The organism is Leptolyngbya sp. NK1-12 (assembly GCF_032598965.1).
GTDB lineage: Bacteria > Cyanobacteriota > Cyanobacteriia > Elainellales > Elainellaceae > Elainella.
On sequence record NZ_CP053586.1, the window covers coordinates 6,259,411 to 6,490,096 of the forward strand.

Consider the following 230,686-nt stretch of genomic DNA (forward strand, 5'->3'; position numbering starts at 1 on the left):
AGAGCGATATCCCTGGGCTGCTGAAGCCATTTGTCAGCGAAGATTTGCTCACCTGGACTGACTTTGCAACCTGGAAGGAAGCTGAATTTACGACCGACTGGAAAATTCAGCCCCATGCCTTCGGGGAAGCGATTCGTTGGGCTGGAATCGATCGGTTCCTGGAAGAAAGCAACGGTACCCGGATTGAAAGTCGAGGGGAACTAACGATTGATCCGCATCGACTCAAAAGTGTGCCCAGTTTCCTTGCCGGTCAGGTAAGCCACTTGGCAGAAGACATTCTGGCAAAGCAAGCAGAGCCAAACTTTATTGAATTGAGCCGATTGGTACAGGCCCATTTAGAGAAGCAGCATTCCTAGCTGTAGCTAATGGGCAGCTCAATCCGAAACTCCGTGCCTTGACCGGGTTGGGAATGGCATTGTAGGGTTCCTCCGTGCTTTTCGGTGATCACCTGATAGCTGATTGCAAGCCCTAACCCGGTGCCGCGCCCTACTGGCTTTGTGGTGAAAAATGGATCAAAGATGCGAGACTGCACCGTCTCTGGAATTCCCGCTCCATTATCTGAAATGCTGATCATCACGCATTTTTGACCGGAGGCATTGTGGATTAGAGCTGTTCGGATCTTGATCCAGCTTGGTTGGTGCTGCATGGCTTCGGGTGTCCGCTTTTCGTCACGACTTTCAAGTGCATCAATTGCGTTGCTCAAGATATTCATAAATACTTGATTCAACTGTCCGGCATAGCATTCAATTAGCGGTAACTCAGAATAGTCTTTGATGATATCAATACCTGGCGATCTGCCGTTGGCTTTTAAGCGGTGTTGCAGAATCAGCAAGGTGCTGTCAATTCCTTCGTGCAGGTCAACTGGCTTGCGCTCTGCCTGATCAAGCCGCGAGAAATTGCGCAGCGATTGAACAATCTGCCGAATTCGATCGGCACCAATTTTCATTGAAGTAAGAATTTTTGAGAAATCGGTTGTTAAAAAGTCAAAATCAATTGCTTCTAACGCTGCCTGAATTTCTGGATGCTGCTCTGGATAGTGCAGCTGGTAGAGGGCAATCACACGCAGTAGTGACTCTGCATAGGTTTGAGCGTAATCCAGGTTGCCATAGATAAAATTGACTGGATTGTTGATCTCGTGGGCAATTCCAGCAACAAGCTGCCCCAAGCTCGACATTTTTTCCGTTTGCACAAGCTGGCTTTGGGTGCTTTGTAGATCATGCAAGGCTTGGGCAAGTTGCTCGGCTTGCTGCTGAGTTTGGGTGAGTAGCTTCGCCTGCTGGAGCGCTACTCCCAACTGGGCCGCGATTTGCTGAGCAAACTCAATTTCTGAATCTGTCCATTGGTGCGGGTGTTCGCAGTGATGGATGCATAGCAGTCCCCAAAGATAATCGCTCTCCAGCAGGGGAATCACCAAACTAGCTTTGATTTGCAGTTTGTGCAGTGCTTGCATGTGGCAACTTGCTAGATTGGTGGCCTCTAGATCAGCAATTGCCTGCAGTTGGCCCTGGTGATAGTGCAACGCATGGTTTTGGCTAAAACAATAGTCTTGCACACGAAACCCGAGAACCGGCATGAACTCTGGCAGCACATCTTCAGCAATAAATTCCCCGATTTCCCAGTTCGAGTTTGGTTCAAAGCAAAAAATAGCCACTCGGTCCGCATTGAGGAGCTGACGCACCTCTCGCACAGTTGCCTGGAAAATAAAAGTCAGATCAAGCGAGGCGCGAATCTTGGCAACTACGCTGGCTAAGGCTTTTTGGCGATCGATCGCCTGTTGAAGCGTGGCCGTGCGTTCCTGGACCTGTCGCTCTAGGCCGGCGTTGAGTGATTGCACCTGGTGGTAGAGGTAGTACTGCTGCACCGCCATCGAGAAATGTTCGCCCAGGGCTTGCGCTAATTTCAAATCTGTTTCAGTCCAGGGCTGGGTTTGACCACCTTTGAGTTCTCGCCAGGCCAGGAAGGAGTCCCGCGGCATTGTTTGGCGACGATCAGGATCAAACTGACCGGCCCAGAGGGTTTCTGTTTCGATAGCCGGTCGAAAGACTGTTAAACAACCCAGGCATTGCTGGCCATAATGCAGCGGGATAACCAGTAGACCGCGAATGGAGGTGGCTTGGAATACAGAGGTTAAGGTGCGAAAAGCGGGTTCTTGATACAGATCCTTCACAGTCCAAGCGGTTTGGTCACTGTCGCCCTTGAGATAGGACTGCCACAAGTAATGCTGCTCAAGCGGTCGATTGCTATCTAGAAATGCCGGTTGCTCACCAATGGTGTAGACCTCTGGTGCATCGTTACCTTTAAGCAAATATAGACGACCGGCAGTTCCCTGCAGGACAGTCGTGGTTTCTGCTAACGCATGTTGGAGCTGGATTCTAGGATCGGCATGCAGTAACCTCGAAATCCGATTGACCTTAGCTTCGTGCTCGACTTGCTGCTGAATTTGCTTAACCAAGGTAGCCTGGGTGATGGCAATTTCTAATTGATTCACTACCGACTGAAGAAATTGCAGTTCGGCCTCTGTCACCGAGCGCGGTTTGACATTGTGAGAGACTAGCAAACCCCAGAGCTGTTCGGCTTGCAGAATTGGCACCACCACAGAAGACTGGACGCCCATTGCTCGCAAGTACTCAATGTGGCATGGATCGACCGGGCGATAGCGAATGTCAGAAGCGTGCTGTTCAGCGCAGCTCAAGCCAATCTGCTGGGTTTCCAAATTGACGATCGAGCGCTGTCGAGCAGTGAGAAATAGCTCGCGAGCCTGCGGTGGAATGTCATCAGCTGGAAAATGTAAGCCTAATAGCGAGGGCAAACGGTTTTGATGAATTGATTCAGCAATGACTTGTCCGTGACCATCGGAATAGAACTGGTAGATTTTGACCCGATCCGTATCCAAGAATAGGCGAACTTCGGTGGCAGTTGTGTTTAAAATCTCTTCTAGATTGAGGGATTGACGAATTTGAGATGTAATCCGGTGAAGTAGCCTATCTTGCTCCAGCGTTTGCTGCATTTGCCAACTCCAGGCGAAAAGAAACTTTAAGTCGTCTGAACCAAGTGCGCCTCAACCCTTTCCCATGATTCTCCAGCAAGACTTTGGGATAGAGAGTCCTTGGCAGCCTTCTGGTCAGAATTAATGCACCAGGAATTGCTCAGTTCATACAACTTACAACTTTTTTAGAGAGTTCCCCAAGAAAGCAAGCGTTTATCAGTAGCTGTCTTAAAGTTGACAAGACTTTGTTTAGGTTTGGAAGCAAACTCTAAGCTTATTTTTCGGTTCGGTTGAGAAAAGTTAAGGTCTTGGCAATAATTACATGGATGGAAGATGGAGCGGTAGATTTTAGTCAGGAGTCAGGAGTCAGGAGTCAGAATAAATTAAGGATGAGATAGTCGCTTGCAATCAACGAACGATTCACAAAACCCTGACTCTACAGATTCTCTACTTTGGCTAAAATGCCGCTTCTGACTCCTGACTCCTGATCTTCCTACTGTTCTGCGCCTTCAATCGGGGCAAAGCCCTGACGCTGCACGTTTTCACTGATATGTCGTGGCTCCAGGAATTGCAGCAGGTAATCGGGACCTCCGGCCTTAGAACCGACGCCAGAGAGCTTGAAGCCTCCAAATGGGTGGCGAGCCACAATTGCTCCCGTGATATGCCGGTTGACATAGAGGTTGCCCACCTCAAAGTCGGCTTGGGCACGGTCGATGTGGGAGGGAGTGCGGGAATAGAGGCCGCCGGTGAGGGCGAAGTTGGTGCTGTTGGCGAACTCTAGCGCTTGGTCAAAGTTGCTGGCTTTAATCACCGCAAGTACTGGGCCAAAGATTTCCTCTTGGGCAATTCTGGCGGTGGCGGCCACATCGGTAAAAATGACCGGACCGACAAAGTAGCCCGATTCGGGAGCCGGTAGTTCTAGGGCAACGGTAGATTCGGTTTTACCAATCTCGATGTACTCGCGAATTCGCTGCTGCGCATTAGCGTCGATTACCGGACCGACCTGCGTACTTGGTTGTTCAGCAGCACCAATATTGAGGGAGCGGGTAGCTTCAATCAAGCGATTCACAAAGGTTTCGTAGATTGGTTCCAGCACAATCACTCGAGAACAGGCCGAACATTTCTGACCGCTATAGCCAAAGGCCGAATAGACCACGCCCTGCACTGCTTGATCGAGGTCGGCACTTTCATCCACGATGATGGCATTCTTGCCGCCCATTTCTGCAATCACCCGCTTCAAATGTTTTTGGCCGGGTTGCAGTTCTGCCGCTTCTCGGTAAATCCGACAGCCCACTTCCTGGGATCCGGTAAACGTGATCATATGAACTTCGGGATGGCGCACCATGTGGGAACCCACCGTTGAACCTTTACCGGGAACATACTGAAATACGCCCTTGGGAATGCCTGCTGCGACTAAAATTTCTGCCAGTTTAGCCGCGATCACCGACGACACCTCAGCCGGTTTGAGCAGGGTGCAGTTGCCCGTCACTAGCGATGCCACCGTCATACCTGTAGGAATCGCCAGCGGGAAATTCCAAGGAGAAATAATCAGCGATATGCCGCGAGGCTGGTAATGGTAGCGGTTGGTTTCACCCACCACATCGTAATTCACGCCCTGTTCCAGGCGCTCCATTTCGTCCGCGTAGTAGCGGCAAAAGTCGATGGCCTCGGAGACTTCTGGATCGGCTTGACCCAACGGTTTGCCGGTTTCTAGCACCATCCAGGCGCACAGTTCAGCCCGACGCTCTTCCATCAAATCAGCAGCGCGACGCAGAATGTTGGCCCGTTCCTTGACCGGCGTTTTCTTCCAGGCCGGGAATGCAGCTTTGGCAGCCTGAATCGCTTGCTCGGCCTGTTCGATGCTCAACAGCCCCACCTGACCAATTACTTCGGTTGGATTGGAGGGATTGAGTGAATCAACGTGGTCTAGGGTATTAATGTACTCACCATTCACTAAAGGTAGGTAAGTTTTGCCCAACTGCTGCCGCACAGTCTGGATTGCCGCTAGTCCCCGGTCACGCTTTTCGGCAATCGCAAAATCGGTGTCGGAAGCGTTTGTGAAGTTTTGAGTTTTAAGTTTTGAGTTTTGAGTTGAGGGTCGGGTCGGATTAGGCGGTTTAGGGTCGGTTAGTTCGGTGCTTTCGGGAGGGGCGAGGAGTTCTTCGATTGGGCGTTCTTCTAGGTTTTGCCGCAGGAAGGAGGTGTTAGCGGTGTTTTCGAGCAGGCGGCGAATCAGGTAGGCCATGCCGGGAATCAGTTCGCCGTAGGGACAGTAGACGCGCACCCGGAAGCCTTGATCGACTAGGGCTTTAGCAAGCTTGTCAGCCATGCCATAGAGGACTTGCAGCTCGATGCGGCGGCGCGGAATGTTCAGGTCGCGGGCAATGGCGATAGCGTGGGCTTGGGAGCGGACATTATGGCTGCCAATTGCGGCATAGAGATACTCGTGGTTCTCCAGCAGCAGGCGCGTCATCCGCTCGAAGTTGGCATCGGTGGAGACTTTGTGGGCGAAAACCGGCACATCCCAGTGATGCTGATTGGCTTTGATCGTTTCCTGATCCCAATAAGCGCCTTTGACCAGACGCACCGTCAGCGGAGTGCCGCGCTGTTTGGCCCATTCGATCAGGTCTTTTAAATCATTGTAGGAATCGCGTAGATAGGCCTGTAGTGTTACGCCCAGGTCGGTGCGATGGCGGAACTCTTCTTCTAGAAGTAGCTTCTTCAAAATCGTCAGTGTCAGATCTTTGTAGGAATATTGCTCCATATCGAAGTGAACAGCGGCTCCCAATTCCTGAGCGCGGCGCAGCAAGCGGCGAATTCGTTCGCTGACTCGTTCTTCGCTGCCTTTGGCGTCAAGGGGATCGAACTGGGAGTAGAAGGCGGTCAGCTTCACCGAAACCTGTACCTTGGGCAACGGTTCACCATCGGCCTGATCGATCAAATCGACCGTAGACCAGCGTTGCGATGCTTCTGTGAGCTGCTGCATCAAATCCAGATACCGCTCCAGATACAGCTTGGCTTCTGCTTCAGTCACTACGGCTTCACCAAGTAGATCCACCGTATAGGTCATTTTTTGTTTGCGCAACTGTTCAATGGTTTTGATTACCTGTTGAATGTTGTCGCCCGCAATATATTTGTGCGCTAATGTTTCGACAGCTCCCGAAACCGTTGTTGCGGCCAATTGACCGGGCATCGAATCGGGATTGGCGAAGTTGAGCATTCCCTTTAGGGCACCGGGCAATTCGACCGTTTCATCACTCAGATATTCCTGCATATGGCGAGCAATTTCAGCTTTGCTGCGCAGGGCTGGCAAACAGTCAATAAAGCGAAACATTTGTACCCGCAGGCCAGGGTTGCTCATCGTCCAACCCAGCAGCTTGTCGTCCCACCGCATTTGGTCGCGCATTTGGCTAAAGAAATTGCGATTTTCTCGTGTAGCACTCAGCAGTTGGCGGGCAATCGCCTGGGTTTGGGCTTCGTAACGGGTATCAGAAATTCGTTGAGATTGTACAACCACAGTAAATAACCCTCTCAGTTAGAGTAGGCAGGATGCAGCAGAATGGAGGGGAGTGACTACAATCCTGCTTCTTCTATTGTCGAGGCTCGAGGCAGGGTTGACATCCCCAGGTTGGTGGGTAAATCCTGACAAAACTCCTAGCCACCACTGATCTTGGCTTTATAGCCAGCTTGCAGCAGAATTTGCAGAATTTTTTGCTTGTGATCGCCCTGGATCTCGATGCTATCGTCCTTGACGGTGCCCCCGGTGCCGCACTGGGTTTTGAGCTGTTTTAGTAACGTGTTCAAGGTTTCGGGTTTGGTTTGGAAGCCGGTAATCACGGTGACGGTTTTGCCTTTGCGACCGGCGCGAGTTGTCTGCACCCTGACATTCTGCTGATTGGGCGGCAAGTCCGGCGTAGCGCGCTCTAACGCTTCGGGCGCTTCAGACGAACCGAATTCAGAATAGACAACGCGGGGTCGGTCGGTGGGGTGATTGTTTTTGTTAGACATGGGCTGGAAAGTTTTACTGCTCCACTTGTGAACTCAAACCTCAAACCTTAAAACTCAAAACCCAAAACTTTATAATGAAGAAATTATTCTCTTAATTCTAGGTCAGCCCGTGACACCGATTTCTTCTCCCAGCCAATCCAGCACCGACACTGCTCAACGCCCCGATGCCCTGGGCCGGTATGGTCAATTTGGCGGCAAGTATGTACCCGAAACGCTAATGCCCGCCTTAACAGAGCTGGAAGCGGCGTTTTACCAGTACCGCAACGATGCTACATTTCAGCAAGAGCTAAACGGACTGCTGCGCGATTATGTGGGCCGCGCCACGCCGCTGTATTTTGCCGAACGGCTGACTCAACACTACGCCAAACCTGACGGTACGGGTGCCCAAATCTACCTGAAGCGGGAAGATCTGAACCATACGGGTGCCCACAAGATTAACAACGCCCTTGGTCAAGTGCTGCTGGCAAAACGGATGGGCAAACAGCGGATTATTGCCGAAACGGGAGCGGGCCAGCATGGAGTAGCCACGGCAACCGTCTGCGCTCGGTTTGGCTTGCAGTGCATCATCTACATGGGGGTGCACGACATGGAGCGGCAGGCGTTGAATGTGTTTCGGATGCGGCTGATGGGAGCCGAAGTGCGTCCGGTGGAAGCGGGCACAGGCACACTCAAAGATGCCACCTCAGAAGCGATCCGTGATTGGGTTACCAATGTGGAAACCACGCACTACATTCTTGGATCGGTGGCGGGTCCCCATCCCTATCCGATGATTGTGCGCGACTTTCAGGCTGTAATTGGCCAGGAAACGCGGGCGCAGTGTTTGGAGAAGTGGGGTGGTTTGCCGGATATTCTGCTGGCCTGTGTAGGCGGCGGTTCTAACGCAATGGGTTTGTTTCACGAGTTTGTCGAGGAACCCAGCGTCCGGTTGATTGGGATTGAGGCCGGCGGTGAAGGGATCGATTCAGCAAAACATGCCGCTACCCTGACGCGCGGTCGGGTGGGCGTGTTGCACGGTGCCATGAGCTACCTGCTGCAAGACGAAGACGGCCAGGTGATCGAACCCTACTCGATTAGCGCCGGCCTAGATTATCCCGGTGTTGGTCCCGAACACAGCTACCTGAAAGAGACTGGTCGGGCCGAATACTACAGCATCACCGATCAGCAGGCACTTGTCGGGTTGCAGTTGCTCTCGCGCCTAGAAGGTATCATTCCTGCCTTAGAGACAGCCCATGCTATCGCCTATCTCGACATCCTTTGTCCTCAACTGAGCGGCAGTCCCAAAATTGTGATCAACTGCTCTGGCCGAGGCGATAAGGATGTGCAGTCGGTGATTAAGGTGTTGGAGTTGGAGGGTTGAGCGGGGAAGACAGGAGTCAGGCCTCAACTACTACTCGTCCCACAGGCGCAGCTACGCAGGTGAGAATGTATCCGGCCTCTTCTTCTTCTCGATCTAAGCCGTCTGGCTCCGACTCGTACTTTACCACTCCTTCCAGCTTGCGCTTTTTGCAGGCTCCGCAAACTCCCTGGCGACAGTTACTGCGAATTTTGATCCCTGCCTGTTCAGCTAGATCCAAAATCGATTCGGCACTTTCGTCTGTCACTTCCTGGTTGGACTGAGCGAAGAAGACGGCTGGCTTTGTGGAAGGTGAGGGAGGTGAGGGAGGTGAGGAAGATAGAGAAGGGGGCGGCTCGTGAGCCTCGCCGAACGAGGAAGATGGGGGCGGCGAGGCGGGTTTGGCTTTTTTGGGGGAGCCGAAGCTTTCTTCGTGGTATCGGGACATGGGAAAGTGGAGGCTTTCGAGCAGGGTTTTGACATTCTGCATAAAGCCATTGGGGCCGCAGACGTAAACGGTACGGTCTTGAAAGTCGGGGGCGATGCTGTGCAGCATGGTGTCGGTGAGTCTGCCGCTGAAGCCAAACCAGGGTTGACCAGGTTCGGAGCGGGTGATAGAAATGACCGGACGAAAGTTGGGCAGGCGAGCGGCCATCAGTTCCAGCTCTTGGCGGAAAATAATGTCGCGGGGTGTGCGAGCACAGTGGAAAAAGATGACATCTGTGTCAGCTCCGGTGTCGGCAATCCAGCGAGACATAGACATCATTGGTGTGATGCCGCTGCCGGCAGAGATTAGGAGTAGTTTTTTAGCTGGGTTAGGATAGCAGGTGAACTTGCCTAGCGGTCCGCTAAGCTTGATGCGGCTACCCACTTTGAGCTGGTCGTGCAGCCAGTTAGAAACTAGACCAGGCGGTGCATCGGGCGCATCTGGTGAACTGGCAACTCGCTTGATGGTAATTTCTAAGGTATGAGGACGAGAAGGGCTAGATGAAATCGAATAGGAACGCAGTACGGATTCACCGTTGATTTCTAGATCTAAAGTAACGAACTGGCCGGGTTGATAGTGGAATAATACTGGTGGATCGGCAACAAAAGTAAAGGTTTTCACATCAGCGGTTTCGTCTGTTACGCGGATGCAGCGAACCGTCAAATCGCCCTTAGCCCAGATTGGCCGCTCGCCGCTCAGTTTTCGCCAAATCGAAGCTTCGCCTGAAGCTGCTGTGATTTCGATTGCTTCTACCATCAGCACAAAGTCACCAATGCGAATCAAATCGTCTACTTTGAGGGGATAGCTTTGATGTACCTGCACTGCCTGATTGTTGATCCGCGATCCGTTTGCGCTGCCCAAATCGCTGTAGCAATAGTCTCCCTGCTGAAACTTGATTTGACCATGCACACGGCTAACATCTGCACCATCGAGAACTAGGTCACAGCTTGCCGCTCGTCCAATCAAAACCTCGCTCTGCTGCCTGTTTGGATCAAGTACGGTTTCTTGAAACTCGCCCGTTTGATGATTAAATAACTTTAGCTTTAACATATTGACTTATTGCTCCTCTCCAGTTGTTGCTTCGTTGCTGCTATCTTCAAATGGTTTGACTACCGTTGTATTTTCGCTGTTGGGATTTGGTTGGCGATTAGCAGGATTCTTGGGTTCAGCAGCGGGTTGCCGAGAAATCTTCACGTCGGCAGATCGATATACAGTAGCTTCTAAGTTTTGTGCTTCTGCTGTTTTAGCTTTCGTTCCAATCTCTGTTCTATTTGCATCAGTAGGGGAATAGTTAGAAAGATTCTGAGCATCAGCAGAACGATAGAGAGTGGCTTCCATCGCTTGAGTTTGCCACCGCTGCTGAGTAAATAGATGGGGTTCTTCTAGCTGGAGTGTCTGGAGTACAGCCCAGTGACTTTCCTCATCAATGCCCAGATTTTGCCGCATTGGTTGAAACGCTTTCAGGCTTTTAGCGGGTATGACGCTTTTCTGTTCAAAGGCTTCTCGCAAAATGCCGCGATACACCTGTAAGCGATTGGCTTGAGTGAAGCCGGGCAGCACTTTTGCCAAAGCGTACAGCTCATCGGGGTTCAAATCGTCTAGTGAACGTCCTTCGAGGGCCTGATACAGGTCGATGTTTAATTTGTGCAATTGCCGTTTCAGCAAATTGGCGTCCCGTTCCCGGTTATATTTTTGGGCACTGCGGTACCAGGTTTTTGCCAGCCACAGACTGCTTACTACAATCGCAATCCAACTTAAGAGCTGCTGACAAAACAGAGGAAGATAACCCAGCGTTGGCCGAACTCCCAAAAAGAACAAAAGATTGAATGCCATGAATGTGGAAATGGCAAATAGCCGGCTTTGGACCTGATCCAAACTGAGAGGATAGCCCAATCGTTTATTGGTACGTCTTGCTTTCAGTTCTACCCATAGCCCAATCATGTAGGTCATGCCGGTGGAGAGGGTGAGGGTCAGCGGTACGGCCAATAGTTTGGGAATCGGAATTGCACGACCGGCAATAAAAAATCCCGGCTGCATCAGGGTGGCAAGCTGATCTGTTTCGTTCCACACGCCTGCCGATAGGAGCCGCCAATTGCCGGAGTACAAGCCAAAGTAAAGGTAGAAGCCAATCACTAACCCCACATAGCCGTAGTAGAGCAATTTGCGATCGGCTTGGCGGATTGTATCCCAGTAGGCGGCTTCAGCATCGATATCAATACAGCCGGTCTTGCAGGCGACGCAGGCGCTTTTCTCCTGGCCGTTCTGATCTACCGTGCGGCACATCGATTGAGTAATGGTTTTGGGTGGTGCGGTATGGGCAGCGCTTCCCAACAGGCCACTTGGTTCGCTATAGATCATCTGCACCGGAGCCATGGGGCAAAAGTAATTGCACCAGGTTTTGCCATCGTAGAGAAAGCCAATCGTAATGGCAGAAACAATCGTGAATATTAGGAAGATGCCGAGCAGCCAGCGATCTGAATTGACCAGCAGCAGGCGCAAATTTAAGCCGATAAATAGCAATCCCATCTGCAAATAAAGCGCGTTTCGTCCCAGCCAAGAGGTTTCGCTGATTGTTCGTTTGCGCTGCCAACCCAAACCACGCGCCAGTTGGGCCATAAACGAGAGGGGACAAATGCGTCGCCATGCTTCATGACCAAAAATTAGCAGCATCAGTACCGCCAGTGGCAGTACCATGCCCCAAAAAATGCGTGCTCCCATTGGATAGGGATCGAGTGGACGGCATTCACCCTGAAATTGAAAGCAATCTTGGGACGCGGCAAACACTTGACCTGGCGCTGTAAGCTGAGCTGAGAATGGATCAACGAATAGTGACGCAATCAGCAGCAGCCAACCTAGGGTCAGGCTCCATCGCGTCAAGTGAATGAATTTTTCGGGGATACGGGCAAACATGGGGCTGAAGTCTCCGAAATGAGTGGATGAGTGGATGAGTGGATGGGTGGTCGCGTGCTTTTGCAGGGCAGTTAAGTAGAGGAGTAATTGTAGAGCGATGTTTAGTTTGAAGCGCTCTGGTATGTAAGGTACAGGGAATTCCTCAAGTTGCCAGCCTGAAAAAATCAGAAAAGGTCTGACGTTCTGTTTTAAAAACTTTGAAGAGCCAGACAGATTGCTCAACTCAAGCTCAATAAAACAATGAACGTGGCCAGGATTAACCTAGAATGCTATTTTTCTGCTTTGCCAATATCAGATGAAAGCCCAACAAACCGCTGAGGAGTTACCCCCTCACCCCCTCACCCCCTCATCCCTACACCCCTACACCCCTACATCCACAAGTACTTCAGGCAATCACACCCTATTTTCAGGTCAGTTAAAACGTAACACCTGACTTTTTCAGACTTTTTCAGGCTGGCAAAAGCTTTGGTTCCGCGTAGTCTAGTAAGCGTGGCGGACAGGAAAACGATTTTGCTTCTGATTTTCCAGTCTACTGAAACCACTCGGTGCATTGCTTACCTACGGAACCAGATTCAGTCAATGGATTCAACCAATGATGATTGAGCAGAAATTTACGAATAAACTGCGTTCGCTCTGAAAGTTTCAATTGTGCAAGTTTTGATCGGGTTCGATAGTAGCTACAAACGCTTTGTAGCTTAACTCCATCGCTATCGTTCAGGAGCGTTCAACGACACAGAAATTGCTATGTCTGATTGATGTAGCAGTAGTCCAACCGACATAAAGTCAACAAACTAAGCAAAGTCAACTAAACAGTCAACTAAACAATCAACCAAACAGGAGATTTCATAATGGTTAAGAGATTCAGAACGCTGTTTAACAATCCCGAAATTGAGAAAGTAATTGATAGCAACCGCGCCACTGAATGGGACGGAACTTCGGGTAGCGATGTTTTCATCGGTAAGGGTGGAAACGATGTCTGCGATGGTGGCAAAGGAGCCGACGGCATCGATGCTGGAAAAGGCGATGACACGATCGAAGGCGGCGCAGGCGACGATCAGCTTTATGGTGGCGCAGGCGACGACGATATCTCAGGCGGTGCTGGTAAAGACAAAATTTACGGAGACGCAGGCGATGATACGCTCAACGGCAACTCTGGCAACGATCTAATTTCCGGTGGTGAAGGCAATGATACGGCTGATGGCGGCTCCGGTAAAGATCAGGTGTTTGGAGACGCAGGTGATGATAATATTAGCGGTGGCTCCGGCAATGATACATTAGATGGTGGCTCTGGCAATGACTTTGTCTCAGGTAATACAGGCGATGATCGCATGATTGGTGGAGCGGGTGATGATACGCTTGACTGGGATGACGGTGACGGCAACGATGTTATGAGCGGTAACGAAGGCCGAGATATTATCGAAGTCGATGGAGCAGTAACCGCTGGAGATAATTTTGTGTTAGGCAAAGCACCCGACGGACGAGCCTTCTTTGAACGAGTTGGTTTAGATAATCAGCCAGTTGGTAAATTTAATTTACTAGTTGATACGGCAGAGGTCTTCGATGTCAGTGGGGATGGCGGCAACGATACCTTTGTGATTAATGACCTGTCGGGGACAGGCGTCGAGTTGATCCAGTTTGATGGTGGCGAAGGTAACGATAGCATTGATGCTAGAGCTAGCAGCACCCGCATCGAAGCAATTGGCGGCGACGGAGACGATGTTCTGACGGGAGGAACTGGTACATTTACATCGATCAACCCCAACACTAATCAGCCTGTCACCTTGGGTGATTCCCTCACGGGCGGCGGTGGTGCCGATAAGTTCCAGTTCTTCACCGATCCGTTCGCCAATGGCAATCCGGCCCAGAACCTGAACCAGCCTGACGTGATTACGGACTATGAACAGGGCGTAGACCAAGTTGTGTTCAGCAAGCAGTTCTACGGCGATCTCAAGTTTACCCAGGGTAAAGCCAGCGAGCTGTTAGGAGACGCTAACCTGATTGTGCTCACGGGTGAGACCTTCGCCAATGCAGGACTAGCCGCTGCTGCTATTGCTGCCAATGACAACATCACTGCTGGCAAGGGTGTGTTTGTTTACTACAACAGTACCCTCAATATTAGCCGAGCTGTATACTCTTCCGACTTAGGTAAAGGCGGACCGTTCAGCGTGCAGGCCAATTACGCCAACCTAAACAGTGTGAAGTTCCAAGATACGTTCTCGGCAGCAGACTTCGCTGTGGCTTAATCAGATTGCTGAAGCAGGTCTTCGATGAATCTCATTGACAAGACCTGCTTTGACCTACCGCACGCACACAGCTTGACAATTCCCCTAATCAATATTCAACTTGCATGTAGGGGGAGAACCAGTTACTGAGAGGTTTTAGCGATGAAGCAACAGCCCCCGGATCCCAAATCGCGTTCTAAGCATCGAGCTCAAAGCGAAACAACAATTATTGCCTTTAGACAGCTTGCTTTTTTCCGTCATGCCGCCATAACACTGGCTCTACTCACCGGTGGGTTCATTTTAGGCAGTCTGTTTGGTTCCTCGTATTCCACTTTGCTACAGCGGGAGGCAGCCAACCTACAGCCCCAACAGACCGATCCAACCCAGACCGCGGCTCCAACTGCCCCAACCGGCTCCCCAGCTTGCAGTATCAGCCTCCCCACTACACCTAGCTCCACTAAAACCGTAACAAAACAAGCCGTAATCGCTGAGGTCTCCCCTGCGGGCTGTGCAGCGCCGGACTGGCAGCAAACCAAAGTCCAGGTTTTATCGGGACGGTTCGGAGCCGCTTGGTGGGTAGATATGTCTCCTGATGGGACGCTCTTGGCCTCGGTCAGCGGTAATACCGTCGAAGTGCGAGACACGCAGACTAAAGAAACCCTGTACGTGCTGAAAGGTCATAAAGATGTAATTCACGCCATTGCCATCAGTCCCGATGGTCAAACCCTAGCAACCGGCAGTGCTGATAAAACCATCAAGCTTTGGGATCTGGAAACAGGAACGCTAATTCGTACCTTAGTTGGACATGTGGGTGTATTATGGTCGGTTGCCTTTACGCCCGATAGCCAAACCCTAGCCAGCGGCGGCGGCGATAGCACGATTCGCTTGTGGGATTTAGAAACAGGTCGGTTGATGCGAACTCTTTCGGGCCACCGCGATCGGTTGTTTCCGGTAGAATTTAGCCCGGATGGAAAAATCTTAGCGAGTGGCAGTAAAGACAAAACCATTAAGCTATGGGATTGGCAAACTGGCCGAGAATTGCAAACCTTTACCGGCCACACCGATACGGTCAGGACTCTCGTTTTCAGTCCCGATGGCACCCGAATTGCCAGTGCGGGCTGGGATGGCGCTGTTAAACTTTGGGACTTGCAAACCGGTCAAGAACTCAACTCCTTTAACGGCGATATTAACCATGTGGTTTCGGTTGCCTTTAGTCCCGATGGCAAAACCCTTGCCAGCGGCGGCACCGATAATACGGTCAAGCTTTGGGATTTAGACAAGCAAGCCCTAGCCGCCACGCTTTCAGGACATTTAGACTGGGTGCTGGCTGTCACCTTTAGCCCTGATGGGAACAGCTTAGTTAGCGGCAGTCGCGATGGTACGGTCGCCATTTGGCAAAAATCACCTAAAAACAACTTGGCAACGGCAATGGCAACGCATAGCCGCAATTGATGGTCCTTAGCTTTTTGACCGTAATTGACACCATAATCGACACCATAATCGGCAACAATGGAGCAGCCCCATGAGTCAGCATTCATCTCATTCCTGGATTGGTCGTTCGATTGGCGATCAGGAGCGGTATCGTCTGGAGCAGTGGCTTGGTGGTGGAGGTATGGGTGATGTATTTCTAGCCACTGACACTCGCTTAGGAAAGCCGGTAGCGCTGAAATTATTGAAAGATACATTAGCTATCGATCAAGATATCGACTTAAAGCAGCGATTTGAACGGGAATGCGCAATCTGCGCCGCCCTTAAAAGTGTTCATATTGTTCAAGTGAGTGACTATGGGGTGACAACTGAAGGTTTTCCGTTCTATGTCATGGAGTATTTGCAAGGGCAAACATTAGGTCAGCTACTCACTAATCAATCGCAACTGTCGATTGCTCAAACCTGCAATATTATCACGCAGGTTTGTGAAGGATTAGAGTTGGCACACTCTGGGGTCGTAATTTGGAATCGCGAAACCAATTCCAGCGAGCGGATTAAAGTTGTTCACCGCGACCTCAAACCTGACAACATCCTGCTGGTTCCAACCGTTTTAGGCGAACTAGCTAAAATCATTGACTTTGGTATTGCCAAGATCCATTCCCTCCAAACCGAGTACACCACTCACACAACCGTATTTTTAGGAACCTGCCACTATGCTGCACCAGAGCAATTTAATATCTATGCTGAAGTAGACGAACGCACCGATATTTACAGCCTGGGTATTATCCTCTACGAAATGCTAGCCGGCACCGATCCCTTTGGCCTGGACTTTAAAAACAATCGAGTCACCAACAATGCCTGGCTGGCTGCCCATGCCGAAAAAACACCCCGCCCCCTCCGTTCCCAGCCCCACTGTAGCCACATCCCTCCTGCCCTGGAAGCCGTAGTTAGCCGCTGTTTAGAAAAATCCCCCGCCGATCGCTTGGCCTCAGTCACAGCTCTAAAAGCCGCCCTACTAGCCGCCCAAAATTCATCCGCTAGCGCAGATACTCCAGCAAATTCTGTCCCAGCAAATCTTGTCCCAGCAAACCCTGTCCCAGTGAACCCTGCCCCAGCAACCACCAGTGTACATTCCCCCTCTCCCCTCCCCCCCCTCTCTCCCCCCCTTCCCCCCTCTCCGCTCTCTCGCAAACTCCCTTGGCTCGTCGGTAGCGCCGCAGCAATTCTAGTGGCTAGCGTTTATGCTGTGCCCCTGATACGACCAGGAGGACAGAATTCCGTCAGCAACAATCCCAACCTTTCAAGCATCACGCCCAGCGCCATTCCGGCTAGCGCCGAGTCTACTTCAGCCGATCCCTTTGCCCTGACTGAAACATTATCGGGATCTGCCCCTGTACGATCGGTCGTGCTCAGCCCAGATGGCAAAACCCTAATCAGCGCTGGAGAAGAACGCGATAGTTTACAGCAACGCTATCCGATTAAAGTCTGGGACATCGCCAACCAACGGGTATCGCAGACCCTGGATGGCCACACTGACGTGATTCAGTCTCTTAGTCTCAGCAACGATGGGCAGTTGCTTGCTAGCGGTGGACGGGATGATCAAATTCATCTATGGAATCTGGCAACGGGTGAATTGAGTAAAACCTTATCGGGTCATACGGCTCCCATCTGGTCAGTGGCGCTCAGTGCAGACCAGCAGACCCTCGTCAGCGGCAGTGAGGATAGGACCATCCGCATCTGGAATCTAAAGACCAATCAGAGCCGGGTCCTCTCCGAGCATATCGATACGGTTTATTCGGTGGCACTGAGTCCAGATGGTCGCACGATCGCTAGCGCCAGTGCCGATAAAACAATCCGGCTATGGGATGCCAAAACCGGCGAACTGCTGCGCACCTTGGGCGAACCGGGCGGGCATCGTGATGTGGTTAGTGCGGTGGCCTTTAGTCCAGATGGTCAAATGCTGGTGAGCGCAGGTTGGGATGGATTTGTCAAGCTTTGGAATGCTTCAACTGGACAGTTGCTACAAACCTTTGAAGGCCATACTGACCGCGTGGTTACAGTAGCCTTTATTGATCCACAAATGATTGCTAGTGCTGGCTTCGACCGCACGGTCAAAATTTGGTCTACCGCAGGTGGCCAGCCCACCCAGACCATCTCGGCCCACAGCGATCAGGTGCTGGCCTTGGCTAGCGTTGCCAAGCGTCCTCTGAACGGCGCGGGACACGAACAGACTCTTGCCAGCAGCAGCAGCGATACTACCATCAAGATCTGGCGCTGATAAGATCTGGCGCTGATGCGGCTGATAAGATCTGGCGCTGATGCGATTGTTCTCATTCGGTGATTTTAATTCAAACAATCACCTGTGCTTTCTTGGTCAAGCACATAGCAATCCCTTTTTCGTAGTAGGCGGCTTCATTGATAAACACTGGATAAACCACTGATGTGCCGCTATAGCTTATGGTTTCTCCTTCAAACGTTAAAAACATTGCATCACCTGGATGAAGCGCTTCATAATCGTTAAATTGAAGCTGCGGATGAATCATAGCCTGAATCTCTCCATACTCATTTCTGGGATAGTCGATCGCCTCTAGGTAACGGTATAGCGTCAGCGAACGGTCCAGAAGCGTAACTTCGTTGCGGTTGTACTGTTCTAGATAATCCAAAATAATATGAATCAGAGTCTCAGTTTTCTGAAACAAATCTGCATTTAGAACATTTTGGGCAACCGGCCCTATCTCAAGGCAAAATCCAAACCTAGCGATCGATCGCAGCGCATCCTGCTTTCGCCCAGAGCAACTCGTACTGTAAATTTTGACCGATGAATGGATCTGCTGAAGGTAGGTGGCTAGCTGTAGCGTGAATACGTTTTCTTCATCGATAATCAGCGTCAAACCCGAATTGCTAGTCGTACTGTGCATATCTAGAATCACATCTACGGGAGCACTGCTGTCAGAACCGAGCACCTGACTTATTTCTTTCGCTCGTCGATCCTCATAGCTAGTTAAGGTTTGATTTTGGAGGCGATCGCGCTCGAAGCTTCGATTTAAATCTCGATCGATGTAGCGCAGTCCAGCAGCAACGGCTTGAGGATTTGCTAAAAGCACCTGAGTAGAAAAGCTGGAGCGCCGCACATAATCGGGACACAATTCAAATTTTTTGATCAACTGTACCCCGGTCCTTTCATTTCCGTGGGTTCCTCCTACAATTGCGACTCGCTTGACTGTACTCATATAAACAGACGGGCTACTTGCCAGCGGATTGACGGCTTCAGTAATTATCAAACCACAACCCAGCATTGTACAATCATCATAATCATCAAAAGAATATGACTAATTTGTCATGTTCCCCTTTCGCCAAAGTTTTTCAGGCAGTTGTCCTCATCCAAACTGGGATGACCTAGACTTTCGACACCTCAAATTTGCAGTCGCGGTAGCTGAGCAGCAAAGCTTTGTCAAAGCAGCGGATCACCTGCAAATCGATCAGGGATTTTTGAGTAGGCAGATTCGACTGCTAGAAAAAAGATTGGGATTTGAGTTGTTTGATCGCAGGCGACGGAGTCCACTCACCCTAACAGAGGCTGGAAAAGTCTTTATTAAAGAAGCCTGTTTCATTCTTGCTCACACTCAACACGCAATTGAATCAGCCAACAAATCAATCGAGGCAAAAAAGGTCGTCTGACAATTGGCATCAATACCTCGATCGCCAATAGCAGGCTCCCTGACATCCTAAGAGTGTTTCATGAGCGATATCCAGATGTGACGTGACCATACCTCATGCTGCATAACTTGCTCTCGGTGGTGCAGGTGGCCCGCGAACAGCTTGTCCAAGGGGTTGATTAGCAAAACTGGTTAGGAAAAATTGAATTTCAGCCGAAATCGCAGTTCACCTTTTGAGAAATGCACTAGAATGTGTGGTCATTTGTCGAGTACAGGCACAAAACCTATGAACAAAGGCGAATTAGTCGATGCCGTTGCCGCCAAGGCACAAGTAACCAAAAAAGAAGCAGATGCAGTTCTCACTGCTACGATCGAAGCGATTATGGAAGCCGTTGCTGCTGGAGACAAGGTGACGCTGGTTGGATTTGGCAGCTTCGAACCGAGAGAACGGGCCGCCAGAGAAGGGCGCAATCCCCAAACAGGCAAAAAGATCAAAATCGAGGCCACTACGGTTCCGGCATTTTCGGCGGGCAAGCAATTCAAAGAGCTGGTAGGCAGTTAGGCCAGTTAGAGGTTGAATCAAACGCTTTGGTGATTGCTGAGGCCACTATTCAGCAAGCTTGTTTGTCATTCCGAAAACCAAACACATCCAAATACCGGCTCTCGTTGGCGTAGTCTCTCTGTCAGTAGAGAGCAGCATTCGCCCAGGGATGGCCGGTTTTTTAGTGTCTAATTTATTCAGAGCACAATAGGCTCCCTGGAGTCCCACTGGGCAGAACAGAATAGGCTCACTTAGGATCACTTTAATGAAATGCGGCTACCACAAGAATTTTAGCTGACTGCATTCCCTGGGTTATTTGCAGTTAAGAGCAAGCTACTGTACCTAAATTATCCTAGAATCAACCGAAGCATTTTCATAAAACAGAGACATCCACTCAGATGAGGTGTCTCAATCATGAATGCTACCGTGAACGTAGATACACAAAAATTCTTTAACGACTTTGCAACGACGTTTGATTTATCAGAAGTGGAGATGCGGTTGCAGCAGCAGGGTTGGCAACCGGCCCAGGTGATACAGGCGATCCAGCGGTGCCAGCAATTTCTAGCGCTGAGTCTGGCCTATCCACACCTGTCGATGGTACCCGATCGGCAAACCGATGCGGTAATTCATATGTTGGATGAAATGACGCCGCACCAGGATCTCTTGCAAATTGGTGAGGTGCAGTTCGTTCATTCTCCGGGCTTGGGCACCAGAGGTGTAGAAGACCGTCAGCAGTGGCAATTCAAATTTCAGCGCACTCGTCGCCTGTATGCGGCCCACTTTGGTCCGAGCACGAACCCCACGACCAACCCTCAGATGTCTCTCCAGGCAGCTTGTTGCTATATCATCGACGTTAAATCCTCGGATTCGATTGCAGTCGGCTATGATGATGACCTCATCGCCATGTGTGAATTAATGGCATCAGAGCCATCCAGCAAAACGGCCTTGGCTGCTGGCTGTGAGATTTTCCCAGCTAGCTGTGAAATTCTGGAACTGCGGCTTTAGGATGCCAGCAGGGTCTGGAGGAGGTTCTGGGATTCTTCCGCCTCTGGCAGCATTCCGAGCGCCTCAAAGCTGTGTTGAGCTTCAGTGGCCCATCGTATCGCCTCGCTGTAGTTGGCTTGAGACCGAGCCAGTTTCGCCAACGAATGTTGATAGTAGGCAATGCGAGTCCGGTCTTGATTGGCTTCAGCGACTTGGAGTCCTTCGACTAGAAGCGTTTGAGCGACCTCTAGATTACCTTGCTCAATCGCAATATCTGCAATCCAGTTCTCAATCATGAACACAACGCGCACCCAGTTTAGCTCGCGAGCGGTGCGGAGGGCGGCTTCAAACAGCTGCTTGGACTGATCATAGTCGCCTGTTTTAAACCAAATTTCTCCCTGGTAATACTGGATTTGTAGCACTTGCCGTTGATGATCGGGTTCGCTCAGCCCAGCCTGCTCTACTAGTAGGCTCGCTTGCTCCAGCCAGGTTTGTGCGTCCTCAAACCGCTGTTGCTGGACATACAGCACCGCAATGATTTTGGCTAGATTGGCCTGAAATGCCCGATCTTGATGCTGGCGCAGATGCCACACCTGAGTCAGTAGGTCCTCGGCCTCCGAGAGCTGAGCCGGTTTACCCAGGCCAATCAAAGTCCAGGCTCGATCTACCATCATTTGAGCCACGACCGACCAATCACCGCGTTGCTCTGCGGCCTGAATCAGCCAAGCTGTCCAGATCAGCCGATCAGTCCAGCAGTCTAACCGGCTAATGTGACGTCCGCGAAGCTGGGTGTAGGTTTTCAGATTTTGCCAAAGTTGGAGACAATCCTCGTAGCGCTCAGCTTCGATACAGCATTCCATCACAGCCTGAAGATTCTGCCACTCGGCTTCTAGTTCTACAAACGTTGAGCCTTGCCAATCGCTCGGATCCTGCTGAGCGTAAGTTTCAGAATGCTGGAGGTAGTAGGTAATCCACCGTTCGCGGGCCTGTTGGGCAAAGTCAGGATTCACCTTTAGTTCCGCCAGGGCATATTCGCGGGTCAGGGGCAACATGCTGTAGCGGTCATGCTCTTGCCGCACCAGAGACAGCCCCCGCAGCTTGGCCAAATCGGGTTCTGCTTGGTCTGCCTCCAGTTCAGGAACAGCCACCTGCACTAGCGCCTCCTGGAGGGCCGGTGCAGGAAAGAGAGCCAGGGCCAGCAAGAGTCGATAGGCGGGTTGATGCTTCAGCGGCTGCACAGAACTCTCAAAACAAAAGCGGGCCACATCTCCATCGGATTGGCCGATTTTTTGCACAATCTCGCGTAATGGCGTCCCATTCGCCAATTGACCCACGGCATAGCTGATGGCTACCGGAATCCCGCCGGTTGCTTGGTAGAGTTGCATTTGGTCGGTGAGACTGAGAGAAACGCCTTTGGTCTGGGCCTCGTGTTGGATGAGGGACAACCCATCGGACTCTGGCATCGAAGTGAGCCGGACTGGCACAAAAATAATTTGTTCACGAGTTGTGATCACGGCCTTCACTGTGGGCGGGAGTTCGTACAGGAACGCCAGAACCTCTTGCTGATCCTTGACGGTTTCTAAATTATCGACTATGAGCAATGTGCGGTAGCGGGCCAGGGTCATGCGGATCAGGTCGAGCTGCTCGGCAAAGGCAACGCCGGCTAGATCCAATTCTTCGATCACATAGGTAATTTGGCGAAAAATATCGTTAAGCGTGCGGCGGGGTGCCAGGCTTTTGAGCAAGCCAAAGGGCATGAGGCGAAACTCTTTGGCCGAGGTGAAGATAATCGCATCAAAGGTAGGCACCGTGGAGGCCGATGCATCACTACAGCTAGCCTGCAAGCATCGATAGGCTGCTTCCACTACCAAAGTTGTTTTACCGACGCCGCCAATTCCATCCACGCTGATGATCGGAGCTGCATGCTGCGGAGAGAGCAGCTCCAGGAGCCGCGCCAACTCTTCTTCTCGACCAATGAAGGCCGTGCAGCTAGAAGCCGGCAAGTTATGGGGAATTTGTCGGGTTGAAGGAGGAGCAGCGGTAGGTGCAGGAGCGGCTGCAGGAGTTCCTGGGAGCAGCGGTTGGCTGCCCGGATGAATGCTTTGTCTAGAGATTTTATAGGCTTTTTCCAGCACTAGCCGAACGGTGTTGAGGCGAACTTCTTGCCCAAACACCTCAGAGAGTAGCTTCCAGAGCTTAGGACAAAATACCCGCTGCACCGTTGTTTCCGAATAGCCATGCACCTGGATATCGAGCAGCCTCGGCCTATCGATCAAAACCTGTTCCAAAATCCGCTCTTGAACATCATTGAGGGGTTTAGCGGTTTTAGCCAGGACTTGCTGATTAGCAAATCTGATTAATTCGGCAGAATCTACTGTGTTCATCGGCTTGCGCTAGCGATAATTTTATCAAGTCAACAGGACTCATCACGGGGCAGGACTCATCACGGGGCAGGACTGATCACAGGGACAGTCCACTAAAGGGCAGCTCCATTGAGCCGATTTGGACCTTGACATCCAAGCTTTAATCAAGCCTACCGACCTGACTTAACGTGAGCCTACCCCAGTTTTCTACTGCCCTTCAAGTTATGCATAAGTCTGATGAGAAAACTGTATATGTTGAAGATGTTGAACTCAAGGACTGACGATGGTGAACAGATAGCTGATGGTTTGGACCCAAAATGAGTTGATTTCAACGGTTTGTTCAGGTACGCTCTGAGCAATATTTAGCTTTTCATGCCTCAATATGTACTGAACATGCATAGCTTGAGCACGGAGTACTCGATTTGAAGATTAGGCGTTGGGAGTGAGGATTGAGGTTCGCCATTGGGTGAGGGTTGGGATAGAGGCTGCTATAGCAATGGTATAGTTTTAGACATTGAAACGATGTAAATATGCAGAATTGGCAATGACTTCAAACAGCAATAACCGTCATGAGTACACCTGAACCGATCAGATCGGAATGGTCTCCAACCGAGCTACTCCGTTGGTGCGAACGGTCTACGCCTAGCCAGATCGTTCCTCACCTTGGTTAGCAGATGCATGGGGTTAACAGACGAGTCTATTGGCTGAGGCAATTTGAACCAACCACTTGAAACAGCTCAATTTAGTTGAATTAGTGTGTTTCTGCACTGGAGAACATGAAATGAAAGTCTTTTGTACCAATCCAACGCTAACTTATTCGTTTGGCCATTTAATTGATATCAAACATCATGAGAACGAAATTCCAGATGAGGTTATACAGAGAGGTCAGTTTCAGGAGTTTCGTTGTAGATACTGTCAGATGCCGCTGGTCTTGAACGAGCGCTATATTCCAATCCAATCGCTGGGAGCTGGTGGCTTTGGTCTGACTTTTCTGGCTACAGATTATAGACGCGGTGAAGACCGGGTGATTAAGCGGCTGATCGCCAGAGATGGGCTAGGAACAGAGACTAAAGAGAAAATCAGGGCGTTGTTTGTCCAGGAAGCTGAGATTTTAGAAGACTTGCGGCATGATCAGATTCCGCGCCTTTGGGATCACTTTGAGGTGCCACTTCCCAATGAAGATGGTGATGAAACCTTAGCCTACTATTTGGTGCAGGAATTTATCGACGGCCGGGATTTACAAAAGGAGCTGCAAGAGTTACATCGCCAAGGAAAGAAGGGATTTTCCGAAGTGGAAATTATCAAGTTACTCCAACAGATTCTAGATGTCCTGAAATATATTCACAAGCCTCGATTGCACCGATCTCGATCAGATGGTCAGCGGCGAACGCTGATTCATCGAGATATCAAGCCTTCTAATATTATGCGAGGAGTAGACGGCGATTTTTATTTGATTGATTTCGGTAGCGTTAAACAAGTTGTGCAGTTGGGTGTACCGGCAGATCAAACGATAGCGGTCGATCAACTACTTCCAGAGCAACCTTCAACCCTCACGTCAGTAGGTACAGAAGCATATTGCCCCTATCTCCAGCTGCATCCACGACCGGGTGATCGGCCTGAACCCTGGTGGGATTTGTATGCTTTAGCCACTACCTGCGTCAAACTGCTTACAGGCGAGAATCCGAGAGGGTTAGGAGTGCCCGACAGCACCCGCTGGCAAAAGCTTGCTCAAGTCGATCTGCGTCTTGCTAAAATCTTGAACCGAATGATGGGAATTGGCATGGAGCCTGGTCAGCGATACCAGGACGCTGCTGAAGTGCTCCAGGATCTGGACGCATTGGCTGGAAAGCCACCCACGTCAAGCTTCAATCCACGGCTAGCTGCGCTAATTGGTGGTTCCGTGATGGCTGGTGCTTTGTTGCTGCTTGGGGGGATGCGTTTAAGTAACTGTAATTATTCTGTTGGTTGCTTGTTTCGCAGTTCTATTTCCGATTCTGATCCAAACGACATCCCAAAGGAAATAGCGTCTAAACTGTTGCCAGCAGAGAATTTGATCAGCGCCGGTGAAAAGCAAATTGCCGGTAGCCAACCTCTGAGCAATGAATATGAAACCCTTAAACAGCAAGGTATAGAACAATTGAGGCAGGAAAACTACAGGGCAGCACAGGAGTCGTTTAGCCAAATTCGCAAACTGGCTCGTGAAAGACGCGATGCCCTGCTTAACCAAACTACTGCCCCAGAATATCGGGCGGCTGTTGCTGCACTACAAGACCCGCAGGTGATGATCTATGGCAACAACGCCACAGCCAGACTCCGGCATCAGCAAGGCCAACCGATCTACACCATTGCCGTTGCGCTTCCCGTCAGCGACAAGGAGGGCAAGGACTTTCCGGTTGGCAAACAAATGCTGTTTGGGGTGGCCCAAGCTCAAAAAAAAGCAGTGGAAGACGAAATCAATCTAGAGATGGTGATTGCTAACGACCGTAACGTTCCAGCCCAAGCTGAAGTAGTCGCCAAAGCATTGACTAATTGGCAGATTGGCGAAGGCGAGCGACGAATTCTAGCAGTTGTCGGCCACTACACCAGTCCAGTTACCTGCACCGCACTGCCATCCTATTCCGCAGCCGATGTGGTTGTGATTTCTCCCACCAGTACATTGACTAACTTGCGCCAAGATTGCCAAGACAGTCAGCAAGTGTTCTTTCGCACAAGCTCATCCAGCGAGGTAGAAGCCGATACGTTTGTCCGCTACATTGCGGAAAAAAGCCAGATTGCCGATCCCAAAGTGGCCATTTTCTATAATCCCAATGAAGGCTTTAGTCGAGATTTGACTGAGCAATTTGAGCGCTTGTTTCAAGGTAAAGGCGCAATTGTGCAAAAAATTGACTTATCTGATCAGAATTTCAACCTAGATCAAGCCCTATCTGATGCCAGTAGCGCCAATATTTTTGCTGTATTCCCTGACGGTAAAACCGAAAATCGCGGCTCGTTTGATCGCGCGCTAGAAGTTCTGAAAACCGCAGATGATGGGCGCTTAATTGTGGGATCTAATACGCTCTATCAAAATGAAGTGCTGGGATCGATCAAGAACCGCAGGAGCTTGGCGGGCAAATTCTTGCTGGCTGTTGATTGGCATCCCCAGTGCAGTGCAGAGGCGTTTACCACTGCCTATCAATCTGAGTGGATTGGAGGAGTAAATCGCTTAACGGCCCTGTCCTATGAAGCTGTTCAAGTACTAGCGGCGGCGTTTCAGGAAGGTGTATCTTCATCCCCAGCTCTGAAAAGCAGATTGAGAACCATTAGTATCCAGAGTGATGTATTTACTCGCAAACAGCTCAGTTTTGACGCTGATGGCAATCGCCGAGACATTACGAATCGCGTTCTAGCCACCCCTGCATCGGACATGAATCGCTTTGTGCTGTTAGACGGAGAAACTTGTCCATAGTACAGTTCTTGCTTATTTCTATGCGAGTCTTTCTATATTCGCTTTTTCGTGTTCTCAGTCTTTCTAAAATTCAGTCTTTCCAGCCAATTAAGACAGGGTAGCCACTAGCCTTTCGAGATTTTGAGCGGCATAGCGAGCCGAATCCGCCCTTAGTTGAGTTGATAAGGTTTGCAAATCCTGTTGCAGCTGCACTTCATTCGGAATCTGGCGGAGCAAACAGGCTGCGATACGAGCAATTACCCGTCGAGTTTGTTCTTTTTCTAATTCGGCATGGCCTGATGGCACAAAAGCATGGCTGACGAAGATAGCTGAGCTGCGAATTTCCTGCTGCAGCACCGCATTGCTCAGCTCTTGACAACTCTGCTCGACCAAACTAGCTGTGGCTAGCTGAGTTGTGAGTTGATCTAGATAATATTCCTTCGAGTCTTCCAGGTCAATATCCCGAACTTTTACGATTGAGCGCTGTTTGATTAAAGAAGCCAAAGCGCTATCCAATTCATATACACCTACTGGACTAAACAGGCTGTGCTGGATCTGCTGCCAGGATGCCGGAATCCGCCAGAGGGCTAACCAATAGACAATATCTTGTTCCAATCTAGAAAGTCGGCGGAATTCGCTTCTAAACTCGTCTTTGATCCCTGAGACGCTGTCATCATCTCCTCGAAACAAGGTGACGCTCTTCTCTCCGACATAGCGCTTAACGTTAGTATTTCCAGTTCCCCGCATTGTTTCAGCTAGAATTTTTAAGATCAGGGGATTGTTATAAATTTCAATAAACTGCTTCAGTTCCGCTTCGGTTCCCATCAATCCTTCAGCTTTTAGAATCTCCTTGTCTTCCTCATAGTGTAGCCCTTCTAGCTGATACTCCTGAAGCATATCCTTCGCTTTTACTTTAATTGATGCCATATCTGGTGGCTGCTCTCGTCCGATTAAAATAAAACAGCTTTTGTGTTTGCCATACATTCGCTTCAGCCAGTCACCGTAATTTTCGTAGTCCGATCGATAGCGTCTAGAAGGAGCATCTGCCACGATGGTTTCCCAATTATCGATTACTACGAAACAGCGGTACTGGTTGAAATAGCCCATCAAATCGGTCAAGCTACCCTGCCGTTCCTTACCTTTCGATAAAGAGCAAATTAGCTGGTTTAGCACATCGTCGAGCAATGGTTCTGCGTCGAGGGAAATCCAGATCAGAAACTCAAACTGACTGGCGATTTGTTTCATCAGCTGATAAGCGAGAGCCGTTTTACCAATACCCGCTCTACCGTTCAGGATAATTAGTCGCTTGCCTGCTACGATCCACTGCTGAAGTGTTTTTAACCCACTGATACGGCCACAGAATGGTTTGGGAGCCTCAGGCAAATCCCCAATGCAGATAATATCTAGATCGGTATAGTCTGTAACTTCATCTGGATTCACATCGATTGCCTGACAAAGCGCAATAAAGGTATCCTCTGCAATCGCTTGCCTATACCAACGAAATCGCTTGAATGTTGCCTCAGTAATATAAATCCCGCTTGGATGGAATTCCCGCGCTCGTCTGCGCCATTCTTCATCAAACGACTCTTTAATCAGTGCAGTATTATCTCGCTCTCCCTGCCACTCCTGTTTTTTTCGGTCTTTGGCTTGTTTGATCAGTTCCTTACCTTGTTCTGAAAGTCTGCGAGTTCGACGCGCCATAATTGCAGCCAGCTAATCCTCACAGCTTATTCTACCGGAACCCCTAGTCGAATACTAGCTGCACCAGCAGGAGTCCAGCAGCCCAGCAGGAGTAATGTGCTCAGATCATTGCATCAAGGTTAGCCAACCTAACTGAGAAGCAACCCGATGGTTTGGTAAATCTGCAGCAGTTTTCTATCTACCAGCAGGCAGCATGCTTGCTCTACATGCGGTGGTTGATTTTGCCTGTCAAGTTGAGCAGTAGCGCGGTTTAGGGTATCCAGCCCAAATCTTTAGTAAAATAAACGTACTGTTTCTGTTCCTGCTGCTATGTCTGTCGCAGATCAATCTGTTGCAAACCAACCTGTTGCAAATCAAGAAACTCTGCTGTCAACGCTGGCTGAATCGGCGCAGAGTGGAGCAGAAACGCCTGTCTTTCCTCCTGGTGATCTCTACAGCGACGAACCGCCCTTGGAAACCTACCTACACTTACGCCAATTGCTGTTGCTGCTCTCCTGCCTCGAATGGTACTGGCGTGACCGCAACGACTATTTTGCGGCTGGCAACCTCACGGTCTACTACAGCCCCAATCAGCGCAAATCCGAGGACTTCCGTGGCCCCGACTTCTTTGTAGTGCTGGACACGGAGTGGAGGCCGCGCAAGAGCTGGGTGGTGTGGGAGGAAGATGGCAAGTATCCGAACCTAATTATTGAGCTACTGTCCGATTCCACCGCCAACACGGACCGAGGACTGAAGAAGCAAATCTATCAAGATATCTTCCGCACGCCAGAATACTTCTGGTTCGATCCCAACACGCTAGAGTTTCAGGCGTTTGCGCTCCTGCAGGGCACTTATCAACCGATGCAGCCGAATGAGCAAGGTTGGTATTGGAGTGTGCAATTGCAGTTATTTTTGGGAGTCGAGGATAGCAAACTGCGGTTTTTCACCCCAGAAGGACAGTTGGTTTTCACTCCTCTGGAAGCGGCCCAGCTGCAAGAACAGCAGCGCCTAGTCGCAGAGCAAAAAGCTGCCGAAGCAGAGCAAAAAGCTGCCGAAGCAGAGCAAAAAGCTGCCGAAGCAGAGCAAAAAGCTGCCGAAGCGGAGGCTTTACTGGCACAATATCGTCAGCGGTTTGGAGACTTGGGGTAGTCTCTGTAAAGAATCGCAACGGTAGGGAATGGCAACTGTTCAATAACCAATATTTACGTTGTGTTTAAAGTTGTCGTAACATTTCGTTTACTTTTGTTATATACAGTGTAGCCTTATCTCTCAGCAATTCTCATTTTGGCGAAAAGCTGTTCAAGTCCTGGAAATATCGGTATTGTAAGAACATCTAAGAGAGCCAAGAGAGCCAGAACCGTTGAAAGAACGGGGGTTGTTTGACACAATAGTTGGTTCCTTTCGCCAGCGCCTGTCCTCGCTACCGGACAAACGCACGGGCAAGAATACCCGCTATGGGATGGAAGATGCAGCCTTGAGCGCGTTTAGCGTGTTCTTCACCCAAACCCCGTCATTTCTGGCATACCAGCGAATGATGGAGGGCAGTAAAGGTCATAGTAATGCCCAAAGTCTGTTTGGAGTACATCAGATACCGAGTGACAACCAGATTCGGGCGTTGCTCGATGGGGTGAAACCAGAGCAGGTATTTCCCATCTTTGAGGAAATCTTGCAGGTGTTGGAGCAACAGGGACAGTTGAAGAGATTGCGCTCGTTTGCCGACACTCTGCTCATGGCAATCGATGGCACCGAATACTTCGGTTCGAGCCAAATCCATTGCCCGCAGTGTTCAACGCGCCAGTTGAAGTCAGGAGAGATGTACTATTTTCATAGTGTGGTCACTCCAGTCATCGTTTGTCCGGGTCAATCTCAGGTGATTCCATTGGTGCCTGAGTTTGTCGTACCGCAAGATGGGCATGACAAACAAGACTGTGAGAATGCAGCCGCCAAACGGTGGTTTTTGCAGTACGGACAACGCTACCGTGCCTTCAATGTAACGGTTTTGGGCGATGACCTCTACTGTCATCAACCCTTATGCCAACAGCTCTTAGCTCAACAATTCGACTTCATTCTGGTATGCCGTCCGGAGTCTCACGCTACCCTCTATGAGCATCTCGAAGGCATTGATTTACCGACAGTGACGACCAAACGTTGGACTGGAAAGGTCGAGGAAACCTATACCTACCGCTACCTCAACGACGTGCCCCTCAAAGATGGGGATGATGCGCTCTTGGTGAATTGGTGCGAACTGACGGTGAGCCGCCCAGATGGGAAGGTAGTCTACAAAAATTCCTTTGCCACCAATCATCCAATTACCGACGACACTGTGGCAGAGGTCGTCCTAGCCGGTCGTACCCGCTGGAAGGTGGAAAACGAGAATAACAACACCCTCAAGACCAAGGGCTACAACCTCGAACACAATTTTGGGCATGGCAAGCAGCATCTTGCTTCATTCCTCGCTACCCTCAACATCCTGTCCCTGCTGTTTCATACCTTACTGGAGTTGCTCGACCAGAAATACAAGCTGTTGCGATCTCATTTGCCCACTCGCAAAACCTTTTTTGATGATTTGCGGGCGTTGACCCGTTACCTGTATTTCAACAATTGGGATCACCTGCTCACCTTTATGCTTGAGGGTTTAGAGCTAGAAATCCCACCTAACACCAGTTGATTTTCCATACTGAGAATTGCTGCTTATCTCTTCAGGGTGATGCATTCTCTGATAATCTATTCTTAAAATTCTAATTTACTTAAGCATTGAAGCCGTTTTGGCCCTGCCTTCTCTGCGTTTAGCGCTGCATGACGTTTCATGAACGCTGAAAAAGTCGGCTAGATTGCGGCTGCACCGGTTTAGGAGAAATTTAAATGTCCACTTTTTCATTACTGTTTATTACGGTTTTAGGAATTGCGCTGCTGCTGTTTTTGGTAATCGTAGTGCGGCTGCAAGCCTTCCTGGCCCTGCTGATTGCCAGTTTGTTTGTGGCGGTGATTGGCGGTATTCCTCCGGCGGAAATTGCCGACACGATTCGTGAGGGCATGGGTTCCACACTGGGCTATATCGCTATTGTGATTGGCTTGGGCGCTATGTTTGGGGAATTGCTGCAAGTCTCCGGTGGGGCTGAGCAAATCGCTAATACGTTGGTGCGCAAGTTTGGTGAAATCAATGCCCAATGGGCACTGGGGCTAGCCGGATTAGCGATTGCAACGCCAGTGTTTTTTGATGTAGGGCTAATTATTTGTATTCCTCTGGTTTATAGTCTTGGCAGACGCACCGGACGCTCACTGCTCTACTATGCCATTCCCTTGGTGGCTGGGTTAGCTGTGGGCCACAGTTTTGTACCGCCCACTCCGGGGCCGGTGGCGGTGGCTTCGCTGCTAGGAGCTGATCTGGGCTGGGTGATTCTGTTTGGTTTGTTGGCTGGTCTACCGGCCCTAGCGATTGGCGGCGTCCTGTTTGGCAAATACATTGCCAAGCGGATTCACTTAAATGTGCCTGCGGAAATGGAAGAAGCGGTTGCGGAATCAATTGCCGCTACTTCCGGCGCTTCAGACATAGCAGAACTAGATAGCTTAGAGAGCGAGAAAGCCAACCGCGAGCTGATCGAAAAGGAGCTGAGCCGCAAGCCACTGCCCAGCTTTGGTATGGTGATCACAATTATTGCGATTCCGCTGGTGCTAATTTTGCTCAACACGGTCCTAGGGGTGATTCTGCCGGAGGGCAATCCGGTACGCAACTGGATGAGTTTTATTGGACACCCATTTACCGCCTTAACGTTGGCGACTCTGCTGTCGTTCTACTTTCTGGGGACGCTGCGCGGCTATTCCATGTCGGATATTCTGCGCATCACTACCAAATCGTTTGAGCCAGTCGGGTTGATTATTTTGGTTACAGGCGCGGGCGGTGTGTTTGGTAAGGTGCTGGTGGAAACCGGCGTGGGTAAAGCTTTGGCCGAAGCGATGGCCGCATCGAATCTGCCGGTAATTTTGCTGGCCTTTTTGATTGCGGCAGCCGTGCGGGTGAGCCAAGGATCGGCAACGGTTTCGATGGTAACGGCAGCAGGTTTGATTGCGCCGGTGCTGCAAACTGGCACCTATTCCGCCCCCCTGATTGGAGCGATTACAATTGCGATTGCGGCAGGAGCAACGATTCTTTCCCATGTCAATGACTCTGGCTTCTGGCTGGTGGGACGTTACCTGGGCATGAGTGAAAAAGACACGCTGCGCTCCTGGACCGTGATGGAAACAATCATTGGCTTTGTTGGGTTTGCGGTGGTTTTCGTCCTCAGCTTTTTCCTTTGAGGAGTTGATCGATTCGCAAGCGAATTGGAGCCAGTGAACTGAACTCTTGATGGCTCCAATTTGGGTTTAGATACAGCCTTTTTCAGGCTAGTGAAGTACGAAAAACAGGGTGCAGGGGTAGTGGCCCGGTGTGGGGGCTTCGTCCCCACACCCCCTATACCTCACATGAGTGAAAAACGCTGTAAGGACGGGCGATATTTTCTACGGAACGGCTGTGCCCGCGTATAGCTTGCTTCTCCGTAAGCAATACCGCCCCCTCCAAAACAACGCCTGATGAGCCGAAGGCAATATTAAACCTGACTTGAATTCTGACTTTAACTACAATATTCAACAACCATTAACTTCAGCTTCAACGGCAGCATTAATTTTATGAAGCGCTATGTGATTGGCACGGATATCGGCACAACGAGCACCAAATCGGTGCTGTTTACCCTGAGTGGCGAGGTGGTTAACACATCTCTGCTGGAGTACCCGCTCTACAGCCCTGATCCAGATACGGCAGAGCAAGATCCAGAGGAAATATTGCAGGCAGTGCTGCGAACTGTAGGACAGGTGACGAAGCAAATTCAATCCGACGAAGTGCTGTGTCTGTCTTTGAGTAGCGCCATGCATAGCCTGATTGCCGTGGATGCCGATGGCGACCCGCTAACCAAAAGCATCACCTGGGCTGATAACCGCAGTGCGGCTTGGGCCGACGTGATCAAGCAAAAGCATCAGGGGCATCAGATCTACCGGCGCACCGGCACGCCGATTCACCCAATGTCGCCTTTGGTGAAACTGCTGTGGTTACGCCACGAGCAACCGCAGATCTTCCAGCAGGCTGCCAAGTTTATTTCCATCAAAGACTATGTGCTGCACCACTTGTTTCAGCGCTATGTCATGGATCACTCGATTGCCTCCGCCACAGGGCTATTGAACCTGGAACGCTTGCAGTGGGATGAGGCTGCCCTAGAAGTCGCTGGGATTCGGGCAGAGCAGTTGCCGGAACTGGTCCCCACGACCTATGTCTTGCAGCCAATGGCGGCTGAGTTTGCTCGACTGATGGGACTTGCACCAGACACACCGGTGGTAGTGGGAGCCAGTGATGGGGTGCTGTCGAACTTAGGGGTGGGGGCGATGCAGCCTGGGGTGGTAGCAACCACGATTGGCACGAGTGGAGCCATTCGAGCGGTAGTAGATCGTCCCGTGACCGATCCACAGGAGCGATTGTTTTGCTATGCCTTGACCGAACAGCATTGGGTAGTCGGTGGTGCGGTGAATAACGGTGGGATTATTCTGCGCTGGCTGCGCGATCAGTTTGGCGATGCCGAAATCATGGTAGCCCATCGGTTGGGGGAAGATCCCTACGAGCTGCTGGCGGATTTGGCTGCGACAGTTCCCCCCGGTGCCGATGGTCTGATTTTCCATCCTTATTTGCTAGGGGAACGAGCGCCCCTCTGGGATGCCAATGCGCGTGGCTCCTTCTTTGGCTTAACGATCAACCACGGCAAGGCGCACTTGGCTCGAGCTGTCCTGGAGGGGATTCTGTTTAACCTGCTGGTGGTGTTGCGAGCCGTAGAAGACTTTACCGGAAAAACCAAGCAAATTCAGGCAACTGGCGGATTTGCGCGCTCATTGCTCTGGCGGCAAATGATGGCCGATGTGTTTAATCAGCCAATTACCATTCCCAAACAACACGAGAGTTCTTGCCTCGGTGCCGCAATTTTGGGCCTTTATGCCCTCAAGCAAATCGATAACCTCGACGCCAGTCCAATCATGATCGGCGCAACCCATCAACATCAGCCTAATCCAGCCGATGCTGCTATCTATCAGAAAATCATGCCGCTCTATACCAAACTGCTAGACCAGTTCCGCTCTCACTATCAGACCATTGCCAATCTGCAAGCAGAGCTACACCGGATGCAGTGATCTAACCTGTTTTATCGCGAGTGTGCAATTCATCACATAGGTGTAGTAAGGGCATGGCAATGAAACTAGCAGTCAATGCCCTCTTTGGGATTCAGGTAGCAGCCCTGGCAGAACGGTGCTTCAGCGCATGGAGTGCTAACGATCATGTTCAGCAGCGACTGATGACCGTTGAACTACCGCCAAGCTCTTGATACCGTCCGCTGCAACGGTGTTAGCTGGATTGCGCACAAATAGACCTTCGCCACTGGCATTACTCACCACCTCCTAGACGCTACTATGTAGACAGTAAGCGCATCTGAACCAGTACAGTATTGTCTTCACGCAATTTAAATTGGAAGAGGCGAGACTCTGCCGTTCCATTAGTTGGCGGATGCCCGCCAGAACTTTGCCAGTATGTCAAATTACATTCATACCTATTTTCTTTTGTTGGATACGGACAACCTAGACGATTTACAAATGCCTCAAGGTCGTCTGATGACATTAAAAAACGCACATGGGCTTCATACTCAACATTGATTGGAACAGAGCCGAGTAGCCCTTCAAACCGAACCTCTGGCCTGACATCTTTTGGAAGGGTTACGCCTATCATTTGTTCAGTTACTTCACGCGGCGACTGCCCAATGGATACACCCAATGCCCAACCAACTAACAGTAAACTGGTAACAACAAAGATTCCGCAGCCTGTAGCTAAGAAGTAAAGACGGCTCATATGTCTTCTCTACAACGACTAAGTATATTTTCCCTTACTGTTGGTTGTGAAGTAAGTATCCTTTTTAGGACTATACGTACACCGTTTGTAATGGATTTCTAGCACAAGACGTTGGATGATACTATCGAGTTTCCTGCCCCGATGAAGTATTGGCAGGACCGACAATAGCCTTTTGAATCTTCTCTGGATGATACCCATGGTCCAGCAGAATTGTCGTCTTGGGCAGGGTTACAGGTTTCTGCTGAAAGTAATCCATATGCTTGAGCAGCATTTCAATCAGCCCTTGCTCATCTGAGATATTGGCACGAGTGCAGTGAGTAAAGAAGGGAAACCCTAAACTGTCCACTGCCAAATGCCGCTTGATCCCATTGGTTGCTTTGTATGAGCAGAATCCCTTGGAGACTACACTGACGTTACAGGTATTCTTCACTGCTTGCGAATCAATGATGATCAACGTTGTCCACTGACTTTTTTTAACTTGAACCCGCACTTGCCCATGTGAGTGGGAGGAGGAGTTAGAACAAGGTATCGGATGACGGCTCTAATTCGAGGCACAACAACCCAAAACGGGTTAACGGTCAAAGCCAACCAACTCAAGGGCAGTTATCCAACTAAAGTTAAAGTCTCAGACGAGGAAATGGCGGCACTCAAACTCACTCATCGCGACGGGCGAGACACATTCTCTATTCCTATCACTACAACATCAACGCTACATCTTTGGCAAAATAGGTCAGAATTAAATCAGCTCCGGCTCGTTTCATACTTGTCAACGTTTCCAGAATCACCTTTTTCTCATCAATCCACCCCTGCGATGCAGCGGCCTTGATCATGGCGTATTCTCCACTGACGTTATAGGCAGCTACCGGCAGATGCGTATGCTGTTTCACCCGGTAAATGATATCCAGATAGGCCAGCGCCGGTTTGACCATGACAATGTCTGCTCCCTCGGCAATATCCAGATCTACTTCCTTGATCGCTTCTCTAGCGTTCGCGGCATCCATCTGATAGGTTTTTTTGTCGCCAAACTTAGGAGCCGAATCGAGGGCATCGCGGAACGGGCCGTAATAAGCAGAAGCATATTTGGCTGAATAGGCAAGGATTCCCACATTGATCCAACCTTCGGCATCCAAAGCCCGACGAATTGCCCCGACCCGACCGTCCATCATGTCTGAAGGCGCAACAAAATCGGCTCCGGCTGCGGCCTGCGCTAACGCCTGTTTGACCAGTACTGCTACTGTCTCGTCGTTGAGAATTTTGCCATCCTGGACAATGCCGTCGTGACCTTCGCTGCTGTAGGGGTCGAGGGCAACATCAGTGATCACTAAAATACTGGGAACCGCTTGTTTGATAGCTCGCACGGTCCGAGGAATCAGACCATCCGGATTGTAGCTCTCGGTGCCGGCGTTATCCTTTTGTTCATAGGGAATCAGGGGAAACAGGGCAATGGCACCAATTCCCAACTGATAGGCAGTTTGTACTTCCTCCAACAGTAAATCCAGCGTGTAGCGATAGCACCCTGGCATGGATGGCACTTCCTCGCGATGTCCTTCGCCTTCCATCACAAACAGGGGATAGATCAGATCCTCGACCCGCAGTGTGTTTTCCCGCACCATCCGACGCAGCGTTTCGGTTCGACGCAACCGCCGAGGCCGCTGCACCATTGAAGGCACTGAGGATTCGGGAGGGACAGATTCAGCCTGCGAGGATTGGGACTCAAGGGTAGAAGATTCAGCCGGTGACATAGAATATAATGAGAATGATTATCATTTGCCTATAATACCGCATTTGCCGTGAAAAAGGATTCTCTTACTCAAAACAGTACGATGCCCTTGATACCAGTACGCTTGACTCGAAATCAGCAGGCCGTGCTAGATGTTTTGAATCAGCAGGCCCATCCTATTTCGGCTCAGGAGTTGTACAGTTTACTACGTGAACGACAGGGGATCGGGCTAGCAACGGTATATCGGGCACTAGAAATTTTAAGACTACGAGGACTTGCCCAGAGCCGAGTCGGGGCCAGTGGAGAATCACTCTACAGCCCGGTAGATCATGACCAGCACTACTTAACTTGCCTGCACTGTGGTCAGTCGTTTCCTCTCGATCATTGCCCCATTCAGGAATTAGCAGCGCAGTTGCAGTCCTCAATGCCATTCAAAATCTACTATCACACTCTGGAATTCTTTGGTTTGTGTGAACCTTGCAATCAACTAATTGAATAACGTGATGCTGCACTGTTTGTGACGCTAAGTTTCTCAAAGAATCAGCTCAAAGAATGACAGGCTGATCCAACTGGTCACAATTTATGGGATCGCTACATTCACAGCATTTGCAGCTCAACACAGGTGGCTTGCAACGCTGCAAAGGTTCCTTGCGCAACGATTCGACCATTCCTGAGAACAAGGATTTGATCGGCTCGCTCTAGCACCATGCGACGATGGGAGACAACAAGACAGGTGGGAGTGTAAGCGAGAGAGGATGGGGAAGAACCGGCGGCTGCGGAGTCATGGGATGGAGGAGTGGGAAAGAGGCGGGACCAGAGCTGGCGTTCGGTTTCTAGATCAAGCCCACTGGAAAGGTCATCAAAGACGAGTAACTCCGGTTGACGCACCAACATGCGAGCCGCGGCTGTCCGCTGTACTTGTCCGCCTGAGAGCCGCACGCCTCTAGGACCAATTCTGGTTTCTAATCCCTCCGGCATAGTTGCCACATCGGGGTCAAACACTGCCGTTGTGATGGCCTGTGCGAGGATAGGCTCATCTGGCTCTAGTCCCAGCAGCAAATTGCCCCGCAACGAATCACTAAACAGTTTTGGGGCTTGTGGGGTATAGGCACTGCGGGGAGGAACAAAGAAATTAGCGGGGTCATTCACTTTGTCACCATTCCAATAAATTGCGCCTGCCTGCATCGGCAATAATCCTAGCAACACACGCAATAGGGTAGTTTTGCCAGAACCAACTGGACCGGTAATCACCGTTAAACTCCCTCGCCTGAGTGTCAGGTTGACGCCACTGATCCCTTGACCCGTATCGGCATAAGCGTAAGTCAGGTTATGGGCACTCAGCTCATGCAAAGGGGTGTGCTCATCCCAGTGGGGTTGGTCTACCGGCGGCAATTCGGGTCGGTGACCCCAAAGATCATTGAGGTAAAGGGGAGTGTGTGCGACCAGAGCATCAACCTGGGGATTGAGGGGTCGAGTTGTTTGGGAGGGACGCGTTGAGTGGGTTGCCTCTGCACCTGAGAGCAGTGCCGCCATCCGTTCAAAGGAAACCTCTGTTTGCTGGATTTGGGCCAGAAAGTCGCCCAAAAATTCTAAAAAGTACGTGACATAGGGAAGGTAGAAAACAAACACAGCAAAGTCCCCTACAGAGAGGCTGCCGGCCCCGGACTGCATGAACTGGGCCGCCACCAGCAAAATCAACCCTGTACCAATGCTGTAGAGATTCTCAAAGGCTGACTTCAGCATGGCTGTAAACAACTGGTCTTGAACCATCCGCTGGCGGCGTTGCTCGTTCACCTGTTGAAAATAGCTGAGCACTTGATTTTGCGCTCCGGCCACTTTAATCGCTTGCACGGCACTAAATATCTCGCCGATGAAACCAGTGACCTGTTCGGTAGCATGGCGACTAGCTTGCCGATACTGCTTAATGCGCTTTTGCGCTTGTTCCACCATCACCACCATCACCGCTAGGGGCAGGAAGGCCAGCAGGGTCATCCTGGCATTGATGCTCAGCAGAAGGGCGAGTGCGCCAATCGCCAAAACTCCCGCGCCAATTACTTCTGAGATAGTGGCAATCGTGTCTTGGATCAGGTCGGCATCATCGCGGAAATAGCTGATCGCTTCCCCTGCGGAAACGGTTGCTACAGACTCTGCTGAGGTCATCACTGGTAAAGCACCCGGACGATTGAGCAAATGCACGAAAAGATTATGCTGGAGCAAGGCTCGCATGGTGAAGCGATGCTGTGTTTTGGTGAAGGTAGCGAGAAACAGCACAGCCAAATTCCCTAAGTCGGTGGCAACGAGCAGCGCCATGAGGCCCCAAAGGGACAAACCAAGGGTTGAATGACCGGCGAGCTGGTCGAAAAAGGCTCGGATGATTAATCCAGTGACTCCAGGCAAGCTCATGAACAAGATCCAAAAAAAGCTGTCAACAAGATACAGCTTCGGCGTGTAGTAGATAAGCTGCCATAACAGGGGCCAGATGGGGAGTTTTGAGTTATTGGTCATTCGTCATTGGTGATCGGTGGTCGAGGAAGTGAAACCTGTCTTCAACAGTTGAGCAAAGCGAGAGTTGGGGGCATGGGCTAGGGTCTCACGATCGCCATACTCTACAATGCGACCGTGGTCTAGAATCAGAATTTGATCGGCGCGTTGCACGGTGGAGAGGCGATGGGCAATAATCACGCCAGTGCGCCCTTCGAGCAGTTTATCTACGGCATGCTCAATCCACGTTTCGGTGACAGGATCAAGGCGAGAGGAGGCTTCATCCAAAATCACTAAACCGGGGTCTTTGAGGAAGATGCGCGCAAAGGCCAGTAGCTGGGCCTGCCCCGCAGAAAGTCCACCACTGTCTGGTTGCAGTTGGGTGTCTAATCCATCTGGCAATGAGTAAAGCCATTGCCAGAGTCCCAGTAGGTTCAGGACATCGAGAATCCGTTCGTCGCTAATCCTGGGATCGAAGAAGGTTAAGTTATTGCGAACGGTAGTTTGAAAGAGTTGGACATCTTGGGTGACTAATCCAACCCGTTGGCAGAGGTGGGTTAAGGGAGTTTGGGGAAGTTCAACGTTTCCTAGATGAATTGTGCCGATTTGCGGGTCGTAGAGTCGCAGCAGCAGTCGGGCGATTGTGGTTTTTCCACTCCCTGTGCGTCCGAGGATGCCTAAGACCTGTCCTGCGAGAAGGTGGAAGGAGATAGTTTGTAGCGTCCAGGGGAGGAAGTCCTTGGTCGTTTGAGGCTGGGCTTGGGACTGTGCCATTGATGGAGCCTGGGTCCGCGTAGCAGTATGACCAGTGACCAATGACGACTCATAGCGAAACGAGACATTCTTAAAGCTGACAGAGAGAGCACCCTCCGGCAGGGGGTAATTGCCACCGGAACCGAGGGGCGAGCGGGTCTGCAAGAGTTCCTGGATGCGTAGAATACTGGCTTCTGCCTGCTGTAAATTTCCTAATTCTTCGCGAATGCGTTCAATCGGTTGGTTGAGCAGGTTGGTGTAGTAAAAAATCAGATAGACGGTGCCAATCGTAATCGCGTTCTGCTGCCAGAGGACGGCACCCACTGCTAAGGCGATGACATTGCCGAGACTGAACAAGCCCATCGAGGTTAGCACTAGGGTGATAGTCGCAAAGCGAGCTTGATGAAAAACCGGGAGCCAGCGTTGCAAAATCTGGTAGAAGCGACGCATCACGTAGCTGATGGCTCCGTTGGCTCGCAGGTCTTCCGTCCCCGCCAGGTGTTCGCCCAAGAAGCCGAAAAACTCGGCGCTGATCTGGCGATAGTTGGCCCAAGGGGGAATAGCGGAGCCGCGCAGACGCAACAGAATGACTAAAGACATGAGGGCAAACCCGCTGAGGCAAACCCCGGCTCGCCAATCCTCGAAAAAAAGAACGACCAGGATGCCAACGAGCAGAATCAGATTCCCCAAGACATGCAGGGTGAATTGGGAGAAAAACCGCGAGAGTGTATGGACATCCCCGTCTACCCGCTCGACCAGTTCCCCAGGCGTGTGCGATTTATGGAAGGACAGGTCAAGGTTGAGGCAGTGCTCAACCAGGTCAACCCGCAGGGCATTGGTTGCGCTCCAAGCCACCTGTTCACCCAGGTACGTAGCGGTGACAGCAAAAATCTGCGTGACGAACGCCACAGCGATAAACAGAAGTGCAGCGTTCAACAAAGTAGGTGAAGCACCGCGGGTGACGGCGGTGTTGATGAAGTAGCCAAGGATTTGGGGATTGACTAGTTGCAAGCCAATGCTGCTAAGGAGGGCAATCGCCAGCCAAGCAACGCGACCTTTCTGGGGCTTGAGATAATTCGCTAGCAGATCACCATACTTTTTGAGAGGGATGTTCATGGCTGAGACAGCATTCTCCAGATTGAAACAAGGCTACTTTGCAGCAGGATTTTCAAACGCATCGAATTGGTTTGAAGGCTTCAATTCTCCTTATTGCAGGATGTAGAATAAAAGCTTATAACTCTTTGAATCGCTCAACGCTTATGGCACCCCAGGTTTTAGCGCATCCCTTACCGTCAGAACAGCGTGTAGTTTTAGAAGGCGTAAGCTGGCAGCAATACGAGATTTTGCTGGCAACATTGGGCAATGACTTTCCGAATCTGCGCTTGAGTTATCTGGAAGGAATTTTGGAAATTATGGCAACATCTCCAGAACATGAGGAGATTAAGACAATGATTGGATTGCTCATAGAAGCTTATTTTCAAGAGACTCGCACTCGGTTTCATGGGATGGGTTCAGCAACGTTTCGCAAGGCGGCTAAGCAACGAGGATTGGAACCCGATGAATGTTATTGCCTGGAGCATAAAAAAGAGTTTCCTGATATTGCCATTGAAGTTGTGCTGAGCAGCGGAACGGTTGACAAACTAGAGATTTATCATGGCTTGCAGGTGGTTGAAGTTTGGTTTTGGGAAAATGGAGCTTTTCAGATTTATCATTTACGTGCTGACCATTACGAACCAGTTGTAAGCAGTGAATTATTGCCAAAGTTGGATATGGAGTTGCTGGCTAGATGTGTTAGACCAGAGGAACAGTTTGATGCCGTGATGGAATTCCGCGATGCAATTCGTCAACAGCAGCAAGGTCAATAAGCTGAGTATGGCAAATTGGGATAGTCTTCGCTCTTTCCCGCTTAACTCACCGATGGAATTTTGGCGATCTCTGTGACTTGCAGCACTTCAGGAAATTGTTTCCAGGGAATATTGCCGTCTTTGCTGGTGAGGTAGAGTTGACCAAATTGCAGCAGGGCTTCTAGGGAACTTTGGTGAAGAGGCAGATGGCTTTGTCCATTGCCTTTGAAGCTGAACAGATCTATACTAAATGTATATACAATATGTGTATACACTTGATGTTTTTTGAATGGGATGAGCATAAAAACAGACAAAACCTTAAGAAGCATGGGATTAGCTTTGAAGAAGCTCAGGCTATTTTCGATGGGATCGTTTTCACCCGATTTGACGACCGCTTTGATTATGGTGAGGTACGAGAAATTAGCATTGGAGCGATTCAAGGAGTTGTAATTATTGTTGTCATTCATACTGAAAGAAATGATGTGATTCGGATTATTTCAGCTCGACTTGCCACACGAAAGGAGCGGAAAGACTATTATGACTATCTCACCAGAGAGACTTGAAGAACTGCAATCAATTCCTGATTCGGAAATCAATCTATCTGACATTCCAGAATTAGATGAAAATTTTTGGAAAGAAGCTCAAATGGTTCGACCAAAACCGAAGAAAGCGGTTTCTTTGCGTCTTGATAATGATGTTTTAGATTGGTTCAAGGGGCAAGGCAAAGGATATCAGTCTCTAATCAATTCGGTTCTCAGATCCTATGTTGAACATCAAATAAAACTAAGTAAGGAATAATGCTTCATCAATCACCACTCCTGCGCGATGCGTTCTCGGTAGCAAATCTGAGCTAATTCAATCGTTAGTTTTCCCTCATGATTGACGGTAGCGATCGTCTCGATGGTTTTCATCTTGAAACCTTTCCCCTATGTTGAACGCTAGTCATAGTATGGCCCTCATCCGGCTCTATGCCGATGGAATTTTGGCAACCTCTGTAGATTGCAGCACTTCAGGGAACTGTTTCCAGGGAATGTCACCCTCTTTGCTGGTGAGGTAGAGTTGACCAAATTGCAGCAGGGCTTCTGCTGCGGTGGCGGGGACGTTGGTGAAGAGATAAGTGGCTTTGTCTGGGGCAGAAAAGGCTACTGAACAAGGACGGGAGCAAGTCCACAAACACCCTACTGCACGAATTTCTAACTCGTCTCGATCGAACCAATGTTGATGCAGATCGAGCAACTGATTGAGCAAAACAGTACCTTCAGCTTTTTCGTAGTCAATCTCTTTTGAATGAATAGAGTTACAAGATTTACAGATAAATAAGACGTGCTTTGACATGAATATTTCACTACTCCTTTACTAGATATCTGAACAAATCATCTAACACAGCATTGGCAGCCAGAATACTATCGCCAATCCAGTAACTCGGTACTTCATAAACCTTGCCTTCTTGAACAACCTTTAGTTGTGACCAGAGTGGATCAGCTTTCAGCTTTTCTAGCGTGGTATTTACTTGTTGAGCAGTTTCAGCGTTATATCCATACGTCCACAAAAACATCACATCTGCATCCAGGTCGCGAATACGTTCTTTACTAAGTCGCTGCTGACCATTCCACTCTCTGTCTTGAGCAGGTGGACGAGACAATCCGGCATCTTCTAAAATGCTGCCACAGAATGAATCTTTGAAATATATCGCGATCGCTTCTGGATAAATACGAACCACTGAAACTTTAATTTGATTCAAGCGCTTCTCTGCTGAAAGCGTTTTATCAAGTCCCATTTCAGACTTAAACTGCACTAATCTAGTTTCATAATCAGTCATCAATTGCTGAGCTTGGTCAACTCGTCCTAATGCTTCAGCCTGTTGGAAAAAGACATTCTTCCAATCTGAACCAGTTTCCCAACTTGCCAAAACTGTTGGCGCAATCTGGGTCAGTTGGTTGTAGATGGCTTGATGGTATGAAGCAGCCAGAATTAAATCAGGCTTTAGGGCAACAATGGTTTCTAGACTGGGTTCCACTCCCGGTAGTTGCTCGATACCTGTGAGACGTTCTCCAAGCAGAGATTCAGATTCGCCGGAAAAAACTCCTGCAATCGGTTTAACCCCTAACGCTACTGTATTGGCCGCATCACTAAGACTGACAACCCGTTGCGGATGGTGGGGGACGCAAGTTTCACCCATTGAATGCTGAATCACTCGGCAGTCTGATGAAGTGACTGACAAGGTTGAAGACGGGGAATTGAGAGATGATTGATGAATGCAAGCTGAGATGAGGCAAACGGTGAACGCTGTGAGGATAAACAAACCGAGAGAGAACCTTCTCCAAAAGCTTAGAGAATGATTGCAACTTTTCCATACTTGACGCAGTTTATCCTTCACACCACTAAAACTCCACTGATACTGTTGCTAGCACCGTAAGCGGTGAACCGGGGTTAATCGCTGTTCTAAAATTGGGAACAGACTCAATGTAATCCACATCAAACAAATTTTTAACATTGATTGCTGCTCGCCAATTATCTCTACGATAAAAAAGGCTGGCATCCGTGCGAACATAACTGGGGACTTGAAACGAGTTCTCAGCATCTCCCTGACGTTCACCGATAAAGAATAGTCCTAGCCCAAAGCCTAATCCCTGCAAATCGCCAGACTGAATCTCGTAAGTGCTCCATAGACTCGCAGCATTCTCTGGTACGCCAAACAGTCGATTGCCCTCAAGGGGGCTGTTGTCTCTGGTAATCTCAGCATCTGTGTAGGCATAGGAAGCAATCACGTTCCAACCAGGAAGAATTTCTCCAATCACATCGAATTCAACTCCTTGGCTTCGTTGCTCTCCAATTGCAATACTAAAGTCTGAATTCTCTGGGTCGGTAGTAGCCACATTGCTCCGGGTTAAGTGGTAAGCCGCTAAATTGGTGACGAGTCTGCCATCCAACCACTCCCCCCTCATGCCAATTTCATATTGTGTCCCTCTCACGGGTTCAAGAATAGAGTTATCAACCATTCTGCCAGAATTAGGTGCAAACGATTGGCTAAAGCTGGCATAGAGAGACAATGGCTCAATGGGTTGATAAACAATACCGATTCGTGGTGTAAATGCTTCATCTTGTTGCTGAGACTCACTCTCTCCAAACCTGCCTCCCAATTCAGTTCGTTGATCTACAATATCGAATCGACCACCCAGTAGTAATTTCAAGTTATCAAGGAGCGTAACTTGATCTTGGAGATAGATTCCCAGCAAATCGATTTGTTCGTTGAAGATTCCGGCTCCCGTTGGAAATTCATCTTGTTCGGGACGAGCCGCAATGCCATAGTCTGGATCAAAAACGTTGATGCTAGGGGCATCTGTGCCAAATGCTTCAGAATCGTATGCCTGCCGTTCTAGATCAACCCCAAACAGCAGCGTATGTCCAATTGAACCAGTAGAAAATTCACCAATAACATTGGTTTGTAGGGCATATCCATTGACGAAATATTCCTGGTCTTGCCAGGTTCTGGTTAATATACCTGTGCTTTCATCAAAACTCTGCGGTTGAGCCCTTTGATTGGGTAGATAGGCATCCGTAAACCGAAATGCATTCCGGATTCTCCAGTTCTCGCTAAATCGATGCTCCAGCCGATAGCCGATAGAGAATTCTTCATTCCTGACAATATCGTCTGGTTCACCTAAAATGCGCTCAAACGGAATATCCACAACATCGTCGCCGTCAGCAATCAGCCCTCGATCAAACGGGCGCTCATCGTTGAGATACTCCAACTCCAGGGTTAAATCAGTCCGATCGCCAATTCGCCATAAAACCACTGGAGCGACAAAAATACGCTCAACCCCCTGATCAAAGTCACGAAACCCATCACCTCGCTCATATGCCAGATTTAATCGATAAAGCAAGGTACGGTTTGCGTTCAATGGACCCGACAAGTCAACGGTGGGGCGAACAAACCCAAAGCTTCCCGCTTGTAGCTCGGCTGAGTAAAATGGCTCTTCCAGTGGCTGTTCGGTGATGATATTAATCAGTCCGCCTGGTTCAATTGCACCACCAAAAATCGCAGAAGCTGGACCCTTAAGAACTTCTATACGTTCAATATTGGCAAGATCTCGCACACCACTGAAGCTCCCATTGGCTCGAAATCCATCCCGCAAGGTACTACCGAGTTGGAATCCCTGCTGAAACCCTCGAATGATAAACCGATCCCCAGTATTTCCAAAGGTGTTTCCTTCAACTACTCCACTGACATTTCGAACCGCGTCTTGTAGCTCGGTAACAGCTTGGTCTTCTATAACTTGTCGCGGCACCACCTGAATTGATTGAGGAATGTCTCTTAGTAGTGTATCTGTTCGAGTTGCGGTTGACGCATCCGGAACCGCATATCCGTCTTCTTGCTCCCCTGTCACAACAACTTGAATCGCATCCTCATCTTGTGCGGCATCTGTTTCAGTTCCCGGAGTCACACTGAGCACCAACCCTTGCGCTTCTGCCCTCACCTCTGCTGTAGGCGGTGCATCCGTCCCTGTAATCGCCACGCGTACGCGATCATTGGGCAAACTTGTCACAGAAACTAGCGCAACACCTTCGACTGGGTTCGCTTGAGAAAATTCATCGCCTTCTGGTAAAGCCAACACCGCATTTGAAATATTTGCGATCAGCGCATTGCCGATCGTTTGAGTTGCTGGGGTTGAGAGTTCCCCCTCAGCCGTTTCCAGCACTATCTCCAAACCTGTCTCGCTGGTCTCGACCCGTACTCCCGTAATTTGCACCAAAGAAGCTTCAATTTGGGCAAGCCATTCTTCGACGGTTGTAGCAGGTTGGTCATTCGTTATTTGTCCGTTGTCATTCGTCATCTGTCCTTCGGGATTATCCAATGACAAATGACCCGTGACGAATGACGATTTCCCTTCCTCTTCTGCCCAAACAGGCTGAACAACCAATAAGCTCGGCAGAGCTACAATCAACTGCCCCAAAACGCCCCATTGTATCCGCATACGTCCTCACACCAAGTTGGTTAGCACTTCAATCAAGCTAATTAGGAATGACTTTCAAGAAGCTTACCCTGGTAATGAAGAGGTTGACTAGCATTTTTGATCTGTAGACACACTTTTTTGATCCGTGGAGGCACTTTTTGAAACAAGAGGCGGCTCAGGCAACCAAAGGTAGAGGCAGGCGGACTAAGTGAAAAATCAAGTAGGATCAAAAACAACATCAGTAGATAGATCGTAAATCCTGTTGAGATCCCCCCTAACCCCCCTTACAGCAAGGGGGGAACCGAGCCAAAAGTGCTTGAAGTCCCCCTTTTTTAAGGGGGATTTAGGGGGATCAAACCCAAGCTTTGGGACGAAGCGGACTCATTTTCGCTCTACTGAGCCGACTTGAGATATCGCCATGACTCAAACAGCGCAGCAACAGACACCCAGACTCATCCCAGCAAAAATCACCCTTGAGCAATATCACCGTATGGTTGATGCGGGGATCTGGGATGGCTGCCATGTTGAGCTATTGAACAGAGTCGTTGTCGAAATGCCGCCCGAAGGAACCCCTCATGCCAGTGATTCGAGCCGAACTGGGGAGTTTTTGATCCACCGACTAGGACAACGCGCTCATGTCAGATTTGCCAAACCCATTACCCTTTCCAATCATTCAGAACCAGAGCCAGATTTGGCGATCATCTAACGGCTTGATGATTATTATCGCAGTCACCATCCCTATCCAGAAAATATATTTTGGTTGATTGAGTATGCCAGCAGTAGCCTGGAGAAAGATATGGAAAATATCAATCTCGACAAGAACTGATATCGGGCAGCATCAGTCCCTTAGCATTTCCTGATGTGGTGATTGATGTAACGCAACTGCTTAGATAAATCGGTCATTCATTAAATCTCTTTTCGTCGTTGCAACTGAAACGCTTTGGGATTGATACCAAACTTCTTGCGAAAGGCAGCAGCAAAGTTACCTCGGTTCGCATAGCCCACCCTTGCCGCAACTTGCTCGATTGAAATATCTGGATCACTAAGCAACTGCCGGGCTTGTTCTAGGCGGCGATCGCGTACATATCCAAACGGAGTTGTTCCCAGCATCTGACGAAATCCCTCATTCAGCTTCCGGCGATTCACCCCCACCTGCCGCGCCAAATCCAGCACCGAAGGTGGACTGTCCAGATTTTGTCCCAGCAGCATTTGAGCCTGGTGAATCCGATCGATCTCATCCGATCGCAGCGATCGAGTATCCGACAAGCTACGTGGCTTTTTATCCATCAGCAGTTGAGAAAACTGCAACGCCATCAATTCTAAAACTTTGCCTTCGAGGTACATGCGTTTTGTTAGCCCCTCGTAGGGACAATTCAAAATATGCTGCAAGACAGACTGCATGGCGATCGTGGTCGTTCCCGTGCAAAAGTAAGTCAACCGATTGGCATCGCCAATAAGCGGTTCTAAACATTCAGGCAATAATTCAGGTTGACCCGTAACCAGCGTTCCAAGTAGCTGTGATTCAAACTCGATCGTCAGCAACAAGCGGTGCTCATGGGCTGAATGCTCTGAAGTTCCACCCGGACAAATCCCACTGCCAAACAGAAAATGAGTTCCAGGACTCAGGGAAGTATGATCATTCCAGCTACGGTGATTCCATTTCCATTGTCCTGCAATCACGAATCCTAACTCTATTGAGTGTTCACGGTCAGAAGATGTAATACGTAAATCTCTTGATGCCACATGATCAAAGATAAATAGACCCAGTCCAGGACGTAATTGCATCTCTCGACGGTATCCTTTCCCAAGCGGCTTGGGATACTCCACAGTTGCTTCAAATCCACTCGAAGCACAAACAATTCTGCTGCGCTCGGCTTCCTCAAACAGCTTGTGACAATCTGTTCCGCACAGGGTAATGGTCATGCGCTTCCCAATATCAATCAAGAATCAAGGTAAGGATTAAGGTCCAGTTATCAAACTGACGATCTCCTTAAATAAAAAAGTTTCTCATTAATTCTCATTAATGCATAATATAGGAAAAATCTCAAGGATGCAATAACGGGTGATGCTAAATAGGTAAGGAGACATTGTAGTGGTGAACAAAGTACCAAATTGCCCAAATGTAAATTGCCCAAATGTGATTCTCTAGCTTGTTGGAGAATGATAATGCCTTCCTCACCCAACGCGACACACACTGACGCAAGGTGCAGTAGCCCCTCAGGCATGTCTCCATCTGGATTCCCCGTAAACGAGCAAAACACCTCCAGCTCGATATGAACATTCCCCCACTTGACTCGCTGATTCGCATATTGTTTCCCACGTTCTCCTAGCGCAATGCGGCTGCCAAAGAGGTAGTACGGAATTGCAACAGCAAGTACAGCAACCAACGACCGATAGTTGAATAACACCAGCTGAGTCGGCCAGCCAGACAATCCCGGCCAGCGATTGCGGCTAAACGTAAGTTCTTTCTTAAGAAAATGAGAATGATTATTATTCTCTCAAATAAGAGTAGTATGCTTCTAGAAGTCAAAGCTGCTCAGTCGTTCTCATCGCATATTGCAGTGGGAATGGCGAGTGTTTTGCTGCATTTTTGTGCGAGTAATAATTGGAGTAAATATATGGAAGCAAATTCATTCTTGAATGACGCTATTTACCTGGCTGAGAATCCGGATATAGCAAAAGCAGTTGCTGAAGGAAAGTACGCCTCAGGTAGAGAGGAATACGAAGCAATCGGACAATATCAAGAACGCAATGGTGTCGTTTTTAGCGGTACAGAAGGCAACGATCGCATTCAGTCCTCTGGGCAAAAATCGTCTGTGGTGGGTGTGAAGATTAAGACGGCAAAATCGGCAGGTAGACTAATCACTATCGAAGCCGAGACACTTGGCGTAGGCGAGTTGGATACGCTTCAAGGTTCACCCGGACGCAATATCTTTTACCTCGGTGACAATGCGACCGAAACACCGCAGGATTTTTATCTAGGCAACGGCGATCAGGATTACGCGCTGATCCATTTCTTTGATCCAACCAGTGAAGATGCAATTTATCTAGCAGGCAGCCCTGAAGATTATCAGTTTGAAACCGTAGACAGCAATGTCCAAATCTCGAAAAACGGCGATCTGATTGCCATTGTAGAAGGCATTTCCAGACTCATCCCCGATGGGCTGTTTACAAACAAGGGAATTTTGCTGTTTGCGCCCCAGAATGCCTACTATGCTCGCCGCAGTCAACCCTATTTCAACGAACCTGCGTATCTAGCTGCCAATTCCGATGTGAAGGAGTTGCTGGATTCCGGCGAGTATAGCTCTGGCTGGGATCACTTTATGCAAAAAGGCAGCGACGAGGGACGGCAAACTTTTTTCAATGGTGTGGTCGGCAATGATAGTTTTTTCTATCCATTGGGCAATGCAATTGTAACAGGAATGCCCATCACCGAATACGATCCAGCTACTGGTGCAATCAAAACGGCGACTACGGGAAGCGGCGACTATGACCATTACCACGGTGCCTTTGGTGTGAATCGTTTTCTGGTCGGAAACGCCGGAGTCGATTTCTATGTAGGGCAAGGCGAGCAAGATCATGCGCTGATTGGTGATTTTGATCCCAAACAAGACGAGCTGATTGTGGCTCAGGCAATTCAAAACTACAAATTTGAAATTTATGAGGAGGAGTTTGGAGGCGAAATTTACCCGCTGTTTCAGCTCTCGACCCAAGCTGGCGATGTGATTGCCCGCCTCGAAGATCCAGAGCTAGAATTGGTGCAGTTGCCCAGCACGATTCCTGGCACCTATGCGCTAGTTTCTCCTGAAAATGAACGAATCCAGCAACTGCAAGCTTCTTTCTATGAAGCCTATTACCTAGCTGCGAATCCAGATGTGGTGGCGGCGGTGAAACAAGGGGAGTACAAGACTGGCTTTGAGCAGTACCTCAAGGTAGGGCAATTTGGTGAATCTGACCGAGAAATTGCTGGACTGTTCGCAGGTACCGATGGTAACGATACGGTAACCGGATTCGGTAGCGAGTTTTTGCTGTTTGGAGTTGCGTTGACAGAAGTAGATGCCGAGCAAGAAGCCTATAAAACCGGCAGTATGGGCAAAGGCGAAGTGGATACCCTAATCGGTGCACCCGGATTAACCACGTTTATGATTGGCAATGATCACCTACTCAGTCCTGAGACTGAACCAGCAGCCTTCTACGTTGGCAATGGTGATGCAGATTACGCGCTGATCCAAAACTTCGATCCGCTGGAAGATTTTCTGTTTACCGGCGGCACGGCAGAAGATTATGTTTTCCAATCGGTAGATAATAATTTGAATATTTCCACCAGTGACGGTGATTTGGTAGCAGTCATCGAAAGCGGCGGTTCTCTGACGCTGAAGTCGTTTACCATTCCCGAGCGCCCCAACGGATTAGTGCTGGTCGATGCCACCAATCCGATTTTGCAGCAGTTGGGTGGGTAGATCACGGAGTAACCTTCCCCAGCCCTAAAGGGCGGGGCTTTCAGCAGCCCTAAGAACCATATCCTGCAAAGAGCAAGACAGAATTCTTGAGCCTCCAGGCTGCGTTACGGACAGCCCGATTAATTCAATAACTTTTGCACCATTATCATCAGCGTGACCATGCCAGCCACAATGCCCACACCTGAAAGTCTTCTCACTTCGCAGCCCAATATGCAGACAGCGATGACAAGTTTGACTGCTGTAGGCGGGATTCACTGCAACAACCTCTACTCCTTCCCTGATGCCTTTGTAGGTCAGGAATTGCCGCAACTGGTAGAAGGCCCAGTTATTGCTGCGTCGTCTTTCGGTTTTGTTGCGAGGCTGCTGGTTCGTTCGTTCCCTGATTCCAGTCAAATTCTCAATTGCAACAATGGCATTGAGCGATTTGGCTTCACGGATGATGGCAGCGCTGATGCTATGGTTCAGCCAGCTTTGAAAGCGTCGTTCTTTCCCCGACAGCCGTTTCAGGAGTTCGCGGCAGCGCCGTCTAGAACTCCTTGTGCCTTTCGTTCGCGTAGCGTCTCGTTTACGAGAGGCTTTCGCCTGAACGGATGCTCTCGTATTGCTGAACTTATCCCTGATTTGATTCAACTGCTTGCCGTCCCAACTCTTTCCGGTGCTGGTTCTGGCAATCTCCCTACGTCCAAAGTCAACGCCGATCACCTTATCCGACTTGATTGGGTCGGGTGCCTTCTCGGTCAATTGAATGTGGATATAGTATTGCCCGTCTTTATGCTTGCAAAGCTGGGCAGAAGTCGGTTTACGCCCTTTCAGCTTACCACGCTGGTAGTTGCCGACATTGAGCTTAATATGCTCACGGCAACCCAGCAGCGTCAGGCTGACAGACCAATCCTTTTCTCTGAAGGCAAAGATACGGGCATCGTAGTCGGCAGAAGTAGGGCGAAACTGCTTGACTGTCTCACCCTTAGCCTTTGCCGCTTTACGATTCATCCCAACACGGGCGCAAGCTCTAACCGCTTGATTTGCGCTCAAGCCGAACTTTTCCCGCAACTCGCCATAAACCTGAGCCTGTATGGTTGCCTTGCTGGTCGTCTTCGACTTGACCTGCTCATTGGCGTAGTTGCAAGCATCCGCAAACGCCTGAAGCAGTGCCTCAATTTTAGAAGCCTGTTCAAGTGTCGGTTGAAGCTTGCAAGCCAGTGTCAGAGTTTGTTCCATCCTATAATTATATCACCTGTGAGGTGCTTGTGTCTCATTGCTCGCCTACGGCTCGCTCGCTATCCCTCCCCATGCCTAAAGGCAGGGGCCTCCCGCGATTTTCGGTGAAGTAACGAACAATTGGGGTGGAGACAGCGCACTCTGCACCCCTTTTGAATAAACTCACCCCGTCCCTGCGGCGGGTATTACGGTTCACGTGACCGAATACGAACGCTCCAAGGTTGGGGAATCTAACCCCAAATAGATTGAAAATTAAGTAGAACAACATGATTAAACATGAAACCCAAAGGGGGTGTTGTTGCCCGAAGGGCGGGGACAACACCCTGATCTTGGTTTTAATTAAGTTGAATTTACTTATAGCCATCCTTTGCAGGATATGAAGGGGTGCAGGGGTTTCACCCCTGCGTGGGGGCACCGCCTCCACACCCCCTGTTCACAACCTGTTTATGAAAGCTGTAATTGAAAAATTGAGTAGGATCAAAAAACAGACTAAATGGATTGAAATCCCTTTCTGGGGCCATACCGCACCGTTCTAAATTCCACCTGGTTGGCATAGGGATTGTAAAGTGTATAGGTTGCCTGTCCAGGAATTCGTCCAACATTACCCACCCCAATCACTTGCCGCGGTTTAACGAGTGTCGCTTGCGGTGGAGCTATGTGATCTAAGGTTGTGACGCTGGATGTAATGCTACCCTGCTGGATTTCATACTGGAATGTCAATCCCGAACGACCGCAGAACAAATAATTGGCATCCATCCGCATCAACCGATCCAGCATTTGAATCGGTGGTGTATTGGGAGTCAATTCGTCGCTGACGCTAACTGTGCTGCCGTGAATTAGTAAGCAGTCGAGTTCAAAGAAACCGAAATCAAGCGATTGAATCCAGTTCACCGTAGAGCGAGGAATAGCATCCCATAATGCCTTGACCTGCTCTGCACCATAGTGCTCGATTAATTCAGTGGGTTCTCCGGTTCGTCCTGATCCATGCAGAATCAGCAACTGCTCTTCCCACCAGCCTCGGCAGACTTGCGGTTCGGGTTCATGGTCACGAGGCGATCTGATCCGCTGAATTACGTTTGCACTAGCAGGTGTCGCCGCAATTATATCACCCAAAATATACAGTTCTGCGACAGGTTGTCGCTGCCGTTTGATATCTGCTAACACAGCTTCATAGGCGGCCAAATTACCTTCAATCCCGCTCAAAATCGCCCAAATGGTCATTATTTCTGTACTACAAACTTTGTAGTTTTGAATCACTGCAACTACTCTGCAAACGCCAACCAACCGCTAAACATAAATGCTGTGTAGAATCGAACTGCGTTCTTAAACCCGGTTTGCTGAAGTAATTCAAGCGTTCGTGATTCTGGAATACAGGGAAGATGCTGTTGCATTCGATTTACGAATTCTGTTAAGCGCTGTGGCTCCATCCCCGCTAACCTCGCTCGTGTCTGCCAGCCTTCAACCAGTAATTTGAACGCATCAGATTGCTTATCGCCTTGTAGATCAACCAACAGAAACGGGCTGCCCGGTTTGAGTCGAGCGGCGATTGCCTGCAAGTAATCGAGCTTGGAGCCATCATCTGGTAAAAAGTGCATGACTAACAGGCTGGTTGCGGCATCAAACCGTTGCAGTGGCAGATCACCCACCACGCCTTTGTGCAGGGTTACTCGTTCACCGATACCCAGTTGCTCAACCTTAGATCGAGCAACCGCCAACATATTCTCGGACGGATCAACCCCCGTGAATTGCCAATCAGACTGTATACTGCTCAAGGTTTCCAGTTCATTTCCACCTCCTGCACCGACAATCAGGAGATGAGCCTGATTGGGTAAATGATGCTGAAACAAAGCAGCCACCATACTCAACAGCGCATCGTATCCCGGAATGCTCTGACGGGCTGCCGTATCATACTCGGTAGCAGGTCGGGCAGAAGGAGAATCGAAGTCAAAAGGGTGATAGGTCATTTTATCGCTCACATTATCACTCACAAATTACCGCTCACACACATGGGTTGGATCATCGGCGCGTTCAGCAAATTCTAATCCTCTAGCCAAACGCCACGCAAAAATGGATGGCAAACCCTTTTCAACAATTGCAGCGCAGGTTTTTTGATAGTCATATTCGACTTCCCGTAGCGTTACCTGTTCGGTCTCCGTGTCGTAAAGGACATAGGTGGCGTTGGGCCTACCGTGACGCGGCTCACCGACCGATCCGGCATTGACAATTCGCTTTAACGGAGCTGAAAAGTTGCTAGTTTGCTGGTTTGGCCGTTGGCTCGATTGCCCCGAACTCACCCGCACCTGAAGTTGACCGGCCTCCAGTTGGCGGACATAGGGAATATGGGTATGTCCACAAAACAATGTATCTGCACCTGTTGCTAAAACTCGCTCCATCGCCGTAAACGCATGCATATCCGGCAACATATACTCATGTTGACTGTGGGGACTACCATGTACAAAGCAGAGATTACCATCGCGTAAGCTAAGCGGCAGTTGAGCCAAAAATGACCGTATTTCTGGATGAATTTCTTGATTCGTCCATTCATGGGCTAACCGCCCCCGTTTTTCCGCCAACAGCGATGGATAGCTACACTCACAGGCATTCAAACCTTCCACCACATCTTCATCCCAGCAACCCTGACAAGTTGGAATATCGAGTGAGCGAATCATCTCCACCACCGCATTAGGATACGGACCATAGCCTACCAGATCCCCCAGGCAATAGATCTGCTCAACCTGGTGCCGATCAATATCCAACAGCACCTCGTTCAGGGCTTCGTAATTACCGTGAATACAAGATATAACTGCAATTTTCATCGAATTAATCTCGATTTGAATTTAAGTCCCGTTCAAATTTGAAACTCCCACCCATCCACCGTTCGGCTGCGCCGCTCACGGCGCAGCCCATCCACCCCTCTACCCATCCTCTAAAAACTCCCGCACCTGTTGCTGGTAGTAAGCAAGTGTTCGATCGTCCAAACAGCAGTCTTTCAGAGTTTGGGCAATGGCTGTCTCGTCCAACTTTTCCCCTACGACTTCAACCCCGCTAAAGCGGTTGGGCCGGCCCTCTAACCAGCGCGGCAGGTTCAATTCGGTAGAAGTGGATTTAGGATCTCCGGCGACAAAATCGAAATAGAGGGATCGGCCATCGGCTACCTCAAAAATTCCTTTTGCCCGCTGGACAGGGCCATAAGCTCCGTTGATCAGTTCGTCCCAAATGGTGGTTAAACTGGCAAAATCTAGCACCTGTCCAGTGAGTAGAGAGCGCCAGAGCTGCGGAGGTTGCAATGTTACCCTCGTTTCGGTTCCGGTGACGATCACATCGGCCCAGTCATGCCATTCGGTTTGTCGAGTGCTGGGGGGCAAGACGGCCACTCGGTGGCAATCAGCAAATTCAGTTGGCAAAACCAGAGAGCCTAAATCAATGTGAAAATCCAGTTCGATGTAAGTCTGGTATTTAGTAAAGTCCGCCAATTCGGGCAGCCAGCTTGACCAGACCACCAACTCAGGTACTTCAGCAGCTAGGTAGGTGGCATCAATCCGAACAGCGTCGGCTCCAAGATTGAGATAGGCGAATCGTTCAGCACCGTCGAACTGTTGCCGGATCCAGGTAGTTTTGCCCGCACCAGACGGGCCTGCGACGAGGGTAAGAGGAACCATTTGCATCGAGAGCTAGCAGTCTTTTAGTTCAGGGGTTTGATTCAGAATTTGGCTGCGTATAGATGTGAAGTCACGGTAAGCCTGCGAGTCTAGTCCGTCTGGGCGAAATGCGGCCAGGTTATGGCAATTTTGAAAGGCCAGCTTCACGTTAAAGTGACGCTCCACGGCACCCCGAATCGCATCGCCGCCCACCATGCGCAACAATTGGCCCCGTGCTTGTTCATCGGGTGGGGCGACGGCGTAATTGGCCCATTCTTGCCCTTCCTGCTCAAGGCAGTGAGCCAGCTTCTCAACAATAGTCCAGGCATAGGGCAACGATTGCCGAATTGTTTCTACAAAGGCTGATTCATTAACCTGGCCAGCAGCGGCCTGTTGGACCAACGCTTCACTGACATTCAGAGACATAGGGACTCCTGACGGTTTTTCAACATTGATATCGACCTATAATATAGCTAAAATGATAATCATTCTCAGATTTCAGATTTAATTCATGGTTGATGCCTCTGCTTTGCCGGATGCCATTGAGCTAGCGATTGTGGGAGCCGGCCCCCATGCTCTAACGTTAGTTGCCCACTTGCTGCAAAAGCGCCAAGCTCTGCGGGGTCGCTGTCTTGTATTTGATCCCAGTGGCAGTTGGATGCGGCAATGGCATCACCAGTTTGCGGCCTTTGAGATTCCCCATTTGCGCTCGCCTGCCGTGCACCATCCAGATCCGGATTCCTTTGCCCTGCGCCGCTTTGCTGAATCGCGCCCCGCTGAACTGTTTCCTCCCTACGACCTACCAGGAACCCAGCTATTTCACGATTTTTGCCAGTCAGTAATTCAGCGGTGGCAGTTGCAGGATTGCGTCTACCCGGCTCAGGTTTTGCGAGTCGAGCCGCTGCGTCCGCGCTTCCGGTTGGAGTTGCATAGCGGCGAAACTATCGTAGCCCGACGGGTAGTGATCACGGGGGGCGGCGGTAAACCTCAATGGCCGGCTTGGGTCAGCCAGATTGCAACTCCGTATCCAAGTGACCGTCTCCAGCATTCCCACCAGATCGACCTGAGAAAGATGAACCTGAGGGGCGAAACAATTCTGATTGTTGGCGGTGGGTTGACCAGTGGGCATTTGGCGTTAGGAGCAATCGCCCGCGGGGCCAACGTCATCCTAATGGCTCGGCGTTGCCTCTATGAAAAGCTGTTTGATGCCGATCCGGGTTGGCTGGGACCGAAGTACCTGAAGCACTTTTGGGACGAGCCGACTTGGGCAACTCGCTTCCAGATGATTCAGCAAGCCCGCAACGGTGGCTCCATGACGCCGGCCATCATGACTCAACTGCGGCGTGCCCACCATGACGGCAAACTGACGTTCTATGAGCAGTGCCAAGTGACGGAAGCCGCTTGGTTAGGCGATGGTTGGCAGATTACTTGCGCTCGTTCTCTGTCTGCGAATGCGCAAGCTGTGGAACATTATCATCCCACCATACATCCCACCATACACGAGTGCATTCATTCCCAGTGCATCGAACGTCTTGAACATCTTGAACGTCTTGAACGTCTTGATCAGATCTGGCTCGCCACCGGCACCAGGCTGGATATGACGCAAGACCTGCTGCTGAGCCAATTGTTGGAACAATCTTCCATCGAGGTGGTGAATGGACTGCCAGTATTGGATGAGCATTTGCGCTGGCAGCCCCGTGAACTAGCCGGTGAGCTGTTTATTATGGGTGGGTTGGCAGCGCTTCAGGTAGGCCCGACGGCTCGCAACCTATCGGGGGCTAGAATGGCGAGCGAGCGGATTGTCCCAGCCATCACTAAGCCGACCCTAGCCATGACGTTTCGCTAAAGCGCATGCATATCACTGATTATTCTTGTCTCCATTCATCGCTTCATCAATCCAACGTTTAATCGTCGGAACAACTTCGTGAATCGAAATTTCTGCGGTCTCGCGGCTAGCGCGTTTCACCACTTCCACCTTGCCCTGCTGAATCGAGCGTCCGGTGACGATCCGGTAGGGAATGCCGACCAGATCCGCATCTTTGAATTTGACGCCAGCTCGTTCGTCGCGGTCGTCTAACAAGGCTTCGACGCCGGCTTTGGTGAGTTCGCTGTAGATCACTTCGGCTGCCGACACCTGATCGTTATCGTTGATGTTAGGAATCGTCACAATTACCTGATAGGGGGCAATCGCTACCGGCCAGATAATCCCATCCTTGTCGTAGGATTGTTCTACTGCTGCCTGAGCCAAGCGCGACACGCCAATGCCATAGCAGCCCATCACCAGCGGCATTTCCTCACCCTGTTCGTTGGTGTAGGTGGCCCCCATTGCTTTGGAATACTTGGTGCCGAGCTGGAAAATATGGCCGATTTCGATGCCGCGAGCGCTCTGCAAGGTTTGCTTCGGGTCATGCACCGCCCGCTCGCCCACCATTGCTTTGCGCACATCCACAATTAGCTTGGGTAACTCATACTGTTTGCCCCAGTTGGCTCCGGCAACGTGATAACCCGACTCGTTTGAACCAGTCACGAAGTTCTTCAGTTCCACTGCCGTTTTATCCACCATCCGCAAGAACTTGGTCGCTAGATTTTTGGTTTTCTGGATGTAGCTATCGGCCAGATCGGGAGCAATGTAGCCCAGCGGTAACGGTTTGGCCGCCCACTGCTGCTGATCCTCTTCACTCGGGACCTTCAGCCCAATCACGGCGCTGCCACCATACTCAGAGGCCAATTTGCTCAACTCGTTTTGCAGCTTCACCTCATTCACATCCTGATCGCCCCGTATGCTGACCAACACCAATACATTCATGCCGTTGTCGTAGGTGACTTGATACAGCACGTTCTTCAGAATCAGCGTCGGCGAGCATTTCAGCAGTTCAGACAAGCTGGCGATGGTTGGAGTATTGGGCGTATCCAGCTTTTCAAATTTTTTGTAGGGAGACGAGGCGACAGCGGCGGGCAGGGAAATCGCCTTTTCCACGTTGGCGGCGTATTGGCCATCTTCGGTGTAGAGCACTTCGTCTTCGCCGGCATCGGCCAGTACCATGAACTCTTGGGAACCAGACCCCCCGATCGCGCCTGAATCCGCATCTACTGCTCGAAACTTCAGTCCGCAGCGCCGCAGGATGTTGTGATAGGCGTCGTGCATTTTGCGATACGACTCCTTCATTCCGGCTTCATCGGCATCGAACGAGTAGGCGTCTTTCATAATGAACTCGCGTCCGCGCATCAGACCAAACCGGGGCCGAATCTCATCCCGAAACTTGGTTTGAATCTGATACAAATTCAGCGGTAACTGCCGGTAGGAGCGGATCATGTCGCGGGCAATCGCGGTGATCACCTCCTCGTGGGTCGGACCCAAACCCAACTCCCGTCCCTGCCGGTCGGTGAGGGCAAACATAATGCCTTCGGCTTTGGTATAGGTCTCCCAGCGGCCCGATTCTTTCCACAGTTCCGACGGCTGAAGCTGGTTCAGCAAACATTCCTGCGCCCCAGCCGCATTCATTTCCTCCCGCACAATTTGGGAAACCTTCTGCAACACCCGCCACAGCAACGGCAAATAGGAAAAAACGCCACTGCCAATGCGGCGCATATAGCCGGCTCGCAGTAATAGCTTATGGCTAGGAATTTCTGCCTCTGCTGGATCTTCTCGCAGCGTCACAAACAGCATTTGAGACAGGCGCATGGTTTCGGTTCCTTATCAACTGGAGGTTCGATATTCCAGTCTAGAACATTGTGTTCGGTTGCAAGCCATCAACCTATACATCAGCGGATTTTCACCTTGCCTTCTGAGGGCAAATTGTCTCAGCGCAGCAACTTTTCAATTGAAATCGCCAGATCGGGAAAGGCCACAGGTCGAATCTCGTCTTGGGTGAATTCTTGCCGAGATTGATAGTCGCCGTTGATTGGCTCTCGAAATACAATCAGCTTGTTCTCGGTTAGATCCACCACCCAGTATTCTAGAATGCCTGCCTCGGCGTAAATTTTGGTTTTGATCTCTAAGTCTTTGCTGAGGCTGGTGTGGGAATATTCAATCACCCAAAAGATATTTTCTGGATAGGGATGGTGCTGGTCGTATTCGTCGTCTAAGCGCTGCACAACGGCAATATCTGGCTCTGGCTCGGAGCGATTTGGCAGTGTAATCGGTGCCGCAGGGCGAACTTGAGCGCGATTGCCCAATAGTTGACTCAAATACTCTCCAGTTTTAATTCGTTTATTGGCGTGGGGTTCTCCTTCGGGCGACATTTCAACGATTTCTCCCTGCAACAGCTCCACATGGCGATTGTCTAGAATACCCGCCGCAATCATCTGATGGTATTCGTCTAGCGTCCATTTAGCAATTGTGAGGCTCATAGCGCTATCCTTCACGTGAGTTATGGCAACTCGGTTGATTCCATCTGATTCTAAAAAATCAGCAATTTCAAGCAACGTTCAAGTCAAAAAACGTCAACGAAAAGTCAAAAATTATTGACAAATAGCCCAGTACGGTTGTTTTGACTGGGTATTTCCTCTATGCTGAGCGTTGCTGGTACCCAAATCAGCCGATCAGCTTAAGGTGACGGCACTGGTCATGAGTGTTAGGCGCACCCATAACCAGCTAACCTAACTTCCTGTAACCGGCAGGAGGCTAGGCTGTGTCGATTGTGGCACATCCTCGCTAATACCGAACAGTGGTTAGGGCAACCACACCTTAAGCTTTTCTTCTCCGTAACTAAAAATTAGCGAGGACAATTCATATGACCACAGAGTTCAACGAACTGCTGCCCGTTTCGCATGGCGAGAAAACGCAAATCTGGATTGTTGGCACCCGCGATGATGTCTTGCATACAATCAACGAGTTTTGCGTCAAACGCATTGCCACCGACCGAGCCAAATTCACGCCACTCGTTCCGGCTCCGTTTGCAGCAGGCAAATACATGACGGTGTTAATCAGATAGAATGACGGTCTGAATAACAGCCTAAATAGTAGGGGCGGGATGATCTCGCCTCTATATACTCATGAGTGTTGAAGCTTCTGGTAATTTAACTAGATTGACTGTGCCTTTAGGGATTTTCGTTTCTCCGGGTTTCAATGATTAAATCACGCAAGCATCCTAGCTCTTGCCGGATCAATTGCTCGTGTAATGACTCATATCAAATCCGACTAAACGCCCTAAATCTAAATGCCGCGTTGTACAGGCGTTTCGGCAAAATATTGTATCAGGCGTTTCGGCAAAATATTGTATCAGGCGTTTCGGCAAAATATTGTACAGGCGTTTCGGCGAAATATTGTACAGGCGTTTCGGCGAAATATTGTACAGGCGTTTCGCCGAAACGCCTCTACGCGAACTCTGGCTGATCAACCGGATTTGGTATCAAACCTATATTCACGATTAATACAAACTTTTTGACGATCGTGGCTTTGCTGCGTGATGATGGGGATTAGTGCAATTTTTGGCATGTGCTGGTTTCAGCATTGAGCTGGCGGCATCCTGTTTATCCCCTCGCAGTTGGAGCAAAAGACAAGCTATGAGCTTTACCGTGCTCATTTTATTGATTCTGGGACTGGTGTTACTGGTTCTGGGTGCAGAGGCGTTGGTCCGAGGCGCGTCCAGATTAGCTACGATTGCTGGCATTTCGCCGCTAGTGATCGGACTGACAATTGTGGCCTATGGCACCAGTTCACCTGAAATGGCGGTGAGCACAATAACGAGCCTGTCGGGTCAGGCTGATATTGCCTTAGGAAACGTAGTGGGCAGCAACATCTTTAATGTGCTGTTCATTTTGGGCGTATCCGCATTAGTTGCTCCGCTGATTGTGGCCCAGCAGTTGATTCGTTTAGATGTGCCAATCATGATTGGTGTGTCGGTGCTGGCCCTAGTGTTTGGTGTAGATGGCAGGATCAGCCGCGTAGATGGGGTAATTTTATTTATTCTGGGCGTCCTCTACACGGTTTTCTTGATTTACCAAAGCCGCAAAGAGTCAAACCAAGCAGTACGAGACGAGTACGAGCAAGAGTATGGCCGAGTGGCAGAACGCTCGCCTTTACAGTGGCTGATCAATATTGGCTATATCGTTGGCGGCTTAGTCCTGCTGGTAATCGGTTCGCGTTGGCTAGTGGATGGTTCGATTACCATTGCCCGTGCCTTGGGAGTCAGCGATCTGGTGATTGGCTTGACGATTGTGGCGGCTGGGACTTCTCTGCCCGAACTAGCAACATCGGTCGTGGCTAGCCTCAAGGGAGAGCGGGATATTGCCGTGGGCAATGTAGTGGGCAGCAATATTTTCAATATTCTGGCCGTGCTGGGACTCTCCGCAATGGTCGCCCCGGATGGCGTTAATGTCTCTACCGCTGCGCTTGGATTTGATATGCCCGTGATGATTGCGGTTGCCATCGCCTGTCTGCCTGTGTTTGCCAGCGGTAATTTGATTGCCCGTTGGGAAGGCTTTGTGTTCGTGGGATACTACATCGCCTACACGATCTATCTCATCCTCGACTCCACAAACCACGACAGCCTGCCGCTGTACAGTTCTGTGATGCTGTGGTTCGTGATGCCGCTAACGGTACTGACCTTAGCCATCGTTGCCAGTCGGACGTTTCGCTTCCAGAAGAAATTGCGGGGTTAGCTATCAGATCTATCGGATTGTGAAGCCTCTTTCTGCGTTGCTTCTGCCTCTGCTTCAGTTATTTCCTCGACTACCTCGTCATCGAACTCGTCATCGAACTCGTCGGCCATTGCCTCTACCCATTGCTGAATCACATCGGTGGCTCGGAAGGTAAAGTTGCCGCGCCAGTGCTCGAAGGCTTCAACCTGTCGCATTTGCAGCGCCATTGGTAAGCCGAGCCGATCAATTTTGTCGGGGTGAATGATTAGCTCTTCGATTTCGGGGTGGGGCTGGTTCATGTGCTGATCTAGATAGGCTTGCAGTGCCTTTTCCTTGCCTTCTGGGTCATCGGCATAGTCGGCTTCAATTTGCTCGAACTGCTGCTCCATTTGGTGCGCCAAACAGGGAACATTTTCCCGATCGAAGAACGGATCCAGCGAGGGATGAATTTCGCGATTTGGCATGTCTTCCAGGGAAAATAACCGATTCACAATCCGCATATGGGTTGGCGTGGCTGCATAGCGGTTGATGCGTTTGTCAAAAAAGTCGATGGCATGGGTGGCTCGCTCAAACGAGCGTAGATCTAGCAGCATTTGCTCCTCACCCCGAAAGGTGAAGTAGCCTAGAATCAAGGGCTTATCGGCAGCGGTGAGAGCACCATACGAACGGGTAAATCTCAGTTTTTTGGCTTCGGCTTCATAGAGCCAATTCCAGCGGTCCCGCTCTGGTTCGTATTCAATGCACTTGAGCTTTTGCAGCGCACTCAAGACAGTTTTCTTTTTGTTCTTGAATATCTGATAGTAAATCCGCACCGGCTGATAGGGTTCACCAGTTTTGACATTGACGAGTTGTTTTTGAGGCTGATTTTGAGTCGTCATGGCAGATTCGGGCACGATTCAACACAGAATTTTCTCTATATCCTAAAGGGTTTCCTTCAGAAAGCAGCCAAACTGCAAGAATCACATGGTCAAAAATCAGAGCTAAACTGGGAAAGCGGTTTATGCAAGGGTTTCAAGTATTTTTCGCTCATGAGTGTTTCGCCCATAATTGTTGCCACGTTCTACAAATTTGTTCGTCTACCCGACTGTGCCGAGATACAGCCCACGCTGCTCCAACACTGCACCGAACAGAATATTCGCGGCACGATCTTGCTAGCAGCAGAAGGTATTAACGGCACGATTGCGGGGACTCGTGAAGCGGTTGACCAAGTGCTGGCCTATCTGCGCTCCGATGCCCGACTGGCCGATTTAGAAGCCAAAGAATCCTTTGCCCCCACCATGCCCTTTGAGCGGTTGAAGATCCGCCTGAAGCGAGAAATCGTCACCCTGGGTGTGCCGGTTGACCCCAACGAACAGGTAGGAACTTATGTTGAACCACAGGACTGGAATGCACTCATCTCCGATCCAGATGTGATTGTAATCGATACACGCAATCAATACGAAGTGAAGATTGGCAGCTTCAAGGGAGCGCAGAATCCAGGCACCCGCTCCTTTCGAGAGTTCCCAGACTATGTGCGACAAACCCTCGATCCAACGAAGCATCAGAAAGTGGCGATGTTCTGTACCGGCGGCATTCGTTGCGAAAAGGCTTCGGCCTATCTGCTGGCGCAGGGATTTCAACAGGTCTATCACCTAAAAGGCGGCATTCTTAAGTACCTAGAAGCAGTGCCTACAGCGGAGAGCTTATGGCAGGGCGAGTGCTTTGTATTTGATCAGCGGGTTGCGGTCCAGCATGGATTAGAACCAGGCAACCATGAGATGTGCGTGAGCTGTGGGCATCCTATTGCTGAGGCTGACAAGGCGTCCCCCTACTACGAGGAGGGTATTTCCTGTCCCTACTGTTTCGAGGATCTGACGCCCGAAAAGCGTCGCCGTCAAATCACCCGACAGCAAAACCGGGGACGCTATCCTCTGTAGATAGAATTGAAGAAGTGCGCCATATTCAACCCACAGGAGGCCGGGATGCCAGCTGAGAACAAGAAAAAAGATGGTAAACCGCCTCAGCCGCGTAACTTTGGCAGCAGTTTGTTGTCGCTATTGGTAACGCTATTTTTGATCAATTATGTGGTGCTTCCAGCCTTGGGACCGGGCCGCACTCGCGTCTCCTACAGCGAATTCCTCAAGCAAGTTCGAGCAGGCAACGTAGAAGAAGCGCTGCTAGGAGAAACCGAAATCCGCTACATCCTGAAGGAAGGTACAGAAGGGGCCGAGGCCACACCAGCCCAACCCACTTCCCCATCTCCCTCACCTCCCCCATCTTCCCCATCTTCCTCGTTCGGCGAGGCTCACGAGCCGCCATCTCCCTCACCTCCCCCACCCACCACTCCCGAAGCACCTAACTTCCGAGACCAACAGCAGCCGGTTTATTCAACGGTGCCGATTGCTGACAACACCCGTAATTTAGTTGAATTGCTGGAAGAGAATAACGTGGAGTTTCGGGCCGCACCCCAGGGAGGCTTTCTGAGTACGCTACTGGGTTGGGTGCTGCCACCGCTGATTTTTGTCGGAATTTGGGCCTGGTTTCTGCAACGAGCACAGGGTGGTTCGGCGGCGCTGACCGTGGGTCGCAGCAAGGCGCGCATCTATGCCGAAGGCAACACAGGCGTGACGTTTGATGATGTGGCTGGGGAAGATGAGGCCAAAGCCGAACTCGAAGAAATCGTCGAATTTCTTAAACAGCCGGATAAATACACCCGGATCGGTGCGGTAATTCCCAAAGGTGTGCTGCTGGTAGGTCCACCGGGAACGGGTAAAACCCTGCTGGCCAAGGCAATTGCCGGAGAGGCGGGAGTCCCCTTTTTCAGCATTTCTGGCTCCGAGTTTATCGAGCTGTTTGTGGGGGTGGGAGCGGCGCGGGTGCGCGATCTGTTCCAGCAGGCGAAACAAAAAGCGCCCTGCATCGTGTTTATCGACGAATTAGATGCGCTCGGCAAGGCTAGAAGCAGCAACAGTGCCTTGGGCAGCAACGACGAACAAGAGCAGACGCTGAACCAGTTGCTGACCGAAATGGACGGGTTTGAAGGCAATACCGGCGTGATCATCATTGCCGCCACCAACCGCCCCGAAGTGCTCGATCCAGCCCTGCGGCGTCCGGGTCGATTTGACCGCCTCGTCACAGTCGATCGTCCAGACAAGCTAGGCCGCGAAGCCATTCTGCGCGTTCATGCCAAAAAGGTGCAGTTGGACAGCGATGTGGATTTGGGCGCGATTGCCACACGCACGCCCGGATTTTCCGGTGCCGATCTGGCAAACCTGATTAACGAAGCCGCTCTGTTGGCTGCTCGTAAGAACCAGACTCTGGTAAGAATGGCTGACCTGAATGAGGCGATCGAGCGAGTGATTGCCGGACTAGAGCGCAAGTCTCGTGTCCTCAATCCCTTGGAGCGCAAAATTGTCTCCTACCACGAAGTCGGCCATGCAATTGTCGGTTTCCTGATGCCCGGATCCAACCGAGTCGAGAAAATCTCGATTGTGCCACGCGGAGTGGGTGCCCTGGGCTATACGCTGCAACTGCCCGAAGAAGACCGCTTTTTGATGGCGGAGGATGAGATTCGCGGACGGATTGCTACGCTGCTGGGCGGACGCTCTTCCGAGGAAGTCGTGTTTGGCAAGGTTTCTACTGGTGCAAGCGATGATATTCAAAAAGCGACCGATTTGGCGGAACGCATGGTGACAATCTATGGCATGAACAGCAAACTCGGTCCGGTGGCCTTCGAGCGAATCCAGCAACAGTTCCTCAATCCCAACAGTGCCCGTCGCATCATTAGCCCTGAAGTCACCGCGCTGATTGATCAAGAAGTGCAGCGGATTATTGACGCCGCCCATCAGGTAGCTCAAGAGATTTTGCGGCTGAATCGGGATCTGTTGGAGGAAATTGCCGAAACCCTCTTGCAAAACGAAGTCCTAGAAGGCGAAGCCCTGCAACAGTATTTGAAACGCGCCAAAGCCCCGACTGAATTGACTGACTGGTTACAAACCGGCGAATGGCAGCCGCTGGCCGATGAGTTGGGAAATTCGTGAAAACGAGCATGAGCTGGGGAGATTCTGCGGTGTATGCGTCTCGCTGACGGTGATTTTGCTGATTTCGGGTTGACAGCACCCCCGCTTCAAACTTAGCCTGAACAAATCAGGACTGGTTGAAACCATAGCAGGTGCTTCTACACGCATGTCCCCCAATCTCCCACCCCCGGACCAGACCTCTCCTCGCGAAGCGTTTGTTGAAAGCCAAGCGGCTGAACAATTTGGCACCCCGCTGTTGGCATCGCTTGAGATGGATGAAACAATTGCCTCTTTGCCTCCAATCCAAGCAGAAATGGGGGCTGAGTCATTTTTTAGAATGCCGCCCCTTACCCATGCGGCTCCGCTGCTGCCGTTGCGGGAGCGGGATGTACAGGCCCTAGTCGAGCTATTTCACCAGGAGGAAATTGCGGCTATTGAGGCAGATATTTTGCGAAATCTACTCTGGCGTCATCCTGAACCCCATTGGGATGATTTTGAGTCGGATTTACTGCGGGACTCGCTTTAGTGGTCAGAGCAAATAGCAAAACGGGGACGAATCAACTCCATCCCCGTGATATCTATATTCAATGATTAGTCTGGATTGATATCAGGGTGATTACGGATACGTTCCACCTCCGGACAATCTTCAGAAACGAGGGGTTCAGTATCACCGCGCGGCACAGTCGCCAGTTTTTGCATCACCGAACCGATACTCTCTAGACGAATCATCTCCTCCCAAGAGCAGATCTCATCTTCTTCTTCGGTTTCATAGCGGACTGTCACTAAATCGCCTTCAATATCTAAGATACGGGCACGCTCAATCCAACGTTGTTGATCCCGCAAAAAGATCCAAACCTCGCGACCATCACAACAGAGTTGATAGATCTTGCGGTGTAGCATGTATGGCGTCTCCTGAGCAAACTGTTTTCAAACAAGGACGTTGAGATTTCTACTCACCTGATACGAGTAGTCGCCTCGGCAGTCAAACCATAAAACTGGACAAAATTCTTTGCCCGCCTATCACAGGTATTTGAGTCATAAAATCTGTGAAAAAGTCTTGTTTCATGGCTCCAGTCTAGCAAGAGGCATAGTGCCGACAGAAGCTGGAGAAGGAATTAGGCAGGCCGGATAAAGAGGGGAAAAACCTTGAGCGTCTTCGGAAATGCCGGGAAGCCGTTAAATTCATCATCAGAGTTAGCTAGGGTAAATAGAACAAATCGCCCATCAAACTGCATAAGCGGTGAGTGACGCTAGCAACCTTCAATGGACCCCAGATACAACAGACCTGGAAGCCGGGAAATGGGCACGATCTGAAAGAGATGAGACAAGTCGTTCGACACAAAAACGATACAAAAGTTCACAAGAGAGTTCACCGGTCCGAGCGAGTGAGGAGTAGAGTTGGCCTTCCTCCAAGTTTAGTAAGATTATCCCACTGATGCTGCAGAAGGCACTAAAATTTACCTACCATTCTAACGAGATTAGAGAAAATTTGGGGATTGTCCCAGGTCTACAGCCGCTTTACGGTGCTTAACTTCACAGATCTTAGTAAAATGGCTGCAAACCTCACTAGCTCAATGGCTGATTGGCTTGATTGGCCTGATTGGCCTGATTAACTCCTGATTGACTATTTATGTTGTTGCATTTAAGTACCTGGCCTGAAGTCGAAACCTACTTGAACCACTCTTCGGGTTTAATTCTTCCCATCGGCTCTACTGAGCAACATGGGCCGACTGGCTTGATTGGCACCGACGCGATCTGTGCTGAGGCGATTGCTCGTGGCGTCGGGGAGGCAACTCAGGCTTTAGTAGCCCCGACAATCAATGTGGGCATGGCTCTACACCACACTGCTTTTCCGGGCAGTATTAGTCTGCGCCCCAGTACGCTGATGTTGGTGATCCGTGACTACCTCACTAGTTTGGCGAGGGCTGGATTTACCAAGTTTTTCTTTATCAATGGGCATGGCGGCAACATGGCAACTCTCAAAGCTGCCTTTTCCGAGACCTATGCTGTATTGGCCGACCTGAATCTACCCAATAGCGACCGGGTGCAGTGTCGTCTGGCCAACTGGTTTATGTGCGGTTCGGTTTATCAGTTGGCAAAGGAACTATACGGCAATCAGGAAGGGTCTCATGCCACGCCCAGCGAAGTTGCCCTGACCCAATATGTTTATCCTGAAGCGATTAAACAGGCGGAGTTGTCACCAGAGGTGGCCTCAGGCCATCCGATTTACGGTGCGGCTGACTTTCGCCGGCGCTATCCCGATGGACGCATGGGGTCTAATCCAGCCCTAGCCACGCCTGAGCATGGCAAACAGTTCTATGAGCGAGCCGTGAAGGAATTGAGCAGCAGTTATTTAGAGTTCTTGGCGCAGGATTAGGGCAGACAACTAAGCGAGCCATTGTTCATCAGTAGCGGGGGTAGGTAGTGGGCCGCCCACACTCGGTCTGTTGATGGAGCTGAACAACCGAAGGGGTCAAAAATTGAAGAGGGAAGAGACCAATACTGTCCTTCCCCCCGTGATCATCAGCTTGCTGATCAGTTTGTTTGAGTTTTTGTCTCAGAGCCTTGAGCTGTTTTTGTTTTTGACGCTGTCGGGCACTGCCGCCTCGGCCTTTATCGTTTCGCCCTTCTCGACGTGGCGATTCCCATCGTTTTAAGCGCTGGCTCATAAGTTTATCTGCCTTCGTTTATTTGTCTTCACTGCATTTAGATCGTAACTAGGCATTCCTTCAGCCAAACGGCTAGGCATTCCGTAATTTCCCTACTAAAAAAGTACGGCAAAAAATACGGCTGTTAGCCGTTGGAGATAGTCTGAAAAGCAATGGGCAGAGTCGGACTCGAACCGACATGACCGAAGTCGCCACATTTTGAGTGTGGTGCGTCTACCAATTTCGCCATCCGCCCTGGATGTCAACTTTACCATTATAGCTCATTGAGCGTTTTTGTAGCAGCGATTGATAGTCTTGACTGCTAGACCAGCGATCGATTTCTCGCGCTCGTAGGACCGGAACCGGGTGGGTCAGTCGAGCCGTTTGCATTTGTTTCAGCATTTTGCCCAACTCATCCAGGTTGGCATCGTCGTAGGAGCGGGCCTGAGCTAAGAAGGCGTCTAGATTGAGCTGGGAGGCCAGAGCCGGAGAGCCGCCGGTGAGCTTCATCAGCACCGAGGCCACAACTCGCGGGTCCTGTGTCACCAACAGCGCGGCTCGATCACAGCTAAACTCGGCGCACCGCACCCATTCCATAATCTGGTTTTGCAAACTCTGCACCAGCACAGCCCCCCAAGGCGACAACTGGCCAGCGGTGAGAATCACCAGATTGGCCAACGTCAGGTAAACGCTGTGCTCGCATTTCAGATGCCCCAACTCATGGGCAATCACGGCCTGAATCTCGGCAGGCGTCAGCAGCTCAATCAGGGAGGTATGCAGCACAATAAACGGCTGTTTGCCCCGCACCGCAAAGGTATAGGCATTCGGAGACGGATTTTGGCGCACATAGAGCTGGGGTGGCTCCAGATCGAGGATCTGGCAGGCTTCTAGCAAAAGCTGATGCAGATGGGGCAACTGTTGCTCGCTGACCAGAATGCCAGATGCGATATTTTCTAGATAGAAGAACTGTTCGGCCACGGAGCCAAGCAATGACCGCACCAGCAAGTCTAGACCGCCAAGCTGTTTCAACATCTGGGTCGCTTGCAGATCGAGCGGATGCCGGAAATCATCGGATTTAAGACCAACCAACAGTGTTTTTGCCATAGGTTCTACGCTCGTATGCCCGCTGATGCGATGCACTAAAAATCGGATCTAGACTTGCTGACGCTGGCTTAGGATATTGAACTAACTGGCAGACACTCTGTTGGCAGCTAGCTGCTTCTCAGGCAGGGCGGTGTGCTGAGCCACAATCTGCCGGAACTGTTCGCCTTCAATCGTTTCTTGATCCAACAGGATCTCAACGATTTGGTCCAGCAAATCTCGGTGTTCGCGCACAATTCGGCGGGCTTCGGAGTAGCAGTGCACCGCAATTTGCCGCACTTGCTGGTCAATCTTGGTTGCCACTTCCTCCGAATATTCGGCGCGAGACATCCAATCTCGTCCTAAAAAGACCTCCGTATTGCCGCTTTCCAGGGCGAACGGCCCCAGATCCGACATGCCGTATCGCGTCACCATTTCCCGCGCCAGGTTCGCCACTACCTGGATGTCGTTGCTGGCTCCAACGGTAATTTCGGCGTCGCCAAACACTTCTTGCTCAGCCGCCCGCCCGCCTAGGGCAATCGTGATTCGATCCAGCAGCCAAGCCCGCGTATACAAACCGCTGTCGATCATTTCTTCGTTGAACGTTTGCTGGGCAAAGCCGCCAATCCCGCCGGAGCGAGGAATGATCGTCACTTTGTTGAGCGGATCTGAGTTTTTCAGCAGCGTCATCAGCAGCGCATGACCCGCTTCGTGATAGGCAATCAGCCGTTTTTTCTTGCTGTCTAGCAAGGGAGCCAAGGTCATACCGGTCGTGACACGGTCGATCGCATCGTCGATTTCCAGCATGGTGATGGCGTCCTTGCGACGACGAGCTGTCAGAATTGCCGCTTCGTTCAGCATATTCGCCAGTTCGGCACCGGAAAAACCAGGCGTGCGGCGAGCAATCGCTTCTAGCGACACTTCGGGATCCATCTTCTTGTTGCGGGCATGAACCTCTAAAATGCCCAACCGACCTTTGTAGCCCGGTAAATCTACCGTAACTTGACGGTCAAAGCGGCCCGGTCGCAGTAAGGCAGAATCCAACACATCCGGCCGGTTCGTCGCTGCAATGATGATGATGCCTGTGTTCCCCTCAAACCCGTCCATCTCGGTCAGCAACTGGTTCAGCGTCTGCTCCCGCTCATCGTTGCCTCCGCCAATCCCGGCTCCCCGCTGCCGCCCCACCGCGTCAATCTCATCGATGAAGATGATGCAGGGCGCATTCTCCTTCGCCTTCTTGAACAAGTCCCGCACCCGCGAGGCTCCGACTCCCACAAACATCTCGACAAACTCGGAGCCAGAGATGCTAAAGAAGGGCACGCCCGCTTCGCCCGCAATCGCTTTAGCCAGCAGGGTTTTACCCGTACCGGGAGGACCCACCAGGAGAACACCTTTGGGGATTTTGGCTCCCACGGCCGTGAAGCGTTCGGGCTTCTTCAGGAAGGAGACGACTTCTTGCAGTTCTTCTTTGGCTTCTTCGATGCCTGCCACATCGTCGAACAGCACGCCGGTCTTGGCTTCCATCTGGAATCTGGCTCTGGATTTGCCGAAATTCATCGCCTGCCCAGAGGCATTAGTGGTGCGACGAATCACCGTCAACAGCACCATAATCAAGACAAACACAAGCAGCCCATGCATGATCAGCCAAGCGACGGCACTGCTGTCGGGAGAGCGCTGCACTTCTAGATCGACATTATTCTTGCGGGCCGCCTCGATCAGTTCCGGGTTGCGATCGCCGGCAAACAGCGTCACTTCCTGAGTGGCATTCTGCTGCGATTCGCCCTTGAGTTGTACCTGGGCCACACCACGGGCTGGATCCAGCTCAATCCGATTGACCTGACCGGCATCAATTTTTTTCAGCAGCTCACTGTAGGTCAACGCTTCCCGTTCGGCAGTTTGAGACTGGGCTAAACCGGGCAGGCTGCCAAAGGTGCCTTGTAAAACCAGCCACATGGCAGTGACCGTACCCGTAACCAGCGTTCCGGCTCTGCGAGATTTCTTACCATGACGAGAAAGTTGCCTGACGGATGTGTTGTGATCAGCCTGCTTCATAGATCTATAGTGTCCTTGCCATCTCCTGCAATTCTGTCCCAGCCGCTCTAGCGGATCGCTCAGCGGTTCATAGAAACAATTCACCGAATCTGATCGCTGGGAATTCGGTTACAGCCCTAGAATCTAGTGTAACTCCACCCCATCCTAACTATTGCAATCAACAGTTGGACATTTGAGTTGGACTTTTGACTCGAAATACTCGAAATAACAATATCGCCGTCAACCACTTGACCTACTGCTTGTCCACTCCTTAGGCATAGTCATATCGAGTTCGCTTTAGCTAAAATAGGGCTAATAATAGTGTCCAGGCAGGTAACTATGGTCAAAATTGTCGGAATTGCAGGCAGTTTGAGATCGGGTTCTTACAGTCAGCAGGCTCTGCAAATCGCAGCTCAGCGAGTTGCAGCTCTGGGTGCCGAGGTGGAAATTTTGGATCTGCGCACAATGAACTTACCCTTCTGTGATGGTGGAGACGATTACTCTGACTACCCAGATGTAGCTCGCCTCAGCCAAACGGTGAAGGAGGCAGATGGCTTGATTCTAGTGACGCCAGAATATCACGGCAGCGTCAGTGGAGTTCTAAAAAATGCGCTTGATTTAATGGGCTTTGAGGAACTAGATGGCAAGGTGGCCGGTTTGATTAGCATCCTCGGCGGCCAGCCCAACAGCAATGCCCTCAACGACCTGCGAGTGATTATGCGCTGGGTTCATGCTTGGGTGATTCCCGAACAAGTGGCAATTGGACAGGCTTGGAAAGCGTTTGGAGAAGATGGCAAACTGCTTGATCAGAAGCTTTCTGAGCGCTTTGACAACTTTGCTCAGAGCCTGGTGGAGAACACGCGCAAACTGAGAGGCGTTTCTTAACCCATCGCAGTGACTGGGGCTACTGCAAGCAATTCGCTTTTCAATTGTGCAAGGATTTTGGTCGCGGGCAAGAGGCCCGCACTTCAACCAATTCAATGCTTGCGCTAAACGCGTACCTTCTGACTGCTGGAGGCCAGTTCGGCTCTCTCTTCTGGTAGATGAGGAGTAGACTCCGCTGGGGCTACGTTGGAGTGGCTTTTGTGGAAGCGGATACCCAGAAACACATCGTACATGAAGCTTAGAAAACTTTTGCCTTCCAGCAAACCCAGCGACTGGTGACAGCCTTTTGCATCCAGCAAAGGTCGAGTGGCTCGATAGGCCGCCTGATACTTGTACCAAGGGATCGAGGGCCAGAGATGATGAATCAGGTGATAGTTCTGCCCCATGATCAACAGGTTCAGAACCGGGCTGGGATAGACGCGCGCATTTTTCCAGCGATTGCGCTCCTGGAAGGGGCGATGCGGCAGGTAGTCAAAAAATAGCCCCAGCGCTAACCCTACAACCAGGGCAGGCGAGAACCAAAAGTTCATGATGTAGTCAAGGAAGCCGTACTGGATTGACAGGTACACCACGATGCCCACAACCAGACGGCTCAAAAACCACTCCAGCAACTCATATTTCCGCCACAGCTTGCGTTTGAAGAAGAACACTTCGTGGTAGAAGAAACGAGCGGCAATCAGCCACAGTGGACCGCCGGTTGAAACAAAATGGTCGGGATCGTTGTCTGGATCATTGACGTTGGCATGGTGCTGCATGTGGACTCGCGTAAACACCGGAAAGGCAAACCCCAGCATCAGGGCGCTACCATGACCCAACGCGGCGTTGATAATGCGATTTCGGTGCGCCACATTGTGGGAAGCATCGTGAATCACGGTTCCCACCAGATGCAGGGCAATCACATTGGTCAAAAAGCAGGTCCAGCCTGGAAAACCCCAACACCAATAGCCGACCGTAGAAAGCGTAGCTAGTGCAACTGCCCCTAAGAACATCAACAAGGTGGGATTCCAAGCACCCGGTGGACCCAAAAATTCTTTCGGTACAGTCAGGGGCTTCATTGCCTCCGACATTGTATTTCCTCTCCTTACAGTCATCCTTGCGTAGTATAGGCTACGAGGGGATTAAGAATAAAGTTTTGTGAAATTAGTGGATTTAATCGAACTAGTCATCCATACTGCATGATTTCTAATCATTGCTCATCCTTAAGGCACGAAATCGCCAAACGGCGGAGCAGAGTCGGACAATCCTGTAGAAAGCATAGAGAAAAAGAGGAACTAGTTTTTATAGACCTACTCTGTAGAGAAGCTTACGGGAAAATTCACTCCTCCTTAATGGACCTGACCGAAAATGTTTCGGAAAATTTCACGAATTTTCCATGATTTCTCCGCGATACTACTGGCATGGGCCAAAGTGTAGCCTGCATGGCAGAAATGGATAGACTCTAGCTCTGGCTTGCTTCTCAGCAGCCAGTGGGTGCTCTAGTCGCGATAGACGGTTCAGTATTTTCAACCTTACGCCTGCCCAGCAGACAGCTTATTAAGTGACCTATAGAAGGATGTGAACTAGGCATTCAGCTTAGAAACTAAAGATCGATCAGGGATTGTAAGTTTACACTGTCAGGCTGTTGAGTAACGGTGAGGATGGCATGAATCGCTCTTCTGTCAATCAAAATAAGCAGGCTAATCAATCTAAACGAGCCGACCAGGCAGGGCGGGCAGTAAGAGTTTCGGCCCAGTCTAGACAAGTGGCCAGACAGCACACCAGACAACTGGCCCAGGATGCCCCCAGCCATCTTCAAAAACGCTGGCAGCCTCAACAAAACAAAACCAATATCCATCAGCAAAAACAATCAGTGTTGCGTCTCAGTTCTGCAGAACAGGAAACAATCTTACGGCAGCGTGCTCTGGCTGAAGCCCAGCATGGCAATCACATTGAGGCTATTGCTATCTTCAGTGAGTTAATCGACCGCAACCCTCAAAATGCGAACCATTACAGTAATCGAGGTCTGGTTTACTTTCAGAGCGGCCAGCCTGCCGCAGCTATCGCCGATTACAATCGCGCCATTGAGCTGAATCCGCGCCTCGATAGTGCCTACAATAACCGGGCTAATTACTATGCAGCTCAGGGCAAGTTTTTGGAAGCGATTCTGGACTATGATATTGCCTTGGATTTGAACCCAGCTAACGTGCGGGCCTGGATTAATCAGGGCATTACCTTCCGGGAGTTAGAGATGTATGACCGGGCGCTAGAGAGCTTTGACTTAGCCCTGTGTCTTGGCAAGCTTGAAGGTCACATCTATGCTGAGCGGGGCCGCACCTATCATTTGCGAGGCGACTGGAACTGCGCGATTGGCGATTACCGTCGAGCACTCGAGAAACTAGCTCAACCCAGCCCTAACTTCGATAATTCTGGGCTACGGCTATACTTGCAGGTTGAATCCTGGTTAGATGAGCTGCTCAGCCCACTGCATCCCAACTAGAGGCAAACGAGGCCCAAGGGAATTCCTATTTCCACCCTTGTTCCGCCTGCTCTAACACATAGGCTGCTACGGACTGGATTTCGGCTTCAGTGAGCCGATCCTGGTAGGCCGACATGTTGCCCTTGCCGTTTAAGACGATTTCGCTAATGGCTGTAAGGTTGTCCATGCCGTTACGCTGCAGCGCCTTCAGCTTGAGCGTCTTGTTGCGTCGCACAATGTTGCCACCATGAATATGGCAACCTGCACAATGCAGTTCAAAAATTTGGGCACCCGGCGGGGCTTGATCTGCTAAGGCCAGTGCGCTCCAATCCAGACCAAAACCTGCAGCACAGATCAGCGCCAGGGGAAGTGTAAGAGAAAAAAATCGTCGCAATAGTAGCTTGAACACAGTTGTTCTTAGATTAATTCGATTGATGAGTCTCGTTTCGGTAGGAGTGGTTTGCACCAGTACAGCTGTTTCAAAGATAACGCCTGTCCGATTCAGACACTCTAAAACAGAGATCTCGAAGATTTGCTATTCGCTGGCTCGTTTGATTCTAGCGTGTTGAGTGTTGGTCCCTCAGTCAGAAATGCGCCCCTCAGCAGCAAAACCGTTTCGGGATTGAGTTTCCCAGTAGCGGCCACACCCACTGCCGTCTGGAACTGTTGAATAGCCGCTGCTAATTCCTGGGTAGATAGATTAGTCTTTTGTTGCACATAGCCGAGGCGATGTAGGTAATCGGCTGCCTGCTCCGGGGCCAGAATTAAATCAGCCGGAGGGAAAATTGGCACATACTGGTTGCGCCAGATGTGTCGGAACTGGGCTTGGTCAAGTTGATACAGCTTTCCAAAGGCCGGATCTGCAATCGTAACGGTATCGTCTGTGATGGCTACTATCCCCACTGCATGAGGGCCACGCCCGGTATCAGAGTATAACCAGGTTGCCAGCACCCCCGGTCGGTTAATCCGCTGCATTTGTTCCCACGTGGAAGCCAATTCAATTCCGTCCATACCCAGCGCCCGAGCAGCCACGATCAGTTGCGGCATCGAGGTACCTAAGCGGCTGGTTTCGGCTAGTTTGGCAATGCTAGATTCGGTGGCGTCAATCTGCCAGCGGCGCAGAATGGTGGCAAGAGCAGCAGGGGCGCAACTGCTGTTCGAGGTCTGGCGGAAAATGCCATTCGGCTGCAAATTATCTTCCAGCATTGAATAAATGGGTGCTAAGAAATAGGCTTCGGCAGTTGTAAAGCTGCCCAATCCGATCAAGCCCAACAGCACCACTGCAATCACCTGCATTCTGGCGGTTTTCCAGCTCACCACAAAAGCAACGCCACAAAAGCCCAGAAGCAGCACTCGCATGATGATCCAGGTGATACGCATACCGTAGACGCGCCATTCCAGAGGTAAAATTTGGAGCTGGGGGAGGTGAAGTGCCAACACGAGCAGCCCTAGATAGAGTCCTAAAAAGGCAATCGATTCTATATTTCTGCCAATAAATAAATTATTAGCCGTAGCTCCTTTGCGAACTAAGAAGCGCCCCCAGCGCATGCCCCACACTATAGCTAAACTGCCCAACAGAAGCGTGACCACGAATCCCAGAATCATAGTTATGCCTTAGTTTGCGCCGTTGCCATTACTCGTTTCTTCAATCTAGTTGATCGAATCGCGGTTGCCCACGGGAGTTCTGCTATGCTGAGGACGTTAAGAAAGTTAAACAAAAGCAGGAACCAATATGACGCTTGATCTGCTGTTTGATGGTGCCAATCTATTTGTGTTGCCGTTTTGGCTACTGATGATTGGCCTGCCCAATTGGCAGGTGACCCGTCGGATTATGACTTCCTTCTTGCCGTTTGTGGTGCTGGCAGGTCTGTATGTTTACCTGTTCACCAACAGTTTGGACCCCGAGTCGGCCCAGTCGTTTTCAAATCCTCAGCTCTCTGATTTGGCTCAACTCTTTGCAGACGAACGAGTTACCGCAACCGGCTGGGTGCACTTTCTGGTGATGGATTTGTTTGTGGGCCGCTGGATCTATCAAGAAGGGCAGCGAACCGGCATTTGGACCCGGCATTCCCTGATTTTGTGTTTGTTTGCGGGACCGATAGGGTTGTTATCCCATATTGTCACTCAGTGGATCACGCAGTGGCTGGCGGCTCGTTCCGCAGCAACAGAGGCAGATACCCTCGATCCCAGTTCGTCCTCATAACTCGATGAGCAAAGCAGGCAATGGCTGCTTCGCGTGTGAAGTGTTCCTGAAGTGAGGTTGGGTTCAGTCAAGAGACGGTGAGCCAATTCATTTTTGTGCAGTTGCCGTTGGACCCCAAACTGTTTACTGCGATCCCAGCTTTACCGTAAATTTCCTATTTGTAGTAATTGCTGGGTATGATCAGGCTAGGGGTTTTTTCTATCAGTACAATTCAGTAGCTGAAATGACTGATTTCGACGAGCCAACTGATATCCAAGATATCCAACCGGATTCTCAGGCTTATACTCAACGGGCAGTGGTTCAGAGACAAAGGCATTCGCCTTGGTTCTGGTTAGCCTTGGTTGCAGGCTCGGTCGTACTGCATGGCTTAGCAATCCATTGGGTGAGAGCAGCAACCCTCCAAGCATTGCTCCAGACACCTCCCGAAACTGCAACACCAATTGATTGGGTAGAGTTACCTGCCGCTGCTACTGCTGATGCCAAGTCTGCTCAGCCCCAGCCAGTTGCGACTCCCCCACAGACCACTGCAGCAGCAAATTCTCAGATTGGCAAAACAGCCGCTAAGTCCTTGTCTAAGCCGCAGTCGGTCGTTAGCGCTCCGGTCGACGACGCCTCGTCTGCCGCAATTCAGACCCATATCCCCAATGCCGTTTCTGCTCAACCACTGGCAGCCGCTCCTGCTGATGAAGCTCCCTCTTCAACCCAACCGGCTAATCAATCCGCTAGTCAATCCACTAGTCAATCGGCTAGTTCTCTAACCGAGGAGCAGACCTCTGCTCTGGGGGAGCAGCAAATCTCCCAACCCACTCCTACTGCATCTACTGCATCTGCTGCATCTGCTGCATCTGCTGCATCAGAATTGGCGGCCTCCAGGCCAACGGTTCAGGTTCCGCAGCCTAGCCCAGCCCAACCAACCAGCTCTCCTCCAGCTTCCCCTCTGATTGTCACGCAGCAGATCGATGTACCCGTGCCCGATGTATCTGGGACGATGCCAATTCCAACTGAGAACCGAGAGGAGATGGCAGGCGCTGTTACCGATCAGGTCCCGATTCCCAGCCACCTGACGGCCAGCCTCACCACCGATCCCCTCCCTGCCACAGACCACAGTACCGAACCGGATGAAACAGCCCAGCCCAAAACCGAAGTGAAGACGTTCCCTTCCCATCCAACGGTTTCTCCCTGTGAGGTGACACCAGAGGCTGTGCAGTTTTTGGGCAAAACCGTAGCGATGCGGGTGGCTACCGACGAAACTGGGCAAGTGGTGCAGACTGTGACCCACGAGTCAAGCGACAGTCGCGCCTATGATGAATTGGCAACCTGTCTGGTGAAAAACTGGAGCTTTGAACCTGCGATTGCTGGAGGCGAGCCGGTCGCGGATGACAAGCTGCTGGTGCGGATTACAATTGACCGTAGTGGAGACAGAGGCTGAAATTATTGGTTATTAGGTGTTGGTCATTAGTCTGATAAAGATGGCGATAACCATTGGGGCAGAAACTGCTGCAGCCATGTAGCTACACTGACACCATGATGGTCGTGTGCTTGAAATTGGCACTCACGCGGTTGGGCACCGGGGAAATTGAGCTGATCGGCGGCTTCAGTCGTCCAGCGGTCGATCATCGACTGGGTAATTTCGGGGTGAAACTGTAGGCCATAGGCAGAGGAGCCATAGCGGAAGGCTTGATTGGCAAAATGGTCTCCGGTCGCTAACAACACGGCATCCTGGGGCAGCTCAAAGCCTTCTTTGTGCCAGTGGTAAACATGGGTCAGTTCGGCAAGCGGATTCGCTTGATGCGGCGTGGGTTGGATTGTAGCGTACCCGATTTCCCGCCAGTCATCTGGATGGGGAGCCACCTTTGCACCTAACACTCGCGCCAGCATCTGTGCTCCCAGACAAATTCCTAGAAAGGGTTTTTGGGCTTCTAGAACCAGCGGAATCCAGTTCAGCTCATCCCGAATGAAGGGTAGCGTTGTATCGTCATTGGCACTCATAGGGCCACCAAAAATCACGACGCCATCATGGGCATCAAGGTGGTCTGGCAGGGATGTACCTATGGCCGGACAGCGAATATCTAACCAGCATCCTTCGGCTTGCAGAACTTGCCCAACTAAGCCGGTTTCGGAGCTGGCTTGATGCGTAATCACCAAAATTTTCTTCACGACAATCGATTGACTCAAAACCGCTATCGCAGTTTAGCGAGTTTAGGAGCAACGCTGCATTTAAGCAGGATACAGAACCAGAACTACTACTGCGCTAATTCGTTCATTTTTTTGGCCAGAGCCACATCTTTGTCGGTAATGCCACCGGCATCATGGGTGGTCAGATCAACCGTGACACGGTTATAAACATTGAACCATTCGGGATGGTGTCCCATTGATTCGGCCACGAGTGCCACACTCGACATAAACCCAAAGGCTTCTACAAACGAATTAAATTGGAATTGGCGATGCAGTTTGCCTGCCTCGATACTCCAGCCGGGAAGTTCGCCGAGGGCGGCATTGAGCGCCTCGGTTGAGAGGGGTGAGGTAGCCATAGGTACACCTTGAGTCACAAATTGAGCAACGGGTTGAGCAGTTACAACTTGAATGCTCCTAACCGGAGCTGACACTGCCGCCACCGACAGTCCCAACCCCAGCAACAATCCCAATGCTACAACAGCCCAAAAGCGACGCGATAGCATCTGCGAAACTTGGTTAAACGGTTTTTTGTAGGACATAGATAGAGTGACCTTGATGGCAAGCGCAACTTGCAATTCGTAAAATCGACCTGATTTTAGAATTTTGTCAGTTTGGTGCTCGGTTTTTCACTCCTCACCCTACCATGCTCTCTCTACCGCACAGACACGGTTTTATCTTTGCGCTTGCCTGTATTATTTACCGATGCAAAAGCGACTGAAGATTTGATCTAGGACCGACTCGGTAATTTCTTCGCCCGTGATTTCGCCCAAAGCTTGGATAGCGCTGCGTAAATCAATCGTCCAAAAGTCGAGCGGCAGTTGGTCGGCAATGGTGGCCTGCACCTGCTGAAGCGCGGTTTTGGCGCGTGTGAGGGCGGCAGCTTGGCGTTGGTTGATGGCCAGATCGAAGTTGGCGGCCTGAAGTGCGCCGGCCTCCACCCGACTCAGGATTGCTTGTTCGAGAGCGTCGATGCCCTGCTGGTGGGCTGCCGCTGTTTTTACCGTTGGAGTTGGCGGCAGATCGGGCAGGGGCGGCGGCGAGGCAACCAAATCGATTTTGTTCAGCACCAGAATCAGCGGACGCTGTTTGACCTGCTCGTAAATCATGGCGTCAGCGTCAGTCCAGCCGGTTTGGGCATCAATGGTTAACAGCACCAAGTCGGCACTTTGAGCCGCCGTTCGGGACCGCTCCACGCCAATCTGCTCGACCCGGTCGGTGGCTTCCCGAATCCCGGCTGTATCCAATACCTGCACCGGAATGCCTGCCACGACCAAACGCGATTCCACCACATCCCGCGTCGTGCCTGGTAATTCGGTGACAATCGCCCGATCGCTGCGGCTCCAAGCATTCAGTAGGCTGGACTTTCCCACGTTTGGACGTCCCACAATCGCCACCTTCAATCCCGTCCGCAACAGTTCACCCCGATCCGCTGTAGCCAGGATTTGCTCGACTTCAGCCAAGGCTTGCCTGAGCTGCTGCTTAATTGCCTCCTCGTCCAGAGGCGGCAAATCATCTTCAAAGTCAATTCGAGCTTCTACTTCGGCCAGAATATCCAAACAGGTAGCTCGCAACTGGCGAATCGGATGGGCAAGTTTGCCTTGCAGTCCGGCTAGGGCGGTTTGGGCTGCCTGAGGCGACTCCGCTCCAACTAGATCGGCAATGCTTTCGGCTTGGGTCAGGTCTAAGCGTCCGTTCAAGAAGGCCCGCAGCGTGAATTCCCCCGGTTGGGCTAGTCTTGCTCTTTGCTCCAAACACAGCGTCAATACCTGCTGCACCGCCATAATCCCACCATGGCAGTGAAACTCCACCACATCTTCGCGGGTGTAGGAGCGGGGAGCCAGCATGAGCAGCAGCAAGGCTTCGTCGATGATCTGCTCGGTTTGGGGATGACGCACATAGCCGTAGAGAATGCGATGGCTTTCCCAAGCTTGCCGTCCGGGTGCGTGAAACAGAGTGCGAGCAATCGACACGGACTCTGGCCCCGACAACCGCACAATCCCAACACTGCCCTGCTGTGGCACAATGGCGGTGGCAATCGCGGCGATCGTATCTTGGCTTAAGGGTTGGGCGGTCATCTGTTTTGCTGGCGGTTTGATTGTGTCTATTCTCAATTTAGCTATTCAAGGGCTAGCGGTAATGCAAAACCTTGCACGGGCAATTGCTGCAATCCGCCCGTCCATCTTTGCCAGTTGAATCCGTTGCGCCTGTAATTGATTAAATGTTGTCGCTGCACCTGCATCAAATGAGACGAGGGGTAGAACTTTGAAATCGCTGACGAGTCGCGACATCATTCCATACCCTTTCACTAGGTCATTCAGATTACGAACGCGATTAATATAAGCGTGGCTTCCAAGCATCTGCTCATGAAACGTCGCAATTGGTACAGCAAAATCTGACAAAGGGTAGCGGGCTATCCGTGTTGAAAGCTTATAAAAACAACAAAGTCAAGACAACATTAATCAAGTTTATCCAGATTGTGTTTCTCGATGAATTCTTGATTTTCCGGCAAATCTACCCAACGCTCCAGAGCATCTGTTACTACGTCAGAAAGGGTTTTCTCATGCAATGCAGCCAGAAGTCGAACCAGCTTGTCTAGATCCGGCTCTATATATACTCTCAACTCTGGTTTCTTTTTTGCCGCCATCCTTAAGCTCTGATGATTGCAACCACTAATCATCGCATACTGCTCTTTCCGCATACGCGTATGCTCGCAAGCGTGGTATGATTAACCTCAAGCTTTATTTGAGGCAAATCTTATGGTCACACTATCAGACGATGAAGTTGTCCTAATCCGCTCGCTCCTGACCGCACTGCGGGCAATCAAAGTTCGAGAGATTGATAAAGCGCTGGTCATCCTGTCAAAAGGCGAGAGAGGAGGTACATCATGTTAGTTCTCAACGACTCCCAAGCCCTAATTTTGGAAAACCTGCTGATTCGAATGCTGACCAACGAGACCTACTCAGTACAGCAACTCGAAGAAGCGCTTACCTGGTTTCAAGCTGAAAAACGAACGGTGAGTTGTCCAATGGAATCGACTCTGGCAAAAAGCATCTCGGAGGAGTTATTTCGCCTGATACGGTTGAATCAAGAGTAAATCTCTGATGTCTTGCTTAGTTGAAAGGTAGCTCTGCTCCTACAACAATCCACGGTCAACCTATGGGCAGCGAAGACGCTCCAAACATCCAAACATCGTCTTACAAGTAATAAATAATAAAGGCTGAGGAAAAGAGTCATGCAATAGAGTAAGGCAGCTAAGACCGCGGGAATTTCTCTACTAGTCAAGTCTGCATTAACACCACTGCTTGTCCTCAGCCTAGGAAATTAAACAGAAACGGCTAAATGGAAGTTTACTCTGCTTCCTGCTGTTCCAACGATTTGCCGGCTTTGTTCAGAGATTTGCCCAACTTATGCAGCTTGGTTTTGTAGCCGCGCTGAGCATTGTTGGCATATTCATTGGTTTGTTCGCCGAGTTGGCACAGGGCTTCGGCAATCGCCTCAGGCTTCGATTTGCTGCTAGACAGCACTTTCTTGAGTTGCTTCAGACTTTTACCGATTTCCTTCAATTCGGCATCACCAGAATCATTCAGGATCTCGTGCCACTGATCGATGATTTCGATGCCTTCTTCTGGATCGAGATCGGTCAGCTCAGCTTCGTCAAGAATGTCCAGCAGTTCATCTAGTTCTTCACCTTCGTCTTCGATTTCATCAGTGATTTCATCAGTGACTGCATCATCGGTATCATTCACTTTGGCATTCGGTTCGTCGCCTTTGTGGGAGGTGCGTCCGCCCTTACTGGCGATTTCCCGCTGCTTTTCTGGGTCCATTGATGCAAAGCCTTGCTTGCCTTTATTGGCTTGGTTACTTGCTTGTTTTGAAGTCATCGTACTTATTCCTTGAATCTGGAAAAACAGGTACGACGATTAGCTTAAAAAGCCGGATTTCAAAAACCCTCTTCCCAAAGAGGAAACCTCAAGCTGTAACAAGCTCGGACATTAGAGAGAGGTAATTCGCAAAATTTTGAAAAACCTCTGCCCCCTGATGGAATCGAGAAGAAATCAAACAGCCAGCTGCAGATTCGCTGAACTCGACATGCTCAACTAGAAGCAAGGGCCGCTTTTGCCTGATTTTGAACTTGGCTTTGCAACAGTAGACCATATTCCAGCCCTTCAACCACTGCCTGATAGGATGCTTCGATGATGTTGCAGGAAACGCCTACCGTCGTCCAGCGTTGATGACCATTGCTCGATTCGATTAACACGCGAGTTTTAGCGGAGGTGCCTGCCGTGCCGTCCAAAATCCGCACCTTGTAGTCAGTCAGATGGAAGGTGGCGATTTCGGGATACTCATTCATCAAAGCTTTTCGCAGAGCTGCATCTAGCGCAGATACCGGGCCATTCCCTTCCGCAGCTTCCAAAATATCCTTGCCGTTCACGTTGACTTTGATCGTAGCAACCGCCTGACTGCCTTGGCGGGCATCGTCCCGCAGCATGTCGCAGTAAACATGGAAGTCTTTGATGACAAAAAACTGCTGACGTTGACCGAGGGCTTCCCGCATCAGTAACTCAAAGCTAGCTTCAGCCGCCTCGAACTGATATCCCTGATTTTCCAGCGTCTTCAAATGCTGCAAAATTTGCCGACAGGCCGGGTCCTGCTTGTCTAGATTGATGCCAAAACTGCGAGCTTTAGCCAGCACATTACTCAGCCCAGCCTGATCAGAAATCACAATCCGGCGGGTATTGCCGACCAATTCTGGTTGAATATGCTCGTAGGTCAGCGGATTGCGCTCGACGGCACTGACATGAATGCCTCCCTTATGGGCAAAGGCCGACAGCCCGACAAAGGGGGCATGATCGTCTGGAGCCAGATTCACCACCTCGCTGATCAAGCGGCTCGATTCGGCCAGTTGCGTGAGCTGCTGCGGTTCGACACAGGTGTAGCCCAACTTAAGCTGCAAATTGGGAATCAGCGTACACAAATTGGCATTGCCGCAGCGTTCCCCATAGCCGTTGATCGTGCCTTGCACCATGCGTGCCCCTTCCATTACCGCCGCCATTGCATTCGCTACCGCTGTACCGGAATCGTTGTGGGTGTGAATGCCGAGATAAAGAGAGTTTTGAGTTTTGAGTTTTAAGTTTTGAGTTGGGTTGAATTCAGAACTTAAAACTGAGAACTCAAAACTGTTCATTACATCGCGGACGATGGCTTGTACTTCGTGGGGCAGGGTGCCGCCGTTGGTGTCGCAGAGGACGATCCATTCCGCACCGCCGTTGATTGCAGCTTCTAGGGTTTGGAGGGCATAGTCTGGATTGTGCTTGTAGCCATCGAACCAGTGTTCGGCATCATAAATTACTCGGCGATCCTGACTGCGAAAGAATTGGATCGTGTCCTGGATCATGGCCAGGTTTTCTTCTAACGTGGTTTTGAGGCCATCGGTGACATGCAGATCCCAGGATTTGCCAAATAGGGTAATCCAGCGGGTTCCGGCAGCCAGCACGTCTTGCAGCAGCGGGTCATCGGCAGCGGCGCGATGGGGGCGACGAGTCGAGCAAAAGGCAACCACTTCCGCCTGGGTCAGCGGCTCTTCTTTGATTTGCCAGAAAAACTGCACATCTTTGGGATTGGCACCCGGCCAACCGCCTTCAATAAACGGAATCCCCAACCGATCTAGCTGACGCGCAATTCGCAGTTTGTCTTCTAGCGACAGAGACAGCCCTTCGCGCTGAGCACCATCTCTGAGGGTTGTGTCGTAGATCCAAAGCGATTTTGAGGTAGTAGATTGGTCGGGATTCATAGAACGTTAAAGAAACTTAAACTAACAATTATCAGGCTATACGGGCTATAGATGTTTATTGTGTCATTGAACGGGGTGGATCAACAGAGTGGTCATAGGGCGGTTACAGGGCGGTTACAGGGTAGTTACAGGAAGGATGGCTACAGGGCGGGGCAATAGAATAGGCCAGTAGAATGAGCCAATAGTGAGTTAATAGGCGGAACAGCGGCAGTCTATCGAGTTTTTCTCTTCAAGGCTAAAATTAGCGTAGCAGCCTTATAGGCCAATGATGGGCCAATGATGGACCAACAAGTATGGGAACACCGGCAATTCCGTTAATTATCAGCCTCATTGCCGCCTTGATCGTCACAGGTGGGTGGAGATGGGGCGGGATGTTGCGCTGGCTGTTGATGGCGGTGCTTGGGCCGGGTGCGATTGCTGGGTCGTTGCTGTGGTGGCTGTGCAGTCAATCTCCCAGAGCTTGCTCGATTCGATGCTTACTGAACGCCTCTCAAGACGAAGCCTGCCTGGTATCTGCACCTGCGGTGCCTACTGTCACTGCCATTAACCCACTGGATGCAAATCCCACGAATCAGGACACGGTCAGATATGAAGTGCAGTTTAGTCAAGATGTGACTGGCGTCGATTTAGCAGACTTTAACCTCGATCCAACCCTCACCAATGCAGGAGTGGCCCAAGTTCAGGGCAACGGCAGAACCTATACGGTTTCTGTTAACACAGGCACCGGCAACGGTCCGCTGCAGCTCAATCTGGTAGACGATGACTCGATTAGAACCAGTGATGGCACCCCACTAGGAGGAGAGGGGGCAGGCAACGGCAATTTCTCTGGAGTGCCCTATACGGTTGAGCGATCTGTAGACCCTCCTCCTGTTCAGCCACCATTGGTGACTGCCATCAGTCGGCTGGATGCGAATCCCACTGATCAGCCAAGAGTTCGTTACGAAGTGCAGTTTGACCAAGCGGTGACTGGTGTCGATTCAGCAGATTTTCAGCTCAACACCACAGGAGTAATCGGTGCTCGGGTGATCGAGACACAGGGCAGTGGCACTACCTACCGGGTTTTGGTGACAACCGGCACAGGAGACGGCACGCTTCAGCTTGATTTGATCGATGATGACTCAATCGTCAATCGTGATGGCACGCCTTTGGGAGGGCAAGGGGCTGGCAACGGCAATTTCTCTGGACCACGCTATCAAGTTGTGAGAGAACCTGAACCTGAACCCGAGCCTGAACCTGAACCCGAACCGCCGATTCCTGGTTTGTGGTGAGTCAGGATCTCTCGATTTCTAGCGGACTACGGGATGATAAAGAGGAATCGGGGGAGGATAGGCTGTGGTTGACCCGTTGTTGATATTAGTCGGCGCTGCTGGTATAGCACTTATCTTCTACGCCTTTTCCAGGGTAAATTTGCTCAGCCGCAATGCCCGTCTGATTGGGATCAGTGCTTTGATGGTAGTGCTGATTCTCCTAGGTAACCGCTTTCTTTCTCCTGAGCGACGTCCGATTCTGCCAGACAATATCTTCCGCAGGGAGGCTCCTCCCCAACCCCCAACCCCCAGGGAAACTCTGCCCTATGACAATCTGCCTGATCCGTCGCCTGACGCAACTTCTCCGCAACCGCAACCGACACCCGTACCTCCACTCCAGTCTGGATGGAACGAGGAGCTAGAGCGGCTGATGCCAGTCCTGATTCTGGACGCGTTGGCAAGAAGTAGCAGTCCAGAATCAGGCAGCCCCAGTTCCCCTATTCCCTCACCCAGCCCTCTTCCAGCTTCGCCAATTCCAGCTTCTCCGAGTCCAATCCTGCCTCCGGTTTCGCCGGTACCACCATCCCCCAGCCCTCCCCGTCCCCCAACCGTTCCTTCGCCCTCGCCCAGCATTCCTCCTGCAGAAGACTACGAGAATCCTGACTTTGACCGGCCCGAACAGATTCCGCCGCGTCCGGCTCCCGTCCCGCCTACGCGACGGCCATCGCCTGCTCGTCCAGTTCCAGGTTGGTGGTAAGGTGAGGTTTCGTGACAATCTTCCTCAAAAATAGCCACCCAAAACCGCTTGAATTCTGTAGTAATTGATCTGGGGGCCACTAATTGACTGAGCTGATTGACTGAGCTGATTGACTGAGCTGATTGCCTCGATGGTGCCCCCAGTGTCCTTGGGAGTCTCCAGCATGAATCCAACTTGTGATGTTCTGATTATTGGCGGTGGGGTGATCGGATTGTCGATCGCGATTGAGCTGAAGCTGCGCGGAGCCAGGGTTACGGTTCTCAGCCGCGACGTTCAACAAGCAGCTAGCCATGCCGCTGCTGGGATGTTAGCGCCGGGTGCAGAAAGAATTCCCGCCAGTCCAATGCTGGAACTCTGCCAGCGCAGCCAAACCCTCTACCCCGACTGGATCAGCAAACTCGAAGATCTGAGCCACAGTGTAACCCACTACTGGGCTTGCGGTATTCTAGCGCCCGTGTTTGCAACCGGAGATGCAGCCGGAGATGCAGCAGCAAAACCTGACTCTACAGCACTCTGGCTCGATCAGGCAGCAATCCAGCTTGCCCAACCGGGACTCAGCCCTGAGATTGTTGGTGGCTGGTGGTTTCCCGAAGAAGGTCAGGTCGATAATCGCGCTTTAGCCCATACCCTGCAGCAGGCAGCTCAGATTTTGGGCGTTCAAATCGAAGCTGGGGTGACAGTGACAGCAATACAGCAGCAGGGCGGGCGAGTGGTCAGCCTCAAATCTACGAGCGGCGATTGGCAAGCCGAACATTACATCTTAGCGACTGGGGCCTGGTCCGAGTCCCTGTTGCCGATCCCCGTGCGGCCTCGCAAAGGCCAAATGCTGGCTGTGCAGGTACCCGGTGCCCTGCAAAGCCCACCAGACCTGCAGCTTCACCGCATTTTATATGGCGAAGAGATTTACATTGTGCCGCGACAGGACGGACGCATCGTGATTGGCGCAACGGTTGAAGAGGTAGGTTTTGCTCCCAACAACACCATTGGCGGTGTCCAGTCTCTGCTGAATGCGGCGCTGCGGCTATATCCGCCTCTGCGAGACCTGCCGATCCAGGAATGCTGGTGGGGCTTCCGTCCAGCCACGCCCGACGAGCTGCCGATTCTCGGAACCAGCCACTGCCCCAATTTAACCCTAGCCACTGGCCACTACCGCAACGGTATCCTGCTCGCCCCCATCACCGCCCGCCTGATCGCCGAGCTGGTTTGGAACCAACAACCCGACCCGCTACTCTCCGCCTTTTCCTGGCAGCGCTTCCAGCGCCCTTCACAGCCTGCTCCCTTCCTGCCCCACTCACCTACCCCCACCCAACCCATGCTGCAATACCCCTCCCCCATCTCCCCTCGTTCGGCGACGCTCACGAGTCCCATCTCCCCCATCTCCCTCACCTCACCTACTCACCTACCCGACGATCCCAACCCCTTAACGATCGCCGGTCGCCCCTTCCGCTCACGGCTAATGACCGGCACCGGCAAATACCGCAATTTCGACCAGATGCGCCAGAGTGTAGCGGCGAGTGGTTGTGAGATTGTCACTGTAGCCGTGCGACGAGTCCAGACGAATGCCCCCGGCCATGAGGGACTGGCAGAGGCACTGGACTGGAGCAAAATCTGGATGCTGCCTAACACTGCCGGCTGCAAAACTGCTGAAGAAGCCGTGCGGGTGGCGCGCTTGGGCCGGGAAATGGCAAAGCTGCTGGGGCAGGAAGACAACAACTTCGTCAAGCTAGAAGTGATTCCAGATGCAAAGTACCTGCTGCCCGACCCGATTGGCACGCTAGAAGCAGCAGAGCAGTTGGTGAAGGAAGGCTTTGCCGTACTGCCCTATATCAACGCCGACCCGCTGCTGGCCAAACGCCTAGAAGAAGCCGGATGCGCCACGGTGATGCCGTTAGGTTCGCCAATTGGCTCTGGGCAGGGCATCCGCAACGCGGCAAATATCCAAATTATTATTGAAAACGCCCAGATTCCAGTTGTAGTTGATGCCGGCATTGGCACACCCAGCGAAGCGGCGCTGGCGATGGAAATGGGAGCTGATGCTTTATTGATCAACACCGCAATCGCTCAAGCTCAAAACCCCGCCATGATGGCCCAAGCGATGGGATTGGCCACCCTGGCCGGACGCATGGCCTACCTAGCCGGCAGAATTCCGATCAAAGACTACGCGAGTGCCAGTTCACCCCTGACCGGAACGATCACAAGCTAGGCGCGTGGCATCATCTAGCGGGGTCGTCTAGGCGGCAAAATTGCTCATCAAATGGCCAAAAAAGGCAGGTCTCTCAACCTGCCTCACGTTTATTGAAGTTTATGAATTATTGCCACAGCTAAGGGATTAGCTCTGGAGCTGTTTGGACTGCTGCACTTTGCAGCGCCACAGGTCGGGCAGTGGGTACGGGAACGATCGCCGACTTCAGGAACTCGGTTTGCGCCACTGAGCCATTCGCGAGGGCAAACAGCGGATTCGAGAGGATGCCAGCAAAGGTAGTAGCCACCAGACAGATAATCAGCCCCACCTGCAAGGGACGCATGCCCGGTAACGTCCAGCGCACTTCCGGGTAGTTTTTCACCGCGTTTGACATTTCTTCTGGTTCCTTCACCACCATCATCTTGACGACACGGATGTAGTAGTAAATCGACACAACGCTCGTCAGCAGACCCACCAGCACCAGCGTGTAAGCGCCCGCCTGCCAACCAGCCCAGAATAGATAGATCTTGCCAAAGAAGCCTGCCAGGGGTGGAATGCCGCCCAAGGAAAGTAGACAGAGGCTGAGACAGAGCGTCAGCAGCGGGTCTTTCTGGTACAGGCCGCTGTATTCACTGATCTCATCGGTCCCAGTTCGGAGGGTAAACAAGATCACGCAGGCAAAGCCGCCCAGGTTCATGAACAAATACACCATCAGATAGAACACCATGCTGGCATAACCTGCCTCGGTGCCAATCACCAACCCGATCATCACAAAGCCCGCTTGCGCAATCGAGGAATAGGCCAACATCCGCTTCATGCTGGTCTGAGCCAGCGCCACCACATTGCCCAGCACCATACTCAGCAGGGCCAGCGCCGTCAGCACAAAGTGCCACTGCTCCGACACGGTGGGGAACGCCGTTACCAAGAGACGAATCGCCAGAGCGAAACCAGCAGCCTTAGAGCCGACGGATAAAAAGGCCACAACCGGGGTTGGCGAACCTTCGTACACATCCGGCGTCCACTGGTGGAACGGGACAGCGGCAATCTTGAAGGCAATTCCGGCGATCACGAACACCAGCGCAATCACCGCTCCGATGGATTGATCACCTGAGTTGCTGATAATGTCCGCAGTAATGCGGCTGAGGTGGGTTTCTCCGCCCGACAAGCCGTACAGCAAGGAAACACCGTAGAGGAAAATTGCTGAGCTTGCTGCTCCAATCAACAAGTACTTCAGGGCAGCCTCGTTGGAACGGGGATCCCGCTTCATGTAGCCCGTCAGGAGGTAGGAGGAGATACTGAGGGTTTCCAGTGAGACAAAGATCATCACTAGCTCGTCTGAGCCTGATAGGAACATCCCGCCTAGCGTCGCGGTCATCAGAATCACCAAAAACTCCGCTAGTGATGTTCCCGACTGTTCGACATAGCGCACGGTGATAAGGGTGGTCACTGCCGCCGATAAAGCGATGATGCCGCGAAAAACAATACTAAGAGCGTCGCCATTAAACGCGCCCAAAAAGGAAATGGGGTTGCTATCCCACTGAAAGTAGAGGGCCACCACGGCGGCTAAAAGTCCAGCAATGGTGACATAGGGTGTCCAGCGAGCCGAAGCACGCCCTACAATCAGATCACCAACCAGAACCACCAGCAGGGTTACAATCACAACCCCTTCCGGCAGGATGGTTCCAGCATTCAACTGAGCAGCAAGATTGGCAAAATCCATAAGCGTTAGGCAGGTTGAGTGCAAGCAGATCGGAGATTCACGCTTAGAGTAGAAGAAGTGACGGTTAGCTCACCAATCGGTTACGAATTGTTTACAAATTGCCAAGCTCCTTCCAACCTCCCAGATCGTTAAAAATCCTTTATAGAGGATCATACCGTTTCCATTCCCTGAATCTGAGTTGAATTCTGACTACAATTCCAGGATCAATCTTTGGTTCTGCTGATATTAACTATAAGTAGGAGATAAAAAAGAAGGAGACTGCATCAAAACTGTTTCTTTCCTCCACCCGATCCAGGGGCAAACCTCCGACCCACCGTTCGACCGATCACGGTCCACTTGCAGATCGAGCAAATCTCTCGTTAAGTTGGAGTTCGCCTCGTTAGCCATTCGAGTCCTAGAACGCGATTGACCCATGCCTAGCCTTGTTATTGTTGAATCTCCCACGAAAGCTCGCACCATCCGTAACTACCTGCCTGCTGGGTACCAGGTCGAGGCTTCGATGGGCCATGTCAGGGATTTGCCTCAATCTGCCAGTGAAATTCCAGCCAGTGTCAAAGCGGAAGAATGGGCCAAAATTGGCGTCAACATAGAGGAAGACTTTGAGCCGCTCTATGTGATTCCGCAGGATAAAAAGAAAGTCGTCAAGGCGCTGAAGGATGCCCTCAAGAACGCGGATGAGCTGGTGCTGGCGACGGACGAAGACCGTGAGGGCGAGAGCATTAGCTGGCATCTGCTGCAAGTGCTTCAGCCCAAAGTGCCGATCAAACGCATGGTGTTTCACGAAATCACCGAAGAGGCGATTCAGGATGCGCTGAGACACTGTCGTGACGTGGATGAGCAGTTGGTCCGCGCCCAGGAAACGCGCCGAATTCTGGACCGTTTGGTGGGATATACCCTGTCGCCGCTGTTGTGGAAAAAAATTGCCTGGGGTTTGTCGGCAGGTCGGGTGCAGTCGGTAGCAGTGCGCTTACTGGTAAATCGGGAACGGCAGCGTCGCGCCTTCCGCAAAGGCACCTACTGGGACCTCAAAGCCAGCCTCAGTCAGAACAAACGGCCATTTGAGGCCAAACTGATCAGCGTTGGCGGGACGCGGGTTGCCACAGGCAGTGATTTTGATGAAACCACCGGGCAGATCATCGCCGGACGACAGGTATTGCTGTTGGGTGAGGCCGAAGCCCGTTCGCTGCAAGAGCGGCTGCTGAGCGAAACCTGGACCGTCAGCAATCTAGAAGAGCGCACCTCAACTCGTAAACCCTCCGCCCCCTTTACCACTTCGACCCTGCAACAGGAAGCCAACCGCAAGCTGCGCCTGTCGGCCCGCGAAACGATGCGGATTGCCCAAAGCCTGTACGAGCAGGGTTACATCACCTACATGCGAACCGATTCCACTAATCTTTCGCAGCAGGCGATAGCGGCAGCTCGGTCTTGCGTGGAGCAAATGTATGGCTGCGAGTACCTCAGCCCAGAACCGCGCCAATATGCCACTAAAGCCAAAGGTGCCCAAGAAGCCCACGAAGCAATTCGTCCGGCGGGCAGTACCTTCCGCACACCCCAGGAAACAGGGCTGAAGGACCGCGAACTGCGCCTCTATGACCTGATCTGGAAGCGCACAGTGGCCACCCAGATGGCTGAAGTCCGCCAGACCCACATCACCGTACAGATTCAGGCTGGTGAAGCCGAATTTCGCGCTACCGGCAAACGGATTGACTTCGCTGGCTTTTTCCGGGCCTATGTGGAAGGCTCCGATGATCCCGATGCGGCCATCGAGGATCAGGAAGTGATTCTGCCGCCCTTGCGGGTAGGAGACCATCCCAGCTGCGAGGAGCTAGAACCCATCGGGCACGAAACCCAGCCACCCGCCCGCTACACCGAAGCCTCTCTGGTCAAAACCCTGGAGAACGAAGGAATTGGTCGTCCCAGCACCTACGCCAGCATCATCGGCACGATCATCGACCGGGGCTATGCCCAGATGATCAACAACAGCCTGGTGCCTACCTTTACAGCCTTTGCCGTCACCTCACTGCTGGAAAAACATTTCCCCGATCTGGTAGATACTGGCTTTACGGCTCGCATGGAGCAAACCCTAGACGAAATTTCGACCGGCGAAGCCGAGTGGCTGCCCTATCTGCGGCAGTTTTACTTGGGCGAAGCTGGCCTGGATACTCAAGTCAAACAGCAAGACAGCCAAATCGACCCCAACGAAGCCCGCACGGTAGAACTGGAAGGTCTGGATGCCAAAGTCCGAATTGGCCGCTATGGAGCTTATATCGAGGCGGACAATGGCGAAGAACTGGTGAAAGCGACGCTACCCCAGGATATGACTCCGGGCGACTTAGACCCGGCTCAGGTGGAAGTGCTGTTGCGCCAAAAAACCGAAGGACCCGACAAAATCGGTTTTCATCCCGAAACCGGCGAGCCGATCTATCAGCGGATTGGCCCCTATGGGCCTTATGTGCAGCTCGGTGATGAAACCGAAGCCAACCCCAAACCGAAGCGGGCTTCGCTACCGAAGGGCGTCAACCCCCAAGAGGTATCCCTGGAAATGGCAGTTGGTCTCCTGTCACTGCCTCGCACCTTGGGCACCCATCCCGAAACCGGTGCTAAAATTCAGGCCAATTTGGGCCGGTTTGGGCCTTACATTGTGCATGACCAGGGCAAAGCAGGCAAAGACTACCGGTCGCTAAAGGGCGATGACGATGTGCTGACCATCACCCTAGAGCGTGCCCTGGAGCTGCTAGCCGAACCCAAAGCTGGACGAGGACGCAGCAAAGCCACCGCTAAACCAATCCGTGAACTTGGATCCCATCCTGAAGACGGCGAACCCGTGAATATCTACGATGGCCCCTATGGGCCGTACATTAAGCACGGCAAGGTAAATGCCTCGATTCCCGAAGGTCAAACCGTCGAGGCAATTTCGATGGAAGAGGCTCTCGCCGCCCTCAAAGCCAAAGCCGGCAGCAAATCCAAAAAATCGAGCCGCAGTTCCAGCAAATCGACGGCCAGCACCAGCAAAACCACCCGCACTGCCGCCAAGAAAACCACAAAATCAGCTACCAAGACCACTAAGGCGACCAAAACGGCAACGAAGACGGCGAAGTCGAGTAAATCGAGTAAATCGGGGCAGTAGGGAGAGGTGTAATTACAACCCCTACTCTACAACCCCTGCATTGCCGCTAAAGTTTGCCGATACCCTTCTGCAGTCCCCTGTTGGAGGTAGAGGTCTGCAGCTCGCTGTAAGTCGGCCATCGCGGCGGCCAAATCGCCGGTCATTGCTAGGAGGCGACCTCGGCTGTAGTAGGCATCGGCATTTTGGGGATTGCTGCGGATCGCCTGCGTATAGTCTTCGAGTGCGCCTGCCGTGTCTCCCAGAGCCAGCCGAATTTCACCCCGGTTGTTGAGCGCCGCTACATCGTTTGGATTCTCTGCCAAGACGAAATCGTAGTCGGCCATGGCTTGCTCTAGAAAACCAGATTCAAAGTAGGCATCGGCCCGACTTCTGTAGATAACGCTATCCCCTGGACGAACTGCTAGAGCTTGCTCATAGTCGGCAATCGCTCCTTCCGGATCTCCAGATTGCAATCTCAAATCGCCGCGCACCTTGTAGGCATCAGCATAGTCGGGGCGCAGCCGAATCGCGGTTTCTAGATCGGCGAAGGCAGCGGGCAAATCGTCCAAGCTGACAAGAGCGAGTGCCCGTCCTAAGTAGGCTTCTGCATAGTCTGGCTTGAGCTGAATAGCTTGATCAAAGTCAGCTAGAGCGAGTTCTGCGGCTCCCAAGCTGGAGTAGACAAAGCCCCGGTTGTAGTAGGCGATCGCAGAGTCCGGCATTAGCTCTATGGCCTGATCCAGATCAGCCAATGCCGCTTCCAAATCGTTCATTTCGTAATAAAGGCTGCCCCGATTCAGATAGGCATCCCCGTATTTGCTGTCTTCCTCGATCGCCTGGGTAAATTCCGCAATTGCCCCAGCCGGATGGTTGGTAGCCTTCTGCACCAAGCCGCGGTAGAAGTAGGCGGGAGCAGATTCTGGATTGAGGATCAGCACCTGGTCCAGGTCGGCCATCGCTTCAGCGTAGTCCCCCAGTTTGTAATGCACAATGCCCCGATACAGATAGGCATCTACCAGCTCAGGAGCCAGCTCGATAGCCCGATTGTAGTCCTGCAAAGCCGCGCTGTAGTCTCCTAGAGCCGCATAGGTAATGCCCCGCTGCAGATAGGGCCGCGCATCGTTGGGATTAGCCCGAATTGCCAGATCAAAACTAGCTAGTGCTTCACGATATTCTTGTCGTTTCAGTTGAGTTCGACCCGTTTTATACGCCGTTTCGGCTGTGGCCGGATCCAGTGGCGTTGTGGAGGGGGTCGATGCCGCAGGGGTTGAAGGGGATCCGGATTGAGCCAAACTTGGCGATGGAGCCAACAGTGGTGTTGCAATTCCAGTCAAAACAATGCCAACGCCCAACGAGGTGGCGACCCGGTATAGGGAATTCATGGTATTTACCCTCACAAATCGGTGCAGGTGTAATCACTTCATGAAGAATTCCCTATCTTGAGGCAAATTTCATCAAGCAGGCTGTATCTGTAGCTGCATCTGGAGTTGCAAATCAGGTGGCAAGTCATTAGGCTTAGATTGCTCTAGTAGCAGAGGTTTGGGTTGCTCCAACAGCAAATTCAGGCGTTCTTGAAGCAACGATAAAAAGAAAGCAATTTCCGCTTCCGCACTTTCTCGCAAGCAGGTAGCCAGGTGATCGCGCACCAGGGTGTAGGACTCGACAGCGCTTTCCAGCCGGTCAAACAGCTCGTGGGTGGGTGAATTTTCGTAGAGTGGGGCTGCCGAAGCCAGCCATTCTTCGGCTTCTACAACGTCAAGCAGCTGTTGGGCGAGTAGTTCCAATTCAGCAAACTCAATGTCCATACGATCAACCTCCTGGTAGAAATTCCCTGCGTTAAAAAGTGGAGAACAAATTAATTCGGTCTCTTAGCTTAAAAATACCGACGAAGAGGCTGCGTGTAGCCATTATCTACACGGGTATTTTTGCTGAGGAGCATCTGCCCCCCGGTGGTTTCACGGACTGATTTTTCAGGACTTAATGTATAGCTTTAGTCACATGAGTTAGGACACGGACATTTTTGTGGGGCGCGGAGCGCCCCACAAAAATGTCCTAACCAAACTGACTATTGCTATGGCTGCAACGACATGTCCTAGGATCCGACTAGTGAAGAATCAATAAAAAAGAGCAGTCCATGACTGCCCTTGTATAACTAACAAATTACTGATGCTACGACATCGAAATTGGTAAGAAAATTTAAATCGTCTTAGCGGTCAACTGACCCCATGATGATGTCGATACTGCCTAAAATCACGACAATATCCGCGACCTTCACTCCTTTCAGAACATGGGGCAGGATTTGCAGGTTGTTGAAGTCTGCGGCGCGAATCTTGAACCGCCAAGGAAAAACATTGTCATCACCGATGATGTAAATGCCCAGCTCACCCTTGCCGCTTTCAATCCGAACGTAATTTTCGCCTGCCGGAATCTTGAACGTGGGCGCGATTTTCTTACTGATGAACTGATAATCCGGATTCTTAGCCCAGTCCGACTTTGGTCCTTCGGCGATCCGCTTGGCTTCTAGATTCTCGTAAGGACCACCGGGTAAACCCTTGAGGGCTTGGCGAATGATCTTCACTGACTCCCGCATTTCTCGAATCCGCACTACATAGCGAGCGAAGCAGTCGCCTGCGGTTTCCCAATGCACATCCCAATCGAAGTCGTCGTAGCACTCGTAGTGGTCCACCTTGCGCAGGTCCCACTTGACGCCAGAGGCCCGCAGCATTGGACCAGATAGCCCCCAGTTGATCGCCTCATCGCGCGTGATCGTACCCACGCCTTCTACCCGTCGCCGGAAGATCGGGTTGTTGGTAATCAGCTTCTCGTACTCGTCCACTTTGGGCATAAAGTAGTCGCAGAAGTCGGCACACTTATCGATCCAGCCATAGGGCAAATCGACCGCTACGCCACCAATGCGCCAATAGTTGTTGTTGACCATGCGGTAGCCGGTAGCTGCTTCCCACAGGTCATAGATCATTTCGCGTTCCCGGAAGATGTAGAAGAAGGGGGTTTGGGCACCACAGTCAGCCAGGAAGGGGCCGAGCCAGAGCAGGTGGTTAGCAATCCGGTTCAGCTCTAGCATAATCACCCGGATGTAGCTGGCCCGTCGGGGCACCGGCACATCGGCCAATTTTTCTACCGCATTCACGACTACAGCTTCGTTGAACATGCCGGCCGCGTAATCCCAACGGCTAACATAGGGCACATACATGACTGGGGTGCGATTCTCCGCGATCTTTTCCATGCCCCGATGCAAATAGCCAATCACCGGCTCACAGTCAACGACATCTTCACCGTCCAGGGTGACAATCAGGCGCAACACCCCGTGCATCGAAGGATGGTGCGGACCCATATTGAGCACCATTGGGTCGGTTTTGGTTTCAATCATGGTCATAGGTGTTTCTCTCCCCGTTCGATTGGCGCATCAGCAGGTGGGTGGGCATAGACAGCAGAGCTGGTTCGGTCTAAAACTCTAGGTCTAAAACCCTATAGTTTTGTTACATCTCTCTGAATCATTATACGAAGGGGAAGGCTATCTAAGCAGCGCATCCCACCCAGAATGGCTACGGATTTTTAATGAAACACTGATAATTTTGCTTATAGGGAGGTTTTAGTAGGAGCCAGAAGTCAGGAGCCAGGAGCCAGAAGTCAGGAGCCAGAAGTCAGAAGAATGGTTGGGGTAGCGCGATTCAATGGCGACTTATCCGGCTGGTTCACTGGTGTATCACTGTGCATCACTGGTGCATCACTGGTGCATCAGTAGGCCGGGGCCGGGGTTAGCAAGATTAACTGCTGCTGCTGAAGTGCTCGCACGGTATCGAGACTCAGTTCGACTTCCTGCAAAATTTCCCCAACCGCGCGGGTTTGATTGCCGTCGCAGGCTTTCAGGAACTGCCATTCAGCTTCGCTGAGATTGACGAGCTGGTAGTCGTAGTTGAACAGGGTGCGGCTGTCCCATCCCTCCATACAGGGGCTACGGTCTGGAATGGCGGCCAGTAGAGCTGGGTCAGAAGACCAGTCGAATCGAGTCAATGGCGGACGGGCGAGGAAAAATTCGTAGTGGGCGATGGTTTCCGGATCAAGCAGTTCAATCAAGCGGTAGCGCTGGCGATCGGTGAGGGTGGCAGCTCGTTCCATCAGGTCAGGGGCTTTGGTCAGCAGGCGTTCGAGCTGCCAGACCTTGGGATTGGAGAAACCAACAAACTCTAAACCAGAGGCGTCAATCAATTCAAATAGGGTTTCGATGTTGTAATCAATTTCCTGCGGATGGACATACATATCGGCGAAGCATTCGTCGCGATGATTTTCAATCGACCAGCGGTCTTTTTCTCGCCTGACCAAGCGATTGTTTTCCGGCAGAGCCGCAAAAATCTGTCGGCCCACCTGAACCCCATCCCGGTAATCGCCGCGTTTGTTGCCTTGGAGGAGAGCAATTGCCTGCTGCATCAGCTTAATTTCCCAGCGGCCCAACTCACCATAGACAAAAATATGCATCAAGCCCCCCGGAGCCAGCTTCTTCGCCAGGGCTTGAATGCCACGAATCGGGTCAGGAGTATGGTGCAGCACACCCACGCAGTTAATTAAGTCAAATTCTCCGGGTACCTGATCGGCATCAAACAAGCTGAGCTGACGAAACTCGACCCGATCGGCCCCAGACCGGCGACAGCGCTCCTGCGCCACGGCCAGAGTGCCCGCACTCAGATCAATCCCCATTACCTGCGCCTGCGGATTCAGGTGCACCAGGTACTCGGTTCCTACACCCGAACCGCAGCCCGCATCGAGAATGCGAATATCCTGCTGCGCTGGTTTGCGTCCCGTACAAAAAGCATAAGCCGTTAGCCAATTCCAACGCCAGTTATAACCCGGAGGCGGCTGATCGAGCAGAGGGTCGGGCGGAAAGGGATAGGTATCGTAGAGTTTGGCAACAGCGGCGCTAATTGCTTGATCAGACATGGGACGATTAAGAGTTTTGGATGTTGAGTTTTGAGTTTTGAGTTTGCTTTCAGCACTATCTCATTGCTTTCAGCACTATCTCATAAATTGGGGTGGCGATGAATTATTTCACCTATCTCCCTCTTACCCCTCACCCCTCACCCCTTACCCCTCCCCCTTGACCCCTTCACCAGCATCGAATCCGGGCAACACCGAGAAAAGTAAATGGCATTGCATCGTTCCTGCCGTAGATCGGATAGAGCCAGGTTTGGCTTGAGCGTTCTGCGCTCCTGACCTTTTGCAGGGAAACTAGCATCATTGCTCCCGGTGGAATTGGCTGCGGAAAACAAATGGTGGCGTAATCAAACGTAATGGCGCTGGTGACATCCATTCGCTGTGGGATTGAATCAAACAACGAGTAGGTGATGGCAATTTCACCATTGATGCAGATGCCGTCTGGAATTTCGATCAATAGCTGGGTCAGGGGATGACCCAGGACATAAAGCTCGAAGTAGTGAGTTGACTGACATGCGCCCATAGAATTTGGATAAGCACCGCTTTGACCAATGTAAGACCGTTGACTGAACCACTGCTTAACCAACCAAATCACGATATGGGAAGCGGCTAAGTGTATTATCAGCACTCGCATAAAGAGGCGTAGAAGAAATACTTGCGTTAGCCTGTGAGACTCTTTTACAGGAATGGCTGAAATCGCCGCTCCAGCCAAATTAAGGCGTCTTGGTCTGAAGTAAAGTAGTGAAACTTTTTGGCAGCTGGATCATAAATTTCCAAATAGGGTTCACCGTAGCGATCTGTCTTCCAATTAACCTCAGGCTCAGGAGTTCTGAGCAGAGTGGCGGCCAGTTGATCGAGCGCATTATTCAGGCCAGTTCGTTGATACACAAACTGCCATAGGGTCAGTAGCAGCGGATGCGGCGTATAATCTTTGGTGGCATTTAGAGACGATGCTGATGCGCGAAACTGCATTGATTTTTCTCCGTTCTTTAATTCGCGATACAGCCTTTTTCAGGCTAGTGAAGTACGAAAAAGGGGGTGCAGGGGCAGTGCCCGTGCGTGGGGGGCCTCGCCCCCATCCTCTGTACCTCACATGAGTGAAAAACGCTGTATATTGGATGATTAATTTGATAGATAGTTTGATGATCCCATCGGTCACGAAGCAGCCATTGTTGCTGCAAATTGCTTCAATGATTCTGGCTGCATAAACGCAGTATATTTAGGTGCGATTGTGGGTGGTAACAGTTCTATCAGCACTTGATTCTCCAGCCAGAACTCGATGACCTCAAAGAAGTCTTGCCGATTGCAGTGAGCGACATGCCATCCCTCACGGGCTGCAATTTCTCGAATTTGGGCTTCACTCACGGGCACTGAAATCGCCGCGTGGGTTGCGGTATAGGTCGGAATATAGGGATTATGAACAAACTGGCTACCGGCCTCGGTATCGGCCTCGGCAACTACCTGTGTACTATCATCCGGCAGATTGGGCATTAGTTCTGTCCCTTTGGGCAAAACCACAATCAAGGTGCCGTGAGGATCATAGGTGAGAGCAACATAGCTGCCTTCATGTTCTGGAAACGGCATCACGTCTCCCTGAAATAGTTCTGCTAACACTTGAGCAACATGTAATGGATTATTAGCCGCAATCGAGATGTGGTGAATCATGATTAATGCCTTTTTATGTGAAGTTAATGTGACGGGATAGGTTATAGAAGGGGGCAGGAGTCAGGAGTCAAGATAGGGATGGCTGCAAACTGATTTGCGCAGGAACCAGGACTATTTGACTGGCATGACGAATGACAGCCGGAGTATTCAATCTGACAGCTTAGGGTTGCTGTAAATTTCAAATGGTGACGGTATAGTAACGTTCATTCGGCTAGCACTTTTCAAGAATATGCAACAGATTGGTGTTTGTCAGTTGGAAAAGGTCGGAAAAGGTCGGATCAAACCTGAAGTCAGGATTTAAAACAATTTTGTTCAAGCTTTAAATCCAAAGCCAATCCACCTCCGTAATTCCCCACAAGAGGATAACCTCCCCGGATTGACAGGTTTCGACGAACTCAAATTTTCCAGCAGACTCGCGTTTAGCGGAGTCTCAATTCCTGGTGCTTTAAGGAGACACAGAAATGGCAATTCAGCCGATTTTGCTGATTACAAGGCAAACGATGCAAACAGCCTTCAGGCGCATCTTCACTATCGGAAAGGCGGCATCGACCCCCAAAAACATTGGTTTAACGGCAGCAGCTTTTGGCTTAGCGCTGATGGCCCTAGGTATAACAACGGTAATGGCACCACCAACGATCCAAGCTTCTGACCATGACGATGGCGACATTGATGTCCGGAGTCGGGCTTTGAGTTTAACGGATCTATATGTATTCAGAGAGATTGATGTGAACCCTGCTGCCCAAGCAAACGACCTGATTCTGGTGATGAATACCAATCCCCGCTCGCTCGCCCGACAGCAATATTTCTTTAGCAGTGCGGCGCGGTACGAATTCAGGATTTCGCGGGTAGCTAACAATAATGCTGTGCCCACCGCCAGACCTGACCTGACGTTGCGATTCAGCTTCAGCGAACCCCAGGGCAGCCCCCGCCGCCAACGCATGACCCTAACGCTCATCGATGAGAAGGGAACCACAACAGTGAACCGCACGATCGGGGGCGGAGCGATGCAAACTACGCCATTAGCAACCGCCAGTTCTCCGTTCCTGAATCAAGTGCGTGTGCGTGGCAGCAACCTCACCGTGTTTGCTGGCCTGCGGGAAGATCCGTTTTTCTTTGATGTAGAGCAGTTCTTCCGCGTCCGAGCTGGGTTACTGGGTCGGGGGCCAGCGGTTGGGTTCCGAGCACCCGAAGATGCGGTTGATTTTGCCACCGGCTATAACGTCAATACGATTGTGGTGCGCGTGCCGCGTCGCTTGTTGCAGGGGTCCAGTCAGGCTACCACATTTGACGTTTGGCTATCGCTGCTGATTCCCGATCCTAGAACCGGCCAGTTTGTCCAAACCGAACAACTCGCTCGACCGGCAATCAATGAAGGATTGGTATTGAGTCAAGCTAGTTTGGCTGCCTATAATCGCACCCAACCTAGCCGTACTGTGCCTTCTACCGTGGCTCGTGAAGCGACGAGCGTTTTGTTGGCTTTGGGGAACAGTCCAGCCAGAGCACAGGCCCTGCTGGGAGCGTTTATTCCTGATGTAATGCGAATTGATACCTTGGGGCCGAGTGGGTATGCCAACGCGTTGAACAGCAAAGGCGCACCAATTGGAGGTCGTTTGCTGACAGATGATGTGGTGGATATTAGCTTGGCTGTCCTGACTAATGGCGCCGTCACTACCGACAATGTCACCTATGAGGGCGTACCCGGAAATCCCGGTCAAGGTCATCATCCCCTGTCGCCAAGTTTTCCCTATCTTGCACCTGCTAACTAAATCGCCGTCTAGTTAGCGACTAGATCCCTAATTCTGAGCGTTGTTTTAGCAGAGAAAAACCTTTTAAGCTGACTGCGAGAATTGGGGATTTAGTCAATACAAGGGTTAGAACATCTACAAAGAATATTATGAAATACAATGGCATTAATATAGACAAGGCGAACAAATGGAAGTGGCTGGGAATTTTGGTGTCCATCGGCCTACCCATTATCAGCATCGCGCTTATCACCACCCAACCCAATTTTTGGCTTCAGCTAGAAGCTGTTAGCAGTCGTACCTTTAGCAAGTTGGAGGAACCATACCGCTATCCGTTTGACCAATCATTAGCGGGAAATCGGACGCTGATCGCGCCCTTGCAGCAGGAAATTGCCTTTTATCAAGAGCGAATCCGCCAGTATCCCGATCGCGCTCTGGAGCAGGCGGCTCTGGCAAGCACATACCTGCGCATGGCCCGCTTGACAGGAGAAGGGAGCTGGTACCTATTGGCCGATCAAACCGCACGACAATCGCTTGCCCTTCTGCCAATCGACAACTCAGAAGCGCTGGCAGTCTTAGCACGGGTGGCCGAAGCTAACCACGATTTTAATAAGGCCTTGCAACTCGCAGCGCAAATTCCCAATCCCAAAGAGTCCCTGCCGATGCAGGTCACGGCCAATTTAGCGATGGGGAGACTGGAGCAGGCGAATCAGGCGGCGGAGCAGCTGGTTGATTTAACCCTAAGCATGCATGCCTTCACCCTACAGGCATTGGTGAAAACCGCCCAAGGCAATGATCAGGAAGCTCTCCAGAATTTTCGCTATGCCCTAGAAGTAGAAGAAGCTGGCGAGCTAAGCCATTCTGCCCGCACCCGTACCTTACTCGGACGCTTTTACTACGAGCGGGGTGACTTACAGCGCGCCAAAGATTTCTATCAGGAAGCCCTGCGGATTGCGCCCAACGATGCATCCGCCTTGCTGAATCTGGCCCAATTAGAACTACGGCAAGGTCACTATCGCGCCGCCGAACGATACTATCATCGGGTCACCCAACAGCAAGCCAGTCCCACCGTCTTCGATCCCCTGATTTTGCGAGGACAAGCGCAGGTCAAAGCAGCTCAAGGCGACCGAACTGGGGCAGAAACCCTATGGGCCGAAGCGGAAACCCAATTGCGTCAGAGCGTCGGCAGCCTTTCCCTTGGCCACCGGCGTGATTTAGCCCGTCTACTGCTAGAACGAGGCCATTCTCAGGACATTGCTGAAGCCGTCTCGCTGATGGCAGCAGAAGTTCAACTGCGGCGCGATGCAGACACACTCGGCACCTATGCTTGGGCGCTCACAGAAGCCAAACGCTGGCAAGAAGCGCAATCCATCATTCAAACGGCCTTAGATTCTGGCGTTCGCAGTGCAAAGCTCTGGCATCAGGCCGCCGCCATTGCCCAAGCCACAGGCAACCAAGCCGAGGCCAATACCTATTTTCAAAAAGTCCGAGCTATTGATCCCAACTTCAATGAAAAGGCCCGCCGAGCAATACATTTAGGTGTCGGCCTCGGTTCCTGACAACCCTACTCCCATTCCCTGCCATGAACGCTAAACTGCATCGCCACGGCATTCTCCCTCTGCTTGCGTTTCTGACAACTCTCCTGTTCCTGGCAGTTACTGCCACACCTGGTCAGGCCCATTGGGCCGACATGTCAGCCGCGGAAATGGTGGTGGAGCCATCGACTGTGCAAATCACGCTCACCTATCCAACCGGACTGACACCCTTCGCAGATACCAACCAAGATGGCCAACTCTCCCCCGATGAAGTGCGAGCCTCTAAGCAGCCGCTAACTACATTTCTGGAGAACGCGATTCGCCTCCGCAATCAGAACAACCAAGCCGGCGTTTTGCAAGTTTCCCCTCAGCTAGAAGCGGCCTTGCCACCCACCGTCCGAGCCGCCCCCAACACCCATAGCACAATTCGCTTGATCTATGCCTGGAATCAGCCACTGCAAGCCCTGAAGATCCACTACAACCTGTTTCTACCCGGCGTACCCACCGCAAATTGTTTAGCCACGATTTTGCAAAACCACCAGCTCAGAACCGTGGTATTCACGCCCAAAAATCAAGATTTAACTCTCTCTGCCGGTTTGACTCATTTGACAACAGGTGGCCTGCTGCTGACGATTGCCGGTGCAATCGTTTGGGGAGCGATGCATTCCCTTTCGCCTGGACATGGCAAAACCCTTGTCGGAGCCTACCTCGTGGGTACCCGTTCAACACCCAAACATGCCATTCTGCTTGCCGCCGCCACCACCATTACTCATACCCTCGGTATCTTTGCCCTGGGACTCGTGGCGCTGTTCGCGTCCCGCTACATTCTGCCAGAGCAGCTCTATCCCTGGATGAATCTGCTGTCGGGTGTAATGGTGATTGTCATTGGTTTACGTCTGTTTATTCAGCGTTTATCAAATCGCTATAGTTCCCATAGGCAGGCTCATAGGCATTCGCATTCGCATCAAAGGCAACCCTCCATTTCCAGAGAGCTAGTTCCCCTACCAGCAGCCTCACTGCCAGGCACAGGCAATCTGGACGTAAATCAGCCTCATTGGCATAATTCTGACTCTCGCCATCATCAGCATCAGCATTCGCATCATCAGCAAAATTCGCATCATCCCCCTCACCATCACTCCGACCATTCCCTCCATGATCACATCCATCATCACAGTCACGATCACCATCATCCCCACACTCATCTACCACTCGGCCCCGATGACACCCCAGTGACATGGCGTAATCTAGTAGCGCTGGGAATTTCTGGTGGGCTAACTCCCTGTCCGGCAGCCCTAGTACTGCTCCTGAGCTGTATGGCATTGGGACAGGTTGGTTTGGGATTAATTTTGGTGCTAGCATTTAGCCTCGGCTTAGCAGGCGTACTGACCGGATTGGGGCTACTCATGGTCTATGCTAAAACGCTGTTTCAACGTTTACCTGTGCCAAAACGGCCTGTGAAGCTGTTATCGACTTTGAGCGCTCTGGGTATCGTTCTGATTGGAGTTGGTCTCTCGGCCCAGGCGGTTATGGAGATAGCAGGAGGTTAGTTGGTTTGGTGTGTCAGGTTCGGCAAGTCAGTACAAAACATTCAATCATTCACCAAAGCTATGCTGAAGTTCCTACAGTTGACCGGTTTATTTCTGCTTCTAGCATCTCAAAGCGCCACGGCTCAGGTCTCTAGTTTTAATCAGGTCGATCTCGTCTGCTACATGCAAACCTCTGACGGCAGGACCGTAAACCTGACCTCGCTTTGCGGCAACCAGCGCCTAACCAATTCCTCGGATACCACAGCTACCACCAATGGCAGAACGCCCCTCAGTCCCTACACCAACCTGGGCAACTTAGATATCTATAGCGGCGGAACCAGCAGCACGCCCTGTTTTGGTTTAGATGCCCAGGGCCGCCCCTGTTCTGCTGCGGCTGGCTCATCCACTAATTAGAATCCGTTTGAAAAGTCCCCCTAGGCAATCTAATTCAGCCACCAAACTGAGCGATTCACCAGCTACTTTATCCAAGCATAGAACAATTAATAGAACGAATCATGCAAACGAATCAGAAGCCGAACGAATCAGAGAATTCTTCAACGGAAAAATTGACCAACCAAACTGCGTGGCAACAGCTAAAGCAAAAGCAAATTACCTGCGAACAGGCACTAGAATTACTGGTTGGCTCAAACGGCCATGTCAACTTAGAGTTGCTGGATCCAGAAGTTAACTATCGGTTTTGGCGACACTTCAGTAAGCGAGAAGCGCTGCCGCCGGTCGTGCCTTTGCTGCTGTGGCAGGGCTGTTACTATCTGGGCAGCCCGGTGACGCTCACGGGTTCGGTAGTGCAGCAGTTGAAGGACCAGCTGAATACGGAAATCAAACTGCTGACCATTGCTGAGAAAAGCTACACCTACTGGCACCGACTGCAATCGCTGGATATGGATCGAATTACCAATACGGTGACAGTAAATCCACTAACCGGTGAACTAGAGCGGGAAAATATCAGTGAAGTTGCCGAGCTATATTTATCGCAAGCGGACAATCAAATCGAGCGGATTAAAGCCCTGATTTCGAGTGCTCTGCGCAACCGGGCCAGCGACATTCACCTAGCTCCGGCTCCTGACGGTCTGCGAGTCCGCTTTCGCATTGATGGCATTCTGCGTCACATCACCACCCTGCCGCCCGATATCAGCCGCAAAGTCATCGTTTCTTTGAAAGTGATGAGCGATATGGACATTGCCGAAAGCCGTCGCCCTCAAGATGGTCGGATTGGCGAAAAGTATATGGTCGATCAGCAGGAACAGGGGCTAGATTTGCGCGTCAGTACCCTGCCTTGTGTGAGCTGTCGCAAGGGTGAACCGGGCGAAAAAGTCGTACTGCGGCTATTGCGACAACAAAATTCCTTTGCCACGATTCAGGATTTGGGCTTCTCTGAACAAACGTTGGCCATTTACGAATCCTGGCTACAGCAACCTCAGGGGATGGTGATTCTGACGGGTCCAACCGGCTCTGGCAAAACCAGTACACTCTACACCAGCTTGCAGGCGATTGCCACCGAATCGGTGAATATCGTCACGGTTGAAGATCCGGTGGAATATGTGCTGCCAGGCATCACCCAAACCCAGGTGCACGAACCAGCTGGCATGACCTTTGCTGCAGGTCTAAGGGCCATTTTGCGCCAAGATCCGGATATCATCATGGTCGGGGAAATTCGCGATCACGAAACTGCCGAAACGGCTGTGCGGGCTGCTCTCACCGGCCATCTAGTGCTCACCACACTCCACACAAACGATGCGATCGGGGCCGTTCCGCGCCTGCGTGATATTGGACCAGATCCGGGCTTGATCAGCGATGCGCTGTTGGGTATTGTGGCGCAGCGGCTGGTGCGGAAAGTCTGCCCTCACTGTGCCGCTCCCTATCGGCCCACTACCGCCGAACTGAAGTTTTTGGGACTACCGCTCGAATCCGCCTACATGCAAAACTGGCGCAAGGGCCGAGGATGTTCCCACTGTTTTCAGTCTGGCTATCAGGGGCGGGAAGCGGTGATCGAAATGATCCATATTGATGACACGATTCGGCAACTCATCTACGAAGGTAGCCTTACTCATCTGCGGCGCTATCTCAACGAAGATCGCTTTTATTCGTTTCGTTTGGGCGCGGTTGCTAAAGTTACTAGCGGTATCACCACTCTAGAAGAAGTGCGCCGAATTTTACCTCACAGCGCATTTTATCAATCTGTGAATGGTTCTCGTTCAGTTGCAAAGCCGCTCAGCGTGGTGTAAACCTTTGCGAAATATCAATCTTGTCTTTCCAACTCAAATGTTTGTTCAATACACGATTCCTCTCTGAGAGGGTGTTGGATACTCTAAAAATTACGGTAGGGTTAAAGCAGTGTGAGCGAGCGATAGCGTTAACTATGGTCAATCCCCCCCCTACGGTTCTAGCCCTCGACTATGATGGCGTGCTGTGCGACGGCATGAAGGAATACTTCCAAACCGCATGGCGCGCCTACTGCCACCTCTGGCAACTCACTGATCCAGTTCCGCCAATTGGTTTAGCAGAGCAGTTCTATCGCGTCCGGCCTTTGATTGCTACGGGGTGGGAAATGCCGCTGTTGCTGCGGGCCTTGCTCACCGGCTATAGCGAAACCGAAATGGCGCAGGACTGGGACCAATTAGCCCAGCAGCTGCTGAAGCAGGAAGGACTCAGTGCTGCTATCCTAGCCGCCGAAGTAGACGGCATTCGTGACCACTGGATTGCCTCCGATCCGACAAGCTGGCTGGCTGAGCAGTACCTCTATCCTGGTGTGGCAGAGCAACTGACGCTTTGGCTCAACTCCATTCAAGTGGTCATCATCAGCACCAAAGAAGGGCGATTCATTCAGCAGCTCTTGCAGCAGTACGACATTGATTTATCAAACTTACGCATCTTTGGCAAAGAAGTGAAGCTGCCGAAACACCAGATTTTGCGCCAGCTCAAAGCCGAGCAACCCGATGCCGTATTCTGGTTTGTGGAAGACCGGTTGAAGACGCTACAAGTCGTGGAGCAACTGCCCGATCTAGAGGATGTTCAACTCTTCTTAGCGACCTGGGGCTACAATACGGCGGCCGAACGAGCTGCGATTGCGGATGATTCGAGAATTCGGCAGATATCACTGGAGCAGTTTTGCCGGGATTTTGCGGAGTGGTGATTGATTAGGAGTTAGGAGTCAGGAGTCAGAAGTTGACTCAAAACTAAGGACTGACATAATTTGACTCTTTAGAGATTTGGCGGACAATCAGGAGTCAAAACACCGAATCCAAAATTTCAAAATCAAGGATTTTTCCTTTACACCGACATTAAAAATATGCATAATGCATACATATAGGATAAGAGTGGTCTGATGGCGCTATGGATGAGGAAAGAAGTCTGAATCTACTAGGGGCATTGGCTCTGAGCATCGTAGATGCTTTGAATGCGGTGGTAACGGCCAATACGGGAGGAGGTGAAACGCCTGCGGCACTGGTCACGTTGGGCGCAGAACCAGGACTCTCGATTAACGAATTACGGCAAATTCTCAACCTATCCCATCCAGGCACCGTGCGTTTAATTGATCGATTGGAGACACAAGGCTTGGTAGAGCGTCGAGCTGGAACAGATGGGCGAACATTGGCGTTGTTTCTTACCGAAGCCGGATTTGAACGACGCCGAGCCATTCTAGCGGAGCGCCGTCAGCAGTTGCAGGTTGCAGTTCAGTCTTTGTCTGCCGCTGAGCGGAAGCAGTTGACGAAGCTGCTCGAAAAAATGCTAGCAGCCATGACTACCGATGAGCTAAGGGCCTATGCCATTTGCCGCCTCTGTGAAGAGGAAGTGTGTCCGGGCGATCGCTGCCCTGTGGAACAGCAATACTGTCGCTTAGTTGAATCCGATTAGTCGAATCAGAATGGCATCATGAAAAAAACTATCATTGCCCTCAGTTATGCCTTTTGCTGGGGGGTCGGGGTGACGTTGACCAAAATTGCCCTCTCAGAAATTGCCCCAACTACGCTGCTGATCATCCAACTCAGCGCTAGTGTTGGGTTTCTAGTCACTGCTTGTTACTTGCAAAATCGTCAGTTTCCCTGTTCCTGGCATCAGCTTCAGCAAGGCATAGCCGGTATATTTGAACCTGCCTTGGCTTACATGGTCAGCATCTTTGGGGTGCAACTGACAACCGCCAGCAACGCAACTTTGATTGGCTCCTCAGAAGTCATTTTGACCATCCTATTTGCAGCGATTTTTTTGGGAGAGAAGTTAACACCAATCAAAGTATTGCTGGCTAGCATCAGTTTTTTAGGAATAGTGCTGCTGATGTTGCAGGATACAGCAGGCGCGAATCAGGCTTCGTTAACGGGAGATTTACTCGTGCTGCTAGGCACCCTCTTCGCGGTGGTGTATGTGCTTTTGAGCAAAAAGCAGATTTCGACTGTCGATCCGCTACAGCTTACCTCGTCCCAGCAGCTCGTAGGTTTGATCGCGACCGTAAGCGGGTTTGGAATTTTATCTGTGGTGAATCCCAACTACGAAATCAGCGCAATTGGAATTTCTTGGCCCTTTTGGTTATTGGCAATCGGCTCCGGCATCATGCAGTATGCGTTGGCATTTTTGCTTTATCTGATTGCGTTGCAAAACCTGCCGGTCAGCCATGCGGCATTCTATATCGCCCTAATTCCTGTGTTTGGAGTTGTCAGCGCTATTGTGATCCTGGGTGAACAGCTCAGTCTTGCCCAATCCATCGGTGGAGGCTTAGTCATTGCCTCTTCCTACTGCGCCCATCGGCTCAAACCGGCCTAGGCCATCACCCGTTTCCACTCGAATCTGGAGAAATCAGCCGATCTAATTGCTCATCTTGCCAGGACGCCGGATCCTCTAACGGTTCTAAATGCGTCATCACATAAATTCCAGGCAGCGCTTTTAATAAAGCCAGCTCAATTGCTTCACAAAGATTGTGGCCTTGTTGCACCGTCCATTGCCCTGGCACCAGCACATGAAACGAAACAAAACCCCGCGATCCGGCTACGCGCGTCCGCAACGCATGAAACTGAATGCCTTGCCGTTTGTATTCATCCAAAATCAACAGAATGGTTTCCTGCATATCGGTCGGTAAGGCTGCATCCAGCAAGCTTGACCCCGTTTCCCGCAGCAGCTTGATGCCCGTCCAGACAATGTTGGCTGCTACTCCTAGCGCAATCAGCGGATCCAGCACCAGCCAGCCGGTCAATTTGACCACCACAATTCCTAGAATCACCCCAATCGAAGTCCACACATCGGTCAGCAGATGATAGGCATCGGCCCGCAGGGTGATCGATCGTAACCGATGCGAGGCTTGCAGCAAAATCCACGCCACGGTTGCATTAATACCCGAAGAAACGATGCTTAGAACTAGACCCAGTCCTACCGACTCTAAAGGTTGGGGATGAAACAACCGTCCACCTGCCGCAACTGCAATCCCACCTGCTGCGACTAGAATCAAAACGCCTTCTAGCGCACTGGAGAAATATTCGGCTTTAGAATGACCAAAGGCATGCACTGCATCGGGAGGCCGACTGGCTAAGGTCAACGCCCACAGTGCGACTCCAGCCGCTACTACATTGGCAATCGACTCCACGGCATCCGACAGCAGCCCCACCGAACCCGTAACCAGATACGCCAGTGTTTTGAGCGTAATGATCACGAGCGAGGCCACAATCGAAAGCCAAGCATAGAAGCGGGCTGGACGCCCTGAGGAGTGGGTTGAATCCATGAAGGCCAAACTGTCTGAATACCAGGTAGTGTATCCCATATCAATTCAGAAGAAGACGTTGAGACAGTGGATCAAGTCAAGCACTCCAAGTCAAGCACTCCAAGTCAAACACTCCAAGTCAAGCAATTGCGCCAAGTTGGGATCAAAATGGTCCAAGGCTAGGATTTTTCCAATCTCCTATCGGCCCAAACGTTGGAGGAATTCTCCGACGCCGAGCAGTGATTGATTAGACTCAGATTATTTCTTCTACCGCAAATTCACAAGCGACAAAAAACCCCTGCTGCCAATTCGGCACATCAGGGGCAAGACATCTATTCAACTAGGGAATGAGTTGGAGAAGAAATCTGCTTCAGAGCAGCCAATTGGTTAGGACACTAACCCGTCGCCTTTCTTGAGGATTTCCTTCAGAAACCAGCGATGCTTTTGATGCATCTGCACTAAGCGAGTATAGAGGTCTGCCGTACCAATATCACCAGCCTCGGTGGCAATTTCTGCATCCTGATGCATCTCTTGGATGATTCGATCGTGGGTGGCAATTGCTTCCTCCACCATCTCCCGTACCGCCAGTTTACCCGTCGAGGGCTGCACGGTTGCGGTTGGTAGATAATCAGCGGGATCGGCCACGGGGGCACCATCTAGCATCAAGCTGCGTTCTGCCAACTCGTCGATCATGGCAAACACTTCTGCGCCTTGTTCCTCAAATAGCAAATGCAGATCACGGAACAGGGGTCCATAGGTGAGCCAGTGATACTTTTTGTAGTTGAGGTAGGCGACTAACGCATTAGCTTGCTCGCGATTGAGGGTTTCAACCACGGTTTGTTGAGTTTGTAGCGTTGCAGTCATAGCTGATGTATCTCCTTGACTCCATGTTTAACTTATACAGTTGTTCTGCCGATTGCGCCATTGCTTAGAATACATTTGGCAGTGGTCCTAACGCATTGCAGCAAATCGACGTTCAATTTCTTCCCAGTTCAGCACATTCCACCAAGCATCCAGGTACTCTGGGCGGCGGTTCTGGTATTTCAGATAGTAGGCGTGTTCCCAGACATCATTGCCAAAAATGGGCTTAGCACCAGTGGTAATCGGGCTGTCTTGATTGGGTGTGGTAGTAATTTGCAGCGTTTGTTCGGGGCTGATCACTAGCCAAACCCAGCCGCTGCCAAAGTGCTTGGCCCCCGCTTCGTTGAACCGCTGCTTGAAGGTATCGAAGTCACCAAAGGTGGAGCTAATCGCGTCTCCCAAGGCACCAGTCGGTTCTCCACCGCCATTCGGACGCATAATTTGCCAGAACATCGTGTGGTTGACATGACCACCGCCATTGTTGCGAACTGCTGTCCGAATTGCTTCAGGCACGGCGTTCAAATCAGCCACCAACTCCTCGACCGATTTAGCCTGCAAGTCTGAATAGTTAGCCAGAGCGGTGTTGAGATTGTTCACATAAGCAGCGTGGTGCTTGTCGTGATGCAACTGCATGGTTTGCGCATCAATGTAGGGTTCCAGTGCCGCATAGTCATAGGGTAATGGCGCAAGATTGTGAGCCATCAGAAACTCTCCTTATCGAACTTAAACTTCAAAACTGAATTGAGGTCTAGAGCTGCCTATCTCATGTCGTCCAGCAGATAGTCCTCTCAAGCTGTTGATCATCTGATCAGCTGACGATCAACTAAATACAACCAACCAAATTAAGCTTCCTTTCACTCCATATCTAAATCATAGTCATTATGAGTATGAGTTGCAACCCGGATTGGAAATATCCTCCGATTGGGAGAGGGGGTAAGTTTTGAATTTTGAGTTTTGAGTTTTAAGTTTTGAGTTGAAGGGAAAGGCTAGAGGGGGTGGAGAAGGTGGGGGAGATAGGGAAGACAGCAACTTTTGGGCTGATTTTTGGGTCTCAGGATGTAAAGGTAAATTGGAATGGTTTAGTCTGGCGGCTGCAAGTTCAATCTTCAAACAATCTTTGGAGAAGTGTGTGATGAAGTGGGTTCAATATGGGGCAGTGGCCCTTCCCTTGTTGATGGCAATGCCTCTGTCGGCTCAGGCTCAGGTGCGGCTGGTGGAGTATCAGTGTGAGGCGGGGCGTTCGTTTCGGGTTGAGTATGCGGGTGATGCGGCTCAGGTAATGCGCGGTGCTGACTCGGTGACGCTGCCGAGTGTGGTGTCGGCTTCGGGTGCTCGCTACTCGAATGGTCAGATCACTCTCTTTACTAAGGGCAATCAGGCGTTTATCGAGGAAAACGGGGAGCAAACCTATCGCAATTGTGTGGGACAGGCTGTTTCTTCATCTCAATCTACTTCCCAGCGGGTGACCTATCAGTGCCGGGATGGCCGCTCTTTCTCGGCTCACTATTTGGATGACAGTGTTGAGCTAGTGCTCGATGGTCGTACCCTCACTTTGCCGCAGGTGGTTTCGGGTTCGGGTATTCGCTATTCGGACGGCATCACTACCCTCGCTTCAAAGGGTAACGAAGCATTTGTTGAGGTCAATGGCACGATGGTTTACCGGGACTGCTTAGCCGAAGCTGCCAGCACCCAGCCGCCTGCTCGGCCGATACCTGGCCTGTGGTAAAAATTTGGCATTCAAAGATTCCCCATTCAAAGATTCCCCTATGTTTGAATCTCCCCAATGCAATCGCCCCTTTAGTGCAGTTCCTCTGATCATTAGCTGGGGCAGCTTGGACTGGCTACGGTTGCCGCTGCTGCTGGCACTGCTGCTGGCAATTGTGGCGGGACTGAGCTGGCTGGGGTGGCGAAAACGGCATCGGGCTGCGCGCTTGAGTTGGTTGATGGGGTTAACGGTGATTATCCTGATTGGGCTATCAATTAGCGATCGGGTGCTGACGCTGGGATTGCCGTCGGATCCGGGTACACCTGTTGAGGCGATCGTGATTTTAGGGCGTGGTCCGGGTTGGCAAGCAGCACGGGTAGATGCAGCGGCTAGATTGTGGCGAGCCAAGCGAGCACCGCTGATTTTTTCTAGCGGCATTAACGATACACCGCAAATGCTGGCGCAAATAGCAGCTAAAGGCATTCCACCCACGGCTCTAGATGGCGAAAACTGCTCTCTCACCACTCCACAAAATGCCTTGTTCTCATCTGCTGTTTTGCAACCGCAGGGCATCCGGCAGATTCTACTAGTGACTGACGGTCCCCACATGTGGCGCTCGCTGCTAGATTTCCAGTCTCAAGGGTTTCGCGTCGTGCCGCATGTTGCTCCACTGCCGGCCCTGCCCTGGATCGACAAAACGCTTTTATCGCTACGTGAAACCATATTTCTGGTGACATCGGGTCTACACGAGCTATGGTTTAGAACACGCATTAACGATTGGAACGACCCAGCTTTGACAACGCTGGTGCAGCAAGCCCGTAACTATGGGGAACAGCAGCAAAAACCGCGTGGATAGGTTGCATGATTTGCATGATTCTAATCTGACTTCTCTGACAAAGGACGACCACTGCCGCCGCGCTGTACCCAGATTAATTCAGCCGCAATACTGACGGCGATCTCTTCTGGTGTTAACGCACCAATATCCAAACCAATCGGAGCATAGATCGATTGCAGTTGGCTGCGAGAAATGCCGTTTTGCTCAACCGTCTGCAAGACCTGCCGAACGCGCTTCTTGCTGCCAATCATACCAATGTAGCGACAAGGAATTGGGCGTTGCAGTAAACCCGTTAGCGCGGCTAGATCATACTGATATCCACGTGTCACTAAAGCCGCAAATAGCTGCGGATGAGTTGCCAAATCAGTCAGTGCCGTTGTCAGTTCTGCAAAAATCTTCGTGGCTTGAGGATAATGTTGAGAATTGGCCCATTCCGAGCGGTCATCCTGCACCATCACCTGAAAGCCAATCATATCAGCTATTTTGGCTAACTGCATACCGACATGCCCTGCGCCAACAATTAGTAATGTAGGAGGTGGTTGTAACGTTCCTATGAATGTATTTTCGTCATTAATCGCGCTTCCACTGAGAACGCCAACGTCTGTATCAACTAAATAAGGCGATTGATTTGACTCAAATGGTATTACCAACGTCGCCGTTTGTCCGGTTTCTAGGCGCATCAAAATTTGCTGTGCTAATGTCTGTGCTGCTGCGCCTGTCCAACGCTCCAGCCACACTTGCATCATGCCGCCACAAATGCCCTGTGTGTCTCGATGGGCTGCGCCAGTTAAATCGACTATCACCATTTGTTTTTGACCTGTCTCCAGCACCTGCTCAGCCTGCCGAATCACCTTTGCCTCGCCGGCTCCGCCCCCAATCGTGCCGAATGTGAACCCATCGCTTCCAATCAGCATTTTGGCACCCACTTCCCGCGGCACCGATCCCTGCGTTTGCACCACGGTTGCTAGCACCACGGGGCTAGATGGTAGGAGCTCAGTAAGTTTGCGAAAACAGGCGATCGTCATTCTGGAAGTGGGGAAGGTGGGAGTGATGGGGATGATGGAGGAGGTGGCGGCTCGTGAGCCTCGCCGAACGAGGGAGATGAGGGAGTTTGTTCAGGACTCTATGTTATGGGTTCTGTATTCCTGCTAATGTATAGCCTCCGTCAAAACGATTAGGACCGTTCCCGCTCTCTTGCTCTCCCCTGAGCTGCATCCGTCCGAAGGTTCAGCGATTCAAAATGAGCCGATCCGTATAAACATCCCCATCTCCCCCGTTCGGCGAGGCTCACGAGCCGCCATCTTCCCCATCTCCCTCAACTTCCCCATCTCCCTCAACTCATCCCCACCGCCTCACTCGCCAAAAACTTCTCCAACTCCGTCAGCGCTTCTGCATCCACCTTTGTCTGCATTGGGCAAAACTTGGGGCCGCACATCGAGCAGAACTCTGCGGTTTTGTAGATATCGGCTGGTAGGGTTTCGTCGTGGTATTCGCGGGCGCGATCTGGATCAAGGGCCAGCTCAAACTGACGGTTCCAGTCAAACTGATAGCGAGCACGCGACAATTCATCATCTCGGTCTCTGGCTCCAGCTCGGTGGCGGGCGATATCTGCCGCGTGGGCTGCTATTTTGTAGGCGATCAATCCGTTGCGCACATCTTCGGCGTTGGGTAGCCCCAGGTGTTCTTTCGGCGTCACATAGCAGAGCATTGCCGTGCCGTACCAACCAGCCATGGCCGCTCCAATCGCCGAGGTAATGTGGTCGTAGCCGGGGGCAATATCGGTGACGAGCGGACCCAAGACATAGAAGGGCGCTTCGCTGCATTCCTCCATTTGTTTGCGGACGTTGAACTCGATTTGATCCATCGGCACATGGCCTGGGCCTTCAACCATCACCTGCACGTCGTGTTCCCAGGCTTTGCGGGTCAACTGTCCTAGAGTTTTTAGCTCAGCGAGCTGGGCCGCATCTGAGGCATCGTGGAGGCAACCCGGACGCAGCGAGTCACCTAAGCTGAACGACACATCATAGCGTTTGAAGATTTCGATGATGTCATGAAAGTGAGTGTAGAGAGGATTTTGCTTGTGATGGTGCAGCATCCATTTGGCTAGAATGCCGCCTCCTCGCGAAACAATGCCCGTGAGCCGATTTCGCACCAGCGGCAAATGTTCGATTAAAATGCCCGCATGAATGGTCATGTAGTCCACGCCTTGCTGCGCCTGCTTTTCGATTACATGTAAAAAGTCATCCGGCGTCAGGTTTTCCACTCTGCCGTGGACGCTTTCTAGGGCTTGATAAACCGGCACCGTTCCAATCGGTACAGGCGAAGCTTGGATGATAGCAGTACGAATTTCATCCAAATTTCCGCCGCCCGTAGACAGATCCATTACCGTATCGGCTCCGTATTTTACGGCCAGACGCAACTTCTCCAATTCCGCTTCGATATCTGAAGAGTTAGGCGAGGCACCAATATTGGCATTCACTTTGCATTTAGAAGCAATCCCAATACACATCGGCTCCAAATTCACATGGTTAATATTCGCCGGAATAATCATCCGCCCCCGCGCCACTTCATCCCGAATCAGTTCGACCGGCAGATTTTCGCGCATCGCCACGAACTGCATCTCTTCCGTGAACACATCTTGACGGGCATAGTGCATTTGCGACACATTGCTGTGCCCCTGCCGCTTGGCAATCCAATCAGCTCGCATATTTAATTCCTCGTTGTAGACAGCTTCCCTCCGCCGGTGCTAGCCGGACTCAGGTTCTAAGGGTGTAATCTCAGCCTGGAAAAAAGCCTCAGGCACCCCTAGCTATGCGAACCGATTGTAGCACCGCATTCAGCCAGCGGACTCACCACATTCCGAAGAATGTCAAAAAACTTGATAGATTCAACCACCCCTCACCCCCCACCCCTCACCCCTCACTCATCCACCCCCACCCCCAACAGTTGCCGACCCAACCGCTAACATCGAAAATAGTAATAGCATCCGCAATTCCAGCACAAACCAAGCATAAACCCCATGAACTCGTCTGCCGTTACCTTCCAAGATTATTTTGATGTGATTGTCGTTGGGGCTGGGCATTCCGGCTGTGAAGCGGCACTGGCGGCGGCTCGCTTAGGCTGTCGGACGCTGCTGCTGACCCTGAACCTCGACAAAATTGCTTGGCAGCCTTGTAATCCGGCAGTGGGCGGTCCGGCGAAATCGCAGTTGACCCACGAGGTGGATGCCCTAGGCGGCGAAATTGGCAAAATGGCAGACCGCACCTATCTGCAAAAGCGGGTGCTGAACATTTCGCGCGGACCTGCTGTGTGGGCGCTGCGGGCACAAACCGATAAGCGGGAATACGCCGCCGTGATGAAAACGATTGTGGAGAATCAGCCCAACCTCTCGGTGCGCGAAGGCATGGTGACGGATTTGGTGCTGGGGACCAATGACGAAGTGATTGGAGTGGAAACCTACTTTGGCGTCGCGTTTGAGTGCAAAGCGGTGGTGTTGACCACAGGCACCTTTTTGGGCGGGCGCATCTGGGTTGGTAACAAATCAATGGCAGCGGGCCGAGCCGGTGAGTTTGCCGCCGAAGGCTTGACCGAGACGCTGAATCGCCTCGGCTTTGAAACCGGACGCTTGAAAACCGGCACTCCCGCACGAGTAGACCGCCGCTCGGTAGACTACAGCAAAATGGAACCCCAACCCGGCGATCCCGAAACTCGCTGGTTTAGCTTTGATCCAGAAGTTTGGGTCGAGCGGGAGCAGATGTGTTGTTACCTGACTCGCACCACGGCTGAAACCCATCGGCTGATTCGGGAGAACCTGCATCTGTCGCCGGTCTACGGTGGGTGGGTGGATGCCAAAGGACCGCGCTATTGCCCCAGCATCGAAGACAAAATTGTCCGCTTTGCCGACAAAGAATCGCACCAGATCTTCATTGAACCCGAAGGCCGCGATATTCCCGAACTCTATATCCAGGGCTTCTCGACCGGCTTGCCAGAAAATCTCCAGCTACAAATGTTGCGCTCGCTGCCCGGTCTGGAGAGCTGCGTCATGCTGCGTCCGGCCTATGCCGTGGAGTACGACTACCTGCCTGCCACCCAGTGCTACCCGACGCTGATGACCAAAAAAATCTCTGGCCTGTTCTGTGCAGGGCAAATTAACGGCACCACGGGTTACGAAGAAGCTGCCGCTCAGGGACTCGTGGCCGGAATCAACGCGGCTCGTTTGGTACGCGGACAGGATCTGATCGTCTTTCCCCGCGAGCAGAGCTATATCGGCACCCTGATCGACGATCTCTGTACCAAAGATCTGCGCGAACCCTACCGGATGCTGACCTCGCGCTCGGAATATCGCCTGCTGCTGCGCTCTGACAATGCCGATCAGCGCCTGACGCCCTTAGGACGCGAAATCGGCCTAATCGACGACCGCCGTTGGCAGTTGTTTCAAACCAAACAGACCAACATTGTTGCCGAAAAAGAACGCCTGCACACCACTCGCGTCAAAGAGCATGAGCCGCTTGGTCAGCAGATTGTGGCCGACACCCAACAGGCAATCAAAGGCTCGATTACGCTAGCCGATTTGCTGCGGCGTCCCGGCTTCCACTATGTCGATCTGAATCGCTACAATCTCGGCAACCCCAGTCTCGTACCCGCCGAACGGGAAGGAGCGGAAATCGACATCAAGTATGCGGGCTACTTGCAGCGCCAACAGCATCAGATCGATCAAATTGCCCGTCAGTCGAACCGGCCTCTACCCGCCGATCTGGACTACCACGCCATCGATACCCTATCTAAAGAAGCCCGCGAAAAACTGGCCCAGGTCAAACCCCTAACGATTGGTCAAGCCTCTCGCATTGGTGGCGTTAACCCAGCCGATGTGAATGCATTGCTGCTGTATCTGGAAGTGCAGTCGCGGCAGATGGCGGTGAAGTAAGGCGGCGTTGAGCCAATTGTGGAGGTCAGGATGACTCAAGCCAAACCCCAATTCTCTACCTTTCAAGAGTATTTGTCGCACAGCGCCGATCTGGACAACCGCTATGAATGGATTGATGGAGAGTTAATCGAATTGCCGCCCGAATCCGAGTTTAATCTTTCGATCGCCAATTTTCTGTTTCTGAAGTTGGTCAATGCGGGTATTCCGCTGCGATTGGTTCATCCCCATGCCTGTGAGCTGCAAGTACCCGTCCTGCAACCCGGTGATGCTGCCAACCGCTATCCGGATCTCGTGGTCTTACGCCAGGAACATTTGCCGCTAACGCAGCGCCGTCTCACGATTACCTTGGAAATGCCGCCACCTCGTTTGGTGGTTGAAGTCGTCAGTCCGGGCCAGAGTAATCGAGAGCGTGACTATAACCGTAAACGAGCACAGTATGCTAAACGCAACATTCCAGAATATTGGTTGATTGACCCAGAACGCCAAGTGGTGATTGTACTGGAATTAATCAATCATCAAGACGATTATCAAGAAATGGGCAGGTTTCAGGGGAATACACCCATCATTTCATCGATTGGTACCCTGAATTTGACGGCAATGGACATCTTCAAACTTGCTTGAGACAGCCCCAATGCTTATGATCATTCGTCCCTATCAACCCTCGGATGCCGAAGCTATCGTCGCAGTGTTTCGAGATGCGGTGATTGGAACTGGCTCTAGCGCCTATAATCCTCAGCAGGTAGCTATTTGGGCTTCCTATCCAGAGCAGATCGAGGCATTTCGACAACAGTTGAGTCGCGGTTTAACCCTGGTAGCCGTAGTGGAGCATCAAGTTGTCGCTTTTGGTCAGCTCGAAGCATCGGGGCATGTGGCGTTTCTCTATACCTCTAGTCAGTTTGCTCGCCAGGGCTGCGCCAGCGCAATTTATCAGCAACTCGAAGCAGCGGCAATTCAGCAGGGCAATTCCCGCCTCTACACTGAAGCCAGCCGCATTTCCAAGCATTTCTTTCTCAAAATGGGCTTCCAAATTCTAGAAACCGAATGGGTCATCCGAAAAGGCGTGCAGTTTGAGCGCTTCAAGATGGAAAAGCTCTTATCGTTAACCAGCCCAGAAGTTGAATGAGAATAAGGCCGTGAACATGGCTAGTAACAAAATACTGGCCAGCGACCACAATCGGTCAAAAACTTGGGATTGTCCCCAGTGAGCCAGTACTAGAAATACAGAAGGAATCGTTAGTAGATAGCGAGTCATGCTCCAGGCCGTACCGCAGGTAAGGGAAACGGATAAAATCGCCAAACCATACAAGGATAAACCCGGATAATGCTTTAGGGTAATCAAACAGCTACAGAACCCCAATGCAATAGCAGCAAACTCAATGCCGTAGTGAACCACAGTCGCTGAATTATCTCCAAACAGCGCCATGAAGCCATTCCTCCAGACCATTGTTGCAGCCTGTAAATCAAACAAGCGACAGTTGAAAAAACGGTCTTCAACAATTTGAAAAGCATCTCCTAAAAAGGAGTTTCGCCAGTATAGGTATACGGCTAATGGAATGCTGAGCGAAATTAGCTTGACCAGAAACTGTAACAAACCGCGAAACGTAAAACTTTGCCCAGAAAATCGGCTGAACCGAAAGCTCCGCAAAATGCCAAACAGTAAGGGAATCAGCAGAAATATGCCTACGGCTCGCGTCAAGGTTGCCAGTGCAGCCAGTAACGCTGCCGGCAGCCAATACTTGCGCTGAATCAAAGCCAAACTACTAAATGCCAAGCCGACAAACAAGCCTTCGGTGTAAACTTGGGCTAGGAAAAATCCGGTGGGAAAACTGAGCAGGTAAAAAGCTGCCCGCAGTCCGGCATATTCGCCCAGAGCGTATGTCGCCAGATCATAGAGAGCGATTAGACCAATCAAGGTTCCTAGTGCTGAGATGATCAACCCTGCTAACGTTGCGGTGGCAATCGGAGATAAGCCCAACCCAGCCAGCGGTATCACCAGCCAGCGGATCAGGTACGGATAGCCAGGGAAAAAGGCGTAGTTGAGCGACAGGGGCCGATTGAATGGCGGTTCGGCATCTGGGGCGGGTGGTACGGAACGCACTTTTGGATCGTCATAGCCATGTAGCGCAATCGAAAGATAAAACTCCGAATCCCAGCCGACTTGGGTATTCAGAAATGGGTCGTTGAGGTAAGGGCGGTCTGCGGTTTTTTCGGTCTTGGTGCTGTCAGCCGTCCAACCCAACACCCGGTCGGGTCGTTGCAGGTCATAGCGAGCTGTGACCACCGCCTGATAACTCCAGATCAGCAGCAGCCAGCCTAACCAAAGGCCAACCATCGTGCGGAATACTCTCATGGCTAAGCTTCGTCCGCAGCAATTGCTTCCCGCTTGGCATCCGCTAACCGATCGCTAGAGAACTGGGTTGGAATATCTTCGGGTAACAGCGTGGTCAGCATCTCGTCGGTCAAGGACGACATCACCGCTAAGCGATTTGCCTGTCGTTCAATGCTCTTTTCAAATAAATTGCGGACTATTCTGGCATTACCAAACGTGCGATCGCGGTTGACATACAGATCCTCGAATAAGCGCCTCAGCTTGTCTCTGGTAGCATCTATTAGTTTGAAATGACTCCTATTACAAAACGATTCAAAAATTGCCAGCAGTTCTTCTGGCTTATAGTCATTGAAATAAAAGTAACGATTAAAGCGAGATTTCAACCCTGGATTCGATTCTACAAACTGAGCCATCTCATCGGTGTATCCCGCTACAATCACCACCAGCCGATCGCGGTAATCCTCCATGCGTTTTAGCAAGACATCAATTGCTTCCTGACCAAAATCGCGTCCATTGTCTCCTGGCATTAGCGCATACGCTTCATCAATGAACAGCACGCCATCCAATGCAGAATTCACCATATCATCTACTTTCTTAGCAGTTTGCCCAATATAGCCCGCCACTAACCCAGCCCGATCCGTTTCCACCAAATGCCCCTTCTCTAAAAAGCCCAACCCCTGAAAAATCCGGCTCATCAGGCGTGCAACTGTGGTTTTCCCCGTTCCGGGCGGGCCACAAAATACCGAATGCAGCGACACCGAAGTCGTAGCCAAGCCACGCTCCACCCGAATCTTCTGGACCTTGAGAAAGTTCGCTAGGGTTTTTACTTCTTCTTTGATGTTCTCCATCCCGACTAGGTCGTTCAGTTCAGCCAATGCCTGCTCAAGGATCTGGGCCAGTTCTTCGGGTGTTTTGGCGGCGGGCTGTTCGGGGGCGGGAGGGGGGGGAGATGGGGAAGGTGAGGAAGATGGGGAAGGTGAGGAAGATGGGGGCGATGAGGAAGGTGGCGGCTCGTGAGCCTCGCCGAACGAGGGAGATGGGGGAGTGAGGGGGGTGACTTTGGCTAGGCCGTCTTGGTAGCTGTTGAGGGTTTGGTAGTTGTGCAGGCGCTGCCAGACTTGCGATAGGGCTTCCATTTCCTGCATTGTAATTGTGCCATCGGATTTGACGATGACTTGGGCAAATTGGTAGATGCCGTTGACGGTGGACTTGAGATAGTTGGTGCCTTTTGCTTCATCAAGTTTGTTCAGCACGGCGGGCAGCAGCAATTCATCGAGCTGGGCCGGGTCGGTTTTGCGATCTTTGGTGGCGTCTAGCAAAAGTTGCAGCGTAATTTTTTGGTACTTAAGGCGATCGGCTTCAGAGAAATCCCAGGTTTTGAAGGCGGCATTCAGCTTTTCGCTGTCTTGCTTGATCAGAGCATAGATCGTCAAGTAGGCCAGCAGTTCGTTGGCAGTAATTTCACCATTACTGCGTCCGCAGAAGCGGACAATTTCGCCTAAATCGGTCAAGATCAAATCTGCAAATCTGGGATCTAGGCTCAACAGGGGTTGGAGCGACTGGTACAGGCTTTCGGCTTCCTGCCGTACCGATCTGGCATTCACAAGTTGGCTAAAGTTCACAATACACTCCTGTTGACACTCCTGTTGACACTCCTGTTGCAGCTAGGTTGAGCGCTCCATTACGCTATTACAATCTATTCTGATCGCTTCTTGTCACGGATTTCAGCATTCTTGCCTCGCACGGGTGGTAAGGCATCTACGAGTCCCATCTCAAAGGCGATATCCGGCAGGTCGCCCGCGATATACTTGCCCGGTTCAAACACTCGTCCGGGTGTGAAGCAAATTTGCCGCAGTTCAACTACCTGCGTAGGCAAAAAAGACTGGCGATACTGGCGATGTTCGATGCCCATACCCCTACTCCGCCATTGCAATTACATGGCTGATAGCTTCCACCTGCTGCTGATAGTCGAAGTCAGACAGGGCCGGTGTAGCCTCTAGCGGAGGAACCAATTCCAGTTGAATCCAGGATTTGCAGCCGCCATACTCCGAACGATAGGGAATCACTTGAGGCTGATTCAGGCGATACACCCGCAGCAATAGCACCGTCAGCGGCAAGCGTGGCTTCCACTTCAGACGCTCTGTCACCCAATCGGCAGTCCAAATGTGAAACGGCAATAGGGACTCCACAACGGCGGCGTCGCTGACTTCAAAGGAATGGGTAACTTCTGCCCAAGCCCCAATTTCCACAGTTTCTGGATGCCAGCCAGACTCAACGGGCGTCACCTGCTGCTCATAGGGCGGCTTCAGCAAATGCGGCTTTTGATGTTCGTAAGTTGGATACAGCCAAAATCGCGGTTCGTTGACCTGAAACCCCTGCTCGCGAATTCCCCCCTTACGCAATAGCAAAATCGTTGCCCCTTGACTCAAAGCCTGAACCGCCACAGCCCATTCCTTCAGAGCCGTTTTGACTGTTGTAGTTGTTGTAACTGTAGTTGTTGTAACTGTAGTTGTTGTAACAGTTGGAGCGACTGACATCACGGTTTCTCCCTGCACTATGCAATTGCGCTACTCAGGATCTGCCTTCCCCTTTGTTTGATTGTACTGAAACCGCCTCTGCTGCACGAATCATATCAAATCCGACTAAACGCCCTAAATTTAAATGCTGCGTTGTACAGACGTTTTGCCAAAACGTCTCTACGCTGGCTGATCAACCGGATTTGATATCACCAATGACCGATTTCGACTCAATTTATCCCGCCCCCTGCTTCCCTGCTCCCCGCCCCCTGCTCTTCCACAAAAAAAGACCAACCCCTCCCAGAGCCAGTCTTCAGCAAATACAGATTCGTCGTTTTCTCAATTGGAAGAAACCCTGGCTGCGCGTTCCCAATTCGGCAGTGGGTCTAGGGATAACTACAAACTTGCTTTATCCTTTTCCAGAAAAGATTGTAACAAGCAGCACAGACTTTTTCATAAAACTTCACATGAGCTTTTAATAAGTAATTATTCCTATCGATTAGCCTAGTTAATCATCCACTTGGTAGGAGCTGTGTCAATATCTATCCTCAATGTCGAGTATCCCGTTGTCAGTAATCAACTCAAAGGTTCCCTCGATTACCTTCTCCAAAATGGTCAAACGTTTCTGGTGATTGTTGGCGCAGCCTGTCCGCAGGACGTAGCCAAAAACGAAGATCTAGAATGCAGCTTTGTGCAACTGGCGATCAAACTGATTGCCCTCGACCAGTAGATGAATAGCCGCAAATGACTTTCGCAAAATCGGCGGCAAAATCTGTCGTGACGCTGACACTTTTATTAGACAAGACACGTCTTCAAATACAAAGAGCTAATAAAGAGCTAACAAGTGGATTGTCCCAGGCAATTGCCCCACAGCATTGTGCTATAGAAGTTAGCTTAGTTTTATCTAGGTTTGGTGCTCATCACCATCTGCTTATCACAACAAGTTCAGTACTCGTTTAAGTGCTCATCTGAGGATTCTACTATGTCGCTACGACTGTCATCTCTTTTCCTAAAACGCCTTGGCCTGTCGCTCGGTGCTCTGCTGCTGGGCGGTAGCCCCCTGATTAGCTTCGCTAATGCTGCCCAAGCCCGACCCAACTGGCTCAACCTTGAACGCGCATCGAGCGACCGCATGTCCACAGTGGCTCAAAGCTCAACTCCGACTCGGCGTTCTCCCACATCCACCACGACTCAAAATCTCAATGATGTCCGGTTTAGCTGCCAGGTAGTAAATGGTCAGTACACGGTAATGTACAATCCCCAAAGTCAGCCTGGACAGTACTATCCTTGGGCAACACCAACGGCCATGGGAGGCGGCTGGAGTCCAGATCGACGCTGTAATGAAATCAGCCGTCGCCTAGAGTTCTATCGACCTGACGGGCTGTTGGAGCTGCAAACAGGCTTAGAAAACGGCTACAACACAGTCTGTGTCACCACTGAAGCGATGCCGTCCTGCCGGATTGTCTTGACGGTCCCCCAAGGGCAAGATCCGGTAGCCCTGCGAGATCGGATTTTCAATAACCTACTCGTTGCTGACAGTGGCCAGCAAACCACGGCAGCCACAGCCTACCAAGGAGGCGACAACGGGATTCTGAACCAACTCGGTCAGGCAATTGGAGTCGATTTGTCTAATCTGGCCGGAGGACGGCGGTCTAGCAGTCCGGCTAGCATCGATCTGCGCCCCTTCCTCGACCCGGCTGATGGCGGTACTGGCGCGAGATTAACGAATTCCGCTGTTCCCGCCCAAACCGGCCCTCGCCTCAATCCGGGAAATTTCCGGTAGAGGAGTTTAGCCTTTGGTCACAATCAATTCGCTCTAAAGCGTTGCCAGCCCACCTGTAGCTGAACATGAAGCTACAGAAAAAGTGCACTCAAGTACACCTGACAGATCCTGTCGGCTTTAGTCCGATGCGGGCGGACTTTCTCAGTCCGCCGTTCATGCACGGGTGGGATGTAACGCAAGGTCAATCTGTTTCAGTCTGCTCTGGAGTTTGGTCTGGTGACTGGGCCAGTTCTCGTGCTTTCAGAGCTTCCTGGGTTTTTTGCCGCTCCAATTTCAGCACCAGCACCCCTAGCGGAGGCAAGCAGAGATCAATCGAGTAGGGGCGATTGTGGAACGACCACTCCTCAGCCCATTTGCCGCCTAGGTTGCCCATATTGCTACCGCCGTACTCGCGAGCGTCGCTGTTAAATAGTTCGGTGTAGAAGCCAAATTCTGGCACGCCCACCCGGTAGTGAGAATGGGGCTGGGGAGTGAAGTTACAGACAACAATCACATAATCTTCGGGGTTTTCCTTGGCTTTGCGGATAAAGGAAACGACGCTATGGCGGTTGTCGCTACAGTCGATCCACTCGAAGCCATCAAAGGAAAAGTCTTGCGTGTAGAGAGCTGGCTCACTGCGATAGAGCTGATTCAACCGGCTCATAAAATACTTCAGCTTTTGGTGGGGGTCATATTGCAGTAGATGCCATTCCAGATCGCCCCAGACGTTCCATTCAGTCCACTGGCCGAACTCCATGCTCATGAACAGGGTTTTCTTGCCAGGGTGGGTGAACATGTAGGAATAGAGGCAGCGCAGGTTAGCGTACTTTTGCCACTCATCTCCCGGCATTTTGCCAATCATCGGACTCTTGCCATGCACCACCTCATCGTGGGACAGCGCCAGCATAAAGTTTTCCGTGAAGGCATACATGATGCTGAAGGTGACATTGTTTTGGTGGAATTGGCGGAACCACGGATCCATGTGGAAGTAGTCCAACATGTCGTGCATCCAGCCCATGTTCCACTTCAGGTTGAAGCCTAAGCCGCCGACATAGGTGGGCCAGGACACCATCGGCCAAGTCGTAGATTCTTCGGCAATGCTGAGAACGCCGGGGAAGTAGCTGAAGATGACGTGGTTGAGCTGACGCAAAAAGTCAGCCGCTTCGATATGCTCGCGTCCACCGTACTGGTTGGGAACCCACTCGCCAGGTGGGCGCAGGTAGTCTAGGTACAGCATGGACGCGACCGCGTCCACCCGGATGCCGTCGATGTGGTATTTGTCGAACCAGAACAGGGCGTTGGCTACCAGGAAGTTACGCACTTCATTGCGGCCATAGTTAAACACCAGCGTGCCCCACTCCTTGTGCTCGCCTTTGCGGGGGTCGCCATATTCGTAGAGGGCTGTACCGTCAAAATTGGCTAGGCCATGACCGTCTTTGGGAAAATGGCCGGGCACCCAGTCCACAATCACGCCAATGCCGTTCTGGTGGCACTGATCGACGAAATACATGAAATCTTGGGGCGTACCGTAGCGGGAGGTGGCCGCATAGTAGCCCGTAACCTGGTATCCCCAGGAACCATCGAAGGGATGCTCGCTGACTGGCAGTAGCTCAACGTGAGTAAAGCCCAGTTCTTTGACGTAGGGAATCAGCTTCTCAGCCAGTTCGCGGTAGGTCAAAAAGCGTGCGCCTGGCTTCAGGTCAGCCACCGGTACGGGCGGAATCACTTTCCCATCAGGCGTGTGGGCTGGATCATCGTAGGAGCCATGCATCCAGGAGCCTAAATGCACTTCGTAGACCGAGATCGGTTCTAACAGCGGATCGCTATGCCGCCGTTTTTCCATCCAGTCTTCATCGGACCAGGTGTAGGCATTCAGATCGGCCACAATCGATGCGGTTTTGGGTCGCACCTCTTGCTGGAAGCCATAGGGATCGCTTTTTTCGTAGATGTGACCCGCATGGTTCTTAACTTCGTATTTGTACTTGACACCAGCCGTCAAACCGGGAATGAACAGCTCCCAGATGCCGTTATTGCGAACTCGCATCTGGTGATCGCGGCCATCCCACTGGTTAAAGTCACCCAGTACCGAAACGTTACGAGCATTGGGTGCCCAAACGGCGAAATAAACTCCCTGCACACCGTTGATTTCCGTCAGGTGAGCGCCCAGCTTTTCGTAGATCCGGTGGTGGTTTCCTTCAGCAAACAGATGAATATCAAAATCCGTCAGCAGAGGAGAGCGAAAGGCATAGGGGTCATAGATAACCCGTTCATGCTCGCCTTCCTTGACCCGGAGCTGGTAGTTGGCTAGTTCATCCTGCTCCAACACGCATTCAAAGAAATTGGGATGATGTACCGAATGCATGGAATATTCTTTGCGTTCTTCCGGACAGACCACCCAAGCAGCACTAGCACGGGGAAGATAGGCTCGCACAACCCATGCAGATTTCCCATTATTGTGAATCTGATGCGGTCCAAGAATTTCAAATGGATCGTGGTGCTGGTTCCAAACAATTCGATCGATCTGGTCGGGAGCAACGGTCATGGACATGGAGTTACCTGCCTAAATCGAGTATTGAACCAATAATAAAGATGGCGTTTCGACAAAATTTTAGATAGAACACTTCTACCACAGGAACGGAAGATTGCTGATGGCAAACCGTCCCTAGTTATTAAAGCTCAAGGAATTTTTCGCTAAGAAAAGCCTACTTGCCAATGGCAAGCCAAAGCGAACCGAGTAGCCAGACTGTCTGAGCCAGCGAGAAATATCACCAAACACAAATTTTATAAACAATCTACAACAAACCTTAACAAAGCGTAGCAAATTGCGGTCCAACTCTCAAATCCCAAAAGAGAGATTTTGCACCTTATTTGCAGGATGATCGCGCTGATCCCTGCTGATCCCACCATTCCGGCTGGGTTTAGCCGATGGCGTTACCTTCTTGCCCATAGGCATGCCAGGCTAGATCTACCAATCCATTCACAATAGCCGCCGCCACAACCGCGCTGCCTTTGCGTCCCTCAATCCGAATATGGGGAGTCAGCGAATCTTTCAAGCGTTCGACTGCCACATCGACTCCCACAAAACCAGCAGGCGTACCAATTACAAGTGCAGGTTTAATTTCTTCGGTCTCAACTAACTCCACTAACGATACTAAAGCGGTTTGGGACTGACCGATCACAAAAATACCTTCAGGATAGCGGCGAGCTAGAGTCTCCATTCCCCAAGCAGCCTGAGTCTTATCCCGCTGAGGGCGGGTTAGCGTCTCCATGCTGCAATAGACCGGATTGGCAAAGGTTTGCTGGATGCTTGGGGCAATCCCGACCTGCACCATCGGCACATCGACAATAATCGTACTACGCGCAGCTAAAGCCGCAGCTCCCGCTTGCAGCGCCTGATCGGAAAAGCGAATCAATGACTTGTACTCGAAATCCGCGGTGGCATAGATAACGCGGCGTACAATTTCATACTCTGAAGGCGAAAACGCATGCTCGCCAATTTCGCTATCGATGATGCTTAAACTTTGAGCGTCTGTTGTATGCCACTCCATTGCAACCCCGAATCCACAGCAGTGATATCCACCTCCATTAGACCCTAATTGGGAAAGAAGCGCATGGGTTTGATGTCAAAGTTTTTGTTTCGGCGCAAAATTATAGTGTTTGCTACTGTGCCTGACTCACGTTTCAGAAGCGGAGGAGGCAAACATGGGAGACAGAAAGGCCACCAACGCACCCAGCGCAAAACCCGCCACATTTCGCAGCAAAGGCAACCAGTCGGCTGTACGAGTCACCACCGGGCCAATGCCGAAGGCGATAAACAGAATTCCCCAGAGCGGCGAAAAGATCAGCGCCCATTGCCAAGAGAAAACCTTCCCAGGTTCGCGGGGCTGAGCCGCAAAACCAAACACCACCCCGCCAATCACAGACGTAATCAGAGTGAGGATCCACTGCTCTCGAGGTAAGCCAGGCACCACCTGACAGCCTCCCTGCCGGATGCAGGATTTAATCGACTCCAGCGCTCCCAAAATCGAGGCGTCCTCGCCGTTTTCCCGCACATAAAACTGATTGCCAAAGCGAGTTTGCAGCTCAATCCAGAAGGTGCGAGGCATCAGTTCAAACAGGTCATCTCCGACGCTGAAATTGAGCAGATTGCCGCCTCTAGGGTCAGCCACTAGCATGACGCTGTGGTCATCAAGGCCCCAAAACTCTTTCACCGCCCGCCCAGGCGTTCGATCATACTGGGTCAGCACACGCAGCTTCCAGCCGGTTTCCGCTTCAAACTCGTTCAGGTCTTTCTCTAGGGCGTCGCGCTGAATGGTGGTCAAGGAGTCGGCCAGGTCAATCACCGGTGTTGGATGGTCGGGCAGCAGATCGGGATTGTCATAAGCATAGGCCGCGGGAGCGGCAATCCAGATCACCAGCATTAAAGCCAACGCTGTAGCAAAGCCAGATAGAGAACGAAAGAATCGAGATGACATCGGCGAATGAATAAAATCTTGTGAATCTGAACAGGTAAAGACTGGTGGGCAAGCTCGCGAGCTTCTATTCGCGAACCAGAGAACTATGAAAACTTAGTAGAGATTATTTACATTTGTTTACCTTAATCTCATATTTAATCATACCAGAAGCAATTTGCAACGGTTGTCATTCCTCAGAACGCCGTTGACTTGGCTTTTGTTGAGTCTTTAACTCAGCCTCTAATCCAGGTGCTGACGCAACAGTGCCCGGTTGGTTCAGAGGCTCAGCAATGGGTTGGGGATAGGGGAGCGGTTCAGGTTTAGGCCCTCGATTTCGATTAGGCTGGGGCAAATTTAACGATGCAACAGCCCGATTGAGCTGGGGAGTTGCTGTTGCCGCTGCCTCAGAATCTGGCTCCGGATCGATATCTTGAGCCAAGGTGGGCTGTTTAAGGGTCTCCCATGCCGCTCTAAACCCGGCTACTAAACTGCGAGTGGTGACTTGCGCCTGTCTGGCCTGTTGCTTCACACCGCTAATGCTCTGATCGATTTGATCGACAATCCGGCCTGCGTTCTGCACGTTTTGGCTGACATCGTCACTGAGATTAGTGATTTCGATTCCCGTCAGCCGAATCGCTTCTAGAGTGGGTGGCAACTCGCGATTGAGGGTGTCAAATAGCTTTTCGGCACTACGAGCGGCACGGGCTAATTCCAAAAATGCAGGTAGTGCCGCCATCAGCACCGCCGTTAAGCTGACAGCCACCAACAACATCGATAAACCTAACCAGAAGATCGGATCTGCCACCGTTGCTTACCCAATACTAGAATCCTGCGCTTTAGGTTCGGGAGAGGAAGCAGCCTGTTGCTCTAGCTCCCGCTGTCGCTGGCTCGCTTCAATTCCTGCCGCCAACGCCTCTCGCAGCCGCATTAGGGTGTCATCCCAGTTGCGTAGCGCTGTGCCAGAGAGCCGATCGGCCTGAAGCTGCATACTGGCAGATAAATCTTCTGCGAGTTCTGGTAACGCATCGGCAGATTTTTTCAGGAGCTGGCGCGTTTCCCGTCCCGGCTTGGGTGCAAACAGCAAACCCACTACCGTTCCGACGGCGGCTCCCACCAGCAGGCCACCCACAAACAGTCCGCCAGAGCCAGATCGATTTTCTGACATACGCCTCTACCCTAATTGCAAAATTTGATCCAATTGCTTTCCAGTTGCTTTGAAACCAGCCTACTTGATATCAGTCTAAAGAGTCAGTTTTGGTTTTGCAGTTTTAACGGCAGTTTTAACGAACGGACCTCGTCCTTGCGTCTGATCGCCATTCCCTGCAAGCTTGTCTGGTCTGCTGCCGTGATTGGCATTCCTCCTGGCATTTTCTCTAGCATTTCTCTCCCTGTTGGCATAAAGCTGATAGACAAATCGCCCCAATCCCAACAGGGCCAAAATCTGTTTCAGCTGCTGAAATTGCAATAAAACTTGCTGATACTGGCTCCGCAACTGCTGAATATTATCCTGTCCTTGTAAAATTGCTGCTGGCGCATGACACAGTCGATTGTGGGTATGGCGTTCAGCCATCGTTAGAGCCTGAGTCACCCTAGCCAACCGGCGCTGCCACCGCCAGATGCGCCAAGTGAAATACCAGCAGAATCCGGTAATCAGCCCATTCAGGATTAAAACCGTCGTTAGCATGGTGTGAGCGTTGGTAGCTTGCGTTGTTGAGAATGCTAGCCTGGGCAGCAAGCGCTGGGAATACAGGCGCTGGCTCAATCATACCCATAACATCCTGGAAAGATCTGAAGCCAAGCAGGACAACTCACTTCTGAAATCTTGGCACAAAGAAACGCGCCAATCTGGATGCTGCTGGCTAAATTGCGACTAGAATCACAAGCACAGGGACGACAGGGCTAGGAAGAAACCATGCAGCAACTGCAAATATCCAACGAAATTTATGTCCACCCCACTAACGGCGACGATACGGCTACCGGGGATTCGATGCATCCCTTCAAGACTCTAACCCGGGCGCTACAACAGCTCCGACCCAACAGTGTGATCCAGCTCAGTCGAGGCACCTATAGTGTGGAAACAGGTGAAGTGTTTCCGCTGGTGATTCCAGACGGGGCACTGGTGATTGGTAATGCAGCGACGCAGGGCACTGGTGTGGTGGTGATCGGCAGTGGTGTGTATCATAGCCTGTCGTTTGGGCCGCAGGCGGTAACGATTGTGCTGCAAGGAGATGGACAATTGCAAGGCGTGACGGTAACAAACCCAGCAACCAAGGGAACAGGGATTTGGATCGAGTCTGCGACTCCAACCGTAGCCGGGTGTACGCTGGCCCAGTGCAATCGGGAAGGACTGTTGGTGACAGGCAAGGCCAATCCAACCATCATGAACTGCGTGTTTCAGGACAATCAAGCCAGCGGTTTGACTTTGGTGCGGAACGCTCGAGGCGAAATTCGTAACAACGTCTGGCGGCTGAACGGCTTTGGTATTGTCATCAGCGATCGGGCCGCGCCGTGGATTGTTAGCAATCAGATCTATGAGAACCGCTGTGGCATGGTGCTATCGGGTGCGGCTGCGCCGATCTTGCGCGGCAATGTGCTGGCCCAGAACCGCGAGGATGGATTAGTCGTGTCGGGACAAGCCAACCCTGATTTAGGCAACCTCTATGACCCGGCTGGTAACCGCTTCCGAGGTAATCAACGCTTCGATCTGCGCAACGCTACGCCAGCTAAGCTAATCTGCAGCGGCAATCAATTGAATCCGGCTCATGTTGAGGGTGCCGTAGAATTTCTTACCATCCGCTCGCCCAAAACAGGAGCAGTCCAGTCTGATGTGGTTTCCCCGGTTTCCCCTGCGGCTCCCCTGCATGCCCCCGCTGACCTCAAACGGCACTGGGCCGCAGCCCTAGTCCAACCGTTGCTGGATCGCCGCCTGATTTCCCTAGCCGATGAGCACTTTCACCCAGATGCTCCCCTCTCAGCTGGGGAGTTTGCGACCTGGTTACAAACTGCTGGATTTCCCTCAGATAACACTTCAGATAACACTTCTGCCAAACCCAATCCCCTGACGCGCCTAGAGGCCATTGTTCAATTGGTGAATGCGGCTCAGTTGACAGGGGGCCATCCTAGCTTATTGAGTAGTTACCATGACCGAGCGCAAATTCCCAGTGCTCAGACCCTGGCTATGGCCACCGCCCTTCAGCATCGCTTGGTGGTTTCTCCGCAGCCCGATTGCCTCAAACCGCTGCATTGTCTAACTCGTGCAGAGGCCGCTGCGATGCTCTATCAAGCGCTGGTAGCCAAGGGGCAGTCCCTAGCCATCGATACACCAGCGATTTTGCGGCCTATCGTTGCGATTAGCAAACCCTCTGGGCCAATGCCGATTAAGCGTCCGCCGGTGGTTGTCCTTGATCCGGGCCACGGTGGCACCGATCCAGGTGTTACAACCCGACCGAAACAACGCGAAGCTGCCCAAGAGACCCTGGGTAGTCAGCCACCCCTGCTGGAAATGCTGCCAATGGAAGGCGTATCAATGTCGCCCCTTCCGGCTGGAGTCATGCCACCCGGTCTGGCCGCCGAGCTGCCGCCAATGCTGCCCAGCAGTGGAATACCAGCGGGAATGATGCCGGAAATATCGCCAGAGATAATGGCTGGAATGCCAGGAATGCCAGGAATGCCTGAACCCCCAGAAACACCGAAACTAGAGGAAAAAACGATTGTGCTGTCAGTGGCGCAGGCCGTTGCCAGTTTTCTCCAGCAGCAGGGCATTGAAGTGGTGCTGACTCGCTCAGAGGACCGCGATTTGACCCCTGCCGAGCGCGTCGAGGTGACGAAGCAGCATCAGGCCGTTGCCTTGATCAGCATTCATGCCAATGGCAGTCTGGCCAATCGGTCGGATATCAATGGCGTTGAGACCTATTACCATCCAGATTCTTCCGAGGGCATGCGACTAGCCTGGTCTATTCACAAAGCGCTGACCCGAACAGCAGATATTGCAGACCGAGGGGTTCATGCTGCTCATTTCACCACCCTACGGCAGTCGCCTGTACCAGCAGTTCATGTCGAAGTTGGCTATATCAGCGGCAGCATCGATGGAACAAGTCTGACTAATTTGGCCTATCACCGCTACTTGGCCCGACCAATTGCCAACGGCATTTTCCGATATGTCTGGCAGCAACGCTGAGAACATTTCGGTCTGGGCTGGAAAGATGGGAAGATAAGTTTAAGTTCACAATAAGTAACTGTAAAAACTGTAAAAAGAAGCATGGCTGAAATTCAATTCTCCAAAGGAATCACCGAAGATGTTGTGCCCGATGTGCGGCTGACCCGTTCTAAAGATGGCACGAACGGTACTGCCACCTTCTATTTTGAGAAGCCAAGAGCACTCAGCAACGACAGCACCGAAGACATTACGGGCATGTACCTGATTGATGAAGAAGGCGAAATCATGACGCGAGAGGTTAAAGCCAAATTCATTAACGGTCAGCCAGAGGCGCTGGAAGCCGTTTACATCATGAAGAGTGTTGACGAATGGGATCGGTTTATGCGGTTCATGGAGCGCTATGCAGAAGAGAATGGCCTAGGCTTTAGTAAAGCTTAAGCAAGGTACGAGTGAGTACTACGCCAGGTGATGCTGTAGTGCGGGCGTCTTGCCCGCGACCGTCCCTAATTCCAGTCCTTCAAACTCCTAAATCCAACTGCCAGTTGCGCAACTGGCCTTTGTTTTCTGGCACCCAATCGATGATATGCAGTCGCCACTTGCCCTGAACCGGATGATTGAGAACTGTTTTGAGCCACAGGGTCGTTTCTAGGGAGTAGGTCGTTTTAAGGCTTGTTAGTCGTCCAATCGCTCGACTTTGTAGCAGCACCTTAGTTCCCCACGGTGGAATCAGGTAGACCTCCAGATCGCCCATAAACTCGTGTTCAATGTCAATGCGGACCTCAATATCCTGCACTGAACCAGCCTCTGTGATTTGAATGGCGCTACTTATGCCTTCCGGGTTGCCATCGGGAATGTCCAGTGGCGTTGAGTTGCTATATTGAATCCAGCGCTGGGGCAGTGGTAATGGTGTGATCTGCTGCTGAGCGAACTGCAGCGCTTTGACGGCGTTGACCTTGCCGTATCCAAAGGCAGCGGAATAGCGATGGGCGTCGTAGTGGCCTAGCTGCAGCTTCAGTTGGGCATCGGGTTCCGGATCCAAAATTTTGTCCGCCGTTTGCTCTAGAATTTCCCGTACCTGGAGCGCGGTTAGGTCTGGATGAATTGACAGCACTAGGGCTGCGACTCCGGCTACGATGGCGCAGGCTGCCGAGGTGTCACCCAGTAGGGCTGGATGGACCGCGTCAGCAGTTGTAGTTGCTGCAGTCGGTTCGTCTAGAACAATGGCCCGTCCGAGTTGGGGAGGGCAAACCGGTCCAGTAGGGACCAAGCCCGTTTGCTGTGCGTAATACATAGGAGGGGCATGACCTCCGGGGGCTGCTACTGAAATCCCAGTTCCCCAGTTGCTGCAAGCCGATTTGTGGTTCAAACTCGTACAGGCCGCTACGGTAATCACATCGGGATGCACAGCAAAACCGTTGAGCCAGCGGGTTGCACCTTGCAAAAGCTGATTCGGCCAATCTTGTTCTGACACCATTCCACTTAACGGACGATTGGCGTTTCCTGCGGGGAAGACTAGGACGCAGCCTCGCCCGTCACGGCCTTGTGTTGCTGCTTGAGTCAGGGCCACTCGCTGGCGTAGCGACAACGGAAAATAAGTTGCTGCCGCACTCCAACCGCAGCAAACCACATCTGCGCCGTTTTCAATTACCCACTGGCAGAGTTGCTCGATCGTTTGGTCTTCAATAAACGCACCCACGCCGATTGGCATCAAGGCACATCCGGGCGCTACGCCGATCATACCTTTGCCGGTTTCGTCTGCCGTGATCAGCCGAGCGCAAGCTGTACCGTGAGTTTCACTGGTTTTAGCCAATGGTATACCGCCTCGCTGTAGCTCCACTGCCGCCACAATTTTGCCTTCACTTTGCAGGTCAGGATGCTCTAGATCAAAGCCATCGTCGGCCACAGCAACTGTAATGGAACGCTTGCCTTTGGTTAAGTTCCAGGCGGGTTCAGCAAAAATATGGGAACCCGGCACCAGATCCGCACCGCCTTCATGGTTGAGGTACCACTGCTGAGCATAGTTTGATTCTCGCGGACGGTAGCAGGGCTGGCGTAGCACGGCCACATTCGGTTCCGCTAGCAAAATCGCTGGATGTTGGAGCAACTGATTGGCCAACTTCAGGGGATTGGCTGGGGCAGAGGCTGTCACCTGAAACACAAATGCTTTAGGAACGCCAGCAATCAGCTTGAGGATGCGCAGTCCAGCCGCCGCCGCAATTCGGTGCATCTGCTCAGCAGCCAGTGATTCAGCAAACTGGAGCGTGATCTGATCGGTTGGGTACAGCAATGTCCCCGGACTCTCGTACATCTGATATACGTGGCTGGCGAAGGCAATGGCAGCGGCAGAACGCGCCTGCTGCATCAAATCGTCTAAATCACTGGGAGCAACCCGAATTTCTAGCAGATTAGGCAGAATTGAGCTGGGTGTGACATCAGGAGCTTGAATCGCCTCAAGCACCGCCGCGACTGAACACCCCGCTGCTGGACAAACAACAAAGCGATCATTCACCTTTCCGAGCGTCAGCTCCTCACCCCCCCGCTGCAATACCACCGGATCCAGCAGGGCAACATCAAACACAGACTCCTCCGGCAATACCTCCTCAGGGGATAGAGGCAGCTTCCTCGCATCTGTCATCCACTCGACCTCTTTCAGGGTTCATTACTAGAAGTTGTATTCTATTGCGTTCGGTTGAGATTGGACGTGGCATTTTTCGGCATTTTCTTGGTATTGCATATTGAATCAGCCGTTGCCAATGGAACTTCCTGCGCTAACAGCAGTCTAAACAAGCTTGGTCGCCGCTTTTTTTCTGGCCATCTGAAAAGAAATTTAAACTTTGCACCGTAATGGTAAGATTCCCTAAGATCAAACCCGTCCGCGACTACACAATCTGGGATAGTTTCATGGTATCGTCTGCTCCTCTTCAAGTTTTTTCAACAGGCCGGTTGCTGCCAGCTCTGACTATTGCTTCTCTCCTGTTGCTATCCCCAACCGCGCAAGCTCAGACCCCATCGTTGCCCGAAAGTGCTCCGGTGGATACTCAAACTCCTGAAGACTTACAAACGCCGGGCGACAATCAGGATTTGCGGCCATTGGCTCAGGGCATTCTCAGCGTCCAGGGGGGGCAGCAGCTCATGAGCGAGGCAGGTAGCGCGGTTTCGGCTCAGAATTATGACTTGGCGGTGAACAAGTTGCAACAAGCTCGTCAGGTATTTAACCAGCTCTCCAACTTTCACCAAGACCTGGCCGCTAGCTTTGCCGGGATTGATACGCGCATTGCCGATGCCCAGCGCCAACAGGCGTTTCAAACCGCCCAAATGCGAGACGAGGCAACATATCAACTGGCCCTAGTGCACCGGGCGCAAAATAAGCCAGAGTTAGCTGTGCCTCTGTTGGTGCAAATCGTCCGCAGTCAGAACCCCACCCGTGACCTGGGTAAGAAAGCCTACCAGCAACTGCTTGAGTTGGGATTTGTCGATACGCCCTTTCCGCGTGATGGCGGTGTAGAAGCTCCTACCCCCTAGATTCTCGTTATTGGTATCTCTCTGCTACTGCGAGTCTGATACTTTAGATTAGAGTAGAGGCCAAATCACGTGAACGCGATATATAGGAGGCTAGATGATTAGCCCAGCTCAAGTTGAATCGATGATCAAAGCAGGATTGCCCGATGCCCAGGTGCAGGTGCAGGACCTCACGGGCGGTGGCGATCATTATCAGGTAGTCGTTGTTTCTTCGTTGTTTGAAGGCAAGGGCTTGGTCCAGCAGCACCAGTTGGTCTACCGCGCTCTCCAGCAGGAAATGTCTTCCGAGGCGATTCATGCCTTGACGATGAAAACCTACACCCCCCAAGCTTGGCAGGCCCAGCAGCAAACGGTTTGATAAGCGTATCTATTGCTGATTTGCTTGCAGATGGAAATTCCTGCCTGGACTGCTTGCCGGTTTAATGGACCGGTTTGACCGACAGAACTTTCGATAGTTGGGATAGACCAAATTAGAGTAGCCCTCTGACCCTAGAGTCGGAGGAACCGATACCATAGAAGCGTGGACTAAAAGCGTAAACAAATACTTGTAGAAAATATGACTCCAGAAGTGCAGCAGCGAATCGATGATTTGGTTCAGAACAATAAAATCATGGTGTTCATGAAGGGCACGAAGCTGATGCCCCAGTGTGGCTTCTCCAACAATGTTGTGCAGATTTTGAACCTGTTGGGTGTTCCATTTGAAACCTATGATGTGCTGTCCGATCCAGACATTCGGCAAGGCATCAAAGAATATTCCAACTGGCCCACAATCCCTCAGGTTTACATCAACGGTGAATTTGTTGGTGGCTCCGATATCATGATCGAGCTGTACCAGAAAGGCGAATTGCAGCAAATGGTCGAGGTTGCTCTAGCGTCCTGATAGGTGAGCTTTGCAGAGTCTCCTAGAGCCAATAAACATAAACCCTCTAGAAGCTTCGTCAAGCTGATCTAGAGGGTTGAATAACTGTGCGGATGAGTTGGGATCATCAAAAAGCCATCAACCCAGACAACCGCAGATAGACCAGAGATAAGTGCGCCATTCCCAACCCTAACGATAATCGGGTTCTGTTTGGGGCATTTCAAAGTTAGACGGATCGTAGAGATAGCGAATCACTTCCTCTTCCAAACGGTTAATTAGATAGGGTTCAATTGCATCAGCGTGACGAAGCGCCGCTAGGTAACCATCCATGTAGAGGCGAAGTTCGTCAAACCGATAGCCACGATTCCATTGCTCTACCAGAGCATCGGTGAGCCGTTGATAATAGCGAATTGCAAGGGCATCCTGAAGCATAAATTAATCAAACCATTGCCTAAACGACAGCAATTCTGAACAAATTCCCAGTGATAAATTCCCAATGATACTTTTCCAGTGAATTTCTCACAAATAGCAGCGGCGCTATTGAATGGAATGGGAATGGGATAGAACAGGTGTAGCCAATCGATCGATAATGAACTTCCCCCTCAGCGAAGGTACTTAGATTGTTTTGCTTAGATGCATTTGCGATTTACACTGAAACCCACACAACCAAGTGCTTTATTGCTCAAATAGTCAAGTGGGGACTTACTTTGTATTTTACCTGGAACTCTCTGAGAATTAACTGATTTTTTACCCAACGCTACGATTGCCTCTCGCAAGATAGAGCTAGAAGCGGGTGTAAGCACGGACTGCTGCCGCTCTCAGAATCTCTCAGACGCAGGTAGCAGTGGTTACAAAACCTTGACAAATGCTTTGTTAGCCTGGAAATGCAGACCTCTAACGAGATTTCACCTGTGGGAGCTGTTGGCGTCCAAATTGTTGAGGGTAATCCCCATTTGCGATCCCTGCTCAGTTGGCATTTGCAGCAGGTTGGGTATTGGGTTTATCAATCTGCCGATCTGCACCAAGCCAGAGATGTTTTCATGAGTCGGCGGCCCAACCTGATCGTCTTGGATACGGAACTACCCGATGGAGATGGCCTAGAGTTTTGTCGCTGGTTGCAGCAACAGCGTCAAGCCCTGATTTTGATGCTCTCCTCTCGCAGCACTGAAGCTGATATTGTTACCGGGTTGCGGGCCGGTGCAGACGACTATCTCACCAAACCCTTTGGGATTCAAGAATTTTTGGCTCGGGTTGAGGCATTGACGCGACGCAGTCGCAGCTTCGCGGTCCCGGCAGTGTTGGACTACGGTGATCTGAAGATTGACTTGGTGCAGCGACGAGTCCGCTTCAAGAACGAGTTGATAGACCTGACGCCGCAGGAATTTAGTTTGCTGTATGCTCTAGCTCAAGCGGGCGGAGTCCCCCTCAGTCGCTCAGAGTTGCTGCGCAAGGCATGGCCGGACGAGATCGACAATCACCGGACCGTGGACACCCATGTGCTGTCACTCCGCAAAAAAATCGAAATTGATCCCCGCCAGCCCAACTTAATCCAAACCGTGCGGAATGTGGGCTATCGCTTCAATGTGGAAATGGTGGATACGACCCATCGGAATGAACCAGCCAATTCGGCACGGCTGAATTCTCGAAAACCTCCGATACATCCATTCACCAGAGTGGCAGAAAACTAGCCTCGATCAACTAGCCTCGATCAACTAGATCAAAAAGTTTTTGCCGGTCTGGGAATGGAACACAAATAGCTGATTGAACTCTAACCGGAGTGGCAATTGATCGCCAACTCGGACGGTTTGATCAGCGGCAGCCCAAAACTGAAGCGTCGTCGATGCATCGGTCAGCAGGCTAGCTCGCACTAACTTCTCGCGTCCCAACGGTTCGATCAGTGTGGCTGTCACAATCAGATCTGCACTAGCTGGATCCGTGAGATGGATATGCTCAGGCCGAATTCCCAGATTGATGGTCCAGTCACCCGATGGCAGTTCCGGTTCAGTTGCCGAATCTAGTTTAAATTGCAGTTGCTTTTGGAGGGCAGTGGGGCAGGGTAGGTGGTTAGATCCCACCAGAAAAGCCGTACCGTCGTAGCGAGCGGGCAGAATATTCATTGGCGGACTGCCAAAAAACGTAGCCACCATTTGATTCACAGGCTGGGCATAGAGGGTTTGCGGATCGTTGATCTGCTGAATCTTGCCCTGATTGAGCACCACGATTTGGTCCGCCAGGGTCATGGCTTCTACCTGGTCATGGGTGACATAGATGGTGGTAATTCCTAGCGTTTGGTGGAGCTGTTTCAGTTCGGCCCGGGTTTCGTCTCGCAACTGGGCATCCAGATTGGAGAGCGGCTCATCCAGCAAAAACACCTGCGGCTGCCGCACAATTGCCCGTCCCAACGCCACTCGCTGCTGCTGTCCGCCAGAAAGCTGACCCGGTTTACGGTCGAGCAAATGGGCAATATTTAACGATTTGGCTGTGGTTTCAATCCGCTGTTGCACAAGCCGTCGATCGGTTCCCCGCAAGCGCAATCCAAAGGCCAGATTCTCGGCCACGCTCATGTGGGGGTAGAGGGCATAGTTTTGGAAGACCATCGCCACATCACGCTGGCGAGCTGGCACTTGGTTGACCAAGCGGTCGCCAATGTAGATATCCCCGCTGCTGGCCGTATCCAATCCCGCAATTAGCCGCAGAATTGTAGACTTGCCGCAACCCGACGGTCCCACCAGTACCCAAAATTGGCCGTCAGGGACTTCAAAAGTAATGGCTTCGATGGCGGTGGTGGGATTGAAGCGGCGACAAATTTGCTCTAGATAAACCCTTGGCACAGGTTGCGAATCACTACGGTAGCTGGCACCCTCAACTTTACCAAACTCGGAGCCAACTCAGAGTAGTACCAGTTTTGAGTTTTGAGTTTTGAGTTTTGGGGGCGTAGCCTGCGCGGAGCGCGTAGTTTTGAGTTTTGGTGGCGTAGCCTGTGCAGAGCACGTAGTTTTGTAGCTTGCTTCTGCCTGTCGCGCAGCTAGCAGTGTTTTGAGTTTTGAGTTTTAAGTGATGAAAGCTGATCCAACTAAATAATCAACCTACTTGTATCAAAGATTGCGGAATTGATCTTAACGTAAACTTTGGTATCGCCAAACTGATTTAGAGTAGAAAGACGGTATAGTAAAAAGTGAAGCAATAAAGCTTCGTTGGCAAATTTGACAGCCAAGATCACATTCAACAAAGTAGAGGTAAAAGAGCTGTTTAATTTGCATCTGTCTCGTCTAACCGTAACAGCACTTCTGCGAAACATTGATATTTCCTCTTAGTAGTTGACAGAGAGTTTGAGCGCTAAATCAATATTATTTTTTCAGGATTGAATTAGCCCAACTCTAGATAGAATCAGGAGAAATGAGGAAATCACTCAGCGTTTCATGCAAGGGGTGCTGTTACTGCTTTAAAGCCTACAGGACAGGTCAAGAGACAGGTAAAAGTGCATCATGGCGATTATTGCTTTGAAAGCCTGGTATCTCCAGGAGTATGAACCAATTCGAGAATTAGAAAAGCGCCCTCACGATTTGCGCCTCAGTAAAAATAGTCTGTTGAAGTCAGCTTTGCGAGCCGATTTTTTAGAAGACAGTGAAGATGTCAAACAATCGGTTTGGTTTCAGCGCTATTTAGAAGGAGAAACCGTTGAGTTCTACATTGAAGGCAGCGGCGGTTACGCTATTTCTAATATCGATTTAATCAGCCATGAAATCTACTTTACTAAACAAGATGTGATGGCCCATTTAGAGCCAACGATCTTTCTTTGTTATCAAACTGAATACGCAGAATCGAGTGAATTACTGCGCGAAGAATTGCAGACAATCATTGAAAAACTCAACAAGCGATCGCGGCTGTTGTTGGCTTTAGAAGAATCCCATCGTCCCACGGAAGGAGCGGTTCGCCTCAAAAGCACCTTGATGCAGAAAATCCGTAAAAGCCTGCTGTTTATTGCCGACGGGACGCCAATTCTGCAACTGGATAGCGAACCACCTCAGCCGATTCCTAGCCCCAAAGTTTGTGTAGAAGTGGGCTATGCGCTGCAATGTAAACGCGCTGAGCAAATTTTGCTGGCTCAGATGGAGCGGTCTAGCGTCAATGGTCAGTTTGCCTTCGACCTGCCGCCGGGGAACCGCCTCTTATTCCGCAACAAAACCGAACTGCACAAGCTGTTGCCGCAAATGGTGGAAACGCAGCTTCAGCGGTTTAATTTGCTGTATTAGAGGGAGTCAGGCGTCGATGCATATCAAGTTTCGCTACTAGCGGGTGGCTTCCGGAGCAAGGCTAATTGGGCTGGGAATTATGAAGGATGTTCTTCTGATTCGTCAGCTATGCAAAATAACCGTGCAGCTCAGTTCAAAGCTCTAGGAGCGCTAAATGGCAGTCGCTCACTCAAGAATGCGCTTCGTCGCCGCGAACGAGTTGATTTGTATCAGTTTTCCCTAGGCAACCGCAGCAATTTTTCTGCCCAGCTCAATGGCCTCAAAACCAACGCCAATCTGGAGTTGCTGAATGGGAACCGAAAGGTAATTGGGGCGTCTCGCAAACCGGGCAAACGGGCAGAGGTGATCACATCCTTGCTAGAGGCAGGCGTGTACTATCTGCGGGTAGTGCGTCGTGGTGGGGATACTGCTTACCGATTGGCCTTATCGGCAGCTCCAGTTACTCAGCCGCCCCAACCTCCCCCTCAGTCTTCCATAGGTCTGTTGTCAACTGGTTCAGCCGAACTCGGACGAGTGGATCGCACCACAGGTGCCTTTAGCTTAATCAATAGTTCTTCCCTGGATTTGACTGATATTGCTCGCTCTAGCGCAGGCGACTTGTTTGGGATTACGCGCAACAGTCTTTATAAACTCGATGCCAATACCGGAACTGCTAATTTGATCGGCAGCTTGGGAGCCAACAATATGACTGCTTTGGCCTTCTCCACTTCCGGAATGCTATACGCGGCAGGCGACTCCAACTTCTACACGGTCAATACTCAAACCGGCACGGCGACTCTTGTGGCCACCATTCCCAACTTCTCCAGCAGCGGCGATCTGGTATTTGATCCGGCTGGCAATCGCTTCTTGGCCACATCGGCTACCGTTGGCAGTTCGACGGATACGCTGTACTCGATTGACCTGAATGGCGTAGCCACCGTGATTGGCGATACGGGCTTTAGAAATATCTACGGACTCGCGCAGGACAGCGGCATCTTCTACGGCTACACCGTCAACCGTTTGCAGATTCGCATTGACCCAACTACGGGTGTTGGCAGCTTCGACCGCAACCTGACCGGAACTACCAGCGCCATTTTTGGAGCGACCTAACCTGGTTTCTAAGTTGAGCCAACTCTGTTAGGCTGAGTTGCAATGTTCACCAACGGTTCAACTCAGTCTTCTATGCTGCCTGCCCACCAAGCCGAACAAATCATTCTCGATCGAGTGCAGCCGCTCGATCCGCAACAGGATCGCGATCTGGTTCCCCTAGCTGCTGCCAATGGTCGGATCCTTGCCGCTCAGGTATCTGGCCAACTCGACATTCCCCATTGGGACAACTCGGCGATGGATGGTTACGCGGTGCGCTACGAAGATGTTGCTGACTGCAGCCCTGAGCAGCCCGTGACGCTAGACATTATCGAAGAAATTCCGGCAGGTGCAGTGCCGCAGAAAACTGTGCAGTCCGGTCAAGCAGCCCGCATCCTCACCGGATCAATGCTGCCAGCCGGAGCCGATACGATCGTGATCCAGGAAGACACTCAGCGTCAGGGTGATCGAGTCAGCATTTTAGCGGCACCCAAACCTCAAGCGTTTGTACGGCATCAGGGTGAGTTTTACCGCGCTGGCACTCCGCTGCTACCGGCTGGCATTTTGCTGACCGCCCCAGATATGGCCGTATTGGCTACCGCCCAATGTCTGCAAGTTCCGGTTTACCGGCGTCCGCGTGTGGCAATTCTTTCGACTGGCAATGAACTCGTTCCGCCAGACCAGCCGCTTCAGCCCGGACAGATTGTAGATTCGAATCAATATGCCCTCACAGCCCTAGTGACCAGTGCTGGAGCCGAACCGATTCCTTTGGGAATTGTGCCCGACGATCCAGCAGCAACCAAACAGGCCATCGTCCAAGCCATCAGCCGCGCCGACATAATTCTTTCCTCTGGCGGTGTCTCGGTTGGCGACTATGACTACGTCGATCGCATCCTGGCCGAACTCGGAGCCGAAATCCACATCCGTGCCGTTGCCGTCAAACCCGGCAAACCCCTCACTTTTGCCACTTTCCCCCCCGCTCCCCCATCACCCCCCCGCCCCCTCCTCTACTTCGGCCTTCCCGGCAACCCCGCCTCTGCCCTAGTTACCTTCTGGCGCTTCGTCCAGCCAGCCTTGCGAAAACTATCAGGGTTAGCCACAGGTTGGGACCCCACCGTGATTCAGGGACGGGCGACCCAAGAATTACGCTCAGACGGTAAGCGGGAGAGCTATCTATGGGGACGGGTGCAGATTGTCAACGGCGAATTTGAATTTCACTTGGCTGGCGGTTCTCACAGTTCGGGGAATTTAGTCAATCTAGCTCAGACCAACGCACTGGCCATTGTGCCAATTGGTCAAACGCGAATCTTGATTGGTGAGCCGCTCCAGATCATGCTGATTCATTTGATGCAGTGAGGCATTAATTCAGTCAGGCATCAACCAGAAACTAAGGATTTCATCTAATCTTTAACTAACTTCATCCTAATTTCGTAGTTGGAACATTCAAACTATTGCAGCGACTCCGTAATTACAAACTTAATCCTTACTTAAAATTCAACAAATCACCTGTATATCCGTGGTTTGACCAGGTTTTTTGTAAATCTTAGATATAGATGTCTCCAGGTTCTAAGAAACTTCAGGATGAGAACAGTAAAATCGTTTGAAGCATGGAACATGATGAATTCATTATTTGAAAAAGTGAGCTAATTTACTGTTTTTTGTATCTAAAAAAGCCCGTAATTGTAATTCAATCCGAAATAAAAGGCAGCTCGATTCAATGACTTGGATCGAGGTAATTCGAATGGATTCTCACAGATTCATAGACAGAACCTTCATCGATTTTGGATTGGGTTGACGGAGAAATTAGCAGGACATATATCCAGTTTCTTACGAGCGAAAAACCGATGGTTTTCAACTCAATTGAATTTCTAGTTTTTCTGATTATTGTTTACACGGCTTACCGCCTGCTGCCCTTTCGGGGACAAAATCGCATGCTGTTGGTCGCCAGCTATATTTTCTATGGCTGGTGGGATGCTCGCTTTCTGTTTCTAATTCTGCTCACCTCTACGCTCGACTTTTGCTCGGCCTTAATGATTGGGCAAGGGCAGATGTCTACCCGGCAGCGAGTTGTATCGACAACGGCTCTACTGGCAGCGGCCCTCTTGTTTGTCACGGTGCAATGGCAGGCAGTGCAATTTTCGCTGACACCGTTTCAGCTCGCAGTAGATTGGCCCAATCTACTGCCTTCAGCTTGGACCGGGTGGTTGGTGTGGTTGGGCACCCTAGCCGCCGTTTTGCTTGCCAACGGGCTGTACCCCTACCTGGTGGCTCTGCCAGAAAATCGCCGCTCGAATCTCTGTTTAGCGACCAGTATTACAATCAACCTGGGTATTCTGGCAGTTTTTAAATACTTCAATTTCTTTGTAGACAGTGCCGAGGCAGCTCTCAGCTCGGTGGGCTGGCAAGCCGACTTTTTCTCACTTGGCGTGCTGCTGCCGGTTGGGATCTCGTTCTACACGTTTCAGTCGATGAGCTACACGATTGATGTCTACCGTAAAGAGATTCCGCCGGTTCAACGGCTCTCAGATTTTGCCCTGTCGATTAGCTTTTTCCCTCAGTTGGTAGCTGGCCCAATTGTGCGAGCCGCTGACCTGTTACCCCAAATCAGCAAACCGCGTCAAATCAAGTTTGATCAAACAATTCGCGGCCTGTACTTAATTCTGCTGGGCTTGTTCAAAAAAGTTGCCATTGCTGACGGAATTGCCGGTTCAGTCAACGCCGTGTACGGCACAACCGGAGCCGTATCCTGGCTGGATGTGGTGGCAGCCACGCTGCTGTTTACCTTTCAGATCTATTGTGATTTCTCTGGCTATTCCGACATTGCTAGAGGCGTAGCCAAGCTGTTCGGTATTGAGCTAATGCTCAACTTTAACTTGCCCTACTTTTCGAAAACTCCCAGCGAATTCTGGCGGCGTTGGCACATCAGCCTCTCAACTTGGCTGCGTGACTACCTCTACATTCCCTTGGGCGGTAACCGCAAAGGCAACACGTATCGTAACCTGATGACCACGATGGTGCTGGGAGGACTGTGGCACGGAGCCGCCTGGAACTATGTGCTCTGGGGCTTCTATCAAGGCACACTGCTTTGCATTTATCGGGCATTGGGCATTCGTGAATCTAAACAATCAACCCAGCGCAATTCGTTTAATCTCAAGCAATTTCTGCCTGCTGCTACCGCCACGGTGCTGTTTTTCGGATTGGTGTGCTACGGCTGGCTGTTATTCCGAGCTACATCCTTTGAACAAATCGTCAGGTTTACCCAAATCCTATTCACCGACTTTGGTAACTTTTCCCTCAGCATGCCTAGGCCAACACTATCTGGCATGATTGGGCTACTCGTGCTGATTGTCTATGAGTGCTTGGAGTACAGTGCCGGTAATGCCCATTTCTACTATCGAATTCCCAGCTTATTCCGGGGAGCCTTCTACGCTGTTTTGACGACGCTAATTTTGATGGGAGCAAGCAATGCAGCTTCGCAATTTATTTACTTCCAATTCTGATCAATCTGCTTCTGTGGATAATCCCCTGACCAAAGTTCTCACCAGCAAGCGGGCTAGGACTTGCGCCCAAGCAACACTAGGATTTGTGGCAACGCTCGTCGCCATTGATGTGGCAATCAATCGGCTGTTTCCCTATCCTACCGATCCGCTGAATACCTCACCTAGTTCCCTCAGTCTCTACTTCGACTATGGCCGCTCGATTGAAGGCAAAATCCGCCGCCAAATGGGGCCAACCAACGATACGAGCGCTCCGATTGCCCAGGCAGGTTGGCTAAATGCTCAGAATCTAGAGGAGCAGCCCACAGTTCCTGAACCAGGAGATGACATTCTCGTTGCTAGCTATGGTATGTCGTTTAGCTTGCGGGTGATGGGGGAAGTAGAGAAGCTCGATCCGCGCATCACATTGCGGTCAATGGCAGGGCCAGCCGCTCCTCCCAACTTCTCCTACTCGGCCTATCAATTTGACCGAGACAAGCATCAAGCTAATGTTGTCGTTCTGGGTATTCTCGCTTCTAGCGTCAAAGGCTTGGATGCGATGACTGGCATGACCTGGGGCGCAGAGGTTCCGGCTCCCTACACCTTTCCGAAATACAAAGTTGAGGCCGGCCAATTGCAGGCGATTCAACCGCAGATCCAGTCACTGGAGCAACTGCGGCAGGCAATGCAAAATCCGCAGCAGTGGGATGCGTTTGTGAACCAACTGGAGACGAACGATCGGTTTTTTAATTCGTTTACCTTTGAACAAACTGCCCTGGACCATTCGGCCCTGTTCCGATTGTTGCGTCGCGCTTGGGCTAAATCCTATCAAGATAATCGCACGGCTCAAATTCACACCAGCGACGGCTTCAACGAAAAATGGGAGCAAACCGCTGTCCTGAAACAGATGGTGCAGGACTTTGCAGCCACGGCTAAACAAGATGGCATCATGCCGGTTGTGCTGCTGATTAACGATCGAGGCTATGATGACCACCTCTATCAATTGCTGCGACCTACGTTAGAGCGACACAGCATTCCGTTTGTCAGCACTCATGATATTGCACCAGCCACCGATCAGAAAAACTTTATTGCTGACGGCCACTTCATTCCAGAAGCCGATCAAAAAATTGCTGCCAAGGTTCTAGAGCTAATCAACACAACCCTAGGTCGTTCTCCCGCCCCCACTCCTGCTTCCCCGCCGCCTTGACCCAGTTCGACGCTATTAGACGCTTGATGCTATACTGGTAAAGCATTTGCCGGTGTAGCTCAGTGGTAGAGCACTCGATTCGTAATCGAGCGGTCGTGAGTTCAAATCTCATCACCGGCTTATAAGCAAAACCCCTGAAAGTGCTAAAGCTCAGGGGTTTTACCGTATCTAGGCATGCTGGTAAAATAGTACACATGTTCTAAAATTGAATAAGAGTTGGGTAGTATTAGGGCTGTTTGGGTGTAACTTGGGCGTAATTTGGGTGTAGGCTCAAACGTACTTAAGGGAATGCGAAACCAGGAACTATTCAGCCGCTACCAGCGGAATATCAACCGGGAACTGCATGAGGCGATTGATCGACTAGAAGCAATTCAGGACCGGAAGAATCAGGGTTCTATGGGTTCGTTTAGTCAGAATGGGCTAAAACACTAATTGCAAAGTGTTACACCATCAAGAGAGAATGTATGTATTACTGTATTTAATCAGTGATTGTCGTGCTTATTCTCTAGATCTAGATGGCTGGACCCGAAGCGATCGCTACTATCCGCCTAACCAACGATGAGGACGGGACACATGAAGTTCCGGCGGATGTGTTGGCGCGTACTTTGTCAGGGCTACAGCAGTTGGTCTACCTCATTGCAACAACTCAGGAAAACAGACGCATCAGAGATCGGTTTCGGCTCCCACAAGAGATTCAGCAGCGATATAGCCTCAGTTGTCGGGTTCCTCAATCTGGAAGCTATGCAATGCCGATCGCACTTGGTTCGGGTGATGTAGATTCATCGCTTTTCACGAACTATTCAGACTTATTGAGTAGAACGGAAATGCTATTCAGCTCAATTCAAACTGGACAGCTAGACCCTCTGTTTGATGTCTTTCCTGATGAAAAGGTGAGAAATCGGGCGCTGCGGGAAGTTAGGAAGCTATTACCTAAACCGGGTGAGGGGTGGAGGTTTGGGTTTCAGAGAGATGATCACCCAGAGATATTATTAATACCTGATAACGCTGTTCCTCTCATCGATCGGGAGCTGGCTCAAGACACTCCAGAAAACACGGTGATGACGGTAACGGGTGAACTGATCCGTATTGATTTTGATAGGAGAACAGTGGTTCTACGTCATCCGGTAACTCACAAAGAGATTGAGTGTGTGTATGTGGATGAGCTAGAGGAAACGATGATTGAGAACCGGAGAGGGATGATTCAGGCAACAGGGCGTTTTACTTTGGATGATGAGGGCTATCCAAATAAGCTAACTGATGTGACCCAGCTAGAGCCTGTTGACCTATCTCCTATTAGCTTAAAAATTGCTCACTGGAACGATCGAGAATTTCGCTTTAGGCAACCACTCACTTTCAATCCATCCTTAGATGAAGAGAGCCAGCAGTTTTATGTGGTGGAAGATCCAGTTCTAACATTGCTTGCTTATGCTCAGACTCGTGAGCAGTTGCTTCAGGAGATCAGTGAACAGATTGTGTTTATGTGGGATGCCTATGTGGGAAGCTCTGAAGATGAGCTAGCACCTGATGCTTTGAGATTACGTCAAAAATTGATAGAAACGGTTTCTGAAAATAGAAATGCCACGTCAAAAGTCTAAGGTAGAGTCTGCTTTGAGGAGTAAGGGCTTTGAACAGACAGAGAGTGATCATCATTATTTCGTATACATCACCACAGACGGAAAGAAAACTACTGTCAAGACAAAGACAAGTCACACTCCAAAAATGAAGGATATTCCTGATAATTTGCTGTCGCAGATGGCGAAGCAGTGTCAGTTGAGCAAAAATGACTTCTTGAGATTGCTAGATTGCCCCCTAACTAGAGAAGAGTATGAGAAAATCTTGCGTGATAAGAATCAATCCTGAAGGCAGTTTTGTGAAATGTCTGATTGATGTCTTCATAGGCTGGTCATACAAAACCTCGGTATCAGTATTTTTGGCGATTGAGGCATCAATTTCCTTTTGCTGCTGCTGTCGCAGTTTCCACCAATGGGTCAATTGCGCTTTCGCCGCTAGTTAAGTCATGCTAGTTCAAATCTACTTTGTCCTCCAAATCTTAGCCGTTCCTTCAACGTCAGTGCTAACAATTATCTCTCCGTTGTGACTCAAGACAACTGACTTTACTGGATGCTCATGTCCTGCAAGCGTATGTAATAAATCACCAGTTTTTAGATCCCGAATCTGAACTGTTCCACTTCTAGTGCCACAAACAAGATAGGAACTATCTGCACTGATAGTCATGGTAGTAATAGAATCAGATTCTTCAATCAAAGCATATTGTAAATTACCAGAATCCAAATCCAGAATTTTAATTTTTTTATCAGCAACAGAATCATAAACAAGTTTCTCATCACTGCTAACAATTACTGAATAAACGGCTTCAGATATACTGTAAAGTAGTTCGGTAGTGTCAAGATTCCAGACATTAATCTTTGCATCGCCCTCTTCAAGCCAGTCGGAGTAACTAATCAAGTTTTTGCCATCAGAGGTGATGACAACATGTGGACTTGATTTCTCATTTTTATAGTCTATATATCTGTCTAAAACATATAGTAATCTTCCTGTATTAGAGTCCCAAATTTCTATAGTATGTTCGTTCGTATAATATTCCTCACCTTGCTCATTTTCGCCCCAATCCAAAAGTGAACTTCCAGAAACAACAATCAATTTACTGTCAGGAGAAATAGCAATATTTTCTGTAAAGAAGCTGCGATCATCATCCAAATCAATTGTTTGAAGTACTTGACCAGTCATGCAAGACATTATTTCCACATTATGAGAATGGCATATAGCAATTTTTTGATATTTAGGATCTATAGAAAAACTGCTAGATCCAGATGAAAAGAAATACTTCTGTCTTCCAACCTTTAGATTCCAAGCGTTTATTCCGCTATCACTAATACAAACAGCAGTTTCATTATCTGGAAGTATATAGATGGAGTGGTGTTTACCCATTGCAGATAAATCTGAAGAGAAATTGTGCATCCAGTGATCAACCGGAAAAATTGCTTCTGCACACTCGCATTTAAACGAGTAGATATGCTTTTCTTCCAGTAAATTCCAGACTTTAACTTCTCCCCACCCATCGACGCTGGCTATAAAATTGTTGTCCTGGCTAATTGCCACTGATTCATTATCACCCCAAGTAATTAGTGTTTTTCCTCCTGAAAACGTTACTTCTTTGGAGTAACCAGGAAGTGTAAATTTACATTTCCAAACTCGAAAGCAAGGCTCTTGAATAAAAGACTCAACTTTATATCGACTTAAAGTATTAGCTAGTTTCAAACCTCTTTTTGCAAGGTTTGAAGAATATTTGTCTATTTTTTGTTGTCTTGACAAAACAATTTTTTCTGCCTTGTTTCCTTCAGCTTCCATCTTTATAATCTTGCTTTGAGTCCTTCTAGTTTCTGCTGAGCATGAGCAATCTTTAAATCAAGCTCCATTGCCATCTCCTGTAGCAAATCTTGTCCCAATTTTTCTGCATTCGCAACTTGAGTTTTTAGCTGATAAAGCTCAGTCTGTTGAACTTCATTAAGCTCTTCCTCAATTGCTCGAAGCCGATCGCGGCTTTGCGAAATTTGGCGCAGAACTCGAATCAGTTCAACTGCAATTCCTTCTCCTTTTACAGATTCAGGGCTACTTTCCCACTTGTGTAAAATGCTTCGTAACTTTTCCTCATCACCATCCTCATAAGCTTGATTCACCTCAGCCATCAGTTCTTGTCTACGTAGCCTTTCAGCCTCGTTTGTTACTAAATCTGGATGAATTTGCTTAGCAACTTCTCGATACAATCTCTTGAGGTTATCAGAAGGCTTAAATTCTTTTGAGGCTTCCAGATATGCCATATATTCAGTTATTTGAGCCTCAATCCGATCGAGTTCGGAAAATCGAATACCAATAATTTGCTGATATTTCCGCTCAAATGCGTGTAGTTCAGCATGAAGCGTTGCCAATTCCAATTCACGTTGGGTTAATTCAGCTTCTAAATTTGCCAACTCAGAATGCTTTTTTCCCAACTCTTCTTCTTCAGGCGTTAGTCTACGGACAATATCTTTATCCATTCCTTCCTGCACAAGTTCAGATATATTGGTGGTCTTCTATCTATAGTTTGTCTACCCTATTAGATATTGCTCTCCTTCAAGTTTCAGCCGATCGCCCTCTAGCAGTAGTTGGTCAATCAAATCCTTAACCTCCATATAGGGCTGACGTTCGCCCCGTTTTTGTCGTTCGATCGCCCGTCTAGTTTCAGCCCTCACCCTTCCAGCCCATTTTCGCTTTCCAAAAACATCCAACCCAACGGAAAGTATACTGTCTGCTCCAGTTTGAGTAGCCTGCTGGTTAATAGCCTTGATTTCGGCAGTAAGCTCTTTTTTCAACGCCCTAAGCTGCTTCTGAACTAATGAGATTTGCTTAAGCTGTAACTTAACAGACTTAGGATTATCGAGCGTTAACGTAAGCTGGCTAGTCAGATCTTGAGCCTGCTGTAGTATTTCAGGAATAGTCATGATGTACTAATCCCTATTTGCTTACGATGGTTAGAGTTTGAGTTAGTGAACGTAACCATAGAAATGCCCAGGATGAACTACAGGTTAAGGTAATTTAATTACCCGCGTTGCATGATCATTACCTATATCTGTTGTATGAGCAGGCCAAACGGCTAGGTCTTTGCCAATTCTTGATTTTTGACGGAAAGCCATACTGGCAATCTGTTATCCTGACAAAGCGAAACCCGGTAAATCTACCGGGTTGTGCAGCATTTAGACTATGCTATTCGTTCAAAGTTATTCGTTTCGTCAGTATTCGCATGACCTCACCAGGGTTAATGGTTGGAAGCGGTCTAGACCAGTCTTCCGGTCTGGCATAACCCCAATGAAATAGGGTCATCACGAAAGAATCCACAACTTGAGGACTGCCAATCGCCAAAACTCGCAATATCTCAGGTGAGGGGCGATCGCGTAGATCGATAAACGGTTGAGCAGGTTCTCTGAATGACACTTCTAAGCTCCTTATTGTTCAAAATCATCAGGACATCGGTGATATGAGCGTTAAAGCTCATGGTCAGGAATCTCCTGAGAAGGAGTGATCGGATTACTGCTTCCACTCAACCGTTCAGAACTAGGATGAGGTTCTTCGAGAGCTTGGGCATTGCGAGTAAAAAAGAAGATGAGGTCTACAAGGCGATCTTGAAGGCGATTTACATCAAAGCTATCTGCCCAATAGACGGTGAACAAAGATTTGATTGCCTCACTCGCAGCATCCTTAGCAAGCTGACGACGTATGGCAATCTGATTGGTTTCTGGCATCATGGATTTAACTCCTATAGGGGTTTAACCCAGTCCTGAGATGTGAGTCAGGGGACTGGGTTTTAGACTGCTTTGATTATGCCGGAAGCGGCAATATTTATCAAATAAGCTGCAATATAGTTGCCATTAGCGACAATTAGATTGCTAGAATGCCGCTAGGGTCGTATCTTTAGGAGCATGAAGCGGATGAGATGCCGATTACGAGTTCTAATGGCTGAAAAAGAGATTACCCAAATCCAATTGAGAGAGTCGCTTGGTTTGGGTAGCAACACCATATCAAAGCTGTATAACAATCGATTCGATCGTGTGGACAGAGAAACGATCGAAAAACTCTGTGATTACTTTGGGGTTGAGATAGGGGATCTGTTTACCCTGAAAGATGAGGAATAGGGCAACCCCTTAATTGTGAAGCGAGGATGAAGACTGAGTTTTGGGTGTAAATTGGGTGTAGAAAATCGAGCAATAGCACTGAAAGCATTGATCTCATTGAATCCTACACTCGATTCGTAATCGAGCGGTCGTGAGTTCAAATCTCATCACCGGCTTCTAGAAGGATTTGGCTGATTAGCCCGTTTGACTGCACACCTGGAGTGTAACGCAGAAGCGATTGAGAAGAATCGATAACATCTGTGTTCGTTCTCCACTCAGTTAGGCTTGATGATTGGGGAAGAGGATTTGCTGCGAAGCTAATCCTAATACCGCTAGAAACAGAGCCACTAGAAACGACCACAGGCGGTTGCCTTGGGAGCGCAGTTGCAGTCTGATGTCAGTAATTTGAGTTTCGGTACTCTTTCTCAGATCGGCGATTTGGGTTTCCGTACTTTTTCTCAGGTCAGTGATTTGAGTTTCGGTACTCTTTTTGAGGTCGGCGATTTGAGTTTCGGTACTCTTTTTAAAGTCAGAGACCTGTGTCTCTAATACCTTTAACCGTTCGTCAGTTCGAGCTTGATTCAGCTTGATATCTTGAACATCCGTCTGGATGCCTTCTACCAGAGTAGTAAGCTTGCCCAGTTGTTTTAGCACCTCTGCTGTGTCAGTGGATTGGGTCATGACAACTCAACAGGCTGTGGGTTTTGCTAAATTTCATACACTCAATATACAGTTTCGAGTGCTATCAAACCTTACCGAAACGACGCTCGCGCTGTTGGTAGGACGAGAGGGCTTGGTGAAACTCGGCTCGGTTGAAGTCGGGCCACAACGTATCAGTAACGTAGAGTTCAGCGTAGGCTACCTGCCAGAGCAGGAAGTTGCTGATGCGCATTTCGCCGCTAGTGCGAATCATCAGATCCAGCTCGGAAATCCCAGCCGTATACAGATGGTGCTCAAACAAGGCTTCGTCGATTTCATCGGGTTGTAGTAGGCCCTGCTGCACTTGAGTTGCAATGGAACGACAGGCTTGAATGATTTCTTGGCGACCACCATAATTGGTGGCAATGGTGAACTGAATACTGCGGTTCTGGCGGGTTTGTTCCATCGAGTATTCAATTTCTTTTTGCAGTGAACGAGGCAGGGCATGCAGATTGCCGACAAACCGGATCTGGACATCCTCTTCCATCATTTCGCGCAGCTCTTGCCGCAACACCCGTTCAAACAGCGTCATCAAAAAATCAACTTCCTCAGCGGGTCGGCCCCAGTTCTCAGTTGAGAAGGCATAGGCTGTCAGCGCCTGAATGCCCCAATCTTTACAGCAGCGTAGAATATCTTTCAGTGCATCGACACCGCGGCGATGGCCCATAATCCGAGGCAGACCACGCTGTTTGGCCCAGCGACCATTGCCGTCCATAATTACAGCGACATGCCTGGGTAATCGTTCCCGTTTCAAGTCAGCCGGTAATTCTCGGAGGAGGGTGGGGTTAACTGTCATTTTTTCTCTCTAGAAGCCGATGATTTAGATTGAAATAAACGGGCGAGTAGAGCAGCCGTGCGGGCACCGAGTTGGCGACCCAAGACAACTTCTCGTTCCACAGATGGAGAAAACCGCTCTCTTAGCATGTCTTTGAGTTTGCTGCTGGTCAGCGGTCTATGTAGGGTACCCCGCTCAGCGAGCGAAATGGACCCGGTTTCTTCAGATACAACAACGCAAACGCAATTTTCGACTCGTTCGGTGATGCCCATTGCTGCCCGATGGCGCGTTCCCAGTTGACGGGAGGCCGTCCGTTCGGAAATCGGCAAAATTACCCCTGCTGCGATCACTCTAGAACCGCGAATCAGGACTGCTCCATCATGCAACAAAGTAGTGGTCTGAAAAATGGTTTGCAGTAGTTCCTTAGAAACTTCAGCATTCAATCTAACACCCGGAACCGAAAAATCTCGTTCATCAATCGGGCGATCGGTTTCAAGAATTAGTAAAGCTCCGGTCCGGTTCTGAGAGAGTTCCTTAACTGCATCAACGATTTCATCAATCACGCTGTCGGGCTTCGGGACGGCCTCTTGAGAGGGGCGAAACAACTGGAGGATCTCACCGCGTCCAATTTGTTCGAGTAACCGGCGAAATTCGGCCTGGAGGATTAGCGCCATCGCCACCGCTGAACCGATTACCAGCTTTTCCAGCACAAAACTGAGAAACCTCAACCCTAGGGCACTGCTAAGAGCCGAGGCCAGCATCAATATAATTAACCCCCTGACCATCCACAGGGTGCGCCGCTCGCCAATGATCACCAGAATCATGTAGGCCAGCAGCAGCACTAAGCCAACATCGATCACACCGGGCAGCAAGGACCAAGTCCAGCCAAGGTTTATCAGCCATTGCTTTAACTGAGATCCCATGTGAGCGACGTTGGTGAACCTTGCTAAATAACTAACTGAAACTAGAAAGCCTTGAATAAAGTTTTGAGTTTTAAGTTTTGAGTTTTGAGTTGTAGTGGCGTAGCCTGTACTCAGCACATAGTTTGTAACCTAATCCGATTCAGAATTTAGAACTCAACACTTAAAACTCAAAACTCAAAACTCAAAACTCAAAGCTACGGCTCTTGCTGTAGTCGTTCCGGCAGGCAGTCTTGACGAATCAAGTCTTGGTAGGTTTCGCGTTGCAGAATCAGGCTGGCTTCCCCAGCGTTGACCAGCACCGCCGCCGGACGCGGCAAGCGATTGTAGTTGGAGGCCATACTATAGTTGTAGGCTCCGGTTGCCATTACTACCAGCACATCGCCGGGTTGGGTTTCGGGAAGTTGGGCTTGTTTGATCACAATGTCGCCCGATTCGCAGTGCTTACCGGCTACGGTGACGGTTTGAGTCAAGGGTTCAGACATCCGGTTGGCAACTAGCGTGCGATACACCGATTGGTAGGTGATCGGACGGGGATTGTCTGACATACCGCCATCCACCGCAACATAGGTCCGAATATCCGGAATCACCTTGTGGCTGCCAACTGTGTAGGCGGTGACGCAGGCCGAACCAATCAGCGAACGTCCCGGCTCGGCTATGAGTTTAGGTAACGGCAGATTTTGGGCTTGACAGGCGCGCACGATGCCGTCGCAGATCACCTTGACCCATTCATCAATGCTGGGCGGATCGTCGGCTTCGGTATAGCGGATGCCTAGACCACCGCCAATGTCGAGTTCCTGTACGGGCAGACCATACTGAGCCGCTTTGCCCAACCATTGCACCATCACAGCGGTCAAGTCCTGGTGAGGTTGAAGTTCAAAAATCTGCGAGCCAATGTGGGCATGGAGGCCAATGCATTCTAGCGCTGACTGTTGGCTGACGTAGTTAAATACCTGGTCGAGCTGGTCGGGGTCAAAGCCAAACTTGCTGTCGAGATGGCCAGTGCGAATATATTCGTGGGTGTGGCACTCAATGCCGGGAGTTAGGCGTAGCATAATCCGGACTGGCTGCTGCATTTCAGCTAGAGTTTGTAGCTCTAGCCAGTTGTCTACCACAATCGTGCAGCCCGTATCGATGGCAAACTTCAGCTCTTCGACTGACTTGTTGTTGCCGTGGAAGTACATCGTCTTTGGGTTCATGCCTGCATGCAGAGCCGTGAATAGCTCACCGCCCGAAACCACATCGATGCCCAATCCCTCAGAGGCAACAATGGCGCAAACGGCCAAACAGTTCCAGGCTTTCGAGGCGTAAATCACCAGCGATTCCCCTGGATAGTAGGTCTGAAATGCTTGCCGGTACTGGCGACAAGCTGTGCGCAGGGTCGCCTCGTCCAGGATGTACAATGGAGTACCAAAGCGCTGCACCAGGGCTGGCACATCACAACCGCCAATCTCCAAATGATTTTGACCGTTTACGCGAGTGGTTAGCGGCAGCAGATATTGATTCGGCGAAGGATTTTCGGTGTTGAGAACAGGCAAGTATTGGCGACCTGAAGCCGCCGCTGTTGCAGGAGTCGATACCATTCGTATTGCTGATCCTTGAGAAGTTGCTAGATGTTGCTATTGATAAAGTTGCTACTCAATCAAGCGTGAAAAAGAGTGACGAATGAATAATTGAACGCGAATGCGCCAAATTCCTCATCTATAACCAGTGTACAATTGAGGGCTGTGCATCCTGATTCGATTTTGCGGCTTTTGTGAAATTTCTAGCGCTCCAGCCACTCACCATCACCCATCTGCCAGAAGCCGTGGAACTGGATCAACGTTGCCTTGGCGGTTTATGGACCAAGGCCGGATATCAGCGGGAAATCGACAGTCCCAACAGTGATTTGCTCGTCTTACAGTCAGTTGATGCTCCCGGACTATCTGAGGGCAGTTTAGATAATGGTAAGCCTCTGATTGGCTTAGCTTGCACCTGGGCGATTGCCGATGAAGCTCACATCACCCTGCTTGCGGTCGATCCTGCCTATCGAAAGCAAGGGCTGGGTCAGCTTCTGCTGTACACCCTGCTGGTTTTGGCTTGGCGTAGAGGGCTGGAATGGGCAACACTAGAGGTACGGATATCCAACCAAACGGCGATTGCGCTCTACCAGAAATTTGGCTTTGAAGCCGTCGGGCAGCGGCGCAGCTACTACCAGGACACCGGCGAAGACGCGCTGATCCTCTGGCGTAAAGGTTTACAGCGTCCGGAGTTTCAGGTGGCGCTTCAGCAATGGCGGCAGCAAGTGAGCCAGCGGTTGCAGCAGGCAGGATGGCACTTGTCTGCATTTCCAGATACCGATTGGTATCCCTCTCAGGTTAAATTTTCTCCAGCCTCTTGACGTGGGCTTACTTTTTTCGCAGAATTTCCCTTCGGGAGTTTATCGTGTGATTCCACCATCGTTCCTTGATCCCCAAATTTTTAATTCAACGCTGATTTAGCAACGATCTGCGGCTTACTTTCGGAGATCCCTACCTGATTCCTGCTGTCCAATCCTGACAGCTTGAGGATTTTCCTATGCTAAAATCAGCGTACCGGTTCGCACCAGGTGATAAAGGAACGCCATGTTTGAACGCTTCACAGAGAAAGCTATTAAGGTGATTATGCTTGCCCAGGAAGAAGCTCGTCGCCTGGGACATAATTTTGTCGGTACAGAGCAGATCCTCCTGGGTCTGATTGGAGAAGGGACCGGCGTCGCCGCCAAAGTGCTGAAATCTATGGGTGTCAACCTTAAAGATGCCCGGATTGAGGTCGAAAAAATTATCGGTCGGGGGTCTGGCTTTGTTGCCGTTGAGATTCCCTTCACACCACGAGCTAAGCGGGTGTTGGAGCTGTCCTTGGAAGAGGCACGCCAGCTCGGACACAACTACATTGGCACGGAACACTTGCTGCTTGGTTTGATCCGTGAAGGGGAAGGGGTCGCGGCTAGGGTGCTAGAAAACCTGGGTGTCGATCTCTCTAAGGTCAGAACGCAAGTCATTCGGATGCTGGGTGAGACGGCGGAAGTGTCTGCGGGAGGTAGTCAGGGTCGCACCAAGACTCCCACGCTCGATGAATTTGGCTCAAACCTGACCCAAATGGCCGCGGAAGGTAAGCTCGATCCAGTCGTGGGCCGCCAGAAAGAGATTGAGCGGGTGATTCAGATTCTGGGTCGTAGAACTAAAAACAATCCGGTGCTGATCGGTGAGCCTGGAGTTGGTAAAACGGCCATTGCCGAAGGCTTAGCCCAGCGCATTTCTAACGGGGATGTGCCCGACATTCTAGAAGAAAAGCGGGTCGTCACCCTGGATATCGGTTTGCTAGTTGCTGGCACCAAGTATCGCGGTGAATTTGAAGAGCGCTTGAAGAAAATCATGGATGAGATCCGCCAAGCCGGAAACGTCATCCTGGTGATCGACGAGGTACACACTCTGATTGGAGCCGGTGCCGCTGAAGGCGCAATTGATGCGGCCAACATCCTCAAGCCGGCTTTAGCACGGGGTGAACTCCAGTGTATTGGTGCGACTACCCTCGATGAATACCGTAAACACATCGAGCGGGATGCCGCTCTGGAACGCCGCTTCCAGCCGGTGATGGTGGGTGAACCGACAGTGGCCGAAACGATCGAAATTCTGCATGGTCTGCGCGATCGCTATGAGCAGCACCATAAGCTGAAAATTTCCGATGAAGCCCTGGAAGCTGCCGCCAAGCTCTCGGATCGCTATATTTCTGACCGCTATCTGCCGGATAAGGCCATCGACCTGATCGATGAAGCGGGTTCTCGCGTGCGGTTGATCAACTCCCAGTTGCCGCCTGCGGCCAAGGAGCTTGATAAGGAACTGCGTCAGGTTCTGAAGGAAAAAGACGATGCGGTTCGTTCACAAGACTTTGACCGAGCCGGTGAACTGCGCGATCGGGAAATGGAAATCAAGGCCGAGATCCGGGCGATTGCTCAGAACAAGAAAACCTCGGATTCCAGCGAAAGTGGCGATGACTCCCCGGTTGTGGGTGAGGACGACATTGCCCAAATCGTCGCCTCTTGGACGGGAATTCCGGTCAATAAGCTCACCGAGTCTGAATCCGAAAAGCTGCTGCACATGGAAGACACCCTGCATCAGCGCATGGTGGGTCAGGAAGAAGCCGTCAAAGCGATTTCTCGCGCCATCCGGCGTGCTCGCGTTGGTCTGAAGAACCCCAACCGGCCAATTGCCAGCTTTATCTTCTCCGGTCCCACCGGCGTTGGTAAGACAGAATTGGCGAAGTCGCTGGCTGCCTACTTCTTTGGCTCTGAGGAAGCCATGATCCGGCTGGATATGTCGGAATTTATGGAGCGCCATACGGTATCCAAGCTGATCGGTTCGCCTCCGGGCTATGTCGGCTACAACGAAGGCGGTCAGCTTACTGAAGCAGTGCGGCGGCGGCCCTACACGGTGGTGCTATTCGACGAAATCGAAAAAGCTCACCCCGATGTGTTCAACATGCTGCTGCAAATCCTGGAAGATGGTCGTTTGACCGACGCCAAGGGCCGCACGGTAGACTTCAAGAACACGCTGCTGATCATGACTTCCAACATCGGTTCTAAGGTGATCGAGAAGGGCGGCGGTGGCCTCGGTTTCGACTTTGCCGAGAATGCAGCCGATGCTCAGTACACCCGGATTCGCTCCTTGGTGAACGAAGAACTGAAGCAGTACTTCCGGCCAGAATTCCTCAACCGTCTCGACGAGATCATTGTCTTCCGTCAGCTCAGCAAGGAAGAGGTGAAGCAGATCGGCGACATCCTACTGAAGGAAGTCTACGGACGCCTGCAAGAGCAGCACGGCATTACCCTGGAAGTCACCGAGAAGTTCAAAGACCGCTTGGTGGAAGAAGGGTATAACCCCAGCTATGGTGCCCGTCCGCTGCGTCGAGCGATTATGCGCCTGCTGGAGGATACCTTAGCTGAGGAAATTCTTTCCGGTCGGATCAAGTCGGGCGAAACGGCTATTGTTGACATTGGCGAAGAAGGGCAAGTGCAAATCCGAGCCGAGCAAACACGGGAGCTGCTGCCCCAGGCGGTTGAATAAGCGATTGAACTAGCACATCTTTCGGTCAACGGTAACGAAAAATCGGTTCTAATAGCGGTGGTAGTCTGGTGTTAACTAGTTGCCACCGTTTTTGCTTTTGCATTTTTCGCCATGCTGACCCTAACTCGCCGCCTGACGCCTGACCCTACGGCTACTGTGCAGCATACCCTGGCTCTCACCGCCGAAGAACGCACCCGCTCGCGCCACTATTTTGAAACCGAAACCGGAGAAGGTGTTTACCTGCACTTACCGAGGGGCACCGTCCTGCGGCATGGCGATCTGCTGCAATCCGAGGATCAATGCTGTTTGGTGCGGGTAATTGCCAAACCGGAACCCGTGCTAGTGGTCACGGCTAAAACACCGCTTGATTTGCTCAGAGCTGCCTATCATTTAGGAAATCGCCATGTACCGCTGGAGGTGACCGAAACCTATCTGCGGCTCTCACCCGATCCGGTGCTGCAATCGATGCTGGAACAAATGGGACTCCAGGTCGCGCCCGCGATTCTGCCCTTCGAGCCGGAAAGTGGCGCTTATGGGCAATCTCAGCATCACCACGTCCATTCCTAGCCGAGTTGAGTTTGATTGGAGAACGCGCTATGGCATTCACAACAGCAAAATGGACGATCGCTGACTACCACCAGATGATCGCCGTCGGACTGTTGCAGGACCGGCGGGTTGAATTGTTAGCAGGAGACATTGTCGAGATGGCACCGGAAGGCGAACCCCATGCCTACTACAGCGACGAGGCGGCAGAATATTTGATCTACCTGCTGGGCGAGCGGGCAAAAGTGCGCCAAGGCAAACCCATTACCCTCTGGCAACATCAATCCGAACCGCAGCCGGATATCGCCATTGTCCAGCGCTTGGGAGCAGACTATCTAGACCATCATCCCTATCCAGAAAATATCTTTTGGCTGATTGAATACTCTGACTCTAGTTTGAGCAAGGATTTAGAGGCCAAAGCCAAAATCTATGCAGCGGTTGGTATTCCAGAATATTGGGTGATTAATTTGCGGACCATGCAACTGATCGTATTCCGGTCTCCGACTCCGGCAGGCTATCTCTCGCACCAGGTCTGGACTCAGCCTCAGATTTGCCCACTGGCGTTTCCAGACATTTCAATTTCCGTTAACCGCCTACTGGGATGAAATGAATACGGCCTCTCTGCTTTCTTTACTTCAACTCGCCAGTCCGGCCTTGCCGGTAGGAGCCTACACCTACTCAGAAGGCATCGAAACGCTGGTGCAAGCCCAAGCGATTCTAACCGCCGCTCAACTCGAACAGTGGCTGATGCAGGAATTACGCTATGGAGCCATTCGGGTTGAAGCCGCTGTGCTGGTGCGAGCCTATGATGCAGCACTGAATTCCGATCTGGACCGTCTCAACGAGTGGAACCAATGGCTGTCTGCCTTGCGCGACACTACCGAACTGCGGGCACAGAGCTGGCAGATGGGGCAATCTCTTTCCCGACTATTGCGTGATCTAGAACCAGCAACGCAGACTCTGTTCAACCAGATTACAGAGCCAATTAATTTTGCAATTAGCTTTGCGGTCGCAGCAGCCCATTGGCAGATTGATCTGGCCTCAGCGGTGTTGGGGTATCTGCAAAGTTGGGCTGCTAATTTAATCAACGCGGGCGTGCGGCTGATTCCCCTAGGACAAACCCAGGGACAGCGACTGTTACTCAACCTCCAACCCCACCTGGCTCAGACCAGCCAACAGGTTCTCAAGCTTCAGGATGACCAGTTGGAATGCTGTAGCTGGGGCGTATCGCTAGCGAGCATGAACCATGAAACGCTCTACTCCCGGCTATTTCGCAGTTAATCAATTTCGCAGTTAATCAGTGGTTAGAATTGCAGCTCCACAAACGCAGCTCCACAAACAGTGTGTGCCTTCGCGCGCTTAGATTACGCTTGAGTAAACGACGCGCCTGATGCAGGATCAAAGTAAACGCGCAGGAGTAGTCATGTCACAGGCCGAGACGTTGGCTGAATATGAGGACGAGGAACTACAGGAGATGCCAAGTTTAGAGCATGGGGCAATTGGCATCCGCTTGGGGCGCTATCTCGATATGTATGTCGAGGAGAAGGGCTTGGGCCTCGTCTGTAATTCTCAAACCACCTATCGCTTTGTCGGACAGAAGCCAACTTGCCTGCCCGATCTATCATTTGTCAGCCGCGAGCGGTTGCCGGTTCGGATTGACCAAAATGCCGATTTTGCGCCTGATCTGGCCGTTGAAGTGTTATCCAAGGGCGATGATGTCTCAGAAATCGACCAAAAGATTTTGCAGTATCAACGCTCAGGCGTGCGGCTGGTTTGGGTGATTCATCCAGCGATTCAGGTGGTGGATGTCTATCGCTTGCAAGATGGCCTGAAGCTCCAGCGGTTACTGCCAGACGACGAGCTAGATGGAGAGTCAGTCATTCCAGAATTTCGCCTCAAGGTCAGTCGCCTGTTTGAGCTGCCCAATGCCCCCAAGCTAGAGGACAGAATCTAGCAAGATGCTAAGGAAATCTTTCATGCTCACCTCTCCGCCCTACAATGCAGAGCAGAGTTCGACTGGTGGAGTGAAAGCATGCAAACCTTTCGAGTGGGAATTGCGGGTCCGGTTGGATCGGGAAAGACCGCGTTGGTGAATGTTTTGTGTCAGGCGCTGCGGGATGAATTTGAGATTGCCGTCGTCACCAACGACATCTATACCCAAGAAGACGCTCAGTTTTTGGTGCGGAGTCAGGCGTTGGAGCGCGAGCGAATTGTGGGTGTGGAAACCGGGGGCTGCCCCCATACGGCAATTCGAGAAGATGCCTCGATTAACCTAGTGGCGATTGAACAGTTGGAACGCCAGTTTAGTCATCTAGACCTGATCTTTGTGGAAAGCGGGGGTGACAATCTGGCTTCTACCTTCAGTCCCGAACTGGTGGATTTGACCATTTATGTGATCGATGTGGCAGCGGGTGACAAAATTCCCCGCAAAGGTGGACCGGGGATCACCAAATCCGATCTGCTAGTAATCAACAAGATCGACCTAGCGCCGTTAGTGGGGGCTGATTTAGGGGTGATGGACCGAGATGCTCGCCGGATGCGGGGCGACAAACCATTCATTTTCACAAATCTTAAAACGAAGCAGGGATTGGAGACAGTGATTGACCTAATCCGCTTACATATGGGCAACCATGCAGTTCCTGCATCAATATCCTCCTCTAGGGGATTGTCAGAGCAATAAAACTCGCTGGAAAAAGTATGCTCCCCATCGAGAATTGTGTACTAGAATACAAATTTTCGATAAACCCGGACATACCATCGCTTAGTGCGGGTTTTCTCTATGCGTAACCCCCCAACAGGAGTAATAGATTCGATGACTAGGCAATTTGGTCGGCGTAAGTTTTTACTATATGGTTCTGCAACGTTAGGAACGAGCATCCTGCTGAAGGCTTGTGCTGGTGGCACCACGACGGGTACAGGTTCCGAGTCTCCCGCAGCCGATGCTTCTCCAGCGGATTCGCCAGCCGCAGCGGCTGGAGGGGATACCATCAAAGTGGGTATCCTTCACTCGCTCAGCGGTACGATGGCGATCTCGGAAAAGAGCGTGGTGGATTCTACCGAACTGGCAATCGAAGAAATCAACAAGGCAGGCGGTTTGCTCGGTAAGCAAATCGAGGCGGTCAAGGAAGATGGGGCTTCGGATTGGCCTACCTTTGCAGAGAAAGCCAGAAAGCTGATCGATGAAGATCAGGTCGTAGTGATCTTTGGCTGCTGGACCTCGGCTAGCCGCAAGGCGGTTTTACCTGTGTTTGAAGAAAAGAACCACATGCTGTTCTACCCGGTGCAGTATGAAGGGCAGGAATGCTCCAAAAACATCTTTTACACCGGTGCCGCACCCAACCAGCAGATTGAGCCTTCGGTAGACTGGCTGCTGGAAGAAAAGGGCAAAGATTTCTACCTGGTTGGTTCCGACTATGTCTTCCCCCGCACCGCCAACACAATTATCAAAGCCCAGCTCGAAGCCAAAGGCGGCAAGACTGTGGGTGAAGATTACCTGCCGCTCGGCAGCACCGAAGTCACCCCAATCATTGCCAAGATTCGTTCGGCTCTGCCCAATGGCGGCGTGATCTACAATACGCTGAACGGCGACAGCAACGTGGCCTTCTTCAAGCAACTCCAGGGTGCTGGTCTGACCCCAGACCGGTATCCAGTCATGTCGGTCAGTATCGCGGAAGAAGAAGTCAAGGCGATCGGTACCGAGTTCCTCAAAGGGCACTTCGCGGCCTGGAACTACTTCATGACGGTGGAAAGCCCAGAGAACCAGAAGTATGTTGAGGCTTTCAAAGCCAAGTTTGGCGATGACCGCGTCACCAACGACCCGATGGAAGCTGCCTACATTTCAGTCAATATCTGGAAGCAGGCGGTTGAGAAAGCGGGCGAAGCCGGAACGCCTTCTAGCCTAGAGAAAGTGCGGGAAGCCGCCTATGGTCAGAAGTTTGCGGCCCCCGAAGGCCCGGTGACAATGAACACGAACCATCACATCTCCAAGACCGTGCGAATTGGCGAAGTGCGCGATGATGGCCTGTTTGAGATTGTCTACGAAACGCCTGCTCCGGTTGATCCCGTTCCCTGGAACCAGTTTGTGGCGGATACCAAAGGCTTCGCCTGCGACTGGACAAGGACTGGGGTGGATAATCCTGGCAAGTTCAAGGAAAGTTAGACTGACAGCCTTTTAAGGTTAACAACCGAGGCAAGGCAAAAGTGTGAAACAGTAATTTAGAGCACGCTTTGAGTCGCTTTGCCTCTCTTAGAATAAGCCTCAATTCGTTAGTAACGAGTATTAACCTACGGTGTACACACAGGTTGATTCTGTCAGTGTTCTAGTCCTTGGGCGGCAAGGGCTTATGTGTACACCATAGCGATTATTAACAGAGTATTGAGAGCGCCGGTATCTCTTTGGTAGCGGCCCTCGCCACCTGTAAGGAGCGCCCCCTTGTTCACTGGACTTCTCGACGGAATTTTTAACGGGCTGAGCGTCGGCTCGGTTTTGCTGCTGGCGGCTTTGGGATTGGCGATCGTGTTCGGCTTGATGGGTGTGATCAATATGGCCCACGGCGAACTGATGATGCTGGGAGCCTACACCACCTTTGTGGTGCAAAACGGCTTTAAGAAGCTGGGCGATCCCTGGTTGCAGTTCTATATCTTCTTCGCGGTGATTGCGGCCTTTATTGTGGCGGCTCTGGTTGGGCTGGCGCTCGAACGAGGGGTGATTCGCTACCTCTACGGGCGACCGCTAGAAACCCTATTGGCAACCTGGGGCGTCAGCCTGATCTTGCAGCAGTTCGTTCGCAGCGTCAATTGGGTGATGATCATTGGACTGGTGCTGTTTTGCTTGCTGTTTTTCGGTGGCCTGTGGTTGCTGCAACGCCGGCTTGACTTTGAGCGAATTCGCAGCTTGGGAATTGCCATTCTACTGCCGCTGTCGGCTGCAATCTCGCTTGTCATAGGGTCATTCTTGAGCAATGCCTATGGGTTAGCAGTGACAAAGCCCTGGTTCGGTGCGCAAAACGTCGATGTGACAGCACCAAAATGGCTGCTAGGCGGATTGCCGCTTGGTAATTACCAGTTGCCCTACACGCGCATGTTCATCATGGTGTTAACGGTGTTGTGTGTTTTAGGTATCTACTGGTTCCTCAACAAAACACCCTGGGGCTTACGGATTCGCTCGGTGACGCAGAATCGCAATATGAGCGCCTGTTTGGGGATTCCCACGAAGAAGGTGGATGCTCTGACCTTTGCGCTGGGATCTGGGCTAGCTGGGATTGCGGGCTGTGCGGTGAGCTTGCTGGGATCGGTCGGTCCGAATACGGGGCAGAACTACATCGTGAACACCTTCATGGTTGTAGTCGTCGGCGGTGTCGGTAAGTTGGTAGGCACAATCGTCGGAGCGCTAGCGATTGGAATTACAGACTACATCATTGGAACCGGAATTCTAGCGTTACTGTTTGCGCCGATTCCGCCGCTGGCTAATTTCTTTACCTTCTTTGCCACCACCAGTATGGCCAAGGTCATGGTGTTCTTCCTAATCGTAGTCTTTCTACAGTTCCGTCCTGCTGGTTTGTTCCCACAGAAAGGACGAGCGGTGGACGCTTGAGTTTAGTTTTGCGCGCTGAGTTGTGGGATGAGATGACATGGCAGTTGATGTAGCTGTTGAACGAAGCAACACAATTAGTTCGAAGCGGCGGGCGCTGTTGATCGAGGCGGGCATTGTTCTGGCAATTGCGTTATTTTTAGTGCTGATTGTCCCGTTGCTGTTGTCCGATTTTTGGTTAGTCAATTTGGGCCGCTTTTTGGCGTTGGCGATTGTGGCACTGGGCATTGACCTAATTTGGGGATTTACGGGTTTATTGAGTTTAGGACACGGCATTTTCTTCACCTTAGGCGGCTATGCCCTCGCTATGCACCTGAAGCTGCAAATTCCGCCCACGGCCAGCAGTCAGTTGCCGGAGTTCATGAGTCTGTATGGAGTGACCGAACTGCCCTGGTTTTGGAAACCGTTCTATTCCTTTCCGTTTTCGGCCTTGGCGGTCTTTCTGATTCCAGGAATTTTAGCGGGTTTGTTGGGCTATGTAATTTTCCGCAACCGGATTCGCGGCGTTTATTTTTCCATCCTGACGCAGGCTGCCACGATTATCTTCTTCAACTTCTTCAACGGTCAGCAGAAGCTGTTTAACGGTACCAACGGTTTAACCGATTTTCAAACCCTGTTTGGCGCTAGGGTGAATTCGCCCGGAACGCAGTTTGTTTTTTATGTACTAACCATTATTTTCCTGGTGCTGGCCTATGCGCTCTGTCGTTGGCTGACTAGCGGACGGTTTGGTCGCTTATTGATGGCAATCCGAGACGATGAAAGCCGGGTGCGGTTTACGGGCTATGATCCAACTGGCTTCAAGGTTTTGGTATTTGCCATTTCTGGAGCATTAGCAGGTCTGGCTGGCGCATTGTTCACGATCCAAACGGGCATTATTTCGCCCAACTCAATGAATATTGCCTTTTCGATTGAAATGGTAATTTGGGTGGCGGTGGGTGGTCGAGCTACGTTGATTGGCGCAATTCTGGGAACGCTAGTGGTCAATTTCGCCAAAAGCTTACTGAGCGCAAGATTTCCTGATATCTGGCTATTTTTCCAGGGTGGCTTGTTTTTGCTGGTGGTGATGTTTTTACCGGATGGCATCATCGGCTGGCTACGCACCGAGGGCAAAAATCTAGTACGAAATTTGACAGGCCGGAAGCAAATTGCCACCTATCCCAGTTTGGAGGAAGATCCTGAGGTTGACTATGAACGAAAAAATCTTGGAGATTAAGGACCTAACCGTTAGCTTTGACGGTTTCAAAGCACTCAACAACCTCAACTTCAGCCTCAATACCGGTGAACTGCGCGTCATCATTGGCCCCAACGGAGCCGGTAAAACCACGTTCCTCGATATCATCACCGGCAAAACCAAACCCACCGAAGGGCAGGTCTTTTTCAAAGGCAAAAATCTGCGCCCCTATTCGGAAGACCAGATTGCCCGCATGGGAATTGGCCGCAAGTTCCAGACGCCTAGGGTCTATCTCAACCTGTCTCCCCGCGAGAATTTGGAATTGGCCTGTAATCGGGTCAAGAATGTGTTTACAACGCTGTTCAAAAGGACACCCACGGCCGAACGCCGCACGGTTTCGGGTCTGCTAGAGACGATTGGCCTATCCCACAAAGCTGATATGAAAGCCAATCTGCTCTCGCATGGGGAAAAGCAGTGGTTAGAAATCGGCATGCTGGTGGCGCAATCCCCCGATTTGCTGTTAGTGGATGAACCGGTGGCGGGCCTCACCGACGAAGAAACCGAACGCACCGGAGAACTGTTGGTTTCCTTAGCCGAAAGCCATTCGATTATTGTGATCGAACATGACATGGAGTTTGTGCGTCAGATTGCCCAGGGAACGGTGACGGTGCTGCACCAAGGTTCGGTGCTCTGCGAAGGTCCCTTCGATGTCGTCCAAACGAATCCGCGCGTGATTGAGGTATACCTCGGTCAGGAGATTGATCACGACACGCATGAAGATGTCCCTATTGATTTAACAACTGCCGCTCTGCAAGAAATTGGGGAGCCGGATCAGATCCATACCGATCTGTCATCCGCTGCCCTCCAAGAAATTGGGGAACCGGATCAGGTGTATTAGCCACTATTCTGTTTATCATCTCTTTTGCCATTTCTCTATTGCTCTCTATTGCCCTACTCATGGTTCAAACTGCTACTACGCTCGATCCTGCTGCCGCTGAAACACCGTTGATGCTGCAAGTTTCCGATCTGAATGTCTATTACGGTGAGAGCCATATTCTCCGCAATGTAGACTTGAGTGTTCCCAAAGGCGAGATGGTTTGTTTAATCGGACGGAACGGCGTCGGCAAAACCACGCTGCTAAAAACGATCATGGGTCTGCTGAAGCCCCGCAGCGGCAATATCGTTTTCTCTGGGCAATCCATTCTCAGCAAAACTCCCGATCAGCGGGCGCGCTTGGGCATTGGCTATGTGCCCCAGGGCCGAGAAGTGATTCCCCGTCTGACCGTGAAAGAAAACCTGCTGCTGGGCTACGAAGCCAGAGCCGAACGACCCCGCAATACCCAGGCAATTCCCGAAGAGATTTTTGAGCTATTCCCGGTCCTGAAGGATATGCTGTGGCGGATGGGCGGCGACCTCAGCGGTGGACAACAGCAGCAACTCGCGATTGCTCGTGCCATCATGGGCCAACCGCAGCTTCTGGTCCTCGATGAACCCACCGAAGGCATTCAGCCCTCGATTATTCTCGATATTGAATCGGCGATACGACGCATCGTGGCTACCACTGGCATTTCGGTGCTTTTGGTGGAACAACACCTGCACTTTGTTCGCCAAGCCGATCGCTACTACGCCATGCAAAAAGGCGGCATCGTCGCTTCTGGCCCCACCAGCGAACTCAGTAGGGAAGTGATCCAGCGCTTCCTGGCGGTGTAATTGCTCCATCAGCCAAATAGCGGCGGCACCGTCAGTCCTTTTAGCGACTGGCTTGGATCAACTCCCTTAGCTTGCACTAATACTCCAAAATTACCCAGTCCGGTAGGATCGATCAGGGCATGGAGGGTTTCCCGCCGTTTCAGGATTTCTTGCACCGTTTGGTCAGGAGTTGGGTTCGAGAGGGCATTCAGCCGTTCGCCGAGTCCCAGCGCCATCAGGAATAACCCTTGCTGTGTAAAGCCAATGGTTTGTAAACCGCACTGTTCACCCTGCCGTTCTAGTGCTGTGAAGTTGACATGTGCCGTAATGTCCTGCTGGCCGATGGCAATATAGGGATCGTTGTGGTGCGCGTGCTGAGTGTAGCATTGCAGCGTGCCCTGATCGCGGGTAGGACTATAGTAACGATGCGCCGGGTAGCCATAGTCGATGGTCAGCAGGTAGCCACGCTGTAGCCGATCAGCAACGGTGCTGAGCCAGTCCAGTGCCGCCAAATTCACCTCAGTGCGATAGGGTTGGGGATAGCGGTCGGAGAGTAAGTCAATATCGATCAGTCGGAAGTAGTCCTCGATTTGCCGAGTGGAGAGGGGGGCAATTACTTCTCGGATTTGATTTTTGGAATCTAGCGCCACATAGACTTCTTGCAGGTTCCCTTCCGTCACTTCAACTAAATGCACCGGCAAGGCATCGACTAACTCATTCGAGAAACAGCAGCCAACAATCGAATTCGACGGAATCTCCTCCCAGCTATGCCAAACCAGCTTACCCCAAGAGTCAGTCAAAGACCGCAACCGCTGCTGCTGCGCTACAATCAGAGCCGGCGACTTTTCGATGATCCAGTATTCCAGAGCCGCAAAGCATTCAAACTGATGGCGATGCAAATAGTGGACGATATCTTGAACCAGCAACCCCTGTCCGGCTCCCATTTCGACCAGAATAAAGGGATGCGGGCAGCCAAGCTGGTGCCACAGGTCAGCAAATTGCTCGGCCAGCAATTCGCCAAAGTCGGAGCCGAGGTGGGGCGAGGTAAAAAAGTCGCGCTGAATGCCTGCTTGGCCGCGATTGGTGGCGTAATAGCCATACTGCGGCTGGTAGAGCGCTAGCTCCATAAATTCAGCAAAGGTGATGCGCTGCTCAGGGCTGGCGGCGATCTGTTGGGCAATGAGCTGGCAGAGTGCGGGGTTGCTGTCGGTTGCGAGGGGTTGGGTGGCCATAGTTATACCAATCGTCTACTTGCTCTGGCAAATATTGCCTCAGAAACTTTTTCGGACTTGGTTGATCTTGCCATGCTGTGGAGCAGATGTAGCGATGGAGCAAGTGGGTCTCCTTGGTTTGTAGCACAAATTGGCAGCAGTAGACTGATCAGAATTGCGCTGGGGTGAACGAAAGCAGTGGCAGGCAGCAGTGGCAGACAGCAGTGGGATTTTTGTATAAAATCCCTCCAGGTGATTATCCAAAATCGAACCACGATTGCAGTCGCCCATCGGCTGTCCACGATTCGCCACAGTTGATTGTGTTTATGTGATGGATCAAGCTCAGATTGTTGAGCAGGGCACCCACTCAGAACTAATCATCCTTGACGGAATCTATGCAAAATTATGGTGCGGGCAATCGGGTGAACGTAATATGCCCGAAACGTAGTATTGAATGAGTGTTACAACGTCTCCCAAACCAGATTGACCGTAATTCAACGCAAGCTTTTCTGTAAATTCTTTAAATTTGACAAATTCGATTTTAATTCCACCGCAGTTTTTGGGATTCCTGAAACTATCGCTGTAGTTCCTCCTAACCCAGCCCCCAGCCCTTGCCCCTGTTGGAGAACGTCATGCCCTCGTTTCAAACTAGTTACGCGGTGGTAATTGGTATTAGCAGCTACCAAAATGGCATCAGCCCGCTGCAAACTGCCGTCAACGATGCCAAAGCCATTGCTCACGCGCTAGAAACCGAGCATCAGTACACGACAACGCTGCTGCTCGACGAGCAAGCCACCCAAGCGAATCTGATTGAATTGCTGCAAGCCAAGCTGCCCCAACTGCTCAGCGAAGACGACCGACTGCTGTTCTATTTTGCCGGACATGGGATTGCCCTTAACAAAGATGATGACGGTCCCCAGGGCTACCTGATTCCGCAGGATGCCAAGCTAGGAGACTCCACCAGCTATTTACCGATGCAGAAAGTGGCCGCCGCCTTGAGCGAACTGCCCTGTCGGCATTGCCTGGTGATTTTGGACTGTTGCTTTGCCGGAGCCTTTCACTGGTCCAGTACGCGCAAGCTGTTTCCGGTAGGAGAGGTAATCCACAAAGAACGCTACGACTGCTTTATTCAAGACCCGGCTTGGCAGGTGATTACTTCCGCCTCTCACGATCAAGCGGCCTGGGATTCGCTCCAGCTCAAAGATGATCGCGGCACCGATGCCCAGCGCACCCAGCACTCTCCCTTCGCTGTTGCTCTGCTCGATGCCCTAGCAGGCATGGCCGATGCCTATCCACCCGCCCAGGCTGACAAACCGGCTGGCGATGGCGTGATGACGGCCACTGAGCTATACCTGTATCTGCGCGACCGGGTTGAAGGAGCCACCAATCAGCAGAACGGACGGCAAACTCCCGGTATCTGGTGCCTGAAAAAGCACGACAAAGGCGAATATATTTTCCTCACCCCAGGCCACGAGTTAAATCTGCCGCCCGCTCCCCCCTTAGACGGCTCCAAAAATCCCTACCGCGGCCTAGAAGCCTTTGACGAGCAACATAGCCATCTGTTCTTTGGCCGCACCGCCCTCACCCAGAAACTCTACGAAATGGTGGCGCAACATTCTCTCACCGTGGTTTTGGGGGCGTCGGGGTCGGGTAAGTCCAGTTTGGTGAAGGCGGGTCTGTTGCCCTATCTGCGTCAGGCAGAACGACAGCCGATCTGGGCAGTTTTGCCACCGTTTCGCCCGGGGGATTCTCCCTTTAAGGCGCTCAATCTGGCCCTGGAATCGGTCAACTTACCGGCGATTGCCCATCCGGAAGCCGCCGGACCAAGCCATCTGACGCCCGCGCAGCGGTTAGCCACTTGGTTCAGCGCAAATCCCCATACCCATCTGCTGGTGGTGATCGACCAGTTCGAGGAGATGGTGACGCTCTGTGAAGACAAAGACGCCCAGCAGCAGTTTTTGCAGCTATTGATAGACGCGATTGTGGCTCATCCGCACCAGTTCCATTTGGTCCTGACGTTGCGGTCTGATTTTGAACCCCAGTTCTGCGATACCGCCCTCGAACCCTACTGGAAAGAGGCTCGGTTTGTGGTGCCGGCGATGACGCGAGAAGAGTTACGGGAAGCTATCGAGAAGCCAGCCTGTGCCAAGGTGGTCTATTTTGAGCCGCATCGCCTCGTCGATCAGTTGATTGACGAAGTGGCCCAAATGCCGGGAGGCTTGCCGCTGCTGTCCTTTACGCTGCACGAACTGTACCTGAAGCTCGCCAACCGCTATGCCGAAGCCGCCAAGACGGGGGCAATTGTGCCGCGGGCGATTACCCACCAGGACTACCACGATTTGGGGGGCGTCAGCCGTGCCCTGACTCAGCGAGCCGATCAGGAATACAACAAACTGGTGAAACAAGACTCGGCTTATGCAGTGACGATCCGAAACGTACTGCTGCGCATGGTGGCTGCTGGCAGCGAGTTGGTGCGGCGACAGGTTCCAGCCTCAGAGTTGGACTATCCTGAGCCAGAAAACAAGCGGGTACAAACCGTGATTCAACAGTTTGCAGCGGCCCGATTGTTGGTCAGCGGCACCGATATCGACGGCCAATCCTATGTCGAACCGGCCCATGATGTGCTGGTGCGGGGCTGGCAGCGGTTATTGAAGTGGAAGCAGCGCAATTTGCAAAATGTAGTGTTGCAGCGCGAACTGACTCCCGACGCGACTCGCTGGGCCGCAGAGCGCCACAAAAAAGAATCGGTTGGCCTACTCTGGAACGGGGATCCCCGCCTGCCCTTGGTCGAGGCAATTCGCAACTCACAAACGGACAACTGGCTCAACGCCATCGAAACGGAATTCATTGACCGCAGCCTGCAGCGGCAGTGCAGAAATCGCCGTGTGCGCTGGATAACGGGCATTGGGGTGATTGCAGGCATGGCCCTGTTTAGTTTCTATGCTTCGTATCAGCAACGAATTGCCCAAGACCAAAGCCGCAAGAGTATCGCCCGTGAGCTAGCGGCCCAATCAGAAGCAATTCGCGAAAGCAACGAGCCATTGACCACAAGTGTGCTGGTTGCCATGGAATCTCTCCACTCTGCCATTTTGACCGAAGGAACAACTGCCTTACTGAATAGCTTGAGTTCGTTAGCGTATCGAGAACCCAATTCACTGGATCTGGGGAACGTTGAGCGAGCGCTTTTGAGTGCGAATGGTAGATACGTGGCGACATCAGTAAAGAGCAGCAAGCAGCAAATTCAAATCAAAGAAATCAGTAACGGGCGAGAAATTGCCAAACTGAATACTGAAGGAGATATAACCGCTGTTGCCTCCAGCCCAAATCAACGATTAATCGTTGCAGGCAGTGGCATCGTGCAGATTTGGGATTTGAATACGCAGCAAGTGATTGCTCGCATCAAGGTAGAAAAGCCAGTGAACCTCTTGGCCCTGAGTCCAGACGGGAAGTGGTTAGCTACAGCCGACAAAGAGGCCAAAACAGCGCAGCTTTGGCAGGTGAACAGTAAAACAGCGGTAGCCCAGATCGAGCACGGCGCGAATCTCAATAGCATCGTCTTCAGCCCAGATAGCCAATCCTTAGCAACAGCAGGTGGCCCTACAGCTAGGCTATGGTCAATTAGCCGTAACAAGAACGCCACTGAAGAGGTAACCGTGACTCCAAGTGCCATGTTCAACTATGAAGTGGTGGATACGGTCCTAGACGTAACCTACAGCCCCGATGGCAGTAAGCTTGCCACGGCTAGTCGGGAAGGGGTGCAGGTGTGGGAGATCGAGAGCAAACGCCGGATTGCTCACCTAAATCAGGATCAGGCGGTGAGTCGAGTTGTGTTTAGCCCAAATGGAGAGTTTGTGGCAACGGCTGGGTTTGGCGACGAGAATGATATGGTGCAAATCTGGGAGATTGCCAACAGCAAAGAACTTTCCCGTCTTAGCCACGGTGCAGGAGTATGGGATCTGGCCTACAGTGCGGGTGGAGATGCACTGACGACTACCAGTCGGGACGGCAAAACCCAAACCTGGAGACTGGGCAGCCAGCTAGAGGTGACGCGCCTGGAGCACCAGTCCGGTGTTACCGATTTGGCCTACAGTCGAGATGGCAAGTTTATTGTCACGGCAGGAGGCGAAACGGCCCGCGTCTGGGAGGTCAGCAGCGCTCATTCGGTAGTGGAGATCAACAGTAAAGCACCTGTGCTGGGTACGGCTTTTAGTCCCAACGGTGCATCGGTTGCCATCGCTAACTTTAGTAACCAGGTAAAGACGGCACAAATTTGGCAAATTAGCGGCGAGCAGGAAGTGGCGCGTGCTCAAAAAACGACGGTAATAGACTATAAAGCCGGGTTCTTTCGGATTGCCTACAGCCCGGACGGTCAGTATCTTGCCACAGCATCTGGGGATGGCACAGCCCACGTCTGGGAGGTCAGTACCGGCGAGCAGGTTACTCAAATGCATCACAAAAAACCGGTTAGGGCAGTGGCTTACAGTCCCGACGGTCAGTATCTTGCTACAGCGGGTGATGATGGCACAGCGCGGGTCTGGGAGGTAAAGAGCGGCCAGTCTATTGCCGTAGTAAACCATAAAAAGCCAGTTACAGCAGTAGCCTTTAGTCCAGATGGCCAGTTCATTGCGACGGCTAGTCGAGACCGAACGGCTCGCATCTGGAATGTCAGCACCAACAGAGAAGTGATGAAGCTGAGTCATCGCAAAATGGTGGTGGCGATTGCCTATAGCAACAATGGTCAGTTTATCGCGACGGCTAGCGGCCAAACTGCTCAAGTCTGGGACGCCAAGAGTGGCCAGCAAGTGGCCTTGATGTACCACAAGCGGGCTGTGAGCGCGGTTGCCTTCAGTCCAGATGACCAGTCCCTAGCAACGGCGAGTCGGGATGGGATAGCCCGGATCTGGCGAGTCGCCAACCTGCGGGAAATCGCCTGCCAGCGCCTCGACCGCAACCTAACTGCTGAAGAATGGGAGCAGTATGTGGGGCGGCCTCTGACCGATTATCGCAAAACCTGTCCGGAGCGGCCTGTTCATCCTAGCTTGATTGCCACGGCTAAAGCTTTAGCAGAAGCCGGAGACCTGAAAGCCGCCGTTCCGATTTTTCAACGCATTCAAGCCCTGGAACCCGATACCGATCTCAATCCAGATACGCCTAGACACGATCAAAACATCCGGGCCGTTGCCGAGTTGCTTTCAGTGCCAGCCAAGGTAGAACAAGCGGAACGCCTGGTTCAATCTGGTGAGGTAAGGCAGGCAATCACGGTACTGAAACAGGCAATGCGGTTAAATCCAACGGCGGCAATTTTTGCTGATGCCCAAACCTGGAATCGCTTCTGCTGGTTTGGGAGCTTAGCGAATCAGGCGGCTCTAGTCATGGTTGCTTGCGAAAAGGCGGTTGCTTTGGCTCCTAAAGATGGGACCGTACTGACGAGCCGTGGCCTTGCTAGAGCACTCAGTGGGAATCCAACGGGAGCGATTGAAGATTTCCAAGCATCTCTGGGTTCGATTCAGGATGATGATGCCAAAGCTCAGCGCCGCCGATGGGTCGAGCAACTGCGAGCTGGCGAAAATCCCTTTCCTGAAACAGAGCTGGCTAAATTACGGCAGACGAACTGAAGTTGCATTTTCGATAATATCGAAATTAATAGAATCCTAAAGGAAAACGAGTTTATGAAAGGAGATGAGAAAATTAAAAATGATACAATAACCTGAAAATTTATATCTAGTCATCTAAATGACCGTCTGGGAAAGGATGATGTATTTACTGTTTCAAACTATTTAGCAAGTGCTTCGCCCCTACTCAATTAATTTGGATATTTATCAGGAATGGCACGACAAACAATTGATGATCGTTAAAGGTCATTCACAAAGCTAGAACTTATACCATTTTCCTTTGATAGGGCTACAGATAGAAGATTCAACAGGCTGAATAGATCGCAAATCCTGTTGAGATCCCCCCTAACCCCCCTTACGAAGGGGGGAACCGGAGGCGAAGCCTGTGTGCAGCACATACCAACCAGGGATTGAAGTCCCCCTTCATAAGGGGGATTTAGGGGGATCACTCCCAAGCTTCATAAGGGGGATTTAGGGGGATCACCCCCAGTCTAGAAATCAAAACGCATTCATTTTCGATTGACTGAGGCCACGTTATACAGGTTCCGCAACTCAAAACTTAGAACTTAGAACTTAAAACCTAAAACTACGCGCTATGCCTAACGGCACACGACCTGCAGAAGCAAGCTACAAAACTAAAATCTGATATTCATACTGCTCGCTTCAGTTCCTTCAACCCTCTAGGAGTGAATTATGACAGCATTTCAACAAACTGGCCATTTTCAATCCCATCGCAGCCATAGCCACAAATGCTCCTGTATGGCGGATATTGGCTTTACTGCCGAGGAAATCGAACAATTTACCTGGGGCATGCGCGGCCTATATCAGCAGCTACCTCCTGCTGGTCCAGGCTACGAGTGCTACGAGCCTACCAAAAACTGCTACGGTCTACCAGAAGTAATTCAGGCAATCCAGTATGTTTGCACCGAATGGCACAAGCTCTACCCGAACGGACCTCGCGTTGGCATTGGTGATATCAGCTACCAAGGAGGTGGCTATATGCCGCCCCATCAGTCGCATCAGCATGGTTTGGATGTGGATGTGGCGCTAGTGGCGAGCAACCACGAAGAAATTCCCCTCACTTACTACGATGCGAAATATTCGCGCCAGCGTACTCAGCAGTTGATCGATCTATTTCAAAACAACCCGATTTTGGGCATTCGAGTTATTTTCTTTAACGATCCAGATGTGTATGGCGTGGAATATTGCGCCGGTCACGACAATCATTTTCACGTTAGTTTTCTTTCACCCGGCGTCAGTGCTGCCCCATACAGTAGCGATCAGATTGGTGATCTGCGCTTGGTGGTGCCGCCGATGCAGGGGGAGCGCGTCCGCAAACTGCAAGCCGATCTAGCTAAAGCAGGCATCGATGTTGGCGTGGATGGCATCTTTGGTAAACAAACCGATGCTGCTGTGCGCCAGTTTCAGTCGCAGCAAGGCTTGGAAATTGACGGTATTGCCGGAGCCATGACCCAGGCCAGACTGGCAAAAATTCTGCGAGACCAACCCACCGCTCGCGGCGGCTCAGAACCACTGGGACTGAAGCTACAGGATATTATTGACCAAAATAAGGCGATTCCGTTTGAGGATGTGAATGCAAGTTTACTGGTGGAGGATCAGCGCCTGTGCACCGAAATTCAAACGATTTTGCGGGTCAACGGTTTGCTGGAAGTTGTGGATGGCCTCTATGGTCCCAAAACGCGGGAAGCGCTGCGCCGGTTCAAGGATAGCCGTCACCTCGGTGGTGGCGATGTCTTAGGGGCAACTACCGCCAGAGCACTGCTCGATTCCAGACCCGGCATGGGTTCCCTCCCCGACTGGCAAGGCGGTGACAAACAGGCTACGATTCAGGCGATTATTCAAGAAGCCCACCGTCAAGGCATTACCTCGAAGGCTCAAATTGCCTATATTCTCGCTACTGCCCAGCATGAAACCGCCGACAGCTTCCAACCCGTGAGGGAAGGCTACTTTCTAGGTGAGCCAAATGCTGAAATTCATCGCCAATCATTGCGGTATTCTCCTTACTACGGTAGAGGATATGTTCAATTGACGTGGGACTATAACTACCGGCAATACTCGGATATCTTAGGAATTGACTTAGTCAATGAACCGGATTTGGTGATGCGGCCTGATATCTCACTTTTCATTCTGGTAGACGGCATGAAGCGCGGCGTATTCACCGGCGTCAAACTAGATGATTACATCTCGGAGCAACGAATTGATTACTACAACGCTCGTCGTATCATCAACTGGATCGATCAAGCCGAACGGATTGCCACCCATGCCAACGATTGGCAGACCCGACTGGCCTAATCTTTAAGTTTCTAACGTTCATTCAGGATTGCACCTATGACTGACCCAACTGCTCCTAACCTCTACGCCCTGCTGATTGGCGTGGATTGCTATCTGCCCAACAAATTGCCTGACGGCAGTTTCTATAAAAATCTGGGCGGCTGTGTTCGCGACATTAACCATGTGGAAGCGTTTCTGAAACAGTGGCGGCAGGTGCCCGACTCCCAGATTTGGAAGTTGACGGCCTCCCCCAGCCCGACCAATCCCCAACAGCCGATCGAGCCGCCCGACCAGTGGCCCACCCGCCAGAATATCATTGAGCGTATCCGCACGTTGACTGAGACTTTACCCGAGGGAGCGCAGGTGTATATCCAGTATTCGGGCCACGGCGGACGCGCCAAGACCGTATATCCGGAGATTAAGGGTGAGGATGGCATCGACGAAGGACTGGTCCCCACCGACATTGGCAGCTCGGAAGGCCAATACCTGCGCGATCTGGAACTGGCCCAACTGCTGAAGGAATTGGTGGCGAAAAAGCTAATGGTGACGCTGGTGCTGGACTGCTGCCATTCGGGCGGAGCGACGCGCGGCGATGCAGAAATTCGCGGCATGAGCGTGATCGACGATAAACCCCTGTCTGCTTCCTTTGTGCCGGTTGCTCCCTTAGAGGTGCTGACCGCCAACTGGCAAGATTTGAGTCAGCAAAATACCCGTGGCTTGAAGGTGGCTGGTTTGCCCGAATCGCGGGACTATGTGCTGTTAGCCGCCTGTCGCCAGAATGAATTTGCTTACGAGTATGCCTTTAACCGCCAAACCAAAGAGCGCAACGGTGCCCTCACCTACTGGCTGCTCGATACCTTGAAGCAAAATCCCGGCCAAACCTACAGCCATTTGTTTGATCGCGTCTACGCCAAAATTCACAGCCAGTTTCCGCAGCAAACCCCTATGCTGATGGGCGAAGGCAACCGCTTAATCCTCGGCAGTGAACTGGCAGAAACCGTCTATGCCGTGCCGGTGCTAAAGGTCGAGTCGTCGGAGGCAGGCACGCAGGCTGTGTTAGCCGTGGGACAACCCAACGGCGTAGGTAAGGGAACCGAGTTCGCCATCTATCCGCGCAGCACGACTGACTTTAGCAACAAAGAAAATCGGATCGCAATTGCCAAAATCATCGAGCGGGGAGCGGACCAATCGGTGTGTCAGCTAGAGCCAATTCCGGGCAAGGAGCTGCAGGTGGAACCGGGAGATCAGGCGGTTCAAATTGCGGCTTCGGTCAACCTGGTGCGGCAAGTTTGGCTATGTCGGCAGGAGGCATTATCGCCAGAGATCTTAGCTCAGCAAGAAAAAGCATTGGAGGCGATTAAAAGCGCAGCAACCGGAAACGGCTGGATTGAGTTAGTTGATAACGCAGATGAAAACGAAGAAATTGATTACATTGTTGTCGTCAATAACAGCAGCGAATACGAAATCTGTGATCCTGCAGGTGCTCCCTTAAAGAACATTACACCAGCCCTCAAAATCAGCGATCCGAACGCTCCAGCCATACTGGTCAAACGACTGGTGCATTTAGCCAAACACCGCACGGCGGCTGAAATTGACAATACAGATATTGATTCACCCCTGGCGGGTAAATTAACGGTGGAATGGCTGGGAACATCAGATGCTTATGAGCTAGGTGATCCTATTCCTAAAAAGCTATCTGCTTTTGCCGACCCGTCCAACCCCACCGTCAAAGTCGGTGAGTATATTTTTCTGGCGATTCGCAATGACTCGGTGCAACCGCTGAATATTGCTGCTCTCAACTTCGAGTCGAACTGGGCGATCGCGCAGATTTTTCCTCACGATCCAGGGGCGATGTTTGTGACGCTCGATCCCGGCAAAAAGCATGTGATTCCGCTGCGGCCTGCAATTGAGGACCAAAGCAATCAGGTCGAAAATACGGTAAAAGTGTTTGCTACGGTGGGGGCAGCCAATTTCCGCTGGTTAGAACTGCCCTCACTCGATCAGCAAATCCCACCGAAAGCTGCCGGTACCCGTTCTGGTAGTCCGTTAGATGCGCTCTTGGCAACCGTCGCCGAGGACCAGCCTAAATTCCGCAAGCTGACGGTAGCTGCGTCGCCTAGCCGTGAATGGACGACTAAACAGGTACCGCTGACTATTGTGAAGTAGGCTGAAGAGTGGATGAGTGGATGAGTGGATGGGTCAACTGCCGAACCAGCATCTAGCAGGTACATCTACATCAATCCACTCACAATTTGGCAAACCCCAACCTAGAAACGATACGCAGCCCCAACCTGTACGCTAACAGCAGCGTCGTTGCTGTCCTTGAAGGCATCGATGCCAACTTTAGCATCACCGTAGAGCGCAAGGTTGCGTTGAATGGCTGTTTCTACGCCAGCAGTAATAACGGGGGCATTTTGGTTGCCTAGTGGCGAGGCATCATCATTTACGGTAAAGGAATAGCCACCGCCGACATAGAGGTTTGTGTTGGGAGCAACACCAATGTCATAGGTAACGAGCGGCATCAGAGCAGCATTGTCACCGTTGAATAGCGCTGCGCCCCGCACCGAAATCGGCACTGTAGGAAGATCGAGCCGACCCTGCACATTGCCACCTAGAATCGCGTCATCATCTGGGTTGCTGACGCCTACCGAAACACCGCCGCCTAAATAGCTGCCGTCCATGCCTCTAGGAATCAGGGCTTGAGCCGAAGCAGGCTGCCCTGAGAGTACAGTTGGAGCAACGGTTAGTAGAGAAAGAAAGGATAATGCAGCGAATTTAAGTCTAATCATGGTTCCAAGTCTTGTGTAGAGAGTGGCTTAAACCGAAATTGAATCAAATCTGAACGATTACAGGAGATGAATGCAAATCGATAAGCGAACGTTACTGCCCGTAAGCAAATCACCTTACGCGAGGCAGCAGGGTATAGAAAGTTCAGCTTTCGCAGTAATTTAGCGCTCAATGCTCTTGATCGGCTTCTGCGGTTGCCGCAAGTTTGAGTGCTTACTATTTAAGAAGCAATAGCCGACAGTAATGTTCCAAACCGCTTTCTAATCTATCTAAAGTCGGAGACTGATTTAATCGAGCATAACCGTATCAATTAAGAGGCTTACAGGAATCACTCGATTGGTTGCTGAATCATCTCAATTATTTTCAACGTTGATTCAGTTGCCTAATTCATCACTGTTGCATTTGCTCTGTACGCTCAGTATAGCTTGGAGAAATTTGAGCGTGTTCTAAAACAACCCATTAGTAGCCTGTTTGATAACTGTCACAATATCCAGCAACTGGGCTAGCTTTCACTCAGCAGCCGAGCCGGAAATGCGACGCAAGCAACCCAGGTAAAATGGTACAAACAATTGCAGCAGACAAGCTGACGCTCTACGACTTAGAACAGCTTAGAACAGCGGTTTCAGTTACAATCTAGAGCGAGTCTTGCAGAGTCTTGCAGAGTCTGAAGCATCTGGCAGCCCTGATTGGGGAATACCCTACAGAGCCACTACTGTAGCTCTTGACCTAGCTTCTTATGGTTTCTACAACGGTGGGGTTTGCTTGTGCCAATCGGTGGCCTGCTCATAGGCATAGGAAGCTTGCAGCACCAGATCTTCGCGCAGCACATTGCCGATAATCTGGAGACCAATCGGTAAGCCCTTGTCGTCAAAGCCACAGGGCAAACTGAGGCCAGGAAGACCGGCCAAGTTGACGGGAATCGTCATCAGGTCCAGCAGGTACATGCCGAGCGGGTCGTCTTTCTTCTCACCGGTTTTGAAGGCCGTCGTCGGTGAGGTGGGGCATACCAATACATCCACCTTGGCAAAGGCGTTCTCGAAATCCTGCTTGATCAGGGTGCGCACCTTTTGTGCCTTCAGGTAATAGGCATCGTAGTAGCCCGCCGAGAGCGTGTAGGTACCGATCATAATCCGGCGTTTCACCTCTGGGCCAAAGCCTTGGGCGCGAGTTTTGGTGTACATCTCCATCAGGTTCTCAGCGTCCTCGACCCGGAAGCCGTATTTGACCCCATCGTAGCGGGCCAGGTTAGCTGAGGCTTCGGAAGGCGCAATGATGTAGTACGCCGCCACGCCATAGCGAAACTGGGGACAGGAGATTTCCTGCACTTCGGCTCCCAAGGCTTTGAACTGTTCGATCGCCTGCCGCACCGCTGTTTCGATGGCTGGATCAACGCCTTCGCCAAACGTTTCTTTGATTACACCGATGCGGAATTTTTGTTTTTTAGACCCCAACTCTGGCTTTAGCAGGCTGGGATAATCGGGAATTTCCACCTTGAGGCTGGTGGAATCCTTCGGATCATGACCGGCAATTTCCTTCAGCAGAATTGCCACATCTTCCACCGAGCGGCCAAACGGCCCAATCTGATCCAGCGACGAGGCAAAGGCTACCAACCCATAGCGCGAAACCAGCCCATAGGTCGGCTTCATTCCCACTACGCCACATAGGGCCGCCGGTTGCCGAATTGAGCCACCCGTATCTGACCCTAGCGAGACGGTACATTCGCCTGCCGCCACTGCCGCTGCCGAACCGCCCGACGAACCGCCGGGAATGCGCTCCAGATCCCAGGGGTTGGCTGTGAGCTGAAAGGCCGAGTTCTCGGTTGAGCCACCCATCGCAAATTCATCCAGATTAGTTTTGCCCACCATCACAGCTCCGGCCTTGGCTAGGCGCTCGGTGACGGTAGATTCGTAGGGCGGCACAAAGTTTTGCAGAATCTTGGAGGCGCAGGTGGTGGGAATGCCCTGAGTGCACATGTTGTCTTTAATGCCGATGGGAATGCCCGCCAGTAAGCCAATCTCTTCACCGGCGGCAATCTTGGCATCGACCTGCTTGGCCTGCTCTAGCGCCCGATCCGCTGTAACGCACAAAAAGCTATGAATCTGCGGCTCAACGACCTGAATTCGATCCAGCGCTTCCTGGGTAATTTCAACGGCGGAGCGTTCTTTGTTAACCAACTGATCGTGCAGTTCGCGGATGGATGCCATGCCTAACCTCTTGTGAGCGGTGTACTAATGAATTGTGAGCTGAATTGTGAGCCAGTAATGCTAATTCATTAGGAGTCCAATTTGTAAGTGTATCGAGAATTGGCACTTTGCGGCAGAGGAATTGGCTACAGGCTTCCACTCATTGTTAACAATTGCGCTCACACTAACAATTGCGCTTACACGTTTGTGTTTCTCGATGCTTTAGTTTATGCCTTGCGATACTAGCGCTTCTCGGCTCCGGAAGAAAGCTAGGCTAGCCGCTCAAGCGACTAACCGCGGCGCTGATCCAAGGTATTACCAGCACTCAAGGACCAGCTCACCTGACTCTCTGAAACAACTGCTGATAAAGTACGGACATCCACCTCCCCAAACCCACCTTCCATCCGGTACACCTAGGATAGACCGATGATCAGTTGCGGACAGGTTAGAGTAGGAAAAGGCTGCTGAAGCAGTTTTAATCACGAACATGCAGAGGGAGTGGGGATGAGTGGTTGGCGAGACCGCCTGAATCGGATGGGAGGCAGAACCCGGTTTGCCGTCTGCCGGATTTTTGTGCATCTGGCTGGGGATGAGGTTGCTCCACTGCTGGGTGTGCTGAACCGGGCGGCGCTTGATGCTATTGATGCGGAAGGCGATATGCAGGTGCTGGCAGAAGGATTAGTCGAAATCTGCGAAGGTCTGTTGCAGTATGACCTGTATTGGCAGTCGGCAGCTAACGAAGGCGATGTGTTTTGGGATGAGGGCGAGGCGGGCGACTATGTGACAGAATTGTTTACCGATTCGGCCCATCGCTATGGCGTGGCAGAGGCTACCGCGCTCGACGAAAATGATCCCCTTGCGTTGCCGGTAACGCAAAATCTGGTGGTGATCCTGACGGTGGCCTATGAAGGCGAAGTGCCGGCCCTAGAAACCGATCTTGCCAACATTAGCGCTCTCAAGGCAGGATTAAAAGCGTTAATCAACCTCCGTTATGACAACAAATTACGCGCCATTCAATGGCACTATTCTCCGGCTCAGCTGGGAGATGTGCTGACTTCAGAACAGTTGATTTTGAACTTTCCGGAATTGATTCCGCTCTAGTCCACCGTTACTGAAATCTGTCTTATTCAGCCTAGTATGTTCAAACAAATGATTCGCAAGTTTTTAATCCTCTCTATGGTGGCTGGTCTGTCGCTGACCACCTTTGCCTGTGCCGGCGAATCCTCCAATTACTCGATGGAGAATTCTACCCAGGTAGAAGAGCCAATTGCTTCGGCTGTGACTACGCCAATTAGCGATGGTACCTATCCGGTGCAGCAGGCCAGCTACGACGACGGCACGGGGGAATACACCCTGATGTTACTCAATACGAAACCGGGAGAATCTTCGATATACCGGGTAGCTAATCTCCAGATGGCTCGTCTCACCGATGACCAAGTTGCGGCTGGCGAGAAAACCCATCTGAAGGTGGAAAACAGCCAGCCGGTGATGTACCTAACCGAAGATTTCCGCATCGAGTATGTCCATAATGTGACCGAAACCCAGGTCAACCCACAGACCGGACAGCAGGAAACCGTAATTGTGCGGCGCGAGTCCAACTTCTGGGCACCGTTTGCTGGCGCATTGGCGGGTCAGGCGATTGGTAGTCTGCTGTTTACGCCCCACTACTACATTCCGCCGGTGTATCAACCCGGTGGCGTGATCACGGGCTACGGTGGCTATGGCAGAAGCTACAACGACGCTGTCAGCAGCTATCGCGCTAAATATAATGCGCCTCCGGCAGAGGTGAGAAATCGTCAGACCTTCCGCACGACTGGCCAAATTCGCCGCTCACCTACAGGTTCTACCGCTACCAAATCACCGCGAGTCAATCAGGGCAATCGCTCGACTGGCTCTGGCGTGGGTGGTACCGATCTACGTCGTTCCAACAGTCCAAAACCGAGCAAGGTAAGAACCCCTAGCTTCGGTAGCGGCGGTGCTCGACCCAGAATCGGTGGTCGGCGTAGACGGTAGGTTTAGGCGACTGTATGCAGTTTGATCTCAGCCGAATAATTCACTAGATAGGATTGGGGTAGGTTCTAAGCCTACCCCTTCTGTGTTTTTGGGTTTATTCCGGTTAACCCAATAATTTAGTCTTAAACTAAACTTAAAAAAACAAGCTTAAACAATATACATGGGAAGGCGAATCGTAAATTTGCTGCCTTGCCCAACCTGAGATTGGACCCTGATCGAACCGCGATGGGCCTCTACAATCCGACGAGACAGATATAGTCCTAAACCGCTGCCCGCCCGCTTATGATCCCCTTGGCGAAACCGCTCAAACAAACCAGCCTGATCCTCTGGCGGAATACCAGACCCTGTATCTTCAACCTCTAACCGCAGCCAATTCGGGGACTGATCGCCATCCACTTCATCCGATGTGCCGCCGAATAGTCGAATCGTAATCGAGCCAGTATCGGTAAACTTGATCGCATTGCCGACTAGATTCGTCAAAACTCGACGCAATTCTAAGCGGTCTCCTAATACCACTGTATTGAGCGCACTGGTTTCGCTTACTGGGGGAACTTCGACCTGAAGGCTGAGATTTTGTGCCTGCACTAGCGGCTCCAGTTCTTGGACAACCTCTTGCACCACTTCGCGCAGATCTACCGGGCTAAAGGTCAGGGTTTTGCTGCCGGCATCGTGACGGTACACCTCCAAGAGAGTGTTTACCATTTGCAGCAGGTTTTTGTTGCTGCGGATCATGACCTCAAAGGCTTCCGTCATCTCCGAGGTGACAGGACCAAAAGCTTCCTGCAAGAACAAATTCAGCATGCGATCTGCCGCAACTAAAGGTGTGCGCAGATCATGAGTCAACCGCGAGACAAAATCTTCGCGCTGCCGCGACATTTGCTGTTGTTCATCAATACTATGCTTGAGGCGGAGTAGGGAACGGACCCGCGCCAACAGCTCGTCCATATCGACAGGTTTGCGGATAAAATCATCAGCTCCGGCATCCAGTCCTTCGACAACACTCGACTGTTGGTGAGCCGTGATCAGCAAAATTGGAATGAAACCCAAACGCGCTTGGTTGGCCCGGACCCGCCGAGTCACCTCATAGCCATCCATGCCGGGCATCATTACATCCAGCAAAATTAAATCGGGCGGATTTTTTTCAATCTGAGCTAGGGCAGACTGACCATTCTCGGCCAGAGTAATCTCATAGCCTTTGTCATCCAAAATGGTTTGAATCAAAAATAAATTATCAGGGGAATCATCAACTGCCAGGATGCGATCAATCCTAGAAGATTGGGAGCGAGACATGTTTAATACTTAAAGCAAAGGGACATCAGAATTTATACTGAGGCTAAATCAAAGGTGCCAGAACCAATAGAGATTTAGAACTGTTTTCAAGTTTTCTTAAGGATTATGTCTATCTTAATCATTAGGTTTGCATTTCTAATCTGTCCCAGGAAGTAGCCTTTGGTATTAATACTTATTAGTACTAATGCTTCAGTTAGTACTAATGCTTCAGGCCGGATTATGCTTTCGGTTTTTCAACTCCTAGGGCTGGCTATTTTTAATCACGGCAGCGTGTTCGGATGAGACTGCGGCTAGTTTTTGTGAGACTTCTGGATTGTAAAGACGCAAGTAGTTCCAATAGTTACCAAGCACCGATTCCACATAGCCCCTGGTTTCGGGGAACGGAATTTCTTCAACAAAGCGGTCGGGATCCTCTAGGCCGTATTTCTTGATCCAATCGGCTACGCTACCGGGTCCAGCATTGTAGCTTGCCACGGCCAGCATCGAGTTATTGGTGTATTCGCGATGGGTGTAGTCGAGATACCAGGTACCGAGATTAATGTTGTCAACCGGATTCGTTAAGCTGTAATTCTGTAGGCCAATCTGTTTGGCAACCCAGTCTCCGGTCTCTGGCATCACCTGCATCAATCCTAAAGCTCCTGCCGAAGACTCAATTTCAGGTTCAAAGCGCGATTCTTGCCGAATTAGGGCAATTACCAGCATGGGGTTGAGTTGCCGCTGCTGTGCCCATTGCTCAATTGTCTCCATGTAGGGAAAGGGATAGAGCGCCTGCCAGTAGCCGATCTGCTGCTTCAAGGCTTTGTATTCGGCTTGCTCTTCCGGCGTTTCCCGCCAGGCTAGGCTAGAGAGCATGAAAATCCCATTCAGATGATCGTCCATACTCAATCGCAGCAACCCGTCAGTGAACTGTTCTGCCACCGTGGGTTTGAGCCGATTGGTAAACTCAACCTGCCAAAGCGTCCAAGCATCCCGGTCCTGCCCCAACCGATAGAGTTCTTGCAGGGCCTCGGAGCCGGCCGGTAAGGTGACGCGCTGCCCAACTTTGGTGACTTGCGGTATCTTCTGGCGCAGAGTAGAAAAATCGCCCACATCCCAACCCAGCAGGGCAGCAGACCTCCAGGCATAGTACGAATCGGGGTAACGGCTCAGCGTATGTTGAAAGAATTCCTGAGCTTGAGTCTGCTGATTCAGTTGAGTTGCCCACTTTCCTGCCCAAAAGGCCGCCATTGGAGCCAGTTCGTCATCTGGGTTCTGTTCGACGATTTGCTTCGCCCAGGCCCAAGCTCCGTTCAGGTCGCCCTGCTGCTGCAACAGCTCGGCCTGCTCCCAGCGAATTTTGGCCGCTGCTTCCGAGTTGCCGTACTTCTCCAGCACGGATTGCCGTATTTGCAGTGCTAACTGCGGGCTGTTTTGTTTTTGCAGAATTTTGGATTTAGCTAGCAGCGCCTCGGCGGCCTGCTCAGGAAATCGTTCAATTGCCTGATCGAGCAGACTGATGGCTTCTTCCGGTTTATCGGCCAAGTCGGCCAATCGCAATAGCGCCATTCCGGTTTCTTTCTCGTTGGGAAACGCTTGGATCAGCGCTCGATACCCTTGTTCCGCATCCTGATAGCGCTCTCCTAACTGTGCTCCGCGAGCGGCCCGGTAGAGGTTCAAGGCGGAAGGAGGCGCTTTGGCATAGGCATCGCCCGCACTGCCGTAGTAGGCATTTTCCCAAAAGGCAAAGGCAATCGCTTCCCAATCTTCGGGTTTGAGCTGGTCGGCATAGTCTTTTTTAAGCCGATTTAACACCGGGATGATGCCATCGAGATGAATGCCGTGGCGAGCTAACAGCAGCAAAAGCTGGGGCTGTTTCGAGTCTTTTTCTAACCGCGCCTGCACAATTTCCAGCGAACGCGGGTGGGCGGGAAATTTTTCCAACGCCTGATCCCAGTATTTGCTGTCCTTCCGCCCTAGCTGGAACAGGGCTTCGGCTGTCGCTGGGTCGTCGGGATGTTGTTTAATTAGCGCTTTCCAAGTCTTCTCAGCCTCGGTAGCGTCACCGGTAGCTGCTTGGGCCTGGGCGCGTTTGGCCAGAATTTGTGCCTCTAGGACTGGATAGCTTTTTTCCAGGCCATCCAGCAAAGGTAAGGCTTGACCACCACGATCTTGAGCAATTAAGTCAGTAGCCAGCAAATAGCGTGCTCGGTGACGGTCAATGGACTTAGAACCTTTGGCAGTTTCAGCCAAAATCTCAGCCCGTTCTTTAGCAGGTAAATCCACATAGGCCAGCACCGAAGAAGATTCGTTCTCGCCCGCCTCGATCTGGCTAGCCCGGTCTGGTGCCGACCAAGGCCCAGGCAGCTTGCTCAACAAACTACCCACGGAGAGCACCGAAACCATCGCGCCTACTGCTAGCACTGAGAGAAAAATCGGCTTGCGTTTCACCATAGCGCTGCTCGAATTACGACGGATGGATTTGGCTGATCTGCCGGACTTGGCTGATCTGGCTGATCTGGTTGATCTGCCTGCTCGCTCGGCAGAGGGGTCATGAGCCGCAGAGGAGGAAGCTGAACGGGCTGGCTTACTCGAACCTGACCGAAAGACTTTCTTCAGGGGCATAGATGCTAGACCATTGGGAAAGGTTCCAGCTACGCATGATAGCCTCTCCTGTTGGATTTGATCCGTAAATTGCTCAGCAATTGCTCAGCAAATCTATAGGCTAGGCGAGATTGATTTAAGCAATACTTAGAGTAGAAAGATATTGGTGGCGTGAATCACATGGATGTGCGAGGCATAGAAACACCACTGCTAGCGTGGTCAGGCGATTGTCTGGTGATTGGTTTGTTCGAGAACGGAGTTGAGCTAACGGGTGATTTGGCCGAACTGGATCAGAAACTGGCTGGCACCCTGACAGAGCTGATTGCCGAAGCCGAATTCAAAGGCAAAGAAGGCAGTAGCGCGGTGGCCCGGGTTGGATCTGGCAGCTCCATCCGCAAAGTAGCCGTGGTGGGACTGGGTCAGGCCAATGCTTTGAGCCTCGATACGCTACGGCGAGCAGTGGCAGTGGCAGTGCGTTTAGCCAAGAAAGAGCGCTGCAAAACCCTGGGTCTCAGTCTGCCAGTCTATCAAGATGCGGCAGCCACAGCCCAAACCCTGACGGAAGGCATCGAGCTGACGCTGCATCAAGACACCCGCTTTAAGTCAGACAACGAAGACAAGGGTAGCAAGCTGGAGCAAATCGATCTGCTGGGGGTAGGTGATCAAACCGAGGCAATTACCCGTGCCCGTCAGATTTGCCTGGGCGTTATCCTGGCCCGGGAATTGGTCTCTGCCCCAGCCAACATTGTGACACCGCTGACGATGGCAGACACCGCTGAAGCAATTGCCCGCGAGTATGGTCTAGAGCTGGAAATTCTGGAAAAAGAAGACTGCGAGAAGCGAGGCATGGGAGCCTTTTTGGGCGTGGCCCAAGCTTCGGACCTGCCGCCCAAGTTTATCCACCTCACTTACAAACCCGCCGGAACTGCTCGCAAAAAAGTGGCGATCATCGGCAAAGGACTCACCTTTGATAGCGGTGGCCTCAACATTAAGGGGGCAGGCAGTGGCATTGAAATGATGAAGACCGACATGGGCGGAGCTGCCGCCACGCTGGGAGCTGCCAAAGCCATCGGCCTACTCAAACCCGATGTGGAAGTCCACTTTATCAGCGCCGTAACCGAGAATATGATCAGCGGTCGGGCGATGCATCCGGGCGATATCCTCACCGCCTCGAATGGTAAAACCATTGAGGTTAACAACACCGATGCGGAAGGCCGCCTCACTTTGGCGGATGCTTTAGTCTTTACTGAGCAGCTCGGCGTCGATGCAATCGTCGATCTAGCGACGCTGACGGGAGCCTGCGTCGTCGCTCTGGGTGATGACATTGCCGGCCTCTGGACTGCTGACGACAATTTGGCCAATCAAATTACCGCTGCTGCTGCCGCCGCCGGTGAAAAAATCTGGCGCATGCCAATGGAAGACAAATACTTCGAGGGACTCAAGTCGGTGGTAGCCGATATGAAAAATACTGGCCCCCGCGCCGGGGGAGCGATTACCGCCGCCCTGTTCCTGAAGCAGTTTGTCAAAGAAACGCCTTGGGCGCACCTGGATATCGCTGGACCCGTTTGGACCGATAAGGAAAACGGCTACAACAACCCAGGTGGAACTGGATATCCGGTGCGCACACTAGTGAACTGGGTGCTCAGCTAGCTCTTTGCTAATCCTTGAGCGGATCATGGCCCCAATTCATCAGAGAATAGCGCCAACGTGTGTGGGTTACGTCTCCGTCGGGTTGCTGAGCCGAGTGACGATGGACGTAGCTCACAACTTTGCGCATGTGGGCAATATCCTCTTCGGTGTAGTTGGATTTGCGCTTGTGCAAAATCTCCACGATTCGCTGTCCCGACTGGTGACCAATCGATTCACCGCCGTCGGACTTTTGGCCCACTGATTTGGATGCTTCGGTCTCTAGCCACGCCTCTAGCTGTTTGGGCGTCATATTGACGGCAGCCTTGAAGTCCTGCACCACCGCCTGGGTTTCCTGGGTTTCGCTCGTCATCTAGTCCTCGACCTTTTTCAGGGATTCGGGTTTATGGGCGGCTTCACTGCCGGTTTTGTCGCTTTTGACCAAGTATTCTGGATTGTCCTTGGAGGCCGCCACATGGTGGCCTTTGATTTCGGTCGGTTGGGTGAGCTTTTTCTCGACGGTGCCTTCAACCTTACCTTGAGAACTCTTCCACTCGACTTTGTCGCCTTTTTTGAATTTGTCGGTCATGCTTGCCTCGCTATTGCCTTGAACCAATTGGTAAACTTATGCAATACCATTTCCCTTTGATTGAGCTACAGATCACCCAGCTCAACAAGCTACATCGTGCAGGTTCCATAACTCAAAACTCAAAACTCAAAACTAAGAACTGGATATAAATCACCGTAAAAGCTGGGTTGAGTCATCACCTCTATCCAACGAGGGGGTTTGTTAACTAGCCTCCGATCTCCCTACTCCAGGTAGAAGCCTGGTCAAAAGCACGATCGCTAAGCTGCAAAAAAATGTTTAGCGCCGTATCTTCCTATGACTTCTCAACCTGCTGCGATCTCTCGCAAAGAAATTCTGCGCGGTGTTTTAGCCGTTGCGATTATCATCGTCGGTATCACCCACTTTACCCATCCTGATCAATACGCTCGCATCGTGCCGCCCCAACTTCCGGCTCCGGTTGCTCTGGTTTACATTAGCGGTGTGTTTGAAATTCTGTTCGGCATTGGTCTGACGATTCCTTTCCTGAGTGTGGCTGCTGCTTGGGGTTTGATTACCCTATTCATCGCTGTTTTTCCAGCCAATATCAACCAGGCGATCAACAGCATTCCAATCGACGGTATTCCTCACCATCCACTGCTGTATTGGTTCAGACTGCCCTTTCAAGCGGTGTTGATTGCTTGGGCTTGGTGGTATACCCGCGACCCAGAAACTCAGGCTGGTGCTGCCCAAGTAGCCGCTAAACTCGAATCGGAAGTGAATCGGTGAGCAAGTAAGTTTGACAAGCAAAAAAGTCCTCCTATACTTAGGAGGACAGAACCAATCATTGCAAAACTTTCGTAAAATCTAGGGCCTACCCTTGGGGCCATAGCCAATTACGGCTACTTTATGACGGTAAATTAACTCGGCGCCATACCACCCTGTTACACCTAGTGCCCCAGCCACGATTAAGGAAAGGACAATCCCGAATGGCAAAATAGGTCCAGCCTGATCGCCCCACCGCAATGCCAGATTGATCACCGACAGGCCCAGCGCGGCAACATTGCCCACCATATGAATCCAACCGGCACTATGCTGACGCACTCGGTCAATTCTGAGGAAATCCATCATGCCGGTAATAGCGGCAATAATTCCAGTGACAATTCCAGCACCAATTAGCCAGAAAGAAGCTCTGGCCCAGAATAAGTCACCTGTTATCCAGTAGACCAAGTCAGTGAGGAGGGGAGCTGTCAAAAATGCAATTGGAAACGTGACCAACAGCGGATGAAGTGGATGTCCAATAATAGCTACGGTGCTGGGGACACCGCTATCCCGATATTCCTGTTCATCGCTTTCAATGAAGGGTGGAATGTTTGGTGTTTGTGTCATAGTGTTTCCTCATAGAATCACGGTATGAGTTGAAGCAATTTTCCTCTATCTTTTGGCAGAGTTTCTACCTACATCTACCCTTTTTGATAGAAGACAACTTAACGAAATGATTTGATACTTCGCTTCCTAATTGCATCAGTAATTATCTATATATCACCATTTACAAAAGAAGTTTCGCTGCAGCAGCGTTTTTCTACCTAAAGGTATAGTTAGTTGCCTGCTGTGGGCAAAAAAGTTGCTGAACTGCCTTTGCTATTTTCCATATCGTTCTTATCCATAGCAGGTAGAACGCCTGCCATACAGTGAACGACAGCTGGCGAATAACAAGCTAATCACAGTTTAATGAAAATCAACGTGAATCAATCTCTCCTGTCAATTATTAATCATGCGTTTCTATGGTTATCAAAACTCATCTAATCCTTTAGTTACTAACTGCAATTCATCAATTCCCTCAGTTGACAGAGGTTGATAAAAACTTGATTTCCTAAGATTTCAATAGAGCACATAAAACAAACGATTTTGCAGGTGCGTTATGACCACGAATTCAATGGATCAAAACCAGCGAGTTACTAAACAGCCGATGTCGCCTGAGGAAGTTGATCCTCGGCAAAAAGCAGAGCAAAAGAAAGAACTAGAAAAGAAAGGAAATCAGCTCACGATCAACCCTGGTGATCGAATTGATGAATCAAAATCGCTGCAAGAAAAAGCGCAACAGGTTGCGGTAGACGCCCCCGATATCACCGGCGAACATATCGTGGTACCTACGTATTTCGTCTTCAACATGCCGGATGGCTCCCAAAAAGCGCTGCACCATGTCAAGGACGCAGATGAAATTTCCGATATGATTCGTTTGGCACGCCTTGATGAAAATGGCAATCGCGTTTGGTGGTAAGTATAGTTCACTTGATGAAGAGAAAGAATAGAATAATCTGATGAACATCCTCTGGCAAACTAGGGGATGTTTGTTTATATAGGTTGACGACCCAATTAATACACTCAGAACTTATGCAACTCAGCAATTTCTGCCCCCCTAGCCCCCAAATCTGGCGGGAAACAGATTGGAAGTCCCCCAGAATTGGGAGACTTAGGGGGCAAATGCGTAAGTCCTGACACTGCTCAATTCTGAGGGATTGTGGTATCAGGGATATGTTTCAATCCCCATGTTATTAATGCTTTTAGTACAGGGCGCAAGCTTTTTCCTTGTTCTGTTAATTCATAGTTCATTCGACGCGGATGATTGCTATAGGGTTGTTTTGTGATCAAGCCCATCTCTTCGAGCAGCTTCAAACGATTCGCTAGGATGTTGGTCGAAATTCCTTCAGGAGATTCTAAAAACTCTTCAAATCGCTGTTTGCCAAAAAACATCATGTCTCGAATCACGAGCAGCGTCCAGCGGTCGCCAATCAAATCCAGCGAACAGGCAATTGGGCAGGATGAACGGTGCAGCTGAGCCATTGACTAAACGGAAATTTCGACTTACTTGCATTTTACAAGCAAACTTAGGTATATTAACTTGCAGATTGCAACTTAAAAGTTAATAAGCCATGCTCCAAGATACACCCATCGCCAGAACCGGATCGAACTTTGCCGTAGCGGACATCGGGCCATTCGCTGAACTGCGACGGTTTACCTTTGAAACCCCAGAAGCCCCACTCAAGCTAGAAGGCAAGCTATTTCTCAAACAAATTCTCAATCTTACAGGTTCTGAAATTTCATTTAATAACCTGCCTCCCGCTTCATCCCTGCTTTTCTACCACAAGCACCGCCTGAATGAGGAGATTTATATTTTTGTGCGAGGAAACGGTCAGTTTCAGGTTGATGATTGCGTGTTTCCTGTCAATGAAGGAACGGTCGTGCGAGTAGACCCGGCAGGGGAACGCTGTATGCGCAATACCTCAGATGCGGAAGATCTGTGCTGGATTGTGATTCAATCACGGGCAGGCTCTTACCCAGACCATACGATTCAAGACGGTTTTGGGGTTCAAAAGCGCGTCAGTTGGGTGGGCAAATGCCAGGTTTAATCTGAAGCGAGCGAGGAGTCAGATTGATTGGGTTAGTTGTAGGTTAATTGTAAGTTAGTTGTATAAGACTGCATAAAACGATAAAGCCGTATTGCCGTAGATTTTTTGTCGCTGCAAGTTCAGATTTCCTACCATCTCAGGCATAGAACGAGCCGGACTGTGCTCAGCCGCTAGCTCGCCATCGTCGGCTAAAAGCTGATAGCGGGCAATGGCCTCTAGCACTGGCTCATACAAATTACCAGCATAGGGCGGGTCAAAATAGATGCGGTCGAACTGTTGTCCGGCCAGCGTGGGCAGTTTCTGAACCAGATTGCCACGAATTAGCTGCACTGTTTGATCGGGTTTAGCGATTTGCTGCCAGTTCTGTTGAATCACCCGACAAGCTTTCGCCGATTGCTCGATTCCCACCACCAGAGCTGCTCCACGGCTCAACGCTTCGGCAGCCATTGCCCCAGTGCCAGTACAGAGATCCAGCCAGCGACAGCCTGGAATTGTGCCTTGCCAGATGTTGAACAACGCTTCGCGCACCCGTGCCGGTGTCGGTCGGGTATCTAACCCCGGCAGGGTTTTGAGCGCACGATTGCCGTGGATGCGGAGACTCAAGTGGTTACTCCCAAGTTCAAGCGATTTGGTGGCCTAGTCAAGCCATCCAGGGTTGGGATTTATCGACTGCCGACCAGTTCTTTCTGTCTGACAAAGGCAACAAAATTCGACAGAATTTGTAAGCCTGCTGTGGAGGATTTCTCCGGGTGGAATTGGGTTGCCATCAAATTGTCGCGAGTAATGGCGGCGGTCACAGTTTGAGTACCATGGGTGATGACGGCAGCATTAACGCTCGGATCGGTGGGGTCGGCGTAATAGGAATGCACAAAATACACCCAGGGATTAGCTGGAAGCTGCTGCCAAAGGGGGCTAGCCTGGGTTAGTTGCAATTGGTTCCAACCCATGTGGGGGATTGTCAGTCCAGGTTCGGGACGAAAGCGGCGCACGATGCCAGGAATCACGCCCAACCCTGCTTCTTGACCTTCTTCGCTGCCTTCAAACAGAATTTGCAGCCCCAGACAAATGCCCAGGAACGGTTTGCCGCTAGCAACGATGTCGCGAATCGGCTGAATCAAACCCCGTGAGCGCAAATGCTGAATCGCCGGGTCAAAGGCTCCGACTCCCGGCAGTACAACGGCATCGGCTCGTTCCAACTGCTTGAAATCATCGGTGACATGGGTGGTGGCTCCCGCATTCTCCAGCCCTTTACAGGCTGAGTGCAGGTTGCCCATATCGTAATCAATCACAGCAATCACCGTCATTTCCACTCTCCTGAGGCAGGGGACCATTCCATGATAAAGCTTCACCTAGAACCGAACTTTATAAAGCTGAAACAGCTCGCCCGGTTGTTGCTTCACAATTTGTGCTCCTGCAGACTGGATCGTCTTTTTCCAAGCGGCAGCCGATTCTAAAAACACTTCTGCCCCCAAGTAGGTTTCCAGAATCGCCCAGTTTTCGGCTAGCTCAGCATCAGGATTGAGGGCATCGAAGACAAAGAATCCATCTGGCTTCAGGACACGCCGCACGGCAGTCAGCACGTCCTGCCAATAGGCAATCGGATAGTAACAGCTAAATCCAGTCGCAAATATCAGGTCGAACTGAGCGGGTTCGTACTTTAGCTCATGGGCTGGGGCTAGCTGTACACCCTTGAACAATTTGGAATTGAGCTGGGAGCCTCTGGCGTTCAGCAGGTCACGCGCCACAACGCTGATGTCTTGCCCATAAAAAAAGGACTCCCATTCGCTCCAGGGGTAGATCAGAAAACTCACCCCGCAGCCCAGGTCAAGGCACTTCTGGTGTTTCTTCGGTTTCGCGATTTCCCAAAAGGGCGAGGTCAAGCGACTCGTCAGCAAGCCCGCCGACCATTCCTGATAAACTGGCATTGCTTGCACCTCGTCCGGCACCTCAAAGGCCTCCCGCCGGTATTCTTTATTAAACCGGAGCGCCACGGTCTCCAGATAGGGCTGCCAGCTTGGTGAATGGCTGCTTAAAAAGGTGGAAAGGTCTTGGGATTGGGAGGAATCGCCTCGCTTTTGGGCCATGGCTTAAAGGTTTGAGTTGAAGGGGCAATTGAAGCAGTTTTGAGTTTTGAGTTGGAGAGGATAGTTGAAGCAGTTTTGAGTTTTGTAGCCTGTTTCTATACGAACCTAGAAAGCTCACAGACTTATCGAGAGTCCTCAAGTAAACAGACTTCCAACCTGAGTTCAACCGATCTGCAAAACCACCCTAACTCAAAACTCAAAACTCAAAACTCAAAACTTTTGAACCTACCCACCCTAACTCAAAACTCAAAACTCAAAACTCAAAACTCAAAACTTTTGAACCTACCCCTTCAGCGCTCGCTGGAAATTTTGCCGATAGGAGCGATTTACCATCAAAACCGGCCACAGCAAGGCTAAGTAGGGACGACCATTAGAAAAATTGGTGCGGTGAAAGCCAGTCCAGAACTTCCACACGCCGCCGAGGTAAACAATGACTACCACCAAAAGAAGCAAGTTGCCCATGAAGGTTTATCTCCTAAATCGTTATCCTGGGGATATTGAATCAGCTTGATGCTTGAGTCCATTTTCTAGTTAAGTAACCAGACATAAACTTTTGCAAACTCTGGCTGACTCAGAAGTTAAAGCTTTTCTTCAAGTGTAGAGTAGCCCACCGAAGTCCTGCTACAAGTCAAAGTATGGTCGGTACAGGTAGCTTCATGAGCTGGATGGTCAAACCGAGTCGTAAATGCCATAGATTTCACCCCATTTTTTAGCCGCTGAGCGTTTCGAGAGTGCAATTAACCTGTGCAATCAACCGTTTACAAACCGCTTCGTAATAATTATTCATTATTTTCCAAGCTGAATACTTCCTGGGGGAAGCACGGCAAAATTGGCTTCCATAGGAGACTGGAGCTGGAGCTAGAGCGATAAAAACGCGATTGGTAGATTAGAGAAGGGTCAATCAGAAGGAGGAATTATGAGAGCAGTGCTGATGGCGGGTGGATCAGGGACACGTCTACGGCCCCTAACCTGTGACTTACCGAAACCGATGGTGCCCATCTTAAATCGCCCCATCGCTCAGCACATCGTGAATTTGCTCAAGCGGCATCGCATCACCGAAATTATTGCCACGCTGCACTATTTGCCCGACATCATGCGGGACTACTTCCAGGACGGCAGCGATTTTGGTGTGCAGATGACCTATGCCGTAGAAGAAGATCAGCCGCTGGGCACCGCAGGCTGTGTCAAGAATGTGGCCGAACTATTGGACGATACCTTTTTAGTAATCAGCGGTGACTGCATCACTGACTTTGACCTGAGTGCGGCGATTCGGTTTCACAAAGAACGTCAGGCTAAGGCCACGATCATTCTGGCTAGTGTCCCCAACCCGATTGAGTTTGGCGTGGTGATTACTGACGAGCAACAGCGAATCAAGCGATTTTTAGAAAAGCCCTCTAGTAGCGAGATCTTTTCCGATACGGTCAATACCGGTACCTACATCCTGGAACCCGATGTGCTGGACTATCTGCCCGCCGATCAGGAGGCTGATTTCTCCAAAGATCTGTTTCCGCTGCTGTTGGAAAAAGGCGACCCGATCTATGGCTATGTGGCGCAGGGCTATTGGTGCGATGTTGGTCATCTGGACGCCTACCGAGAAGCGCAGTACGCAGCTCTGTATCAACGAGTCAAGCTAGAGTTTGACTATATTGAACGGTCACCAGGGTTATGGGTGGGGCAGAATACCTACATTGACTCTTCGGCTCGCATCGAAACACCAGCTCTGATTGGCAACAACTGCCGGATTGGCGCGAGGGCACAGATTGCCTCTGGTACGGTGATCGGCGATAACGTCCAAATTGGTGCTGACGCAGACCTGAAACGTCCAATTATCTGGAATGGGGTATTGGTCGGGGAGGAAGCCCATCTGCGGGCCTGTGTAGCAGCGAGGGGAACTCGCGTCGATCGGCGCGCGCATGTGTTGGAAGGCGCGATTGTTGGCTCACTGACCACGGTGGGTGAAGAAGCGCAAATTAGCCCAAATGTGCGGGTTTGGCCCAGCAAAAAGATCGAACCGGGGGCCATCCTGAATATGAACCTGATCTGGGGACAGGCGGCCCACCGGAATTTATTCGGTCTGCGCGGCGTTTCCGGGTTAGCGAATGTAGATATTACGCCGGAGTTTGCGGTCCGGTTAGGCTCGGCCTTTGGGTCCACGCTGAAGCCGGGTTCCTATGTAGCGGTTTCGCGGGACCAGCGGCCGATTTCGCGTATGGTGTCTCGTTCATTGATTGCGGGTTTGATGTCGGTGGGGATTAATGTCAAAAATTTGGAAGCAACGGCGATTCCAGTGGCCCGCTCGGCAGCTCCCACCTTAGCCGTGGCCAGTGGCATCCATGTGCGGGTACATCCGGAACGCCCGGATCATATTCTGATTGAATTTTTTGACCACAAGGGCATCAACCTTAGCAAAGGACGGGAAAAGAAAATTGAAGGCGCTTACTTCAAAGAAGACTTCCGTCGTGCCCAAATCCAAGAAATCGGCAATGTTTCCACGGTTTCTCAAGCCACCGAAATCTATAGCGCCAGCTTCGAGCGGCACCTGAATGGCGAGGTGATTCGCAGCAGCAACTCCAAAGTAGTAATCGACTATGTCTATGCCGTGTCTGGGGCAGTATTGCCGCAGATTCTGGGTAAATTTGGCTGTGATGCAGTAGTGTTGAATGCCAGCCTTAGCCAAATGGTGCCGTCGGTGGCGGATCGGGAGGCGTTGTTGAGCCAGTTGGGGCATGTGGTAGAGGCGCTCAAAGCCAATCTGGGTGTGCAGGTGGCCGCTAACGGCGAGCAATTTATTTTAGTCGATGAGTCGGGCAACCCGATTCGGGCCGAAATGTTAACCGCCTTGATGGTGCATATGATTCTCACCGATCACCCGCGTGGAACGGTGGTGGTGCCCGTGAATGCCTCTAGCATCGTCGAGCAAATCGCCCGCCGCCATGATGGCAAAGTAATTCGCACCAAAGCCAATCCAACCGCGCTGATGGAAGCCTGCCATGCCAATGCCAACGTGGTGCTGGGGGGCAGCGGTGAAATGGGCTTTATTTTTCCCCAACTCCATCCTGGGTTTGATGCCATGTTTTGTATCGCCAAGCTGATTGAATTACTGTCAATGCAGCAACGCGACTCCTATACCAACAGTCCCCGCACGCTGGGTCAAATCCGGGCTGAGCTACCGCGAGTCTCCCACCGCAGTCTTACGGTCCGCTGTCCTTGGGCGGTAAAAGGGTCGCTGATGCGCCATTTAGTCGAAACCCATCCTGCCGAAGATCTGGATCTCACCGATGGTGTGAAGATTTTTAATGCCAGCCACGATAGCTGGATTCTGGTGCTGCCGGATGCGGGTGAACCGCTGGTGCACCTCTATGCTGATAGCCAAAATCGCGGTTGGGTCGATGAAACGCTGCGGGAGTACCGGGCCTACGTGCAGGAATTTGTTGATCGAGACCATGAGTCAGACGACATGTCCGAAGAAACCGAGTGAGCAATCGGCAGAGTGATCGTAAACACAGTACCTGCTCCGGCAACCGATTCACACTGCAACGAGCCGCCGTGGGTTTCGGCAATAATCTGCTGGCTAATCGAGAGTCCTAACCCGGTGCCTTTGCCGACTGCTTTAGTCGTGAACGAACGCTCAAAAATGCGAGAGCGAACTTCATCTGACATGCCAATGCCATTGTCTTGAATTTGAATGCTTACATGCTGTTGATCAGGGGCGACTTGGGTCGTGATGGCGATTTGGTTAGGAATAGCTTCGCGCTCCTGAGGCGAACGGCGGAGATTGGCTTCTTCTAAGGCATCGATAGCATTCGCCAGAATATTCATGAATACCTGATTCAACTGCCCCAAATAGCATTCAATTTTAGGTAGATCGCCATAATTTTTGATTACCTGAATGCTGGCGCGCGATTCGGTGGCTTTTAGGCGATGCCCCAAAATCATCAAGGTGCTGTCTAGCCCTGTGTGGATATCGGCAGACACTTTAGTATCAGTATCAGTCCGGGAAAAGGTGCGGAGAGAATTGCTGAGTGCCCGCAGTCGGTTGGCTCCTAGCTGCATCGAGGTCAATAGCTTGGTTAAATCTTCCAGCACAAAGTCTAGGTCTACGGCAGCCAACTCGGCAGCCACTTCCGGCACTGGCTGGGGATAATGCTGTTGGTAAAGCTGTAGAATCCGGGTTAAATCGGCTACATAGTCTTGAGCCGGCTCGATGTTGCTGGCAATGAAGTTAACCGGATTGTTAATTTCGTGGGCAACGCCAGTGACCAATTCGCCCAAGACCGATAGCTTTTCCTGTTGCACTAACCGCACTTGCGCCATCTCTAGGGCTGCCGTGCGTTCTTGCACTCGCTCTTCTAGGGCTTGAGTCAATTGCTGTAGAGCGGTGTTGCTGGCTTCTAGTAGCGCACTTTTTTCTTCCAGCATTTTGGTGAGGCGACGCAACTGTAAATGTACCTGCACCCGTGCCACCACTTCTTGCGCCTCGAAGGGCTTGATGATGTAATCTACGGCTCCTAGCGACAGCCCTTTCACCTTACTGTCAAGGTCAGCTAGGGCGGTGGTAAAAATGACCGGAATAGATTGAGTGGCAGCATTGGCCTTGAGCTGTTGGCAAACCTCAAACCCGTTCATTCCGGGCATTTCTACATCAAGCAGAATCAAATCCGGCGGCTCATAGTGCGCTTTGGCGATGGCGCTTTCACCATCGATGGCCACTCGCACCTGCCAGCCAGCATGTTTCAAGGTCTGGCTCAGAGTCGCAAGGTTGATTGGGTTATCGTCTACGGCTAGAATCAGGCTGGACGGGGAAATGGACATAGCTGGCTAAAAATGCTGACTAAACAAGGGGATGAAATAATCAGGCTCCTGCAATGGGGCTGCGCTTGGGGCAGGTTTATAGCTGAAGGCTGAATTGCTGAATGAATGCCTCCAACTGTTTGAGTTCAAAGGCTTCGGCATAGCTGATTAACGTTTGAGCAAAGGCAGCACAGTCGGGGTGGGACTGTTTCAGGGCAGTGGCGATCTCGATTACACCATCCAGATCACCTTTCTTGAGACAGTCGATGAGTTGGGCAACCACTTCCGGCGGCGGAGCAACAATGTTAGTAATGTCAGTAATGTCAGCAATGTTAGCAACGTCAGCAACGTCAGCGATATTGGCAATGTCAGTTGGCGGGAATGGACGGGATGTCGGTCGGGCTGGCCCAGCAGTCGGTTGATCATAGCGCCATTGGAGGTTGAGGCAGCGCTGTAGTAGGGACAGGAGACAATCCGCCTGAACTGGTTTGGCTAAAAACTCGTTGGCACCGGCATCGAGACTCTGGTGCTGATCGGCTTCAAACACGCTGGCCGAAGAGGCAATGATGATCATATCTTTGGTTTCGGGCTGCTGGCGCAACTGTTGAATCATGCCAAACCCGTCCAGTCCGGGCATTAACAAGTCAGTAATGATCAGATGAGGTTGCCAGCTAGTCGCAATTTCCAACCCTTCCTGACCGTTGCTGGCCTCAGCTAGCTCAAACCCAATTGGCTCCAAGAAACTAACCAGCACCGAGCGGTTTTCCCATCGATCATCCACAATCAGCACTTTCTGGGCTGGCCCCTCATAGCCCACAATCATGCCCTGGGACACTATTCTGGCTGCATCAGCCCAACTCTGCGCCACCGGCACCTCAACATCGAACCAAAAGGTACTGCCCTGATTGGGTTGACTCTGCACTTCTAGCGTACTGTTCATCAAGGCAACGATATTCTGGCTGATCGCTAGCCCCAGTCCGGTTCCTTCAGTTTGGCGTTGGGCCGCTCCAACCTGCTCAAATGGCAAAAAGATCTTTCCCAGCTGGTCGGGCGTCATGCCAACCCCTGTATCTTCGATTTGAAACCGCAATCGGTACATGGGTTGTGCGTTCTCAGTAGAGGTTTCGATGGGCTGAGCCTTGACCACAAACCGGACGCTGCCTTGATCGGTGAACTTAATCGCATTGCCGATCAAATTCAGCAAGACCTGACGCAAGCGCTTCTCATCGGCCCGAATTCCAGTCGGGAGTTGGGAATCAAACTGGTAATCAAAGCAAAGCTGCTTTTGCTCGGCTCGGATGCGGCAGATCTCAGCGACGCCGTTTAGGAAAGCCGGCAAATGAAACTCGGTGGGATTCAGCTCCATTTTGCGAGCTTCGATTTTGGCCAGATCTAGAATGTCGTTAATTAGCATCAGCAGGTGAGCGCCGCACTGGTGCATCACGTTGGCTCCCTTACGAGCCACTTCCGGTAGGTTCTTTGTGCGCTGCAGAATTTGCGCATAGCCCAAAATTCCGTTTAAGGGCGTGCGTAGCTCGTGGCTCATATTAGCCAGAAACTCACTTTTGGCTTTGTTGGCCCTATCCGCGGCTTCTTTGGCTTGTTTCAACTCAGCCGTGCGTTCTTCAACCCGCGATTCCAAGACTTCGTTGGATTGTTGCAGGGCTGTAAACGAGTCCCGCAACTGTTGTGCCATCCGGTTAAAGGCATGAGCTAAGCCATTCAGTTCGTTGATCCGAAACCCTTCCACCTGCTGATCCAAATTACCAGCTGCAATCGACTCGGTGGCCTGACTCAAGCGGCGAATCGGACGAGTAATCCAACGCGAGGTGTAAATCCCGACGATTGTGGCAACAGCCAGCGCACCCAAACAGAGCAAAATCGTAGTCTGGGTGTTAGCGTTGATCTGCTCCATAAAATCAGATTCGGGCACGACAATCATGATCAACCAATCAATGCCGCGACCATCTGAAAAAGGCGTCACCTGAACGAGCTGCTGCTGACCATTGAGCTGAAAGTCAAGCTGAGTCGGGGCTTTGATCTGCTTGAAGTTGCCAAATTGCTGAATCATATGGTTGGCGGTTGCCCGCACGAGCACACTCTTACTTTCCGTTGCCAGCAGGCGCTCAGGCTGCTCTGCATCTTGAGACTTGAAGGGCAGCTCAGCCGTGGAGTTTGCTACGATTCGCCCATCGCGCTCAATAATAAACACCTCACCTGATTTGCCGATCGTCAGTTGTTCCAGAAATTTACTAACATCTTGCAGTCTGAGAAAAACACCAACTACTCCTAGAAGCTGATTTGCTTGGTTATAAACAGGTTGGCTGGCCGTAATCACCAGAACTGGGGAACCAAAATCAGGAATAATCTCTCCCCAAACCGGCTGCTTGGCGGCAACGGCTGCTTTATACCAGGGGCGGAGCCGCGCATCATATTTCTTCCCGATTTCGGGTGGTCCGATGCGATTCCCCTGCGAATCAATGTTGTAGTAGTGATTTAAGAAATTTGTAGATTGATTCACAAAAATATACTGAGGAGCCGTATTCTCGCCGCGCAGCCCGATTCCCAGGAAAGAGCCATCTTGCTGATCGCCAACCATGATCCAGCTGACATTAAAATACTGCTTCTGTTGCCAGAGATAGCGCTCGCTTGCTGGATTTTCTGTATCTAATCGCCCCTCGCGAACTGCATCGACACTGATCTGATTCACTAGATGGGGCGTGGCCAGATAAGTTTCCAGGTGTTGCTGGGTGCGGGAGGCAATTTCTCGATGCAACTCTGCGGCAAGATCCTTCACAGCCCTTTGGCCATTTCTAAAGGAGAGATATCCGACTAGGCCCACTGCTGCAAAGATTTGCAACACAAAAGGCAGAACCAAAATTAAGCGGAGAGGAACCTTTCTATCATGTTTTTGATGGGAGGGATCAGACAGAATTGGCTGGGACATGGTTCGCCTCCGACAAGGTAATTCAGGTAAAGGTAATTCAGGTAGTCGTTAGCCATAACATGCCCAAGCGTAGTTTTGCTATAACGCAAATTAGCTCAAATCCAGCGGAATGTCGGAGTATTTTCCTTAACATAGCGGTTGGCAGCGCCTTGACGGGGCTGATGTTATACCAATTCTTAGTTTTAAGTTTTGAGTTTTGAATTACGGAAGCTGCATACCGCAACCCATCGAATGCTGTAATCTGTAGCCTGATTAAAGGGAAATGGTATTAAAGGCTAGGGAATGGACTGGCAATCCAGCCCAACCTGAGACCAAGGGAATAAACTAAGCTAGATTGCGTTAGTTTGCCATTCCCCCACCCAATTTTGTAAAATAGTACAAATATATTAGATTGCTTCTTAGCAAATCCTTTCGGCTAAAATCCTTTCGGCCATCGGCCAAAAGTCAGCCCAGAAGAGCTGCACCATCACCGTAAACTCTGAGTACACTAAAGGCACTCAAAACCACATTAAAATCCTGCGTCCACCTCAATAGGAGCTAAACATCTGTTATGAATAGCTGCATCTTAATGGCGGAAGTTGTCCAAGACCCCGAACTGCGCTATACACCCGATAATCAAACACCTCTGGCCGAACTGTGGGTGCAGTTTCCAGGTTTGCGAGACGAAGACCCACCTGAGAAGCTGAAGGTTGTCGGCTGGGGCAATTTGGCCCAGGAAATCCAGGAGCGCTATCACGTCGGTGACCGGGTGATTATTGAAGGCCGACTGCACATGAACACAATCGAACGTCCGGAAGGGTTTAAGGAAAAGCGGGCCGAACTGACCGCCCAAAAAATCCATCTCCTCGGTGCCGATGCCAGCATTACTTCCACCTCAGCCAGCCTGCCAACCGCAGCACCAACCGCCGCGGCTCCAGCCAACCCAGTCGCCACTGCTGCTCCCAGTGCACCCAAGGCCAAACCTGCCAGCCGTACCCCTAAAGCGGAACCAGCAGCCACTAAATCCCCAGCCTATTCGGCCCCTGCTCCGGAACCAATTGACTACGACGAGATTCCGTTCTAAGCCAGATTCCGAATTTGCTTCGATATCCAGCCAGCGGCTTGCGTCGGTTCGGTTGGGCCACGAATTTGATCAACCATTGGACAAGCGTTGAGGGTAGTTGTGGCTCTCTGCGCTTTGTGTTTTTTATGGCACGATGGGCGTAACAGAATCTAGTCGAATCCTATTCTTCTTCTATAGACAGAGTTCAATCCTCTGGGCAAAGCGCTAGGCTGCACAAAATTCAAAGTGGACTACCCTAGAGTTTGGGGTAAAGAGTAGCAAAACCTCCAGGCTTAGAGTAATATCATCTGCATGACGCTATGGATAGCGTCTACGCAACCCCACGCAACCACAAGCAGTAACGTCCCGGAATGTCCTATGGTTCAAAACCTCGAACGCAGCCGTCAAACCAATTCGCTTCCTGAAAACGCCCCAGCCGCCAATCCAGTTTTCTTCCGCACTTACAGTCGTCGCGATATCACCGCCGACCAACAGCGGGAGAGTTGGCAGGATGTCTGTAGCCGTACACTGCGGGGCTTGATCAAACTGGGCAAACTCACTCCAGAACAAGCAGCCCTGGTCGAGCGAATGCAGCGGGAGTTGAAAAGCCTACCTTCTGGACGCTGGCTCTGGGTAGGTGGATCCACATGGATCGAGAAATCAGAGAACTTTTCCGGAGCCTACAACTGCACCAGCACCAATGTCCTAGATTGGCGTGCCTTTGGTCTGATGATGGATCTGGCCATGATGGGCTGCGGTACGGGTGCCGTGCTCGAACCGAAGTACATCAACCAGTTGCCGCCAATCCGCAATTGTTTGCAGGTGACGATGCAGGGAGAGATCGGCACGACTCCAGCCTCCTTGCGCCGTGAGCAAACCGAAGTCACGATCAACGGCAATCAGGTGACGATTCAAGTGGGAGATAGCCGCCAGGGCTGGGTCAAGTCCTACCAGACACTGCTGGAGCTTTCCACCGACGAGCGCTTTACCGACTCGGTGCAGGTGGTAATTGACCTCAGTGATGTGCGGCCTGCCGGAGAAAAACTGAAGGGCTTTGGCGGTGTGGCCAACCCGATTCGCTTACCCGGACTCTATGAGCGCTGTGCCCATATTTTGAACAAAGCAGTTGGCCGCCAGTTGACCTCGGTGGAATGCTGCTTGCTGATCGATGAGGCGGCGGCCTGTGTGGTGGCCGGTAACATTCGCCGCTGCCTGCCTGAAGATGCGCTGGTGCACACCTCAAAGGGACTGGTGCCGATCAGGGATGTGCAGGTTGGAGATTTGGTGCAAACGCCGCTCGGTTTCCGCAGAGTGGTCAGCAAATTTGATCAGGGCTATCAAGATGTCTACGAAATTGAGACCAACGCCACGGCTCCAAGAGCGACCCTGAATCACCGACAGGCAGTTTGGGCCGATGCCAAAGGTACGATCCGCTGGAAGCAGTTGGCGGAATTGGCTGAAGGCGATCGGCTGATGCACAGCACACAGGTTCTGCCCGGGACCGTGACTCACCTTCCCCAAGACGATGCAACCCGACCTGCGCAAAGCCGCAGCGTGAAACCGATCGTGATTCCCGATCTAACCCCTGAAGTCGCCTGGTTGATTGGATTTACGCAGGGGGATGGCCATGTGGCGCTAGGACGCAACAAATATGGCAAACCCTATGGTCGAGTTGAATGGGCGATGAATGGCCTGGATATGCAGGTAGCAGCTGGGATTCGGGGAAAGCTGGATGCGGCGCTAGCGCTGTTCGGTCTGTCGGTCTCTCACGGTTTTGTTAAAGGAGAAACCACAGCTAAATCGGTGTGCTCCTCGATTCGATTGGCCGAGTACTTCTACCAACATATCAAGCAGCCTAACCAGCCATTGCAGGTGCCCCGTTTCATTCTGCAAGGTGCGGTGGATATTCGAGCAGCCTATCTAGCAGGGCTGATGGATAGCGATGGTGCGGTCAACAATCGGCCTCCCCATCTAGTTACAACCGTGTACCGCTCGTTTGCTAGACAGGTGGCCGCCGTGCTGTCGAGTTTGGGCCTTGCCGGTCGGCTGATCGTGGTGCATCCGCAAAATCAGAGCTGGCAGCCGAAGTACAATTTGACCATCCCGGCGCTGAAGGACCGCTATAACGCCCTGATTGCCCCCCACTCGGCCAAGGGAGCATTGCGGCAAGGACTGAAAATGCATGGCTTTACGATTCCCGCTGCTGTGCTGCGGGCAGCTTACACCTACAGCGAAATGCAGGCCATGGGCTTTGAGGGGTCTACCCAAACTGCCGCCAACTACGAGCGCTATGTAGCAGAATCGGACCTGAACCTGGATATTCCAGTCACGGTTAAAGGAGTGGGCAGCTACGACCATGTCCAAACCTATGACATCGAGGTCGAAGAAGCCCACTGTTTCTACTGCGATGGCTATCTGACTCATAACAGTGCCGGCATGCGTCAAGGCATCAGCAGCGATCAGGCATTTGCCGCCGCTAAAGATAACCTCTGGCAGCAGGATGCCGAAGGCAACTGGCGGATTGACCCAGAACGGGATGTGCTGCGGATGGCCAACCATACCCGCGTATTTCACCGCAAGCCAACCTACGAGGAATGCATCGATGCTGTGCGCAAACAGTTCTATTCCGGCGAAGGCGCAATTCAATGGGCTGGTGAAGCGATTGCGCGAGGAAATGGCGATTTACTCCAACATTCCGAGCAAAAATTACAGTTTATTGCTGCCTATAATCGCGGAGAAGGACAACAGTGGTTGCAGCAGCAATATCCCAATATGCCAGCAACCGAATTACAGCATCGGTTAGGACGCTACGGATTGAACCCATGTGGCGAAATCCTGGGTGAAAATTTTCACTGTAATTTGGCGGAAATTCACCTGAATCAGCTTGATCCGTTTAATCTCCAAGAACAAGAAGCCGCCTTTACCGCTGGAGCTTTGTCGGTAGCATCGCTACTGAATCATCAGTTTGTTGAACCGCGCTATCAAGAGTCGCGTTTGCTTGACCCCATTGTCGGCGTCTCCTTTACGGGTCTGTTCGATTTCTTTGTGCAGGCGTTTGGCGTCGAGTGGTTGCGCTGGTGGGAGCAGGGCCGCCCCGATAGCGTCACCGGGCTGCAATTCAAGCAAAAAGAAAAGGAATACCTCAGCCGCTGGAAGGAGATTGTGCATCGCGTTGTGTGGGACTACTGTGACCAGCATGACTTGAAACGCCCCAACCGCTGCACCACCGTTCAGCCCGCAGGCACCAAATCGCTGTTGACGGGTGCGAGTCCGGGTTGGCATCCGCCCAAAGCGCAGCGGTTTATTCGGCGCATCACCTTCCGCAAAAACGATCCGGTGGCGCTGGCCTGTTTGGATTATGGCTACAAGATCGTGCCATCCCAGTCCGACAAAGACGAAAACGGGCGGTTGCTGGATGATCCGTTTGATCCTCGCTGTACCGAATGGCTGGTGGAAATTCCGGTGGAAGTCCTGTGGGCCAATCTACCCGGAGCTGACGAGATCGACATCTCCAAGTTTTCAGCTCTGGCACAAACGGATTTCTACATGCAGGTGCAAAAACACTACACGGCTCACAATACCTCGGCCACAATTGAACTGCGGGAAAGCGAAGTCGAAGATCTAGCCAAACGCATCTATGACGCCATCCAAACCGACGAAGGCTATATTTCAGCCGCGCTGCTGGCTCGCTTCGACGATCACCAAACCTTCCCGCGTCTGCCATTCGAGCCAATCTCCAAAGCTCAGTACGAACAGCTGCATCAAGAAGTGTTGTTGCGGCGACGCACCGATGATTTCCAGCAGTCGCTGAAACGCTATGACTCTGGTGAATTGTTTGAGGCGGGACCAGCGGGCTGCGATAGCGATAAATGCATGTTGCCAGAGCAGAAGTAGCTGGCTAGGGCAGGAGTCAATCAACAGCATAACCGCTAGCAAACTAGCAAAAACGATGGAAGGTTCTGGAGTGAGCTTTCCATCTTGCTTTCTGTAAACTTTAAGCCCGTTCGTTTCACTGCTCTAGTCTGGCGATTGATCTCAGTCGGTCACTTTTCTCATCAGCACTTGGAAACCTGCTTGCTCAAAGTGTTTATCATGGGTCAGTGCTGCTTGGATTTCTAGATCCTGCATCAGGACAAAGGAGCTGCAATCTGTCAAACTCCATTGCTTATCTGGGCACTGAGTATATAGGTTTAGGGCGCGATCAAATAGCTCGGTTGTTTGGGGTATGACGGTGATAGTAGGATTATTCTGCATACCTGATATCGTGGTAGCTACCTGTTGGCGAATATTCTGTTCAAATTTGCAGAAGAAGTTCAATACTTCAATCAAAACCATTTCACTGGTTGTGATGAACGTCTTACTGGTTTCTAGAGACTCAGATATGGTATCAGCTATCGGATGCAGTTCATCTTGTGAATAGAAGAGAGCAACCCAGTAGCTACTATCAGCAAAGACAGTCCTCATGATTGATTGTCAGGAACTCCATAAAGATAAGCATCGAGCCGCTGCGAAGCATCTTTAGGAACTTTCTCCCATTCATGAGCTGGAACTTTTGCCATATTTTCGCGCACAATCTCTCGAAAAGAGCGAGCTGTAGTGTCGTAGGGCTGAGCTAACTTCTGTTTGATCTGCTGAATTTGCATCTCGTAAGAGTTTTGCTGTTGCAATTTATTTTGAACGATTGCAGCGATTAGAGTTTCTAGCTCAGCACGGGTCATTGTGCTGATTGAGTCGGTTGGCTGAGATTTTGATTCAACCATTGTGAATGTCCTGTTGTTCGCTTCTTATAACGCCCAAACTGTTGCCTATACTTCAGAACTTCCCATCTCGAATGTGTTCTCAATAATTTGCAGCATTGATCACTTGGAAGACTGCTGATCAATCTAACACATCTGTAATAACGCATTCTGATTTCTAAAGAAAGTTACCGGTTTTGCTGCTTTGTTCTGGTGTTTGTGATAAAAGTCTTCTCATTGTGATCAAATCATGTGTTCGCTATCGATGAGAACTGGAGCAATGCAAAGGGTTGTTTGGGCTGGCTTGGCGAGTTTGGCAGCTAGTGTGCTGGGGATGGAGGCAGAGGCACAGGTTGTGCCTGATAGTACGTTGGGTGCAGAGCGTTCGCGGCGAAGATTTGGGTTGATCCAGAAAGTTTAGTTGTAAATGACGACAGTGCTACAACTAAGACATCCAGAAATGATAGCAGATTGTAAAGGTATAGGATGGCTAAAGATGCGTTTCATAACGCAGTCAAATCTGCTTTGCAGAAAGATGGGTGGATTGTTTCTGCTGGATATTACTCGCTTGATGTAGGTGGAGTCCAGATGGAAATTGATCTATCGGCTGAGCGCTTGATTGTGGCTGAGCGGCGAACTGAAAAAATTGCTGTAGAGGTCAAGTCATTTCTGAGTCCTTCCGCAATCTCTGAATTTCATACTGCGTTGGGTCAGTTTATCAATTACCGGGCGGCACTCCGCCTCAAAGAACCTGAGCGAATTCTCTATCTTGCTGTAGCCAGATCAACCTATCGCAACTTTTTTACTCGTCCGTTTCCTAGAATGATGATTGAGGATAATCAAGTTAAGCTGTTGGTGTTTCATCCACAGAAGGAAGAGATTGTGCAATGGATAAATTGAATCAGTATCGTAGTCTAGTGAAGCAGGTTCTAGCCGAGCAGAGTCAGCATCAGCCGATACATGGACAGATTGAAGTCCAACTGTTGTGCAACGAGTCGCAGGATGATTATCAGATTTTTCACCTGGGCTGGGATGAAGATGATCGTATCCACCACTGTTTGGTGCATGTGCGGCTTAAAGACGGCAAGATTTGGGTTGAAAATGATGATACTGAGGTGGGTATCGCTAATATTTTAGTAGAGCTTGGGGTGGCAAAAGCAGAGATTGTTCTAGCTTATCACGCGCCCTATTTGCGACATTTTAGTGAATATGCAGTGAGTTAGATAGCCCATTTCTAAAGAAAGTAGTCTGTTTCGCTGCTCTAGTTCAGTTCTTGTGGTAGAAGTCCTCTAATTGGAATTAAATCATGTGTTCAACTACTGACAAGGGCTGGAGCGATGCAAAGGGTTATTTGGGCTGGCTTGGCGAGTTTGGCAGTTAGTGTGCTGGGGATGGAAGCAGAGGCGCAGGTTGTGCCTGATGCTACATTAGGCGCTGATAGTTCGCGGGTGCGACGGGCGGCAGTGCGAGGACGAGCGGCAGATTTGATTGAGGGCGGCGCGGCGAGAGATCGCAATCTGTTTCATAGCTTTCAGGAGTTTGGCATTCGAGAGGGTGATGCGGCATATTTTGCTAACCCAGCCAGGATTGAGAATATCTTTGGTCGCGTTACGGGGAATAATCCATCGAATATTTTAGGAACGTTGGGTGTTGATGGTGCGGCGAATCTGTTTCTGATGAACCCGAACGGAATTTTGTTTGGCTCAAACGCGAGTCTGGATGTGCAGGGATCGTTTGTGGGAACGACGGCAAATGCAATTCAGTTTGGCGAGCAGGGCTTTTTTAGTGCTGGTGATGGTGTTGCTCCAGGTGTGCTGACGGTGAATCCGAGTGCGTTCTTTTTCAATCAAGTCAATCCATCCGGGTCTATCATCAATCAATCAGCAACCCCTAATTCAATTAATCCTCAGTTTGTCGATGGGTTACGTGTTAGCGATGGTCAGAGCTTACTGTTGCTAGGCAATGAAATTCGATTGCAGCAGGGAAAGCTTTTTGCATCAAGTGGGCACGTTGAATTAGGAGCGGTTGCTGAAGGTGTTGTTGGAATAACAGTTGATGGCAACCGTCTTGATTTGAATTTCCCAACCGATTTGAGACTAGGATCAATTGATGCATCGGGCAGCATCATTGATGCAAGCGGCATACAAAGTGTCAGCACTTCGGGCGGCGAGATTGAGATTCAAGGCTCTCAAGTGACACTAACCAATTCCTCTATCCTTTCGAATGGTTTTGGTAGTCAAAATAACGGCAATATTGCACTCCGAGCAAATCAGCTCAATCTGACAAATTCTTCGATTGCAACTAACACATCTGCAACTGCTGGTGGAGGCGGAATTCGCTTTCAAGGTGGTGGAATCAGTATGCTTAACGGAAGTCGTTTAGTTGCAGAGACAAATGGGCAAGGGAGTGCTGGAAATATTACAATTTCTACTGATTCAATAGAGATAAGCGGCACTTTAGGCAACCGTGATACCAGAACTCGCATCGCTTCTGAAACATCTGGTGTCGGGAATAGTGGAAATATTACGGTTTCTACCAGACAATTAAATATTAGTGAGGGAGCCATCATTTCAACTAGTACCGAGCCAAATAGCCAGGGACAGGGCGGTATCTTAACGATTAGTGCTTTGGACACTGTAAATTTAAGCGGTGTTTCCGACGATGGTACCCGTGCTGCATTAGCTGCTGAAACTCGCAGTAGCGGTAGCGGTGGTAGTATTAACGTGAATACTAGACAACTCACCATTCAAGATGGCGCTATTATTTCCATCAATGCAATTGAGGGAACTAGCGGTTCAGCGAGTAATCTGACCATCAATTCTACGGAATCTGTCCGTCTAAGTGGTACTTCCGCAGGTGGATCTCGTGCTGCTATATCTGCTCAAACAGGTGGTAGCGGTTCCGGAGGCAGTATTTTGATCAATACTCCTCAACTGATTGTCCAGAATGGAGGAATCATATCAGTTAATGCAATCCAAGGAAGTAGTGGGCAATCTGGTAATCTAACAATCAATGCCTCAGAATTGGTGCAATTGAGCGGTGTTTCGTTAAATAGAGAGCGTGCAGCTCTGAGTGCAGAGACTGGCGGTAGTGGTCAAGGCGGCGATATCAATATTCAGACAAGAAATTTTATTGTTGAAAATGGAGGGATTGCTTCAGCGAATGCTATAAGAGGCAGCAGTGGGCGTGGAGGTAATATAGTTATCACGGCTTCAGAGTCGGTAAGACTATCTGGCATATCTCAAAGCATTCAGCAGCCAAGCACCCTAACTGCTCGTACTCAAGGAACTGGACAAGCTGGCAATATCCAGGTTTTAACTGAACAATTTATTATTCAGGATGGAGCAACCATTTCGATTCGAGTACAGCCAGAAGCAAGTGGAAACGGAGGTAATCTAACTATCTTCACTGGTTCCCTATCCTTGCTGAATGGTGCTGGCATACGTGCTGACACAGCGGGACAGGGTAGTGCCAGTAATATCCTGATAAAAGCACGCGATCGCATTTCTCTAGATGGTACGAGTACAGTTATCTCAAGTACCGTGGAACCAGGAGCAGTCGGACAAGGAGGCAATATTCAGATCTTTACTGATACACTCTCCCTTGCAAGTGGTGCTCAACTCCAAGCCAGCACTGTTGGAGAAGGCAACGCAGGCAGCGTCATCATCAATGCCACTGATTCGGTGTCTCTCGACGATGCAGCTATCCTTAGCACCGTTGAACAGGGTGGGATTGGTGCAGGTGGCAACATTGACCTCACTTCTCGTTCTCTGACTCTGACTGATGGCGCTCAACTTTTAGCCAGCACTTTTGGACAAGGCAATGCAGGCCGTATCATCATTAACGCCACGGATTCAGTGTCTCTCGATGGCAGGAGTGGAACGTTTACTGGTGGTATCTTCAGCACCGTTGAACAGGGTGGGATTGGTGCAGGTGGCAACATTGACCTCACTTCTCGTTCTCTGACTCTGACTGATGGCGCTCAACTTCAAGCCAGCACTCGTGGACAAGGCGATGCAGGCCGTATCATCATCAACGCCACCAACTCAGTGTTTCTCGATGGTGTCGATCGCCGCAATGGTCGCTCTAGCGCAATCGCTACGAGTGCAGAGGCGACTGCAACTGGACGAGGTAATTCCGTTCAGATCGCTACTCCTACCCTCCGCCTCATCAACGGCGCTGTGATTAACGCTGGTACTGCCAACAGTCAACCCGGTGGTAACATCACGATCAACGCCAACACGCTCGAAGCCACTAGCGGTGGACAACTGATCACCTCTACTCTCAGTTCAGGGAAAGCGGGCGATATCACCCTGAATGTTCGCGATAACATCACTTTCTCTGGTCGAGATCTTACCTTCAACGATCGTCTCACCACTTTCGGTCGTGATGTCACTGCCAATGAAGGCAACGGTGAAAGCGGACTATTCGCCAACACGCGCCCCAACTCCACAGGCAACGGTGGAACTATTACCCTCAACGCCAATACGCTCAACCTGCTCGACGGCGCTCAAATCACTGCCTTCACTGCTGGTACAGGCAACCCCGGCAATATTCAGATTCGCGACACTGACACCATCAATCTTAACAACAGCACGATCTCCACTACCATCAACTCTGGTGCTGCGCTGAGTAATCCCAACTCAAATCTGGGCAACATCGATATCCAAGCTCGTTCCCTTGCCCTCAACAACAATGCTCAAATCACCGCTAGTACATCCGGACAAGGCAACGCAGGCAACATTTTTGTCCGTGATGCTGAATCAATCACGTTAGACAATAACTCTACTATCTCCACTGCCGTCAACGCAGACGCTATCGGACAAGGCGGCAGCATCACACTCGGCACAGACACTCTAGCCTTAGGTAATCGCTCCAACATCACCTCCAGCACATCCGGAACAGGCAGCACCGGACGCATCACCATCAACGCCTCAGATCGCACTACCCTCGCTGACAACAGCAGTATCACCAGTACTGTCAACTCAACTGCAACAGGTGATTCTCAGCAGATCACCCTCAACACACCTAATCTCTCCCTCAGCGATTCCCAAATCTCGGCATCCACGGCTGGAACAGGTGATGCTGGTAACATCTCTGTGCAAGGTGCTGAGACGATCTCCCTCAACAACAGCTCTATCTCAACCGCAGTTGAAACCCCACAAACTAGAGGCGACGGCGGCAATCTAGAGATTCAAACGGGCGAATTAACGCTCAATCATTCTCGCATCAGCTCCAGTACAGCCGGAATAGGCGATACAGGCAACATCACCATCAACGCCTCAGATCGCATCAACCTCCGCAATCGCAGCCGCATCACCAACCGCGTCCAACAAGGCGCAACAGGCAACTCTCAAACCATTCGCCTCAACACCCCCCAACTATCCCTCAGAGGCAACTCCCGCCTCTCAGCCGCCACCAACGGCATCGGGCAAGCAGGCAACGTGATTGTCCAAAATGCAGACTCCATCTTCCTCGGCAACAGCACAATCTCCACGCAAATTGGAGCAAACGGCATCGTGCCCCGCCCAGCCAATCAGCCCAACCGCTCACAGCCAGCAGATCAACGCAGCAACATCCTCCTAGACACCAACTCCCTCACCCTCAACAACGGCGCTCGCATCACTGCCAACACCGCCAATCGAGGCGACGCAGGCAACATCACCGTCCGCAACGCAGAAACAATCTCCCTCAACCAAAGCACAATCTCCTCCGCAGTCGGAGAAAACGCCAGCGGACAAGGCGGCAACATCCAGCTCAACACCAGCAGCCTCAACCTCGACAACGCCCGCATCAGCGCCCGCACCCAAGCCCAAGGACGCGGTGGAGATATCGTCGTTAACGCTGAAGATACGATTCAGACAACCGACAGCGACATCGAAACCTTCTCCGACAGCTCATCAAGCGGTGACATCAACCTCAGCGCCGCACAAATCCGCCTGCGAGGCGACAGCGACATCCGCACCCAGGTCAATCAAGGCGAAGGCAGCGGCGGCAACATCACCCTATCCGCAGATGCGATTGTGGCATTCGACGACAGCGACATCGTCACCCGCGCCCCCGAAGGACAAGGCGGCAACATCAGATTCGATACCCCTGCCTTCTTCGGCGAAGCGTACATTCCTGACACCCGCGCCGCAGAAAATAACCAGGTCGAAGTCGATGCAAGTGGAGTGCGCTCTGGAGTCGTGACAGCCCCCGATGTCAGCTTCATCCAAAACAGCCTCGCCGACCTGCCCACCAGCGCCATCAACACCGACCAACTGCTCGCCAATAGCTGCATTGCCCGCACCGAAACAGGCGGCACATTCCTGATCACAGGCACAGGGGGCTTGCCTGCGGCTCCCGGCAACGATGCAGCTTCAGCTTACCCCACAGGTGAAGTTCGCGCTATCCCCACCGAAGAGGCTCCTACAGACTGGCAACCCGGGGATCCGATTGTAGAGCCGCAGGGTGTGTACCGACTACCAGACGGACGATTGGTGATGAGCCGCGACTGTTTTGACCAGCAGGCAAAGTAGCTGATCATAACTTGCTTGCCGAGAAAGCGATTGCTCGCGCTAGGATCAATCTTGGCGAGTGTCGTTAGAAGGTTTGCGTATGTTTATGGATGAATTGACCCCAGTATTTCAGCAGCTCACCAGCTATCCAGTGGCGTTTCTGGGCGGTTTTGTTTCGGGGCTGCTGCGGTTGAATTTGGCCGAAGATCCGGTGAAAAGCTGGCTGGATCAGCAAACGGGTTCCTACACGCCCAGCACGCCCTCCAGCACCAATGGCAAAAATGGTCCCCAGTCGATCACGATTGAGTAGAATCTATCAACCAGAAGCCAGATAGTCGCCCGATTTGCCGCCGGTTTTGCGCACCAGATGAATCGCCTCGATCTGAATCGACTTTTCGAGTGCTTTGGCCATATCGTAGAGGGTGAGGGCCGCTACAGAAACAGCAGTCAAGGCTTCCATTTCCACACCCGTTTCGGCTTTGGTTCTCACCTCGGCTTGAATTTGGTATCCCGGCAGGGTCGGATCGGGCGTGATTTGAATTTCGACTTTTTGCAGCGGCAGCGGATGGCAGAGCGGAATCAGATTTGCCGTTTGCTTGGCGGCCATAATCCCCGCAATGCGGGCTGTGCTCAGCACATCGCCCTTAGGTGCATTGCCGGTTTGAATTGCTTCTAGCGTTTCGGGCAACATGCGCACCCGGCCTACCGCCACCGCAGATCGCACGGTTGCAGCTTTCGCTGAAACATCCACCATTTGCGCCTGTCCTTGCAAATCGAGGTGGGAGAGGGTAGTTGAGTCTGGTGTTGCAGGTTCTGTCATGGCACGATTGCTCCTAGGAAAAAGTATGTTTCCTAGGACTTACGTATTTGCCCCCTAAATCCCCCAATAATGGGGGACTTCCAATCTGTTTCCCTCCAGATTTGGGGGGCTAGGGGGGGCAAAAATTGCTGAGCTGCGTAAGTCCTGTTTCCGTAACTGTAGACGAAACTGGAACCGTTGATCTTGAGAACGCAACATTGATGGCGGAGTTCTCTAGTAGTTTCTTGGGCTAGATTTTTGCTCTACACCTGCTCAAACGGGCAACATACGAGTCAGTATTTTGATGGATGGTTCGGATGCAACTGGTCTTGCCACCAGGACAACGGGTTATTCTGAATATAGCGTCGGATATTTTGTAAGGCGCGCTGATCTCGGATGATACGTTCGTAGTAATTGCGTTGCCAGACGGGTCTGCCCGCCGTTTTGCGCAGTTGATTAATGCGACGGGTTGAAACCGATTTGAAATTTTGCACGATTGCACCAATTGATCCGGGTTGTGTTCCGTCCTTTGGTGGGGGCGAAGCATTTGTATGAATATCTTGACTCGATGCTATCAATCTCGGCGCAAATGCTTCACCCCTACAATCCATCCCACCCAACCAAATAATCCCATGCACATGATTCGGCATCACCACAAAGGCGTCCAATTCCACCGACTGAAAATGCTGTGGCAATCTTAACCAACAGGATTGGACGATTTGCCCTAACAAACTCAACTGCATCTGCCCATCCTCAATCGTTCCAAATAAACACTCGCGCTGATGGGTGCAGAGAGTGATGAAATAGGCTCCTGCTGTGGTGTAATCGTAGCCTTTGAGGCGAATTGAACGACGGTGATGCTTTTGGGGATCGTAGTGAGAAGGCATAAACGCAACAGCTCATCCTTCTTAACGTTCCCAAAGTTTGCTCTCGGTTATCTCGATCTACCCAAAATTGAGCGTAATTAAACCGTTGCTGTTTGCTTCATCACGGCGTTCCGAGCAGTATCTAACGTGCCATTCAAGTGATTCAAAATTAGCTTGGTGGCTGTTTTGGCATCTTTGCGTTGATAAGCCCGCAAAATGGCTCGGTGTTCTTGTTCGGATTCGGCTTTGCGGAGTGGCTGCTCGCTGAAGGAAAGATTGATGTAAATCGCGGCTAAGTCGGAGAGCCGATGCAGCATTTGCTTGAGTTGGGTGGTTTGAGTCGCATCATCTAATAGATTGTGAAACTGGCGATTCAAATCAACCCACTGCTCGTGATCGGTGGTCGCTTCCATTTGATCCAGCAGGGCTTCGGCTTCCTGAATCTGCGGCGGCGTGATTTGAGCAATGCCTCGTTTGACGCTGAGGGGAATTAGCGCAGCTCGCATTTCGTATACTTCTTCGAGTTCGGATAAGGTGGGTATCCGGACTACCGCTCCTTTGAAGGCATCGAGTTCAATCAACCCCTGGGTGCTCAGTTCTCGCAATGCTTCCCGGATAGGCGTGACGCTAACGTTTAAGGCTTCTGCTAGTTCTGCTTGTACTAAACGGGTTCCACCTGGTAAGTGCCCTAACAGAATGGCCTGCCGCAGATGTTCGGTCACCGTGGCGTGCGTGGTGCGGGGAAACTTGTTTAACCCACCGAGTTGCAGTTTAGCCAAGGTTGGTCGCTCCTAAATTCACAGTCACTATTATGCCATTTCTCAAAAATCATGGATCATATATGATATATGCTATATTTTGTAGCCTGTATAACGTTTTCTGCCAAGCGCTGCCGGTATAGTGGCGAAAGATCGAACGAAAGTCGGTCACCAGGATTGCTGAGCAATGCTCAGATTTTTTGTATCCAAGTTTTCGCAGCTCAGATTTCACTCAGCCCGATTAAATTACACGCTGAGTATTTTCGTTGTTCACCTGTGACGAACTTAATCAGGGAAAACTTTTTGCCCTATGTCTAGTGTTTTAATTCGCAAAGTGAGTCTTTTGCCGTTTACCCGACAGTCTGATGGCAGCCTCAATCTTTTTCTCCAGATTGCCGAGGTTTTCATAGAAGTATCTCAAACGTTGACTTGAGTGTGATTTTAGTTACGTCCTATTCAATTTTACGACTCGGTTCTATCTGATTACTCGCTTATCTTACACGAAACGTTTATTGAGGGATATCTGATGTCGAATCGATTTGTGCAACGCATGTCTCGCCGTACCGTGCTTGGAACAGGGCTGTTTTTAGGTACGAGCTGGGCGCTCAAAGCCTGCAATACGGCATCTGTTCCTGGCGGTACCACTCAAGCAGAATCACCAACCGCAGGAGCAGGTGGGCAGATTGTGACGGGATCGTTTCCTGGCACAACCGAAGCATTATTTCGAGAGTATGCGTCTTTGTTTAACCAATCGGGCAAAGGCCAATTGAGTATTGTGCCGTTGCTGGCGTTTGAGCAGGTGGCGCGTCTTAAGGCAGCACCCGATAATCCGCCATTTGATGTGGTGATTCTAGATGACGGGCAAACCGACATTGCCTTCAAAGAAGGACTACTCCAGCCCCTACCGGCGGACAAGATTACTAACCTTAGCAACATTGACCCCTTATTTATCAACGATAAGGGGCTGGCACCGACTTTCTACATGCAGGGCGTGGTGATTGGCTATAACCCAGAACGAATCAAAACACCGCCATCTTCCTGGCAGGCACTGCTAGATCCGAACCTAGACGGGCAAATTGGGCTGGTCAGCATGAACAGTATTTTGGGTACTTCATTTATGGTGGAGCTGGGCAAACTGCAAGGCGGCAGTGAATCTGATATCGAACCTGCGTTTGCAGCCTTGAAGCAAATGCTACCCAAACTCGGCGGCGTAGCAGCTAATCCGGGGGCGCTCTCAACTCTGTTCCAGCAGGGCGAGGTAGATATTGCACCAATCTGGCATAACGACGCTCTAGCCCTGAAGGCAAAGGGAGTTTCGATTGAGTGGGCGGTACCAGAGACGGGCATGACCGGAGCACGCTACAGCCTCAATGTCGTTAGTAAGCCAAAATCGGGGCTGGATTCCGCCGCGGCCTTTGTGGATATGGCCCTTAGCAAAGAAGCGCAAACGATGCTGGCCAGTTCACCCTACTATTATGTTCCGTCGGATAAAACGGTATCGCTAGCAGCGGCCATCACCGAGAAGATCGGTGCCAAAAACGCCACTGAGTTTATGAAGCAGGTCAACATTCTCGATTGGCAAACCATCAATCAACAGCGCGCTGCCTGGATCGAACGGTTCAACAAAGAAGTATCGGCCTAAGATGCAGCTAACCACACCTGATGGGACGATTCTTAGGGCTGTTGTTATGAAGAACTAACCATGAACCAATCGATGCACTCGTTTGTGCCGGCTGAGATGCCCGATCCAGCTCCGTATCATTTGCTCACCAGCATTGTGGCTCCTCGCCCAATCGCCTGGGTATCAACCATCAGTGCTGCTGGCGTTCCTAATCTTGCTCCCTACTCGTTCTACAATGCTGTAGCCGGATTTCCCCCCACCATTATGTTCTCGGTTTCCTATCGCCGCAGAGAGCCAAAAGAAAAAGATACGTTGCGGAATATTAAAGAGACTGGTGAATTTGTCTCCCATGTCGTCGATGAAGCAATGGCAGACGCAATGCTGCAAACAGCAGTCGAGTTTTCCTATGGCATCAGCGAGTTTGAAATGGCGGGATTGAAAACACTGGCGTCGGTGGATGTGCGTCCGCCTCGGATTGCCGATGCTCCGGTAGCGATGGAATGTCAGGTGACGCAAATCGTGCCGGTAGAGGGGGCCACCAATGTCATGGTGTTGGGCCGTGTCCTGCGATTCCATGTGCGCGAAGATCTATATCGGCCAGAGTTGGGCTTGGTGAATACTGTTGCCATGAAACCAATCACCCGTCTGGGTGGGTCAACTGAATATACAAAAATTGGCGAGTTGTTTTCTCCTGTGCTTAAGCAGGAAGGTAAGCCTGGTTGAAGTTGAAGTGGATGAGTAGATGAGTGGTCGCTGGCTTCTGCGTAGCAGTTGGGTGGTAGCTTGCTGATTGGCCTTCAGGTTGATCATCGTACTACTGTAGCAGTTCATATCCTTGAAAAGGTTTATCTGAAGGGCAGGATGTATGGTTAAGTAATCATTACAAATTGGAAAATTGTTTTTTGGAATACATTTTTACTTTCTGTATACAGTACACTGGCTGTTTATCTGAGTAGTCTCCGCATAGTGGCAAAAGTATAGATTTTGGTGCCACGACTGTTTGATTAATGCGATTTGGCAATACAGATTCGGTAATGATTTAGCGGTAGGTTTAGCAAAGCATACGGCAGTTCATTCGAGATCAAGAGGATTAAACGCATGGAGTCAGTTGAGCAAATTCGTCCGGTGATTGCCCCTGCCCCAGTAATGAAAAGCGATTTGGGGACTAGTCTTGTGCTTGAGCAGATTGTGCACCGTTTCGGAGAAATGGTAGCACTGAAGAATATCAACTTGAATATTCAGCCGGGTGAATTTGTTTCGCTGCTGGGGCCAAGCGGCTGCGGCAAAACCACGCTGCTGCGGATTATTTCCGGTTTTCTCAAGCCCAGTTCCGGCAAGATTTTACTAGACGGGCAAGCGGTAGAATCGCTTTCAGCCAGTCAGCGGGGAGTGGGCATTGTCTTCCAAAACTACGCGCTGTTTCCCCACATGTCGGTTTGGGACAATATCGCCTACGGTCTAAGGGCCAAACGGTTGCCAAACGCCAAGGTCAACAGCAAGGTGGGAGAAATGCTGGAGTTGGTGCAACTGGGGCATTTAGCCAAACGCTATCCTAGTGAATTATCGGGTGGGCAACAGCAGCGGGTGGCGATTGCCCGTGCTCTGGCTGTTGAACCAAAGCTGATGCTGCTCGACGAACCCTTCAGTGCCCTAGACAAAAACCTGCGGCTAGACATGCAGATCGAAATCCGGCGATTGCTGAGTGAGCAGGGCGTGACGGCCATTTTGGTGACGCATGATCAGGAAGAAGCGATGAGCATGTCGGACCGCATTGCGGTCATGTCCCAAGGCGAAATTCACCAGTTTGATACGCCCAGCCAGATCTACGACCAGCCCGCGACGCTGTTTGTCAGCACCTTTGTGGGAACCTGCAATCTGTTGCCGGCCAAGCTGATGGGACGCGACATGTCCGAATATCTCGTACAAGTGCCCGGTGGTGGCAGATTTCGGGTGGCCAGCCCGACCCCGATCCAACCGGATGACAATATGCTACTAGCCGTCCGACCGGAAAACCTGCGCATCCAGACGCAGCCAAGTTCCCATAGCCTGCCTAGTACGGTGGAAATGTGTTTGCCGCTAGGAGCGGTGACGGCCTATGAGGTACAAATCTCGCCGGATACGAAAGTGAAGGTGACACAGCCCCGCATCCCAGGCACTCGTCTCCTCGAAAAAGGGCAGCAGATCTATTTGGAACTTGCTTCTCCTCACGCCTGTTCGCTGTTTCCGGCAACAAGCTAACCTCAGTCAAGACGTGCTGCTGTTCCTCTCCTAATCTCCCCTTCAGAAAGGAGAAACCAAACTGACCTGGCTTGAAGTCCCCCTTATGAAGGGGGATTTAGGGGGATTTGAAGGGAGAACCCGAACTGACCTGGCTTGAAGTCCCCCTTCATAAGGGGGACTTAGGGGGATCTAGTTATCGAACTTTCCGCTAGTTATCCCTCTTTATGTAACGCTATTCATTCGCAACTGTAATCTGCTTTATCTCGATTGCATATACCGTCTCAGGAGTGGTTTAGGATCATGGATTATCGTTTGAAACGCCGGACTTTTTTAGGCGCAAGCTTTGGCGCAGGACTGACAATCGCGGGATTGAACGCTTGCGCTAATCAATCGGCTGAAGGCGGCTCAGCCCAAGCTGGAGCGGACGGCAAGCTGGTCGCAGCAACCTACCAAGGCACCTGGGAAGATGCCCATCGCAAAATCTTGGTGCCTGCTTTCAAGAAAGCAACGGGGTCGGATGTAACCCTAGTGCCCATGTTTGCCGTTGATCAAGTCGCCCGGTTGCAGGCCGCAGGTGCCACGAATCCACCCTTCGATGTGGCGATTCTCGATCCGGGACCCTTAATCACGGCACCCAAGGATGAGATTTTACAACCCTTCCCAACCCAAGCAAGTAAGCACTACAACGACGTGCTGCCGCGTTACCAAAAGTCCGGCGGCGGGGATTGGGGACCGATTATTGGCCTCCAGTTTGTTGGCATCGCCTATAATCCCAAAAAGATTACCACCCCTCCTACCTCTTGGGCCGACCTCTGGAAGCCAGAATACAAAGGGCGCGTCGGTATTACCAACATGAGCAGCACGCTAGGCACCGGCTGGATGGTGGAAATTGCCAAAATGCATGGTGGCAGTGAGACGGATCTGGAGCCAGCCTTCAAAGCTGTGAAAGAACTGTTGCCCAACGTGGCAGCCATTGCACCCAACCTCGGTGCGCTTGGCACGCTATTCCAGCAGGGCGAGATCGATATTGCACCCCATAACCTCAGCAGCATTGCACTGCTGCAAAGCAAAGGCGTGGATGTGGATTGGGTGATTCCCAAGGAAGGCAGCTATGCGTTCGGTGCTTCGATGCATGTGGTGAAGAATCCGGTTTCCAGCGCTGAGCTAGCAACGGCCTATATCGATGCAGCCCTTAGTACGGAGGTGCAAACGGCAATGGCATCTGAACCCTACTTCATTGCCCCCGTGAATAAAAATGCGCCATTAACGGGAATTCTGGCCGAAAAAATTGCCAAAACCTTTGATGACTACGAGAAATACATCTATCAGGATTGGGAAACAATCAGTAAGCAGCGTTCGGAGTGGATTGAGCGATTCAATAAAGAGGTAACGGTTTAGTACTTGTGTAATTACTATCGACTGAATAGGCAACTTCTATGTCTGCTCATGACATCGTCTGTTTCACTCGTCGATCGCTGCTGGGAGCAAGTTTGTTTGCGGGCACGAGTTTCGCCCTCAAAGCCTGCGGCGTTACCACTAGCTCAACCGCTACCAGCGATGCTGCAAGTCCGGCAGGGGGCGGAAGTTTGATTGCGACTTGCTTCGCCGGCAGTTGGGAGCAGTTTTACCGGCAGGTGTTAGTGCCTGCCTTTGTGAAAGACACGGGAGGCGAAGCTCGGATTACCCCAATGGTATCTTTAGAGCAAGTTGCCCAACTTACAGCATCGCCGCAAAACCCGCCATTTGATCTGGCCTTACTGGATGAAGGTCCCTTCAACGCAGCTGCGAAGGATGAGCTATTTGAGAAGTTGCCGGTTGATTTAGTCAGCAACTACGCTGATGTATTACCCGAACTGAAAAATCCAGAAGGATGGGGGCCAACCACCGGCGTCCAGGTGATGGGCATTGCCTACAATCCCAAGCTTGTATCGACGCCACCTAGTTCCTGGAAAGACCTTTGGGGTTCTCAGTATAGAGGCCGGGTGTCGATGCAGGGCATGAAAACGACCCAGGGCACCTCCTTCATGGTGCAAATTGCCAAGCTGAATGGCGGCAGTGAGACCGATATCGAACCTGCGTTTCAGGCGCTTCAGGAACTCAAGCCAAATTTTGCAGGCATTGCCTCAAATGCCGGAGCATTGGCGACGCTATTCCAGCAGGAAGAAGTGGTGATTGCCCCTCACGACTTGAACAATGTGGTTGCTCTGAAGCAGAAGGGAGCGGATATTGACTGGGTGATGCCAAAAGAAGGCGGAATTGCCCTCCGCCCAGCGCAGCAGATTGTCAAAAATACTTCGGTTGATCCAAAGTTGGCGGCGGCCTTCATCAATGCCGCTCTCAGTACAGAGGTGCAGCAGGCAATGGCATCTGAACCTTATTACTTTGTACCATCCAACGGCAATGTGTCCCTCTCTGGCCTGCTGGAAGAAAAGCTGGGCAGCAACAGCGCAGCTAAAGTTCTGGAAAAGCTGGTGCTATTGAACTGGAATGAAATTAACAGAAATCGGACAGAATGGATCGAACGATTCGATCGAGAAGTTCAGGTGTAATTTAATTGGTACTTGATTGAAAACTCTACAAACTATTACAGAACACACCATGTCCAATTCTTTCTTTGCCAAAATGAGCCGCCGCTCACTGCTGGGTGCAGCCGCATTTACAGGGGCAGGCATCTTACTCAAAAGCTGTACCAACTCAGCCAGTACCGGCAGTAATGCAGCTAGTAATGCAGCTAGTAATGCAACCAGCAATACAGCCAGTCAAACAGGCGGCAAGCTAATCGCCACGACTTTGCCCGGATCCTGGGAGCAGTTTAACCGCACGGCGGTTGTCTCCAAGTTTAAGGCTGATACAGGTGCGGAAACCTCGCTGGTGCCGCTGGTATCAGCCGATCAGATTGCCAAGCTGAAAGCCTCTCCCAGCAGTCCTCCCTTTGATGTCGTGTCGTTGGACTATGGTGTATTTGATGGTGCACCCAAGGAGGAGTTATTTCAAAAGCTGCCGCTTGACAAGCTCAAGAATTACGCCGATTTGGCGGAGCGCTTCCAGAGCCAGGACACCTGGGGGCCGCTGATCGGGATTCAAGCGGTGGGCATTGCCTACAACCCCAAGGTGATTACCACGCCTCCCACCTCCTGGGCCGATTTGTGGGATGACAAATACAAGGGGCGAGTGGCGCTGATGGCCATGAAGAACAACCACACGATCGGCTTTATGCAAAAGGTCGCCAAAATGCATGGTGGCAGCACCGAAAATCTGGACCCAGCCTTTGCAGAACTAGAGAAACTGGCCCCGAATCTGGCCGGAGTGGTTGCCAATGCGGGAGCATTGATTACCTTGTTCCAGCAGGGAGAAGTAGACATTGCGCCGCATGATTTGAACAGCGTCAAACTACTCCAGTCGAAAGGCGTGGATATTGATTGGGTGATGCCCAAGGAAGGTGGCTTTGCCCTGACGCCTACCATGAGCATTGTCAAAAATCCCACCACTAGCGTAGATTTGGCTGCCGCCTACATCGATACGGCGATTAGCACCGATGTTCAGACCCAAATGACCGAGACGAGCTACGTGCTGCCAACTAACAAAAATGTGCCCATCCCGGCTGCAATTGCCCAAAAGCTTGGCAACAACTTGGATGAGATCTTGACCAAACTAGAATTTCTCGATTGGGCCACAATCAACAAGAACCGAACGGAATGGGTTGCCGAGTTTGACAAGATTGTACAGGTGTAAACCTGCTTATTCATCTGCTCATTCCAGGAGGTGTTTCTCAATGTCTTACCGAACTTATGAACGCCTGACTCGTCGCTCGCTCTTGGGAGCAGGATTGTTTGTTGGCACTAGTTTAATCCTGAAAGGCTGTAATACACCATCAGAGGCAACTAGCACCAGCAAAGGACAGCTCATCGTCACAACCTATGGAGGTTCCTGGGAAGAAGGACACCGCACCAAGCTCGTAGGCAGCTTTACGCAAAAGCACAATGCCGATGTAAAGGTGATCTCAGAGCCAGGTTTAGAGGCCGTCACCAAGATTATTGCGGCTAAACAAAATCCGCCCTATGACGTGGTGCTGATTCCAGAAGGACCGATGTTTATGGCAGCAGAGGAAGGGGTTTTAGAACCCTTTTCAGCGGAACTTAGCCAACACTACGCAAATATCTTGCCGCAGTACCACAACGAAGGTTTGGCTCCGATGGTTGCCTCTCAAGTCTTGGGCATTGCCTACAATCCCAAACGCATCTCGACACCTCCTACCTCACTGCTCGATCTTTGGAAACCGGGGTATCGCGATCGTGTCGGGCTGCCTTCTATCAAAAGCGGATTAGGCACCACCTTCCTAGTGGAACTTGCTCGCCTAGAAGGCGGTGGCGAAAACGACGCCGAAGCTGCCTTTAGAAAGTTGGCCGAGTTGCGACCTAATTTGGCTGCCGTTGCGCCGAATCCAGGGACCTTAGCGACGCTGCTTGAACAAGGGGAGATTGATATTGCCCCCCACTGGTTTGACTACATTAGCGGCATCAAAGCCAAGGGAGCCTCGGTAGATTGGATTGCGCCCACCGATAAATTAGCTTCCTCTAGCTCGTCGCTACAAGCAGTAAAGAATGCGCCAGCCGGTCGCGAATTAGCTGCTAGCTATATCGATCAGGCGCTTTCGTTGGACATCCAAACGGCAATGGCCCAGCCTCCCTACAATTTTTTGCCTACCCACAAAGATGCACCTGTGCCCGCAGAGTTGGCTA

At 51.1% G+C, this 230,686-nt stretch carries 198 protein-coding genes, 2 tRNA genes, 2 pseudogenes and 1 riboswitch (2 of these 203 running past the window's edge); of the genes and pseudogenes, 105 read left to right on the forward strand and 97 right to left on the reverse strand.

The window, feature by feature from the left end:
- Window positions 1-356 carry the 3' portion of a hypothetical protein gene (locus tag HJG54_RS26895; protein ID WP_316432286.1) on the forward strand. The gene continues 172 nt to the left of window position 1, outside the view, so 356 of the gene's 528 nt are visible here — the last part of the coding sequence; its start codon lies off the left edge, out of view; the stop codon is at window positions 354-356.
- Here HJG54_RS26895 and HJG54_RS26900 read toward each other — a convergent pair.
- The 3 genes from HJG54_RS26900 to HJG54_RS26910 form a co-directional block, all read right to left on the reverse strand.
- Window positions 353-3,007 (reverse strand): GAF domain-containing protein, encoded by a 2,655-nt coding sequence (locus HJG54_RS26900; RefSeq protein ID WP_316432287.1) that lies wholly within the window; start codon window positions 3,005-3,007, stop codon window positions 353-355. The two genes, HJG54_RS26895 and HJG54_RS26900, sit on opposite strands and share 4 nt — an antisense overlap.
- Window positions 3,008-3,479: 472 nt before the next feature.
- Entirely contained in the window at window positions 3,480-6,503 is a 3,024-nt protein-coding gene (gene pruA / locus HJG54_RS26905) for an L-glutamate gamma-semialdehyde dehydrogenase (RefSeq protein WP_316432288.1), read from the reverse strand.
- 137 nt (window positions 6,504-6,640) lie between these two features.
- On the reverse strand, window positions 6,641-6,994 hold the full coding sequence (locus HJG54_RS26910) for a translation initiation factor (protein ID WP_316432289.1): 354 nt from the start codon (window positions 6,992-6,994) through the stop codon (window positions 6,641-6,643).
- A 109-nt stretch (window positions 6,995-7,103) separates the two neighbouring features.
- Here HJG54_RS26910 and trpB point away from each other — a divergent pair, with 109 nt between their 5' ends.
- Window positions 7,104-8,351 carry a tryptophan synthase subunit beta gene (gene trpB / locus HJG54_RS26915; RefSeq protein ID WP_051924926.1) on the forward strand — a complete coding sequence of 416 codons (1,248 nt, stop codon included), beginning with the start codon at window positions 7,104-7,106 and terminating at the stop codon, window positions 8,349-8,351.
- Between the two features lie 16 nt (window positions 8,352-8,367).
- Here the strand turns inward: trpB and HJG54_RS26920 are convergent, their stop codons facing one another.
- Together HJG54_RS26920 and HJG54_RS26925 are read right to left on the reverse strand one after the other, a co-directional pair.
- Window positions 8,368-9,864, reverse strand: coding sequence for an FHA domain-containing protein (locus HJG54_RS26920; protein WP_316432290.1), 1,497 nt, complete (start codon window positions 9,862-9,864; stop codon window positions 8,368-8,370).
- 6 nt (window positions 9,865-9,870) lie between these two features.
- On the reverse strand, window positions 9,871-11,724 hold the full coding sequence (locus HJG54_RS26925) for a hypothetical protein (RefSeq protein WP_316432291.1): 1,854 nt from the start codon (window positions 11,722-11,724) through the stop codon (window positions 9,871-9,873).
- An 848-nt stretch (window positions 11,725-12,572) separates the two neighbouring features.
- Here HJG54_RS26925 and HJG54_RS26930 point away from each other — a divergent pair.
- The 3 genes from HJG54_RS26930 to HJG54_RS26940 all read left to right on the forward strand — a co-directional run bounded on the left by HJG54_RS26930 (window position 12,573) and on the right by HJG54_RS26940 (window position 17,652).
- Complete coding sequence (locus HJG54_RS26930; protein WP_316432292.1) at window positions 12,573-13,967, forward strand: calcium-binding protein; 1,395 nt, start codon at window positions 12,573-12,575, stop codon at window positions 13,965-13,967.
- Between the two features lie 141 nt (window positions 13,968-14,108).
- Window positions 14,109-15,398 carry a WD40 repeat domain-containing protein gene (locus HJG54_RS26935; protein WP_316432293.1) on the forward strand — a complete coding sequence of 430 codons (1,290 nt, stop codon included), beginning with the start codon at window positions 14,109-14,111 and terminating at the stop codon, window positions 15,396-15,398.
- A gap of 70 nt (window positions 15,399-15,468) precedes the next feature.
- Window positions 15,469-17,652: a WD40 repeat domain-containing serine/threonine protein kinase gene (locus HJG54_RS26940; RefSeq protein ID WP_316432297.1), complete on the forward strand. Its 2,184-nt coding sequence runs from the start codon at window positions 15,469-15,471 to the stop codon at window positions 17,650-17,652.
- Between the two features lie 70 nt (window positions 17,653-17,722).
- Here HJG54_RS26940 and HJG54_RS26945 read toward each other — a convergent pair whose 3' ends face one another.
- On the reverse strand, window positions 17,723-18,604 hold the full coding sequence (locus tag HJG54_RS26945) for an aspartoacylase (RefSeq protein WP_316432298.1): 882 nt from the start codon (window positions 18,602-18,604) through the stop codon (window positions 17,723-17,725).
- A gap of 109 nt (window positions 18,605-18,713) precedes the next feature.
- Between HJG54_RS26945 and HJG54_RS35590 the strand changes: the two genes are divergently transcribed.
- From HJG54_RS35590 to HJG54_RS26955, 4 genes are all read left to right on the forward strand, one after another.
- Window positions 18,714-19,052, forward strand: a complete 339-nt coding sequence (locus HJG54_RS35590; RefSeq protein ID WP_420717298.1) for a LysR family transcriptional regulator — start codon at window positions 18,714-18,716, stop codon at window positions 19,050-19,052.
- Window positions 19,025-19,138 (forward strand): LysR substrate-binding domain-containing protein, encoded by a 114-nt coding sequence (locus HJG54_RS35595; RefSeq protein ID WP_420717402.1) that lies wholly within the window; start codon window positions 19,025-19,027, stop codon window positions 19,136-19,138. Before HJG54_RS35590 ends, HJG54_RS35595 begins: the two co-directional genes overlap by 28 nt.
- Window positions 19,139-19,316: 178 nt before the next feature.
- The gene (locus HJG54_RS26950; protein WP_035998909.1) at window positions 19,317-19,592 is read left to right on the forward strand and encodes an HU family DNA-binding protein; all 276 of its coding nucleotides are present in this window, start codon (window positions 19,317-19,319) and stop codon (window positions 19,590-19,592) included.
- Window positions 19,593-19,985: 393 nt separating this feature from the next.
- Window positions 19,986-20,576 (forward strand): hypothetical protein, encoded by a 591-nt coding sequence (locus HJG54_RS26955; protein ID WP_316432299.1) that lies wholly within the window; start codon window positions 19,986-19,988, stop codon window positions 20,574-20,576.
- Here HJG54_RS26955 and HJG54_RS26960 read toward each other — a convergent pair.
- Window positions 20,573-22,939 (reverse strand): tetratricopeptide repeat protein, encoded by a 2,367-nt coding sequence (locus HJG54_RS26960; protein ID WP_316432301.1) that lies wholly within the window; start codon window positions 22,937-22,939, stop codon window positions 20,573-20,575. The two genes, HJG54_RS26955 and HJG54_RS26960, sit on opposite strands and share 4 nt — an antisense overlap.
- 760 nt (window positions 22,940-23,699) lie before the next feature.
- Here HJG54_RS26960 and HJG54_RS26965 point away from each other — a divergent pair.
- The gene (locus tag HJG54_RS26965) at window positions 23,700-26,363 is read left to right on the forward strand and encodes a bifunctional serine/threonine-protein kinase/ABC transporter substrate-binding protein (protein WP_316432302.1); all 2,664 of its coding nucleotides are present in this window, start codon (window positions 23,700-23,702) and stop codon (window positions 26,361-26,363) included.
- 87 nt (window positions 26,364-26,450) lie between these two features.
- On the opposite strand, the gene HJG54_RS26970 is transcribed toward HJG54_RS26965, so the two are convergent.
- Window positions 26,451-28,043, reverse strand: coding sequence for an NB-ARC domain-containing protein (locus HJG54_RS26970; RefSeq protein WP_316432303.1), 1,593 nt, complete (start codon window positions 28,041-28,043; stop codon window positions 26,451-26,453).
- Window positions 28,044-28,352: 309 nt separating this feature from the next.
- Between HJG54_RS26970 and HJG54_RS26975 the strand changes: the two genes are divergently transcribed.
- The 5 genes from HJG54_RS26975 (at window position 28,353) to HJG54_RS26995 (ending at window position 34,417) form a co-directional block, all read left to right on the forward strand.
- Window positions 28,353-29,171, forward strand: a complete 819-nt coding sequence (locus HJG54_RS26975) for a Uma2 family endonuclease (RefSeq protein ID WP_316432304.1) — start codon at window positions 28,353-28,355, stop codon at window positions 29,169-29,171.
- Between the two features lie 238 nt (window positions 29,172-29,409).
- Window positions 29,410-30,690, forward strand: coding sequence for a transposase (locus HJG54_RS26980; protein ID WP_316435595.1), 1,281 nt, complete (start codon window positions 29,410-29,412; stop codon window positions 30,688-30,690).
- A gap of 194 nt (window positions 30,691-30,884) precedes the next feature.
- The gene (locus HJG54_RS26985; protein WP_316432306.1) at window positions 30,885-32,318 is read left to right on the forward strand and encodes a GntP family permease; all 1,434 of its coding nucleotides are present in this window, start codon (window positions 30,885-30,887) and stop codon (window positions 32,316-32,318) included.
- A gap of 369 nt (window positions 32,319-32,687) precedes the next feature.
- On the forward strand, window positions 32,688-34,226 hold the full coding sequence (gene gntK, locus HJG54_RS26990) for a gluconokinase (protein ID WP_316432307.1): 1,539 nt from the start codon (window positions 32,688-32,690) through the stop codon (window positions 34,224-34,226).
- Window positions 34,227-34,285: 59 nt separating this feature from the next.
- Window positions 34,286-34,417 (forward strand): hypothetical protein, encoded by a 132-nt coding sequence (locus HJG54_RS26995; RefSeq protein WP_316432308.1) that lies wholly within the window; start codon window positions 34,286-34,288, stop codon window positions 34,415-34,417.
- Between the two features lie 83 nt (window positions 34,418-34,500).
- On the opposite strand, the gene HJG54_RS27000 is transcribed toward HJG54_RS26995, so the two are convergent.
- Window positions 34,501-34,935: a hypothetical protein gene (locus tag HJG54_RS27000; RefSeq protein WP_316432309.1), complete on the reverse strand. Its 435-nt coding sequence runs from the start codon at window positions 34,933-34,935 to the stop codon at window positions 34,501-34,503.
- Between the two features lie 121 nt (window positions 34,936-35,056).
- On the reverse strand, window positions 35,057-35,425 hold the full coding sequence (locus HJG54_RS27005; protein WP_316432310.1) for a transposase: 369 nt from the start codon (window positions 35,423-35,425) through the stop codon (window positions 35,057-35,059).
- A gap of 42 nt (window positions 35,426-35,467) precedes the next feature.
- Here HJG54_RS27005 and HJG54_RS35600 point away from each other — a divergent pair.
- Window positions 35,468-35,611: pseudogene (locus tag HJG54_RS35600) on the forward strand (ISAzo13-like element transposase-related protein); the annotation flags it as partial.
- A gap of 19 nt (window positions 35,612-35,630) precedes the next feature.
- Here the strand turns inward: HJG54_RS35600 and hemB are convergent.
- Window positions 35,631-36,596, reverse strand: coding sequence for a porphobilinogen synthase (hemB, locus tag HJG54_RS27010; protein WP_316435672.1), 966 nt, complete (start codon window positions 36,594-36,596; stop codon window positions 35,631-35,633).
- A 162-nt stretch (window positions 36,597-36,758) separates the two neighbouring features.
- Between hemB and HJG54_RS27015 the strand changes: the two genes are divergently transcribed.
- The gene (locus HJG54_RS27015) at window positions 36,759-37,154 is read left to right on the forward strand and encodes a Fur family transcriptional regulator (RefSeq protein ID WP_316432312.1); all 396 of its coding nucleotides are present in this window, start codon (window positions 36,759-36,761) and stop codon (window positions 37,152-37,154) included.
- Between the two features lie 98 nt (window positions 37,155-37,252).
- On the opposite strand, the gene HJG54_RS27020 is transcribed toward HJG54_RS27015, so the two are convergent.
- Window positions 37,253-39,058 carry an ABC transporter ATP-binding protein gene (locus tag HJG54_RS27020; protein WP_316432314.1) on the reverse strand — a complete coding sequence of 602 codons (1,806 nt, stop codon included), beginning with the start codon at window positions 39,056-39,058 and terminating at the stop codon, window positions 37,253-37,255.
- A gap of 105 nt (window positions 39,059-39,163) precedes the next feature.
- A complete protein-coding gene (locus HJG54_RS27025; protein WP_316432316.1) occupies window positions 39,164-41,005 on the reverse strand; it encodes an ABC transporter ATP-binding protein in 1,842 nt (613 codons plus the stop codon).
- A 38-nt stretch (window positions 41,006-41,043) separates the two neighbouring features.
- Between HJG54_RS27025 and HJG54_RS27030 the strand changes: the two genes are divergently transcribed.
- A complete protein-coding gene (locus HJG54_RS27030; protein ID WP_316432317.1) occupies window positions 41,044-41,754 on the forward strand; it encodes a Uma2 family endonuclease in 711 nt (236 codons plus the stop codon).
- 41 nt (window positions 41,755-41,795) lie between these two features.
- Here the strand turns inward: HJG54_RS27030 and HJG54_RS27035 are convergent, their stop codons facing one another.
- Window positions 41,796-42,008: a DUF1636 family protein gene (locus HJG54_RS27035; protein WP_316432318.1), complete on the reverse strand. Its 213-nt coding sequence runs from the start codon at window positions 42,006-42,008 to the stop codon at window positions 41,796-41,798.
- Between the two features lie 3 nt (window positions 42,009-42,011).
- Here HJG54_RS27035 and HJG54_RS27040 point away from each other — a divergent pair, with 3 nt between their 5' ends.
- Together HJG54_RS27040 and HJG54_RS27045 are read left to right on the forward strand one after the other, a co-directional pair.
- Complete coding sequence (locus HJG54_RS27040; RefSeq protein ID WP_316432319.1) at window positions 42,012-42,296, forward strand: BrnT family toxin; 285 nt, start codon at window positions 42,012-42,014, stop codon at window positions 42,294-42,296.
- Window positions 42,271-42,531, forward strand: coding sequence for a BrnA antitoxin family protein (locus HJG54_RS27045; protein WP_316432321.1), 261 nt, complete (start codon window positions 42,271-42,273; stop codon window positions 42,529-42,531). The genes HJG54_RS27040 and HJG54_RS27045 overlap by 26 nt, the downstream gene beginning before the upstream one ends.
- Before the next feature lie 168 nt (window positions 42,532-42,699).
- Here HJG54_RS27045 and HJG54_RS27050 read toward each other — a convergent pair whose 3' ends face one another.
- The 3 genes from HJG54_RS27050 to HJG54_RS27060 form a co-directional block, all read right to left on the reverse strand.
- On the reverse strand, window positions 42,700-43,068 hold the full coding sequence (locus tag HJG54_RS27050) for a DUF1636 domain-containing protein (protein WP_316432322.1): 369 nt from the start codon (window positions 43,066-43,068) through the stop codon (window positions 42,700-42,702).
- A 10-nt stretch (window positions 43,069-43,078) separates the two neighbouring features.
- Entirely contained in the window at window positions 43,079-43,912 is an 834-nt protein-coding gene (locus tag HJG54_RS27055) for an iron-siderophore ABC transporter substrate-binding protein (protein WP_316432323.1), read from the reverse strand.
- A 202-nt stretch (window positions 43,913-44,114) separates the two neighbouring features.
- On the reverse strand, window positions 44,115-46,709 hold the full coding sequence (locus HJG54_RS27060) for a TonB-dependent receptor (protein WP_316432324.1): 2,595 nt from the start codon (window positions 46,707-46,709) through the stop codon (window positions 44,115-44,117).
- A 397-nt stretch (window positions 46,710-47,106) separates the two neighbouring features.
- Between HJG54_RS27060 and HJG54_RS27065 the strand changes: the two genes are divergently transcribed.
- The gene (locus HJG54_RS27065) at window positions 47,107-47,394 is read left to right on the forward strand and encodes a Uma2 family endonuclease (RefSeq protein WP_316432325.1); all 288 of its coding nucleotides are present in this window, start codon (window positions 47,107-47,109) and stop codon (window positions 47,392-47,394) included.
- 200 nt (window positions 47,395-47,594) lie between these two features.
- Here HJG54_RS27065 and HJG54_RS27070 read toward each other — a convergent pair whose 3' ends face one another.
- A complete protein-coding gene (locus HJG54_RS27070) occupies window positions 47,595-48,611 on the reverse strand; it encodes a helix-turn-helix transcriptional regulator (protein ID WP_316432326.1) in 1,017 nt (338 codons plus the stop codon).
- Window positions 48,612-49,306: 695 nt separating this feature from the next.
- On the opposite strand from HJG54_RS27070, the gene HJG54_RS27075 reads away from it, so the two are divergent.
- The gene (locus HJG54_RS27075) at window positions 49,307-51,148 is read left to right on the forward strand and encodes a hypothetical protein (protein WP_316432327.1); all 1,842 of its coding nucleotides are present in this window, start codon (window positions 49,307-49,309) and stop codon (window positions 51,146-51,148) included.
- A gap of 24 nt (window positions 51,149-51,172) precedes the next feature.
- Here HJG54_RS27075 and HJG54_RS27080 read toward each other — a convergent pair whose 3' ends face one another.
- The 6 genes from HJG54_RS27080 to HJG54_RS27105 form a co-directional block, all read right to left on the reverse strand.
- Window positions 51,173-52,366 carry an RNA-guided endonuclease InsQ/TnpB family protein gene (locus HJG54_RS27080; RefSeq protein ID WP_316432328.1) on the reverse strand — a complete coding sequence of 398 codons (1,194 nt, stop codon included), beginning with the start codon at window positions 52,364-52,366 and terminating at the stop codon, window positions 51,173-51,175.
- A gap of 489 nt (window positions 52,367-52,855) precedes the next feature.
- Complete coding sequence (locus HJG54_RS27085; protein WP_316432330.1) at window positions 52,856-53,587, reverse strand: metallophosphatase; 732 nt, start codon at window positions 53,585-53,587, stop codon at window positions 52,856-52,858.
- A gap of 41 nt (window positions 53,588-53,628) precedes the next feature.
- Entirely contained in the window at window positions 53,629-54,330 is a 702-nt protein-coding gene (locus tag HJG54_RS27090; RefSeq protein WP_316432332.1) for a class I SAM-dependent methyltransferase, read from the reverse strand.
- Between the two features lie 27 nt (window positions 54,331-54,357).
- On the reverse strand, window positions 54,358-55,182 hold the full coding sequence (locus HJG54_RS27095) for a metallophosphoesterase family protein (protein WP_316432333.1): 825 nt from the start codon (window positions 55,180-55,182) through the stop codon (window positions 54,358-54,360).
- A 99-nt stretch (window positions 55,183-55,281) separates the two neighbouring features.
- Window positions 55,282-56,025, reverse strand: coding sequence for a GTP-binding protein (locus tag HJG54_RS27100; RefSeq protein WP_316432334.1), 744 nt, complete (start codon window positions 56,023-56,025; stop codon window positions 55,282-55,284).
- Between the two features lie 12 nt (window positions 56,026-56,037).
- The gene (locus HJG54_RS27105; protein WP_316432335.1) at window positions 56,038-56,430 is read right to left on the reverse strand and encodes an SCO5389 family protein; all 393 of its coding nucleotides are present in this window, start codon (window positions 56,428-56,430) and stop codon (window positions 56,038-56,040) included.
- Window positions 56,431-56,515: 85 nt separating this feature from the next.
- On the opposite strand from HJG54_RS27105, the gene HJG54_RS27110 reads away from it, so the two are divergent.
- Window positions 56,516-57,850: an FAD/NAD(P)-binding protein gene (locus HJG54_RS27110; protein ID WP_316432336.1), complete on the forward strand. Its 1,335-nt coding sequence runs from the start codon at window positions 56,516-56,518 to the stop codon at window positions 57,848-57,850.
- Window positions 57,851-57,862: 12 nt separating this feature from the next.
- On the opposite strand, the gene HJG54_RS27115 is transcribed toward HJG54_RS27110, so the two are convergent.
- Both HJG54_RS27115 and HJG54_RS27120 read right to left on the reverse strand, forming a co-directional pair.
- A complete protein-coding gene (locus HJG54_RS27115; protein WP_316432337.1) occupies window positions 57,863-59,686 on the reverse strand; it encodes a proline--tRNA ligase in 1,824 nt (607 codons plus the stop codon).
- A 119-nt stretch (window positions 59,687-59,805) separates the two neighbouring features.
- Window positions 59,806-60,354, reverse strand: coding sequence for a Uma2 family endonuclease (locus tag HJG54_RS27120; protein ID WP_316432338.1), 549 nt, complete (start codon window positions 60,352-60,354; stop codon window positions 59,806-59,808).
- A gap of 383 nt (window positions 60,355-60,737) precedes the next feature.
- On the opposite strand from HJG54_RS27120, the gene HJG54_RS27125 reads away from it, so the two are divergent.
- Both HJG54_RS27125 and HJG54_RS27130 read left to right on the forward strand, forming a co-directional pair.
- Window positions 60,738-60,938 (forward strand): hypothetical protein, encoded by a 201-nt coding sequence (locus HJG54_RS27125; protein ID WP_316432340.1) that lies wholly within the window; start codon window positions 60,738-60,740, stop codon window positions 60,936-60,938.
- Between the two features lie 571 nt (window positions 60,939-61,509).
- Window positions 61,510-62,607 carry a calcium/sodium antiporter gene (locus tag HJG54_RS27130; protein ID WP_316432341.1) on the forward strand — a complete coding sequence of 366 codons (1,098 nt, stop codon included), beginning with the start codon at window positions 61,510-61,512 and terminating at the stop codon, window positions 62,605-62,607.
- On the opposite strand, the gene HJG54_RS27135 is transcribed toward HJG54_RS27130, so the two are convergent.
- Window positions 62,604-63,464, reverse strand: a complete 861-nt coding sequence (locus HJG54_RS27135; protein ID WP_316432342.1) for a hypothetical protein — start codon at window positions 63,462-63,464, stop codon at window positions 62,604-62,606. The two genes, HJG54_RS27130 and HJG54_RS27135, sit on opposite strands and share 4 nt — an antisense overlap.
- A gap of 150 nt (window positions 63,465-63,614) precedes the next feature.
- On the opposite strand from HJG54_RS27135, the gene HJG54_RS27140 reads away from it, so the two are divergent.
- The 3 genes from HJG54_RS27140 to HJG54_RS27150 all read left to right on the forward strand — a co-directional run bounded on the left by HJG54_RS27140 (window position 63,615) and on the right by HJG54_RS27150 (window position 67,110).
- Window positions 63,615-64,502: a rhodanese-related sulfurtransferase gene (locus HJG54_RS27140; protein WP_316432343.1), complete on the forward strand. Its 888-nt coding sequence runs from the start codon at window positions 63,615-63,617 to the stop codon at window positions 64,500-64,502.
- A gap of 45 nt (window positions 64,503-64,547) precedes the next feature.
- The gene (gene ftsH, locus HJG54_RS27145; protein WP_316432344.1) at window positions 64,548-66,605 is read left to right on the forward strand and encodes an ATP-dependent zinc metalloprotease FtsH; all 2,058 of its coding nucleotides are present in this window, start codon (window positions 64,548-64,550) and stop codon (window positions 66,603-66,605) included.
- A gap of 145 nt (window positions 66,606-66,750) precedes the next feature.
- Window positions 66,751-67,110 carry a hypothetical protein gene (locus tag HJG54_RS27150; protein ID WP_316432345.1) on the forward strand — a complete coding sequence of 120 codons (360 nt, stop codon included), beginning with the start codon at window positions 66,751-66,753 and terminating at the stop codon, window positions 67,108-67,110.
- Between the two features lie 65 nt (window positions 67,111-67,175).
- Here HJG54_RS27150 and HJG54_RS27155 read toward each other — a convergent pair whose 3' ends face one another.
- Window positions 67,176-67,484, reverse strand: coding sequence for a DUF6679 family protein (locus tag HJG54_RS27155; protein ID WP_036000498.1), 309 nt, complete (start codon window positions 67,482-67,484; stop codon window positions 67,176-67,178).
- Between the two features lie 730 nt (window positions 67,485-68,214).
- On the opposite strand from HJG54_RS27155, the gene HJG54_RS27160 reads away from it, so the two are divergent.
- On the forward strand, window positions 68,215-68,961 hold the full coding sequence (locus HJG54_RS27160; RefSeq protein WP_316432346.1) for a creatininase family protein: 747 nt from the start codon (window positions 68,215-68,217) through the stop codon (window positions 68,959-68,961).
- 28 nt (window positions 68,962-68,989) lie between these two features.
- Here HJG54_RS27160 and HJG54_RS27165 read toward each other — a convergent pair whose 3' ends face one another.
- The 4 genes from HJG54_RS27165 to ftsH (HJG54_RS27180) all read right to left on the reverse strand — a co-directional run bounded on the left by HJG54_RS27165 (window position 68,990) and on the right by ftsH (HJG54_RS27180) (window position 72,364).
- Entirely contained in the window at window positions 68,990-69,253 is a 264-nt protein-coding gene (locus HJG54_RS27165; RefSeq protein ID WP_316432347.1) for a hypothetical protein, read from the reverse strand.
- Window positions 69,254-69,406: 153 nt separating this feature from the next.
- Window positions 69,407-69,488: transfer RNA gene (locus HJG54_RS27170), tRNA-Leu, on the reverse strand.
- Window positions 69,467-70,336 carry a M48 family metallopeptidase gene (locus HJG54_RS27175; protein ID WP_316432348.1) on the reverse strand — a complete coding sequence of 290 codons (870 nt, stop codon included), beginning with the start codon at window positions 70,334-70,336 and terminating at the stop codon, window positions 69,467-69,469. The genes HJG54_RS27170 and HJG54_RS27175 overlap by 22 nt, the downstream gene beginning before the upstream one ends.
- A gap of 81 nt (window positions 70,337-70,417) precedes the next feature.
- Window positions 70,418-72,364 (reverse strand): ATP-dependent zinc metalloprotease FtsH, encoded by a 1,947-nt coding sequence (gene ftsH / locus HJG54_RS27180; RefSeq protein ID WP_420717299.1) that lies wholly within the window; start codon window positions 72,362-72,364, stop codon window positions 70,418-70,420.
- Window positions 72,365-72,682: 318 nt separating this feature from the next.
- Between ftsH (HJG54_RS27180) and HJG54_RS27185 the strand changes: the two genes are divergently transcribed.
- Entirely contained in the window at window positions 72,683-73,228 is a 546-nt protein-coding gene (locus HJG54_RS27185; RefSeq protein WP_316432349.1) for an NADPH-dependent FMN reductase, read from the forward strand.
- Window positions 73,229-73,332: 104 nt separating this feature from the next.
- Here HJG54_RS27185 and crtR read toward each other — a convergent pair whose 3' ends face one another.
- Complete coding sequence (gene crtR / locus HJG54_RS27190; RefSeq protein ID WP_316432350.1) at window positions 73,333-74,295, reverse strand: beta-carotene hydroxylase; 963 nt, start codon at window positions 74,293-74,295, stop codon at window positions 73,333-73,335.
- A gap of 575 nt (window positions 74,296-74,870) precedes the next feature.
- On the opposite strand from crtR, the gene HJG54_RS27195 reads away from it, so the two are divergent.
- Window positions 74,871-75,704, forward strand: a complete 834-nt coding sequence (locus HJG54_RS27195; protein ID WP_316432351.1) for a tetratricopeptide repeat protein — start codon at window positions 74,871-74,873, stop codon at window positions 75,702-75,704.
- Window positions 75,705-75,729: 25 nt separating this feature from the next.
- On the opposite strand, the gene HJG54_RS27200 is transcribed toward HJG54_RS27195, so the two are convergent.
- The gene (locus HJG54_RS27200; protein WP_316432352.1) at window positions 75,730-76,092 is read right to left on the reverse strand and encodes a c-type cytochrome; all 363 of its coding nucleotides are present in this window, start codon (window positions 76,090-76,092) and stop codon (window positions 75,730-75,732) included.
- Window positions 76,093-76,193: 101 nt separating this feature from the next.
- Window positions 76,194-77,288, reverse strand: coding sequence for a cysteine peptidase family C39 domain-containing protein (locus HJG54_RS27205; RefSeq protein ID WP_316432353.1), 1,095 nt, complete (start codon window positions 77,286-77,288; stop codon window positions 76,194-76,196).
- A 127-nt stretch (window positions 77,289-77,415) separates the two neighbouring features.
- Between HJG54_RS27205 and HJG54_RS27210 the strand changes: the two genes are divergently transcribed.
- Both HJG54_RS27210 and HJG54_RS27215 read left to right on the forward strand, forming a co-directional pair.
- The gene (locus HJG54_RS27210) at window positions 77,416-77,886 is read left to right on the forward strand and encodes an ABA4-like family protein (protein WP_316432356.1); all 471 of its coding nucleotides are present in this window, start codon (window positions 77,416-77,418) and stop codon (window positions 77,884-77,886) included.
- Between the two features lie 223 nt (window positions 77,887-78,109).
- Window positions 78,110-79,315 carry an energy transducer TonB gene (locus HJG54_RS27215; protein ID WP_316432357.1) on the forward strand — a complete coding sequence of 402 codons (1,206 nt, stop codon included), beginning with the start codon at window positions 78,110-78,112 and terminating at the stop codon, window positions 79,313-79,315.
- Window positions 79,316-79,341: 26 nt separating this feature from the next.
- On the opposite strand, the gene HJG54_RS27220 is transcribed toward HJG54_RS27215, so the two are convergent.
- The 5 genes from HJG54_RS27220 to HJG54_RS27240 all read right to left on the reverse strand — a co-directional run bounded on the left by HJG54_RS27220 (window position 79,342) and on the right by HJG54_RS27240 (window position 82,759).
- Window positions 79,342-80,061 (reverse strand): glutamine amidotransferase-related protein, encoded by a 720-nt coding sequence (locus HJG54_RS27220; protein WP_316432359.1) that lies wholly within the window; start codon window positions 80,059-80,061, stop codon window positions 79,342-79,344.
- A 68-nt stretch (window positions 80,062-80,129) separates the two neighbouring features.
- Complete coding sequence (locus HJG54_RS27225; RefSeq protein WP_316432361.1) at window positions 80,130-80,600, reverse strand: 4a-hydroxytetrahydrobiopterin dehydratase; 471 nt, start codon at window positions 80,598-80,600, stop codon at window positions 80,130-80,132.
- Window positions 80,601-80,753: 153 nt separating this feature from the next.
- Entirely contained in the window at window positions 80,754-82,136 is a 1,383-nt protein-coding gene (gene mnmE, locus HJG54_RS27230) for a tRNA uridine-5-carboxymethylaminomethyl(34) synthesis GTPase MnmE (protein WP_316432362.1), read from the reverse strand.
- A gap of 45 nt (window positions 82,137-82,181) precedes the next feature.
- A complete protein-coding gene (locus tag HJG54_RS27235; protein ID WP_316432363.1) occupies window positions 82,182-82,418 on the reverse strand; it encodes a hypothetical protein in 237 nt (78 codons plus the stop codon).
- 98 nt (window positions 82,419-82,516) lie between these two features.
- Window positions 82,517-82,759: a hypothetical protein gene (locus tag HJG54_RS27240; RefSeq protein WP_316432365.1), complete on the reverse strand. Its 243-nt coding sequence runs from the start codon at window positions 82,757-82,759 to the stop codon at window positions 82,517-82,519.
- A 186-nt stretch (window positions 82,760-82,945) separates the two neighbouring features.
- On the opposite strand from HJG54_RS27240, the gene HJG54_RS27245 reads away from it, so the two are divergent.
- Complete coding sequence (locus HJG54_RS27245; RefSeq protein WP_316432366.1) at window positions 82,946-83,155, forward strand: hypothetical protein; 210 nt, start codon at window positions 82,946-82,948, stop codon at window positions 83,153-83,155.
- A 253-nt stretch (window positions 83,156-83,408) separates the two neighbouring features.
- On the opposite strand, the gene HJG54_RS27250 is transcribed toward HJG54_RS27245, so the two are convergent.
- Together HJG54_RS27250 and cimA are read right to left on the reverse strand one after the other, a co-directional pair.
- Complete coding sequence (locus HJG54_RS27250) at window positions 83,409-83,942, reverse strand: KGG domain-containing protein (protein WP_316432369.1); 534 nt, start codon at window positions 83,940-83,942, stop codon at window positions 83,409-83,411.
- Window positions 83,943-84,154: 212 nt separating this feature from the next.
- Complete coding sequence (cimA, locus tag HJG54_RS27255) at window positions 84,155-85,852, reverse strand: citramalate synthase (RefSeq protein ID WP_316432371.1); 1,698 nt, start codon at window positions 85,850-85,852, stop codon at window positions 84,155-84,157.
- 293 nt (window positions 85,853-86,145) lie between these two features.
- Between cimA and HJG54_RS27260 the strand changes: the two genes are divergently transcribed.
- From HJG54_RS27260 to HJG54_RS35610, 4 genes and pseudogenes are all read left to right on the forward strand, one after another.
- Window positions 86,146-87,120: a hypothetical protein gene (locus HJG54_RS27260; protein ID WP_316432374.1), complete on the forward strand. Its 975-nt coding sequence runs from the start codon at window positions 86,146-86,148 to the stop codon at window positions 87,118-87,120.
- 64 nt (window positions 87,121-87,184) lie between these two features.
- Window positions 87,185-87,856, forward strand: coding sequence for a hypothetical protein (locus HJG54_RS27265; protein ID WP_316432375.1), 672 nt, complete (start codon window positions 87,185-87,187; stop codon window positions 87,854-87,856).
- A gap of 163 nt (window positions 87,857-88,019) precedes the next feature.
- Window positions 88,020-89,057 (forward strand): annotated as a pseudogene (thiO, locus tag HJG54_RS35605) (glycine oxidase ThiO); the annotation flags it as partial.
- 174 nt (window positions 89,058-89,231) lie between these two features.
- Window positions 89,232-90,059 carry a thiazole synthase gene (locus HJG54_RS35610; RefSeq protein ID WP_420717403.1) on the forward strand — a complete coding sequence of 276 codons (828 nt, stop codon included), beginning with the start codon at window positions 89,232-89,234 and terminating at the stop codon, window positions 90,057-90,059.
- A 118-nt stretch (window positions 90,060-90,177) separates the two neighbouring features.
- Here HJG54_RS35610 and HJG54_RS27275 read toward each other — a convergent pair whose 3' ends face one another.
- A complete protein-coding gene (locus tag HJG54_RS27275; protein WP_316432377.1) occupies window positions 90,178-91,758 on the reverse strand; it encodes an NAD(P)H-quinone oxidoreductase subunit N in 1,581 nt (526 codons plus the stop codon).
- Between the two features lie 412 nt (window positions 91,759-92,170).
- On the opposite strand from HJG54_RS27275, the gene topA reads away from it, so the two are divergent.
- The gene (topA, locus tag HJG54_RS27280) at window positions 92,171-94,885 is read left to right on the forward strand and encodes a type I DNA topoisomerase (protein ID WP_316432378.1); all 2,715 of its coding nucleotides are present in this window, start codon (window positions 92,171-92,173) and stop codon (window positions 94,883-94,885) included.
- Between the two features lie 26 nt (window positions 94,886-94,911).
- On the opposite strand, the gene HJG54_RS27285 is transcribed toward topA, so the two are convergent.
- The 7 genes from HJG54_RS27285 to HJG54_RS27315 form a co-directional block, all read right to left on the reverse strand.
- Window positions 94,912-96,246, reverse strand: a complete 1,335-nt coding sequence (locus tag HJG54_RS27285; protein ID WP_316432379.1) for a tetratricopeptide repeat protein — start codon at window positions 96,244-96,246, stop codon at window positions 94,912-94,914.
- A 72-nt stretch (window positions 96,247-96,318) separates the two neighbouring features.
- Window positions 96,319-96,669 (reverse strand): hypothetical protein, encoded by a 351-nt coding sequence (locus HJG54_RS27290; protein ID WP_316432380.1) that lies wholly within the window; start codon window positions 96,667-96,669, stop codon window positions 96,319-96,321.
- 401 nt (window positions 96,670-97,070) lie between these two features.
- Window positions 97,071-98,258, reverse strand: a complete 1,188-nt coding sequence (locus HJG54_RS27295; RefSeq protein WP_316432381.1) for an NAD(P)H-quinone oxidoreductase subunit H — start codon at window positions 98,256-98,258, stop codon at window positions 97,071-97,073.
- A 362-nt stretch (window positions 98,259-98,620) separates the two neighbouring features.
- Entirely contained in the window at window positions 98,621-99,817 is a 1,197-nt protein-coding gene (locus HJG54_RS27300) for a class I SAM-dependent methyltransferase (RefSeq protein WP_316432382.1), read from the reverse strand.
- A 166-nt stretch (window positions 99,818-99,983) separates the two neighbouring features.
- Window positions 99,984-100,439 (reverse strand): hypothetical protein, encoded by a 456-nt coding sequence (locus tag HJG54_RS27305; protein ID WP_316432384.1) that lies wholly within the window; start codon window positions 100,437-100,439, stop codon window positions 99,984-99,986.
- 50 nt (window positions 100,440-100,489) lie between these two features.
- Window positions 100,490-100,783 (reverse strand): hypothetical protein, encoded by a 294-nt coding sequence (locus tag HJG54_RS27310; protein ID WP_316432385.1) that lies wholly within the window; start codon window positions 100,781-100,783, stop codon window positions 100,490-100,492.
- A gap of 183 nt (window positions 100,784-100,966) precedes the next feature.
- A complete protein-coding gene (locus tag HJG54_RS27315) occupies window positions 100,967-101,476 on the reverse strand; it encodes a hypothetical protein (protein WP_316432387.1) in 510 nt (169 codons plus the stop codon).
- Window positions 101,477-101,937: 461 nt separating this feature from the next.
- Between HJG54_RS27315 and HJG54_RS27320 the strand changes: the two genes are divergently transcribed.
- The 8 genes from HJG54_RS27320 to HJG54_RS27355 all read left to right on the forward strand — a co-directional run bounded on the left by HJG54_RS27320 (window position 101,938) and on the right by HJG54_RS27355 (window position 111,052).
- On the forward strand, window positions 101,938-103,242 hold the full coding sequence (locus HJG54_RS27320) for a DUF4331 domain-containing protein (RefSeq protein ID WP_316432388.1): 1,305 nt from the start codon (window positions 101,938-101,940) through the stop codon (window positions 103,240-103,242).
- A 128-nt stretch (window positions 103,243-103,370) separates the two neighbouring features.
- The gene (locus HJG54_RS27325; protein WP_316432389.1) at window positions 103,371-104,777 is read left to right on the forward strand and encodes a tetratricopeptide repeat protein; all 1,407 of its coding nucleotides are present in this window, start codon (window positions 103,371-103,373) and stop codon (window positions 104,775-104,777) included.
- A gap of 23 nt (window positions 104,778-104,800) precedes the next feature.
- A complete protein-coding gene (locus HJG54_RS27330) occupies window positions 104,801-106,300 on the forward strand; it encodes a nickel/cobalt transporter (RefSeq protein ID WP_316432390.1) in 1,500 nt (499 codons plus the stop codon).
- 60 nt (window positions 106,301-106,360) lie between these two features.
- Window positions 106,361-106,693, forward strand: coding sequence for a hypothetical protein (locus HJG54_RS27335; protein ID WP_316432391.1), 333 nt, complete (start codon window positions 106,361-106,363; stop codon window positions 106,691-106,693).
- Window positions 106,694-106,794: 101 nt separating this feature from the next.
- Complete coding sequence (locus HJG54_RS27340; protein WP_316432392.1) at window positions 106,795-108,522, forward strand: GspE/PulE family protein; 1,728 nt, start codon at window positions 106,795-106,797, stop codon at window positions 108,520-108,522.
- A 134-nt stretch (window positions 108,523-108,656) separates the two neighbouring features.
- Window positions 108,657-109,430 carry an HAD family hydrolase gene (locus HJG54_RS27345; protein WP_316432393.1) on the forward strand — a complete coding sequence of 258 codons (774 nt, stop codon included), beginning with the start codon at window positions 108,657-108,659 and terminating at the stop codon, window positions 109,428-109,430.
- 200 nt (window positions 109,431-109,630) lie between these two features.
- Window positions 109,631-110,152: a MarR family winged helix-turn-helix transcriptional regulator gene (locus HJG54_RS27350; RefSeq protein ID WP_316432395.1), complete on the forward strand. Its 522-nt coding sequence runs from the start codon at window positions 109,631-109,633 to the stop codon at window positions 110,150-110,152.
- An 18-nt stretch (window positions 110,153-110,170) separates the two neighbouring features.
- Window positions 110,171-111,052: a DMT family transporter gene (locus HJG54_RS27355; protein WP_316432396.1), complete on the forward strand. Its 882-nt coding sequence runs from the start codon at window positions 110,171-110,173 to the stop codon at window positions 111,050-111,052.
- Window positions 111,053-111,056: 4 nt separating this feature from the next.
- Here HJG54_RS27355 and HJG54_RS27360 read toward each other — a convergent pair whose 3' ends face one another.
- The 3 genes from HJG54_RS27360 to HJG54_RS27370 form a co-directional block, all read right to left on the reverse strand.
- Window positions 111,057-112,040: a cation diffusion facilitator family transporter gene (locus tag HJG54_RS27360; protein ID WP_316432397.1), complete on the reverse strand. Its 984-nt coding sequence runs from the start codon at window positions 112,038-112,040 to the stop codon at window positions 111,057-111,059.
- Between the two features lie 327 nt (window positions 112,041-112,367).
- Window positions 112,368-112,844 (reverse strand): Dps family protein, encoded by a 477-nt coding sequence (locus HJG54_RS27365; protein ID WP_316432398.1) that lies wholly within the window; start codon window positions 112,842-112,844, stop codon window positions 112,368-112,370.
- A gap of 87 nt (window positions 112,845-112,931) precedes the next feature.
- Window positions 112,932-113,543 (reverse strand): superoxide dismutase, encoded by a 612-nt coding sequence (locus HJG54_RS27370; RefSeq protein ID WP_316432399.1) that lies wholly within the window; start codon window positions 113,541-113,543, stop codon window positions 112,932-112,934.
- Between the two features lie 430 nt (window positions 113,544-113,973).
- On the opposite strand from HJG54_RS27370, the gene HJG54_RS27375 reads away from it, so the two are divergent.
- Complete coding sequence (locus HJG54_RS27375; protein ID WP_316432400.1) at window positions 113,974-114,567, forward strand: MliC family protein; 594 nt, start codon at window positions 113,974-113,976, stop codon at window positions 114,565-114,567.
- A gap of 40 nt (window positions 114,568-114,607) precedes the next feature.
- Window positions 114,608-115,402: a YdcF family protein gene (locus HJG54_RS27380; protein WP_316432401.1), complete on the forward strand. Its 795-nt coding sequence runs from the start codon at window positions 114,608-114,610 to the stop codon at window positions 115,400-115,402.
- Window positions 115,403-115,422: 20 nt separating this feature from the next.
- Here HJG54_RS27380 and HJG54_RS27385 read toward each other — a convergent pair whose 3' ends face one another.
- Complete coding sequence (locus tag HJG54_RS27385) at window positions 115,423-116,355, reverse strand: XdhC family protein (RefSeq protein ID WP_316432402.1); 933 nt, start codon at window positions 116,353-116,355, stop codon at window positions 115,423-115,425.
- Between the two features lie 359 nt (window positions 116,356-116,714).
- Complete coding sequence (gene thiC / locus HJG54_RS27390) at window positions 116,715-118,088, reverse strand: phosphomethylpyrimidine synthase (protein WP_316432403.1); 1,374 nt, start codon at window positions 118,086-118,088, stop codon at window positions 116,715-116,717.
- A gap of 8 nt (window positions 118,089-118,096) precedes the next feature.
- Window positions 118,097-118,198, reverse strand: a riboswitch (TPP riboswitch).
- Between the two features lie 202 nt (window positions 118,199-118,400).
- On the opposite strand from thiC, the gene mnmG reads away from it, so the two are divergent.
- From mnmG to HJG54_RS27405, 3 genes are read left to right on the forward strand one after another with little or no spacing between them, the layout of a single operon-like run.
- Window positions 118,401-120,305, forward strand: a complete 1,905-nt coding sequence (mnmG, locus tag HJG54_RS27395) for a tRNA uridine-5-carboxymethylaminomethyl(34) synthesis enzyme MnmG (protein ID WP_316432404.1) — start codon at window positions 118,401-118,403, stop codon at window positions 120,303-120,305.
- Between the two features lie 30 nt (window positions 120,306-120,335).
- The gene (locus HJG54_RS27400; protein ID WP_316432406.1) at window positions 120,336-120,926 is read left to right on the forward strand and encodes a Uma2 family endonuclease; all 591 of its coding nucleotides are present in this window, start codon (window positions 120,336-120,338) and stop codon (window positions 120,924-120,926) included.
- Window positions 120,927-120,936: 10 nt separating this feature from the next.
- Window positions 120,937-121,428: a GNAT family N-acetyltransferase gene (locus HJG54_RS27405; RefSeq protein ID WP_316432407.1), complete on the forward strand. Its 492-nt coding sequence runs from the start codon at window positions 120,937-120,939 to the stop codon at window positions 121,426-121,428.
- Here HJG54_RS27405 and HJG54_RS27410 read toward each other — a convergent pair.
- From HJG54_RS27410 to HJG54_RS27425, 4 genes are all read right to left on the reverse strand, one after another.
- A complete protein-coding gene (locus HJG54_RS27410; protein ID WP_316432408.1) occupies window positions 121,405-122,637 on the reverse strand; it encodes a hypothetical protein in 1,233 nt (410 codons plus the stop codon). The genes HJG54_RS27405 and HJG54_RS27410 overlap by 24 nt on opposite strands.
- A 20-nt stretch (window positions 122,638-122,657) precedes the next feature.
- Window positions 122,658-124,256: an AAA family ATPase gene (locus HJG54_RS27415; RefSeq protein ID WP_316432409.1), complete on the reverse strand. Its 1,599-nt coding sequence runs from the start codon at window positions 124,254-124,256 to the stop codon at window positions 122,658-122,660.
- Between the two features lie 74 nt (window positions 124,257-124,330).
- Window positions 124,331-124,546 (reverse strand): hypothetical protein, encoded by a 216-nt coding sequence (locus tag HJG54_RS27420; RefSeq protein ID WP_316432410.1) that lies wholly within the window; start codon window positions 124,544-124,546, stop codon window positions 124,331-124,333.
- A gap of 4 nt (window positions 124,547-124,550) precedes the next feature.
- Window positions 124,551-125,171, reverse strand: a complete 621-nt coding sequence (locus HJG54_RS27425; RefSeq protein WP_316432411.1) for a DUF1802 family protein — start codon at window positions 125,169-125,171, stop codon at window positions 124,551-124,553.
- A 511-nt stretch (window positions 125,172-125,682) separates the two neighbouring features.
- Between HJG54_RS27425 and HJG54_RS27430 the strand changes: the two genes are divergently transcribed.
- Complete coding sequence (locus HJG54_RS27430) at window positions 125,683-125,880, forward strand: hypothetical protein (protein WP_316432412.1); 198 nt, start codon at window positions 125,683-125,685, stop codon at window positions 125,878-125,880.
- 252 nt (window positions 125,881-126,132) lie between these two features.
- On the forward strand, window positions 126,133-126,933 hold the full coding sequence (locus HJG54_RS27435) for a COP23 domain-containing protein (protein ID WP_316432413.1): 801 nt from the start codon (window positions 126,133-126,135) through the stop codon (window positions 126,931-126,933).
- Window positions 126,934-127,114: 181 nt separating this feature from the next.
- Here the strand turns inward: HJG54_RS27435 and glgB are convergent, their stop codons facing one another.
- From glgB to HJG54_RS27465, 6 genes are all read right to left on the reverse strand, one after another.
- Entirely contained in the window at window positions 127,115-129,460 is a 2,346-nt protein-coding gene (glgB, locus tag HJG54_RS27440; RefSeq protein WP_316432414.1) for a 1,4-alpha-glucan branching enzyme, read from the reverse strand.
- 370 nt (window positions 129,461-129,830) lie between these two features.
- A complete protein-coding gene (locus HJG54_RS27445) occupies window positions 129,831-130,460 on the reverse strand; it encodes a precorrin-8X methylmutase (protein WP_036000363.1) in 630 nt (209 codons plus the stop codon).
- 126 nt (window positions 130,461-130,586) lie between these two features.
- Window positions 130,587-131,387: a TPM domain-containing protein gene (locus HJG54_RS27450; protein WP_316432415.1), complete on the reverse strand. Its 801-nt coding sequence runs from the start codon at window positions 131,385-131,387 to the stop codon at window positions 130,587-130,589.
- Window positions 131,388-131,553: 166 nt separating this feature from the next.
- Window positions 131,554-132,171, reverse strand: coding sequence for a hypothetical protein (locus tag HJG54_RS27455; RefSeq protein WP_316432416.1), 618 nt, complete (start codon window positions 132,169-132,171; stop codon window positions 131,554-131,556).
- 6 nt (window positions 132,172-132,177) lie between these two features.
- Window positions 132,178-132,531, reverse strand: a complete 354-nt coding sequence (locus HJG54_RS27460; RefSeq protein ID WP_316432417.1) for a YtxH domain-containing protein — start codon at window positions 132,529-132,531, stop codon at window positions 132,178-132,180.
- Between the two features lie 75 nt (window positions 132,532-132,606).
- On the reverse strand, window positions 132,607-133,050 hold the full coding sequence (locus tag HJG54_RS27465; RefSeq protein WP_316432418.1) for a hypothetical protein: 444 nt from the start codon (window positions 133,048-133,050) through the stop codon (window positions 132,607-132,609).
- Between the two features lie 228 nt (window positions 133,051-133,278).
- Between HJG54_RS27465 and HJG54_RS27470 the strand changes: the two genes are divergently transcribed.
- Window positions 133,279-135,543, forward strand: coding sequence for a DUF1565 domain-containing protein (locus HJG54_RS27470; RefSeq protein ID WP_316432419.1), 2,265 nt, complete (start codon window positions 133,279-133,281; stop codon window positions 135,541-135,543).
- An 81-nt stretch (window positions 135,544-135,624) separates the two neighbouring features.
- Entirely contained in the window at window positions 135,625-135,960 is a 336-nt protein-coding gene (gene psb28, locus HJG54_RS27475; RefSeq protein ID WP_036000358.1) for a photosystem II reaction center protein Psb28, read from the forward strand.
- Window positions 135,961-136,039: 79 nt separating this feature from the next.
- On the opposite strand, the gene HJG54_RS27480 is transcribed toward psb28, so the two are convergent.
- Complete coding sequence (locus HJG54_RS27480) at window positions 136,040-138,157, reverse strand: S8 family serine peptidase (RefSeq protein WP_316432420.1); 2,118 nt, start codon at window positions 138,155-138,157, stop codon at window positions 136,040-136,042.
- A 209-nt stretch (window positions 138,158-138,366) separates the two neighbouring features.
- Between HJG54_RS27480 and HJG54_RS27485 the strand changes: the two genes are divergently transcribed.
- The 3 genes from HJG54_RS27485 (at window position 138,367) to grxD (ending at window position 139,921) form a co-directional block, all read left to right on the forward strand.
- Window positions 138,367-139,044, forward strand: coding sequence for a hypothetical protein (locus tag HJG54_RS27485; protein ID WP_316432421.1), 678 nt, complete (start codon window positions 138,367-138,369; stop codon window positions 139,042-139,044).
- A gap of 94 nt (window positions 139,045-139,138) precedes the next feature.
- Entirely contained in the window at window positions 139,139-139,399 is a 261-nt protein-coding gene (locus HJG54_RS27490) for a BolA family protein (RefSeq protein WP_036000351.1), read from the forward strand.
- 198 nt (window positions 139,400-139,597) lie between these two features.
- The gene (gene grxD, locus HJG54_RS27495; protein ID WP_316432423.1) at window positions 139,598-139,921 is read left to right on the forward strand and encodes a Grx4 family monothiol glutaredoxin; all 324 of its coding nucleotides are present in this window, start codon (window positions 139,598-139,600) and stop codon (window positions 139,919-139,921) included.
- Between the two features lie 168 nt (window positions 139,922-140,089).
- On the opposite strand, the gene HJG54_RS27500 is transcribed toward grxD, so the two are convergent.
- Window positions 140,090-140,332, reverse strand: a complete 243-nt coding sequence (locus HJG54_RS27500; protein WP_211621631.1) for a DUF6761 family protein — start codon at window positions 140,330-140,332, stop codon at window positions 140,090-140,092.
- Between the two features lie 452 nt (window positions 140,333-140,784).
- Between HJG54_RS27500 and HJG54_RS27505 the strand changes: the two genes are divergently transcribed.
- Window positions 140,785-141,588, forward strand: a complete 804-nt coding sequence (locus HJG54_RS27505; protein WP_316432424.1) for a response regulator transcription factor — start codon at window positions 140,785-140,787, stop codon at window positions 141,586-141,588.
- Window positions 141,589-141,612: 24 nt separating this feature from the next.
- Here the strand turns inward: HJG54_RS27505 and HJG54_RS27510 are convergent, their stop codons facing one another.
- A complete protein-coding gene (locus tag HJG54_RS27510) occupies window positions 141,613-142,731 on the reverse strand; it encodes an ABC transporter ATP-binding protein (protein WP_316432426.1) in 1,119 nt (372 codons plus the stop codon).
- Window positions 142,732-143,385: 654 nt separating this feature from the next.
- Here HJG54_RS27510 and HJG54_RS27515 point away from each other — a divergent pair.
- The 8 genes from HJG54_RS27515 (at window position 143,386) to HJG54_RS27550 (ending at window position 151,496) form a co-directional block, all read left to right on the forward strand.
- On the forward strand, window positions 143,386-144,153 hold the full coding sequence (locus tag HJG54_RS27515) for a hypothetical protein (protein ID WP_316432427.1): 768 nt from the start codon (window positions 143,386-143,388) through the stop codon (window positions 144,151-144,153).
- Window positions 144,154-144,261: 108 nt separating this feature from the next.
- Window positions 144,262-145,242: a PPC domain-containing protein gene (locus HJG54_RS27520; protein WP_316432428.1), complete on the forward strand. Its 981-nt coding sequence runs from the start codon at window positions 144,262-144,264 to the stop codon at window positions 145,240-145,242.
- 72 nt (window positions 145,243-145,314) lie between these two features.
- A complete protein-coding gene (gene glp / locus HJG54_RS27525) occupies window positions 145,315-146,574 on the forward strand; it encodes a gephyrin-like molybdotransferase Glp (protein WP_316432429.1) in 1,260 nt (419 codons plus the stop codon).
- 488 nt (window positions 146,575-147,062) lie between these two features.
- Entirely contained in the window at window positions 147,063-148,718 is a 1,656-nt protein-coding gene (locus HJG54_RS27530; RefSeq protein WP_316432430.1) for an MBOAT family O-acyltransferase, read from the forward strand.
- The gene (locus HJG54_RS27535; protein WP_316432432.1) at window positions 148,684-149,901 is read left to right on the forward strand and encodes a hypothetical protein; all 1,218 of its coding nucleotides are present in this window, start codon (window positions 148,684-148,686) and stop codon (window positions 149,899-149,901) included. The genes HJG54_RS27530 and HJG54_RS27535 overlap by 35 nt, the downstream gene beginning before the upstream one ends.
- A gap of 48 nt (window positions 149,902-149,949) precedes the next feature.
- A tRNA-Thr gene (locus HJG54_RS27540) sits at window positions 149,950-150,021 on the forward strand.
- A 168-nt stretch (window positions 150,022-150,189) separates the two neighbouring features.
- Window positions 150,190-150,333 carry a hypothetical protein gene (locus HJG54_RS27545; protein ID WP_316432433.1) on the forward strand — a complete coding sequence of 48 codons (144 nt, stop codon included), beginning with the start codon at window positions 150,190-150,192 and terminating at the stop codon, window positions 150,331-150,333.
- Between the two features lie 314 nt (window positions 150,334-150,647).
- A complete protein-coding gene (locus tag HJG54_RS27550) occupies window positions 150,648-151,496 on the forward strand; it encodes a hypothetical protein (RefSeq protein ID WP_316432434.1) in 849 nt (282 codons plus the stop codon).
- 436 nt (window positions 151,497-151,932) lie between these two features.
- Here HJG54_RS27550 and HJG54_RS27555 read toward each other — a convergent pair whose 3' ends face one another.
- The 5 genes from HJG54_RS27555 to HJG54_RS27575 form a co-directional block, all read right to left on the reverse strand.
- Window positions 151,933-153,270 (reverse strand): WD40 repeat domain-containing protein, encoded by a 1,338-nt coding sequence (locus tag HJG54_RS27555; RefSeq protein WP_316432436.1) that lies wholly within the window; start codon window positions 153,268-153,270, stop codon window positions 151,933-151,935.
- A gap of 2 nt (window positions 153,271-153,272) precedes the next feature.
- Window positions 153,273-153,956: a J domain-containing protein gene (locus HJG54_RS27560; protein WP_316432437.1), complete on the reverse strand. Its 684-nt coding sequence runs from the start codon at window positions 153,954-153,956 to the stop codon at window positions 153,273-153,275.
- Between the two features lie 51 nt (window positions 153,957-154,007).
- Window positions 154,008-154,400, reverse strand: coding sequence for a hypothetical protein (locus HJG54_RS27565; RefSeq protein ID WP_316432438.1), 393 nt, complete (start codon window positions 154,398-154,400; stop codon window positions 154,008-154,010).
- A gap of 262 nt (window positions 154,401-154,662) precedes the next feature.
- Window positions 154,663-154,890 carry a hypothetical protein gene (locus HJG54_RS27570; protein ID WP_316432439.1) on the reverse strand — a complete coding sequence of 76 codons (228 nt, stop codon included), beginning with the start codon at window positions 154,888-154,890 and terminating at the stop codon, window positions 154,663-154,665.
- Window positions 154,891-154,940: 50 nt separating this feature from the next.
- Window positions 154,941-155,201: a hypothetical protein gene (locus HJG54_RS27575; protein ID WP_316432440.1), complete on the reverse strand. Its 261-nt coding sequence runs from the start codon at window positions 155,199-155,201 to the stop codon at window positions 154,941-154,943.
- Window positions 155,202-155,384: 183 nt separating this feature from the next.
- On the opposite strand from HJG54_RS27575, the gene HJG54_RS27580 reads away from it, so the two are divergent.
- On the forward strand, window positions 155,385-155,588 hold the full coding sequence (locus tag HJG54_RS27580; protein ID WP_316432441.1) for a helix-turn-helix transcriptional regulator: 204 nt from the start codon (window positions 155,385-155,387) through the stop codon (window positions 155,586-155,588).
- Between the two features lie 258 nt (window positions 155,589-155,846).
- Here the strand turns inward: HJG54_RS27580 and HJG54_RS27585 are convergent, their stop codons facing one another.
- The 4 genes from HJG54_RS27585 to lysA all read right to left on the reverse strand — a co-directional run bounded on the left by HJG54_RS27585 (window position 155,847) and on the right by lysA (window position 159,544).
- Window positions 155,847-156,248, reverse strand: coding sequence for a hypothetical protein (locus HJG54_RS27585; protein WP_316432442.1), 402 nt, complete (start codon window positions 156,246-156,248; stop codon window positions 155,847-155,849).
- Between the two features lie 64 nt (window positions 156,249-156,312).
- Entirely contained in the window at window positions 156,313-157,062 is a 750-nt protein-coding gene (gene uppS, locus HJG54_RS27590; RefSeq protein ID WP_036000325.1) for a polyprenyl diphosphate synthase, read from the reverse strand.
- Window positions 157,059-157,964: a diadenylate cyclase CdaA gene (gene cdaA, locus HJG54_RS27595; RefSeq protein WP_036000324.1), complete on the reverse strand. Its 906-nt coding sequence runs from the start codon at window positions 157,962-157,964 to the stop codon at window positions 157,059-157,061. The genes uppS and cdaA overlap by 4 nt, the downstream gene beginning before the upstream one ends.
- Before the next feature lie 194 nt (window positions 157,965-158,158).
- Entirely contained in the window at window positions 158,159-159,544 is a 1,386-nt protein-coding gene (gene lysA, locus HJG54_RS27600; protein WP_316432443.1) for a diaminopimelate decarboxylase, read from the reverse strand.
- A gap of 173 nt (window positions 159,545-159,717) precedes the next feature.
- Between lysA and rimI the strand changes: the two genes are divergently transcribed.
- The 12 genes from rimI (at window position 159,718) to urtE (ending at window position 172,056) form a co-directional block, all read left to right on the forward strand.
- Complete coding sequence (gene rimI / locus HJG54_RS27605; RefSeq protein WP_316432444.1) at window positions 159,718-160,341, forward strand: ribosomal protein S18-alanine N-acetyltransferase; 624 nt, start codon at window positions 159,718-159,720, stop codon at window positions 160,339-160,341.
- A 223-nt stretch (window positions 160,342-160,564) separates the two neighbouring features.
- Window positions 160,565-163,042 carry an ATP-dependent Clp protease ATP-binding subunit gene (locus HJG54_RS27610; RefSeq protein ID WP_316432445.1) on the forward strand — a complete coding sequence of 826 codons (2,478 nt, stop codon included), beginning with the start codon at window positions 160,565-160,567 and terminating at the stop codon, window positions 163,040-163,042.
- Between the two features lie 111 nt (window positions 163,043-163,153).
- Window positions 163,154-163,609: an urease accessory protein UreE gene (gene ureE, locus HJG54_RS27615; protein ID WP_316432446.1), complete on the forward strand. Its 456-nt coding sequence runs from the start codon at window positions 163,154-163,156 to the stop codon at window positions 163,607-163,609.
- A gap of 29 nt (window positions 163,610-163,638) precedes the next feature.
- Window positions 163,639-164,190, forward strand: coding sequence for a Uma2 family endonuclease (locus HJG54_RS27620; protein ID WP_316432448.1), 552 nt, complete (start codon window positions 163,639-163,641; stop codon window positions 164,188-164,190).
- A 1-nt stretch (window position 164,191) separates the two neighbouring features.
- Complete coding sequence (locus HJG54_RS27625; protein WP_316432449.1) at window positions 164,192-164,866, forward strand: urease accessory protein UreF; 675 nt, start codon at window positions 164,192-164,194, stop codon at window positions 164,864-164,866.
- Between the two features lie 142 nt (window positions 164,867-165,008).
- The gene (locus HJG54_RS27630; RefSeq protein ID WP_316432450.1) at window positions 165,009-165,539 is read left to right on the forward strand and encodes a Uma2 family endonuclease; all 531 of its coding nucleotides are present in this window, start codon (window positions 165,009-165,011) and stop codon (window positions 165,537-165,539) included.
- Between the two features lie 78 nt (window positions 165,540-165,617).
- Complete coding sequence (gene ureG / locus HJG54_RS27635; protein ID WP_316432451.1) at window positions 165,618-166,265, forward strand: urease accessory protein UreG; 648 nt, start codon at window positions 165,618-165,620, stop codon at window positions 166,263-166,265.
- Window positions 166,266-166,397: 132 nt separating this feature from the next.
- A complete protein-coding gene (urtA, locus tag HJG54_RS27640) occupies window positions 166,398-167,744 on the forward strand; it encodes an urea ABC transporter substrate-binding protein (protein WP_316432453.1) in 1,347 nt (448 codons plus the stop codon).
- A gap of 273 nt (window positions 167,745-168,017) precedes the next feature.
- The gene (urtB, locus tag HJG54_RS27645; RefSeq protein ID WP_316432455.1) at window positions 168,018-169,178 is read left to right on the forward strand and encodes an urea ABC transporter permease subunit UrtB; all 1,161 of its coding nucleotides are present in this window, start codon (window positions 168,018-168,020) and stop codon (window positions 169,176-169,178) included.
- Between the two features lie 37 nt (window positions 169,179-169,215).
- Entirely contained in the window at window positions 169,216-170,388 is a 1,173-nt protein-coding gene (gene urtC, locus HJG54_RS27650) for an urea ABC transporter permease subunit UrtC (RefSeq protein ID WP_316432456.1), read from the forward strand.
- Window positions 170,363-171,244, forward strand: a complete 882-nt coding sequence (urtD, locus tag HJG54_RS27655; protein ID WP_316432458.1) for an urea ABC transporter ATP-binding protein UrtD — start codon at window positions 170,363-170,365, stop codon at window positions 171,242-171,244. Before urtC ends, urtD begins: the two co-directional genes overlap by 26 nt.
- 59 nt (window positions 171,245-171,303) lie before the next feature.
- A complete protein-coding gene (gene urtE, locus HJG54_RS27660) occupies window positions 171,304-172,056 on the forward strand; it encodes an urea ABC transporter ATP-binding subunit UrtE (protein ID WP_316432459.1) in 753 nt (250 codons plus the stop codon).
- A gap of 8 nt (window positions 172,057-172,064) precedes the next feature.
- Here urtE and HJG54_RS27665 read toward each other — a convergent pair whose 3' ends face one another.
- Window positions 172,065-173,267, reverse strand: a complete 1,203-nt coding sequence (locus tag HJG54_RS27665; RefSeq protein ID WP_316432460.1) for a class I SAM-dependent methyltransferase — start codon at window positions 173,265-173,267, stop codon at window positions 172,065-172,067.
- Window positions 173,268-173,878: 611 nt separating this feature from the next.
- On the opposite strand from HJG54_RS27665, the gene HJG54_RS27670 reads away from it, so the two are divergent.
- The 3 genes from HJG54_RS27670 (at window position 173,879) to HJG54_RS27680 (ending at window position 183,316) form a co-directional block, all read left to right on the forward strand.
- Entirely contained in the window at window positions 173,879-178,861 is a 4,983-nt protein-coding gene (locus HJG54_RS27670; protein WP_316432461.1) for an eIF2A-related protein, read from the forward strand.
- Between the two features lie 690 nt (window positions 178,862-179,551).
- Window positions 179,552-181,171, forward strand: a complete 1,620-nt coding sequence (locus tag HJG54_RS27675) for a penicillin-insensitive murein endopeptidase (RefSeq protein ID WP_316432463.1) — start codon at window positions 179,552-179,554, stop codon at window positions 181,169-181,171.
- A 36-nt stretch (window positions 181,172-181,207) separates the two neighbouring features.
- Window positions 181,208-183,316 (forward strand): caspase family protein, encoded by a 2,109-nt coding sequence (locus HJG54_RS27680; protein WP_316432465.1) that lies wholly within the window; start codon window positions 181,208-181,210, stop codon window positions 183,314-183,316.
- Window positions 183,317-183,417: 101 nt separating this feature from the next.
- On the opposite strand, the gene HJG54_RS27685 is transcribed toward HJG54_RS27680, so the two are convergent.
- Both HJG54_RS27685 and gatA read right to left on the reverse strand, forming a co-directional pair.
- Window positions 183,418-183,939 (reverse strand): outer membrane beta-barrel protein, encoded by a 522-nt coding sequence (locus tag HJG54_RS27685; protein ID WP_316432467.1) that lies wholly within the window; start codon window positions 183,937-183,939, stop codon window positions 183,418-183,420.
- 741 nt (window positions 183,940-184,680) lie between these two features.
- Window positions 184,681-186,141, reverse strand: a complete 1,461-nt coding sequence (gene gatA, locus HJG54_RS27690; protein WP_316432468.1) for an Asp-tRNA(Asn)/Glu-tRNA(Gln) amidotransferase subunit GatA — start codon at window positions 186,139-186,141, stop codon at window positions 184,681-184,683.
- A 483-nt stretch (window positions 186,142-186,624) separates the two neighbouring features.
- Here gatA and HJG54_RS27695 point away from each other — a divergent pair, with 483 nt between their 5' ends.
- Together HJG54_RS27695 and HJG54_RS27700 are read left to right on the forward strand one after the other, a co-directional pair.
- Entirely contained in the window at window positions 186,625-187,221 is a 597-nt protein-coding gene (locus HJG54_RS27695; RefSeq protein WP_316432470.1) for a DUF1517 domain-containing protein, read from the forward strand.
- A 36-nt stretch (window positions 187,222-187,257) separates the two neighbouring features.
- Window positions 187,258-188,133: a hypothetical protein gene (locus tag HJG54_RS27700; protein WP_036000294.1), complete on the forward strand. Its 876-nt coding sequence runs from the start codon at window positions 187,258-187,260 to the stop codon at window positions 188,131-188,133.
- 147 nt (window positions 188,134-188,280) lie between these two features.
- On the opposite strand, the gene HJG54_RS27705 is transcribed toward HJG54_RS27700, so the two are convergent.
- Both HJG54_RS27705 and HJG54_RS27710 read right to left on the reverse strand, forming a co-directional pair.
- Window positions 188,281-189,423, reverse strand: coding sequence for a hybrid sensor histidine kinase/response regulator (locus tag HJG54_RS27705; RefSeq protein ID WP_316432472.1), 1,143 nt, complete (start codon window positions 189,421-189,423; stop codon window positions 188,281-188,283).
- Between the two features lie 240 nt (window positions 189,424-189,663).
- On the reverse strand, window positions 189,664-191,853 hold the full coding sequence (locus tag HJG54_RS27710; RefSeq protein WP_316432473.1) for a transglycosylase SLT domain-containing protein: 2,190 nt from the start codon (window positions 191,851-191,853) through the stop codon (window positions 189,664-189,666).
- 330 nt (window positions 191,854-192,183) lie between these two features.
- Between HJG54_RS27710 and HJG54_RS27715 the strand changes: the two genes are divergently transcribed.
- Entirely contained in the window at window positions 192,184-193,653 is a 1,470-nt protein-coding gene (locus HJG54_RS27715) for a leucyl aminopeptidase (RefSeq protein WP_316435674.1), read from the forward strand.
- 7 nt (window positions 193,654-193,660) lie between these two features.
- Here the strand turns inward: HJG54_RS27715 and HJG54_RS27720 are convergent, their stop codons facing one another.
- Complete coding sequence (locus HJG54_RS27720) at window positions 193,661-194,002, reverse strand: DUF3140 domain-containing protein (RefSeq protein WP_316432474.1); 342 nt, start codon at window positions 194,000-194,002, stop codon at window positions 193,661-193,663.
- Window positions 194,003-194,218: a DUF2945 domain-containing protein gene (locus HJG54_RS27725; RefSeq protein WP_316432475.1), complete on the reverse strand. Its 216-nt coding sequence runs from the start codon at window positions 194,216-194,218 to the stop codon at window positions 194,003-194,005. It lies immediately after the preceding gene.
- Window positions 194,219-194,512: 294 nt separating this feature from the next.
- Here HJG54_RS27725 and HJG54_RS27730 point away from each other — a divergent pair, with 294 nt between their 5' ends.
- A complete protein-coding gene (locus tag HJG54_RS27730; protein WP_316432476.1) occupies window positions 194,513-194,962 on the forward strand; it encodes a DoxX family membrane protein in 450 nt (149 codons plus the stop codon).
- Between the two features lie 78 nt (window positions 194,963-195,040).
- On the opposite strand, the gene HJG54_RS27735 is transcribed toward HJG54_RS27730, so the two are convergent.
- Window positions 195,041-195,562, reverse strand: a complete 522-nt coding sequence (locus tag HJG54_RS27735) for a DUF2231 domain-containing protein (RefSeq protein ID WP_036000277.1) — start codon at window positions 195,560-195,562, stop codon at window positions 195,041-195,043.
- Between the two features lie 532 nt (window positions 195,563-196,094).
- Between HJG54_RS27735 and HJG54_RS27740 the strand changes: the two genes are divergently transcribed.
- Window positions 196,095-196,454: a hypothetical protein gene (locus HJG54_RS27740; RefSeq protein WP_036000274.1), complete on the forward strand. Its 360-nt coding sequence runs from the start codon at window positions 196,095-196,097 to the stop codon at window positions 196,452-196,454.
- A 224-nt stretch (window positions 196,455-196,678) separates the two neighbouring features.
- Here the strand turns inward: HJG54_RS27740 and HJG54_RS27745 are convergent, their stop codons facing one another.
- Window positions 196,679-197,017, reverse strand: coding sequence for a winged helix-turn-helix transcriptional regulator (locus tag HJG54_RS27745; protein ID WP_036000271.1), 339 nt, complete (start codon window positions 197,015-197,017; stop codon window positions 196,679-196,681).
- Between the two features lie 89 nt (window positions 197,018-197,106).
- On the opposite strand from HJG54_RS27745, the gene HJG54_RS27750 reads away from it, so the two are divergent.
- Entirely contained in the window at window positions 197,107-197,583 is a 477-nt protein-coding gene (locus HJG54_RS27750; RefSeq protein ID WP_316432477.1) for a cupin domain-containing protein, read from the forward strand.
- Window positions 197,584-197,637: 54 nt separating this feature from the next.
- Here HJG54_RS27750 and rsmD read toward each other — a convergent pair whose 3' ends face one another.
- The 4 genes from rsmD to HJG54_RS27770 form a co-directional block, all read right to left on the reverse strand.
- Window positions 197,638-198,186 carry a 16S rRNA (guanine(966)-N(2))-methyltransferase RsmD gene (gene rsmD, locus HJG54_RS27755; RefSeq protein ID WP_316432478.1) on the reverse strand — a complete coding sequence of 183 codons (549 nt, stop codon included), beginning with the start codon at window positions 198,184-198,186 and terminating at the stop codon, window positions 197,638-197,640.
- 59 nt (window positions 198,187-198,245) lie between these two features.
- Window positions 198,246-198,887 carry an imidazole glycerol phosphate synthase subunit HisH gene (gene hisH / locus HJG54_RS27760; RefSeq protein ID WP_316432479.1) on the reverse strand — a complete coding sequence of 214 codons (642 nt, stop codon included), beginning with the start codon at window positions 198,885-198,887 and terminating at the stop codon, window positions 198,246-198,248.
- Between the two features lie 45 nt (window positions 198,888-198,932).
- Window positions 198,933-199,667 carry a class I SAM-dependent methyltransferase gene (locus HJG54_RS27765; RefSeq protein ID WP_316432480.1) on the reverse strand — a complete coding sequence of 245 codons (735 nt, stop codon included), beginning with the start codon at window positions 199,665-199,667 and terminating at the stop codon, window positions 198,933-198,935.
- Window positions 199,668-199,949: 282 nt separating this feature from the next.
- Entirely contained in the window at window positions 199,950-200,129 is a 180-nt protein-coding gene (locus HJG54_RS27770) for a hypothetical protein (RefSeq protein ID WP_036000259.1), read from the reverse strand.
- Between the two features lie 454 nt (window positions 200,130-200,583).
- Here HJG54_RS27770 and HJG54_RS27775 point away from each other — a divergent pair, with 454 nt between their 5' ends.
- Window positions 200,584-203,145 carry a mannose-1-phosphate guanyltransferase gene (locus tag HJG54_RS27775; RefSeq protein ID WP_036000255.1) on the forward strand — a complete coding sequence of 854 codons (2,562 nt, stop codon included), beginning with the start codon at window positions 200,584-200,586 and terminating at the stop codon, window positions 203,143-203,145.
- Here the strand turns inward: HJG54_RS27775 and HJG54_RS27780 are convergent.
- Both HJG54_RS27780 and HJG54_RS27785 read right to left on the reverse strand, forming a co-directional pair.
- Window positions 203,082-204,479: a hybrid sensor histidine kinase/response regulator gene (locus tag HJG54_RS27780; protein WP_316432481.1), complete on the reverse strand. Its 1,398-nt coding sequence runs from the start codon at window positions 204,477-204,479 to the stop codon at window positions 203,082-203,084. The genes HJG54_RS27775 and HJG54_RS27780 overlap by 64 nt on opposite strands.
- Before the next feature lie 76 nt (window positions 204,480-204,555).
- Window positions 204,556-207,405 (reverse strand): hybrid sensor histidine kinase/response regulator, encoded by a 2,850-nt coding sequence (locus HJG54_RS27785; protein WP_316432483.1) that lies wholly within the window; start codon window positions 207,403-207,405, stop codon window positions 204,556-204,558.
- A 550-nt stretch (window positions 207,406-207,955) separates the two neighbouring features.
- Between HJG54_RS27785 and HJG54_RS27790 the strand changes: the two genes are divergently transcribed.
- Both HJG54_RS27790 and nrdJ read left to right on the forward strand, forming a co-directional pair.
- Window positions 207,956-208,468, forward strand: a complete 513-nt coding sequence (locus HJG54_RS27790; RefSeq protein WP_316432484.1) for a single-stranded DNA-binding protein — start codon at window positions 207,956-207,958, stop codon at window positions 208,466-208,468.
- A 357-nt stretch (window positions 208,469-208,825) separates the two neighbouring features.
- Window positions 208,826-212,341, forward strand: coding sequence for a ribonucleoside-triphosphate reductase, adenosylcobalamin-dependent (nrdJ, locus tag HJG54_RS27795; RefSeq protein WP_316432485.1), 3,516 nt, complete (start codon window positions 208,826-208,828; stop codon window positions 212,339-212,341).
- Window positions 212,342-212,482: 141 nt separating this feature from the next.
- Here nrdJ and HJG54_RS27800 read toward each other — a convergent pair whose 3' ends face one another.
- Window positions 212,483-212,911, reverse strand: a complete 429-nt coding sequence (locus HJG54_RS27800) for a type II toxin-antitoxin system VapC family toxin (RefSeq protein WP_316432486.1) — start codon at window positions 212,909-212,911, stop codon at window positions 212,483-212,485.
- Window positions 212,908-213,207: a hypothetical protein gene (locus tag HJG54_RS27805; protein WP_316432487.1), complete on the reverse strand. Its 300-nt coding sequence runs from the start codon at window positions 213,205-213,207 to the stop codon at window positions 212,908-212,910. The genes HJG54_RS27800 and HJG54_RS27805 overlap by 4 nt, the downstream gene beginning before the upstream one ends.
- 256 nt (window positions 213,208-213,463) lie before the next feature.
- On the opposite strand from HJG54_RS27805, the gene HJG54_RS27810 reads away from it, so the two are divergent.
- The 5 genes from HJG54_RS27810 (at window position 213,464) to HJG54_RS27830 (ending at window position 219,993) form a co-directional block, all read left to right on the forward strand.
- Window positions 213,464-213,604, forward strand: a complete 141-nt coding sequence (locus tag HJG54_RS27810; protein ID WP_316432488.1) for a hypothetical protein — start codon at window positions 213,464-213,466, stop codon at window positions 213,602-213,604.
- Window positions 213,605-213,669: 65 nt separating this feature from the next.
- Window positions 213,670-214,083: an element excision factor XisH family protein gene (locus HJG54_RS27815; protein ID WP_316432490.1), complete on the forward strand. Its 414-nt coding sequence runs from the start codon at window positions 213,670-213,672 to the stop codon at window positions 214,081-214,083.
- Complete coding sequence (locus tag HJG54_RS27820) at window positions 214,071-214,406, forward strand: XisI protein (protein WP_316432491.1); 336 nt, start codon at window positions 214,071-214,073, stop codon at window positions 214,404-214,406. The genes HJG54_RS27815 and HJG54_RS27820 overlap by 13 nt, the downstream gene beginning before the upstream one ends.
- A gap of 114 nt (window positions 214,407-214,520) precedes the next feature.
- The gene (locus HJG54_RS27825) at window positions 214,521-219,704 is read left to right on the forward strand and encodes a beta strand repeat-containing protein (RefSeq protein ID WP_316432493.1); all 5,184 of its coding nucleotides are present in this window, start codon (window positions 214,521-214,523) and stop codon (window positions 219,702-219,704) included.
- An 85-nt stretch (window positions 219,705-219,789) separates the two neighbouring features.
- Window positions 219,790-219,993, forward strand: coding sequence for a hypothetical protein (locus tag HJG54_RS27830; RefSeq protein ID WP_316432495.1), 204 nt, complete (start codon window positions 219,790-219,792; stop codon window positions 219,991-219,993).
- 6 nt (window positions 219,994-219,999) lie between these two features.
- On the opposite strand, the gene moaC is transcribed toward HJG54_RS27830, so the two are convergent.
- From moaC to HJG54_RS27845, 3 genes are all read right to left on the reverse strand, one after another.
- Window positions 220,000-220,503, reverse strand: coding sequence for a cyclic pyranopterin monophosphate synthase MoaC (moaC, locus tag HJG54_RS27835; RefSeq protein ID WP_316432496.1), 504 nt, complete (start codon window positions 220,501-220,503; stop codon window positions 220,000-220,002).
- Between the two features lie 272 nt (window positions 220,504-220,775).
- The gene (locus tag HJG54_RS27840) at window positions 220,776-221,369 is read right to left on the reverse strand and encodes a transposase (protein ID WP_316432497.1); all 594 of its coding nucleotides are present in this window, start codon (window positions 221,367-221,369) and stop codon (window positions 220,776-220,778) included.
- A gap of 77 nt (window positions 221,370-221,446) precedes the next feature.
- The gene (locus HJG54_RS27845) at window positions 221,447-222,127 is read right to left on the reverse strand and encodes a GntR family transcriptional regulator (protein ID WP_316432498.1); all 681 of its coding nucleotides are present in this window, start codon (window positions 222,125-222,127) and stop codon (window positions 221,447-221,449) included.
- Between the two features lie 505 nt (window positions 222,128-222,632).
- On the opposite strand from HJG54_RS27845, the gene HJG54_RS27850 reads away from it, so the two are divergent.
- From HJG54_RS27850 to HJG54_RS27880, 7 genes are all read left to right on the forward strand, one after another.
- Complete coding sequence (locus HJG54_RS27850) at window positions 222,633-223,748, forward strand: extracellular solute-binding protein (protein WP_316432499.1); 1,116 nt, start codon at window positions 222,633-222,635, stop codon at window positions 223,746-223,748.
- A gap of 60 nt (window positions 223,749-223,808) precedes the next feature.
- Window positions 223,809-224,450, forward strand: a complete 642-nt coding sequence (locus HJG54_RS27855; protein WP_316432500.1) for a flavin reductase family protein — start codon at window positions 223,809-223,811, stop codon at window positions 224,448-224,450.
- Between the two features lie 375 nt (window positions 224,451-224,825).
- Complete coding sequence (locus tag HJG54_RS27860) at window positions 224,826-225,965, forward strand: ABC transporter ATP-binding protein (protein ID WP_316432501.1); 1,140 nt, start codon at window positions 224,826-224,828, stop codon at window positions 225,963-225,965.
- Between the two features lie 282 nt (window positions 225,966-226,247).
- Entirely contained in the window at window positions 226,248-227,345 is a 1,098-nt protein-coding gene (locus HJG54_RS27865; protein WP_316432502.1) for an ABC transporter substrate-binding protein, read from the forward strand.
- Window positions 227,346-227,383: 38 nt separating this feature from the next.
- Window positions 227,384-228,496 carry an extracellular solute-binding protein gene (locus HJG54_RS27870; RefSeq protein WP_316432503.1) on the forward strand — a complete coding sequence of 371 codons (1,113 nt, stop codon included), beginning with the start codon at window positions 227,384-227,386 and terminating at the stop codon, window positions 228,494-228,496.
- Between the two features lie 49 nt (window positions 228,497-228,545).
- Entirely contained in the window at window positions 228,546-229,679 is a 1,134-nt protein-coding gene (locus HJG54_RS27875) for an ABC transporter substrate-binding protein (RefSeq protein ID WP_316432504.1), read from the forward strand.
- Window positions 229,680-229,719: 40 nt separating this feature from the next.
- A protein-coding gene (locus HJG54_RS27880; RefSeq protein ID WP_316432505.1) for an extracellular solute-binding protein crosses the window boundary here: on the forward strand, window positions 229,720-230,686 show its 5' portion. It continues 122 nt past the right edge of the window; 967 of the gene's 1,089 nt are visible here — the first part of the coding sequence; the start codon lies at window positions 229,720-229,722; the stop codon falls past the right edge of the window.

Bases quoted from the DNA above. Each gene is read 5' to 3' on its own strand.
- HJG54_RS27040 (WP_316432319.1), top strand. From the start codon at position 42,012: ATGTTTTTTGAATGGGATGAGCATAAAAACAGACAAAACCTTAAGAAG.
- HJG54_RS26910 (WP_316432289.1), bottom strand. From the start codon at position 6,994: ATGTCTAACAAAAACAATCACCCCACCGACCGACCCCGCGTTGTCTAT.
- HJG54_RS27285 (WP_316432379.1), bottom strand. From the start codon at position 96,246: ATGAATTCCCTATACCGGGTCGCCACCTCGTTGGGCGTTGGCATTGTT.
- HJG54_RS27310 (WP_316432385.1), bottom strand. From the start codon at position 100,783: ATGCAGTTTCGCGCATCAGCATCGTCTCTAAATGCCACCAAAGATTAT.
- HJG54_RS35590 (WP_420717298.1), top strand. From the start codon at position 18,714: ATGTTCCCCTTTCGCCAAAGTTTTTCAGGCAGTTGTCCTCATCCAAAC.
- HJG54_RS27185 (WP_316432349.1), top strand. From the start codon at position 72,683: ATGGTCAAAATTGTCGGAATTGCAGGCAGTTTGAGATCGGGTTCTTAC.
- HJG54_RS27195 (WP_316432351.1), top strand. From the start codon at position 74,871: ATGAATCGCTCTTCTGTCAATCAAAATAAGCAGGCTAATCAATCTAAA.
- HJG54_RS27620 (WP_316432448.1), top strand. From the start codon at position 163,639: ATGGCATTCACAACAGCAAAATGGACGATCGCTGACTACCACCAGATG.
- urtE (WP_316432459.1), top strand. From the start codon at position 171,304: ATGGTTCAAACTGCTACTACGCTCGATCCTGCTGCCGCTGAAACACCG.
- mnmG (WP_316432404.1), top strand. From the start codon at position 118,401: ATGAACTCGTCTGCCGTTACCTTCCAAGATTATTTTGATGTGATTGTC.
- moaC (WP_316432496.1), bottom strand. From the start codon at position 220,503: ATGACAGAACCTGCAACACCAGACTCAACTACCCTCTCCCACCTCGAT.
- HJG54_RS27260 (WP_316432374.1), top strand. From the start codon at position 86,146: ATGGGAACACCGGCAATTCCGTTAATTATCAGCCTCATTGCCGCCTTG.
- HJG54_RS27860 (WP_316432501.1), top strand. From the start codon at position 224,826: ATGGAGTCAGTTGAGCAAATTCGTCCGGTGATTGCCCCTGCCCCAGTA.
- HJG54_RS27545 (WP_316432433.1), top strand. From the start codon at position 150,190: ATGCGAAACCAGGAACTATTCAGCCGCTACCAGCGGAATATCAACCGG.
- HJG54_RS27735 (WP_036000277.1), bottom strand. From the start codon at position 195,562: ATGACACAAACACCAAACATTCCACCCTTCATTGAAAGCGATGAACAG.
- urtD (WP_316432458.1), top strand. From the start codon at position 170,363: ATGAACGAAAAAATCTTGGAGATTAAGGACCTAACCGTTAGCTTTGAC.
- HJG54_RS27295 (WP_316432381.1), bottom strand. From the start codon at position 98,258: ATGACCATGATTGAAACCAAAACCGACCCAATGGTGCTCAATATGGGT.
- HJG54_RS26950 (WP_035998909.1), top strand. From the start codon at position 19,317: ATGAACAAAGGCGAATTAGTCGATGCCGTTGCCGCCAAGGCACAAGTA.
- HJG54_RS27485 (WP_316432421.1), top strand. From the start codon at position 138,367: ATGGTAAGATTCCCTAAGATCAAACCCGTCCGCGACTACACAATCTGG.
- HJG54_RS27790 (WP_316432484.1), top strand. From the start codon at position 207,956: ATGAATAGCTGCATCTTAATGGCGGAAGTTGTCCAAGACCCCGAACTG.
- HJG54_RS27425 (WP_316432411.1), bottom strand. From the start codon at position 125,171: ATGTCAGTCGCTCCAACTGTTACAACAACTACAGTTACAACAACTACA.
- grxD (WP_316432423.1), top strand. From the start codon at position 139,598: ATGACTCCAGAAGTGCAGCAGCGAATCGATGATTTGGTTCAGAACAAT.
- HJG54_RS27705 (WP_316432472.1), bottom strand. From the start codon at position 189,423: ATGTCTCGCTCCCAATCTTCTAGGATTGATCGCATCCTGGCAGTTGAT.
- HJG54_RS27210 (WP_316432356.1), top strand. From the start codon at position 77,416: ATGACGCTTGATCTGCTGTTTGATGGTGCCAATCTATTTGTGTTGCCG.
- HJG54_RS27515 (WP_316432427.1), top strand. From the start codon at position 143,386: ATGGCGATTATTGCTTTGAAAGCCTGGTATCTCCAGGAGTATGAACCA.
- HJG54_RS27785 (WP_316432483.1), bottom strand. From the start codon at position 207,405: ATGTCCCAGCCAATTCTGTCTGATCCCTCCCATCAAAAACATGATAGA.
- HJG54_RS27015 (WP_316432312.1), top strand. From the start codon at position 36,759: ATGCCCTTGATACCAGTACGCTTGACTCGAAATCAGCAGGCCGTGCTA.
- HJG54_RS27085 (WP_316432330.1), bottom strand. From the start codon at position 53,587: ATGACCATTTGGGCGATTTTGAGCGGGATTGAAGGTAATTTGGCCGCC.
- HJG54_RS27000 (WP_316432309.1), bottom strand. From the start codon at position 34,935: ATGAGCCGTCTTTACTTCTTAGCTACAGGCTGCGGAATCTTTGTTGTT.
- HJG54_RS27730 (WP_316432476.1), top strand. From the start codon at position 194,513: ATGACTTCTCAACCTGCTGCGATCTCTCGCAAAGAAATTCTGCGCGGT.
- HJG54_RS26945 (WP_316432298.1), bottom strand. From the start codon at position 18,604: ATGAGTACAGTCAAGCGAGTCGCAATTGTAGGAGGAACCCACGGAAAT.
- HJG54_RS27175 (WP_316432348.1), bottom strand. From the start codon at position 70,336: ATGGCAAAAACACTGTTGGTTGGTCTTAAATCCGATGATTTCCGGCAT.
- ftsH (WP_316432344.1), top strand. From the start codon at position 64,548: ATGCCAGCTGAGAACAAGAAAAAAGATGGTAAACCGCCTCAGCCGCGT.
- HJG54_RS27070 (WP_316432326.1), bottom strand. From the start codon at position 48,611: ATGACCATTACCCTGTGCGGAACAGATTGTCACAAGCTGTTTGAGGAA.
- nrdJ (WP_316432485.1), top strand. From the start codon at position 208,826: ATGGTTCAAAACCTCGAACGCAGCCGTCAAACCAATTCGCTTCCTGAA.
- crtR (WP_316432350.1), bottom strand. From the start codon at position 74,295: ATGTCGGAGGCAATGAAGCCCCTGACTGTACCGAAAGAATTTTTGGGT.
- HJG54_RS27095 (WP_316432333.1), bottom strand. From the start codon at position 55,182: ATGAAAATTGCAGTTATATCTTGTATTCACGGTAATTACGAAGCCCTG.
- HJG54_RS27360 (WP_316432397.1), bottom strand. From the start codon at position 112,040: ATGGGATACACTACCTGGTATTCAGACAGTTTGGCCTTCATGGATTCA.
- HJG54_RS27520 (WP_316432428.1), top strand. From the start codon at position 144,262: ATGCAAAATAACCGTGCAGCTCAGTTCAAAGCTCTAGGAGCGCTAAAT.
- HJG54_RS27090 (WP_316432332.1), bottom strand. From the start codon at position 54,330: ATGACCTATCACCCTTTTGACTTCGATTCTCCTTCTGCCCGACCTGCT.
- HJG54_RS26985 (WP_316432306.1), top strand. From the start codon at position 30,885: ATGTCCACTTTTTCATTACTGTTTATTACGGTTTTAGGAATTGCGCTG.
- psb28 (WP_036000358.1), top strand. From the start codon at position 135,625: ATGGCTGAAATTCAATTCTCCAAAGGAATCACCGAAGATGTTGTGCCC.
- HJG54_RS27150 (WP_316432345.1), top strand. From the start codon at position 66,751: ATGTCCCCCAATCTCCCACCCCCGGACCAGACCTCTCCTCGCGAAGCG.
- HJG54_RS27675 (WP_316432463.1), top strand. From the start codon at position 179,552: ATGACAGCATTTCAACAAACTGGCCATTTTCAATCCCATCGCAGCCAT.
- HJG54_RS27870 (WP_316432503.1), top strand. From the start codon at position 227,384: ATGTCTGCTCATGACATCGTCTGTTTCACTCGTCGATCGCTGCTGGGA.
- HJG54_RS27775 (WP_036000255.1), top strand. From the start codon at position 200,584: ATGAGAGCAGTGCTGATGGCGGGTGGATCAGGGACACGTCTACGGCCC.
- HJG54_RS26900 (WP_316432287.1), bottom strand. From the start codon at position 3,007: ATGCAGCAAACGCTGGAGCAAGATAGGCTACTTCACCGGATTACATCT.
- HJG54_RS27815 (WP_316432490.1), top strand. From the start codon at position 213,670: ATGGCTAAAGATGCGTTTCATAACGCAGTCAAATCTGCTTTGCAGAAA.
- topA (WP_316432378.1), top strand. From the start codon at position 92,171: ATGCCTAGCCTTGTTATTGTTGAATCTCCCACGAAAGCTCGCACCATC.
- HJG54_RS27555 (WP_316432436.1), bottom strand. From the start codon at position 153,270: ATGGAAGCTGAAGGAAACAAGGCAGAAAAAATTGTTTTGTCAAGACAA.
- HJG54_RS26955 (WP_316432299.1), top strand. From the start codon at position 19,986: ATGAATGCTACCGTGAACGTAGATACACAAAAATTCTTTAACGACTTT.
- gntK (WP_316432307.1), top strand. From the start codon at position 32,688: ATGAAGCGCTATGTGATTGGCACGGATATCGGCACAACGAGCACCAAA.
- HJG54_RS27770 (WP_036000259.1), bottom strand. From the start codon at position 200,129: ATGGGCAACTTGCTTCTTTTGGTGGTAGTCATTGTTTACCTCGGCGGC.
- HJG54_RS27345 (WP_316432393.1), top strand. From the start codon at position 108,657: ATGGTCAATCCCCCCCCTACGGTTCTAGCCCTCGACTATGATGGCGTG.
- HJG54_RS27075 (WP_316432327.1), top strand. From the start codon at position 49,307: ATGGAAGCAAATTCATTCTTGAATGACGCTATTTACCTGGCTGAGAAT.
- HJG54_RS27490 (WP_036000351.1), top strand. From the start codon at position 139,139: ATGATTAGCCCAGCTCAAGTTGAATCGATGATCAAAGCAGGATTGCCC.
- HJG54_RS27740 (WP_036000274.1), top strand. From the start codon at position 196,095: ATGACCACGAATTCAATGGATCAAAACCAGCGAGTTACTAAACAGCCG.
- HJG54_RS26975 (WP_316432304.1), top strand. From the start codon at position 28,353: ATGTCTGTCGCAGATCAATCTGTTGCAAACCAACCTGTTGCAAATCAA.
- HJG54_RS26970 (WP_316432303.1), bottom strand. From the start codon at position 28,043: ATGGCGCGTCGAACTCGCAGACTTTCAGAACAAGGTAAGGAACTGATC.
- HJG54_RS27205 (WP_316432353.1), bottom strand. From the start codon at position 77,288: ATGATTCTGGGATTCGTGGTCACGCTTCTGTTGGGCAGTTTAGCTATA.
- HJG54_RS27380 (WP_316432401.1), top strand. From the start codon at position 114,608: ATGTTTGAATCTCCCCAATGCAATCGCCCCTTTAGTGCAGTTCCTCTG.
- HJG54_RS27530 (WP_316432430.1), top strand. From the start codon at position 147,063: ATGGTTTTCAACTCAATTGAATTTCTAGTTTTTCTGATTATTGTTTAC.
- HJG54_RS26935 (WP_316432293.1), top strand. From the start codon at position 14,109: ATGAAGCAACAGCCCCCGGATCCCAAATCGCGTTCTAAGCATCGAGCT.
- HJG54_RS27155 (WP_036000498.1), bottom strand. From the start codon at position 67,484: ATGCTACACCGCAAGATCTATCAACTCTGTTGTGATGGTCGCGAGGTT.
- HJG54_RS27575 (WP_316432440.1), bottom strand. From the start codon at position 155,201: ATGATGCCAGAAACCAATCAGATTGCCATACGTCGTCAGCTTGCTAAG.
- HJG54_RS27250 (WP_316432369.1), bottom strand. From the start codon at position 83,942: ATGACTTCAAAACAAGCAAGTAACCAAGCCAATAAAGGCAAGCAAGGC.
- ftsH (WP_420717299.1), bottom strand. From the start codon at position 72,364: ATGAAGCAGGCTGATCACAACACATCCGTCAGGCAACTTTCTCGTCAT.
- HJG54_RS27105 (WP_316432335.1), bottom strand. From the start codon at position 56,430: ATGTCTCTGAATGTCAGTGAAGCGTTGGTCCAACAGGCCGCTGCTGGC.
- HJG54_RS27340 (WP_316432392.1), top strand. From the start codon at position 106,795: ATGCAAACGAATCAGAAGCCGAACGAATCAGAGAATTCTTCAACGGAA.
- HJG54_RS26925 (WP_316432291.1), bottom strand. From the start codon at position 11,724: ATGTTTGCCCGTATCCCCGAAAAATTCATTCACTTGACGCGATGGAGC.
- HJG54_RS27060 (WP_316432324.1), bottom strand. From the start codon at position 46,709: ATGCGGATACAATGGGGCGTTTTGGGGCAGTTGATTGTAGCTCTGCCG.
- HJG54_RS26965 (WP_316432302.1), top strand. From the start codon at position 23,700: ATGAAAGTCTTTTGTACCAATCCAACGCTAACTTATTCGTTTGGCCAT.
- HJG54_RS27025 (WP_316432316.1), bottom strand. From the start codon at position 41,005: ATGAACATCCCTCTCAAAAAGTATGGTGATCTGCTAGCGAATTATCTC.
- HJG54_RS27470 (WP_316432419.1), top strand. From the start codon at position 133,279: ATGCAGCAACTGCAAATATCCAACGAAATTTATGTCCACCCCACTAAC.
- HJG54_RS27160 (WP_316432346.1), top strand. From the start codon at position 68,215: ATGTTGTTGCATTTAAGTACCTGGCCTGAAGTCGAAACCTACTTGAAC.
- HJG54_RS27715 (WP_316435674.1), top strand. From the start codon at position 192,184: ATGGATGTGCGAGGCATAGAAACACCACTGCTAGCGTGGTCAGGCGAT.
- HJG54_RS27700 (WP_036000294.1), top strand. From the start codon at position 187,258: ATGTTCAAACAAATGATTCGCAAGTTTTTAATCCTCTCTATGGTGGCT.
- HJG54_RS27055 (WP_316432323.1), bottom strand. From the start codon at position 43,912: ATGGGTGAAACTTGCGTCCCCCACCATCCGCAACGGGTTGTCAGTCTT.
- HJG54_RS27050 (WP_316432322.1), bottom strand. From the start codon at position 43,068: ATGTCAAAGCACGTCTTATTTATCTGTAAATCTTGTAACTCTATTCAT.
- HJG54_RS27810 (WP_316432488.1), top strand. From the start codon at position 213,464: ATGCAAAGGGTTGTTTGGGCTGGCTTGGCGAGTTTGGCAGCTAGTGTG.
- HJG54_RS27450 (WP_316432415.1), bottom strand. From the start codon at position 131,387: ATGTCATCTCGATTCTTTCGTTCTCTATCTGGCTTTGCTACAGCGTTG.
- HJG54_RS26920 (WP_316432290.1), bottom strand. From the start codon at position 9,864: ATGTTAAAGCTAAAGTTATTTAATCATCAAACGGGCGAGTTTCAAGAA.
- HJG54_RS27750 (WP_316432477.1), top strand. From the start codon at position 197,107: ATGCTCCAAGATACACCCATCGCCAGAACCGGATCGAACTTTGCCGTA.
- HJG54_RS27135 (WP_316432342.1), bottom strand. From the start codon at position 63,464: ATGACGACTCAAAATCAGCCTCAAAAACAACTCGTCAATGTCAAAACT.
- glp (WP_316432429.1), top strand. From the start codon at position 145,315: ATGCTGCCTGCCCACCAAGCCGAACAAATCATTCTCGATCGAGTGCAG.
- HJG54_RS27445 (WP_036000363.1), bottom strand. From the start codon at position 130,460: ATGGAGTGGCATACAACAGACGCTCAAAGTTTAAGCATCATCGATAGC.
- HJG54_RS27245 (WP_316432366.1), top strand. From the start codon at position 82,946: ATGTTAGTTCTCAACGACTCCCAAGCCCTAATTTTGGAAAACCTGCTG.
- HJG54_RS27840 (WP_316432497.1), bottom strand. From the start codon at position 221,369: ATGCCTTCTCACTACGATCCCCAAAAGCATCACCGTCGTTCAATTCGC.
- HJG54_RS27115 (WP_316432337.1), bottom strand. From the start codon at position 59,686: ATGCGCCTGTCTCAAATGCTGTTTGTGACGCTGCGAGAAGATCCAGCA.
- HJG54_RS26960 (WP_316432301.1), bottom strand. From the start codon at position 22,939: ATGAACACAGTAGATTCTGCCGAATTAATCAGATTTGCTAATCAGCAA.
- HJG54_RS27315 (WP_316432387.1), bottom strand. From the start codon at position 101,476: ATGATTCACCACATCTCGATTGCGGCTAATAATCCATTACATGTTGCT.
- ureG (WP_316432451.1), top strand. From the start codon at position 165,618: ATGCAAACCTTTCGAGTGGGAATTGCGGGTCCGGTTGGATCGGGAAAG.
- mnmE (WP_316432362.1), bottom strand. From the start codon at position 82,136: ATGACCGCCCAACCCTTAAGCCAAGATACGATCGCCGCGATTGCCACC.
- HJG54_RS27480 (WP_316432420.1), bottom strand. From the start codon at position 138,157: ATGACAGATGCGAGGAAGCTGCCTCTATCCCCTGAGGAGGTATTGCCG.
- HJG54_RS27665 (WP_316432460.1), bottom strand. From the start codon at position 173,267: ATGGCCACCCAACCCCTCGCAACCGACAGCAACCCCGCACTCTGCCAG.
- HJG54_RS27225 (WP_316432361.1), bottom strand. From the start codon at position 80,600: ATGTCCTACAAAAAACCGTTTAACCAAGTTTCGCAGATGCTATCGCGT.
- HJG54_RS27825 (WP_316432493.1), top strand. From the start codon at position 214,521: ATGCAAAGGGTTATTTGGGCTGGCTTGGCGAGTTTGGCAGTTAGTGTG.
- HJG54_RS27275 (WP_316432377.1), bottom strand. From the start codon at position 91,758: ATGGATTTTGCCAATCTTGCTGCTCAGTTGAATGCTGGAACCATCCTG.
- uppS (WP_036000325.1), bottom strand. From the start codon at position 157,062: ATGACAGTTAACCCCACCCTCCTCCGAGAATTACCGGCTGACTTGAAA.
- HJG54_RS27080 (WP_316432328.1), bottom strand. From the start codon at position 52,366: ATGGAACAAACTCTGACACTGGCTTGCAAGCTTCAACCGACACTTGAA.
- HJG54_RS27830 (WP_316432495.1), top strand. From the start codon at position 219,790: ATGGATGAATTGACCCCAGTATTTCAGCAGCTCACCAGCTATCCAGTG.
- gatA (WP_316432468.1), bottom strand. From the start codon at position 186,141: ATGGCATCCATCCGCGAACTGCACGATCAGTTGGTTAACAAAGAACGC.
- HJG54_RS27400 (WP_316432406.1), top strand. From the start codon at position 120,336: ATGACTCAAGCCAAACCCCAATTCTCTACCTTTCAAGAGTATTTGTCG.
- HJG54_RS27110 (WP_316432336.1), top strand. From the start codon at position 56,516: ATGGTTGATGCCTCTGCTTTGCCGGATGCCATTGAGCTAGCGATTGTG.
- lysA (WP_316432443.1), bottom strand. From the start codon at position 159,544: ATGGTATCGACTCCTGCAACAGCGGCGGCTTCAGGTCGCCAATACTTG.
- urtC (WP_316432456.1), top strand. From the start codon at position 169,216: ATGGCAGTTGATGTAGCTGTTGAACGAAGCAACACAATTAGTTCGAAG.
- HJG54_RS27550 (WP_316432434.1), top strand. From the start codon at position 150,648: ATGCCGATCGCACTTGGTTCGGGTGATGTAGATTCATCGCTTTTCACG.
- HJG54_RS27500 (WP_211621631.1), bottom strand. From the start codon at position 140,332: ATGCTTCAGGATGCCCTTGCAATTCGCTATTATCAACGGCTCACCGAT.
- HJG54_RS27355 (WP_316432396.1), top strand. From the start codon at position 110,171: ATGAAAAAAACTATCATTGCCCTCAGTTATGCCTTTTGCTGGGGGGTC.
- HJG54_RS27435 (WP_316432413.1), top strand. From the start codon at position 126,133: ATGTCGCTACGACTGTCATCTCTTTTCCTAAAACGCCTTGGCCTGTCG.
- HJG54_RS27875 (WP_316432504.1), top strand. From the start codon at position 228,546: ATGTCCAATTCTTTCTTTGCCAAAATGAGCCGCCGCTCACTGCTGGGT.
- HJG54_RS27320 (WP_316432388.1), top strand. From the start codon at position 101,938: ATGGCAATTCAGCCGATTTTGCTGATTACAAGGCAAACGATGCAAACA.
- HJG54_RS27765 (WP_316432480.1), bottom strand. From the start codon at position 199,667: ATGGCCCAAAAGCGAGGCGATTCCTCCCAATCCCAAGACCTTTCCACC.
- HJG54_RS27725 (WP_316432475.1), bottom strand. From the start codon at position 194,218: ATGACCGACAAATTCAAAAAAGGCGACAAAGTCGAGTGGAAGAGTTCT.
- HJG54_RS27020 (WP_316432314.1), bottom strand. From the start codon at position 39,058: ATGAGCTTGCCTGGAGTCACTGGATTAATCATCCGAGCCTTTTTCGAC.
- HJG54_RS27120 (WP_316432338.1), bottom strand. From the start codon at position 60,354: ATGAGCCTCACAATTGCTAAATGGACGCTAGACGAATACCATCAGATG.
- HJG54_RS27300 (WP_316432382.1), bottom strand. From the start codon at position 99,817: ATGTCTGATCAAGCAATTAGCGCCGCTGTTGCCAAACTCTACGATACC.
- HJG54_RS27045 (WP_316432321.1), top strand. From the start codon at position 42,271: ATGACTATCTCACCAGAGAGACTTGAAGAACTGCAATCAATTCCTGAT.
- cdaA (WP_036000324.1), bottom strand. From the start codon at position 157,964: ATGGGATCTCAGTTAAAGCAATGGCTGATAAACCTTGGCTGGACTTGG.
- HJG54_RS27710 (WP_316432473.1), bottom strand. From the start codon at position 191,853: ATGGTGAAACGCAAGCCGATTTTTCTCTCAGTGCTAGCAGTAGGCGCG.
- HJG54_RS27580 (WP_316432441.1), top strand. From the start codon at position 155,385: ATGAGATGCCGATTACGAGTTCTAATGGCTGAAAAAGAGATTACCCAA.
- HJG54_RS27235 (WP_316432363.1), bottom strand. From the start codon at position 82,418: ATGCTTGGAAGCCACGCTTATATTAATCGCGTTCGTAATCTGAATGAC.
- HJG54_RS27405 (WP_316432407.1), top strand. From the start codon at position 120,937: ATGCTTATGATCATTCGTCCCTATCAACCCTCGGATGCCGAAGCTATC.
- HJG54_RS26995 (WP_316432308.1), top strand. From the start codon at position 34,286: ATGAAACTAGCAGTCAATGCCCTCTTTGGGATTCAGGTAGCAGCCCTG.
- HJG54_RS27720 (WP_316432474.1), bottom strand. From the start codon at position 194,002: ATGACGAGCGAAACCCAGGAAACCCAGGCGGTGGTGCAGGACTTCAAG.
- HJG54_RS27335 (WP_316432391.1), top strand. From the start codon at position 106,361: ATGCTGAAGTTCCTACAGTTGACCGGTTTATTTCTGCTTCTAGCATCT.
- hemB (WP_316435672.1), bottom strand. From the start codon at position 36,596: ATGGTGCAGCGGCCTCGGCGGTTGCGTCGAACCGAAACGCTGCGTCGG.
- HJG54_RS27855 (WP_316432500.1), top strand. From the start codon at position 223,809: ATGAACCAATCGATGCACTCGTTTGTGCCGGCTGAGATGCCCGATCCA.
- HJG54_RS27610 (WP_316432445.1), top strand. From the start codon at position 160,565: ATGTTTGAACGCTTCACAGAGAAAGCTATTAAGGTGATTATGCTTGCC.
- HJG54_RS27565 (WP_316432438.1), bottom strand. From the start codon at position 154,400: ATGACTATTCCTGAAATACTACAGCAGGCTCAAGATCTGACTAGCCAG.
- glgB (WP_316432414.1), bottom strand. From the start codon at position 129,460: ATGTCCATGACCGTTGCTCCCGACCAGATCGATCGAATTGTTTGGAAC.
- HJG54_RS27240 (WP_316432365.1), bottom strand. From the start codon at position 82,759: ATGCGGAAAGAGCAGTATGCGATGATTAGTGGTTGCAATCATCAGAGC.
- HJG54_RS27535 (WP_316432432.1), top strand. From the start codon at position 148,684: ATGCAGCTTCGCAATTTATTTACTTCCAATTCTGATCAATCTGCTTCT.
- HJG54_RS27820 (WP_316432491.1), top strand. From the start codon at position 214,071: ATGGATAAATTGAATCAGTATCGTAGTCTAGTGAAGCAGGTTCTAGCC.
- HJG54_RS27630 (WP_316432450.1), top strand. From the start codon at position 165,009: ATGTCACAGGCCGAGACGTTGGCTGAATATGAGGACGAGGAACTACAG.
- HJG54_RS27365 (WP_316432398.1), bottom strand. From the start codon at position 112,844: ATGACTGCAACGCTACAAACTCAACAAACCGTGGTTGAAACCCTCAAT.
- HJG54_RS27780 (WP_316432481.1), bottom strand. From the start codon at position 204,479: ATGTCCATTTCCCCGTCCAGCCTGATTCTAGCCGTAGACGATAACCCA.
- HJG54_RS27865 (WP_316432502.1), top strand. From the start codon at position 226,248: ATGGATTATCGTTTGAAACGCCGGACTTTTTTAGGCGCAAGCTTTGGC.
- urtA (WP_316432453.1), top strand. From the start codon at position 166,398: ATGACTAGGCAATTTGGTCGGCGTAAGTTTTTACTATATGGTTCTGCA.
- HJG54_RS27670 (WP_316432461.1), top strand. From the start codon at position 173,879: ATGCCCTCGTTTCAAACTAGTTACGCGGTGGTAATTGGTATTAGCAGC.
- HJG54_RS27800 (WP_316432486.1), bottom strand. From the start codon at position 212,911: ATGAGGACTGTCTTTGCTGATAGTAGCTACTGGGTTGCTCTCTTCTAT.
- HJG54_RS27560 (WP_316432437.1), bottom strand. From the start codon at position 153,956: ATGGATAAAGATATTGTCCGTAGACTAACGCCTGAAGAAGAAGAGTTG.
- ureE (WP_316432446.1), top strand. From the start codon at position 163,154: ATGCTGACCCTAACTCGCCGCCTGACGCCTGACCCTACGGCTACTGTG.
- HJG54_RS27350 (WP_316432395.1), top strand. From the start codon at position 109,631: ATGGATGAGGAAAGAAGTCTGAATCTACTAGGGGCATTGGCTCTGAGC.
- HJG54_RS27125 (WP_316432340.1), top strand. From the start codon at position 60,738: ATGACCACAGAGTTCAACGAACTGCTGCCCGTTTCGCATGGCGAGAAA.
- HJG54_RS27065 (WP_316432325.1), top strand. From the start codon at position 47,107: ATGACTCAAACAGCGCAGCAACAGACACCCAGACTCATCCCAGCAAAA.
- HJG54_RS27420 (WP_316432410.1), bottom strand. From the start codon at position 124,546: ATGGGCATCGAACATCGCCAGTATCGCCAGTCTTTTTTGCCTACGCAG.
- cimA (WP_316432371.1), bottom strand. From the start codon at position 85,852: ATGAATCCCGACCAATCTACTACCTCAAAATCGCTTTGGATCTACGAC.
- HJG54_RS26940 (WP_316432297.1), top strand. From the start codon at position 15,469: ATGAGTCAGCATTCATCTCATTCCTGGATTGGTCGTTCGATTGGCGAT.
- HJG54_RS27100 (WP_316432334.1), bottom strand. From the start codon at position 56,025: ATGGTTCCTCTTACCCTCGTCGCAGGCCCGTCTGGTGCGGGCAAAACT.
- HJG54_RS27680 (WP_316432465.1), top strand. From the start codon at position 181,208: ATGACTGACCCAACTGCTCCTAACCTCTACGCCCTGCTGATTGGCGTG.
- HJG54_RS27685 (WP_316432467.1), bottom strand. From the start codon at position 183,939: ATGATTAGACTTAAATTCGCTGCATTATCCTTTCTTTCTCTACTAACC.
- HJG54_RS27745 (WP_036000271.1), bottom strand. From the start codon at position 197,017: ATGGCTCAGCTGCACCGTTCATCCTGCCCAATTGCCTGTTCGCTGGAT.
- HJG54_RS27140 (WP_316432343.1), top strand. From the start codon at position 63,615: ATGAGTGTTTCGCCCATAATTGTTGCCACGTTCTACAAATTTGTTCGT.
- hisH (WP_316432479.1), bottom strand. From the start codon at position 198,887: ATGACGGTGATTGCTGTGATTGATTACGATATGGGCAACCTGCACTCA.
- HJG54_RS27850 (WP_316432499.1), top strand. From the start codon at position 222,633: ATGTCGAATCGATTTGTGCAACGCATGTCTCGCCGTACCGTGCTTGGA.
- HJG54_RS27805 (WP_316432487.1), bottom strand. From the start codon at position 213,207: ATGGTTGAATCAAAATCTCAGCCAACCGACTCAATCAGCACAATGACC.
- HJG54_RS27695 (WP_316432470.1), top strand. From the start codon at position 186,625: ATGAGTGGTTGGCGAGACCGCCTGAATCGGATGGGAGGCAGAACCCGG.
- HJG54_RS27375 (WP_316432400.1), top strand. From the start codon at position 113,974: ATGAAGTGGGTTCAATATGGGGCAGTGGCCCTTCCCTTGTTGATGGCA.
- HJG54_RS27585 (WP_316432442.1), bottom strand. From the start codon at position 156,248: ATGACCCAATCCACTGACACAGCAGAGGTGCTAAAACAACTGGGCAAG.
- thiC (WP_316432403.1), bottom strand. From the start codon at position 118,088: ATGCGAGCTGATTGGATTGCCAAGCGGCAGGGGCACAGCAATGTGTCG.
- HJG54_RS27370 (WP_316432399.1), bottom strand. From the start codon at position 113,543: ATGGCTCACAATCTTGCGCCATTACCCTATGACTATGCGGCACTGGAA.
- HJG54_RS27325 (WP_316432389.1), top strand. From the start codon at position 103,371: ATGAAATACAATGGCATTAATATAGACAAGGCGAACAAATGGAAGTGG.
- HJG54_RS26930 (WP_316432292.1), top strand. From the start codon at position 12,573: ATGGTTAAGAGATTCAGAACGCTGTTTAACAATCCCGAAATTGAGAAA.
- HJG54_RS27410 (WP_316432408.1), bottom strand. From the start codon at position 122,637: ATGGTTGGCCTTTGGTTAGGCTGGCTGCTGCTGATCTGGAGTTATCAG.
- HJG54_RS27130 (WP_316432341.1), top strand. From the start codon at position 61,510: ATGAGCTTTACCGTGCTCATTTTATTGATTCTGGGACTGGTGTTACTG.
- HJG54_RS27465 (WP_316432418.1), bottom strand. From the start codon at position 133,050: ATGCTAACGACGGTTTTAATCCTGAATGGGCTGATTACCGGATTCTGC.
- HJG54_RS27290 (WP_316432380.1), bottom strand. From the start codon at position 96,669: ATGGACATTGAGTTTGCTGAATTGGAACTACTCGCCCAACAGCTGCTT.
- HJG54_RS27460 (WP_316432417.1), bottom strand. From the start codon at position 132,531: ATGTCAGAAAATCGATCTGGCTCTGGCGGACTGTTTGTGGGTGGCCTG.
- HJG54_RS27505 (WP_316432424.1), top strand. From the start codon at position 140,785: ATGCAGACCTCTAACGAGATTTCACCTGTGGGAGCTGTTGGCGTCCAA.
- HJG54_RS27165 (WP_316432347.1), bottom strand. From the start codon at position 69,253: ATGAGCCAGCGCTTAAAACGATGGGAATCGCCACGTCGAGAAGGGCGA.
- HJG54_RS27625 (WP_316432449.1), top strand. From the start codon at position 164,192: ATGAATACGGCCTCTCTGCTTTCTTTACTTCAACTCGCCAGTCCGGCC.
- HJG54_RS27215 (WP_316432357.1), top strand. From the start codon at position 78,110: ATGACTGATTTCGACGAGCCAACTGATATCCAAGATATCCAACCGGAT.
- HJG54_RS27330 (WP_316432390.1), top strand. From the start codon at position 104,801: ATGAACGCTAAACTGCATCGCCACGGCATTCTCCCTCTGCTTGCGTTT.